The sequence below is a fragment of the Acinetobacter nectaris CIP 110549 genome (assembly GCF_000488215.1).
In the GTDB taxonomy this organism is placed as follows: domain Bacteria; phylum Pseudomonadota; class Gammaproteobacteria; order Pseudomonadales; family Moraxellaceae; genus Acinetobacter; species Acinetobacter nectaris.
Genome location: NZ_KI530712.1, coordinates 1,068,937 through 1,252,772 on the forward strand (window position 1 = coordinate 1,068,937; position 183,836 = coordinate 1,252,772).

General features: G+C 37.4%; 169 protein-coding genes, 1 rRNA gene and 1 other RNA gene. 70 read left to right on the top strand and 101 right to left on the bottom strand.

Features of this window, described 5'->3' with window-relative positions; genetic code table 11:
• Positions 1-265: 265 nt before the first annotated feature.
• From P256_RS05315 to P256_RS05330, 5 genes are all read right to left on the bottom strand, one after another.
• Positions 266-2,566: a hypothetical protein gene (locus P256_RS05315; protein WP_023272660.1), complete on the bottom strand. Its 2,301-nt coding sequence runs from the start codon at positions 2,564-2,566 to the stop codon at positions 266-268.
• Between the two features lie 282 nt (positions 2,567-2,848).
• The gene (locus tag P256_RS05320; RefSeq protein ID WP_023272661.1) at positions 2,849-4,000 is read right to left on the bottom strand and encodes a tyrosine-type recombinase/integrase; all 1,152 of its coding nucleotides are present in this window, start codon (positions 3,998-4,000) and stop codon (positions 2,849-2,851) included.
• A 173-nt stretch (positions 4,001-4,173) separates the two neighbouring features.
• Positions 4,174-4,533: a transfer-messenger RNA gene (gene ssrA, locus P256_RS13100) on the bottom strand.
• Positions 4,534-4,612: 79 nt separating this feature from the next.
• Complete coding sequence (locus P256_RS05325) at positions 4,613-6,136, bottom strand: DHA2 family efflux MFS transporter permease subunit (RefSeq protein ID WP_023272662.1); 1,524 nt, start codon at positions 6,134-6,136, stop codon at positions 4,613-4,615.
• 3 nt (positions 6,137-6,139) lie between these two features.
• Complete coding sequence (locus tag P256_RS05330; protein ID WP_023272663.1) at positions 6,140-7,288, bottom strand: HlyD family secretion protein; 1,149 nt, start codon at positions 7,286-7,288, stop codon at positions 6,140-6,142.
• A 470-nt stretch (positions 7,289-7,758) separates the two neighbouring features.
• On the opposite strand from P256_RS05330, the gene hemB reads away from it, so the two are divergent.
• Both hemB and P256_RS05340 read left to right on the top strand, forming a co-directional pair.
• Positions 7,759-8,772, top strand: coding sequence for a porphobilinogen synthase (hemB, locus tag P256_RS05335; RefSeq protein ID WP_023272664.1), 1,014 nt, complete (start codon positions 7,759-7,761; stop codon positions 8,770-8,772).
• A 12-nt stretch (positions 8,773-8,784) separates the two neighbouring features.
• On the top strand, positions 8,785-9,888 hold the full coding sequence (locus tag P256_RS05340) for an NAD(P)/FAD-dependent oxidoreductase (RefSeq protein ID WP_023272665.1): 1,104 nt from the start codon (positions 8,785-8,787) through the stop codon (positions 9,886-9,888).
• Here P256_RS05340 and P256_RS05345 read toward each other — a convergent pair.
• Complete coding sequence (locus P256_RS05345) at positions 9,879-10,334, bottom strand: ABZJ_00895 family protein (RefSeq protein ID WP_040331658.1); 456 nt, start codon at positions 10,332-10,334, stop codon at positions 9,879-9,881. The genes P256_RS05340 and P256_RS05345 overlap by 10 nt on opposite strands.
• 573 nt (positions 10,335-10,907) lie before the next feature.
• Here P256_RS05345 and P256_RS13285 point away from each other — a divergent pair.
• A complete protein-coding gene (locus tag P256_RS13285; protein ID WP_023272667.1) occupies positions 10,908-11,081 on the top strand; it encodes a hypothetical protein in 174 nt (57 codons plus the stop codon).
• A 151-nt stretch (positions 11,082-11,232) separates the two neighbouring features.
• Here the strand turns inward: P256_RS13285 and P256_RS05350 are convergent, their stop codons facing one another.
• Complete coding sequence (locus P256_RS05350; RefSeq protein ID WP_023272668.1) at positions 11,233-11,706, bottom strand: OsmC family protein; 474 nt, start codon at positions 11,704-11,706, stop codon at positions 11,233-11,235.
• A gap of 117 nt (positions 11,707-11,823) precedes the next feature.
• Between P256_RS05350 and sbcD the strand changes: the two genes are divergently transcribed.
• Together sbcD and P256_RS05360 are read left to right on the top strand one after the other, a co-directional pair.
• Positions 11,824-13,089, top strand: coding sequence for an exonuclease SbcCD subunit D C-terminal domain-containing protein (gene sbcD, locus P256_RS05355; RefSeq protein WP_023272669.1), 1,266 nt, complete (start codon positions 11,824-11,826; stop codon positions 13,087-13,089).
• A 3-nt stretch (positions 13,090-13,092) separates the two neighbouring features.
• Positions 13,093-16,665, top strand: a complete 3,573-nt coding sequence (locus P256_RS05360; protein ID WP_023272670.1) for an AAA family ATPase — start codon at positions 13,093-13,095, stop codon at positions 16,663-16,665.
• Here P256_RS05360 and P256_RS05365 read toward each other — a convergent pair.
• The gene (locus P256_RS05365; protein ID WP_023272671.1) at positions 16,662-18,059 is read right to left on the bottom strand and encodes a DHA2 family efflux MFS transporter permease subunit; all 1,398 of its coding nucleotides are present in this window, start codon (positions 18,057-18,059) and stop codon (positions 16,662-16,664) included. The genes P256_RS05360 and P256_RS05365 overlap by 4 nt on opposite strands.
• Positions 18,060-18,070: 11 nt before the next feature.
• Positions 18,071-18,754 carry a YggS family pyridoxal phosphate-dependent enzyme gene (locus P256_RS05370; protein ID WP_023272672.1) on the bottom strand — a complete coding sequence of 228 codons (684 nt, stop codon included), beginning with the start codon at positions 18,752-18,754 and terminating at the stop codon, positions 18,071-18,073.
• 104 nt (positions 18,755-18,858) lie between these two features.
• On the opposite strand from P256_RS05370, the gene P256_RS05375 reads away from it, so the two are divergent.
• Together P256_RS05375 and P256_RS05380 are read left to right on the top strand one after the other, a co-directional pair.
• On the top strand, positions 18,859-19,896 hold the full coding sequence (locus P256_RS05375; protein WP_023272673.1) for a type IV pilus twitching motility protein PilT: 1,038 nt from the start codon (positions 18,859-18,861) through the stop codon (positions 19,894-19,896).
• Positions 19,897-19,921: 25 nt separating this feature from the next.
• Positions 19,922-21,034 carry a PilT/PilU family type 4a pilus ATPase gene (locus P256_RS05380; RefSeq protein WP_040331659.1) on the top strand — a complete coding sequence of 371 codons (1,113 nt, stop codon included), beginning with the start codon at positions 19,922-19,924 and terminating at the stop codon, positions 21,032-21,034.
• A 57-nt stretch (positions 21,035-21,091) separates the two neighbouring features.
• Here P256_RS05380 and fur read toward each other — a convergent pair whose 3' ends face one another.
• A complete protein-coding gene (fur, locus tag P256_RS05385) occupies positions 21,092-21,529 on the bottom strand; it encodes a ferric iron uptake transcriptional regulator (RefSeq protein ID WP_023272675.1) in 438 nt (145 codons plus the stop codon).
• A gap of 108 nt (positions 21,530-21,637) precedes the next feature.
• Between fur and P256_RS05390 the strand changes: the two genes are divergently transcribed.
• Positions 21,638-22,021: an outer membrane protein assembly factor BamE gene (locus tag P256_RS05390; protein ID WP_023272676.1), complete on the top strand. Its 384-nt coding sequence runs from the start codon at positions 21,638-21,640 to the stop codon at positions 22,019-22,021.
• A 63-nt stretch (positions 22,022-22,084) separates the two neighbouring features.
• On the opposite strand, the gene P256_RS05395 is transcribed toward P256_RS05390, so the two are convergent.
• From P256_RS05395 to P256_RS05435, 9 genes are all read right to left on the bottom strand, one after another.
• Entirely contained in the window at positions 22,085-22,399 is a 315-nt protein-coding gene (locus P256_RS05395; protein WP_023272677.1) for an RnfH family protein, read from the bottom strand.
• Positions 22,400-23,467 (bottom strand): hypothetical protein, encoded by a 1,068-nt coding sequence (locus tag P256_RS05400; RefSeq protein ID WP_023272678.1) that lies wholly within the window; start codon positions 23,465-23,467, stop codon positions 22,400-22,402.
• Positions 23,468-23,685: 218 nt separating this feature from the next.
• Positions 23,686-24,141 carry a bacteriohemerythrin gene (locus P256_RS05405; protein ID WP_023272679.1) on the bottom strand — a complete coding sequence of 152 codons (456 nt, stop codon included), beginning with the start codon at positions 24,139-24,141 and terminating at the stop codon, positions 23,686-23,688.
• A gap of 193 nt (positions 24,142-24,334) precedes the next feature.
• Complete coding sequence (locus P256_RS05410) at positions 24,335-25,183, bottom strand: class II glutamine amidotransferase (protein WP_023272680.1); 849 nt, start codon at positions 25,181-25,183, stop codon at positions 24,335-24,337.
• 195 nt (positions 25,184-25,378) lie between these two features.
• Positions 25,379-26,278, bottom strand: a complete 900-nt coding sequence (gene argB / locus P256_RS05415) for an acetylglutamate kinase (protein WP_023272681.1) — start codon at positions 26,276-26,278, stop codon at positions 25,379-25,381.
• A gap of 32 nt (positions 26,279-26,310) precedes the next feature.
• Complete coding sequence (locus tag P256_RS05420) at positions 26,311-27,753, bottom strand: phosphomannomutase/phosphoglucomutase (RefSeq protein ID WP_023272682.1); 1,443 nt, start codon at positions 27,751-27,753, stop codon at positions 26,311-26,313.
• Between the two features lie 156 nt (positions 27,754-27,909).
• Entirely contained in the window at positions 27,910-28,362 is a 453-nt protein-coding gene (gene dut / locus P256_RS05425; protein WP_023272683.1) for a dUTP diphosphatase, read from the bottom strand.
• 16 nt (positions 28,363-28,378) lie between these two features.
• Positions 28,379-30,424, bottom strand: a complete 2,046-nt coding sequence (locus tag P256_RS05430; protein ID WP_023272684.1) for a UvrD-helicase domain-containing protein — start codon at positions 30,422-30,424, stop codon at positions 28,379-28,381.
• A 138-nt stretch (positions 30,425-30,562) separates the two neighbouring features.
• Entirely contained in the window at positions 30,563-31,225 is a 663-nt protein-coding gene (locus P256_RS05435; RefSeq protein WP_023272685.1) for a YiaD family glycine zipper/OmpA-like lipoprotein, read from the bottom strand.
• Positions 31,226-31,463: 238 nt separating this feature from the next.
• Between P256_RS05435 and P256_RS05440 the strand changes: the two genes are divergently transcribed.
• The 6 genes from P256_RS05440 (at position 31,464) to P256_RS05465 (ending at position 35,751) form a co-directional block, all read left to right on the top strand.
• On the top strand, positions 31,464-32,390 hold the full coding sequence (locus tag P256_RS05440) for an acyltransferase (RefSeq protein WP_023272686.1): 927 nt from the start codon (positions 31,464-31,466) through the stop codon (positions 32,388-32,390).
• Positions 32,391-32,410: 20 nt separating this feature from the next.
• Positions 32,411-33,454: a hypothetical protein gene (locus tag P256_RS05445; RefSeq protein ID WP_023272687.1), complete on the top strand. Its 1,044-nt coding sequence runs from the start codon at positions 32,411-32,413 to the stop codon at positions 33,452-33,454.
• A gap of 59 nt (positions 33,455-33,513) precedes the next feature.
• On the top strand, positions 33,514-34,215 hold the full coding sequence (gene minC / locus P256_RS05450) for a septum site-determining protein MinC (protein WP_023272688.1): 702 nt from the start codon (positions 33,514-33,516) through the stop codon (positions 34,213-34,215).
• A gap of 78 nt (positions 34,216-34,293) precedes the next feature.
• Positions 34,294-35,106, top strand: coding sequence for a septum site-determining protein MinD (gene minD, locus P256_RS05455; protein WP_023272689.1), 813 nt, complete (start codon positions 34,294-34,296; stop codon positions 35,104-35,106).
• A gap of 2 nt (positions 35,107-35,108) precedes the next feature.
• Positions 35,109-35,381 carry a cell division topological specificity factor MinE gene (gene minE, locus P256_RS05460; RefSeq protein ID WP_023272690.1) on the top strand — a complete coding sequence of 91 codons (273 nt, stop codon included), beginning with the start codon at positions 35,109-35,111 and terminating at the stop codon, positions 35,379-35,381.
• Positions 35,382-35,463: 82 nt separating this feature from the next.
• A complete protein-coding gene (locus P256_RS05465; RefSeq protein WP_023272691.1) occupies positions 35,464-35,751 on the top strand; it encodes a PA4642 family protein in 288 nt (95 codons plus the stop codon).
• A gap of 40 nt (positions 35,752-35,791) precedes the next feature.
• Here the strand turns inward: P256_RS05465 and P256_RS05470 are convergent, their stop codons facing one another.
• The 4 genes from P256_RS05470 to P256_RS05485 form a co-directional block, all read right to left on the bottom strand.
• Positions 35,792-36,397 (bottom strand): hypothetical protein, encoded by a 606-nt coding sequence (locus tag P256_RS05470; protein ID WP_023272692.1) that lies wholly within the window; start codon positions 36,395-36,397, stop codon positions 35,792-35,794.
• 15 nt (positions 36,398-36,412) lie between these two features.
• Positions 36,413-36,904 (bottom strand): hypothetical protein, encoded by a 492-nt coding sequence (locus P256_RS05475; RefSeq protein ID WP_023272693.1) that lies wholly within the window; start codon positions 36,902-36,904, stop codon positions 36,413-36,415.
• A gap of 557 nt (positions 36,905-37,461) precedes the next feature.
• A complete protein-coding gene (locus P256_RS05480) occupies positions 37,462-38,100 on the bottom strand; it encodes a LysE family transporter (RefSeq protein WP_023272694.1) in 639 nt (212 codons plus the stop codon).
• 97 nt (positions 38,101-38,197) lie between these two features.
• A complete protein-coding gene (locus tag P256_RS05485) occupies positions 38,198-41,161 on the bottom strand; it encodes a DNA translocase FtsK (RefSeq protein WP_023272695.1) in 2,964 nt (987 codons plus the stop codon).
• A 244-nt stretch (positions 41,162-41,405) separates the two neighbouring features.
• Here P256_RS05485 and trxB point away from each other — a divergent pair, with 244 nt between their 5' ends.
• From trxB to P256_RS05500, 3 genes are all read left to right on the top strand, one after another.
• A complete protein-coding gene (gene trxB / locus P256_RS05490; RefSeq protein WP_023272696.1) occupies positions 41,406-42,356 on the top strand; it encodes a thioredoxin-disulfide reductase in 951 nt (316 codons plus the stop codon).
• Between the two features lie 63 nt (positions 42,357-42,419).
• Positions 42,420-43,154: a leucyl/phenylalanyl-tRNA--protein transferase gene (gene aat / locus P256_RS05495; protein WP_023272697.1), complete on the top strand. Its 735-nt coding sequence runs from the start codon at positions 42,420-42,422 to the stop codon at positions 43,152-43,154.
• A gap of 21 nt (positions 43,155-43,175) precedes the next feature.
• A complete protein-coding gene (locus tag P256_RS05500; protein ID WP_023272698.1) occupies positions 43,176-43,991 on the top strand; it encodes an arginyltransferase in 816 nt (271 codons plus the stop codon).
• 2 nt (positions 43,992-43,993) lie between these two features.
• Here P256_RS05500 and rimI read toward each other — a convergent pair whose 3' ends face one another.
• From rimI to P256_RS05530, 6 genes are all read right to left on the bottom strand, one after another.
• On the bottom strand, positions 43,994-44,452 hold the full coding sequence (rimI, locus tag P256_RS05505) for a ribosomal protein S18-alanine N-acetyltransferase (protein ID WP_023272699.1): 459 nt from the start codon (positions 44,450-44,452) through the stop codon (positions 43,994-43,996).
• 118 nt (positions 44,453-44,570) lie between these two features.
• Positions 44,571-45,761: an elongation factor Tu gene (tuf, locus tag P256_RS05510; protein ID WP_023272700.1), complete on the bottom strand. Its 1,191-nt coding sequence runs from the start codon at positions 45,759-45,761 to the stop codon at positions 44,571-44,573.
• Positions 45,762-45,853: 92 nt separating this feature from the next.
• Positions 45,854-47,986, bottom strand: coding sequence for an elongation factor G (fusA, locus tag P256_RS05515; RefSeq protein WP_023272701.1), 2,133 nt, complete (start codon positions 47,984-47,986; stop codon positions 45,854-45,856).
• A 125-nt stretch (positions 47,987-48,111) separates the two neighbouring features.
• Positions 48,112-48,582, bottom strand: a complete 471-nt coding sequence (gene rpsG / locus P256_RS05520) for a 30S ribosomal protein S7 (RefSeq protein ID WP_023272702.1) — start codon at positions 48,580-48,582, stop codon at positions 48,112-48,114.
• A gap of 157 nt (positions 48,583-48,739) precedes the next feature.
• On the bottom strand, positions 48,740-49,114 hold the full coding sequence (gene rpsL / locus P256_RS05525) for a 30S ribosomal protein S12 (RefSeq protein WP_023272703.1): 375 nt from the start codon (positions 49,112-49,114) through the stop codon (positions 48,740-48,742).
• Positions 49,115-49,396: 282 nt separating this feature from the next.
• Positions 49,397-50,404 carry an EcsC family protein gene (locus P256_RS05530; RefSeq protein ID WP_023272704.1) on the bottom strand — a complete coding sequence of 336 codons (1,008 nt, stop codon included), beginning with the start codon at positions 50,402-50,404 and terminating at the stop codon, positions 49,397-49,399.
• 259 nt (positions 50,405-50,663) lie between these two features.
• Here P256_RS05530 and P256_RS05535 point away from each other — a divergent pair, with 259 nt between their 5' ends.
• Positions 50,664-51,893, top strand: a complete 1,230-nt coding sequence (locus P256_RS05535; protein WP_023272705.1) for a beta-ketoacyl synthase N-terminal-like domain-containing protein — start codon at positions 50,664-50,666, stop codon at positions 51,891-51,893.
• Between the two features lie 17 nt (positions 51,894-51,910).
• Positions 51,911-52,363 (top strand): protoporphyrinogen oxidase HemJ, encoded by a 453-nt coding sequence (hemJ, locus tag P256_RS05540; protein WP_023272706.1) that lies wholly within the window; start codon positions 51,911-51,913, stop codon positions 52,361-52,363.
• 16 nt (positions 52,364-52,379) lie between these two features.
• On the opposite strand, the gene P256_RS05545 is transcribed toward hemJ, so the two are convergent.
• On the bottom strand, positions 52,380-52,856 hold the full coding sequence (locus P256_RS05545) for an Lrp/AsnC family transcriptional regulator (protein ID WP_023272707.1): 477 nt from the start codon (positions 52,854-52,856) through the stop codon (positions 52,380-52,382).
• 160 nt (positions 52,857-53,016) lie between these two features.
• Here P256_RS05545 and P256_RS05550 point away from each other — a divergent pair, with 160 nt between their 5' ends.
• Together P256_RS05550 and P256_RS05555 are read left to right on the top strand one after the other, a co-directional pair.
• Positions 53,017-54,183 carry a benzoate/H(+) symporter BenE family transporter gene (locus P256_RS05550; protein WP_023272708.1) on the top strand — a complete coding sequence of 389 codons (1,167 nt, stop codon included), beginning with the start codon at positions 53,017-53,019 and terminating at the stop codon, positions 54,181-54,183.
• Between the two features lie 120 nt (positions 54,184-54,303).
• The gene (locus P256_RS05555; protein ID WP_023272709.1) at positions 54,304-54,855 is read left to right on the top strand and encodes a DUF2062 domain-containing protein; all 552 of its coding nucleotides are present in this window, start codon (positions 54,304-54,306) and stop codon (positions 54,853-54,855) included.
• On the opposite strand, the gene P256_RS05560 is transcribed toward P256_RS05555, so the two are convergent.
• A complete protein-coding gene (locus P256_RS05560; protein ID WP_023272710.1) occupies positions 54,834-55,592 on the bottom strand; it encodes a class I SAM-dependent methyltransferase in 759 nt (252 codons plus the stop codon). The genes P256_RS05555 and P256_RS05560 overlap by 22 nt on opposite strands.
• Positions 55,593-55,890: 298 nt before the next feature.
• Here P256_RS05560 and P256_RS05565 point away from each other — a divergent pair, with 298 nt between their 5' ends.
• The 4 genes from P256_RS05565 to P256_RS05580 are packed head-to-tail and all read left to right on the top strand — an operon-like array spanning position 55,891 to position 60,822.
• A complete protein-coding gene (locus P256_RS05565) occupies positions 55,891-57,534 on the top strand; it encodes an MFS transporter (protein WP_023272711.1) in 1,644 nt (547 codons plus the stop codon).
• A 60-nt stretch (positions 57,535-57,594) separates the two neighbouring features.
• Entirely contained in the window at positions 57,595-58,683 is a 1,089-nt protein-coding gene (locus P256_RS05570) for an HlyD family secretion protein (RefSeq protein WP_228130231.1), read from the top strand.
• A gap of 6 nt (positions 58,684-58,689) precedes the next feature.
• Positions 58,690-59,565, top strand: a complete 876-nt coding sequence (locus tag P256_RS05575) for a 1-aminocyclopropane-1-carboxylate deaminase/D-cysteine desulfhydrase (protein ID WP_023272713.1) — start codon at positions 58,690-58,692, stop codon at positions 59,563-59,565.
• A 57-nt stretch (positions 59,566-59,622) separates the two neighbouring features.
• Positions 59,623-60,822 (top strand): BaiN/RdsA family NAD(P)/FAD-dependent oxidoreductase, encoded by a 1,200-nt coding sequence (locus tag P256_RS05580; RefSeq protein ID WP_023272714.1) that lies wholly within the window; start codon positions 59,623-59,625, stop codon positions 60,820-60,822.
• Position 60,823: 1 nt separating this feature from the next.
• Here the strand turns inward: P256_RS05580 and P256_RS13505 are convergent, their stop codons facing one another.
• Both P256_RS13505 and P256_RS05590 read right to left on the bottom strand, forming a co-directional pair.
• Positions 60,824-61,129 carry a hypothetical protein gene (locus tag P256_RS13505; protein ID WP_023272715.1) on the bottom strand — a complete coding sequence of 102 codons (306 nt, stop codon included), beginning with the start codon at positions 61,127-61,129 and terminating at the stop codon, positions 60,824-60,826.
• A gap of 77 nt (positions 61,130-61,206) precedes the next feature.
• Positions 61,207-62,781 carry a mechanosensitive ion channel gene (locus P256_RS05590; RefSeq protein WP_023272716.1) on the bottom strand — a complete coding sequence of 525 codons (1,575 nt, stop codon included), beginning with the start codon at positions 62,779-62,781 and terminating at the stop codon, positions 61,207-61,209.
• 496 nt (positions 62,782-63,277) lie between these two features.
• Here P256_RS05590 and P256_RS05595 point away from each other — a divergent pair, with 496 nt between their 5' ends.
• Positions 63,278-63,700, top strand: coding sequence for a hypothetical protein (locus tag P256_RS05595; protein ID WP_023272717.1), 423 nt, complete (start codon positions 63,278-63,280; stop codon positions 63,698-63,700).
• A gap of 24 nt (positions 63,701-63,724) precedes the next feature.
• On the opposite strand, the gene P256_RS05600 is transcribed toward P256_RS05595, so the two are convergent.
• Both P256_RS05600 and P256_RS05605 read right to left on the bottom strand, forming a co-directional pair.
• Positions 63,725-64,114 (bottom strand): hypothetical protein, encoded by a 390-nt coding sequence (locus tag P256_RS05600; RefSeq protein WP_023272718.1) that lies wholly within the window; start codon positions 64,112-64,114, stop codon positions 63,725-63,727.
• Positions 64,115-64,120: 6 nt separating this feature from the next.
• On the bottom strand, positions 64,121-64,882 hold the full coding sequence (locus P256_RS05605) for a ferredoxin--NADP reductase (protein WP_040331845.1): 762 nt from the start codon (positions 64,880-64,882) through the stop codon (positions 64,121-64,123).
• 82 nt (positions 64,883-64,964) lie between these two features.
• Here P256_RS05605 and gigC point away from each other — a divergent pair, with 82 nt between their 5' ends.
• Entirely contained in the window at positions 64,965-65,861 is an 897-nt protein-coding gene (gene gigC / locus P256_RS05610) for a LysR family transcriptional regulator GigC (protein ID WP_023272720.1), read from the top strand.
• Between the two features lie 50 nt (positions 65,862-65,911).
• Here the strand turns inward: gigC and upp are convergent, their stop codons facing one another.
• From upp to ndhC, 14 genes are all read right to left on the bottom strand, one after another.
• Positions 65,912-66,547 (bottom strand): uracil phosphoribosyltransferase, encoded by a 636-nt coding sequence (gene upp / locus P256_RS05615; protein WP_023272721.1) that lies wholly within the window; start codon positions 66,545-66,547, stop codon positions 65,912-65,914.
• Between the two features lie 107 nt (positions 66,548-66,654).
• Complete coding sequence (nuoN, locus tag P256_RS05620; RefSeq protein ID WP_023272722.1) at positions 66,655-68,139, bottom strand: NADH-quinone oxidoreductase subunit NuoN; 1,485 nt, start codon at positions 68,137-68,139, stop codon at positions 66,655-66,657.
• Positions 68,139-69,740, bottom strand: a complete 1,602-nt coding sequence (gene nuoM, locus P256_RS05625; protein ID WP_023272723.1) for an NADH-quinone oxidoreductase subunit M — start codon at positions 69,738-69,740, stop codon at positions 68,139-68,141. Before nuoM ends, nuoN begins: the two co-directional genes overlap by 1 nt.
• A 1-nt stretch (position 69,741) precedes the next feature.
• The gene (gene nuoL, locus P256_RS05630; protein ID WP_023272724.1) at positions 69,742-71,637 is read right to left on the bottom strand and encodes an NADH-quinone oxidoreductase subunit L; all 1,896 of its coding nucleotides are present in this window, start codon (positions 71,635-71,637) and stop codon (positions 69,742-69,744) included.
• Positions 71,634-71,942, bottom strand: coding sequence for an NADH-quinone oxidoreductase subunit NuoK (gene nuoK, locus P256_RS05635; protein ID WP_023272725.1), 309 nt, complete (start codon positions 71,940-71,942; stop codon positions 71,634-71,636). The genes nuoL and nuoK overlap by 4 nt, the downstream gene beginning before the upstream one ends.
• A complete protein-coding gene (nuoJ, locus tag P256_RS05640; protein WP_023272726.1) occupies positions 71,935-72,462 on the bottom strand; it encodes an NADH-quinone oxidoreductase subunit J in 528 nt (175 codons plus the stop codon). The genes nuoK and nuoJ overlap by 8 nt, the downstream gene beginning before the upstream one ends.
• Complete coding sequence (gene nuoI / locus P256_RS05645) at positions 72,459-73,001, bottom strand: NADH-quinone oxidoreductase subunit NuoI (protein WP_023272727.1); 543 nt, start codon at positions 72,999-73,001, stop codon at positions 72,459-72,461. Before nuoI ends, nuoJ begins: the two co-directional genes overlap by 4 nt.
• Positions 73,002-73,019: 18 nt before the next feature.
• Positions 73,020-74,036, bottom strand: a complete 1,017-nt coding sequence (nuoH, locus tag P256_RS05650) for an NADH-quinone oxidoreductase subunit NuoH (RefSeq protein WP_023272728.1) — start codon at positions 74,034-74,036, stop codon at positions 73,020-73,022.
• Positions 74,033-76,723 carry an NADH-quinone oxidoreductase subunit NuoG gene (gene nuoG / locus P256_RS05655; protein WP_023272729.1) on the bottom strand — a complete coding sequence of 897 codons (2,691 nt, stop codon included), beginning with the start codon at positions 76,721-76,723 and terminating at the stop codon, positions 74,033-74,035. Before nuoG ends, nuoH begins: the two co-directional genes overlap by 4 nt.
• Before the next feature lie 11 nt (positions 76,724-76,734).
• Positions 76,735-78,069, bottom strand: coding sequence for an NADH-quinone oxidoreductase subunit NuoF (nuoF, locus tag P256_RS05660; RefSeq protein WP_023272730.1), 1,335 nt, complete (start codon positions 78,067-78,069; stop codon positions 76,735-76,737).
• Entirely contained in the window at positions 78,066-78,575 is a 510-nt protein-coding gene (gene nuoE, locus P256_RS05665) for an NADH-quinone oxidoreductase subunit NuoE (RefSeq protein WP_023272731.1), read from the bottom strand. The genes nuoF and nuoE overlap by 4 nt, the downstream gene beginning before the upstream one ends.
• Positions 78,576-78,587: 12 nt before the next feature.
• Entirely contained in the window at positions 78,588-80,378 is a 1,791-nt protein-coding gene (gene nuoC / locus P256_RS05670) for an NADH-quinone oxidoreductase subunit C/D (protein WP_023272732.1), read from the bottom strand.
• Positions 80,379-80,465: 87 nt separating this feature from the next.
• Positions 80,466-81,143 carry a NuoB/complex I 20 kDa subunit family protein gene (locus P256_RS05675; protein ID WP_023272733.1) on the bottom strand — a complete coding sequence of 226 codons (678 nt, stop codon included), beginning with the start codon at positions 81,141-81,143 and terminating at the stop codon, positions 80,466-80,468.
• 6 nt (positions 81,144-81,149) lie between these two features.
• Entirely contained in the window at positions 81,150-81,683 is a 534-nt protein-coding gene (ndhC, locus tag P256_RS05680) for an NADH-quinone oxidoreductase subunit A (protein ID WP_023272734.1), read from the bottom strand.
• 552 nt (positions 81,684-82,235) lie between these two features.
• Between ndhC and P256_RS05685 the strand changes: the two genes are divergently transcribed.
• Positions 82,236-82,595 (top strand): hypothetical protein, encoded by a 360-nt coding sequence (locus P256_RS05685; RefSeq protein WP_023272735.1) that lies wholly within the window; start codon positions 82,236-82,238, stop codon positions 82,593-82,595.
• 24 nt (positions 82,596-82,619) lie between these two features.
• Here the strand turns inward: P256_RS05685 and bfmS are convergent, their stop codons facing one another.
• The 16 genes from bfmS to cysM form a co-directional block, all read right to left on the bottom strand.
• Positions 82,620-84,269, bottom strand: coding sequence for a sensor histidine kinase BfmS (bfmS, locus tag P256_RS05690; RefSeq protein WP_023272736.1), 1,650 nt, complete (start codon positions 84,267-84,269; stop codon positions 82,620-82,622).
• Positions 84,270-84,317: 48 nt separating this feature from the next.
• A complete protein-coding gene (gene bfmR / locus P256_RS05695) occupies positions 84,318-85,034 on the bottom strand; it encodes a response regulator transcription factor BfmR (protein WP_023272737.1) in 717 nt (238 codons plus the stop codon).
• 472 nt (positions 85,035-85,506) lie between these two features.
• A complete protein-coding gene (gene infC, locus P256_RS05700) occupies positions 85,507-86,055 on the bottom strand; it encodes a translation initiation factor IF-3 (RefSeq protein ID WP_081401724.1) in 549 nt (182 codons plus the stop codon).
• A 5-nt stretch (positions 86,056-86,060) separates the two neighbouring features.
• Positions 86,061-87,983 (bottom strand): threonine--tRNA ligase, encoded by a 1,923-nt coding sequence (thrS, locus tag P256_RS05705; protein ID WP_023272739.1) that lies wholly within the window; start codon positions 87,981-87,983, stop codon positions 86,061-86,063.
• A gap of 181 nt (positions 87,984-88,164) precedes the next feature.
• The gene (yjgA, locus tag P256_RS05710) at positions 88,165-88,716 is read right to left on the bottom strand and encodes a ribosome biogenesis factor YjgA (protein WP_023272740.1); all 552 of its coding nucleotides are present in this window, start codon (positions 88,714-88,716) and stop codon (positions 88,165-88,167) included.
• 2 nt (positions 88,717-88,718) lie between these two features.
• The gene (locus tag P256_RS05715) at positions 88,719-88,988 is read right to left on the bottom strand and encodes an HPr family phosphocarrier protein (protein ID WP_023272741.1); all 270 of its coding nucleotides are present in this window, start codon (positions 88,986-88,988) and stop codon (positions 88,719-88,721) included.
• Positions 88,985-89,836 carry an RNase adapter RapZ gene (gene rapZ / locus P256_RS05720; protein ID WP_023272742.1) on the bottom strand — a complete coding sequence of 284 codons (852 nt, stop codon included), beginning with the start codon at positions 89,834-89,836 and terminating at the stop codon, positions 88,985-88,987. The genes P256_RS05715 and rapZ overlap by 4 nt, the downstream gene beginning before the upstream one ends.
• A 20-nt stretch (positions 89,837-89,856) precedes the next feature.
• Positions 89,857-90,702 carry a pantoate--beta-alanine ligase gene (gene panC, locus P256_RS05725; protein WP_023272743.1) on the bottom strand — a complete coding sequence of 282 codons (846 nt, stop codon included), beginning with the start codon at positions 90,700-90,702 and terminating at the stop codon, positions 89,857-89,859.
• A 2-nt stretch (positions 90,703-90,704) separates the two neighbouring features.
• Positions 90,705-91,514, bottom strand: coding sequence for a 3-methyl-2-oxobutanoate hydroxymethyltransferase (panB, locus tag P256_RS05730; RefSeq protein ID WP_023272744.1), 810 nt, complete (start codon positions 91,512-91,514; stop codon positions 90,705-90,707).
• Positions 91,515-91,560: 46 nt separating this feature from the next.
• Positions 91,561-92,058, bottom strand: coding sequence for a 2-amino-4-hydroxy-6-hydroxymethyldihydropteridine diphosphokinase (folK, locus tag P256_RS05735; protein ID WP_023272745.1), 498 nt, complete (start codon positions 92,056-92,058; stop codon positions 91,561-91,563).
• Positions 92,055-93,536 carry a polynucleotide adenylyltransferase PcnB gene (pcnB, locus tag P256_RS05740; RefSeq protein ID WP_023272746.1) on the bottom strand — a complete coding sequence of 494 codons (1,482 nt, stop codon included), beginning with the start codon at positions 93,534-93,536 and terminating at the stop codon, positions 92,055-92,057. The genes folK and pcnB overlap by 4 nt, the downstream gene beginning before the upstream one ends.
• 177 nt (positions 93,537-93,713) lie before the next feature.
• A complete protein-coding gene (mazG, locus tag P256_RS05745; protein WP_023272747.1) occupies positions 93,714-94,499 on the bottom strand; it encodes a nucleoside triphosphate pyrophosphohydrolase in 786 nt (261 codons plus the stop codon).
• Positions 94,500-94,546: 47 nt separating this feature from the next.
• Positions 94,547-96,847 (bottom strand): RelA/SpoT family protein, encoded by a 2,301-nt coding sequence (locus P256_RS05750; protein ID WP_023272748.1) that lies wholly within the window; start codon positions 96,845-96,847, stop codon positions 94,547-94,549.
• Between the two features lie 20 nt (positions 96,848-96,867).
• Positions 96,868-98,271, bottom strand: a complete 1,404-nt coding sequence (rlmD, locus tag P256_RS05755; RefSeq protein WP_040331847.1) for a 23S rRNA (uracil(1939)-C(5))-methyltransferase RlmD — start codon at positions 98,269-98,271, stop codon at positions 96,868-96,870.
• A gap of 13 nt (positions 98,272-98,284) precedes the next feature.
• The gene (locus P256_RS05760; RefSeq protein ID WP_023272750.1) at positions 98,285-99,097 is read right to left on the bottom strand and encodes a 3'-5' exonuclease; all 813 of its coding nucleotides are present in this window, start codon (positions 99,095-99,097) and stop codon (positions 98,285-98,287) included.
• A gap of 14 nt (positions 99,098-99,111) precedes the next feature.
• Positions 99,112-100,041 carry a cysteine synthase CysM gene (gene cysM, locus P256_RS05765; protein ID WP_023272751.1) on the bottom strand — a complete coding sequence of 310 codons (930 nt, stop codon included), beginning with the start codon at positions 100,039-100,041 and terminating at the stop codon, positions 99,112-99,114.
• A gap of 150 nt (positions 100,042-100,191) precedes the next feature.
• Between cysM and P256_RS05770 the strand changes: the two genes are divergently transcribed.
• Positions 100,192-102,999 (top strand): ATP-binding protein, encoded by a 2,808-nt coding sequence (locus tag P256_RS05770; RefSeq protein ID WP_023272752.1) that lies wholly within the window; start codon positions 100,192-100,194, stop codon positions 102,997-102,999.
• A gap of 178 nt (positions 103,000-103,177) precedes the next feature.
• Positions 103,178-103,582: a ribosome silencing factor gene (gene rsfS / locus P256_RS05775; protein ID WP_023272753.1), complete on the top strand. Its 405-nt coding sequence runs from the start codon at positions 103,178-103,180 to the stop codon at positions 103,580-103,582.
• A gap of 101 nt (positions 103,583-103,683) precedes the next feature.
• Here the strand turns inward: rsfS and P256_RS05780 are convergent, their stop codons facing one another.
• From P256_RS05780 to P256_RS05790, 3 genes are read right to left on the bottom strand one after another with little or no spacing between them, the layout of a single operon-like run.
• Positions 103,684-105,132 (bottom strand): NAD(P)(+) transhydrogenase (Re/Si-specific) subunit beta, encoded by a 1,449-nt coding sequence (locus P256_RS05780; RefSeq protein WP_023272754.1) that lies wholly within the window; start codon positions 105,130-105,132, stop codon positions 103,684-103,686.
• A gap of 3 nt (positions 105,133-105,135) precedes the next feature.
• Complete coding sequence (locus P256_RS05785) at positions 105,136-105,462, bottom strand: proton-translocating transhydrogenase family protein (protein WP_023272755.1); 327 nt, start codon at positions 105,460-105,462, stop codon at positions 105,136-105,138.
• Between the two features lie 11 nt (positions 105,463-105,473).
• Complete coding sequence (locus P256_RS05790) at positions 105,474-106,601, bottom strand: Re/Si-specific NAD(P)(+) transhydrogenase subunit alpha (RefSeq protein WP_023272756.1); 1,128 nt, start codon at positions 106,599-106,601, stop codon at positions 105,474-105,476.
• Positions 106,602-107,309: 708 nt separating this feature from the next.
• Between P256_RS05790 and P256_RS05795 the strand changes: the two genes are divergently transcribed.
• Entirely contained in the window at positions 107,310-108,506 is a 1,197-nt protein-coding gene (locus tag P256_RS05795; RefSeq protein ID WP_023272757.1) for an MFS transporter, read from the top strand.
• 1 nt (position 108,507) lies between these two features.
• On the opposite strand, the gene hpxK is transcribed toward P256_RS05795, so the two are convergent.
• The 4 genes from hpxK to P256_RS05815 form a co-directional block, all read right to left on the bottom strand.
• Positions 108,508-109,761, bottom strand: coding sequence for an allantoate amidohydrolase (gene hpxK, locus P256_RS05800; RefSeq protein ID WP_023272758.1), 1,254 nt, complete (start codon positions 109,759-109,761; stop codon positions 108,508-108,510).
• Positions 109,758-111,017, bottom strand: a complete 1,260-nt coding sequence (locus P256_RS05805) for a pyridoxal-phosphate-dependent aminotransferase family protein (RefSeq protein ID WP_023272759.1) — start codon at positions 111,015-111,017, stop codon at positions 109,758-109,760. Before P256_RS05805 ends, hpxK begins: the two co-directional genes overlap by 4 nt.
• Before the next feature lie 120 nt (positions 111,018-111,137).
• Positions 111,138-111,974 (bottom strand): MurR/RpiR family transcriptional regulator, encoded by an 837-nt coding sequence (locus P256_RS05810; protein ID WP_322783238.1) that lies wholly within the window; start codon positions 111,972-111,974, stop codon positions 111,138-111,140.
• Between the two features lie 77 nt (positions 111,975-112,051).
• Positions 112,052-113,491: an NCS1 family nucleobase:cation symporter-1 gene (locus tag P256_RS05815; protein ID WP_023272761.1), complete on the bottom strand. Its 1,440-nt coding sequence runs from the start codon at positions 113,489-113,491 to the stop codon at positions 112,052-112,054.
• A 242-nt stretch (positions 113,492-113,733) separates the two neighbouring features.
• Between P256_RS05815 and P256_RS05820 the strand changes: the two genes are divergently transcribed.
• Positions 113,734-114,432, top strand: a complete 699-nt coding sequence (locus P256_RS05820; RefSeq protein WP_023272762.1) for an aspartate/glutamate racemase family protein — start codon at positions 113,734-113,736, stop codon at positions 114,430-114,432.
• Positions 114,433-114,439: 7 nt separating this feature from the next.
• Here the strand turns inward: P256_RS05820 and puuE are convergent, their stop codons facing one another.
• Positions 114,440-115,393 (bottom strand): allantoinase PuuE, encoded by a 954-nt coding sequence (gene puuE, locus P256_RS05825; protein WP_023272763.1) that lies wholly within the window; start codon positions 115,391-115,393, stop codon positions 114,440-114,442.
• 142 nt (positions 115,394-115,535) lie between these two features.
• Here puuE and dusA point away from each other — a divergent pair, with 142 nt between their 5' ends.
• The 3 genes from dusA (at position 115,536) to P256_RS05840 (ending at position 117,832) form a co-directional block, all read left to right on the top strand.
• Positions 115,536-116,564 carry a tRNA dihydrouridine(20/20a) synthase DusA gene (dusA, locus tag P256_RS05830; RefSeq protein ID WP_023272764.1) on the top strand — a complete coding sequence of 343 codons (1,029 nt, stop codon included), beginning with the start codon at positions 115,536-115,538 and terminating at the stop codon, positions 116,562-116,564.
• A gap of 75 nt (positions 116,565-116,639) precedes the next feature.
• Positions 116,640-117,314 carry a nicotinamide riboside transporter PnuC gene (gene pnuC, locus P256_RS05835; protein WP_023272765.1) on the top strand — a complete coding sequence of 225 codons (675 nt, stop codon included), beginning with the start codon at positions 116,640-116,642 and terminating at the stop codon, positions 117,312-117,314.
• 59 nt (positions 117,315-117,373) lie between these two features.
• Complete coding sequence (locus tag P256_RS05840; protein ID WP_040331664.1) at positions 117,374-117,832, top strand: HIT family protein; 459 nt, start codon at positions 117,374-117,376, stop codon at positions 117,830-117,832.
• Positions 117,833-117,843: 11 nt separating this feature from the next.
• On the opposite strand, the gene P256_RS05845 is transcribed toward P256_RS05840, so the two are convergent.
• The 6 genes from P256_RS05845 to P256_RS05870 all read right to left on the bottom strand — a co-directional run bounded on the left by P256_RS05845 (position 117,844) and on the right by P256_RS05870 (position 126,868).
• Positions 117,844-118,608: a tRNA threonylcarbamoyladenosine dehydratase gene (locus tag P256_RS05845; protein ID WP_023272767.1), complete on the bottom strand. Its 765-nt coding sequence runs from the start codon at positions 118,606-118,608 to the stop codon at positions 117,844-117,846.
• Positions 118,609-118,675: 67 nt separating this feature from the next.
• Complete coding sequence (locus P256_RS05850) at positions 118,676-119,503, bottom strand: TatD family hydrolase (protein WP_023272768.1); 828 nt, start codon at positions 119,501-119,503, stop codon at positions 118,676-118,678.
• A 17-nt stretch (positions 119,504-119,520) separates the two neighbouring features.
• On the bottom strand, positions 119,521-120,345 hold the full coding sequence (locus P256_RS05855; protein ID WP_051353548.1) for an RsiV family protein: 825 nt from the start codon (positions 120,343-120,345) through the stop codon (positions 119,521-119,523).
• A gap of 228 nt (positions 120,346-120,573) precedes the next feature.
• Positions 120,574-122,163 (bottom strand): peptide chain release factor 3, encoded by a 1,590-nt coding sequence (locus tag P256_RS05860; RefSeq protein WP_023272770.1) that lies wholly within the window; start codon positions 122,161-122,163, stop codon positions 120,574-120,576.
• A 185-nt stretch (positions 122,164-122,348) separates the two neighbouring features.
• Positions 122,349-124,439, bottom strand: coding sequence for a bifunctional diguanylate cyclase/phosphodiesterase (locus P256_RS05865; RefSeq protein WP_023272771.1), 2,091 nt, complete (start codon positions 124,437-124,439; stop codon positions 122,349-122,351).
• Between the two features lie 242 nt (positions 124,440-124,681).
• Complete coding sequence (locus tag P256_RS05870) at positions 124,682-126,868, bottom strand: carboxy terminal-processing peptidase (RefSeq protein ID WP_023272772.1); 2,187 nt, start codon at positions 126,866-126,868, stop codon at positions 124,682-124,684.
• A 190-nt stretch (positions 126,869-127,058) separates the two neighbouring features.
• Between P256_RS05870 and nagZ the strand changes: the two genes are divergently transcribed.
• Complete coding sequence (nagZ, locus tag P256_RS05875) at positions 127,059-128,084, top strand: beta-N-acetylhexosaminidase (RefSeq protein WP_023272773.1); 1,026 nt, start codon at positions 127,059-127,061, stop codon at positions 128,082-128,084.
• A 754-nt stretch (positions 128,085-128,838) separates the two neighbouring features.
• Here the strand turns inward: nagZ and P256_RS12980 are convergent.
• The 3 genes from P256_RS12980 to P256_RS05890 all read right to left on the bottom strand — a co-directional run bounded on the left by P256_RS12980 (position 128,839) and on the right by P256_RS05890 (position 130,595).
• Complete coding sequence (locus tag P256_RS12980) at positions 128,839-129,213, bottom strand: hypothetical protein (protein ID WP_051353550.1); 375 nt, start codon at positions 129,211-129,213, stop codon at positions 128,839-128,841.
• A 234-nt stretch (positions 129,214-129,447) separates the two neighbouring features.
• Complete coding sequence (locus tag P256_RS05885) at positions 129,448-129,687, bottom strand: hypothetical protein (RefSeq protein ID WP_023272775.1); 240 nt, start codon at positions 129,685-129,687, stop codon at positions 129,448-129,450.
• Positions 129,688-129,806: 119 nt separating this feature from the next.
• Complete coding sequence (locus P256_RS05890; protein WP_040331667.1) at positions 129,807-130,595, bottom strand: hypothetical protein; 789 nt, start codon at positions 130,593-130,595, stop codon at positions 129,807-129,809.
• A 222-nt stretch (positions 130,596-130,817) separates the two neighbouring features.
• Here P256_RS05890 and P256_RS05895 point away from each other — a divergent pair, with 222 nt between their 5' ends.
• Together P256_RS05895 and P256_RS05900 are read left to right on the top strand one after the other, a co-directional pair.
• Entirely contained in the window at positions 130,818-131,726 is a 909-nt protein-coding gene (locus P256_RS05895) for an SAM-dependent methyltransferase (protein WP_023272777.1), read from the top strand.
• Between the two features lie 98 nt (positions 131,727-131,824).
• Positions 131,825-133,090, top strand: a complete 1,266-nt coding sequence (locus P256_RS05900) for a glutamate-5-semialdehyde dehydrogenase (protein WP_023272778.1) — start codon at positions 131,825-131,827, stop codon at positions 133,088-133,090.
• Between the two features lie 45 nt (positions 133,091-133,135).
• Here the strand turns inward: P256_RS05900 and P256_RS05905 are convergent, their stop codons facing one another.
• The gene (locus P256_RS05905) at positions 133,136-133,498 is read right to left on the bottom strand and encodes a hypothetical protein (protein WP_023272779.1); all 363 of its coding nucleotides are present in this window, start codon (positions 133,496-133,498) and stop codon (positions 133,136-133,138) included.
• 200 nt (positions 133,499-133,698) lie between these two features.
• On the opposite strand from P256_RS05905, the gene P256_RS05910 reads away from it, so the two are divergent.
• The 5 genes from P256_RS05910 to P256_RS05930 all read left to right on the top strand — a co-directional run bounded on the left by P256_RS05910 (position 133,699) and on the right by P256_RS05930 (position 137,772).
• Positions 133,699-135,222, top strand: a complete 1,524-nt coding sequence (locus P256_RS05910; protein ID WP_023272780.1) for a fumarate hydratase — start codon at positions 133,699-133,701, stop codon at positions 135,220-135,222.
• Positions 135,223-135,373: 151 nt separating this feature from the next.
• Complete coding sequence (locus P256_RS05915) at positions 135,374-135,907, top strand: DUF2059 domain-containing protein (RefSeq protein ID WP_023272781.1); 534 nt, start codon at positions 135,374-135,376, stop codon at positions 135,905-135,907.
• A gap of 169 nt (positions 135,908-136,076) precedes the next feature.
• Positions 136,077-136,622 (top strand): DUF2059 domain-containing protein, encoded by a 546-nt coding sequence (locus P256_RS05920; protein WP_023272782.1) that lies wholly within the window; start codon positions 136,077-136,079, stop codon positions 136,620-136,622.
• Positions 136,623-136,745: 123 nt separating this feature from the next.
• Positions 136,746-137,159 carry a DUF2059 domain-containing protein gene (locus tag P256_RS05925; protein ID WP_023272783.1) on the top strand — a complete coding sequence of 138 codons (414 nt, stop codon included), beginning with the start codon at positions 136,746-136,748 and terminating at the stop codon, positions 137,157-137,159.
• A gap of 82 nt (positions 137,160-137,241) precedes the next feature.
• Positions 137,242-137,772, top strand: coding sequence for a DUF2059 domain-containing protein (locus P256_RS05930; protein ID WP_023272784.1), 531 nt, complete (start codon positions 137,242-137,244; stop codon positions 137,770-137,772).
• A gap of 47 nt (positions 137,773-137,819) precedes the next feature.
• Here P256_RS05930 and clpX read toward each other — a convergent pair whose 3' ends face one another.
• The 3 genes from clpX to tig all read right to left on the bottom strand — a co-directional run bounded on the left by clpX (position 137,820) and on the right by tig (position 141,294).
• A complete protein-coding gene (gene clpX, locus P256_RS05935; RefSeq protein ID WP_023272785.1) occupies positions 137,820-139,130 on the bottom strand; it encodes an ATP-dependent protease ATP-binding subunit ClpX in 1,311 nt (436 codons plus the stop codon).
• Between the two features lie 26 nt (positions 139,131-139,156).
• Complete coding sequence (gene clpP, locus P256_RS05940) at positions 139,157-139,762, bottom strand: ATP-dependent Clp endopeptidase proteolytic subunit ClpP (RefSeq protein ID WP_023272786.1); 606 nt, start codon at positions 139,760-139,762, stop codon at positions 139,157-139,159.
• A gap of 194 nt (positions 139,763-139,956) precedes the next feature.
• Complete coding sequence (gene tig / locus P256_RS05945; protein ID WP_023272787.1) at positions 139,957-141,294, bottom strand: trigger factor; 1,338 nt, start codon at positions 141,292-141,294, stop codon at positions 139,957-139,959.
• A gap of 383 nt (positions 141,295-141,677) precedes the next feature.
• Between tig and P256_RS05950 the strand changes: the two genes are divergently transcribed.
• Positions 141,678-143,963 (top strand): TonB-dependent receptor, encoded by a 2,286-nt coding sequence (locus P256_RS05950; protein ID WP_023272788.1) that lies wholly within the window; start codon positions 141,678-141,680, stop codon positions 143,961-143,963.
• Positions 143,964-144,022: 59 nt separating this feature from the next.
• On the opposite strand, the gene P256_RS05955 is transcribed toward P256_RS05950, so the two are convergent.
• The gene (locus P256_RS05955; RefSeq protein ID WP_023272789.1) at positions 144,023-144,352 is read right to left on the bottom strand and encodes a hypothetical protein; all 330 of its coding nucleotides are present in this window, start codon (positions 144,350-144,352) and stop codon (positions 144,023-144,025) included.
• Positions 144,353-144,849: 497 nt separating this feature from the next.
• Between P256_RS05955 and P256_RS05960 the strand changes: the two genes are divergently transcribed.
• The 8 genes from P256_RS05960 (at position 144,850) to rdgB (ending at position 154,057) form a co-directional block, all read left to right on the top strand.
• On the top strand, positions 144,850-147,090 hold the full coding sequence (locus P256_RS05960) for a TonB-dependent receptor (protein ID WP_023272790.1): 2,241 nt from the start codon (positions 144,850-144,852) through the stop codon (positions 147,088-147,090).
• A gap of 74 nt (positions 147,091-147,164) precedes the next feature.
• Positions 147,165-147,848: a Fe2+-dependent dioxygenase gene (locus tag P256_RS05965; protein ID WP_023272791.1), complete on the top strand. Its 684-nt coding sequence runs from the start codon at positions 147,165-147,167 to the stop codon at positions 147,846-147,848.
• 27 nt (positions 147,849-147,875) lie between these two features.
• Positions 147,876-148,976, top strand: a complete 1,101-nt coding sequence (locus P256_RS05970) for an alpha-hydroxy acid oxidase (RefSeq protein WP_023272792.1) — start codon at positions 147,876-147,878, stop codon at positions 148,974-148,976.
• Positions 148,977-149,150: 174 nt separating this feature from the next.
• Positions 149,151-150,845 carry a 2-isopropylmalate synthase gene (gene leuA, locus P256_RS05975; RefSeq protein WP_023272793.1) on the top strand — a complete coding sequence of 565 codons (1,695 nt, stop codon included), beginning with the start codon at positions 149,151-149,153 and terminating at the stop codon, positions 150,843-150,845.
• A gap of 83 nt (positions 150,846-150,928) precedes the next feature.
• Complete coding sequence (gene metX, locus P256_RS05980) at positions 150,929-152,095, top strand: homoserine O-succinyltransferase MetX (RefSeq protein WP_023272794.1); 1,167 nt, start codon at positions 150,929-150,931, stop codon at positions 152,093-152,095.
• Complete coding sequence (gene metW, locus P256_RS05985) at positions 152,095-152,688, top strand: methionine biosynthesis protein MetW (protein ID WP_023272795.1); 594 nt, start codon at positions 152,095-152,097, stop codon at positions 152,686-152,688. The genes metX and metW overlap by 1 nt, the downstream gene beginning before the upstream one ends.
• Positions 152,685-153,284: a tetratricopeptide repeat protein gene (locus P256_RS05990; RefSeq protein ID WP_023272796.1), complete on the top strand. Its 600-nt coding sequence runs from the start codon at positions 152,685-152,687 to the stop codon at positions 153,282-153,284. Before metW ends, P256_RS05990 begins: the two co-directional genes overlap by 4 nt.
• A 134-nt stretch (positions 153,285-153,418) precedes the next feature.
• On the top strand, positions 153,419-154,057 hold the full coding sequence (rdgB, locus tag P256_RS05995; RefSeq protein ID WP_023272797.1) for an RdgB/HAM1 family non-canonical purine NTP pyrophosphatase: 639 nt from the start codon (positions 153,419-153,421) through the stop codon (positions 154,055-154,057).
• Here the strand turns inward: rdgB and P256_RS06000 are convergent.
• Complete coding sequence (locus tag P256_RS06000) at positions 154,045-154,917, bottom strand: AEC family transporter (protein ID WP_023272798.1); 873 nt, start codon at positions 154,915-154,917, stop codon at positions 154,045-154,047. The two genes, rdgB and P256_RS06000, sit on opposite strands and share 13 nt — an antisense overlap.
• Positions 154,918-155,086: 169 nt before the next feature.
• Between P256_RS06000 and tatA the strand changes: the two genes are divergently transcribed.
• From tatA to msrA, 14 genes are all read left to right on the top strand, one after another.
• On the top strand, positions 155,087-155,305 hold the full coding sequence (tatA, locus tag P256_RS06005) for a Sec-independent protein translocase subunit TatA (RefSeq protein ID WP_023272799.1): 219 nt from the start codon (positions 155,087-155,089) through the stop codon (positions 155,303-155,305).
• Positions 155,306-155,308: 3 nt separating this feature from the next.
• Positions 155,309-155,707, top strand: coding sequence for a Sec-independent protein translocase protein TatB (gene tatB, locus P256_RS13105; RefSeq protein ID WP_023272800.1), 399 nt, complete (start codon positions 155,309-155,311; stop codon positions 155,705-155,707).
• Complete coding sequence (tatC, locus tag P256_RS06015; protein WP_023272801.1) at positions 155,704-156,462, top strand: twin-arginine translocase subunit TatC; 759 nt, start codon at positions 155,704-155,706, stop codon at positions 156,460-156,462. Before tatB ends, tatC begins: the two co-directional genes overlap by 4 nt.
• Positions 156,463-156,560: 98 nt before the next feature.
• Positions 156,561-158,744 (top strand): PhoX family protein, encoded by a 2,184-nt coding sequence (locus P256_RS06020; RefSeq protein WP_023272802.1) that lies wholly within the window; start codon positions 156,561-156,563, stop codon positions 158,742-158,744.
• 158 nt (positions 158,745-158,902) lie between these two features.
• Positions 158,903-159,724 carry a prolipoprotein diacylglyceryl transferase gene (lgt, locus tag P256_RS06025; RefSeq protein ID WP_023272803.1) on the top strand — a complete coding sequence of 274 codons (822 nt, stop codon included), beginning with the start codon at positions 158,903-158,905 and terminating at the stop codon, positions 159,722-159,724.
• A 441-nt stretch (positions 159,725-160,165) separates the two neighbouring features.
• Complete coding sequence (locus P256_RS06035; RefSeq protein WP_023272805.1) at positions 160,166-160,516, top strand: hypothetical protein; 351 nt, start codon at positions 160,166-160,168, stop codon at positions 160,514-160,516.
• Positions 160,517-160,620: 104 nt separating this feature from the next.
• Entirely contained in the window at positions 160,621-161,463 is an 843-nt protein-coding gene (thyA, locus tag P256_RS06040) for a thymidylate synthase (protein ID WP_023272806.1), read from the top strand.
• Positions 161,460-161,975, top strand: coding sequence for a dihydrofolate reductase (locus tag P256_RS06045; RefSeq protein ID WP_023272807.1), 516 nt, complete (start codon positions 161,460-161,462; stop codon positions 161,973-161,975). The genes thyA and P256_RS06045 overlap by 4 nt, the downstream gene beginning before the upstream one ends.
• Before the next feature lie 21 nt (positions 161,976-161,996).
• On the top strand, positions 161,997-163,061 hold the full coding sequence (locus P256_RS06050) for a lipoprotein N-acyltransferase Lnb domain-containing protein (protein WP_023272808.1): 1,065 nt from the start codon (positions 161,997-161,999) through the stop codon (positions 163,059-163,061).
• Positions 163,062-163,222: 161 nt separating this feature from the next.
• A complete protein-coding gene (locus P256_RS06055; RefSeq protein WP_023272809.1) occupies positions 163,223-164,017 on the top strand; it encodes a ChbG/HpnK family deacetylase in 795 nt (264 codons plus the stop codon).
• A 3-nt stretch (positions 164,018-164,020) separates the two neighbouring features.
• Entirely contained in the window at positions 164,021-164,959 is a 939-nt protein-coding gene (locus P256_RS06060; protein WP_023272810.1) for a glycosyltransferase family 2 protein, read from the top strand.
• A 12-nt stretch (positions 164,960-164,971) separates the two neighbouring features.
• Positions 164,972-165,352: a GtrA family protein gene (locus tag P256_RS06065; protein ID WP_023272811.1), complete on the top strand. Its 381-nt coding sequence runs from the start codon at positions 164,972-164,974 to the stop codon at positions 165,350-165,352.
• A gap of 6 nt (positions 165,353-165,358) precedes the next feature.
• Positions 165,359-166,999, top strand: a complete 1,641-nt coding sequence (locus tag P256_RS06070) for an ArnT family glycosyltransferase (RefSeq protein WP_023272812.1) — start codon at positions 165,359-165,361, stop codon at positions 166,997-166,999.
• Positions 167,000-167,125: 126 nt separating this feature from the next.
• Positions 167,126-167,644, top strand: a complete 519-nt coding sequence (gene msrA / locus P256_RS06075) for a peptide-methionine (S)-S-oxide reductase MsrA (RefSeq protein ID WP_023272813.1) — start codon at positions 167,126-167,128, stop codon at positions 167,642-167,644.
• Between the two features lie 29 nt (positions 167,645-167,673).
• Here the strand turns inward: msrA and P256_RS06080 are convergent, their stop codons facing one another.
• The 5 genes from P256_RS06080 to P256_RS06100 all read right to left on the bottom strand — a co-directional run bounded on the left by P256_RS06080 (position 167,674) and on the right by P256_RS06100 (position 172,067).
• Positions 167,674-168,078, bottom strand: a complete 405-nt coding sequence (locus P256_RS06080) for an ExbD/TolR family protein (protein ID WP_023272814.1) — start codon at positions 168,076-168,078, stop codon at positions 167,674-167,676.
• A complete protein-coding gene (locus P256_RS06085) occupies positions 168,078-168,677 on the bottom strand; it encodes a MotA/TolQ/ExbB proton channel family protein (protein ID WP_023272815.1) in 600 nt (199 codons plus the stop codon). Before P256_RS06085 ends, P256_RS06080 begins: the two co-directional genes overlap by 1 nt.
• Before the next feature lie 39 nt (positions 168,678-168,716).
• Positions 168,717-169,493 carry a TonB family protein gene (locus tag P256_RS06090; RefSeq protein ID WP_023272816.1) on the bottom strand — a complete coding sequence of 259 codons (777 nt, stop codon included), beginning with the start codon at positions 169,491-169,493 and terminating at the stop codon, positions 168,717-168,719.
• A gap of 324 nt (positions 169,494-169,817) precedes the next feature.
• A complete protein-coding gene (locus P256_RS06095) occupies positions 169,818-171,080 on the bottom strand; it encodes a dicarboxylate/amino acid:cation symporter (RefSeq protein ID WP_040331675.1) in 1,263 nt (420 codons plus the stop codon).
• Positions 171,081-171,194: 114 nt separating this feature from the next.
• Positions 171,195-172,067, bottom strand: coding sequence for an acyl-CoA thioesterase (locus P256_RS06100; protein ID WP_023272818.1), 873 nt, complete (start codon positions 172,065-172,067; stop codon positions 171,195-171,197).
• A 282-nt stretch (positions 172,068-172,349) separates the two neighbouring features.
• On the opposite strand from P256_RS06100, the gene plsB reads away from it, so the two are divergent.
• Positions 172,350-174,920 carry a glycerol-3-phosphate 1-O-acyltransferase PlsB gene (gene plsB, locus P256_RS06105; RefSeq protein WP_023272819.1) on the top strand — a complete coding sequence of 857 codons (2,571 nt, stop codon included), beginning with the start codon at positions 172,350-172,352 and terminating at the stop codon, positions 174,918-174,920.
• Positions 174,921-174,964: 44 nt separating this feature from the next.
• Here the strand turns inward: plsB and P256_RS06110 are convergent, their stop codons facing one another.
• On the bottom strand, positions 174,965-175,768 hold the full coding sequence (locus tag P256_RS06110; protein WP_023272820.1) for an NAD(P)H-binding protein: 804 nt from the start codon (positions 175,766-175,768) through the stop codon (positions 174,965-174,967).
• Between the two features lie 18 nt (positions 175,769-175,786).
• Between P256_RS06110 and recG the strand changes: the two genes are divergently transcribed.
• Together recG and P256_RS06120 are read left to right on the top strand one after the other, a co-directional pair.
• The gene (recG, locus tag P256_RS06115) at positions 175,787-177,832 is read left to right on the top strand and encodes an ATP-dependent DNA helicase RecG (protein WP_023272821.1); all 2,046 of its coding nucleotides are present in this window, start codon (positions 175,787-175,789) and stop codon (positions 177,830-177,832) included.
• Positions 177,825-178,433, top strand: a complete 609-nt coding sequence (locus P256_RS06120; protein ID WP_040331851.1) for a ComF family protein — start codon at positions 177,825-177,827, stop codon at positions 178,431-178,433. The genes recG and P256_RS06120 overlap by 8 nt, the downstream gene beginning before the upstream one ends.
• 5 nt (positions 178,434-178,438) lie before the next feature.
• Here P256_RS06120 and P256_RS06125 read toward each other — a convergent pair whose 3' ends face one another.
• A complete protein-coding gene (locus P256_RS06125; protein ID WP_023272823.1) occupies positions 178,439-179,008 on the bottom strand; it encodes an LOG family protein in 570 nt (189 codons plus the stop codon).
• A 154-nt stretch (positions 179,009-179,162) separates the two neighbouring features.
• Here P256_RS06125 and P256_RS06130 point away from each other — a divergent pair, with 154 nt between their 5' ends.
• Positions 179,163-180,173 carry a CorA family divalent cation transporter gene (locus P256_RS06130; protein ID WP_023272824.1) on the top strand — a complete coding sequence of 337 codons (1,011 nt, stop codon included), beginning with the start codon at positions 179,163-179,165 and terminating at the stop codon, positions 180,171-180,173.
• Between the two features lie 38 nt (positions 180,174-180,211).
• On the opposite strand, the gene P256_RS06135 is transcribed toward P256_RS06130, so the two are convergent.
• The 6 genes from P256_RS06135 to rrf all read right to left on the bottom strand — a co-directional run.
• On the bottom strand, positions 180,212-180,499 hold the full coding sequence (locus P256_RS06135; RefSeq protein WP_040331853.1) for an STAS domain-containing protein: 288 nt from the start codon (positions 180,497-180,499) through the stop codon (positions 180,212-180,214).
• A gap of 26 nt (positions 180,500-180,525) precedes the next feature.
• Entirely contained in the window at positions 180,526-181,149 is a 624-nt protein-coding gene (locus P256_RS06140; protein ID WP_023272826.1) for an MlaC/ttg2D family ABC transporter substrate-binding protein, read from the bottom strand.
• A gap of 20 nt (positions 181,150-181,169) precedes the next feature.
• Entirely contained in the window at positions 181,170-181,847 is a 678-nt protein-coding gene (gene mlaD / locus P256_RS06145; protein WP_023272827.1) for an outer membrane lipid asymmetry maintenance protein MlaD, read from the bottom strand.
• Positions 181,847-182,623, bottom strand: coding sequence for a lipid asymmetry maintenance ABC transporter permease subunit MlaE (mlaE, locus tag P256_RS06150; RefSeq protein WP_023272828.1), 777 nt, complete (start codon positions 182,621-182,623; stop codon positions 181,847-181,849). Before mlaE ends, mlaD begins: the two co-directional genes overlap by 1 nt.
• Positions 182,620-183,441 (bottom strand): ABC transporter ATP-binding protein, encoded by an 822-nt coding sequence (locus P256_RS06155; RefSeq protein WP_023272829.1) that lies wholly within the window; start codon positions 183,439-183,441, stop codon positions 182,620-182,622. The genes mlaE and P256_RS06155 overlap by 4 nt, the downstream gene beginning before the upstream one ends.
• A 319-nt stretch (positions 183,442-183,760) precedes the next feature.
• A 5S ribosomal RNA gene (rrf, locus tag P256_RS13550) occupies positions 183,761-183,836 on the bottom strand; the annotation flags it as partial.

Consider the following 183,836-nt stretch of genomic DNA (forward strand, 5'->3'; position numbering starts at 1 on the left):
ACATAGAAGACCTGAATTAGGTATAAAGATATTTATAGCCTCTAATAAGGTATTCCATATCACTCATAATAAGATGAGTAAGTATGATGTATGAGATATTAATAATATTAATAACCTTCAATAAAACTGGGGTCTAACCTATCTTAATCCTCCAACAATCATTACCAATCAGAAATGGTTTTTTCCATATACACTAAAAATAAGCTCAAGAAGCACTTGCCTTCCTTACATATAAGTGGCCTATTTCCTCAGAAAAAGTTATGCGTTAGACTAAATTACCTCTAATTAACTGTCTGATACTCTTTGTCTTACTTACAATTCTTTTATGAACAAGTATTTCATTCCAAGAATACAAAAGTTGATACCCCATATATAAGTTGGATATATCATCTTTAAATCTCTTTATTTGATCTTTCTGGTAATCTTTTATCTCAATAAATGATTGGTTTTCCATAGATGAGTTACATATTTTTTCATCTGCAACATCAAAAACTAGTCCTTTATAACTGTTTTCATCAAACACATGATTAGCTGTTTGCTTAAGTTTCACTTTTTGATGTTCAACATTATCTTTTTTATTCTGAACATAGTTTTTCCAACTATCCATTGTTTTAGTACGTACATTTTCTATATATGTTTTTATATCTTGCTCAGGCATATCTAGGGGAAAATCTGACTGAAAGATAAGTGTAACATCGATAAAAAAAGTATCGTAACTGTCTAGAGCATGAACGCCTAGGTGTGCCAACAAATTTGCACCTGAATTTTTCTTAGTTCTTTTCAAGTTTTTAAGATAATCTTTAAATAATTTTAAATTTTTCTCAAGACTACCATGTGGTCTTAATGCAAAATAGAATTTCAAACGCAATGCAAAAAAACTGCTTTGTAAATATTTATCTAAATAATTTTTTACTTGTTCTTTATTCTTAGAAATTTTGATACTGTCATTATGATTCAAAATGAATATATCATTTCTGCTATTTTTATCGGTTTCTTTTAATATATTTAGACGATGATTAAATTCAACAATTCCCCTTTTATCAATCTCAAAAAATTTTTCTAACCCTCGCTGACTATGCAGATATAAAACCTTCTTAACTCTATGACTAATGAAACTATTCTCTTTCCATTTAACCAATGTTGACTCATCTACTTTCAATAATTTCTTTGCAATGCCTAAATATATTTTTGCTTCTTCAGAAAGGAGCTTTTGTGCCTTTTTAAATATCTTATCTTGCTCAACCAATGAATTAGAAGCTATTGTAAATACGTTATTCTTATTAAATTGAATAATTCTCATAAAATATTCAATATCAAGGAATAGATCTGTATCATTGGAATCAAAATTATTCAGATAAAATACCCTCATCATCTGAATTTCATCTTTTATTTCTTTAGGTAAGTTTTTAATCTTAGTTATGTATTTCTCAGGAATATCTAATTCTATAAATTTTTTAATCTTAGTTTTGACTGTGCTTATATCTTTTGGCTTTTTAGCACACTCTACTGCCAGATGGTTATTAAAAATGCCTTCTTTAATTGAAACATTTGAGGTTTCTTTCAATTCTATCCAACTCACTTCGCCATTATATTCAGAGAGACTGTTAGTATTAAGCCAGTTATCACAAAAAATAGGTTTCAAAATATTATTGACATTATAGATATAACCTAAAACTAGCTCTTTGAATGAATGCTGCTTTCCTAAAATTATTGATGTATCAATAGCATGAATTGAGTCTGAGATTTTTGCGTTAATTGTTTCCGTTCTGTCGACGATATCAAACCATCCCTCACCAAACAATGTAGTTAGACTCTCACCTAGGACACCTCTAATTAATGTCACTCGACAAGAATCTGACATACTCCCCACTTTTTTAAAAACATATATTTTTTGTATAAAAAAATGATTATATAAATCAACCTCTTTTCTAGAATACTCTAGAACTAATCCATACTCTTGCATTAAGCGTGAAGTATGCTCATATAAGAGGCATTCTATATTAATGAGCCTTTCATTAAAGAATTTAATGTTGATAAGAAAATCACAAAAAAATAGTGGCACATTTACTTCTACTTGAGTATCAAAAACTTCACAAGCTGCTTGAAAGCTCCTATCATCGAATTGTATTTGTGCTACAGATTGCTTTTTTTGTTCAAAATACTTAATGAAATAATTAAAAAAATTAAAAAAATCTTCTTGAGGAAAAGCATCAATTGTCCAACTACTACAATTTTTTATAAGGTAATAATAATTTTCAGATGATATGTACCTCAAGTAGATCAGGATATTAAATTCAAAATCATATCTTCGCCTACCCATCTCAATTAAATCTAAGTCAACATAAAGTTTTTTATAAAAAGCTAAGTATTCTTCCAGAAGCCTAAAGTTTTTTTCGGCCTTGGCCTTTTGATACTCCACTTCATTTGGATAAGTAGAGTTACTAATCTCATCCAATATACAACTAAGATTCTCAAGCATAGAAATCAAATCATGTTGATCTTTTTTATAGCATTCACTTTTTTCATAAACAGTTTTTAGTTGCTTATAAATTTCTTTTTTTTCCATAAAAATTTTAATTTGCTTATAAAAATAATAAACTTACCTTAAAAACCCTGTAAAGTTAAGTATTTTCAATACATACAGCCAAATCTATCTAATTTAAATTCCAATATATAAAATTATAATTCCAATATTTAAAAAACTAATTCCTATAAATATAACTATTATTTCCGATAAAATATCAATAAAAAACCCCTAAATAGAGCTTAACTATTTAGGGGTTTTAGGAAAATATTCGTTAAGTTTATTTACTTAGAAAAGGATTTATAACACTCTAGTAAATACTACCTAGTAGTAATTCATCCACTCAATCACCTTAGCTTCGTACCAATCCATCATCTTAACCCTCTCCTCCCAATATTGAGCACGATTGTAAGCAGCACGAATACGGTTCTGTGGAACATGTGCTAACTGTCTTTCTATAACATCATAATTAAATAAATTAGACTCATTCAAAACCGTACTAAACAATGATCTAAAACCATGAGTTGTCATCTTACCTGCGTAACCAGAACGCTTAATCACCTGTAAAATTGACTCACTACGCATGGGCTCCTTACTATTTAAACGATGAGGAAAAAGTAAATCTTCGTTATGTGTCAACCTAAGTGCTTCCAATTCTTGAAGCATTAAATTTGTTAAAGGGACTCGATGAGGTAACCCATTTTTCATTCGTTTTTCTGGTATATCCCATACTCTATTTTCTATATCAAACTCACTCCAAGTTGCTTTGAGTAACTCACTTACCCTTACACCTGTCAGCATAATCAACATAATTGCATGGTGTGTTTGAGCATCACTTGGGTACATGCGTACCTTCTTTAGAAACTCAGGCATGTCTTGAGCTTGTAACGATGCTAAATTTTTTACTTTCCTAGATTTCAATGCATATACCAAGTCTGATGCAGGATTATCTAGTCTATAACTATGTGCAATCGCATACTTCATTACCATCCCACATCTTGATAATGTTCTTTTAGCAACTTCTAAAGACCCTCTATTCTCAATTTTTCTAATTGCTTCTAGAATAATAGGTGCTGTTAATTTATCGATCTCATGATTACCAAAACTTAGATACAACTCATCTAGAGACGCCCTAACATTGCTAATATGTTTATCTGACCATGTCCCCTTTTGATTTTCAAACCAATCTTCGGCAACTTCACTAAATTGAGGTTTTGGAGATTCTAGGCTACTATCCTCTGCATATTGGATTTTAAGTCTAGAAGCCATATCACGTGCTTTCTTTAAACTAATGTCTGGATATTTACCTATAGATTTAGACTTCCTGTCACCATTAATCGTTAAACGTAGATTCCAATATTTTGTGCCGTTTGTAGAAACCTGTAGCGATAGACCATTTACATCTGATAAACGATAAGGCTTGTCTTTCGGCTTTGCTTGTTTGCACTGACTATCTGTTAATTGTGTTGATGCCATCACCTAAAACCTTTCATTATTGATTGGGTAAATTTTCCCTTTTTTTACCCAATTAGGCAAAAACAAGGTCATATTCAATCGGATAACTTCGGATAAACAGGCAAATAAAAAAGCCTTTAAATATTGAATTTAAAGGCTTTTTATAATCAGTCCTGTGAGACTGGATAAAAATTTGGTGGAGATGGCGGGAGTTGAACCCGCGTCCGCCAGCATTACGCTCCAGAATACTACATGCTTAGATATCGTCTATTGTTTTAGCACTTAAAGACCCGACGAACAGGGTTAAAAGCGCGATCCTTTAAGTTTGATATAGAACCCCAAGGCTTGATTCTATACGGACTTGTGTGCGTTCGCTTCTGTCGGGTTATCAGGCCACAAGTAATCTGATAAGCGGACTAGTAGCCCTTAGGCTACTTGAGCGTAAGATTCGTCGTTTGCGACTATAAAATTGCAAATTTTATTTACGAGAGAAAATGCGCTCTCGGCATGCATCTATGAGTTTCATCACCAGCGTCGAAGCCAATAACATCCCCATGTATGTAAACCAATTATAACATAGTATATGTAAAATACTATACATTTAAGATTTTAAATTTACGATAGATATAACAGCTAGTGTGAAGGTCCACCTTCTATTTTTCTTGGTTTCGGACATAGCCAAATAATCATAGCACCTAATAGGAAAATCATAGAAAAGACCAAGAATACGTGATCAGCCGCAACCGTTAGAGCTTCTTTATTAACAAGGTTTGAAATTGTACCTAATGCTGTTTCATAGCTAAAACCTTTATGCTGAAGTTCACCCAATGTAGGCTGTATATTCATACTAGAAACAATTTCACTACGTGAAATACTGGCATGATTATCCCATATCGTAACGGACAATGATGCACCTATAGCACCACCCATTGTCCTCATAAAATTCATTAAACCTGCTGCTGCGGCAACTTCACTTGGTAAAACAGATCCAAGAGCAATGTTTGTTAAAGGAATAAAAAAGAATGGGACACCAAACCCTTGTAGAATTTGAGGCCAAGCCAATGCCATGAAGTCTACTTCATTACTCCAAAAAGCACGCATGAGTGTTACACCACCTAAAATACAAAGCCCAAAGCTTGCCAGTGCTCTTTGGTCAAACTTTGTTGAAAGCTTAGCAACAACAGGAGACATTGTCACGCTGCCTAACCCCATTGTTGCTGTAAGATAGCCAGCCCACGTCGCGGTATACCCCATATTGGTTTGCAACCATTGCGGAATAAGTACAATACTCCCAAAAAATGCGCCAAAACCAAAACCCATCGTTAATACCGCAAGGGAAAATCCAAGATGTCTAAAAACAGAAATATTTACAATAGGATTCTTTTCTGTCAGTTCCCAAATCACAAAAATGATAAAACCAATAAAAGAGACTACAGCCAATGTACAAATTAAATTACTAGAGAACCAATCATGGTCATGCCCTAAATCCAATAATAATTGTAATGCACCAATTGCAATAATGAGTAATGAGAGACCAATGGCATCAACTTTCACTAAAGCCGTCGGTGTTTCTGCAGGTTTCAACAGATTAAGAACACCAAAAACACAAATAATACCTATTGGTAAATTAATAAAGAAAATCCAATGCCAAGATAAATTATCACTAAACCAACCACCCAAAATTGGCCCAACAATTGGCCCAACTACAGTCGTCATTGCCCATAAGCCCATGGCCTGCGCATGTTTTTCTGGTGGATGAATACGCATAAGCAAGGTTTGACTTAAAGGCATTAATGGCCCACCAAAAAGTCCCTGACCAATTCGACAAAACACCAACAACTCTAAAGAATTAGATACACCACACATCACTGAGAAAAATGTAAAACCGATAAGACATGAAGCAAATACACGAACTGCACCAAACCGTCCTGCAAGCCACCCAGTTAACGGTACACAAATAGCTTCAGCTACTGCATAAGAAGTAATTACCCAAGTACCTTGCGTGGTTGAAACAGCAAGACTACCTGTAATGTGTGCAACAGATACATTGGCAATCGTCGTGTCAACCACAACCATAAAGTTAGCCAATGCTAAAACAAGTGTTGCAAGTAACAGTCTATTTCCTGTTAGATCCCCTAAAGGTACAAACTTATTCATAATTTACGACTTCGACTTTAGATCAACTTTCGCTGTCATCGACAGTCCTACACGCAATGGATGTTTTTCAAGTTCTTTTGGATCTAACGCAACACGAACAGGCAAACGTTGCACAACCTTAATCCAGTTCCCTGTTGCATTTTGTGCAGGAATTAAAGCAAAAGCTGCACCTGTCCCACCTGAAAAGCCAACAACTTTTCCATGGTAAACCACATCATCACCATATAAGTCAGATGTAAGCGTTACAGCTTGACCAGGTTTTACATCTGCCAATTGATTTTCTTTGAAGTTCGCATCCACATAAAGTTTATTTACAGGGACAACGAGCATTAAAGAAGACCCAACAGCGACTGTTTGACCAATTTGCACATTACGATTTGTCACCACACCATCAACAGGAGCTTTAATCACTGTACGCTCTAAATTAAGTTGAGCCTGATCAACCTTTGCCTGTGCTGCAAGAACATCTGGCGTTGTTTCTTGGTCTAAACCTTTAATCAAGGCATTGTTTGCATCTAGATTACTTTGAGCAACTTTTTGATTTGACACAGCCTGAGATAGGCCTGCTTGCGCAACATTATAATTTGCTTTTGCTGTATTTAATGCATTCTGCGAAGTTGTATATTCCTCTTTAGAGATTGCACCTGATGCACTCAATGACTGGCGACGCTTAAAATCAGACATCGCTCGCTCTAAGTCTGCTTTCGCTTTCTCAACTTGTGCCTTTTGACTCTGTATCGCATCATGAGTTGATTGAATCTGTGAAGACAAAGAACCATTATTCGCCTGCGTCTGTGTATATTGACGCTTCACTTTTGCTAAATCTGCTTGAGCCTGTGCTAAAGCAATTTTGGCATCACGGTCATCTATCGTTACGAGTGTATCCCCAGCCTTCACACTTTGGGTATCTTCAACAGACACATGTGCAACCTGACCACCAACCATAGAGCTTACTTGTGCAGTATCTGCACCAACATATGCATTATCTGTATCTTCCACATGACCAAAGAACACAGTCCATACCATATAAATAATGGCACAAATCACGAATATTACCGCAACGATCGATAACCATTTTTTACGTTTTGGATTTGTAGATGCTATATTCTGCTGTTCTTTTTTCTGCGAAGCTGGCAAATGTTCTTCAGTCATATTTAACCCTATAATTCGTCTTACGTTTGGCGATGTGACATATGCAAGTTTGTTTGACCATTTACATATAAATGATATTTTATTTACAACACATCGGAATAGTGAATATTAAACTAAAAAATCAAAATATGAGAATATTAATATTTTATTGATCAATAATTGAATAGTTAATACTTAATTTTTCAACATTCTAATTTTTATAAATTTATCACTTTCATTTAATTTATATACTTATTTTATATATACTTTATTAAAATTAGAAGACACTCAAAAGACTAACCAATAAACTATATATCAAAACAATATATTTAAAATTAAATTAAATTTCATCTTTTAAATTAACAACTTAAAATCATATTATAATAATTTATAGTTTTTTACTTTTTTAAGGCTATTTTGATTTTTTTTCCAAATTTACTATGGAAGGTCTACAATAGCCCTTACCTTAAACCTTGATGATCGAGATTGTGATGACTTATACGTTCAATCGTCCTGCTTTTCCTGCAACGCGTATGCGTCGAATTAGAAAAAATGATAAATTAAGGTCAATGGTTAGCGAAACACACCTGACAAGTGATCATTTGATTTATCCTGTTTTTGTACTTCCAGGCGAAAAACAATCACAAGATATTCCAAGTATGCCAAATATTCAGCGCCTTTCCGCTGATCTTTTGCTTAAGAAAGCAGAAACATTATTAGAGTTAGGTGTATCAAAACTTGCATTGTTTCCAGTTACGCCACAAGAAGACAAAAGTTTAACTGCTGAAGCAGCATGGCGCGAAGACGGCGTTGTACAAGAAACTTGCCGTTTACTCAAAAAAGAACTCCCTGAAATGGTACTCATTACAGATGGTGCTTTAGACCCTTATACAACACATGGGCAAGATGGCATTATTGATGAGACAGGTTATGTTCTCAATGATGAAACCGTGGATTGTTTAGTTAAACAAGCTCTAAGTCATGCAGAAGCTGGTGCCGATGTAATCGCACCAAGTGACATGATGGATGGTCGTATTGGTGCCATTCGCCAAGCTTTAGAAGCAAATGGACATATCTATACCAATATCATGGCTTATTCAGCAAAATATGCATCTAGCTTTTATGGCCCTTTCCGCGATGCTGTTGGCTCATCAGGTAACTTAAAAGGTGCAAATAAAAACAACTACCAAATGGATTTCGGAAACCGTGCCGAAGCACTCCATGAAATTGCACTAGATATCCAAGAAGGTGCAGATATGGTCATTGTTAAACCGGGTATGCCTTATTTAGATGTTGTACGCGAGGTCAAAGATACCTTTGGTGTTCCAACATTTATCTATCAAGTGAGCGGTGAATATGCGATGCTCGCAGGTGCAATCCAAAATGGTTGGCTCTCTGAGAGTGTTATTTTAGAGTCACTTCTTGGCTGCCGCCGTGCAGGTGCAGATGGTATTTGGACATACTTTGCAGAAGATGCCGCACGTAAATTAAAAGAGATGAAATAATTACAACAGATGATGAATGTTGCAATTATTGGTGCAGGCATTAATGGGTTAATGTCTGCACTAGAGCTTTCAGAGCAAGGAATTCAAGTTCATATTTATGACCAACAGCAAGCAGGTTTAGAAGCCTCTTGGGCCGGTGGTGGTATTCTTTCGCCTATGTATCCTTGGCGTTACCCTCAAGCGGTCAATACCTTAGCTAAACATGCAAAATATCTTTATCATCAATGGAATGAAAAACTCTTTCCTATTACAGGAATAGATTTTCAAATACAGCAAACTGGTATGCTTATTTTTGACCATAACGACTTTGCTCAAGGTCTAGCATATGCTGAAAAATATAATGAACCGATGCAAAGATGTGAGAAGATCTCGCAATCTAAAATTAAAAATATCAACCCTCGTGTTTCCAAAAATTTACAAGAAGCAATATTTTTTCCTGAACTATCAAATATCAGAAATCCTCGTGTCCTTCAGTCTGTTATTAGATATCTTCAAAAACAGCCAAATGTACAATTTCACGAAAATATAAAAATTTCTAATTTAATACCTAACAAAGATGAAGTACATGCCATTCAAGATCATAACCAAAATATATATTTCCATGACCATATTGTCATCGCAACAGGTGCTTGGAGTGCTGAGTGGTCAAAACAACTAAATATTCAACTGCCTGTTTATCCAATTCAAGGACAAATGGCATTATTTAAAACACCACCTCACTGGTTGCCCACAATGTGTATGAATAAGGTGATGTATCTTATTCCTCGTCAAGATGGACATATTGTTTGCGGTTCAAGTATGAAGGATATTGGCTTTAATAAAGACACCTGTAATGATACCCAAAAAAATATCTTAGCGGCTTGCTTTGAGATGATTCCTGAACTTCAAAAATTTCCTCTCATCAAAGCATGGACAGGCTTACGCCCAAGCTCCCCACATGGCATCCCATATATCGGTCAACTTCCGCATTTAAAAAATGTTTGGCTTAATACAGGGCACTTTAGAAATGGATTATGTATGGGTGCTGCTTCTGCACAGCTTTTAAGACAACACATGCTCTCTCAGCCCCTCATTGAAGACCCTACTCCTTACTCACCAAACCAACTTTATATATGACCAAACATTTTTATTGCCATTCGCTGTGCTTGTTTACCATAAAACCAAAAAGTAACTGCATATAAAGGCATTGCTATTACAAAGAAAAATAAGGCACAGATAAATAATGTGGATGGCTGAAATAACATACCGATTGTATATTGCCAAATTTGAGGTTGGGAAAAAGAGGCCCAGAATAGACCAAGAAAAAAGCCTGTTAGGTTAAACAACCAAAAAATAATATTAAAAAAGATACTAAAACGATTTCTTTCAGTCTTTGTAGGTGCACGGCGTTGTTGCTTCAAAAAAATATATAAAACACCAATCATTGCAATAAGGTAGGGGAAAACCATCAGTACAAAAGCAAGGCTATTCGGTAAAATCGTTGCCAAAACCCCACTCACACAGGTTGTTAGAAAATAAAAGAGTAGAAACCATGCGTAATATTTCTTTAAAGATACGTTCAAAATAAGCCAACTTTTAAATTTAATTATTTTTTAATTTTTTTTAATTTATTTGTCAACCTATTTCACATATGTCTCGTTATATAGAGTACAAGGCATGTCAAACCTAAATAGTAATAGTAAATATTTAGTGGCCTTTTGTCTGAGAGTAGCAACTCGGCTCGTCTTGGGTACTATAAAAATAACCCATTCATAAAGACTTTTTAAAGCCAATGATTCTTCATCACTCGAATCATTGGCTTCATTTTTATATATCTTAAAAAAAATATAAATTTGGCTTACATATCCTACATATTAAAATCGTAAATAAATATAAAGATACTTTGATATCACAAATAGAAATATTCTTTTACTAGAAACCTAACACCAAAATATTTTCTAAAGCATAGCGATGAATATTAAATTTTGATTAATTTTTTCATAATATAAAAATGATTAACTTAAGTCTCATCTAACTACTGTGATATGTATCTTAGATAATATAACTTGATATATTTCATCCATAAATAATTCACATATTTCATTCAGTATAGCCTTATCAGGTTTCAACTTAACTCAACTATAGAGACTAACTCCATGAAAAAACTTTTATCTGTATTAGCTTTAGGTCTTACTGCAACAGCTTTCACTGCTACAGCAATGGCTGCACCTGCAACTCAGCCAGCACCTCATAAGCATCATGTAAAAAAAGCGCATCACAAAAAACACGCGCATAAAAAACACCATCATGCAGCTAAAAAAGCAGCATAATTTTTAAATAAAAAAGAGCCTAACTTAGGCTCTTTTTTTATGGTTGTCATTTTTATTTAATAAAAATAAGCTATTGTAGTAAACATATAATAAATAATTGCGCAAAATTTGAGATAACAACCGACTAAGCAATTAGTCGGTTTATTTTTTTCTATTCAGCAAAATTAAATAGTGGTTTACAAAAAATTGGGAAATTAACAGAGTTAGCAACCATACACTCATGATGCGCAGTGTCATGTAATTCCTTGGCGAGTGCTAAATTAGCACCTTGCTTTAAGGTAATTCTTGGATTTAAACACACCTCTTTAATATGCCCTCTTTTCGTTGGGTGATGGTCTTCCATTTCACCTTCTGCATCATCTTCATATGCAATGACATGAACACCATTTACCGCACATAAATGCAAATACCAGAGTTTATGACATGCAGATGCAGCAGCAACCATTAAGTCTTCAGGATTCCATCTGGTTTTATCGCCCAAATATGCAGGATCTGCCGAACCTAAAATGGTTGGTTTATGTGGATGTGTAATTTGAAAATCTCTTTGATAGCTGTCATAAGAGGCCGTCCCTTGACCCAAGTTTCCATCCCAAATCACAGAAACGTTATAATAATGAGTTGTCATGGCATTCTACTATTATTCTATTTTTTACAGTTATACCATACCCTCTCTTAGAAATATTCAATATTTAAACAAACTCTGTTAAATTAACCTTGCTAGCATCTAAAACAAGAGTAACTCATGGCTGTACATTTTTTTCATACTTCTGACTGGCATTTGGGACAACTTTTTCACAATTACTCCCGCCATTTGGAGCATGAAAAATTCTTAACGTGGTTGCTTCAAGAAATTGGTGACAAACAGCCCCATGCGCTACTCATCGCAGGTGATATTTTCGATATCGTCAATCCATCTTCTGCCTCACAAAAACAGCTCTATCAATTCCTTGCAAATGCACATGACATCGCACCACATCTGCAAATACTCATGATTGCAGGTAACCATGATTCAGGCTATCGCATTGAGCAGGTCGAGCCACTGCTGGCAAAATATAACGCCAAAGCAGTCGGTATTATCCAATGGACTCAAGATAAAAAGCTCAATTTAGATCATCTCATTTTGCCCATCTACAACTCAGACCACGTTATTGTTGCTTGGTGTGTTGCCTTACCTTTTTTACGTCCTGCTGAAATTACAGGATTCAACGAACATACCCAAGACAACCAGTCTGCCATCTCTTATTTACATCAAACTTTAATAGATGAAGCAAAACGGCGTAAAACAGATGAACAAGCGCTCATTGTCATGTCACATGCACATATGCAAGGGGGGCAAGAATCTGACTCAGAACGCTGTATCGTCATTGGTCATCAAGATGCTCTTTCTACAGACCTTTTTAGTGAAGATGTCGACTATGTTGCTCTTGGGCATTTGCATAAACCACAAAAAGTAGGCAATGAATATATTCGTTATAGTGGCGCTCCTATCCCACTCTCATTTAGTGAATTAAACTATAAACATCAAGTTTTAAATGTTCATATCCATCCTAACAAAAACATTTCAGAAAAAATTCAATATGAAAAACTCATCATTCCAAGATCAATTGCACTACATGCAATCAAAGGTGAGCTTCAAGATGTTTTCAAAAAATTAGAACAGTTACCAGATGAGGGTGCTTTACCCATTGATGAACGGGAGTTTGTAGATATTGAATACTATAGTCATACTCCACCCCCGCTTAACTTACGCCAACAAATTGAAGATGCATTGCCAAAACAACGGTATCGAATTACCCGTATTGTTCGTAAACCTGTCACACGTGCAGATACCGATGATTCATCCATTTCTAAAATTGATTTAGCACCACCAACACCTGAAAACTTATTTGAACAGATTTGGGAAAGCATGGGCTATCAACAAGATACTCAAGTGAAAGAAGACTTTTTAACACTCCTCCATGAAGCTGAAGAAATACAGCACAAAAACACAACGTCAAATGAAGGATAACTCATGAAAATATTGTGCTTACGCTTAAGTAATTTGGCTTCTATTGCAGGAGAACATTGCATTGATTTTGAATCTGAACCTCTAGCCAATGCAGGACTTATTGCCATTACAGGAAAAACAGGTGCAGGTAAATCAACCCTACTTGACGCAATGTGCTTGGCTTTATTCGACCAGATTCCTCGCTTAAATGGCGCATTAGGCAGTTTGACCGATGTTAGTGGTCAGGATATTTCCATTAAAGATACCAAACATATTTTACGGCGTGGTGCAATTAGTGGATTTTCAGAGGTAGAGTTTATTGCACTTGATCAAAAAAGATATCGTGCGCGTTGGGATATTCGACGCTCATATAAAAAACTCACAGGCAATTTAAAAGTCGACCGATCTATCACACGTTTAGAAGATAATCGTGTGCTTACACAAAAAATTTCCGAATGTACACCATGCATCCAATCACTCATTGGATTAAGCTTTGAGCAGTTTACGCGTGCGGTTCTACTTGCCCAATCTGAAGTTGGCGCATTCTTAAAAGCAAAAGATCATGAACGTGCAGCCTTACTTGAATATCTAACCAACTCGAATATTTTTAGCTTAGTTAGCCAACGTGCTTTTGAAAAAACCAAAGAAATAAAAATCGAACTCGATAAAAAACAAGAATTTTCACAACACATTCAACTGCTTTCTACGGAAGAGGTTGAAATGTTTGAACAAAACAAAGAGACGTTTGAAGAAAAAATTAAATATATTCAACAACAACAGCAACAGCTTGAACATGCACAACAATGGCAAGATGAAGCCCAACGCTTAGAACAAGAGATTAATCAGCAACAGCTTATATCCACCCAAATTGAGCAAGAAAAGCACCAACTTGCTCAACAGAAACAACAGCTAGAACATTTAGATACGTTTGCTGAAATACGTAATAGTTACCAAGAGCAAATCACTGCAAAGCAGCAGCAAACCCATTTTGAACAACAGCTTCAAGTACACACAAAACAGTTTGATCTCACCAAAACCCGTTTTACTGCACAACAGCAACAGCGCCAAACCTGTGAAAATGACATTGCAACCTATGAACAAAAGCTAGAACAACTACAACCTGAGCTACAAAAAGGTTTTGAACTTGATGCTCAACGTGAGCACCATCTTACCCAATATCAAAAAATACAAGATGAGCTTCATGAAAAAGTAAAGCTTCAAGCCAAGCAAATGGAAGCACTCAATCATATAGATGCTGAAGAAAAAGAACTTTTATCAAAAAAAGAGCATATTGAAACCAATATTTCAAAATATCAGTTTTTATCAAAACTTGCGGAAGAACCTAAGGCAAATATAGATAAGCTGCATCATATCCAAATGCTTTGGCAGCAAATCCATCATGCTCAATCAGAAGATTTTAAGATTGATATCTTCAAAAATACATATCAATCTCGCTGTAAAGAGATTGAGAGCCAAATCAAGCAATATGGTTCTTTAGAGCAATTCGAAGAAAACCATCAGATATTACGAGAACGACAACGTGTAGCTGAACAGCTTGATCAACAGCTCACACAATATAGTGATAAAAAACAATTACTGTTAGAACAGCAAGAAAGTCTAAAACAGCAACAACAAACATTTCAGCATGCATCGAGTGAGGTACAAAAATATCAGCATGCTTTTAGAATTGCTGAAAAAGAATTACAGACGCTACAAAAAATGATTAATGAACAAAAACTGCTTCAATCTGAACACATCACTGCCCTACGTGATGCTTTAAAAACAGATGAGTCCTGTCCTGTATGTGGAAGCAAAGACCACCCTTTTGTAGAGAAAAAAGTCCTTTTAGAACAGGCTATGCAAAGTATTCATCAACACCAAGAAGAAGAACAGCAGAATATAAAAGATACTGCATTTGCAAATTGGCAAGCGAGTCAACAAAAATATGCTCGATTAGAAAGTCACATTGAACATTTAAATCACACTATTGCTCAAACACAACAAGAACAAACGGTATCTTGGCATCAAATTGAGCAAATATTAAAACAAACAACCTTCAACTTTTCTTTAGAGCAGTTATCTGTCTCACTTAATAATGAAATGGATCTGCTTAAAAAGTCCATACAGAATGACCATGAAAAATATCTCAAAAACGATCAGATTATTAAATCGCTGAAGCAACAACTTAAACAGCAATCGCAAGAAAAAGAATGTATAGACCATATTGAAGCATTCGAAAAACTGACATCATTTATTCTTGAATATATTTGCGATGAAGATGAAAAATCTCAGTGGAAAATGCAACCCTCCCTATGCATCGATCGCTATATTCAAGGCGTAAAACAGCTTACTCAAGCAGAGAATGATCGCCAAAAACTTGTACAGCAACTTGAAAATATACAACATAGAAAACAGCAACAGCAGCTTGAATATTCAATGCTCGCCACACAATATACGGCACTCGAAGAAACTCTAAAGGACACAAAGCAAAAAGGTTTACATATTCGAGAACAAATAGACCAGCTCATTCAACAGCATACGAATGATGCATTCACCACAGTGAGTGCATGGCAGTCTGCTCTATATGCTCATAAAAACCAATTACATGCAAAATATCAGACTGTCAAAGAACACTTTTCACAGATTGAACAGCAATACCATACCGAACAAACTACACTGAATACGCTTCGACAGAGTGTAGACATGTGGCAGTCTTATGCACAAGAACATGCTCATAAACAAGAACAATGGAAAAGCAATCATCCTCTATTTACCCAAATTTTAATTCAAGCATGCCTAGAGACCACCACGGCGGATATTCAACAACTCAGACAACATGTTCAACATACTGAGCAACAGCATATTCGACATGAAACAGCATGCCACCAAACTCAACAGAACTATTTACTACATCAACAGAAAAAACCACAATGCCATTTAGATGAGTTAGAAAAACATCTGCAAGAAAACCAACAGCTTCTTCAAGAAGTTCGCCTTGCACGCGATGAAATTAATGCCAAGCTCATGAGTAATCAACATGCCAAAGCACAACAACAGCACTATGCAAAAGACATTGAGCAACTTCAACAACAAGTAAATCGCTGGGGTAAAATTTCTGAGCTGATTGGCAGTAAAGATGGGGCAAAATTCAGACGTATTGCTCAAGAGCATCATTTAGATATTTTAATTGAATATGCCAACCAACAATTACAACCTCTTTCTACACGCTATGCACTTAAGCGTATCGAGAATAGTTTAGGACTCGCCATCATTGACCATGAAATGAACAGTGAGGTTCGCCCCGTTCTCTCATTGTCAGGTGGTGAAACCTTTCTTGTATCACTCGCGCTCGCACTTGCCATTGCCAATATGGCATCAGGCGCGATGCGGTTAGAGTCATTATTTATAGATGAAGGTTTTGGAACACTTGACCCCTCTTCTTTGCATATTGTTATGGATGCTTTAGATCGACTGCAAAGCCAAGGTCGAAAAGTCATTCTCATTTCACATGTACAAGAAATGCATGAGCGCATTCCTGTACAAGTACAAGTGAAATCAATTGGGTCAGGAACCAGTCAGATTCAAGTGATTGGCTAGATTGTAGGTCGATGACCACTCACACTGTCGCCTGCATTTTTAGCAAGGCGATAGGCATCCCATAAAGAAAGTAGTGAAACAACAGCCACAATGATAAAGGTGGCTTGAAAGTCAATGAGTTCTGCATGCGCCACATGCCCATTAAAATACATTGCGGTACGTAAAATAAGTGCAGCAAGTGCCACACCAACACCTAAACTGATTTGAAAGAATAAACTAAATTGAGTTGCGGCATATCTTTTGTCTTTTGGCAAAATATCGGCAAAGCTCAAACTGTTATAACACGTAAATTGTAATGAACGGCTCAAACCACTAATAAACATCAGTAATATCATAACACCCCATGGTGTTGTTGGTGTAAATACAGCAGTACTGGCAATAGTAAGAGCACCGATGACACCATTCACGATAAGAATTTTTCTGAATCCAAAATATCTCATCAATTGGGTTGTAAATGGTTTCATGGCTAAGTTACCCACAAAGACCGTTAAAACCAACAGCCCTGCTTGCAAAGCACTCAATCCAAATGCCAACTGAAACAACAGTGGTAGTAAGAACGGAATCGCACTCATTGCTACTCTAAAAATAGAACCACCAATGATACTGACAGAAAAGGTTTTTTCTTTAAAAGCATCAAATTTAAGCAATGGCTGCTCAACTCGCTTCATATAAAAAACTGCGCAAATAAAAGTAAAAAGACCAAACAACCCAAGCAATAAATAAGGCAATATATTATCAAGCTGCTTTCCGAGTTGTTCCATGGCGTACATAATACTTAGACAGGAGATTGCCAATAAAAGAAACCCAATAAAGTCAAACTTGCCTATTTCATTATTTTTGGTGTTTTCAATAAGGCGATAACTTGCATATATTGCAGCGAGCCCTAAAGGGATATTGATATAAAAAATCCATTGCCATGTGGTATGCATCACAATAAAACCACCCAAGGCAGGGCCAATAATTGGAGCAACCAATCCCGGCCACGTAATATAAGCAATGGCTTGAACCAATTCAGTTTTTGGTGCTTTACGAATCACCACCAAACGTCCAACAGGTACCATCATGGCACCGCCAATACCTTGAAGTACTCTCGAGAAAATAAAAGTTTCGAGGCTTGTACTGAGCCCACATAAAATAGAAGCAAGCGTAAAAAGCAGTACGGCGCTCATAAAAATGGTTCGTGCGCCAAAACGGTCTGCTAACCAACCACTTATTGGAATAAAGGTCGCAACAGCCAATAAATATGCACTAATTCCAATATTCAAATCGATTGGCATGACGTTAAATGTCTGAGCCATCGTGGGCAAAGCAGTTACAATAATCGTGGCGTCTAGGTTTTCCATAAAAAACGTAAGCGCCACAAGAAGTGCAATATGTTTGGTTTGACGTTGCACCTTAAATTCCCTTAATGATAGTCACGCTGTCCAAAAAGTGCTGTACCTACGCGCACCATTGTCGAGCCTGCCTGAACCGCATCCAATAAATCACCCGACATGCCCATACTTAACGTATCCCAAGTTTTTAAAGTAGGATAATTTTCTTTTACTTTGTCAAAGAGCTGTTGTGCATCTTTAAATGCTTGGCGATTATTAGGTGCAGGAATGACCATCAGACCACGTAAATGTATATTTGGCAGTTGACTCATGTCTTCAACAAGCTGCATCACTTCATTGGGTTGGCAACCATCTTTACTCTCTTGTGCATCAATATTAACTTGAATACAAATATTTAATGGTGACATATCCTGTGGGCGTTGTGTAGAAAGCCTTTGAGCAATAATGAGTCTATCTACACCATGCACCCATGCAAAGTTTTCAGCCAATAGTTTGGTTTTATTTCTTTGTACGTGTCCAATAAAATGCCACTCAATTTCAAGTGATTTGAGATCAGCAATTTTCTGTAAAGCTTCTTGTAAATAATTTTCGCCAAATGCACGCTGTCCACACCGATACATTTCTTCTAAAGCAGTACTTGGATGTGTTTTTGAAACAGCCAATAACTGTACATCATCACTATTTCTATGCGCTGTCTGACAGGCTTGTGCAATCTGTGTAAGGACGTCTTGTCGTGCTTTTAAGAACTGATGCATGAATATTTCCTATTTATAACAGAAAATCATTGGTTTGATTCTCAGAAAATCGCTATCATTCTATAATAATTATACGTTTCATAACATTATATTGGGGATAATCTATGGACATTACAGAACTGTTGGCATTTGGGGTACAACATAAGGCTTCCGACCTGCACCTATCAGCAGGTTTACCGCCAATGATTCGTGTAGATGGTGATGTGCGACGCATTAACCTTCCTGCGTTATCACACAAAGAAGTACACCGCCTCATTTATGACATCATGAATGACCAACAACGCCATGACTTTGAAGAACGCCTTGAAATTGACTTCTCATTTGAAGTACCTGGGCTTGCACGTTTTCGTGTGAATGCATTTAACCAAAATCGTGGTGCAGGTGCTGTATTTCGTACCATTCCATCAAAAATTCTAAATTTTGATGATCTTGGTCTAGGGCCAATTTTTCAAAAATTATGTGACATTCCACGTGGGATTATCTTAGTTACAGGACAAACAGGTTCAGGTAAGTCAACAACACTTGCTGCTATGCTCGACTACATCAACGAAAACCGTTATGAACATATTCTCACAGTCGAAGACCCAATTGAATTTGTTCATGAATCTAAAAAGTGTTTGATCAACCAAAGAGAGGTTTTCCGAGATACGCATGGTTTTGCGCCTGCTCTACGCTCTGCTCTTCGTGAAGATCCAGATATTATTCTCGTTGGTGAAATGCGAGACCTTGAAACCATTCGTTTAGCGCTAAGTGCTGCTGAAACAGGTCACCTTGTATTTGGTACGCTACACACCACTTCTGCTGCAAAAACAATTGACCGTATTGTTGATGTTTTCCCTGCCGAAGAAAAAGATATGATCCGCTCAATGCTATCAGAATCATTACAAGCTGTTATCTCACAGACCCTACTTAAGAAAAATGGTGGTGGGCGTGTGGCTGCACATGAAATTATGCTTGGGGTTCCTTCAATTCGTAACCTTATTCGTGAAAACAAAGTCGCTCAAATGTATTCAGCAATACAAACAGGTGCAGGACAAGGCATGGTAACACTCGATCAGAGCCTAAAAAAACTTGTACAACAAGGGGTTGTAACTAAACAAGCTGCACAAGTTGTTGCTAAAAATCCTGAATCTTTTTTATAAGTAGTGAGTAAACATAACCATGAGCATGGACTTTAATGACTTACTCAACCTAATGAGTGAAAGAAAAGGATCTGATCTATTTATTACAGCAGATCGTGAACCATCTATGAAAATAAATGGTCAACTCATTCCTATTTCAAGCACGAAACTTAGTGGAGAAATGATTAAACAACTCATTCACTCCATTATGAGTACACAACAAAAAGAAGAGTTTCTTACAACAAAAGAATGTAACTTTGCAATTACCAACCGTGAGAAAGACCGAAGATTTCGTGTTAGTGCATTTTACCAACGCGATCTTCCCGGCATGGTCATTCGTCGTATCGAGCATCAAATTCCATCGGTAGACAGTCTTAAGCTCCCTCCTGTGCTCAAAGAACTTATTATGAGCAAGCGTGGTATTATCTTGTTTGTTGGCGGTACAGGTACGGGGAAATCGACATCGCTTGCTTCTTTAATTGGACACCGTAACCAAAACTCTACAGGTCATATTATTACTGTTGAAGATCCAATTGAGTTCATTCATAACCATGCAGGCTGTATTATCACACAACGTGAAGTTGGATTAGATACCGCATCTTTTGAAGTTGCACTCAAAAATACGCTACGCCAAGCACCAGATGTTATTTTAATTGGTGAAATTCGCAGTAAAGAAGTCATGGATTATGCTCTTGCATTTGCAGAAACAGGGCACCTTGTTCTTGCAACATTACATGCCAACAATGCAAACCAAGCACTAGACCGCATTACCCATTTCTTTGAAACAGAGAAACAAAATCAAATTTATATGGATTTGTCTCTAAACCTCAGAGCAATTGTGGCACAGCAACTCATACCTACCGTCGACAAAAAATCACGCCGTGCAGCTATTGAGATTATGATAAATAGTCCACTCATTGCAGACTATATTCGTAAAGGACAAATTAATGATATTAAAGCAGTAATGACTAAATCACGAGAGCTTGGGATGCAAACATTTGACCATGCACTTTTTGATTTATATAAAGACAGCATTATTAGTTATGAAGAAGCATTAAAACATGCCGATGCACCAAATGATCTGAGACTCAAAATTAAACTCTCCTCAGAAGAAAGTTCACCCACTGGTCATAAATTAACCTTTGATGGGCAAACCTAATAAAAAGTCGCTTATAAATAAGCGACTTTTTTTAAATTTGTTGAACTTATGTAGCAACTATTTTTTACGTGCAACTTCTTGGCATTCAGCTTCATCACAATAACCATAAAGGTTTAATGAGTGCCCTGTTAAAGTAAAACCGAATTTCTTCGCAACTTCATGTTGTTCATGCTCAATAATATCATTGGTGAACTCAAGTACTTTGCTACAGTTTTGACAAACAAGATGGTCATGATGGCTGTCTTGCATAATTTCAAATACAGAATGATTGTTTTCAAAATTAAGACGTTGCACAATTCCTGCTGCTTCAAACTGAGTGAGTACGCGATATACAGTTGCTAAACCAACGTCTTCACCTTGATCTAGCAATGTCTTATAGATGTCTTCTGCACTTAAATGGTGAGGCTTTGAATTTTCAAGGAGTTCTAATATCTTAATGCGTGGAAGGGTTACTTTAAGTCCTGCTTTACGTAAGTCTTGATTGGAAATGGCCATGAAAAGTCTCTCAACAATTTTTAAGTAGGAATATGCAATAGAGTTTAGATGCAGTATGATCTATCCTTAGACTAAATGCATCAAAATTGATTTGGATAGTGTAGCAAAATGCAAAAAATTATTTTGACGACGTTACTCGTCAGTTCATTGCTCGCAGGTTGTGTCTATAAAATTGACATTCCTCAAGGAACGCCTTTAACCAAAGCACAAGCAGCTCAAGTGCAACCCGGTATGAGTTACCAGCAAGTTCGCTTCCTGTTAGGTAGCCCAACTATTGCTGATCCACTAAATCCATTGCGTTGGGATTATATTTACAATTATATCCCAGGAACATATGCGAAAAAAGCAAAGATTCCTGAAGCTAAAGGACAACATCTTAGTGTTTACTTCAATGATGCTGGTAATGTAAGTAAAATTGAAGGATTAGACACAATTCCAAATACACAACCAGGATTACCCCCAACAAAAGAAGGCATTGTAAATATGCCATAATTGTAATGACATTTAGTGATTACAGTCAAAGAAAAACCCCAAATAGTGGGGTTTTTCTTTCGCTCAAGACAATTGCTTAAACCGATTACCTTTTGTAATACGACCAACAGGGTTTTTAGCAGCACGATTACGACGTATATCTTTCGGATTAATCTTTAAAGGCCTATAAATTTCTACACGATCACCTATCTGTAATACATGTTCTAAATCTGAAATTTGATGCCCAAAAATGCCAAACTTAAATATGTCTGGCAAATCTACTTTCTGCCGAATAGCACTTTTCTCTATTGCTTGTGCAACCGTCATACCCTGTGTAAATTCCACCTGAATGTGCAGTTGCTCAGTTTCCCCTGCATACACTACCCAAATGCATTGCATTTAGAAACGTCCCATAATAACGGCAACCAATGCTAAAATAATAGATAGTGGTGCTATAACACGAATTGCTATACGCCAAATATTATAAAACAGCTCACTACTGAAATTGAGCGCTTTTCTGAGATGGCTAATTTTCATTATCCAACCCACAAAAATGGCATACATTAAGCAACTAACTAGTCCCCACAGCATCATTACTGCATTTAATACAGGCATTAGTAAAGTAATTGCCCAAATGAATAATGGGGCAAGTAATAGTACATATTGTAGAACAATCGACACTTGACGTTGTTGTAACTGCTCTTTTGCAAGTTGAATAAGTAGCGCAGCACCAAACAGCACTGTAACAAGCAGACTCATCTCAGAAATTTGTGTTTGTGCAGCAAACACACCAAAAGCAATCACAGCCAATACTTGAGCAAGCCAAATTGGCATAACCAATGGTGTTGCTTTGTCAGTACTGTTTAGAGAGTTCACGCTTGATTGCGCATAAATTCCCAATCCGAGACCACCTGCGACCAGTGCAAGTAGTGTTGCATTGCCCCACTCTACAAAGGTTACTGACGTCATGTGCCAAGCTGTCAGATGGGTACCAAAAACCTGACTGATTACAAGAGAACTTATCACTCCAATAATACTTAGGATAGATAAAATTTGACGTGGAATGAATGATAGAATAAATGCGAATACTGCAAGCCCAGCAAAAATGATATTTTCTGGTAGAGAGGTTGGAATCAGTTGCAAGCCAATATGACTAATATTTGCAAGCATACCTCCTGCTAAAAATGGCATAAAAATAACAGATAACCAACCTGCTATTCGCCATTGCATTGAAGCATCTGCCTCTCTTGTTAAACTCATGAGTGCATTTAAAGCTGTTGTTTTTGCACGTTTCACAAGTGCAAACTCTAAATAAATAAAAGGCAATGCAAGAATAAATACTGTACCTAGCCATAGCGCCCAAAAGTCAATTTGTCTATCAGTTGTAATACCAACAATAGGTGCAAATGTGCTAATTAACATAAATGATAAGCAGAACGCCATGAGTGGCGATAACCATCGAGACATAGGTCTATCCTGTATCCGAAGCTTTATAGAAATGATGAGCTATTTTGCCTTTGTCCGCACTGAAAATCAAAGTTTCCGCAATATTAATTTTTAAATTTGAGTGATTATTATCTATAAAATAATTAAATTATTTATTGTTTACGCATAGCAGATTTAGTTTATTCGTTTTCTATATTATTTAGGGGCAACCAATATGCCCCCAATATACTTTCTTTTTATTATGCAAAAAAACGTGCAAACCAACCTTTGCCTTTTTTCTTTTCTTTTTCCTTAATAATTCCCTGCATATTTTCTTTCACAGCACCAACATAATCAGCATCATCGTGCTTAATATGGTTAATTAACCATTTTGTAAGCACCTGATAAAGATCTTCTTCTATATCTTCACCTTTAAGAAATCTTTCACGATAGTTTTCAATCTTTTTTATAAATAAATCATGTACTTTCTTATGTGGTATACAAAACTTATAGCCTGCTTCTTCTTGTAAACTTTCTTCAAAAGTAAAATGAGACTGTGTGTAATCAATAATATTATCTAGTATCTCTTTTACTTTTTCACGGTCGTGTGTAAAACACACTTCATCAATATCATTAATATAATCTAAAATACGCTTATGTTGTTCATCAATAACTTCAATACCCGTATTAAACTCACTTATCCAATTTACTTTCATTATTTTGCCTATTATCCATTTCTCACTTGTATAAGTGCATCATATACAAGTATTTCTCATTGAAAAATAAGGAAAAATTCCAACCATTTTGATTGGAATTAATAAGCTATTGAATTTTATATTATTCGTAAAATACCATAGTAAAAGAATCAAGTATTTTATGTACAAATGTATAATTTATGAAAACAAATTGTTAATAGACATCTGCCTTTGTAACACGGCGTAAACTTGGGTCTAATGCCTCACGTACCAAACGATCAATATAAGTTTTTGATTTCTTAACTAAGTTTCCATCACGAAATAATATAAGCTCACCCGGCTCAAAAGCCTTCCAAGCTTCATTATGCGTTAGAGGTTCAGTTGTGATCACAGCTACTCTGTCTTCAGGTACAGTTACTTCTCTAAAATCAATTTCCATATCTAAATCGACTAACTGTGTTGGACGAAATGGATAAGAGCGCACAACCCAATGTAATTTTGTCACCGCATAACTAAAAAGGGCTTGCCCATTAGATAAACAGAAATTAAATGTTCCATATTCTGCAATTTTAGGTGAAATATCTTCAAGTGCTTGAAATACATCTTCTAAACCTGGTTCTTCATAACCAAATCGTTCAACCAAATGGTCTAATAAATAGCAAAAAGCATATTCACTATCTGTATTCCCTACTGGAATAAAACGCCCTCTAAGCTCAGGCTTAAATCCATGTAAATCACCATTATGTGCAAACACCCATTGTCTTCCCCATAATTCACGTACAAATGGATGTGCATTTTCAAGGCTAATTTTTCCTTGAGTTGCTTTACGAATATGTGCAATAACATTGCGTGATTTAATTGGGTAATTACGGATAAGCTCTGCAATAGGCGACTCTACCGCAGATTTATTATCTATAAATAGGCGGCAAGATTTATCTTCAAAAAAAGCGATACCAAAGCCATCACAATGGTCTGATGTCACACCCGCACGCTGAGAAAACCCTCTGAATGAGAAAGTAATATCTGTAGGTGTTGCACAATTCATTCCAAGTAGCTGGCACATAGCAAAAATCTTTTGATAACTGTTTCATTAAAGTTAAAAGTTACAATAGCACAGCTTATATGTAAAAGTGTTTTTTTATAGATGCTTATCCATTTAAATGATATAAGATGTATTTTTATTATTTTTTAAAGATAAGTAACCGTGATATTTATCACATGCTCACTTTAAAAATAGTCATGAGCATGTGCTTTTTCTTTATTTCGCTGTTCTATTTGAGATAAGCGTACCAACACCATGATCTGTGAATACTTCAAGCAATGTTGCATGAGGCACACGTCCATCTACAATATGTGCACTCACAACTCCACCTTTTACAGCATCTAGTGCACACCCAACTTTTGGAATCATACCGCCATAAATCACACCTGTTTCAATCAGACGATCCACTTCTTTAGTTGATAAACCCGTAAGCAGCTTCTTATTTTCATCCAATACACCAGTGATATTGGTTAATAAAATTAACTTCTCTGCGCTTAGTGCTTCAGCAACTTTGCCCGCCACAAGGTCAGCATTAATATTATATGTGTCACCATGTTCATCTACGCCAAGTGGTGCAATGACAGGTATAAAGTCACTTTGAGTAAACATTTCTAAAACATCTGTTTTTACACCAACTACTTCGCCCACCATACCAAGATCAATCTTAGTAACAGTACCATCTTCATTTTGCTTATCCATCAGCAACTTCTGCGCATGAATTAAGTTTGCATCTTTACCAGTCAAACCAATAGCACGACCACCATGTTTATTAATTAGATTGACAATCGACTTATTTACACTACCGCCTAGAACCATTTCAACTACTTCCATGGTTTCTTTATCGGTCACTCGCATACCATCTATACGGTCAGAAACTTGACCTAAACGCTTTAGAAGAGCATCTACTTGCGGACCGCCACCATGCACAACCACAGGGTTTAAACCAACCGTTTTAAGTAAAACAATATCTCGCGCAAATGAGCTTTCAAGCTCTGGGTCAGTCATGGCATTACCACCATATTTCACCACGAGGGTTTTTCCTGCAAAGCGTTGAATATACGGTAAAGCTTCCGTTAATACATGAGCCTTGTCTAAACCAATGTGTTGATGTGGCATACACCCTTCCTTCTTTCAAATAAAAATTAAATTTAAGACAATACAATTTGCATCATTTCAGTCGCAATTTCTGGATATTTTTCCATTAAAACTGAAGCAAATTGATTACGAATATCGATAAAAGCCTCTAAACTTTCAGCATCAAACCGAACTGTTAAATAATCCCCTGTATTCGATGCTCTCAACACACCTGAGCCTTCAGGATATTCAACACGAATCCCATCGACACGAATAATTTGATATAACTGCTTTTGCATCTTTTTATCAAAAAAAGATAAAATATCTAATGGTTTATATTGCGTAGTATAAATATAAGTATCTTCAGAAAAATATCGCTCTGGATAATCTATAAATAATTCAGAAAATTTGTGATTTGCTGTCATTGTGAAATATTCAAGAATACGTAAAGCTGCATAAATACCATCATCATATCCTAGCCCTCTACCATCATTAAATACATAATGCCCCGCATATTCTCCACCAAATACGGCTTTTCCATTTGACTGCATGAGGTACTTACGTAAAAAAGTGCTACCTGTTCTGAGCATCACAGGTGAACCATCCAAATCATGAATGGTTTTTGCAACTAAACCTGAACACTTCACATCAAAAACAACTTCAGAGTTTGGCTTTCTTTCTAAGCAGATTTTAGCCAATAAACAAATAAGTCGATCAGGGCTAATGACTTGTGCATGTTCATCTAAAAGCACCAAACGATCGCCATCACCATCTAATGCAATACCCACATCTGCATGATGATCTCGAATTGCATGCTTTAATAAAGTTAAGTTTGCTTCTTTTGAAGGATCTGGTGCGTGCTCTGGAAAGTGACCGTTTGCATCACAGCGTAAATCTATCACTTCACAGCCTAACTCACGAAACACATACTTTGCATACTTGCCTGCCGAACCATATAAACCATCAAGAGCAATTTTAAGTGGCTTATTTAATGTGACATCTTGAATAAGATAATCGACATATAGTTTAGAAATATGACCATAAATACAATGTGGGATCTCACTTGCAATCGTTAATGGCTGTGTATGACTTTCTATATATTGCTCAGCCAATGTTGCAATTTCCTGAATATCATCAGGAGATGGCGGCTGAAATTTCCATAGCCATTTAATGCCATTATCTTCTTTTGCATTATGGCTTGCGGTTAACATTATACCTGTGCCATTTGCATATTTTTGCGCTGAAAAATACATGACAGGTGTCGAGCAACACCCTAAAACAGTGACCTGAATATGATGCTTTATAAGTATTGTTTCAATTATTTTTGCATATGTTGGACTGGTTAAACGTGCATCATAACCAAGTACAATATGATTAATATCTGCTTGATGAAGTTTTTCCACAAACGCATGACCAATTGCTGTAATCACACTTTGTGTTAAGTCAGATAAATTCCCACGAATGTCATAGGCACGAAAAATATGTCGAGGAAACTGGTTTTTTTTAAACTGTATCATTCAACTTAGCTATTATATAGGTCTATAGAATTGTCATCATTTCCTTCACATTTGTAAATATAATATCGATAACATTTTGTACTATTCCATTCTTTTCATATCATTCAATAAAAAAACCTATGAAATTTTCATAGGTTTTTAAATCATTTAACTTTCTTATTGCTTGCCTGTATGACCAAAGCCACCTGCACCACGCTCAGTTGCAACAAATTCTTCAACTTGCTCAAATTCTGCTTGAACTACAGGAACAAGTACATATTGTGCAAGACGCTCGCCTGGCTCTAAAGAAAATGCTTTTTCACTGCGGTTCCATACAGAAACCATCAATTCACCTTGATAATCTGAGTCGATGAGGCCAACTAAGTTACCTAGAACAATACCATGCTTATGACCAAGACCCGAACGCGGTAAAATTAAGCCTGCAAAATTTGTATCTTGAATATAAATAGATAACCCTGTTTTAACCAATACAGTTTGTCCCGGCTCAATTGTAACAGCCTCATCTAAACATGCGCGTAAGTCTAGACCTGCTGAACCTGATGTCGCGTAAGTAGGTAAAGGCCATTCTTTGCCTAAACGCTCATCTAATACTTTTACTTGGACTTTCATATCGTTTCCTTTTACATTAACTTTTGTGCTTTAACATGGCACGTAAATTGTCTAAATACACTTTCGCTTGTTCTTTCGGGTCGACATTGGCTTGTGCTTTTTTCTTTCGCCCCATCCAATCAATATCATCTTGTGGCAACTCATCTAAGAAGCGGCTTGCTGTCATTTGTTTCATTTGACCACCTGCTTTACGTTGCTCTGCAAGTGTAAGTGTGAGACCTTGGCGCGCACGTGTAATTCCAACGTACATTAAACGGCGCTCTTCTTCTATGGTATCGGCTGCAATCGAGTTTTTATGCGGCAAGAGTTCTTCCTCAAGTCCCATAATATAAACAAATGGAAACTCCAACCCTTTTGCTGCATGTAAAGTGAGAAGATTGACTTTATCTGTGTCTTCCTCTTCTTGCTGTTGCTCTAGTAAATCTAACAACACCATTTTTCGAATCACACTTTCAATGTTCTTTTCATCAACATCTTCAGCACGATTAATTAAGCTTTGAATACTGGTATACAGCGTTTCAATGTTGTCGAGTTTGGTCTTTTCTTGGGCAGGCGTTGCTGCTTGCTCGCGCACATAGTCGATATACCCTGTTTCAGTAATCATTTGGCGAATAATAGGTACAGGGTTATCGTCTTCCAAAAGTTCTCGCGTATAGTCCTGTAGAAACTGTGCAAACTCAAATAAATGTGAGCTAATTTTTTTAGATAAGACCATTGTTAAACGTTGATCGCCTGCTGCTGCAAGCAAAGATAAATTATTTTCTTGTGCAAATAGTCCTAACTTCTCTAAGGTAACAGGGCCAATCGAACGTTTAGGTGTATTAATAATTCTTAAAAAAGCACTGTCATCTTCAGGATTAATAATTAAGCGAAGATAACTCATGATGTCTTTAATTTCGCTGCGCGCAAAAAAAGATGTTCCACCTGAAAGCTTATAAGGAACCTGCATTTGGCGAAGCTGTGTTTCAAGTACACGTGCTTGAAAATTGCCGCGGTAAAGTACCGCATAATCTTTCCAATTCTTACCATTCATGAGCTTATGCGTCATCAGGTCTTTAACCACACGCTCTGCTTCATCGTCATCATTACGGCATGTAATAATACGAATGGCCTCACCATGGCCTTTGTCACTCCACAGCTTCTTATCAAAAATATGTGGATTATTGCCAATAACATGGTTGGCTGCTTTTAAAATACGACTTGTAGAACGATAATTTTGTTCAAGCTTAATCACTTTTAAGTTCGGGAAATCATCTTTCAGTAATGCCATATTTTCAGGTTTAGCACCACGCCAAGCATAAATAGATTGGTCATCATCTCCCACGGCAGTAAACTGCCCCATAACACCAACCAATAACTTCACCAATATATACTGTGCGGTATTGGTATCTTGATATTCATCGACCAATAAATAGCGTACTCGATTTTGCCATTTATCTCGCACTTCAGCATTTTCTTGTAATAATCTGGTAGGCAATACAATTAAATCATCAAAATCAACGGCGTTATATGCACGTAAGTTTCGTTCATAAAGTTGATACAGATGTGCAAAACGAACATCTTCTTCAGTTTCGCATGTACTATGTGCTTGTTCAGGTAAAATTAGATCATTTTTCCAATCGGAAATCTTCTTCATTACCTTTGCAACCAACTCACGACTTTCTGCACCTGACAAGTTATCTTGATGCATTAAATCCATAAGTACGCGCTTACAATCATCTGCATCTAAAATTGAGAAATTCGCTTTCAAGGGCAAATGTTTCAACTCTAAACGTAACATGTTTAAACCAAATGTATGGAATGTTGAAACTGAAAGTCCTTTGGCTTCTTCACGACTAAGCAATGCGCCTACACGCTCTTTCATTTCTCGTGCAGCTTTATTGGTAAATGTCATTGCAGTAATACGATGTGCAGGAATGCCACAATTTTTCACAAGATGCGCAATTTTGCGTGTAATCACCGATGTTTTACCAGAACCAGCGCCAGCAAGTACTAACAACGGCCCTTGTGTATATTTCATGGCCTCATGTTGCTTGTCATTTAGTTGGCTTGCCGATGACATAGTGATTCCCCTCGATGATTAGAAATCGATTATAACGATGTCCCTTATATATTCCTAACCTGAATGAAAGAGTTGATGAAATTTTAACAATAAAAAAGCCGCATACAGTGCGACTTTTTTATTTACATCAAAGGGTTATTATTTTGATTCATAAATGCTAATTTCAACACGGCGGTTTTGTTCACGACCTGCTGGTGTAGCATTAGATGCGATTGGGTTTGCTGCACCATTACCTTGTGCATTAATTTTCGTGCTTGAAACACCTTGAGCCACTAAATAGTTAGCAACAGCTTGTGCACGCGCTTGTGACAATGGGATGTTAATACTGTCATTACCTGTATTATCTGTATAACCAGTCACTAAAATTGCACTTTTATTATCTTCAGTTAAAGTTTGTGCAACTTTATTCAAAGTTGTATAAAAGTTAGATTTAATCGTTGACTGATTCGTATCAAAGGTAATATTACCCGGCATCACAAGACCAACCGAACCATCAGAGTTACGATTCACTTCAACGCCTGTACCTGCCATCTGTTGACGTAAGCGTTGTTCTTTCTTATCTAAATACAAACCACTTGCTGCACCAACCAATGCACCAATTGCTAAAGCTCTATTGTTTTGTGCAGATGAGTTCGCACTTGCACGAGAAATACCATAACCTGCTGCTGCACCAATTAATGAACCAATCGCAGTTTTATCATATTGGCTAAAGCCGCCACCTGTGCCAGTACCACTATTCATAGATTGACAACCAGAAAGCGTAAGCGCCCCAACCAAACCAGTAACGATTAATGCACGCATTGCATGCCTCCTTTTTTATGTTTATGTAGTTATAAAAATTATGAAAGACAAATGTTTTTTTTGACATTGAGATTTTGTTAAAAAACCATGCTATTCGTAACAATAAGAAACAGCTCTTAAAAATAAATGTCTTCTTTCATTAGAAAATTTATGATTGGCATTATATCTTCTTAATTTTTTTCGACTAAACTTATACAATTCAATTTATTCTTGTGCTTTAACAAATTTAGGAAGCCCTATGCTATCAAAACAGAAAAAATCAGGCGTATTGAAAAAAATTACACGTGGTCTCACTGTCGGCTCAGTAATTACAGGTAACACACTGGTTCATGGCTCTCCTATTTTAGCACTTGGTCTGACCAAGCTTATTAAACAATCAAAAAAAATTGATGAAACTAATGTTCAAATCACCAATAACTGGTTAACCGTAAACAACTGGCTCATTGACAATATATTGTCAGAAACAAAATGGGATATTCGTATCGATCCATCTTTAGATTTACACCTAGATGGTCGCTATATCATGACATCAAACCATCAAAGCTGGGTAGATACGACCGTAAATCAATACTTTGGTCGCACACGTATGCCCCTCACCCGCTTCTTTACCAAGTGGGAGCTTATTTTTATTCCTTTCGTGGGTCAGGCCTTTAAGATTCTTGGCTTCCCAATGATGAAGCGCCATACAAAATCACAAATTGCCAAGAACCCTGAGTTAAAGCACCGCGATATGATGGAAGCAAGAAAATCTTGCGAACAACTTCTTAGCCAGCCCTTTACATTACTTAACTATGTAGAAGGCACTCGTTTTACACCTGAAAAGCATAAACAGCAGAAATCACCTTATGCACATCTACTTAAACCTAAAGCAGGTGGTCTCGCACTCGCACTGAGTATACTCGGAAGTAAAATTGATGCCTTAGTCGACATGACCATTGTCTATCCCGACGGTGTACCGGGCTATGGCGAGTTTTGGTTGGGTGAAGTTCCACGTATAGTTGTTCATATGCGTAAAATTGAAATACCTGACTGGATTTTAGCAGGCAACTATGAAGAAGATCGTGAGTTTCGTGCAAAATTTTATCAATGGTTAAGCAAATGTTGGAAAGAAAAAGATGAGCTTATTGATGAAATTAAAAAAGAATATCAAAATCCCACAGATTGATTCACCGAGCTAAAACCTATATGCCCAAAGCATCTAAAAATAAGTTTCATCGCATAGACCATAATTCGCTGACATGGAAAGCTTATTTGGTCTATGACATTTTTATGATGTTTATCATCATATTTAATCTTTTTTGTATTACCAGTGATGCCATTTTAATGAGCCACTTTGCACACTGGTTTGCAACCCTTACACAACATTCAGATTTACTTGAACACTATAGGGCTCAGTTACACCCATGGGTTGAACGTACAGACAGTTGGTTTATTTGCTTTTTAGTGATTGAGCTGCTTATTCGCTGGGGCATTGCCATTGTTAAACGATACCATCAAAAATGGTTTTTCTTTCCTTTTATTCACTGGTATGAAGTGCTCGCTATCTTTCCTCAGTTTCGCTTTTTGCGTTTATTACGTGCAGGATTTATTGCATATAGACTTCAAGAAATTGGCTATCAGATTATTCCACAATCGTGGCAAGAAGCAGGTCGCTTCTACTATAGCGTAGTTATGGAAGAACTATCCGACCGTGTTGTCATTACGCTAATTGATGGTGTAAAACAAGAACTTGATACCAGTTCAACCCATAAAGCAATTATTCATGATATGGTCAACCGTCATAGACCTTTATTTGCAGAAGCTTTTGCACAAGTTCTACAAGAAACGCTCTCGACCGAGTTAAAGAAACAACAAGTCAATCTTTCCCAAAATATGGGAAAAATTATTGAAGACTCTATTTCAAATACTCCAGAAATTCACCACTTGTTAAGATTGTTTCCAATTGTTGGTAACCGTATTGAAGACCATCTTAAAGTCATTGCCAAGCGCCTCACTGAAAACGTGGTTAAGGGTATTATTTCTCCGCTTACCGAAGGAGATGTAACAAACCCAAATTATACTTATCGTCTCATTTCAAATACTTTGAGTGAGGTAAATATTAGCAATCATTCTTTAGAGCAATTGGTTGAATCTATTGTCTATGAAAGTTTAAACTCTATACGTAAACAAGTGAAAGTAAAACAATGGCAACAAATTTTACATACCAAAGAGCACCAAGATAATCATTAAGTATTACACCTTAAAAAGACCTATGCATACTAAACTTTATATATTATTTGAGACAAACTATGGCTGATATACGCATTACCGGGAGAATGGTTAACTTTTCAAGATTAACCTTCGATACTAATGATCATGATGCTATTCGCCAACAACTTACGCAGATGCTAGATGATACTGCAGCACATGGTGCTTCTATTATTATCGATAGTACGGTTGAACAAGAACTTATAGAACTCATACAACTACTGCTTAGTCTTGACTTACAGCCTATGGCTGTTATCGATGGCTTACTAACAGGCCAAGCTCAAAGTATTCAATTTCCTGTCTTACCTGCAGACCGTCCGCTACAGCGTATTAAACCAACAATTGAGCAAACAGCTGAAAATGATCAAGATTCATCCGATAATACACAAAAAACAAACGCGTCTAATCATATAACTTCTTATCATAATGACATGCTTCGTACAGGACAGTGTTTAATTCAAGAACACGGCGACGTCATTTTAAATGCAAGTATGAATAGTGGCTCTGAAATTATTGCAAGTGGCAATGTACACATTTATGGGGCTGCACAAGGAAGAATTATTGCAGGTGCGAGCGGAGATTTTTCTGCACGAATTTTCTGCTATAAGCTGAATGCCGAACTTGTTTCGATTGCGGGCACATACTGTGTTGCAGACGATATTCCTGCACACGTACAAAAAAAGGCTGTTCATATTTATTTAAATGAACATCAAGAACTTGTATTTGAAGCATTAGATATTTAAGGTATAACAACCTATATTAATGAATTAAAATATGCGCTATTGCATCTTAAGAACAGAGAAATAACAGGAGTGGATTAGGTGGCCAAAATTGTTGTCGTAACATCAGGCAAAGGCGGTGTGGGAAAGACCACAACAAGCGCATCATTTGCAACAGGTCTAGCCTTACGTGGCCACAAAACCGTAGTCGTCGACTTTGATGTGGGTTTACGTAACTTAGACCTTATTATGGGATGCGAACGTCGTGTTGTATATGATTTTGTCAATGTAATTAATAATGAAGCGCGATTACCACAAGCGCTCATTCGTGATAAAGACATTGAAAACCTTTACATACTTCCCGCTTCTCAAACAAGAGATAAAGATGCACTTTCAGATGAAGGTGTAGCACGTGTAATTGAAGAACTTTCCCAAGAATTTGACTATATTATTTGCGACTCTCCAGCAGGTATTGAACGTGGTGCAATTTTAGCAATGTATCACGCTGATGAAGCGATTATTGTAACAAACCCTGAAATTTCATCTGTACGAGATTCAGACCGTATTATTGGAATGCTCGATAGTAAAACAAAGAAAATAGAGCAAAATGAAGGTCGTATTCGTAAGCATTTATGTATCACACGATTTAACCCTGAACGAGCAGATCGTCAGGAAATGCTAACCATTGATGATATTTCTAAAGATATTTTACGTGTTCCAACATTAGGTGTAATCCCTGAATGTAGTAGTGTTTTGCAAGCCTCAAATGAGGGTAAACCTGTTATCCTATATACAGAAACCCCTTCAGGCCAAGCATATGATGATCTAGTAGCTCGCTTCCTTGGTGAAGATCGACCATACCGTCATATTACCGCGAAACCTAAGGGCTGGTTGGCACGTTTATTTGGAGCATAACAATGGCAGGATTTTGGAGTAAAATTTTTGGCAATGATGATCGCCAGAGTAGCGCTCAGACGGCAAAAGACCGTTTAAAAGTCATTGTTGCTTCTGAGCAGGGCTTAGGTCGTCGCTTAAGCCAAGACAAAATTGATCAAATGAAAAAAGAGATTATGCAAGTTGTAAATCGCTATGTACGTGGTGTAGATGAGCAGCACATACAAATGCAAGTACGCTCTGAAGCTAACCTTGAAATGCTTGAAATGAATATCAATTTACCTGAAGATCGTTAATTTCAATACTGATTAGCTTATTACTCATTTTCAAGGCAAAATAACTTCAGTTATTTTGCTTTTTTTATTTGAGGATAAAGTCATGGCTGTCTCACAACCAGCAACTTTTAATGAAGAATGGTCGGACGAACGTGTATATGCTTATTTAAATCATTTACCTCCAACTGGAGTAAATGCAGACTATCACGTGCTCTATAATGCTTATAAACACATGCGACCATATGACTTTGAAAGATTAATAAAAAAATTTAAAGAAGATGGTCGAAATATTGAGGCAACTAATCCTCAAGGTGAAACTATTGCACAAACGATTAGTGCATTCCCCAAACACAGTCTACCATTTTTAGAAATTTTAAAAAAATACAGTTAAAAAAAGAGCCTCATCAAGATGAGGCTCTTTTCATTTTAGATTATCTAAATACATGATAAGTTGCATAAGTTCTTACAGCAACATTAGATGTCCAACTTGTTGCAATACGGTTTGGATCCCAACGATACATACTCGTACGAGCTGGTCTAAATAGCTGACCAACACCGCCACCATCACACTTCCCACCAGTTTGGATGTATGCACCTTTATATACACCACGCATCCAACGACGTGTTACAACTTGAATTGGTTGAGCAGAATAACCTGGCTGTAAAGAAACATTCCAACCAAAAGTTGTTGTTACTGTTTTTGTTCGTGTATACCCTGCATTAATACTAAATGGAAGGTATTTACCAATAGTCGGGATTTTATCAAAGTTAAGTGTACCACCAACATTCCAAGCATATGCTGTTGCAACAGCTTTACTCCACTGGTAATCACAGCGTTGAACACCTACAGATTGGCATTTATAAACGTCACCACGCCAAATCCAGTCATCCCAAGTATTGCGTGCTTGCTGCTGTATAAGCTTTTGAGAGCCATCACCCATAACAAGAGGTTCATTACGAGGATATAAACACTCATCTGCAAAAATTTGTGTTGATGTAATAGTAAGTATAGATAATACAATATGCTTAATTTTCATTCATCTTTCTCCTAATTATAAACCAAATACATCATCTACAGTATTTGCGACTTTCGAGTCGCTATCTGTAGTTGCAGCTTTTGATCCATAAATATTTGATGAAACTGGTGTCACATCATATCCACCATTACTACTCTTAATCATTACAGCTTCTGAGTTTACAGAGAAACCAGCAATTTTTTGAGCAACTGCTTGAGCTGTCCCCATACCAGCTTTAGCATCGACAATAAGTGTTACACCCTGATTTAAGTAGGCTTGTAACTGCTTAATTTGAGCGGCTGATGGCATTGAACTGCTATCAACAACAATCGTGTTATATCCCTGTGACTTTACAGGAAATACACTTTTTAGTTTATTAAATACAAATCCTGAGTTGCCATTTACAGGGTAAATAATCTTTTGCTCAGGTTTCCCATCATAATCAATCATATCTTCTGCAAATACAGATGTACTTGCAAAAACTAAAGAGGAAATAAATAAAATCACTTTTCGATTAAATTTAATCATTTAAGCCTTACCTCAAAAAACCGTCATCAATAATAAATAATATAAAATTAAAGCAGACTACCCCAAAAAACCAACACTTCACCCAAAATTCTGAGTGAACATCTAGCTTTAATTTAATTAATAATGATATAGAACGTTCTTTAATTTGTTACTAGGATTAAATATCAAAATATTTCATGGAAAATTATTAAATTTGTGACACTATTCACATTTTTATATTATTTTTATGCCCTATATTGATTGATATATATACACTATCCTTACCAAATTCATTTAACTTTTATAATCTACATCCCATATATCATAGGCATAAAACATCAATTGAATATAATTCAAACAAAAATTGATTATTTTTTCTTTAATTTTCTCAGATTGGGCTTTATGTATCTGACTGAAAAATATATTCAAAAAAGTTAAACTCGTAATTATAAATTCATCGTTAGATGAGCTAGATAAAAAGTCATTACATAAATCACATATTATTTTTATAATAATAAATAACGCTATTTTAGAGACCAAAGAACAGATTTATACTTTGTAAATACTGCTATCTGCTCTTATTTATTACTCATAAGAAACATACCAAAAATGGTAAAAATTCCACCAGAAACTCCATCAATCCATTTAACAGATCTTTGATAAAAAGATTTACATGCTGGCAAAGAAAAAATTAAAGCGACTAACGTAAACCAAAGTAAGGTTTCTAAAATAACGATGAGTAATAAAAGTACATGGACATGTTCTAAGGTTGGGTTAGATAAAAAAAGTGATAAAACATTTCCGAAGTAAATAATTACCTTAGGATTAGATAAGTTCGTTGCAAGTCCTTTAAAAAAGAAGCGACTCAACTTTTTTTCTTGTTCTACTATAATTTCATGTTGAGTACCTTTTCCCTGACTCATTTTTTTCTTAGAAAAAGCTGACCTTAAAAGCTGAAGTCCCAACCAACATAAATATGCACCTCCCCCAATAAATAAAACTTTTTTTAACCAAACCACTTTTTCAAAAATAATATTTAACCCTAGAAAAGCTAAAAATGACCAAAAAAGTACACCACACGTTACCCCTGCAACTACAGATAAAGCTGCTTTTTTTGAACAGCTCATTGCAGTTTGAGTCACAAAAAAGAAGTCTGGTCCAGGTGTAAGCAATGCACATAAATTAATAAAAGCTAATGTCAGTAGCAATGTGATCACTTTTTACAACACCTAATAAACATAAATTAAGGCGCGATTTTATACTTTTCAAATAAAAGGTCAAATAAAAAGCCTCTTTAAAAGAGGCTTTTTAGATTTAAACTAAAATTTCACGCCTACTATTTGGTCCAGCTCCGCTCACTACACCATTTTCTTCCATTTGGTCTATGAGTCTTGCAGCTCTGTTATAGCCCAAACTAAATTTACGCTGTAAAGAAGATGCAGAAGCTTTTCTACTTTCAAGGACAAAAGCAACAGCCTGATCATAAAGTACATCACGATCCGATGCACCTTCACCATTATCACCACCCGATCTTGCAGAAGGTTCTTCATCATATGGGGTTAAAATCTCATCCACATAATCAGGATCACCACGCTCACGCCATGCATCACAAATTCGGTTAACCTCATCATCACTAATAAAAGCACCATGTAAACGTTCAGGTTCAATCTTACCCGGCCCTAAAAATAGCATATCACCATGACCTAAAAGATCTTCTGCCCCACCGGCATCTAAAATGGTTCTTGAGTCAATTTTACTATTTACACGTAAAGCAACTCGCGTTGGAATATTGGCTTTAATTAGACCTGTAATAACATCTACAGACGGACGCTGAGTCGCAAGTAATAGATGAATACCCGCAGCACGCGACTTCTGTGCCAGACGTGTAATCATTTCCTCTGCTTTTTTACCTACTTGCATGATCATATCTGCAAATTCATCGGCAACAATTACAATCATTGGCAAAGTTTGCAATCTTGGAGCTCGCTCTTGTGTTGCTGAATCACTTGGCTTCCAAGTTGGATCAATGAGATCCTCCCCTGTTTCCAAAGCTTCTTTTACTTTCCGATTATAATCAACAATTTTACGTACTTTTAAAAATGACATGAGCTTATAACGGCGCTCCATCTCATTAACACACCAATTTAAAGCACTTACAGCATCTTTCATATCTGTAACTACAGGCGTTAATAAATGAGGAATATCATTATAGTTTGCTAACTCTAATTGTTTCGGATCAATTAAGATAAGCCTTAAGTCTTGAGGTGTATACTTTAACAACATCGATAAAAGCATTGCATTCACAGCAACTGACTTACCTGAGCCCGTTGTACCTGCAACTAGCATATGCGGTGCTTTTGCCAAATCAGTAAGTACAGGCTGACCAGAAATATCTTTCCCCATAGCCATACTAATAAGACCATTTGGATCTTTATATTCCTGAGTATGTAGCAACTCAGTTAAGCGCACCATTTCACGACTACTATTCGGCACTTCAATACCAATATAAGGCTTGCCTGGAATGACTTCCACAACACGTACAGAAGCCATAGACATTGAACGTGCAAGGTCTCTTGAAATATTGGTGACTTTCGATGCTTTCACGCCAGGTGCTAAATCTAGTTCAAATCGTGTAACAACAGGGCCTGGTTGCGCTTCTACCACAGTTGCTTTTACATTAAACTCTTGTAGCTTAATTTCAAGCAGCTCTGATAACCGCGCTAATTGCTCTTCTGTAAAATTTACTTTTTTATTTGGATCAACTTCATCAAGTAAACTTTTTTCAGGTAACGGAGATAGTCCTCTACGCTTTTCAACCACCTGCATTGCTCTAGACATTGGACGACCTGAAGCATCTGTAAGCGGTGCATCAAAATCGAACTCATCTTGGTTGTCTTCAGGCTTACCTGCAGTCTCTTGCCAAGCACTTATAAACTCTTCTTTTGAAAGCTTTGTATCTAATTCTGTTTGAATGTCAGCCTGAACAAAAGCAGATGATTGTGCATAACTATTGACAGGCTTAGATACATTTGATGATGCTAATTTCGCATTTTCATCTTTCTCTCTAGGTGTCTTATGAGCAGCCGACTGTGACTCTGCTTTATCTAAAGCAAGTAACTTCTCAATATCATCGACATGAGAGTCATAATGAATAGACTGCGACTGCGTATTTACTTTTTCAGCTGGTATACTCGACAGTTGTTCACTGTTATTAAAAGGTGTATGTATATCTGTCGCCGCTTCCTCTTTTGGCACAGTCTTTAACAAATCATCAAAGACCTTATCATCATCCCAATTTACATTTGATGTCTTTGAATTTAAGTTTGCCTTCAAATGTTCATCTTCAGATGCCTTTAATAATGCATCAATTTCTTTTTGCTGTTCATCTTCTGTTTTTTGGTCAGGTACTTTCCATACCTGCCCTGTCACAACCTTGCGCTCTTGGGCTTCAGGTATTGCTTTATTTGTCTCTGAAACAGGTACTTCAAAAGACTTTAAAGACTCATGTTCTGCTTGGCGTGTTATCAAATCATCAAATAATTTTTCAGCAGCAGGATCTGTATTCGATGCTTTTTTAACAGTTTCCTTTTTTTCTTGATGATCTATAGATTCTATTTCTTCATTACCATGAGCTGTTTGCGCTTCTACTGATTTTTCTGGTTTCTTCGACGCTATCATTTTGTCATATGCAGCCTCTGTTTCAGGCACATTACGATAAAATAAATCTTGTAAATATTTAGGTGTAGCTTGCAACGTCGCCCATGTTTTATTCCATTGCACACCAAAAGCAAGTGTAAATAAAATACCCCATAGTACAAAAAGGAAGATACTTGCACCATAAATTGTAATGAGATGGGATAAGCTCACACCAAGCTCATATCCTATAATACCGCCAGAAGCATTGGTTAGCGCATCTGTAGGTACATTCCAAAATAAATAAAATAAGCTCGAAGTTGCCAATAAAATAAAAAACTGAGCCGCGTAACGAAAAGGTCGGCTTAAAAAGCTTCTTGGCCACCAAACTTGAATTGCTTCTATAAAGAAAAAAATAGGAATAAGTAAACTTGCCCAACCTAAAAATCCAAACAGTAAATCTGCAATCCAAGCGCCTGCAACACCACTTGCGTTTGATACTTGTTGTGTGTCACTTGAAATATGCATCCATCCCGGATCAAATGGTGTATATGTGACTGTTGCTAAGAACAAATAAATACCAAACGATACTAAAAATAATGTCGTAATTAAGCGCTGTGCATACACACTCGACACCGCAGTCATATACTGTCCTGTACTTGAAAAAACCAATGAATATTTATGAAATAAAGCTTAATACTTTTTTCAACGATTTAATTTTAATATTATGCACATGTTATACGAGAAAATATGCAACGCTTTGTTAGTATTTAGATATTAACATAGCTAAAATCGATTTAGCCTATCCATAATATCAACATTTACAGACAACACAAAGATTCTTGTTTAGCGTATAATTTTACCAACGATTTATTATAAAGGAATACTTATGAGCGCTCGCCATTCGCGATTGATCATTTTAGGTTCAGGCCCTGCTGGCTACAGTGCGGCTGTTTATGCAGCTCGTGCAAACTTAAAACCAACACTTATTGCAGGACTACAACTCGGCGGTCAGCTAACAACAACAACCGAAGTAGATAACTGGCCGGGTGACCCTGAAGGACTTACAGGCCCTGCACTCATGGAACGTATGCAAGCACATGCGGAACGCTTTGGTACAGAAATCTTATATGACCACATCAATGAAGTAGACCTCAAAAACCGTCCATTTACGCTTAAAGGCGATATGGGTGAGTACACATGTGATAGTCTAATTATTGCTACTGGTGCGACTGCACAATATTTAGGTCTTGAATCTGAAAAAGCATTTATGGGTCAAGGCGTAAGTGCATGTGCAACATGTGATGGTTTCTTTTATAAAAACCAAAAAGTAATGGTTGTCGGTGGTGGTAACACTGCTGTAGAAGAAGCGCTATATCTTTCAAATATCGCAGCGCATGTAACACTTGTACACCGCCGAGATAGCTTACGTTCTGAAAAAATCTTACAAGATCATATCTTTGAAAAAGAAAAAGAAGGTAAAATTTCTATTGTTTGGAACCATCAAGTTGATGAAGTTCAAGGCGATCAAACAGGTGTAACAAGTGTTCGTCTAAAATCGACATTAGATGACTCAACTCAAAACGTCGATGTTCAAGGCTTATTTATTGCGATTGGTCATAAGCCGAATACAGATATGTTTAAAGACCAACTCGAATTACGTGATGGTTATATTCAAATACATAGTGGTACGGCTGGAAATGCAACAGCAACTTCTGTACCGGGTGTATTTGCTGCGGGAGATGTTGCAGACAGCATCTATCGCCAAGCTATTACATCGGCAGGTTCAGGCTGTATGGCCGCACTCGATGCCGAGAAATACTTAGACAACATCGAATAAGATCAAAAGCCGTAGTTACTACGGCTTTTTCTTTCATACATACTGAAAATTATAAATACTTCTATGAATAATATTCCACCATCACAATACACATTCCCCTTAGCCAAAGACGCAGACCCTGAGGGGCATGGACTCATCTGTTTTGGAGCAGACCTATCACCTTCAACACTATTTGAAGCATATACACATGGGTTATTTCCTTGGTTTAATGAAGATGAGCCTATTTGTTGGTGGAGTCCTGAGCCACGATGTATTATTTCACCACATGCCTACACCCCAAGCAAATCACTCCTTAGAAACATGAAAAAGCATGATTACACCATAACCATTAATCATGCTTTTGAAGATGTTATTCGTAAATGTTCATTACCACGTAACTATACGAATGAAACATGGATTAGTGAAGATATTATTCAAAGCTATGTAAATATGTTTAAACATGGCTTAGGTTACAGTATAGAAGTATGGGAGAAAGATATTTTAGTTGGTGGCTTATATGGTTTAACCATTGGTCATGGCTGCTTTGGCGAGTCTATGTTTAGCCAACGTACAGATGTTTCTAAAATGGCATTTTACACATTGATGCTAATAGGTGCCGAACAAAAATTACCATGGATTGACTGCCAATTGGTCAATGACCATCTACTCAGTTTAGGTGCAACAACCATGACACGCGAAAATTATTTAAAATCGTTACAAACTGTTATAAAACAACCTAGAATTGATTGGAAAAAGTATCAGGACAGTGTATTTTCTAGTAAGGATATTGCCAATTCACAGCAACTACTCACCAAGTAAATTAACTGGAGGGAGACGAATATGAATACATACACCCCGAAGTCCCCTTTAAGTACACTACAGTATTTTATTACTCCCCCTCATGACTGTAGCTACTTAAATGCTCGCCCATCAAGAATGGTTTTTCTCGACCCAAAACAGCGAATAGATGTTCTTACACTTTCAGACTTATCTAGAACAGGTTTTAGACGCAGTGGCGATTACATTTATAGACCTGAGTGTCATTCTTGTCGACAATGCTTATCTTGTCGTGTGCCTGTAGAACACTTTACGATGAACAGCCAACAAAAAAAGGCTTGGAAGCGTAATAAAGATCTTACAATGTATATCACGCCTATCGAGCAAGCAAATGAACAACATTATAAGCTCTATGAAAAATACATTAATATTCGGCATAAAGATGGAGACATGTATCCTGCAAGTAAAGAGCAGTTTGAAAAATTCTTACTACATACTTGCACAGAAAGTTTTTTCTTAGAATTATGGAAAGATGATCAACTCATCAGTGTTTCTGTATGCGATGCATTAGATGATGGGCTCTCTGCGGTTTATACCTTTTTTGAACCTGAAGAACATAAGCGTTCTCTTGGTGTATTTGCCATCCTCAAACAAATTGATTATGTGAAATCTCTTAACCTTGATTATGTATATTTAGGCTATTGGGTTCCCCATTCAAAAAAAATGAATTATAAATGCCAATATGCACCTTTTGAGTTATTTATTGATGGACAGTGGCACACCTTAAATAAACAGCTTTCTTCTGAAGATATTATAAATTTAGGGGAATCTCTAATGACAAGCTATCCAACGAACTGGAGCCATCTTTTAAATGAATAAAATTACTTCATATAAGAACTAAAATCGTCATTACATGACTTAATCATAATTATTGCATGTTCTCGTGAACCATCAGTCTTTGGATAATAATTCTTCCTAAGATCAATCTGATGAAATCCAGCCTTTTCATACAGCTTTATTGCTGCTAGATTACTTTCACGAACTTCCAAAAATATTTGTATTGGATCATTTTTCAATAAGTCTAATGACTCTTCTAATAACTTAAACCCAATACCTTTGCCCTGATATTTAGGGTGTACTGCCATAAGAAGAAGATTAGCTTCATCTAACACAGGCTGCAATATACAAAATCCACAAACCTCATGATTTTCTATATATACAGTAGTATGATAGTTCTTTTGAGCCTCTGTAAACTGCTTCAATGACCATGGATGTGACTGTACTCGTTTTTCTATTTCATAGACCTGAGTAACATCACCTTGTTCCATAAAACGAATCATAACAACTTTTCTAATAAGATTTTTGCTGATTATAGCTATTTTATTTTTCTTTACTATATTTAAAAATCAAACACATAAAAAAACGCCCCTAAAGGAGCGTTTTTTTACTTTTCAGTGATTATGCTGTTACTTTAGAAACAACACCAGCACCTACAGTACGACCACCTTCACGGATCGCGAAGCGTAAGCCAGCGTCCATTGCGATTGGGTGGATCAATTCTACTGCCATTTCAACGTTGTCACCTGGCATAACCATTTCAACGCCTTCTTTCAACTGGATTGCGCCAGTTACGTCAGTTGTACGGAAATAGAACTGTGGGCGGTAACCATTTAAGAATGGAGTATGACGACCACCTTCTTCTTTCGCTAGTACATATACTTCTGCGTCGAATTTAGTGTGTGGCTTGATTGTACCTGGCTTAGCCAATACTTGACCACGTTGTACGTCTTCACGCTTAGTACCACGTAGAAGAACACCACAGTTCTCGCCTGCACGACCTTCGTCAAGCAGTTTACGGAACATTTCAACGCCAGTTACAGTTGTTTTAACCGTGTCTTTAATACCAACGATTTCAACTTCTTCACCAACTTTAACAATACCTGATTCTACACGGCCTGTTACTACAGTACCACGACCAGAAATTGAGAATACATCTTCGATTGGCATTAGGAATGCTTTATCGATAGCACGCTCTGGCTCAGGAATGTAAGAATCTAAAGCTTCTACAAGAGAAATTACTGCAGATTCGCCATACTGACCAGCATCACCGTTAAGTGCAGCTAAAGCTGAACCACGGATTACAGGAGTGTCATCACCAGGGAAGTCGTAAGAAGCTAGAAGTTCACGAACTTCCATTTCTACTAATTCAAGTAACTCTTCATCATCAACAAGGTCACACTTGTTTAAGAATACGATGATGAAAGGTACACCTACCTGACGAGAAAGAAGGATGTGTTCACGAGTTTGTGGCATAGGACCATCAGTCGCAGCACATACAAGGATCGCACCGTCCATTTGAGCAGCACCAGTGATCATGTTTTTAACATAATCGGCGTGTCCTGGGCAGTCTACGTGAGCGTAGTGACGAGTTGGAGAGTCATATTCTACGTGAGATGTATTAATTGTAATACCACGAGCTTTTTCTTCAGGTGCAGAGTCGATCGCTGCGTAATCTTTAGCTTCACCGCCATAAGTTTTCGCACAGATAGTTGCGATAGCAGCTGTTAAAGTTGTTTTACCATGGTCAACGTGACCAATTGTTCCCACGTTTACATGTGGCTTATTACGTTCAAACTTGGCTTTAGCCATGATGATCTTCCTTTATTAACTGCTCATAAGGGTTACTTATGAGCAATAGGTTTTTAACTCAAATCGAATTAGGCAATATAGTAATCGAAAGATTACTCGTCGTCACCTGATTTACCTGTTTGGAATTTAGTAATGATGCCTTCAGCCACGTTACGTGGAGTTTCAGCATATTTTGCAAATTCCATAGAGTAAGTTGCACGACCTTGAGACATAGAACGCATATGTGTTGCGTAACCAAACATCTCAGCAAGTGGAACTTCAGCACGAATTGCTTTTGTACCACCAGGTAAGTCGTCCATACCTTGAACCATACCACGACGACGGTTTAAGTCACCCATGATATCGCCCATGTAGTCTTCTGGAGTTTCTACTTCAACTTTCATAACAGGTTCAAGAAGAACAGGATCTGCTTTCATGAAACCGTCACGGAATGCGTAAGAACCTGCCATTTTGAACGACAATTCATCAGAATCGACATCATGGTAAGAACCATCAAATAATGTCGCTTTGATGCCTACAACTGGGTAACCAGCAAGGACACCATTCTTCATACGCTCACGGATACCTTTATCCACAGCGCCAAAGAATTCTTTAGGTACTACACCACCAACAACTTCTTCAACAAACTCGTATTCTTTGTCGCCTTCAGGATCCATAGGTTCTAAACGAACATATACATGACCGAATTTACCTTTACCACCTGTTTGACGAACGAATTTACCTTCTTGCTCAATTGTTTTACGAATCGTTTCGCGGTAAGCAACCATTGGTTTACCAATATTTGCTTCAACACCGAATTCACGCTTCATACGGTCAACAATGATGTCAAGGTGAAGCTCACCCATACCAGCAATAATTGTTTGACCAGATTCTTCATCAGTACGTACACGGAATGAAGGATCTTCTTTTGCTAAGCGACCTAGAGCAACTGACATTTTTTCTTGGTCAGCTTTTGTTTTTGGCTCTACAGCAAGTGCAATTACTGGATCAGGGAATTCCATACGTTCAAGCGTAATGATGTTCTTTTCATCACACAACGTATCACCAGTTGTTACATCTTTTAGACCAACACATGCTGCGATATCGCCCGCACGAATTTCATCTAAATCTTGACGTTGGTCTGCGTGCATTTGTACGATACGGCCAACACGCTCACGCTTAGACTTAACTGGGTTAAATACAGGATCACCTTGTTTAAGTACACCTGAATAAACACGAATAAACGTTAAGTTACCAACGAATTTGTCATTCATAATTTTGAATGCAAGCGCAGAGAATGGCACTTCATCAGATGCTTCACGAGTTGCTTCTGTCTCATCTTTATCGTCTAAAACACCGCGAATCGCTTGTACTTCAGTTGGAGATGGTAAGTATTCAATTACAGCATCCAACATACGTTGAACACCTTTGTTTTTGAATGCAGAGCCACAAAGCATTACTTGAATTTCAGATGCCAATGTACGTGCACGTAAACCTTGCATGATCTCTTCTTTAGAAAGATCACCTTCTTCAAGGTATTTGTCCATGAGTTCTTCAGAAGCTTCCGCTGCTGCTTCAACCATGTTTACACGCCATTCTTGAGCAGTATCAACAAGATCAGCTGGAATTTCACCTAGGTCGAATTTCATGCCTTGAGATTCTTCATCCCAAATAATTGCTTTCATTTCGAGAAGGTCAACAACACCAGTAAATGTATCTTCTGCACCAATTGGAACTACGATAGGTACAGGGTTTCCACCAAGGCGTGTTTTCATCTGTTCAACAACACGGAAGAAGTTTGCACCTGTACGGTCCATCTTATTCACGAATGCTAAACGAGGTACTTTATATTTGTTTGCTTGACGCCATACAGTTTCAGACTGAGGCTGAACACCACCAACTGCACAGTAAACCATGCAAGCACCGTCAAGAACACGCATAGAACGTTCAACTTCGATTGTGAAGTCAACGTGTCCCGGCGTGTCAATTACGTTAATACGGTGTTGTTTAAATTGGTTAGCCATACCAGACCAAAAACAAGTTGTCGCAGCTGAGGTAATTGTAATACCGCGCTCTTGCTCTTGTGCCATCCAGTCCATCGTTGCAGCACCGTCGTGTACTTCACCAATTTTGTGAGATACACCAGTGTAATACAAGATACGCTCTGTAGTTGTAGTTTTACCTGCGTCAATATGTGCAGAAATACCGATGTTACGGTATTGAGAAATAGGAGTTTGACGAGCCATGATGTTTTACATTCCTAATGTTATTTATAAAACAGGACGCATTAAGTTTAAATAACTTAATGCGTTCAAATATTAAAAATACAAGTATTTTTAATATTATTTTTTTAAAGACCTGTTTTATCCGCTTAGAAACGGTAATGAGAGAAGGCTTTGTTAGCTTCAGCCATACGGTGCACGTCTTCACGTTTTTTAGTTGCAGCACCTTTGCCTTCAGCCGCATCAAGCAACTCGCCAGCAAGACGTAAAGCCATAGTTTTTTCAGAACGCTTTGCAGCAGCGTCTACTAACCAACGCATAGCTAGAGCAGTACGACGGGATGGGCGCACTTCCATAGGTACTTGGTATGTAGCACCACCAACACGGCGAGCTTTTACTTCGACCATAGGACGAACTTTTTCAAGAGTAGTCTCGAAAAATTCAACTGGGTCTACTTTATTTTTTTCTTGAACGCGGTCTAAAGCACCATAAACAATGCTTTCTGCAATCGATTTTTTACCATCTTGCATAACGTGGTTCATGAATTTAGCGATTGTTTGGCTACCGAACTTAGGATCCGGAAGGATTTCACGGGCAGCGACTACGCGACGTCTTGGCATTTTAATACACCTAATAATATGACACTTCAGGATGATCCAGCAGTTTGTGCAAAGTGTCATGCACATGACGCTGGCCTTACTATACGTCGCTTGATTTAAAAATCTGAATGATCAAACAAGCGAAACGCTAAAGGTTTTTTTGGTTTTTAACGCCTAATTATTTCTTAGGACGTTTAGTACCGTATTTAGAACGTGCTTGGTTACGATCTTTAACACCAGCACAGTCTAATGAACCACGAACGGTATGGTAACGTACACCTGGTAAATCTTTAACACGACCACCACGGATAAGCACAACACTGTGCTCTTGTAGGTTATGACCTTCACCACCGATGTAGCTTGAAACTTCAAAACCTGAAGTTAGACGTACACGGCAAACTTTACGCATTGCTGAGTTTGGTTTTTTAGGTGTAGTTGTATAAACACGAGTACATACACCACGACGTTGTGGACAAGCCTTCAACGCAGGAACTTTGGATTTTTCAACCAAAGTTGAACGACCCTTACGGATCAATTGATTTGTTGTTGCCATATGGCAATTCTCCCGTTAATTAAAAACCCCACAAAAAAAGAAAATTTAACTCTTTTTGAGGGCACATTATTGTATTCAAAAACTAAATCTTGGTCAACATAAGACAAAGACACATTTCAACCCAACAATAATGAAAGTATTTTATAAAAAAACAATATAAAGTAAATACTTATAAAAAATTTAAAACACTACGCTTTAAAAGAAATATTATATTTAACAAATTAAGTCACAAGAATAACGCATCGCTTCATAACTTACGAAGCGATATAAGTAATATAGAGTCTAATTTTTAATGCTTTTCACTGATCTTTGATAAGCCTCTAATATAGAGCATGACTCCGTTGGATGGGTGAGTATATAATCTCTAGCAATAGAAAAAATATGCTGTGAGTGCTGTCCAACCTGCTCTATAAGCTTCCAACTATATACCGCGCCTACCCCTGCCATCACAAATGGACTAGACTTACTTAGCATCGATATTTTAGGTACTTTTGCCAACCAATCCCATTGGATCGATTGTTCCTTAAATAAATTAGATACCCATGCTAAATCCTCTTGAGAACCAACAAAAGTCTGTAGCTTTTGAATATCTTGTGTTTCTAGAGCACTAGAGATAGCACGTATAAGCAACAATAAACTTTGTTTTTCAAGATTTTTTTCAAGTGGTATTTGTTGAAAAATAAACTGAATAATTTCTTGATCATTTATATTCAGCTCAAAACCATAAGCTCGCCCTGTTTGATAAACCGTTTTTAAAACGAGAATAAGTGAAACTGGAATATCTAACCCCATTCCCACCACTCCTAAAGGGGCACAAACACCACCTTGTATACTTGCAATCCACTTATTTTGCTCAATTAATGCTTGGCTTACCCTTCCTGCACGAAAAATATCATCTTTTAATGTATCTAGTGATTTTACTCCTGCTTCAGCCATCACATTTTCAGTACTACTTAACTTCTCTGCTATTTGATTGACCTGTTTAAATAAATAGTCAGCAGCCTGATCTCCACCTATCGGCGAAAGAAACCCTGCAACTTTTACAACAGGACTATAATGTCTACCCAAAACTCTTTGAGAAAAATCGGGAATATACTGCCGCATCATCATTTGTGGCTTATCTGCATGTGTTGTATTTGATGTACTTCTACTCTCTTTAGATTGTATAGCCACATTTACCTGATTTTTTTGCCCATTTACTTTGTCTAGTGTTGCCTGACTGAGCTTTTTAGCCACCCCAAAAATCTGATGAAGTGGCTTAAATGAAGGATTATTGCCTATTTTTGGCATATCCATCTCCCAATTATTTTTTCTTTAGATTATTGATAAATACTAGAAGTACACATATTTTATCTCAACTTTAATATGTATCTTTTAGTTAAATGTCACAAGATGTGCATTTTTTACCTGAATCATAAGAATACACATAAGATTTGCCATAAGATTTAAAAAAGCTTTCTGTTATTATGAGATAAACATCAAAACATGAGTAATAGATATCAATATGATAGCACTTTACTCATCATCACTATATTAAGGGATCTGCAAGATGAACCGTGTTGTAATTACAGGTATGGGCATTAACTCATGCATTGGTAACTCATTAGAAAAAGTCACTGAATCTTTAAAAAATGGTATATCAGGTACTCGTCTTAACCAAGTACATGTAGATTTAAACTTCAAAAGCCATGTCAGTGCACCTGCAGTAGAAGAGTTTGATCATATTGACCGTAAAACAAAACGCTTTATGGGTGTTTGTGCAATGTATGCATATAACTCAGCATTAGATGCTCTTAAACAAGCAGGTCTAGAGGTTTCTGACTTAGGCGGCAACCCACGTTATGGTATTGCAGGCGGTTCTGGTGGTGGTTCAACTGCTTCTGTTGTTGAAATGAATGAAATCTTAGAAACTAAAGGTGCACGTAAAGTTGGCCCTTTCTTTGTACCACGCAACATGACAAATACGATTACTGCAAACCTTGGTACAGCATTTAAACTACAAGGTGTTGCCCATTCGGTTGCGAGTGCTTGTGCAACTTCTGCCGATGCAATCGGCTATGCATATAATCTTATTGCGCTTGGTAAACAAGATCTTATGCTTGCAGGTGGTGGTGAAGAAGATCACTGGTCTCAAAGCCTATTGTTTGATGCAATGGGTGCTTTAAGCAACAAATTTAACGACACACCAGAGTCTGCTTCTCGCCCATACTCAAAAGACCGTGCAGGTTTTGTAATCGCAGGTGGCGGTGGCTTCCTTGTACTTGAGTCACTTGAGCATGCTCAAGCACGTGGTGCAAATATTATTGCTGAAATTGTCGCTTATGCTGCAAATAGCGATGGTGCTGATATGGTTGCACCAAGTGGCGAAGGTGCAACACGTTGTGTGCTTATGGCTTTAGATGAAGCAAAACAGCACGGTGTTGAAAAAGTTGACTATGTAAACTCACATGGTACATCTACTCCAGCAGGTGATATTACTGAATTAAAAGCAATGGAAAATGCTTTTGGTACAGGCAATGTTCCACCTGTAAGCTCAACAAAGTCTATGACAGGTCATAGCTTAGGTGCTGCAGGCGTACAAGAAGCAATTTACTCTATTCTAATGATGCAAAATGACTTTATTGCACCAAACATTAATGTCACTGAACTTGATGAAGGCGCAGAAGGTTTCGATATTGTGCTTGAAAAACGCGATGCGAAGTTAAATACTGTTATGAGTAACAGTTTTGGTTTTGGTGGTGTAAATGCTTGTCTCATTTTCAAAAAATGGGAAAGCTAATGCAATAAGGAAGGCTTATGGATGCTCCCTCTAGCGCGTTTTTATGGGTAAAGGCGCTACATATTATTGCGGTTGTGTGCTGGTTTGCAGCACTGTTTTACTTACCGCGCTTGTATGTTTACCATGCAATGAGTAAAGATCAAGCAAGTTATGAAAGATTCCAAATTATGGAGCGTAAGCTTTATCGTGGAATTATGTGGCCAGCAATGATCGCAACACTTATTACAGCCCATTTTCTTGTAGATTGGGGGGATGCAACTCGACATTACCATGAAGCACTTTGGTTTTATTTCAAAGTTGGTTTAGTTGGGCTACTCATTATTTATCATTTTGTTTGTGGTTATTATCGAAAAAAACTCATAGATAATGCCCACTACAAAACACATAAATTTTGGCGAATGTTTAATGAGTTGCCTACCGTCATCTTATTTGCCGTCGTTATATTAGTTGTTGTAAAACCTCAGTTTTAACTGAGGTTTTTCTTATCTAGAAAGACAATAGACCATCTGTAATAACTTCATTTAGTACAAAAAAAGTTCTCACTTGCCTTACTCCCGGTAACGCAATTACTTTTTCACTGTGAAAACGGTTAAATTCAGAAAGATCTTTCACACGTAACTTTAAAAAGTAATCAACTTCCCCTGCCACTAAATAACATTCCAGTACATTAGGCAATTTTTTTACATGCGCCTCAAAATCCTCAAAACTATCTGGTGTAGAGCGATCTAAAACAACACCGACCAATACAACTGTCTCTTTTTGTACCATGACAGGATTAATAATTGCGCGAATATCAACAATTGCACCAATGGCAAATAAATTTTGAGTATGTTTCCAACAAGATGAGCTACTAATACCAACTATTTTTGCTAACTCTGCATTGGTTAAACGACCATTTTCTTGTAAAGCACGCATAATTTTCAAATCTAAACTAGACAGTTGAGTTGACTCTGCTTCTGCCATAAAAATTCTCCCAATATTTAGTTTGATTTATAAATATTATTACTCAAAAAGCAAAATTATTAAAATATTTTTATTCATTTTAACTAAAATTAGAAAGCACATTTTTTAAGTAAATTGATAAATTAGCCTCTTAAATACCCATAATAAAGTGACTTTATTCATGCTCAAACAATTCATTGATGATTTTTCCATTTCAGCAGCATTTGCGGGCATTGTTACTTTTATTATTGGTATTAGTGTTTCAGCTGTACTCATCATTGAAGGCGCTCAACACCTTGGAGCAAGCCCCGATCAAGTGTCATCATGGTTCTTAGCACTTGGTATTTCCATTGGCTTATCTGGTGCCATCTTATCTTGGAAGTATAAGTATCCCGTTGCAACCGCATGGTCTACTCCTGGTATTGCGCTTATTATTGCTTCGAGCCAACACTACTCTCTTGCAGAGGCTACAGGTGCATTTATTGCCTGTGGTGTACTCATTGCCATAACAGGTTTTTCAGGCATCTTTCAAAAACTACTCGCAAAAATTCCACTCAGTTTAAGTTGTGCCATGCTCGCAGGAATTTTACTTAAATTTGGGATTAACCTATTCATTCACTTACCAGACCAGTGGTTTTTTACTGTAGGTACATTACTGAGCTACTTTATATTAAAACGTGTTTTACCACGCTATAGCATCGTTTTCATGGTGTGCATTGCATTTATATTAAGCATGATATTTTGTCACGTTTCTTTTCCTGCCTTTTCCTTTCAACTGACAAAACCTATTTGGGTTACACCATCTTTTTCTTGGCAAGTCATTATCGGATTGGCTATCCCTTTATTTATTGTCAATCTTTCATCCCAGTTTTTACCTGGTATTGGTATGATTAAAAGCTACGGCTATACACCACACACAAATCAACTTGTAGGCTGGATTGGTATTACTCAAACATGCTTTGCACCTTTTGGTGCATTTTCTGTCTGTCTCGCTGCCATTAGTGCTGCCGTAAGCTTAGATAATCAAGTGCACCCAGACCCTAAGAAACGTTATATTGCAGGCATATGTTGTGGTCTCTGCTACATATTTATGGGAGTATTTGCACTTTATCTAACACATTTACTGCTTAACTTACCTCAACTTTTTATTACTACAGTCGCAGGCATTGCATTACTCGGTACAATTAGCCATAACATTGCAGTTGCCTTTGAAGATACCGAAAGTCGTGATGCTTCATTATTTACTTTCTTATTAAGTGCATCAGGCATACAAATATTAGGTATTGGTTCTGCATTTTGGGGACTTTTATTGGGTATTTTGCTATATAAATTTTTATCAAAGAAATAAAATTATTTTAATTATGAATAATATATAACCATATTAATATCATGATATGAAAAAATGACTATTTAGAGTATAATCACACGAAAGAGATAAAAAATATTTTAAATATACAAAGCGACGACGATGCTTAAACAAACCCTTCAATCTTGGCTACCTTCCTCTGAGAAAGTTGCGTCTTCTAAAATCATGAAACTTTTTGGAAGTCGTACTCGTGACCCTTTACTATGGTATATTAACCGTAGATCGATCTCTAGAGCTGTGTTGATTGGTGCATTCTTTGGACTTTTACCCATTCCCTTTCATAGTATTCTTATTATTCTTGCTGTCTTAATGCTTGAAGTGAATTTACCTATTGGACTGAGTCTTGCTTGGCTAACAAACCCCTTTACAATTGCACCCATTTTATATGTTGCATTCTGGATTGGCAGCAAAATATACCATGTACAAATGATTGATAAAGAAGTATTACTCACTACTTTTCATCAAGTTTCAGCATGGCTTTCCCACTTTGGTCACGGTTATGTAGATACAAGCATGACCAAAGTTTTATTTTCAGGCTTACTCATTGAAGCCTTATCCTTTTCACTCATTCTATATATTATCACGCTCTTATTTTGGCGTTGGAGTACCATTCATCAATGGCACAAACGTCATTATTTTCTAAAAACAAAGTAGCCTACATCCACTTCAAAGCTACCATCTTCTTGTATATGAAAGTGTTTTCTGACTTCATCCGATATACTCTGCTGTAAATATTGAATTGTATGAATGGCATGACTTGGTGTTTTCATACGTTCAACCCATGCTTTAAAATTAAGAGAAAGCTTTTGCTTTTCAATAAGCTCAACCGTTAAATCTGCACCTTCTGCAAGATTTATCCACTCTGCCAAGCTATAATCACGTACATGACTTGGATCACGAACAATTTCTATTGTTTGCAGAAATGTATCTAGCGCAGGTCTATTTGAACCAATAATATCTATCAAAATAAATACACCGCCATCACAAAGTACACGCTGAATTTCATGTATTGCTTGACGAATACTTTGCCAATGATGTGCAGAATAACGACTTACAACAAAATCAAACTCAGCATCTGCAAATGGAAGTTTTTCAGCAGGGCCTTGCTGAACTACAATATTTTTTATCTGCTTAGTCTCTGCTGTCGTCGCTACAGTTTCTAACATTTCTAAAGACAAGTCATATGCCACAACACTTTCTACAAAAGGAGCAATTTGATAAGAAACATGACCTCCTCCACAACCTAAATCTAAAACACGGCTTTGTTGCTTATTTGAGATTAAATTTATGATTTTTTTAAACTCAACTCCTTGAGCATGAACTTGACTATGCAAATAACTTACAGACTTATTTGCATACTGTTTTTGATTAATATCATGTTGTGTTTTCATTACCCATACTCGAGGCTTATCTTTTAAAACTAATTTAAACGATATATTTAATAAAAAAAATTTAAATATTTTTATTTATTTGAAAACTTATTTTTATATAAATTACATAATACAAAATTTTATTTTAAATGTTCCTATCTAAATTAATTTATAATATTTTTGCTATCTGCACCTTTTCACTATAAAACCAAAAGCTACTCAACGTATTTCATCAATAGAATTTATAGATAGCAAACTATTTAAATATAAAACTCTAGAAATAGATCATCACAAATAATCATTAAACACTAGGTGTTTCATGGCCAATGATAAACCGCGATATTTAGAAACACCCCCTAATTGGGCAGATGACGAAAGACCTGTTATTCCAGGTTCTCCACCTGCACTAGACCATCCAAAGTCTAAGAGATATCTATATTTTATTATTGGTACATTTATAGCCATTACTTCTGGTTTAAGTAATGGTTTTATTACTGCAAACCTTCCTCAACTACAAGGACAATATGGCATAACACCAACAGAAGGTGCTTGGTTACCTGCTGCCTATGTTATGGCAAATGTAAGTGCCAATCTCATTTTATTTAAGTCAAGACAACAATACGGTCTACGTGCTTTTACTGAAATTGGTTTATTGGGCTTTATTGCTGTAATGCTATTACACCTACTTGTTCAAAACTACCATATGGCTGTCTTTGCACGCTGTATTAGTGGCTTTGTTGCAGCACCACTTAGTTCTTTAGGCATGTATTACATCATGCAAGCTTTTGGTAAAGTACATCGCTTAAAAGGTCTATATTTAGGCTTCGGTTTTGGTCAACTGGGTATCCCGCTTGCATGGATTATTTCCCCTTACCTTGTCAATGTAAATAACTGGATAGACCTTTATACCTTTGAATTGGGACTCGCCATTTGTTGCTATGCCATGGTTGTCTCTTTAAAACTACCACGTAGCATACGTATAGCCGTTTTTGAAAAAGGTGATATTTTTACTTTTGCGTTACTTGCGCCAGGCTTCGCTTGTCTTTGTATTGTCTTAACACAGGGACCTTTACTATGGTGGTTTGATGCCCCATGGCTAGCTTATACACTCATTATTGGCTTTACACTCATTGTTTTTGGGTTTTTCTACGAACACCATAGAACAAACCCACTCATTATGACGCGATGGTTAGGTACTATACCTATGATTCGCTTTATTTTTGGTGCTTTCTTCCTACGTTTTTTACTTTCTGAACAAAGCTATGCTGCGGTTAACTTTCTAAAAACAGTAGGTATGGGGCCCGATCAATTTGTTGGTTTATATACTGTTATTTTTATTGCGATTATTTGTGGTGTTGTTTTTAGTGCACTCACTTTTTCACGTGAAAGAACTGTTTTACACTTATTGCTTGCGACTTTTCTAATCCTCATCGCAAGTCGTTTAGATGCTCATCTAACGAGTGATGTACGCCCTGAGCATTTTTTCTATAGCCAATTCCTAATTGCTTTTGCAAATGGTGTATTTATTGGGCCATTGCTTCTCACTGGTATGGGTAAAACATTACAACAAGGCTCTAATTATGTTGTCACATTTATTGTTTTATTCTCAGCAACACAAAACTTTGGCAGCCTCATTGGCTCTTCTTTTTACAATACATACCAAAAACATCAAGCACAGGTATATCAGGTCGATATTGACCGCACAATGAATGCAACTGACCCAAATGTCATTAACCGTATTAATCAATATAAAGCAAAATACACAGCGAATATTACAGACCCACTGCAAGTACAAGGGCAAGCGATTAAATCTCTAGCTCAAATTGCAACTCGAGAGTCGCAAGTTCGTGCATATAATGATGTCATTAACCTAAATAGTTGGATTGCTATCATTTTATTTATTTGGACAAGTTTTAATATATTCTGGGATAAATTTTATGCATCCCGTAAAAAGAATGCCTAACATTTTGAGTAAAAAAACATGAGTAATACACAAGATACTGAACAAAAAAATGCAAAAAAAATGGATGACTCCAATATACAAATTAAGTCGATCCCTCATGTTGGAAAGCTCATTAAAACAAAGAAATCGACCCTTATTTTAATGTTTTTTATTCTACTAATTGGTATTTCAGCAATTTTATGGGCATGGCGTTTAGGGCCTTTTAATAGCCCAGTACAACAAACAGATAATAGCTATATTAAAGGTCAAACTACTGTATTATCTTCGCAGATTAATGGCTATATTCAAGAAGTCTTAGTCAATGATTTTGACCATGTAAAAAAAGGTCAACCACTTATTAAAATCAATCCCGATCGCTATGACCAACAAGTCATTCAAGCAAAGGCCAATGTAGATCAGGCTAAAAATGCCTTTAGAAACCAAAATCAGGCCATTGAGCAGCGTAAAGCCGATATTGTTGCAGCAAAAGCAAAAATCTCGCAAGCAAATGCGCAGTATGAACTTTCATTACAACAGTTACATCGCTATCAGCAACTTGGTAATACCGGTGCTGTTTCCAAAACAGAATATGACTCTGTAGATGCTTCAGCCAAAAATAATTTAGCATTATTGCAACAGGCTCAAGCCAATTTAAATGTAGCACAAGAAGCACTTAAAACAGCACAGGTTGCACAAATTGGTTTAAATGCTCAAGTTCAAAATAGCCAAGCGGCTTTAGATCAAGCTGAAATTACGAAAAACTATGCAATTATTAGTGCACCCATGGATGGACAGCTTGGCGAAGTTACTCCCCGACTTGGACAATATGTTGCAGCAGGCACACAATTATTATTTCTTATCCCACCAAAACGTTGGGTAATTGCAAACTTCAAAGAAACACAAATGGATCATATTCAAATTGGTCAAAAGGCATCGTTTACTGTAGATGCGCTTAACCATCAAAAGTTTACAGGTCATGTAGAACAAATTTCACCCGCAGCAGGCTCAGAATTTAGTGTACTAAAAGCAGATAATGCAACAGGTAATTTTACGAAAGTCGTGCAACGTATTCCTGTCCGTATTAGTATTGATGCAAATCAAAAAGACCTTTCACGTTTAAGTCCGGGAATGTCTGTTGAAACTTCTGTAAATACTCACACAGCCTCATAAATATTTATGTTTCAAAATATACAAAGGAATACACCTATTGAACATATTGGTGTAAAACACGGCGTTCGTATAGATATGAAACGCCTAGACCAAATTCACCCTTATATTTCAGGCAACAAATTCTATAAGCTTAAATACAATTTTCTAGAAGCTAAACAGAAAGGCTATACAAGCATCCTTACCTTTGGTGGTGCATACTCCAATCATATTGCTGCAACTGCTTATGCAGCAAAACAATATGGCTTTACAAGTGTAGGTATAATTCGTGGTGAAGAATTGGTACATCAACCATTAAACCCAACGCTTAATTTTTCTCATCAAATATGTAGTATGCAGCTCTCTTTCGTTTCAAGAGCGACATATAAAGAACGCCATACCTTATCTTACTTAGAAGAATTACAACGTAAATATCCAAATACTTACATTATCCCCGAGGGTGGAACAAACACATTTGCTGTTCAAGGCTGCAAAGAAATACTCACAGATCATGATTTACAACATTATGATGTCATTTGTTGTGCGGTTGGCACAGGTGGAACATTAACAGGTCTTATTGAGTCGACATCATCTCCATGTAAAATTTTAGGCTTTTCAGCACTAAAAGGAGACTTTCTCAAACAAGAAATTAGACAGCTCACGCAAAAAAACCATTGGGATATTACAGATGATTACTGCTTTGGTGGATATGCTAAAACAACACCTGAACTCATCGAATTTATACACATGTTTGAACATGAATATAATATTCCCTTAGAGCCTATATATACAGGAAAAATGTGCTATGGGGTCTTCAACCTGATTCATAAACAATACTTCCCAAAAGGTACACGTATTTTGCTCATCCATACAGGTGGTCTACAAGCAAAATCTAGCTTAATGTAACGACAGTTTATTTGAAATACCGTATAATTCAGCGCTTTTCTTCAACGGCAGAATGTCATGACACAACAAAATTTTGATGTAATTGTTTTGGGTGCAGGTGCAGCAGGCCTTATGCTTGCAGCACATGCAGGTCAACGTGGTCGTTCTGTATTAGTTTTAGAAAAAGCCAATAAAGTTGGGAAAAAGATACTCATGTCAGGTGGTGGCAAGTGTAATTTCACCAATTTATATGTCGAACCTGATAACTATATTAGTCATAATCCTCACTTTGTAAAATCTGCGCTTTCACGCTATACGCAATGGGATTTTATTGGTCTAGTCTCTGACTACCACGTAGAATATGAAGAGCGAAAACATGGACAGCTTTTTACCACAAAAGGCTCGAAGCATATTCTTAACTTACTACTTGACCAATGTACAAAAACACAGCAAGTCAATATTGAAACAGATCATGAAGTGACGCATGTTTGTCAGTTAGACAACAATAGCTTCCAAGTAACGACAAATCGAGGGGTCTTCTTCGGTCAATCACTCGTTATTGCGAGTGGTGGTCTTTCTATCCCTACTTTAGGAGGTTCAGGTATTGGCTATGATATTGCCAAACAGTTTGGACATCATATTTATCCAACACGTGCAGGTCTCGTTCCCTTTACATTTTCAGACTATATTAAAGACCTAGCTATTCGCTTGAGTGGCAATGCCCTAGATGTAACCCTCTCCCATCCGCTTAAATCTTTTACAGAAGCATTATTATTTACCCATCGTGGTTTAAGTGGTCCAAGTGCATTACAAGTTTCTAACTATTGGCAGCATGGTGAGTCACTCACAATAAACTTTTTCCCAACACTCGATTTAGTAAAAATCTTTCAAGATAAGAAATGTGAACAGCCTAAAGTACTCCTTAGAACCATATTATCTACATATACCACTAAAAGCATTACTCATGAGCTTCAACAAATTTTTTGGTTACAAGAAGCAGAAACAGCAATTGGGCAAATAAGTGACCAACGACTTATAGAGATTGCCAAACAGCTACATACATTTGCTGTAAAACCCTCGGGAACAGAAGGCTATAGAACTGCTGAAGTAACTTTAGGTGGTGTTGATACAACTGAAGTATCATCAAAAACAATGGAAAGTAATAAAGTAAAAGGGTTGTTTTTTATTGGTGAGATTTTAGATGTAACAGGTCATTTAGGTGGGTTTAACTTTCAATGGGCTTGGTCATCTGCAGCTGCCGCTGCAGAGTATGTATAGATTAATTATTTGTTGCATCATTACTATTTGTTGTTGCTGTCTCTGATGATGATTTACCTTCTTCACGAGAGGCATTCTCTGTTGATGGTGTATGATCGACAGATGCAACAATATCCTTAGGCTGTTCACTCGCATGGGTATGCTCACTTGATGACTCAACATTTGAGTTTTCATTATCTGTGAACGTGGTTTGATATTCAGGTTGCTTAAAAATCGCTTTATATGCTGAATATAAAACACCTGCTGTAATTCCTGTAATCACCAATGGTCCTAAAAAACGACCTGGTTTTTTATTTTCACGACTCATAAGACACTCCTAAACAATTAAAAAGTTCGATCACTCTAAAGTGATCGAACCCATGAAATATAACCCATTATGGTGTATTAACCATTTGGATTTTCATTTGTTGAATTCGTTTCATTCAACTTTGGCGCAGAGCTTACCTCAGTTTTATCTTCTGTTTCTTTCTTTGTACCTAAAGCACAACCTTCTGATTTTGCTTTATCCATAAGATCTGTAAGAAGACGTTCCGCAGGTTGACGACCACCTAAACCAAATGCAAGTGCAAAAGCAACAGCAACAGCACCTAGAGTTAAACCAAATGCAAGGTTTACAATTGAATCTGCAATGCCCATTGCACGTAAGCCCATTGCAAGTACTAAGCCCATGATTAACACACGAACTAAGCAACCTAACCAACGAGAGCTTTTGTATTCGCCACGTTGAACAATGTTCGCAACAACATTTGCAAGCCAGAAACCAATAACGAGAATAACTGCACCAAGTAAAATATTTGCACCGAACTCAATAAAAATTGAGATAAGATGACTAACTTGGTCAAATCCTAGACGATTTGCCGCTTCAGAAACTGCAAATAACATTGTAAAGAATACAATTAAAGAACCTACAATGCCTGAAACTTTTGTTGTTCCCATGAAACGTTGAGCATCAACTTTTGCAGGAAGCTCATCTACACCAGTTCCAGAAAGTACATCTTTAACAAGGTTTGCAACAAAACGTGATACTACATAAGCAATAATCAGAATTAGACCAGCTGCAATAATATTTGGAATTGCAGACATAATTTGATTTAACATTGCTGTTGCAGGATCAGAAATTGCCTGAATCCCTAATGCTTCGAATGCAACAATTAATGAAGTAATCATAATTAGAGCAGAAACAAAAGAACCTAGAACTTTTGCAATGCCTGTGTTTTTAAACAAACCAAATTTTTCAACTTGTGCTTGTAAACCAAAGCTATTAATCAAACCTTCAATAATACCGCGTACAATTTTTGCTAGAATATAACCAACAAAAACAATAACACCAGCAATAAAGATATGAGGAAGGAAGCCTACAGCTTCATTTACCATATTTTGAACAGGAACAAGTAGACCTGTTAAGCCTAAAATAGACAATACAATTGGTAAAAATAGAAGTAAAATCAACCAGTAAATAATATCTGCAATATTTTCACTAATTGGTTGAACACCAACTTCTCCACTGAGTTTTTCATCAAGCTCAGTTTTTGCAAGTAAATTGCTTAGACCTGCTCTCGCTAAACGCGCAACAACCCAACCAATTACACCAATAACTGCTGCTGAAATTAGATTTGGAATGAAGACCAATACCTGCGTTACCATGGCACTAAATGGGCCACTTACGCTATTAATATTCAACACATTAAATGATGCAACGACAGCAATAATCAGGATAAACCAAAAAACAAATTTTGATATTAGACCCTCATAATCAGACTCAGGCGTTTGACCTGTAGCTGTAGATAAACGCTTATTTGTATCAATCGCATTAAGTGCTTTTTTAACACCCGCAGCAATTGCAAGCGCCAATACCCAACCGATAACAAAAATTATGATTGCGCCAAGTATTGGTTGGAATTGACTCCAATAATAATGGAAATCAAGCCCCCCTTGCATACTTTTCAGATAGTCATCCATATTATTATAACCTCTTGTTTTTATTACACATTTATATAAGCATCTTTATATTAAAACAAAGTGCATTATTTCTTTAGCATTCATTCTTCGTATTAGCTTATAACTGTAACACTATAAAAACAATATCATTTATTAAAGAAACCGAGATACACATCACAATAATATCACTGTAAGCCTATTCGATTATCCTGTTTTTATATGTATTTTATGGCTATATCGTCAATAATTTATTAGAGATATAACCTACCCTAACCTCATGACTTCTTTATAAGTATACAGCTATCTACTCATAATCAAAAAGATGATAACAATAAGTATAAAAATAATTTAAAAAATTTAGTTCTATCCCAAATCCAAGTATGCTTAGTTTTTAAGCAAAATTTCAGTGCGTCACTTTTAATATTTATAATAGTCTGAAGTAGAATACGCTGAATATTACTATATTCTTTTTAAAATGAGTTATAATTGCGCGCTCACTTTTATCTGACCCTTTTATATGCCATATAAGCTACAAGCTGTTTCTCTTGATTTAACAACTGACGTGACGCATGAGTGCTATCTTCACTACACACGTGATCAGCATATGATTGGTGTGATGAAGTTTTATAAAGAGGGCTACCAGCTTAAATGGGAAGACTTAGAGTATATTAGACGTCGTACAGAAGAATTTTCCGTGATGCCATATCCCGATTGTATTGTTGCAATGATTGTCGATATTCGAGATGTTGCACCATTTATAGATCAGGATGTACCAATTATCCCATGGCGACTTGTCGATGAAGAGTGCCCTATTCGCATCGTTGTTCCACAAGATCGACTTGAATTCTACAGTGGTTTTTTCGAACCGACTTGGCTCACCTCAAGTATAGATACCGCACTTTCAGAAATCCGTACATTTATGGATATGTTCGTTCATTAACATAATTAGAGATTACATTTCTTATTACTTATTGGGGTGATTATTTTGATAGTGCTGAATGTAGTATTCAATATCCTTATCATCATACCCAAGTAACCGCCCTACTTCACGTTCCAAATTGGGACAAAATCCTTTTTGCTTAATTTCGGCCAAAACCTCTACAAATCTCAGTACATTCTTAGACTCAGGTTGCTGTGAAATAATGTAATGAATCACCTGATACATTTTTCCATCTAAACCTTTTAAAAACAGATCATATTTAATCGTCTTACAGTGTAATCTACCACTTTTAAGATATGGCTTAAATGCATCTGGCACTTCACTATCTGTATAAAACAATGCCAATTCTTTTTTATTCTGTAGCATTAATTCTAATTCTTTGCCTTCATGTGGTCCTAAAGATGGGTGTGCCATAATATTTTACCAATAGTTTTCAACAGCAATATTACCCACACCACGGCGGTTCATTGTTAAACCACGTGCTTTGAGTGCTTCTTTCGTGTCCTCTACCATTTGAGGGTTACCACACAGCATTATGTGACTTGATGATGAGTCAAAATTACGTCCTGCTACTTTTTCTAATTGACCATTTTCAATCAGAACAGGTAGTCGATGGTGCAACTCTGCCAACTCATCGCGCGTAATAATTGGAATAAATTTAAAGCCCTGATGCCCTTCACCAAATGTTTCAGCCACTGCTTGAATTTTTTCTACATATGCCAACTCATCTTGTGTGCGCACGCTATAAACGAGATAAATATTTGCATAACTCTGCCAAGTTTCAAATTCCTGTAGCATTGACAAAAATGGCGCAAGCCCTGTACCTGTACCTAAAAGCCATAAATCCTGAGGTGCAGGCTCTTGATACCGTGCCAAAGTTAAAAAACCATATGGAATTTTTTCTAAATATAAATCATCACCCACTTGTAGGTCTTTCAACCGTGAAGTGAATGCACCATCAGGTACAACTATTGAAAAAAACTCCAAAGTTTCATCGTAAGGAGATGATACAATTGAATAAGCACGAACAACCAATTCACCATCGACTTGTATACCAATACGCGCAAACTGCCCTGCGGTAAACTTAAAATGTGCAGGTCGAGTCATGGTAAAACTAAATAAATTGGTTGCCCAACGATGTACAGATAGAACTTTTTCGACACTAAATTTTTCAGAAGTCATGTTTTCAAGGTGCATGAAAATGTAGCTCCATGTTAGCATGACCACAGAAATTTTGATATTTTTACAATTAAGGCTTCAACCCATGCGCATGACCTTACGCCAATTGGCTGTATTCGTAGCCGTAGCTCAAGAAGGAACGGTCACCAAAGCAAGTGATGCGGTGAAATTGACACAAAGTGCGGCAAGTATGGCATTAGCTGACCTAGAAGATGGTCTAGGTGCACCGCTATTTGATCGACTTGGAAAAAGACTACAACTCAATGATTTAGGAAGATTTTTACTTCCTCAAGCCTTAGAAATTTTAGGCCGTTGTGAGTCTTTTGAACAAATTGCAAAAGGTGAATTACAAAGTATAGATCTTCGTTTAGGTGCAACACTCACCATTAGTGACTACCTCATGCCAGACTTAATGGCAGGTTTTTTAGGTCAGCACCCCCAAGCCCACTTACAACTTCAAGTGGGCAATACACGCCAAATGATTGAAGCGGTGAGTCAATTCCAACTCGATCTCGCACTTATTGAAGGTTCATGCCACCTTCCACAACTGCATACTATTCATTGGCGTGATGATGAGTTATCTGTTTGCTGCTCTCCTGACCATCCTCTTGCCCAGTTAGATCGACCGCTCACTATTAAAGATTTTGAAAACATTGAGTGGATCTTACGTGAAGAAGGTTCAGGTACACGCGATGTCTTTAATAATGCTATTTTAAAAGATTTGGACAGTGCCAACATTCGTTTAACGCTTGGACACAACGAAGCAATTCTAAAAATTATTGCAGGTGGCTTAGGTTTATCTTGTATTTCTAAACTTGCACTGAAACCTATGCTACAAACAGGACAACTGGTTGAATTAATCACCCCATTTTGGGAGCTCAAACGTCCACTCTATATGCTCATTCACCACCATAAATATCAAGGCCCGGGTTTAAAAGCATTTAAGAAGTTCTGTGAGGCACAAAGCGCATTGCAAATGTAAATAAAAAAGGCACATATTATGTGCCTTTTTTATTTGCTCAACACGTGTACTTAGTCTTTTTGGACACTACCAAAAATTTTATCGCCTGCATCGCCAAGACCCGGAACAATATAACCTTGCTCATTTAAACCTTGATCTACAGAAGCCGTAAAAATACGTACATCTGGATGATGTGCTTCAACTTTTGCAATCCCTTCAGGTGCAGCAACTAATACCATCACACGAATATCTTTACAGCCACTTGCTTTTAATACATCAATGGCAGCAATCAGTGAGTTTCCTGTAGCTAGCATTGGATCAATAATCATAGCAATACGGTTAGCAACATCGGGTACGAGCTTTTTATAATAAGTACGTACTTCTAATGTTTCTTCATCACGCTCTAAACCAAGCACACTCACTTTTGCACTTGGAATAAGATTTAAAAAACCATCCAACATGCCTATACCTGCACGTAGAATAGGAACAACGGTAATTTTTTTGCCTGCAATGCGCTGTGTCGTTACTTTTCCTGCCCAACCATCAATTTCTTGATCAACCACAAGCAAGTCTTGCGTTGCTTCATATGTCAGTAACATCGTTACTTCTTGTGAAAGCTCACGAAAGTTTTTTGTACTGATATTTGCACGGCGTAACAAGCCAATTTTATGTCGAATCAGTGGATGACGAATTTCTTGGATTGGCACGAGGAACACCCTAAAAAATAGCTCAAATTAGACATAGTATAACGAGTTTTTATTAGAAATAAAAAAGCCCTCATCACTGAGAGCTTTTAAATGATTAAATAATCGTATTAATGATTAAATAATACAGTTTGAATAGGTGCTAAAACTTGAGATGCAGTTGAAATTTTAAGAACTGGGTCTGGATATACACCAATGAGCAATACCAAGACTGCGCAAAGTAATACCATAACTCCCCCTGCCTTTTGCCCCCAATGATGAGCCGCATCAATTTTTACATGTTTCGGTGGTGTCATATACATAACGACGGTTACACGTAAATAATAATATAACCCGATACCACTACCTACAATAATCATGGCTGCTAAGAACCAGTGCCCTGCATCTACAGTTGCTTTAATAAGCATAAACTTACCAATAAAGCCTGCAGTTAACGGAATACCCGCCAAAGACAACATCATCACTGTAAGTGTTGCTGTTAAAACTGGACGGCGCCAAAACAAACCTGTATATGCAGATAGCCCTTCCGCTTCACCCGTTTCTTTATATGGACTAGACATAAGTGTGACCACACCAAAAGCACCAATGGTCGTCAGTACATAAGTAATCATGTACATATTTAAGCTGTCTAAACTAAAGTAATTCTTGCTGACAAATGCCACCAATAAATAACCAAAGTGAGCAATCGATGAATATGCCAAAATTCGCTTTAAATTGGACTGACGTACTGCAAGTAAGTTCCCCGCTAAAATCGAAAGTACGGCAATAATAGATAGAATAAAGGTAATTGATGCAATCATTGCACCCGATGCAAGTAAATACCTCACCAATAAACCAATTGTGCCTACTTTCGCTGCTGTTGCTAGGAATGTAGCAAGCGGTGCAGGCGCACCTTGATACACGTCAGGTGTCCATTTATGAAATGGTGCTAAAGACAACTTAAATGAAACTGCAAAAATAATCAGACCCACACCAAGAATGACCATTGGATTGCCTGTTTGAATTAAATGCAATAACTGCTGAAAGCCATTATAGAAAGATAATGTTCCTGTATAGGCATAAATATATGCGATACCCATCAGTAACATTGCAGATGCAGTCGCAGATAAAATTAAATACTTAATTCCAGATTCAAGCGATTTTTCACGCTCATGTGTATATGCGACCAACCCATAAATAGGTACAGACATCAGCTCTAAACTAATAAAGAATGATGCATAATGACTGCTTGCAACCATGAGCATTGCACCAACTACAGACAGCAACATGAGCATATAAAGCTCTTCTTTATTGTTGTTATAACCTTCAATATATGCATGAGATAACGTACAACATGCCAATGCTGCAATTAGAATAAGTAATTGATACAGCATCGTAAATGGGTCGACAACAAACATACCCATAATGTCTGCTGGTTTAAAACCACCACCAAACATGGTCATTAAAATAGAGAGTCCAGCCAAGTTCAAACCAATGACCGATACTGTTGCAATTAAATGATGATTACGTTTAATGGCCGTAATAACCATGACAATCACAGAAGTTATTGCAACAATAAGTACAGGTGCAAGTGGCATAAATGCAGAGTAATTCATTATTGGACCTCCACATGGTCAAGTTGGGTCGCTGCTTGTTGCATGACTTCAACACTGTTGTGCACAGGAATATAACTGTTGGCCAACCAATGCATCGTAGAGTTTGAAATATCTAGGAATGTTTGTGGAAATAATCCCAACCATACCAATCCAACCACACAGATCATGAGTAAGCTAATCTCACGTACACTTAAATCTTTCAGTGGATGAGGATAATGCTCTTGCTGTGCCTCATTCGGTTTACCAAATAAAGTTTTATGAATGAGAATCAGACCATATAAGCCCGCAAAAACAAGACTAGCGGCTGCAATAATTGTGAACTTTGGAAACTTTGCATAAGAACCCATAAGAATAAGGAACTCACCAATAAAGTTACCTAATCCCGGAATACCTACCAATGCGGCTACAAAGAACATGAGGAAAAATGGTAAATAACGGAATTGACCGCGCATACCACCCATCAAGCGTAAATCACGCGTGTGTAGACGCTCGTAAATTTGACCACACATAATAAATAGTGCCGCAGATGATAGACCATGTGCCAACATCATGATCATAAGACCTTGATAACTTAAAACACTTCCTGCGTAGACTGCAAGAATCACAAAGCCCATATGTGAGATTGAGGTATATGCCAATAAACGTTTCATATCGGTTTGTTGGTAAGCACACCATGCACCGTAAAAAATACCAATTAAACCAAATACAATTGCTGTATCGGCAAATTGTGCCGACGCTGTTGGAAAAAATGGAATAACGAAGCGTAAAAGACCATACGCTGCGGTTTTAATTAGAATACCTGCCAAGTCCACTGAACCTGCTGTTGGTGCTTGAGCATGAGCATCGGGCAACCAACCATGTAGAGGAAATACTGGCAACTTCACCGCAAAACCAATAAACAGACATAACATAAAACCAAAAGCGAACTCTGGTGGTAAGTTATGTGCAACTTGCATGAGGAAACTGTAGTCGAAGCTCACCACACCATTGGTTAATATATAGCCCCAAACAACAAGCCCTAAAATCCCAATGAGCATAATGAGTCCGCAGACTTGGGTATAAATAAAGAACTTGGTGGCAGCATATACTCGCGATTTTCCTTGCTCGCCTTTATGTCCCCACAATGCGATAAGGAAATAAATTGGAACAAGCATCATTTCCCAAAAGAAGAAAAATAAGAATAGGTCGATGGCAAGAAATACACCAATCACCCCACCTAAACTCCATAAAAGGTTTAAGTGAAAGAAGCCCACATTCTTTTGAATTTCTCCCCAAGAACATCCGACAGCCAAAATACCTAACAGTGCAGTCAATCCAACCATCATTAAAGATAAGCCATCGACAGCCAAGTGAATACTAATACCTAGACTGGTAATCCATGGCACATGAAATTCAGATGCAAATACAGGTTGTGCTGAACCCAGTTGAAAATGGTAGTTGCCTTGACTCCATAACACGAGCGTTAGTACAAAAGTGAGCACCATACCAATCATGGCAATCCAACGTGGTAAATGCTGATCGACTTTATCGACACACCAACACAGAAAACCTGCAACAAAAGGTACAAGAATCAGTGCGGGTAAAATTAAATTGTTTTCCATTTTATTTCCCCACAATCTGAACAGCGATCAAGATGATCAGTAACACCACCACGCCAAAGGACATACTTGATGCATACTCACGCAACGATCCTGTTTGACGTGAACTTGTAAAACCACTCCCTGCTTTTACAATTGCAGGCAATACGAGCCATAAGCGATCGACTGGGTCACAGCCAAACAATTTGGCAAATAACAAATATGGCTTCACGAATACAATGTTATATAACGCATCAAAACCAAATGCATTTTCTAAGATATGCACAAGGCCTGCACCGAACCAAGTTTTAGCAAATGATTTGACAGCACCATAAGCAAAGACAAACAGTCCGACACCCACCGCCAAGCCAATTAAGGCAATAATCACAGCAGTGTGCTCAGCAGAATGAATGGCGCTTTCAGCCTGTTCAGGAATAAGAAATTGAGGAATACTTGCAGACGTTAATAGGTTTGCAACAGGTGTTTTTAAGAAACCACCAACAAACGTAGACAATACAAATAAAATAGATAATGGCGCCCAATACGTCACACCATGAATCGCATGTGCATGGGTTTTTTCTTTGCCAAAAAATACAATCCAAATTAGACGGAACGTATAAATTGAGGTTAAGAATGCACCTGCAACACCTACCCAATACAATGTATTGTATAAAGGCAAATTGCTTAACATACCATGTGCATACACTGCACCTAAAATGGCATCTTTAGAGAAGAAACCGACCGTAATAAATGGAATTGCAGCAAGTGCACCGCCACCAATTACAAAACATGCAAATACAAATGGAATCTTCTTCCACAAACCACCCATTTTAAAAATGTTTTGCTCGTGGTGGCAGGCTAAGATGACTGCACCTGAAGATAAGAATAACAATGCTTTAAAGAACGCATGTGCAAGCATATGAAATAAGCCTGCTTGATATGCTTCTGCACCCACAGCCATAAACATATAGCCCAACTGACTCATGGTCGAATAGGCTAAAATACGCTTAATGTCTGTTTGTACCAGTGCCGCAAAGCCCGCAACCAATAAAGTGACTGCACCTGTCACAGAAATAAACTGCAACACTTCAGGTGCCATTTCAAATACTGTATGTGTACGGCAAGTGAGATAAACCCCTGCTGTTACCATTGTCGCAGCGTGAATTAAAGCCGAAACTGGCGTTGGCCCCACCATTGCATCTGCAAGCCATGTTTGTAGTGGAATTTGTGCAGACTTACCTGCAGCACCCAAGAACAACATGAGTGCTGTCCAAAAAGCTAAATTATGCTGACCTGCATACACATCATACGCATGCGTTACAATCGTTTGAATATGTAATGTGCCGAACTGTTGATACAACAAAAAGAGTGCGATTAATAAGAATACATCACCGACACGCGTCACGGTAAATGCTTTAATTGCAGCCCATCCATTAGACGGGTTGGCATAGTAAAAACCAATAAGTAGATACGAGCATAACCCCACGCCTTCCCAACCAAGGAATAGGAGTGCCAAGTTATCTGCAAGTACCAATACCAACATGCTTGCAACAAACAGGTTAAAATATGAGAAGAAACGTGCGTAACCTTCATCGCCTCGCATATACCATGATGCAAAGATATGAATGAGAAAGCCTACACCTGTAATCATTCCCATCATAAGTAGCGATAAGCCATCAAGCTGTAAGTTAATGCCTGGTGCAAACCCATTGACATCGAACCATGTCCATAAATGCTGAACAAAAACAGATTGACCACTACCTACAAAACTGATGCCTGCAATCACAGCAAACAATGCTGATAAACCAACTGAACCTACACCAATAATTGCAGCTGTATTTTCTGAAAGCTTGTCACGCCCAATGGACAATAAAATAAAACCAATGAGCGGAAATAGTACTGTTAAAAATAGAAAATTCATCCGCGCATCTCACTGGCTGCATCCACATCTAAATGATGGAATCTGTGATAGAATTGAAGCACAAGTGCCAATCCAATACATGCTTCTGCCGCAGCAAGCGTCAGTATTAGAATGAACATAATTTGCCCATCTGCTTGTCCCCACACACTGCCAGCCAAAACAAAGGCCAAAGCAGCAGCATTCATCATGATTTCTAAACTCATCAAAATGAATAAGAAGTTACGGCGAACCATCACACCATAAAAGCCCAATGCAAAAAGAATAGTCGCAACGATCAAGCCATGTTCTAAAGGAATATTACCCATGACTTTGCTCCTTTTCTTCTGTTGGTTCACGTTTACCTAAATGAAAGGCAGCAACCAATGCAGCCAATAGCAACATTGCAGCAACTTCTACCAATAAAACATATTGCGTAAATAGTGCTTTCCCGACATCTTGTGCACTAATTAAATTTGTGCCAAGCACAGCACCTTTTGTGTTGTAGTCACTGCCGAGCATCCATACCAACGTTAAACCAAGTAAGAAACTCATTAATGCAGGAATAGCCCATGCATCCGAGCTTAACCACTTTCTCTCTTGCTCCATGGTGTGCTGACCAAGATTCAGCATCATCACCACAAAGACAAAAAGAACCATAATTGCACCTGCATACACAATCACTTCGAGCGCACCTGCAAACGGCGCACCGACTGTCATGAAAATACCTGCAACGGCAAGCAGAGAAACAATCAGACAAAGCAAAGCATGTACAGGGTTCGTATTCGTAACAACCCGAATGGTTGAAACAATGGCCACGACTGCCATCAAATAAAATGGCCAAATCATGGTAATAAACTCCGTACATCTACAGGTTTCGATTCTTTTTGTGCTTCACCCTTATCTTTACCTGCAACCGCCATTCCTGTTACACGATAAAAATTATAATCTGGGTATTTGCCCGGCCCTGAAATCAGTAAGTTTTCTTTTTCATAAACCAAGTCTTGGCGTACATACTCACCCAATTCGAAATCGGGTGTGAGCTGAATTGCCGTGGTTGGACATGCTTCTTCACACATCCCACAAAAAATACAACGTGAAAAATTTATTCGGAAAAATTCAGGATACCAACGTCCATCTTCTTTCTCTGCTTTTTGTAATGAAATACATCCGACAGGACATGCCACCGCACAGAGGTTACATGCTACACAGCGCTCCTCTCCATCGGGGTCACGAGTCAAAACAATACGACCACGATAACGCGGAGGAACAATGTCTTCTGCAGGTACGTCTGGGTATAAAATGGTGTCACGCTTACGTGTTGCATGGCTAAACACCATCCACAACGAACGCACGATTGAGCCAACACCAGCTAGAATTTTAATCATTAAATGCTCCCTGCTGTTTTAGGCTGAATGTCTAAGTAGAATGACAGCACCTGTCACCAAAAGGTTAACGAGTGCAAGTGGCAAACATACTTTCCAGCCAAAATTCATGACTTGGTCATAGCGTGGGCGCATCAATGAACCGCGCGCAAGAATAAACATCATGACAAAAAATGCTGTTTTGAGAATGAACCAAAGCGCTGCTGGAATAAACGGTATATCAAGATTAAATGGCGCTAACCATCCACCAAAAAACAGCGTCACAATTAATGCTGATATCACAATAATATTGACGTATTCAGCAACGAAGAACATGCCCCACTTCATACCACCATATTCGACATGGTAGCCTTCGGAAAGCTCTTGTTCTGCTTCAGGTTGGTCAAATGGATGACGGTGCGTTACTGCCACACCTGCCACCACAAACACCATAAAACCAATGAACTGTGGAATAATGTTCCACATATCGCGCTGTGACTCGACGATATCTCTTAAATTAAATGAGCCTGCAATCGCAACCACACCCATTAAAGAAATACCTAAGAACACTTCGTAAGAAATGGTTTGTGCCGATGAACGCAGTGCACCTAATAGTGCATATTTATTGTTTGATGACCAACCACCAAACAGTACTGCATAGACTGCTATTCCTGCCATGCCCATAAAAAAGAGCAAACCAATATTCATATCGGCTACCCCTAAATAAGGACTGATTGGAATAATCATAAACGATAAAACAGCTGTTGCCATTGCGACCGCAGGTGCGAGTCGGAATGTCAGTTTATCTACAAATTTAGGTGTCCAATCTTCCTTGAACATAATCTTAAGCATGTCTGCCACAATTTGTAGCGAACCAAAAGGCCCAACACGGTTTGGCCCATAACGGTCTTGCCACAACGCAAGCAAACGGCGCTCAATAAACGACATTAAGGCCGCACAAACCACCACAACCAATAAAATAATAACTGCTTGAATTACACTGTATGCAACAGGCCAGTCTGTTGCCCACTGCGGAAGTACACGTAAAGTTTCGTTCATGCCTGTGCTCCCAACGAAAGTGCTACAGGCTCTGCCCAAGAAACTGTCGGTGCTTGCCCAATTGGATAACCAATATACCCTTCAGGCAAATAGTCAATGACATGCACAGGCAACGAAATACGGCTTTCACCGACTTGAATCGTAACTTGCTGTCCATCTTGAATATTTAACCGTTTTGCATCGTGCTCACCCAAGGCAAACGTTGCCTCTGGAATACGTGATTGCATGGCAGGTGTTTTAATACTGAATTCGCCTGATGCAAAAATATGATGCATTGGAATAAGATGGAAGCTGTCTGTACGTTGGCTGGTCGCAACTGGTGTTACATAGTGGCGTGCAGGACGTTTCGGCAAAAGATCGAAAAGTCGAATACCTGAATCACCCCCTTTAAGATGGCCACCCACTTCATCCTGATATTTATTCCAAGATTGCGGTGAGTTCCAACCCGGTGCCCATGCAAACGGCACAAGTGATGATGCATCTTGTGGCCCTACATAGCCTTCCATAGAGAATGTAAGTGCAGAGTCTAAATCTACAGGCTGTTTTGGCTCATGTACTGAAATTGGCGCACGCATAGCAGTACGACCTGAGTAACGTCTTGGTTCTCGCGCTACTTTTAAACCATGAACACGATAACCTGCATTTGGTGCAACATCTTGAATCGCTTCAAGCGTTGGCACTTGTTTCACAATATGCTCAATCACATCATCTAAGACAGTCCATGACACTGACTGACCACGCAATCCCGTTTGAATTGCATGCAACCAACGCCAAGATTCTTTAATCGCATATTCAGGTTTGTAGTAACTTGGATCATAGACTTGATAAAAACGTTGTGCGCGCCCTTCTTGACTAACAACCGTACCATCACCCTCTGCAAAACTCGCAGCAGAAAGCACAATATTGGCCTGTTGAAGTGTTGCTGTTTCACTATGATCGAGCACAATAATTTGTTCAGCTTTCTCAAAAGCCGCTTGAACTTGTGCATTTGGTAAATGTCTGTACAAGTCATTTTCAACAATAACCAACGCATCGTAGGATTGACTAAGCGCTTGTTCGAGACTTAGACCATCTAACAGTGCCACACCCATCGAATTCACTTCAGGTACAACTAAACTCAAACCTGCATTATCACCTAAGGCTTGTACAAGCTCAGCCGCTGCTTCCATAATTGAGGCATCTTGTAAACTTGTCCCTGCAATAATAAGCGGTTTTTTTGCTGTTTTTAGCGTATCAGCAATGCTTTCAGCAAACGTTTTAGCATCATCATCTAGACCAACAACATGCTCACCTTTTAGTACAGATGCAATACCAAAACCTAAACGCGCGATATCATTTGGCGATGCGACAACTTCAGCCGTTGCTACATCGGCAAGGCGTGTTTGTGTTGCTGCCAAAATATAAATTGGAGATTTTTCATCTTGACCAATACGCAAAACAGGCTCCGCAAGCCATGCAGGTGTACGTGTTTTTGCAGCCATTTCTTTGGCTTTATTTTTTGCTGCTTGACGTACCGAAAGTGCCATACGTGGTGCAGTTTGCGTTAGATCTTCACCTAAAATGACAACCGCATCATAGCTTTCAATTTCACGTAGATTCGGGTTATGAATTCCTTCACTTTGTAAAATAGAAACAGCCAACTCTACAAGAGATTGCTCTTTTTGGCTCATTCCTGTCGAGTAGGATGATGTACCCACCAACTCACGCAGCGCAAAGTTAGACTCTAAGCTCGCACGAGGTGAACCAATACCGAGTACTTTTTTACCTTTCAACGTTGCAATCACTGCATCAAGCGCTTCATCTACTGAAACGCTAGAAACTTCATGTTTATTTCTAAATTGTGGCTGACGAGGACGACTGTCTAAATTGACATAGCCTGCACCAAAACGACCTTTATCACATAGAAAATATTGATTCACTTCACCATTGAAACGATTTTCTATACGGCGTAATTCGCCATAACGTTCGCCCGGAGAAATATTACAACCCGATGAGCAACCATGACAAACACTTGGTGCATACTGCATGTCCCACTTACGGTTATAACGTGCAGAATGTGTCTTATCGGTAAATACACCCGTTGGACACACTTCAGTTAAGTTACCTGAAAATTCACTTTCAAGCGTACCTGACTCAGGACGTCCAAAATACACACGAGATGCATTGGCATACACACCAAAATCTGTACCACCTGCATAGTCTTTGTAATAACGAACACAACGGTAACATGCGATACAGCGATTCATCTCATGCGCAATAAATGAACCCAACTCTTGGTTGTAATGAGTACGTTTAGTAAAGCGATAACGACGGCGATCATGCCCCGTCATCACTGTCATATCTTGTAAATGACAGTGACCACCTTCTTCACAGACAGGACAGTCATGTGGATGGTTTGTCATTAAAAACTCAACCACAGACTCACGAAAGTCGGTGGCTTCTTTGTCTTCAATTGAAATAAATGTATTGTCAGACGCAGGTGTCATACATGACATCACCAAACGCCCACGTGTATCCTCTGGGTTTGCATATTGCTTCACAGCACATTGACGACAAGAACCCACGGAACCTAAAGATGGATGCCAACAAAAATACGGGATGTCTATTCCTAAAGATAGACATGCTTGCAATAGGTTCTCTGACCCATTGACCTCATACTGTTTTCCATCGACATGTATTGTAGCCATAGTCGAATTCCTTAAGCTTGTTCAGCATGTGTCGTTTGAACAACAGGACGATCCGTCACTTTTGCTTCAAACTCACCACGCCAATATTTTAATGCGCTTTGTAATGGTTCCATTGCACCCGGTGCATGGGCACAGAACGTTTTACCAATCCATAGTTTTTTTGTGAGCTCTTGAAGATGCTGAATATCCATCATTTTCCCATCACCTGCTTCAATCGCACGTAATGCTTTTACACTCCAAGGCAAACCATCACGACAAGGCGTACACCAACCGCAAGACTCTCTTGCAAAAAACTCTTCTAAATTACGTGTCGCGGCAACCATACATTGTTGCTCATCAAACACCATGAGTAAGCATGTACCTAAACGTGAGCCTGCTTTCATAATGCTGTCTGAATCCATTGGAATATCTAAATGGTCAGGCGTTAAAAAGTCAGTTGAAGCACCACCCGGCAACCATGCTTTTAAGGTTAAGCCTTCACGCATACCGCCTGCATGCTCTTCAATCACTTCACGCGCCGTTGTACCAAAAGGAAGCTCCCAAAGTCCCGGAAAGTTTACTTTTCCAGAAGCACCATAAATTTTTGTACCAGGATCTTTAGACTTTCCTGCCGACAAGCCAACATACCACTCAGCACCGCGTAGCAAAATTGCAGGCAAGTTGTTGTATGTTTCAACATTATTGACAATTGTTGGACGACCCCATGCCCCTGCAACTTGTGGAAACGGTGGTTTTGTACGTGGGTTCGCTCGACGACCTTCTAACGAATTAATAAGTGCAGTTTCTTCACCACAAATATAACGCCCTGCACCTGTATGCACATGAAGTTCAAAATTCCAGCCGGTGTCTAAGATATTCTCACCCAAATACCCCTTGGCACGAATTTGATCAAGTGCATGATTTAGATATTGCGCAGCTTCAATATATTCACCACGAATAAAGATATAACCATGCGTTGCTTCAAGCGTATAACCTGCAATAAGCATCCCTTCAATGAGTTGATGCGGTAGCTTTTCCATGAGCAAGCGGTCTTTAAACGTTCCCGGCTCCATCTCATCGGCATTGCAAATTAAATAACGTGGCCCGCTCTGATCATTGGGTGCCATTAACGACCACTTAATGCCTGCTGGGAAACCTGCACCACCACGACCTTTTACTGTCGCAGCTTTAATCACATCTAATACTTCTGCAGGTTGCATAGTAATTGCTTTTTTAAACCCTGCATAACCGTCTAGACGCTCATAGTCGTCAAGCAAATGAACATATTCTTGCTGGCTTAAACGCCAAGTTAAAGGATGTGTTTCAGGGTTGCCATCGCCGTAAATTGGTTTTGGTGTCGTATTCATACATACTTCTCCAACAATTGTTTGACTGAGGCAACATCTACTAACCCATGTGTATCTTCATCAATCATGAGTGTTGGCCCTTTGTCACAGTTTCCTAAACAGCAAATTGGCAATAAAGTAAAACGATTGTCTGCTGTAGTTTGTCCAAACTGAATACCCAGTTCACGCTGAAATGCTTCAGCTAAAGTTTCTGCACCCATTAAAAAGCAAGCAATCGAGTCGCACAGTAAAATAACGTGCTTACCTACAGGTTGGCGGTAAATACGATTATAAAATGTTGCTACACCTTCTAAGTCAGCAGTACTAATAGTCAGCAGTTGTGCAATCGCGTTAAGCTGTGCATCATCTACCCACCCATTTCGACGTTGTACACATTTAAGTGCATCTAAAGATGCTGCACGTGGATAAGGGTAATGCCCAACATGATGTTGAATCTCATGAATTTCTTCTTGCGTTAAAATTCCCTCAACATTCACACGTGGTTTTCGATCAGTTAAAATCATCATATGTATTATCCCCTAGCGATCCACATCAGCCATAACCACATCAATGGTTGCCAAGTAAATGATTAAATCCGAAACAAGACTGCCATTAATGACAGATGGTATTTGCTGTAGATGCGTGAATGTTGGGGTACGAATACGTGTGCGATAACTCATGGTTGCTTTATCTGAAGTGAGATAATAATTACTCGCTCCTTTCACAACTTCAGCCATCACAGAAGACTCACCCGCAGGCATAACAGGCCCCCATGACACACTTAAAAAATGGGTAATTAGGGTTTCAATATCTTGTAAGGTTTTATCTTTCGGTGGAGGAACTGCCAATGCATGATCTGCTTTATATGCACCAGATGGCATATTGTCTAAGCACTGTTGTACAATTTTTAATGACTCTCTGATTTCGTGAAAATGCACCATGACACGTGCATAAGCATCGCCTTCATACTCTACAGGCACATCGAAATCATAGTTCTCATAACCACTATATGGACGGTACTTACGTACATCAAAGTCAATGCCTGTTGCACGCAGTCCTGTTCCTGTTACCCCCCATGCAAGGGCAGATTTTGCGTTATATTGCGCAACGTTGCGGGTACGTCCAATAAATACAGAGTTACGTAATGCTGCTTTGTAATACTCATCTAAACGTTTAGGCATCCAATCTAAGATGTCACGAATGAGCTTTTGCCAATTATTTGGCAAATCATGTGCTGTGCCACCTATTCGGAACCATGCAGGGTGCATACGAAACCCTGTAATTGCTTCGATTGCATCATAAATTTTTTGACGATCGGCAAACATATAAAATACAGGTGTCATTCCCCCTGCATCTTGAATCGCTGTACCAATAAACAATAGATGGTTATTAATGCGAAATAGCTCAGACATCATGACGCGAATACATTGCGCACGATCAGGTACAGTAATACCTGCAAGTTTCTCGACACCCATCACATACGGCATGTTTTGTGCGCAACCGCCCAAATAGTCCACACGGTCTGTATATGGAATAAATGAGTGCCATGTTTGACGCTCTGCCATTTTTTCCACACCACGATGGTGGTAGCCAATGTCAGGTACACAGTCTTTTACTTCTTCACCGTCAAGTTGCAAGATAATACGAAATGCACCATGCGCAGATGGATGGTTTGGCCCCAAGTTTAAGAACATGAAGTCTTCATCATCATTGCCACGTTTCAGCCCCCAATCTTCTGGGACAAAACGTAAATGCTCTTGTTCAAAATCTTGCTTCGCCTGATTTTGCATATACGGCGTGTATTCCGTTGCACGTGCAGAATACTCTTTACGTAACGGATGCCCTTCCCAATAAGTTGGTAGCAAAATACGGCGTAACATTGGATGACCATCAAAATGGATACCGAACATGTCATAAGCTTCACGCTCATACCAGTTGGCATTTGGCCAAATATTTGTTGCAGTGGGCAATTTCAAATCTGTTTCGTTTAAAGCGACTTTAATACGAATATCTGCATTGCGCTCTAGCGAAAGTAAATGATAAAAAACTGTAAAATCTGAGGCAGGGAGTCCCTCACGATGTTGACGCATACGCTCGTCTACTGCCGACAAATCGAACAGCATGACATAGGGACGTGAAATAGTACGCAAGAACATAAGAACGTCTTGCACTTGAGCACGCTCAACCCAAATCGTTGGAAAATCTTCAAACGTCGGTTGCACATAGAAGTTATCACCAAATTTGGATTTTAATTCTTCTATGATGGCAAATGCTGGGCGTGAATCAACTTTGCTTGATTCGTCTGGCATCGCAATTTCCGTTTCAGCCATTGTTTTGGCTTCCTTATTACAAATTATTATTAATGATCCTTAACGACAAATGACTCATCCAGAGTCTTTATTCTTTTCCCGTTAGAATTATTTAATTTCATCCATAGAGCGAAGATTTTTCACCGCAATGCGCTCTGCATTTTTACGGTCACGTTCTGGCATCATCTTTGGCTTATAAACTGGCTTAAGATCATCACCAATCACAGCAGAGAGCGGTCGACGCTCCAACTGAATCTGGTCTTGTAATAATAGTAAAGCTTGAATAAGTGCTTCTGGGCGAGGTGGGCATCCTGGTACATACACATCTACAGGTATAATTTTATCTACACCTTGAACCACTGAATAAATGTCATACATGCCACCTGAGTTTGCACAAGCACCCATGGAAATGACCCATTTAGGCTCTAGCATCTGTTCATATAAACGCTGAATCACAGGTGCCATTTTCATAAAACACGTGCCTGCAACAATCATTAAATCTGCTTGTCTAGGCGATGCACGAATTACTTCCGCACCGAAACGTGACATATCATGCACACCCGTCAAGGTCGTTGCATATTCGACATAACAACATGATGTCCCAAAGTTAAATGGCCAAACTGAGTTTTTTCTTCCCCAGTTCACAACACTATGGGCAACATCTTCTAGGCGGGTCATAAATACATTTTTATTCACTTCGTCCTGAAGTGGATCATCCACAATTTGTCTTTCTTGTAACGGATATTCATCCGCTTGCGGATTAGCACGGGTTAATGTGTACTTCATCCCGTATTACTCCTTGTCAGTAATGACTTTCTTTTTTACACGTGATTGGGCTGGTATATTTCCTGTTGGATCTCTTACTAACTCATCAACAGAATTGAAACGTGTGATCTGTGCAATATCCATATGCGCAGAACCAACGAGAGGTTGTTTATTTGCAGCTTTAAAACGATCTGATGGTGACCAATTTAATGCACCTGTAGATAGTGCATAAGCAAGACCAATAAGAAGATCAATCACAAAAATTGCAACGGTTGTAAAACCGAACCACCCAACATCACGCACAGAGGTTGCCCATGCGTATAGATAAAGCGCTTCAATATCAAAAATAACGAAGAAAATCGCGACGAGATAGAATTTTGCAGACAAACGCATACGTGCGCCACCTGCACCAACAACACCAGACTCAAACTGCTCTTGTTTGGCACGCCCCCATGACTTTCCACCAAGTAACTGTGGAACTGTAAGCATGAAGACGCAAAGGAATGTAACACCGATTACGAAGGCAATAGTTGCCCAATCGTCTGAGGTAATGGCACTCATGCGGGGATAACTCCTGGCTGGCCTGTTTTAAAAACAAAAATTTGTATAACCGTTCAAAAATAGCTTACAAATTAACTTTAAACAGATTTATTGTACTCATTTATTATTTTGCTTACTAGGTTATACCAAGTAGTAAAAAAGATTATAAATTAAACATTTTTATTGAAAAATACCATCTAAGACTTAGGTATATATACTTATTGATGAATACTATTATTTGTTGTAATAACCACTTTTTTTTCAATACTACATAGATTTTTTATTTTTACATCAAAATCATAAAATAATAAAAACCAACTAAAATACTTGGAATATTGCACGCCTGATATCTTATAATGATAATACTTCCTATTTAACATACTATCTATACAGAATTAAATATACAAAAAATATTTATTATTAAAATACATTTCCTATCTAATATTTATTAAAAAAATATTAAACCTCTGAATTATTAAATAATATTACATATATTTTAGCAATTTCATTACAAATCATTTCAAGATTTTTTGCTAATCTAAGCATATAAAAATAGGATAAAAAGGAACCATAATGAACCTAGAATTCACGCATAAACCAAACTACTTTTTATATGCACAACTCTTTATACGCTATACTGAAGATCAACTGCATAAAGACAAAAAAGCATCTCATTTAGATATTAGCTTTGAGGCATTGAAACATTTATTTCAAGAAGATACCGCTGCTGTTAGTACAAATCTAGATAGCATTTTACATATCGCAAGTGAGTATAAAGTAGAAACTTTATCTGGTGATCAACGTCTCATTCAGAAATATACGATTGATGTTGAAGATGAGAAAATACTTCTAGAGATTAGCCAAGAAGCTGCTCAAGCACTTATTGATGAGCAAAAACCATTAATCGCACCAAGCTCTATGGATTATAATTAGTAATCTAAAATAAAAGCGACTTTATCAGTCGCTTTTATTTGCTTTAGCAAGTTGTTGCACAGAAACCTGTCGTTGTACTGGCCATTTCATTATAAAACGTGCCCCACCTAATGCAGGACTCCGATCAACCTCTATACTTCCACCAAACCAAAAAGCAATACGGCTCACAATAGACAGTCCAAGACCATAACCACCCGAAGCACGAGTTCGACTGTCATCTAGCCGCGCAAAGGCTTCAAATACACGCTCACGATCTTCTTCAGGAATACCAGGACCATCATCTTCCACACAAACATAGGCTTCACCATCATCGTAAATACCACCACTAATGCGTACTCTCTCATCGCAATGACGGACAGCATTTCCAACTAAGTTTTGTACGACTCTATGTAAATAACGTCTTTCTGCATCAGCAACAACATCAGACGCAGGTGCAAATAGCTCAATAGTTTTTTGCGTTTTTAATGCTTGTGTTTCACGCTCAACCTGCTCCAAGACTCCTGCAATATCTATACTCTGAATATCTAGCGATGGCATGCCTTGTTCTAGCTTTGCATACGTCATAATTTCATCAATTAATGTATTCAGTGCTTCAATATCTTTATCAATCATTTCCACTTGGCTTAGGCGATAATCGTATTCTTCCTCTTCAGCAAGCATTTCCATACCAAAGCGAATACGTGCAACAGGTGTTCTTAATTCATGCGAAACTGCTCGCATCAATTCTCGCTGTGCCTCAATCAAGCGCTGAATGTGTGTTGCCATATCGTTATAACTTGAAGACAAGCTTGCCATTTCATCGGTTCCTTCAACAGGCAACCTTGTAGACATATCCCCAGTTTTAATTTTATTTAGTGCGACAATGGCTTGTTTCACTTTTCTTTGCAGTGGAAAAATAAGCACATAAACACCTAAGCTGAGTAAGAACAAGCTTAGCAATGTAATACCTGCTGCAATCTGGAAAGGCATCCAATTAAACATTGGAACAGGCCCAATCACTAAAACTTCCGATGGATTATTAGGGATTGGTGAAACAATAGATATTGTTGTACCACGCATTGTGGCATTGTCACGATACAATAAAATACTTTGGTCTTGACGTAATCGACCGACTTGCTCAGAGTCTAACCCCAAGCTCAATATAGGTTGAATTTCAATAGGATAAGAAAAGTGTTGATGTATTTTTTGTAGATATTCTTTTTCCTGACCCGGATAATAAATCAGATAATCTAGAATAAAGATAGGTAATGCTTTTATTTGCCGCTCACCAATTTTATTCACATTAATAAATAGATAATGTTTTGGGTCACTTGGTAATCCAATATAAATATCAGCAATTAATGTCTGTGCATCATAACGAACCACAGCTTGTTGGTTATCAATTCTCTTTTTTTCAGAACGAGAAAGCTCAACTTTAGCACTATCTACCAAGTAAATAGGAAGCTCAAGCAAATCCGAAGCATCTGAAATCCAGTCTTTCTTTTGTTGTGCTGTTGGCTGGCGCTCAATACCTTGAGCAATCACATAGGAAATACCATCGGTCAGTGATTCTCTGTATTCTTGGGCACGTTGGTAGTTAATGACTTGTACAAGTAAATAACCAAAAACAGCCACCAATGCAACGAGAATCACAACGCCAGCATAGATACGTAGGAATATACTGTGTTTAAACACGAACTATCTATCCTTTAGGAAAAAGCAACAGCAATAAAAATAAATGGATTACATGCCATTCGTTTCTTTAACAAACAAATAACCTTTACTACGAACTGTTTTAATACGTTTTGGATTTTCAGGATCATCACCAATCTTTGGACGAATTCTTGAAATACGTACATCAATCGAACGATCTTGACCATCATATTCGATACCACGTAAACGCTCAAAAATATCTTCACGAGATAAGATACGGCCAGCATTTGAAGCAAGTAACCACAGAAGGTCATACTCTGCACTTGTAAAATCTACAAGCTCACCATTTAGAGTTACAGAGCGACCACCATTGTCAATAACAAGATCATCAAACTCGATACGCTGAGAAACTTCATCTTCTGTCGTTTTGTCTGTACGGCGTAGTAATGCACGAATACGCGCAAGTAATACACGTGGTTGAACAGGTTTCGCAACGTAGTCATCAGCACCCATTTCTAAACCAAGTACCTGATCCATATCTTCTGTACGCGCAGTAAGCATCAGAATTGGCTGATGGTAGTGTGGACGAATTTCACGACAAACTGTTAGACCATCTGCACCAGGAAGCATAACATCAAGTACAACCATATCCGGTTGCTCTGCAATAATACGGCGAATTGCACGGTTACCATCTGGCTCAACACCAACTTCCAATCCATTACGAATTAAATATTCTTGAGTTAAACGTGCTAATCGTTCGTCATCTTCTACAATTAAAATCTTTGGTAACTTTTCTTCTTGGCTCATGTTCGCCCCCTTTTCATTTCTATATTTAGGCACTGATATTCAAACAGATACGCTATTTCATAATGAGCAATATACACATGTTTACATTGTAAACAAGATCATTTTCACCAAACTGATACACGAGAGGTGTAATCTGTAATAAAGCATTTAGTTATTGATATTTATATATTTTTATCTCTATCACTTCAACCACTAAAAAGAGTCTCAACAGCTAACAATTAAAATAAAGTTATTAATAAACATATATTTAAGTGAATTAATTAAGCGTAATATTTTTAAAAACAACTAAGCAATTTATTTTATTTTGCTAAAAATAGATTTCTCGATATACATAAAATAATATAAAAATCCCAAATAATCACATAAAACCAATGCCTTAACCCATTTATAAAGCTCATATTTTTTCTAAAAGTATAAAAAAAGCCAACTCTATGTGAGTTGGCTTTTATCAGATACATCTTATGCAAGCAAATTACTTTTTCTTTTTCGGTCCAAGTAACATGCCCATTTGACGACCTTCCATTTTTGGTGCTTGCTCAACAACACCAATTTCAGCAACATCTGCTTCAATTTTTTGAAGCTGTGCTAGACCAAGCTGTTGGTGAGCCATTTCACGTCCACGGAAGCGCAACGTAATTTTCACTTTGTTGCCATCTTCAAGGAAGCGGATAATTGCACGTAGTTTTACGTTGTAATCACCGACATCCGTACCTGGGCGTAATTTAATTTCTTTTACTTGCACTTGATGCTGTTTTTTCTTCGCATCTTTTTGCTTTTGCTTCAGGTCAAACAAGTGCTTGTTGTAATCCATGACTTTACAAACAGGTGGCTCGGCATTCGCAACAATTTCGACCAGATCAAGATCATCTTGTTCTGCAACACGAATTGCTTCAGTTAAAGGAACAATACCTTTTTGCTCCCCATCCGCTCCAATTAAGCGAACTTCTTTTGCACGAATTTCATCATTAATCGCAGGGCGATTACTTTTACCACCTTGTTGGTTACGATCAGACTGTTTAATCTTTCTTACTCCACAATGTACCGGCCGCGTTCGGCAACGGCTGTTTCCACTAAATCAACGAAAGCATCGATTGACATAGTACCCAAATTTTTTCCTGAGCGCGTACGAACATTGACAGTGCCCTCTTCAACCTCACGGTCGCCAAGCACGAGTAAATATGGAATGCGCTCTAATGTACGCTCACGAATCTTAAAGCCGATTTTCTCATTTCTCAAGTCAGAAATAGCACGAATATCGTGTTCTTTAAGTTTCTGCACCACACTTTCACAAGCTTCAGCTTGTGTACCTGTAATATTCATTACACATACTTGTGTTGGAGACAACCATGGTGGCATAAAACCAGCATAATGTTCAATAAGTATACCAATAAATCGTTCAAAACTACCAAGAATTGCACGATGTAGCATGACTGGTTGGTCACGTTCGTTATCTTCAGTTACAAATGAAGCATCTAAACGCTCAGGTAAGTTAAAGTCACATTGAATTGTACCACATTGCCAAATTCGGCCTAAGCAGTCTTTTAAAGAAAATTCAATTTTTGGACCATAGAATGCGCCTTCACCAGGTTGAAGGTCCCAGTCTAAGCCTGCTTCATCTAAAGCATCAGCAAGTGATTTTTCTGCCAAATCCCAAAGTGCATCATCACCTACACGTTTTTCTGGACGTGTAGAAAGCTTCATTTGCACATCTTCAAAGCCAAAATCTTTATATACATCCAAAGTTAGCTTAATGAAATCTGCAACTTCTTTTCCAATTTGATCTTTAGTACAGAAAATGTGCCCATCATCTTGAGTAAAGCCACGCACACGCATAATACCATGAAGTGAACCTGATGGTTCATTACGGTGACAAGAGCCAAATTCAGCCATACGAATTGGCAATTCACGGTAAGACTTTAAGCCTTGATTGAAGATTTGAACGTGACATGGGCAATTCATTGGTTTTACAGCATAGTTTCTGCTTTCAGAATGTGTTGTAAACATATTCTCAGCATAGTTTGCTGCATGACCTGACTTTTCCCATAGTACAAAGTCAACAATTTGCGGTGTGCGAACTTCTTGGTAACCATTTTCTTTTTGCACTTTACGCATATACTGTTCAAGTGCTTGATAAATTGTCCAACCATTTGGATGCCAAAACACCATACCCGGTGCTTCTTCTTGCATATGAAATAGATCTAGCGCTTTACCAATTTTACGATGGTCACGTTTTTCTGCTTCTTCTATACGTTTAATGTATGCAGCAAGTTGTTTTTTATCTGCCCAAGCTGTGCCATAAATACGCTGTAACTGCTCATTCTTTGCATCACCGCGCCAATATGCACCAGACAACTTTGTTAACTTGAATGATTTTAAGAATTTTGTATTCGGAACGTGTGGCCCACGACACATATCTACGTATTCTTGATGATAATATAGTCCCATTGCTTTTTCATCAGGCATATCTTCAACAAGACGCAGTTTATAGTCTTCTCCACGTGCTTTAAACAACTCAATGACTTCATCACGCGGTGTCATTTTTTTAATTACATCGTAGTCTTGAGCAATTAATGCTTTCATACGATCTTCAACCGCAGCCATATCATCTAATGTGAATGGACGTGGCATATATACGTCGTAGTAAAAACCTTCTTCAATCACAGGCCCAATAACCATCTTTGCTTCTGGGAACAGTTGTTTAACTGCATGCCCAACAAGATGTGCACATGAATGACGAATGATTTCTACGCCTTCATCATCTTTTGGTGTAATAATTTGAAGGGTCGAATCTTCAGAAATAAGATCACTTGCATCAACCAAACGGTCATTTACACGACCTGCAACAGTATTCTTTGCAAGACCTGGCCCAATACTCTGAGCAACGTCCATGACAGAAACTGCATGATCAAACTCTTTTTTATCGCCATTTGGCAATGTAATAATTGGCATAAGAAATCCTTAAGGAGTGATGCCCCATACAAAGGAGCATGTCACCGCGAGATTATGATCGAGGAAAAACCTCAAAATATAAAAACGGTGGTTTTAAAAATTAGAGCAATAAGTGTACACATATAAATACTTTTCTGAAAGTATTTATAAAAACTTAATTACAGGTGAAATCTTCGCTACATTAGCCTCTAGACTTTCCTTGGTCGGAAAGTAATGCGACTTGTTGAACATAATTAACAATTTTTTGACGTGCTTCTTCTAACTCTTCAGGCGTTGCCTCTAAGCTTTTATCACGATGGTAGCGAAGAACATGCTGACGTAAAGTATGCTTTTCTGTTGCATTATATTGCTTACTAAACTCGTGAATTGCTGTATCACCTTGCTCAACCAAACGATCTACCCAACGAGTTAGTAATGCTTGTTGCTTTAACCCTTGCTTTGGCGTGAGATAAGATAAAATAACAGCTTCATCTTCATTACGTAGAAGTTTACCAATACGCTGAAACTGACGGCGTCTAGCTTCAAAAGAAGTGATTTCTTGTACATCTAGCAGTGCATCAATCAATCTATCTTCTACAGGAAGTTGTTGAATCTGTTTTAATGAAAGTGTTGCAAGTTGCTCACCTAGCGCTGCCATACGTTGTACTGCACGCTTCTGCTCACTTTTACTTGCACGCCCTTCTAACGATTCAAAATCTTCATTGGTGTAGTTTTTTTGCGGTCGACGTGCCACTGTTAATCTGCCTCATAAAATTTTGCTGCGAACAAAGCTTGTACTTCGGACAAAGCTTGCTCTTCATCTGGTCCATCTACAACTAGACGTAATGTTGTTCCTTTACCTGCACCAAGCATCAATAAAGCCATAATATTTTTGGCATCAATAAGTTTTTCACCCTTTCCAATTTGGATGTTTGAGTTGAACTTTGTGGTGACTTCGATAAGCTTACCAGATGCACGTGCGTGCAAGCCAAGTTTGTTAATTACATCTACTGTTGTGTCAATCATGACCAGTGCTTCATTTCTCTGTGTAAAATTTGGATAGACCAATCTGCTTCTAACGCTTTTTTAAGTCTATCAACGATATAAACTGAACGGTGTTGCCCACCCGTACAACCAATAGATACTGTCAAATAATGACGATGACCTTCAGCAAATGCGGGCAACCATTTGTTCAAGAAATTATGAATATCATCATACATTTCATTCACTTGTTCGCTTTCTGATAAGAACTGACGAACAGGTTCATCTAATCCCGATAATTTACGCAGCTTTAAATCCCAATGTGGGTTTGGCAAATGGCGCACATCAAATACATAGTCTGCATCTAATGGAATGCCATGCTTATAACCAAATGACTGTAAAATCAAAATAAGCTTATCAGACTGCCCAAGCTTAGATAAAAGCGTATGTTTTAAGTCATGAACACTTTTATCGGTTGTATCAATATTGACAGTAGATCTTAACTGGATTGGCAATAATAAACTTTTTTCTTCTTGAATGCATTCATTTAAGCTTTTACAACGGCCACTTAAAGGATGTGGGCGACGTGAAGCACTAAAACGAGCAATAAGTTGTCCATCATTTGTACTTAAATAAATAATATCGACTGAACCATGTTTCTTTAGCTGCTCAAAGACACTCTCAAATTCTTCTAAGTCTGCCTGAGTACTACGAACATCAACACCTAAAGCCAACTGCTCAAGGTTATTCTCATGATCTAGTTTAGATACAATCTCGGGCAATAATGCTAAAGGTAAATTGTCTATACAATAGTAGCCTAAATCTTCTAGAACTTGTAAAGCAGAAGATTTCCCGGAGCCAGACTGGCCTGTAACAATCAAAATACGCTTCATCATTCTATCCTTTGACGTATCTAAGTTGGGACATTGACTCTTAAATTATCAATCAGGCGTGTTTTACCAAGCCTTGCTGCTACAAATAATACAATATCTTGATCAAAATGTAGCACTGTTTCTAGTTCAGGGGTACGTGCTTCCACATAATCAATTTCAAAGCCAGATGTCGTTAAATCATTCTTCATCTTTTCAAGAATATCTTTTAAAGCTTCTCCTTGCTCTAAAAACACTTTTGCATGATTTAAGCTAGCATATATTTGAGGCGCTAAAGCACGCTCTTCAACTGTTAAATAACCGTTTCTAGAGCTTAACGCTAAACCATCTTCTGCACGTGTCGTTGGTACGCCAATCACTTCAAGTGGCATATTTAAATCACGCACAAGTTGCTGCACAATAACCAATTGCTGAAAATCTTTTTGACCAAAGAAAGCATAATTTGGCTGCACAATATTAAATAATTTCGTGACAATGAGTGCTACACCATCAAAATGACCGGGACGTGCATGACCACATAGCCCTTGTGTTATTTCAGTGACTTGAATATTGGTTTTTCTTGGCTCTTTAGCAAACATTTGCTCTACAGCAGGTGCAAAAACAATATCGCACCCTACATCTGCCAAAAGATGACTATCCTGATCTAATGTTCGAGGATAATTATCAAAATCTTCATTTGGCCCAAATTGAGTTGGATTAACAAAAATACTTACCACTACAAGGTCGCAGATTTTTTTTGCTTCGCGCACAAGATTTAAGTGCCCTTCATGCAAATTCCCCATTGTAGGAACAAAACCAATCAACTTTTTTGCATGACGTGCTGGATTCAAAGATGCAGCAAGCCCATGTATAGTGGTTTCCGTTTTCATGTTTACAACTCTACTCGAAATGTATGTTCAGCAGCAGGAAATTCTTTTTCATGTACTGCTTGGTGATATGCTTGAAGCGCATTTAAAATTGCTTGGCTTCCAGACTGTTCCACCATGAAGTTACGTACAAACTTAGCAACACGACCAAATGTTAAGCCAAGCATATCTTGTACAACTAAAACTTGCCCATCAGTATCAGCACCTGCACCTATTCCAATCACAGGAACCTGAGGAAACCTTTCTGCAACTTCTTTACCTAATTGCGCTGGTACACATTCAAGTAAAATAATTGCTGTACCTGCCTCTACAAGTACTTCACAATCACGAATTAGTTTATCTGCAGCTTCACGTGTTTTTGCTTGTACTTTATAACCACCTAAAACATTTACAGATTGCGGTGTTAGCCCTAAATGCATACATACAGGTACGCCATTACGCGTTAATGACCGAACTGTATCAGCAAGCCATGCATCGCCCTCAATTTTGATCATTTGAGCGCCAGCTTGCATCACTTTTTTAGCATTTTTTAATGCTTCTTCTTCTGTCGCATATGCCATAAAAGGCAGATCTGCCATAATAAATGCATGCTGGTTCGCACGACGTACACATGCTGTATGGTATGCAATATCATCCGTTTCTACAGGAATCGTAGAATCATGACCTTGCATCGTCATACCAAGTGAATCACCAATTAATATGCTATCAATTTCAGCAATTTCCATTGCTTTTGCCATGCTTGAATCATAACAAGTGAGGCATGAAAATTTACGACCTTCAGCTTTATAACGGCGTAAATCACTTAAACTAATCATTGAATCTCCTAACAATATTAGCCCATATTTTCAATAATATGAATGACTAAATATTGTCTTTGTTTTCCCACCAGTTCGCCAAAGCAACTGGCTCAAGTTCAGACTGTTGTACCACGTTTAAATGACATAACAATTGATTATTTACAACTATCTTTTCATTTAAATCTAATAAAGGCAACAGCACAAAATCTCGCTCAAATAAACCGACATGCGGTACAGTTAAACGGTCATTTGATATTTCTAAATCACCGTACAAAAGTAAATCGAGATCAAGTGTTCTTTCGCCCCAACGACGCAAACGTACACGCCCCGATTCATTTTCAATACGTTGTAGCAGATCAAGCAAAGCCAAAGGCGCTAAATCTGTACGCAGTTCAACAACAGCATTCAAATAGTCAGGTTGATCTTGCGGGCCCATTGGTGGTGTAGAGTAAAGTTTTGATACCCTTACCTCACCCTCTTTTCGCAATTGACTTACTGCTTCTTTCAAAATAGCTTGAGAGTCACCTAAGTTACTCCCTAAGCCAATATAGGTTATTGTCATTGCGTTGGTCCAAACACAACTTGTGCTAGATCACGCTGAACACGCTTACGTTTTAAGATTGGATGCCTATCATCAATTCCCGTCGAATTCTGGTTTGAATCCGCTGTACGTACATTTGTTGCAGTTGTCATTCCAGTTCTTCTTGCCTTAGAACGTCTTGCACGACGAGATGTATTTTCTTTTTCAACCACTAAAGGTTCAATCGCCTGCGGGTCTGCTGTAGTTACAGTTTCTAGAGGAGCTTCTGAAGATGTCCTACGACGTTTTTTAACACGTTGACGGTTATACTTCGAAATGGCAGCTTCTTTTTCATCTATAGATAAATTCTGATAGACATCCCACCAGTGTCCCATCCCTTCAGTATCTTGATCACCTGATTTTTCACGCAATAAGAGAAAATCAAAACCTGCTCTAAAACGCGCATGGCTCGAAAGTGACTCTATCTGCTGGGGTTTAGGATTAAGCAAACGCGTTTGCATCTCCCAAACTTCACGAATAAATGTTTCGGCAAATCGTGGAATAACCGTTCGTGTACACTGTCTTTTCAGAACATCTAATCCTGCTTGAGCACGTGCTTCGGCAGGAACAAGTCCTTTATTTAGATAGAACTGTGTTCGCTCTAAAAAGTTTTCCCACAGTAAAACAGCGTAAAAGAATGCAGGATTGATGGTTTTCCCAACTTGAATTCTTTGATCTGTATTTTTTGCAGCCAAAACAATAAAATTATTTAATATCGGCTGAATATCTGCAAAGAGTTGCTTCCATACACCAAAGTCTATTAATAGTGGCAAAATACGTTGTAATTGCCCCATCGTAAATAACTTTTGTGATTCATCATAAAGTCGATGTGGTGAAATATCGCGTAGCAACATTGCCATATCAACAGTAAAAATGCTTAGAATATCATCAGAAATCTTAAAATTAAGCTTGGCTGAAAAACGCAGTGTACGTAACATACGTACAGGGTCTTCTTCAAAGCGCTTTGCAGGATCACCAAGTAGTCTTAATGTTTTACTTTTTATATCTGCAATCGCATTACAAAAATCTAAGATAATGCCTTTTCTTGGTTGATAATACATTGCATTAATGGAAAAGTCTCGTCGAGCAAAGTCTTGCTCAATCGTTCCCCAATTATTGTCACGTAGAATCATACCTTGTGCACTGGTCACCTCTTTTTTAGGTGGTGCACGGAAAGTAGCAACTTCGATTAAGTCACGTCCGATATAAACATGAGCCAACTCAAAACGTCGACCAATAATACGACAACGGCGACCGAAAACTGACTTCACCTGAGCAGGTGTGGCATTGGTCACTGCATCAAAGTCTTTGGGATTCAACCCAAGCATTAAATCACGAACACCACCACCTACGATGTATGCTTCGTAACCTGCTTTACTGAGAGCATCAATCACTTCAATGATTGAAGGGGGTAATTTCTTAATGGATAAACCATATTTTGACGCGCGTAAAGTGTGCAAAAGACGCTCTCTCCTACGTCTGTAATGAATATTTTAATAACGACTGCTCATAATAGAGCATCACCCATCAAAGGGCAATTTCTTGTATCTTATACTAAGCAAGAAACACAGTGAAACACTTTTACATAAGATTTTTTACAAAGATCATCTTTCTTATATATTCATACAAATACTACTTCATTGATTTTCATTATTTTTCATCTTTTTCGCAGCATTCCAAAGTTGATCCATTTCCATCAGTGTCAACTGATCAATCTCTTTACCATCTAGTTTTGCACTTTCTTCTATATAAGCAAAACGCTGTCTAAACTTTACAATTGTTTTAAGTAATGCTTGGTCTGAAGAAATTCCTTTTTGACGCCCTACATTAATTATCGAAAATAAACAGTCACCAAACTCTTCTTCAATATTCTGTTGATGGTTTTCTGCCAATGCTTCTTTAAACTCATTGAGTTCTTCATAAACTTTATCTATTGCATCCTGAATATGCGGAAAATCAAAACCGATACTGGCTGCTTTTTTCTGTATTTCCTCTGCTTGTACAATTGCAGGGCCATGTTTTATATCTGCTAATTGAGACGGTAATATCCCCGCTTCTTTTTTTTCTTGACGCTTAATTTTCTGCCATAAATCAGAAACCTGAGCTTCATCTAATGTATTGAATCGCTCTTTTTCAAAAACATGTGGATGACGTCGTATCATTTTCTGTTTTAATGCCTCAACAACATCATAGAAATCAAACTTCTGTTGCTCCTTATACATTTGCGATTGAAAAACCACTTGCAATAATAAATCACCCAACTCATTTTTTACCTGCTCAGCATCTCCATTCAACACTGCATCTTCAACTTCATATGCTTCTTCAATTGCATAACGCGTTAACGTTTTGGGTGTTTGCTTCTGATCCCAAGGACATTCCTCGCGGAGGGTTTCCATAATTTCAAGTAACTGCTGTACCGACATAACACTCTCTAATAAAAAAGCCAGTGAAATTTCACTGGCTCAGACACTTAATTGCCTTGCACAAGGCGACGTGCACTAATAATACCGGGCTGTTGCTCTAAGCGTGCAAGGAGGCGTGACAATTGCGCTAAACCTTTCACCTCTATAAGCAACTTCATATTTGCAATACCATCATTTTCAGAAATGGTATTTACCTGACGAATATTAATTTGATCTGCAAAAATCACTTGCGTTAAATCACGCAATAAACCACGGCGATCATAAGCCTCAACCACAATTTGAATACTCTGACCGCGTGTGGGTTGCAACTCCCAATCTGCATCAACCGCACGTTCAGGCTCTTGCGTAATCATACGGTTATAATCAGGGCAGCCCTTTTTATGAATGCTAACACCGCGGTTTAAAGTAATATAACCACCGATCATCTCACCATGTACAGGCTGACAACACTGTGCAATATGCAGTTCAACATTATCTAACCCATCCACCAAAATACCATGCGCAGATAAAGTATGGCTTGCACGTGGATTCAATGCAGGCTTAAGTATCAGCTCAGGTTCATCTTGGTCAATATTCATATGACGATTAACTTGATTCATTAAGCCATGAAGACTAATGTCTCCACTCACCAAACCAATCAGTACATCATCGCCAGATTTTACATTGAAGTGTGCACAGTATTCATTTAAGTCAATACTTTTCGGATGAATCGCAAGACGTTGTAATTCTTTTGTGAGTAGCTCTTTACCCACTTCTAAATTTTTACTGCGATCTTGTTGTCTAAACCAATGACGCAACTTATCTCTAGCGCGTGCCGTTTTGATATAACCCAATGAGCTAACCAACCAATCACGATTTGGGTCACGATCTTTTTTGGTTAAAATTTCAACCTGTTCACCTGTTTTCAACGTATAGGTTAAAGGTACATAACGTTGATTTACACGTGCTGCATAGCAGTGATTACCCACCTCTGTATGCACATGATACGCAAAGTCTAAAACCGTCGAGCCACGTGGTAACTCTTTAATGTCACCATCTCGGCTAAAAACATAGATCTTTTCAAAATCCTCAAAATCTTGAATTTTCTCAAAGTCATCTTCTTCGTCATCTTTAGCATGCGCACTTGCTTCATTACGCTCTTGATAATGCTCTAATACTGCACGTAGCGAATGCAAACGATGATTAAATGAGAAATCTGTTGCTTTACCACCCTCTTTATAGTTGAAGTGTGAGCAAACGCCTAGCTCTGCCTCTTCATGCATTTCGTGCGTACGCACTTGAATTTCTAAAGACTTATTTTCTGCAATCACTGCTGTATGTAGCGAACGATAGCCATTGGCTTTTGGATTGGTAATATAATCATCAAATTGATGAGGAATGTGCCGCCAAATTTGATGAACAATACCTAAAACGTGATAACACTCAGGTACAGTATTCACAAGAACACGTAATGCTCGAATATCATAAAGTTGATCGAAGCTGAGGTTTTTACTCTTCATCTTACGATAAATCGAGTAAATGTGTTTTACACGACCACTAATATCTGCCTCGATATGAATCTTACCAAGCTCTCCTTTGAGTTGCTCAACCACAGACTCAATATAGTGTTCTCGCTCTAAGCGTTTCTCATTTAAGAGTTTTGCAATTTCTTTATAGCGATCAGGTGCCAAATAGCGAAATGCGAGGTCTTCTAGCTCCCACTTTAATTGTGCAATCCCAAGTCGATGTGCAAGTGGCGAGTAAATCGTTAATATTTCTCGTGCAACACGCTCTTGACGCTCTTTAGGCGACTTTGCCAACTCACGCAGCTCGAATGTTCGTTCGGCCAGTTTAATCAGTACAACGCGAACATCTTCCGTGACCGAAATCAGCATTTTATAAATGCCTGTTAAATGCTCACGTTTGTTATTATTAAAATGATCTTCTAATCGTTTATTCTGTTCAATGAGGTCTGACAATTTCCCCATTGCCATTGTACCTTGCACAAGCTCTAAAACTTCCTGACCATAATATTCGCCCACTTCTTCCAAAGAAGTCAGTCCTTCACGAACACTACGATAGAGCACGGCTGCAATAAGTGTTGCTTCATCTACATATAAATGTGCCAAGATGTCTGCAATACCAATACCTGTAATAAACGTATTATTACGCCCAGTCTTTTCTGTTTTTAATCCTTTTTCTAAAGTTCGACATGCAACCTCCTCTAACCGAATAAGCTCCCCATCGGTCTGCTGCCTTACACGATTTAACCACTGGGCTAAATCTTGCTGTTGTAAGGCATGCTCTACAGCCGTTTCCTCTGAAGACTGCGTCAGTCGTTCAGGTAGCTGTTCACGTACTGTGACCATACCTATCTCCTATTATCATGTCATTCACTTTCGTTGTAATGCTGTTCTATTTTTTCAAACAAGGTAATTGATTCGACATGACTTGTATGTGTAAACATGTCCATTACACCTGCTTTTTTAAGTTGATAACCATGCTGCACAAGAATACCTGCATCTCGTGCCAAAGTAGCGGGATCACACGAAACATACACAATACGTTTCGCATCAAAATTCGCAATATAATTCATAACTTGTTCCGCACCTGCACGTGGCGGATCTATCAATAATGCGTCAAAACCCTGTTTTGCCCAAGGTTGTTTTGAAAAATCTTGGGTTAAGTCTTGTGAGTAGAATTGAATATGCTCGATATGGTTCAATCGTGCGTTTTCCTGCCCACGACGTACCATTTCTTCACTGCCTTCGACCGCAATCACTTGCCCCGTTTCCCCAACACCACGCGCAAGTGGTAAAGAAAAATTTCCTAAACCACAAAATAAATCTAGTACACGTTCACCTGCCTTGAGTTCAAGCAAGTTACATGCCAAAGAAACCATCTGCTGATTAACCTCAGCATTCACTTGTGTAAAGTCTGTAGGTGAAAATTTTAATTTTAAATCAAATACATCTAATGAATAAAATAATGGCTGATCATCTTCATCGTTGATTTGAACACGATAAGCACTATCAGCACCTTTTGGTTGTAAATATAATTGCCAGTTTCGCTGTGCTGTAAAGTGTTGTAATGCTATCTGATCCTGTTTACACAATGGTGCTGTATGTCGAACAAGTAAAGAAACACTTTCATCTCCCATGCCGAGTTCAATATGCCCAATCTCAGACTTACCTTTTAACTGACCAAGCAGCGCTTTAATTTCAGGAAGCGCACGATTCAGCTTCACATGTAAAACAGGGCAATGTTGAATATTTACCAAACGATTGCTTTGTCTTTCCCTAAAACCAAACATAAACTTCTGATTTTTTTCGATATAACGTACACCTATACGTGCACGGCGACGATAATCTTGGCGTGTACTGCGTATTGGACTCAACCAATCAATTGGTGCCAAACCCGCAAAATGTTGAAAGTGCGATTGTAAAACATCTTGTTTAAAGCGAATCTGCTCATCTGCATGCATATGCTGCAAACTACAGCCTCCACAGGCTTGGAAGTGGTCACATATTGGAGAGGTACGATACTTTGATGGCTCACCAATCACTTCTACAGCATCGCCCTCTTCATAGCGTTTGCTCTGCTTAGTGACATTAACTTGCACGCGCTCTTCAGGGAGTGCAAATTGAATAAAAACTTTTTTCCCATCCTTTTCTATTGGATGTTCAGCATCATGGGAATAATGAGCGATACCTCGTCCCTCATGAGACAATGCCTTAACATCAAACAAATAAGTTTGTGCTGTATTGAGACGAGGTTTGGCAATATGTTTCAAAACTGAACCTAATTTAATGATGAAAAAATGTTGAACTGAACGCGGTGCTTTTCGCACTTCGCTCCCAATTCTTTAAAAATTCTTGATGCTTGGGCCTATCCTGCAAATGCTGAATCGTTTGCTGTACCATATTTGTATGCTCATTTGGCAACAACTGCCCCTTCAGCATGACCCAACGTAAATAAATCAGCCATGTGTTTATCACATCGCCCTCACAATAGGTTTCTAATTCAGTCCACTGTTCTAGTTTTACTTGCTCTGGCACCAAATAACCTGCACCTTCTCGCTTTCCGGGCAACCCTAGAAATTGTGCAATATCATCAAGTTTTTGAAAGTTACGACCATTAAACATCGCCATCACATCCATTAGGTCGACATGCTGATGATGGTATCTATTTTGATAATTGCTAAAACGACGTTGTTGGTCTAACTCACCCTGATCAAATAAGTTAGGTGCAGATAAGCCATGATACATCGCACGATAAGCGATTACCGGTAAATCGAACTGTGAGCCATTCCAACTCACTAAAACAGGACGACGTTTCTCAAAAATAGATAAGAATTTTTGTAAAATGCCAAGTTCGGTATTATCTTGTTGGCTAAATGAGAACAATCTAAAACCTTTCTCATCAATCCATAATCCCGAAATACAAACAATCTCGTGCAACGGTAAACGCTGAAAGTCTGTTCCGACATCTTGGCGACGTAGTTTATTTAATGCCTGTTCTACACCTTCAGCAGATAAATGACTGAGCCCATATAAATGAGCACCTGCTTTTAAATCTGTAATGGTTTCAATATCAAATACCAGTATCGGTAAGCGCATATTTTGCATCCACCTTATTGCGTATCTTGAGTAGAAAACAGACCTGTAGACAAGTAACGATCGCCACGATCACAAATAATACAAACAACCACTGCACTTGGGTCTTCTTTGGCAATCTGCAATGCCGCCCATACAGCGCCGCCTGAAGATGTCCCAGCAAAGATACCTTCAGTCTTCGCAAGTGCTCTCATCGTGACTTCTGCATTTTCTTGAGCAATATCAATCACACGGTCTATACGTTGTCGATCGAATATTGTTGGTAAATATGCTTCAGGCCAACGGCGAATACCTGCAATACTTGCACCTTCTTCAGGCTGCAATCCAATAATTTGGATATCTGGATTTTTTTCTTTTAAATACTTTGATACACCCATAATGGTTCCTGTTGTTCCCATTGAGCTTACAAAGTGAGTGACTTTACCGCCTGTTTGCTGCCAAATTTCCGGTCCTGTCGTTAAATAATGTGCTTCTACATTATCGGGATTACCAAATTGGTTTAGCACAAAACCCTGACCATCTTTTTGCATTTGCAATGCTAAGTCACGTGCACCTTCCATGCCTTGCTGTTGAGTCACCTCAATAAGCTCTGCACCATAGGCCAACATTGCATCTTTACGCTCTTGGCTCATATTGTCAGGCATAATGAGCTTCATACGATAACCACGCATTGCAGCAACCATCGCAAGTGCAATCCCTGTATTGCCACTTGTTGCTTCAATTAAGGTATCGCCTGGCTGAATATCCCCACGTTTTTCTGCCTGTATAATCATATTATATGCAGGACGATCTTTTACAGAACCTGCAGGATTATTCCCCTCAAGCTTTGCAAGCACTGTAGCTGTTTTATTTTTTGTTAAGCGTTGCAGCCTTACTAGTGGAGTCTTTCCAACATAATGATCAAGTAAGAAATCATCAGAAAAAAAGTCTGGAATATTGTCACTCATAATATTTACCTGATTTTAGGTGAGCCTATTGTATGAAAAAAATAATGATCCTGCACTCATTTCACTGTTTTTTATACAAAGAATACACGCGACCATCGTATTAAAAGCATGATAAGATTCAGCTTAAGAGGAATCGTTTATTTTTCGATAATGGCACAATCTAAAAAGAATCTATTACAACGCTTACAGCTTAACCATGCCTATGGGCAATTGGTCGCATTTATTTTTATTCCTATTTTGGTTCTTGTCATTGTTGGGACAACTTTGGTTGTCAATGAAACACGAATTGCCGCAAAAAGTCAGCAACAATATGCAGCTATTGCCATCTTGGCTCGCTATCAACACACTGCCAAAATATTAGCCTCTGCAATTAATACATCACCAACCATTCTTCCACGCGTAGAAAATATTCTACAAAATGTATTAAACGAACAATATGTTCAACGTGTGGCAATTATTAATAGTAAAAACCATATACAGGCCACAATTGGTCAGCGCCACTACCTACCCTGGCCAACAATAACAGATACAAGTCTTTTTATTGGTCCTATTGCTTACAACCATAATACCGTTTATGGCAGCAAACTTATGACGGATAAAAATGGTGTAAGCACATGGTTACTCATCGAACTTGATGACCAACCGCTAGCACTTGCCCACTATCGAATTTTGAGTGTACTTACTGCAACAGGCTTCATTACTCTGCTTTTACTGATGATGTGTCTTAATTTCTATTCTAGAAGATGGATCGCACCGCTGTATGAAATTCGCATGCAACTTCAACGTTTAAGTGCAGATAACTTAGACCAACCCATCACACTTAATAGTAGTGGTGAACTTAAACTCTTACAACGAGATATTGAAAACACATTACAGCGTTTACACAGTAGTTTCTTAGAATTAAGAGAACACACCGAACAAACTGAAGATGATTTACGCAGAACTTTAGATACATTAGAAGTTCAAAACATTACCTATAGACAGGCACGTGACCAAGCTATTTCTGCCAACCAATCCAAATCTGTATTTCTTGCTAACATTAGTCATGAGTTAAGAACACCACTCAATAGTATTGATGGTTTTATCCACCTTATGCTCAGACAAGACAGCTTAACGAACGACCAGAATATTTACTTACAAACCATCAGAAAATCTTCAGCACACCTACTTGCACTAATTAACGATGTACTCGATTTCTCAAAAATTGAGGCAGGTAAACTCGAACTAGAAACTGCACAATTTAACCTAGAAGAAACCATATTTGATGTGATGGATATGCTGTCACCTCTTGCAGCACAAAAAAATATCAATATGGCTTTTTTCTTCGCATACGATCTACCACCGTATGTGATTGGCGATACATTAAGATTTAAGCAAATTCTGACGAACCTCATCTCAAATGCAATTAAATTTACACCTGATGGTGAAATTGTTGTTCGTACACGTCTTGAAAGCAGAGATCATCAGCACTGCCAAATTTATTTTAGTGTTCAAGACAGTGGTATTGGTGTAACTGAACAAGATCAAAAGAAATTATTTGGCTCTTTTTCACAAGTCGATGCTTCAATTACACGCCAATTTGGTGGAACTGGTCTTGGACTTGCAATTTCCAAACAACTTGTTCAGATGATGCATGGGCATATTGGGTTTGAGGACAATCAATTACGTAACCCTACCGAAAAAGGCTCAACATTTTGGTTTAATGTTCAGTTTGAACTCGACCATCGCGTTGTAGAACCTCAACAAGAAGTTTTAGATCATGTTCATGTTGTATCGTTTATTTCACATAGCGCAACTGCAAACATTTTAAGACACTACTTGGAAAACTATAAAGTACAGCATTTGGAAAGCACTTCTCTTTTAGATTTATTTAGTCGACTAAACAACTTAAAAGATGATGACAATACATGGGTTATTGTTGACCATGCAGGTGATACCCCTGCTTTATTAAAAGAAATTCGTATGCGTTATCAAGGGCATTTGGCTGTATACGGCTATCAAATGTCATTAGAGCCAAATACATTAAGTCAGTTTCAGGCAACCCCATTATATCAACCATTAAGCCGCCATAGTTTATTGCAACTACTTAAAAACCAAATTCAGGTTGAAGACCAAACAACTAAATTCTTTGATGGTAAAGGACTTCATGTGCTTGCTGTAGATGACCACTTGCCGAATCTTATTGTCTTAGAAGCATTGCTTGCAGAGCTCAATGTAAAAACAACCAAAGCACTGAGTGGACAAGAAGCGATTAGACATATCCAGCAAGGTATTGAAGATAAACAACATCCTTTTGATTTGATTTTTATGGATATTCAAATGCCAGTGATGTCTGGGATTGATACAACACGTGCGATTCGTTCTTTAGAATCCACCTTAGAACATCAAAAAACCTTGCCAATTATTGCACTTACAGCACATGCGCTTTCAGATGAAAAGCAAAATCTTTTGTCTGTGGGCATGAATGATTATGTGACCAAACCAATTCAAATAGAACAGCTTATTCAAATTTTAACCACATGGACAAATAGAAAGTTTGAAAGTACACCACCGATACATGACAACCACTCTACAGATATTGATGCAGAATATTTAGATTGGGCACAAAGTGTAAAACTTGCAGCAAATAAAGAAGAGCTGGCATTCGATCTACTAAAAATGCTCATTGAAAGTTTTGATGGTGAAGTTGAAGAAATGCAGCAGCTAATTGAACTTGAAGACTTTCCTCAACTTGAACATATTTTGCATCGGCTATACGGCGCAACTCGTTATGTTGGGACACCTAAACTACAAGAAAGTACAGGCAACTTTGAACAGTTTGTTTCCAAACTTCGCAAAGAAAAACGTAGAGCAGATCAAAACTTTATTGAGGAAACACTTACTCGATTTAATGAACTAAAACATATTATTCAACATACACGTGAAGCCGCACAGAAAAAACTGCAACAGCAGCAGTAACCAAAGTAGTCCAATATCTATAGAGAAATACTGAATTTAAAGTATTTCTCTATAGCATATATTAAAAAAATAATCATATAAAATAGCTCTCTAGAAAGTTCTGTCATAGATTGTTTGAATTCCAACTACAAAACCGCTATATTACATACTGAGTAATTGTCAGGAATTATTGACTTCTATGAATTTAGAACCATCGCCCAGCGCTTCTAATTCTCAAGAAAGCGCGATGAATGCGCAAAGTGAAAATGTAACTCGCTGTTTATCAGTTGTTCATGAAGCACTTGCAGATGTAAAAGCAAAAGACATTGTAGAACTTGATGTAAGTGAAATTAGCAATGTTGCAGATGCAATTGTTATTGCTAGCGGCACATCAACACGTCATGTTAAAGCACTTGCAAACAACGTTGCAGATGAAGCACGTCAAGCAGGTTTTCGTCCAATCGGTGTCGAAGGTGAACTTGATGCTGAATGGGTATTGATTGATCTTGGTTATGTTGTAGTGCATGTTATGCTACCAACAGCACGTAAATTCTATGATCTAGAAAGTCTTTGGCGCTCTGCTCCTGAAAAAGTATTCGCATAAGATTACGAAAAAAATGCAAATAAAAAAGCGACAAATACGTCGCTTTTTTTGTTTATAGCAACATATATTTTAGAAATATATGTTGCTCTTATTTTAAATTTTTAGTGGCCTGCACCATTAATCGATTTTGTCATATCTTCAACAACTTTTTTCGCATCACCGAAAATCATCATTGTTTTTTCATCATAGAACAAATCATTGTCTAAACCTGCATAACCCGTTGCCATTGAACGCTTAATAACCATAATCGTACGGGCTTTATACGCTTCCAAAATAGGCATACCATAAATTGGAGAACCTGGGTTATCTTTTGCAGCAGGGTTTACAACATCGTTTGCACCAATTACAAGAACAACATCTGTCGCAGGGAAATCTGAGTTAATTTCATCCATCTCTAGAATATCGTCATAAGGCACGTCTGCTTCTGCAAGTAAGACGTTCATATGTCCAGGCATACGACCCGCAACAGGGTGAATTGCAAAACGTACTTTCACACCTTCTTCTTTAAGTAACATTGCAAGTTCTTTTACAGCATTTTGTGCACGACCTTGTGCCATACCATAACCCGGTACAATCACGACACTGTCTGCATTTGACATCAGGAAGCCTGCATCATCTGCCGAACCTGAACGATAGTTTCTCTCAACTTTTTCGCCTGATGCTGCTACAGCAGCAGTACTTGCCGAGCCACCAAATAGAACATTAAGAATGCTACGATTCATCGCCTTACACATAATGTACGACAAGATTGCACCCGATGAACCCACCAATGAACCCGCAACAATAAGCATATTATTTTCAAGTGTAAAACCAATTCCTGCTGCTGCCCACCCTGAAAAAGAGTTCAGAAGTGATACCACAACCGGCATATCTCCACCGCCCACAGGCGCAATCCACACCCAACCAAATGCAAGTGCAAAAGCAGTCATAAGCCAAAAAGCAGCCATATTTCCTGTTGTAAAGAAATAACCACCACAAACAATCATTACCGCAAATAAAATAGCTTGTAAGGGTTTTACCCAACCACCTGCAATTGTTTTTGCCCATTTCTTCGCAGCGAGTTTTCCATAAGCAAATAAAGATGCTGTAAAGGTAATTGCGCCGACAAAGCAACCAACAAACAACTCGAAGAAGTGTACTTTACTCATATGCGGCTGTTCTACGCCCGCATTTTGCAATGCAGATGTATTTTGCTCAAATAGTCCAACCAAGTGGTTGTTATGCAAAATTGCAGCAATTGCAATTAATACCGCAGACAAACCAACCAATGAGTGCATGAGTGCAACTGTTTCAGGCATTTGTGTCATTGGAACAGTACGTGCGCGAGTAATACCTACGACCGCACCCAATGCCATTGGAATTAAAATAAGCCATACAACCACATGATCTGCGACAAAAAATGTCGTTAACACTGCAATTGCCATAGCCACCATGCCATAACGATTCCCTTGAATCGCAGTTTTTGGGCTAGACAGTCCACGTAATGTTAAAATAAATAAAATCGCACCAACAAGATATAACCAACCAGAATATTCTCTTATCAATTCCATTGTTTATACCTCTTCTTTCTTTTTCTGTTTTGGTTTGAACATTTCAAGCATACGTGCTGTAACGGCAAAACCACCAAAAATATTAATACTTGCTAAAAAGACAGCAACTGCACCTAAAACACTCACAGCATTTACACTTTGAAAAGCAACATTTGCTTCAATCCCAAGCACTGGCAAACCAACGGTTTGTAGCATTGCACCTACAATAACAATTGAAGAAAGTGCATTAGTGACTGCCATTAAAGGTGTATGTAAAGCAGGCGTTACACCCCATACTACGTAGTAACCTACAAATACAGCCAAGACAAAAATAGTTATTGTTTCAATCATTTTCTCGCTCCTCAGCTACGCTTTAACAACAGCTCGCCATCATGACTTACGAGCAATGCTTTTTGAATTTCATCTTCTAACGTAATATTTAATTGCTTATCTTCATTAAAGAGAGTGCTTACAAAGTTAAAAACATTACGCGCATACAATGCAGATGCCTCTGTTGCAACAGTCGAAGGAATATTTGGAATCCCTAAAATTTGTACACCATTCTCTGTTACAACCGTCTCATTCACCGCAGAACCTTCAACATTACCGCCGGTTTCAACAGCCATATCTAAAATGACAGAGCCCGGTTTCATTTTTTTCACGGTTTCAGCTTTAATTAGTCTTGGTGCATTTCGCCCCGGTAACAATGCAGTGGTAATCACAATATCTGCCTGACTCACAGCTTTATCTACAATCGCAGCTTGGTCTTTTATGTATTGTTCACCCGGCATCCAGCCATAGCCATTTTTTGCAGCATCAGCAGCACGTTGTTGCTCTTCTTCAGACATTGGCACATCTAGCCACTTACCACCTAAAGACTGTACTTGTTCTTTAGCAGTTGGTCGCAAATCTGTTGCTTCAACCACTGCACCTAAACGTTTTGCCGTTGCAATTGCCTGTAAACCTGCAACTCCTACACCCATAATGACAACTTTTGCAGGTTTAACTGTACCTGCTGCTGTCATCAGCATTGGAAATAAACCCTGATAGGCATTTGCTGCCAATAAAACAGACTTATAACCTGCTAAGTTCGCTTGAGATGACAAGACATCCATATTTTGCGCACGTGATAACGTACGAGGTAGCAACTCTAAAGCAAAAGCAGAAATTTTTTGCTGTGCAAAAGCATCTAACTCAGGGTTACGAAATGGATCAAACATCGCGACAACCGCACTGCCTTGTTTAATCTTTTGAATTTCATCACCAACAGGTGCTCGCACCTTTAATATAATTTCACTGCCTTCATAAGCATTTTCGGTAATCTTTGCACCAACACTTTCATATGCTGAGTCAATATATGCCGACTTAATACCAGCACCACGCTCAATGACCACATCATGACCATTACTGATTAATTTTTTTACGGTTTCAGGCGTAGCAGCCACACGGTTTTCACCTGCTACTGTTTCAGTTGGTATTCCAATCTGCATGAGTCTTCCCCAAGCCAAGGTCATTATTAAACAATACGAAAGATGAAAGTACTTTTCGCACGATATGTCACTTTGATTCTATGTAATCGAAGGAAAAATGCTACCCATTATTTATTTAATAAATGGAGAATATTTCCAAGTTGACATTTTGATACACCCTTAAAAGCGCTAAAATATAAAGGTTTGACTTAAAAAAATAATATTTTTTATACATACTATACAATTAGCCTTTTGTCTTAGCCCATATATATTATTCCTTTTATTTTAATAACTTATAAAATATATCTATAATTAAAAATGTGTATTTTATTTTTAATACATATAAATCAAATATTTAATTTTATTTATAAAAAACAAAAATAGATTTAAGGAATAACTAAACATTGTTATTCTTCTAAATAAGTTTAAAAATACAACATCAATTATTTTTAAATAATCGAAAATAAAAAAATATTCATGTTAAAAAAGTATTTGTTTATTTCAACTTAAATAAAAGATACCTCTTATCGCTCACATTTCTTTCCAATTTTTATTCTATATTTTCTTTAGTTTTCTTAGACTCTATTTTAAATGATGATACTCAGAAATATTATTCACTTATATCAGAAATTTTGATAATTCGCATTCACCTACTCAGGTACATTCCGTACTAAAATTTATGATATCTTGCTCTCAAATTAAACTTATATATCTCATACTGTATTTATAATGCCCTCTACTCAAGATATTAGCCAAAATAGAAAACTACTTTGGCTTATGGCCATTTCCTGTGGCCTTACTGCAGGTGCAAATTATTTTTGCCAACCGCTCATACATTCCATTCAACATAGTTTTCATACATCAACAGCTCAAGCACAGTTTACTGTCACACTTGCACAAATTTCTTATGCTGTTGGCTTACTTTTTATTGTTCCTCTTGGAGATATTACCCAAAAGAGTAAGTTTATCCCTTTACTTATGGCATTTTCAGGCATAGGTTTACTACTTTCAGCCCTTTCTATAAACCTATATATGCTATGGCTTGGAACAGTACTGGCAGGTTTATTTTCTGTTGCAGCACAAGTACTTATTCCATTTTCAACCATAATGGTTCAACCAAATAAAATTGGGGAAACAGTTGGATTTTTAATAAGTGGTTTATTGATTGGTATTTTACTTTCGACCAGTCTAGCAGGCATATTATCAAACCTCTTACACTGGAAAGTCGTTTATTTTTTCAGTGCCTTTTTGATTTTTTGGTGTGCATATCAACTCAAAAAACAACTTCCTCAAACCAAAGGTACATCGCTAAATTATTTTGATGTATTTAAGTCAATGAAAGCTCTGATTACCGAGGAACATCGGCTTAGTATTCGTGGTCTTATGGGTGGCTTTTCTTTTGCATCTATGAGTATTTTATTTGCAACTATGGCTGTTTATTTATCTGCACCACCTTTCAACCTGAAAGATGCATTCATTGGTATGATAAGTCTTGTTGGTATCATCGGCGCACTATCATCACAATATGTCGGTAAGTTTGCAGATCGTGGTTATACTGTTCAGCTTACATTTATCGGTAGCATACTTCTTATTTCAAGTTGGCTTTTTTTATACCTATCTCAGCAGCATTTTATTTACTACATTATCGGTTTTGCTGTACTTAATACAGGCGTCGCGTTTACTCACTCATGTAATCAAAGCATTATTTATAAATTACGCCCAAATGCAAAGTCCCGCATCAATTCAATTTATATGACATTTTACTTTGGTGGGGCTGCATTTGGTTCAGCTATGGGAATTTTTGCATGGAATCATGGCGGTTGGATTTGGGCTTGTATTACAGGTCTTGTATTTGCGATACTCACTACATTCTTTGCTGTGATTGACTACCTTCTCGTACAGAAAAAATACTACACAATATCCTAATTTAAGTTTGTGCCCATGTCAGTACTGTTTCAATATAAGCATGTATTGCAAGCTGTGCGTCATGGGTCGTTATAGCTTCAGCAGGATGATGACTCACCCCTTTTTCACACCGAACGAACAACATGCCAACAGGCCATTGAGTGGCAATTGCAATGGCATCATGCCCTGCACCACTTGGTAAATATTTTTCTGTCGTCTGAACTTTAGAAATACCATGTGCAAAACGTTGCTGTAAGTTTTCATCACACGCAATGGCTTGAATTCGATAAAACTCATCACTTTCAAATGTGAGTCCACGTGTTGTTGCAATATGCTGTGCTTTTTCTAAAACCTTTTCTAATGCCTGATCTATAACGGCATCGTTCGGCCCTCGAATATCTAATGATAATGAGACCTGTCCTGAAATTACATTGACTGCATTAGGTTTATTTTCGATATACCCAACAGTAGCGACTAAGCTCAAATCAGCCTGTGGCACATACTCATCAATTTCAATAATCCATTTTGCTGCCGCCACCAAAGCATCTTTACGGTGTTGCATTGGTACTGTACCTGCATGTCCTGCATGTCCTTTAAACTGGCACATTAAACGGCGTGCACCATTAATTGCAGTCACTACACCCAATGCAAGATTTTCTGCCTCTAAACATGGACCTTGTTCGATATGGAGTTCAAGATATGCTGCTATATCTTCTTTTTTTCTCTGAGCCTGAGAGATTTGAAGCGGATCTAAACCAAAATCTTGCATAGCTTGCGCAATTGACACTCCATCACGGTCTTTACGTTCAAGCCAATCCTTTTCCCATTGCCCTGTCAGCGCTTTACTGCCCAAAAGTGTCACATCAAATCGTGTACCTTCTTCATCTGCAAAGCCAACAATTTCAACTGCGACAGGCAAACGGTATTGATGCTCATGTAAAAAAGCCACGACTTCAAGTGCAGTTAAAACACCTAGAATTCCATCATATTTACCTGCATTTCTTACAGTATCTAAATGCGATCCCAATAAAATTGCAGGTGCATTAGGCTCTCTACCTTCATACCTACCACACATATTTCCAACCGCATCTTGCCAAACATGCATGCCAATTTCTTGCATCCATGTAGCAACTTGCGCATTGGCTTGTTGATGCTCTTTAGACAAATAAACACGTGTCATCGCATCGGTATCACTGCTTATCTTTGCCAGTGATTCAATACGTGCCATTACCCTTTGAGCAGCGAACGCTGTATATTGTGAAGAAATCTCAATCATGAGTTTTCTCCTTTCATTGCTGAAGCATACACATTCCAAGCAGCCTGCATGGCTTCGCCTTGTTTCGTAGAAAAACCTAATTTATTCAGTACTGCTTCTAATGCAGTGAGTGTCTGTAAAACACAGTCTTTTCTCGCGTTATAGCCCATTGTACCAATACGCCAAATTTTCCCTTGCAGTGGCCCAAATGATGTTCCAATCTCAATTGAAAAATCATTCAGTAACATCTGACGAACTTCCTCACCATGAATATTTTCAGGAATTTCCACACCAAGCACATTGTTCATACGGTGCTCTAGATCACCAAATGTATTGAGCCCCATATGCTGAATCCCTGCCAATAAAGCATTGCCATGCAGTTCATGTCTTGCAATTGTTTCTGTTAAGCCTTCTTGTAAAATAATACGTGCACATTCTCTTGCACCAAACAGCATTGTGGTTGCTTCGGTATGATGGTTTAAACGCTCAGGTCCCCAATAATCCATAATCATGCCAAGGTCAAAATAATTCGAGTAAATAAACTCATCATCACCTTGTACATGAGCATCTGTACGAATCCCTTCTTCTACACACTTACGACGGCGAATCACTTCTTCAAAGCGATCATTCAATGTAATTGGGGAACTGCCTGATGGGCCTGCCAAGCACTTTTGTAAACCTGCTGAAACAGCATCAATTTTCCACTCATCTACTTTTAATTCATTTCCACCAAAAGATGCTGTTGCATCCGTATATAAAAGAACATCGTGACGACGACAGATTTCACCTAATTCTTGAAGTGGTTGTAACATCGTTGTCGATGTATCACCTTGCACCGTTAAAAGCAATTTTGGACGCACTTTAACAATTGCATCTTCAATGTGCTGAGGGTCAAAAACTTGTCCCCACGGTACTTCAATTGTATGTACCTCTGCACGGCAACGGCGTGCAATCTCACAAAGTAGTTGACCAAAACGTCCAAAGACAGGAACTAAAACACGGTCACCCGGCTGAATTGAAGAAACCAATATTGCTTCAATACCTGCACGAGATGTACCATCAACAAGCATTGTCCAACGGTTTTCAGTCTGAAATAACCCACGATATAACTGCATTACCTCATTCATATAATGTGTCATGGCAGGGTCATACTGCCCAACCAATTGCGTTGACATTGCACGCAATACACGTGGGTCTGCATTAATTGGGCCTGGCCCCATAAGTAAACGATGTGGTGGATTAATTTGTTTAAAATTATGAATATCTAAATCGTACATTTACCCGAATCCTTTTATTACAATGCAACATCATTACAAGTGAGTCATGACCAATATAAACCCTGTTTTGAAACAAAAGTTTCAATAGAATATAAAATGCAACAAATGTGCCAAATTGCTTTATTCAAGTTCATACAACTGCGCATAACATTGAGAGATTTTTTGAACTCGTTCTCTTGAATGGTTGAGAGAGGCGTGCAGAAAGGCATTACTCAACAAACTGCAAAAGCTCATTGCTGCTGTATAGCTATCAAATGCAGAGATACTGTCTAAGCTCATGTGAATATGCCAAGAGGATAACTGCATCAGTTCCGATGATTTTTCTTCAGAAATCAATAAAACAGGCACATTATTCTTTTGTAAGTATTGCAGAATATGCTTTAAATGCTGTGGTCTACGGCGAAAAGCAAATAAAATAAATACATCTTCTTTCGTTAAATCAACCAATTCCTCAGCAATAGTCTGCCCCGACTGAGGATAAAGATACACATCGCTTCTAGCTTGTAATAACTGTTGACGTAAATGTAATGCAACTGCATAACTATTACGGAAACCCGTAATTGCAATTTTTTTCGCTTTTAGTAATGCATCTAAAATATTTGAAAATTCAGGCGATGTAAGATATTGCATTAATAGCTGTAGGTTTAATTTTTCTTGCTCATAATGCCGTTGCAGCAAGCTATCCTTTGCCAGTATTTCTTTATTTTCGACAAGTGGTATACCTTGTTGCCTTAAGGTTCTTGTATGCTCACGCAATGCTTTATAACTGGTATACCCAAGACGTTTAAAGAGCCGACTAACGGTTGCTTTAGAAACCTGACTCAATCTTGCAATTTCTGCACTATTATAAGTCACTAAATCATGTATATGATCCAAAATGAAGTCAGCGACTTTCTTTTCTTGAGGAGTCAACTGTGAGTATTCTGTCTTTAACTGATCTTCTAAATTATTCATCATCTCTAAATCATATAAATACCAAAAACGCGTAAAACAAATATGCCATGCCCTACGCGTTCTTTTATAGACAACATATATTATTTGTGTACAACTGTTTCTTTCATTACCACTGTTGGTACTTCTGTTTTTCTGGCAATAGTTCGGTATACCGCACCACCTAACAACGCACCAATAAACCATGTAAATGGTGCAAGTGCACTTAAAGCAGGCGTTAATGTAATGACTAACCCTACGATTACAGATAAAAATAGTGCAATTACTGCATGTGGATTTACACCATTTTTATACCAATATGCGCCTTGCTTACTTTCAGTAAATAATGCATCTACATCTACATTTTGTTTTTTAATAAAGTAGAAATCTGCAATTAAAATACCAAACAATGGCCCAATAAATGCTGCAAGCACATCTAAGGTATAGTGAATAATTTCAGGAGAATTAAACAAGTTCCATGGTGTAATCACAACCGAACCAATTGCAGCAATCATTCCTCCTGTACGAAAGCTAATTTTACTTGGAGAAACATTTGAAAAGTCAAAACCTGCCGAAACAAAGTTCGCCACAATATTAATGCCTACAGTTGCAAGTAAAACAGTAATTACCCCTAAGACAACAGCCGTTGTATTGTCGACCAAAGCCACTGTTGCAAGCGGGTCTGTAATCATTTTCCCTGTAATTGAAAATGTCCCTGAAACAAGAACCACTGTAATAATGGAGAAGAAAATGAAGTTTACGGGTAAGCCCCATAAGTTCCCTTTTTTAACTGCATTCATATCTTTGGTATAGCGTGAAAAATCACCGAAGTTTAATAGTGGCCCTGAGAAGTAAGAGACAACCAATGCAACAGCAATAATGAACTGACTGACCATACTGCCATGAACGACATCTTTGCTACTTAAATCAAAATTAATATTATGCCAACCAGCTTTAGCAATTACCCATGCAACAAGTGCAAGCATAACCACATAAATCATTGGCCCTGCCCAATCGATAAACTTCTTAATGGTTTCCATACCTTTCCAAAAGATAAAGGCTTGAACCACCCAAATAAATCCAAAACACATCCAACCCAATTGGCTTAAATTTAAGAAGCTTGTATGTGTAAAATCGGACAGAGATGGGAAAAACTTAAGTAAAATAAGCATAAGTGCATTAGATGCCAGCCAAGTCTGAATGCCATACCAAGAAACAGCAATTAGCCCACGAATCATTGCAGGAATATTTGCACCATATACACCAAATGCTTGGCGACTAATAACTGCATAAGGTACACCAGATACTTGACTTGGCTTTGCAACAAGATTTGCACATACTTGCACAATGCAAATTCCAATAACCAATGCCATGAGTACTTGCCAGCTTGTTAACCCCAATGTAAATAAGCTGGCTGCAAATACATAACCCCCAACGCTATGCACATCTGACATCCAAAATGAAAAAATGTTATACCAAGACCACGTTTTTTTTGCAGGCTGTAAGTCTTGGTTCGCTAACCTTTCACTGTATTTATTACTCATACGTCTGACTCACGATTTATTTTTACTTATTTTGTTTAAGCATAAATCAAGCCAAACTTTTAGATCACACATTCATAAAAATACAAGTTATTGATATTTATAACAAATACTTCAAAAAAACACTAAAATAAAATCCACTTTATAAAAATTAAATACGCACCTTACTTGATCAAACCACTTTATTTTTTGGCATGTATTGTGCATCTTTATAAAAATGAATCATTTAAGAAATAGGTTTAGATTTGAAAATTCAGGTGATTAATCCAAATACTTCTAAAGATATGACCCACTCCATTGGACTAAGTGCAAAGCATGTAGCTTTACCTACAACCGAAATTATAGCGGTTTGTCCTGAATATGGCGTTGCTTCAATTGAAGGACATTACGATGAAGCAATTGCAAGTGTTGGACTATTAGAGCTTATTCAGAACGTACAATCTGAAAAAATGGATGGTCATATTATTGCGTGTTTTGGTGATCCTGCTTTACATGCAGCAAGAGAAATTGCGACAGCACCTGTGATTGGTATTGCAGAAGCAGCTTTTCATATGGCAACACTTGTTGCAACGAAGTTTAGTATTGTTACCACACTTGCACGTACAAAAATTATTGCTGAGCATTTATTACATGAATATGGTTTTACTCAAAAATGTGCAAAAATTCGTTGTATCGATTTACCTGTACGTACCTTAGAAGAACAAGAAGATGTTGCTTATGCACAATTACGTGCAAGCTGTATCGAAGCAAAAGAGCATGATGATATTGGTGCTATTGTGCTAGGTTGTGGCGGTATGTCAAAAATGGTAGAACAGCTTTCTAAAGAAGTCGGTATTCCAATTATTGATGGTGTAACGGCAGCCGTAAAACTGATCGAAAGCCTACATGCTTTAAATATTAAAACAAGTAAGTGGGGAGATTATGCCCCACCTACAGTAAAGTAATTTACGCTTAAGGATAATGGTGACGATACCAATGCTCTGCAATATCCTGCCGACGGCAAATCCATACATCATCATGCGACTGAATATAGTCTAGAAATTTTTGTAAGGCTTTAAATCGTGCAGGACGACCCAAAATACGGCAGTGCATGCCAATAGATAACATTTTTGGTGCATGACTCCCTTCCTCATAAAGCACATCAAATGCATCTTTAAGATACTCATAGAACTGGTCTGCATTACTAAAACCATTGGGTGAGCAGAACTTCATATCATTGGTATCAAGTGTATAAGGTATAATAAGATGTGGTTTTTTCTCAGCACCTAATGATGTCCAAAATGGTAAATCATCTCCGTAATAATCACTGTCATATTGAATATCAGAGAACTCGGCAAGCAGTCCACGCGTATTTGGGCTATCTCTTCCTGTATACCAGCCTATTGGTGCATGACCAAAAAGTTCTTTCAGTACAGACATGGCTTGGTGCATATACTGACGTTCTTGCTCTATGCTCATGTTCTGGTAATGAATCCAACGTTGCCCATGTGAAACAACATCATAATTTGCTTGTTTAATGGCTTCTACAATTGGCGTATGGCGTGCCAATGCCATACCTACACCGAATATTGTGAGTGGTAAATTTCTTTTTTGAAACTCCTCATGAATACGCCAAAATCCTGCACGAGAACCATATTCATAAATAGAATCCATAGAGCGATGAATATCGGGATAGCTTGCAGCCCCAATAATTTCAGATAGGAATTGTTCAGACCCTTCATCACCATGCTCTACATGGTTTTCGCTGCCTTCTTCATAATTTAAAACAAATTGCACTGCGATTTTTGCACCGTTAGGCCAATTGGCCTGTGGATACTTACCACTGTACCCAATTAAATCACGTGAAGATGTTTGAGCTTGAATATCCTCAATCAGAGATTTTCCTGTTAAATATGAATTGGTCACGATCTATTCCTATATTTTTATTCAATCTATTACGCTAGATACAAGCAAGAAATACACCAAACTGTTTTTCGCTTGAGTCAATCAGTTATAATATACTCACCATTTCCTCTCTATTGTAGAAACATACTCCTAGGTGAACTATATGACTGAAGTACATAAAGATTTTATTAATTCTAAAAACTTTAGAGTTTCAGTCGCCCCGATGATGGACTGGACGACCAAAGATTACCGATTTTTTGCTCGTCTATTTAACCCCAATATTATTTTGTATACAGAAATGGTGACGACAGGTGCAATTTTATTTGGGGATGCAAAACGCCACTTAGATTTCAATCAACAGGAACATCCTCTTGTACTTCAACTCGGTGGCTCCGATCCCAAAGATCTCGCTTTATGTAGTAAAATGGCGCAAGATTGGGGATATGATGAAATTAATCTCAATGTCGGCTGTCCAAGTGACCGCGTACAGAACAATAAAATTGGTGCTTGCCTCATGGCTGAGCCTGATCTTGTTGCAACATGCATAGAACAAATGCAACAAGCTGTTCAAATTCCTGTACATGTGAAACATCGTATTGGCATTGATGACATGCAATCATATGAAGAAATGCTCCATTTTGTAGATACTGTTGCTAAAACAGGTTGTACTTACTTTGTCGTACATGCACGTATTGCTCTACTCAAAGGACTGTCACCAAAAGAAAATAGAGATGTTCCACCTTTACGCTATGAAGATGTATATCGCTTAAAACAAGAACGTCCTCATTTAACCATTGAAATTAATGGTGGTATTAAAACAGTTGAAGAAACACAACAGCATTTAAAACATGTTGATGGCGTGATGATTGGGCGTGAGGCATATCATAACCCTTACCTACTTGCAGATTTAGGTGAATCTCTTTGGCAGCTTCCACCGCCTGACCGCTTCGATATTATCGAACAAATGATTCCTTACATTGAAAAACGTCTAGCTGAAGGTGCACCACTTTCAATCATTACACGTCATATTTTAGGCTTATTTCAAAACCTTCCAGGTGCGAGAAAATGGCGTCAAGCACTCAGTGGTGGTCAGGCAAAATCATTAGATGATATCAAACAAGCAACAAAGAATATGAAAGAAGCAATTCTTCGTACAGAAGCATATATTGCAGATAAACAAAGCGAATCTTAGATATTTTTAGAGATATGATTGCAATTTCAATATTGGAATTGCATGATATTTTAAAGAAAAATTTAGAGAACGTATGTGAACCTCTTTCAAGGCTGGACAACATTTGAAAAAACTTGGCTGATTGTATTTACCATTATTCAGCTTATTTTATTTTTTTGGTGGCAACAAACAGCAGTTGACCTTATTTGTGCCCTCACCAATATGCTTTGCGTTGTTCTTGTTGCAAAAGGAAGAATGGAAAACTTCTTCTTTGGTATCATTGCCACTGCACTTTACGCTTATATTTCATATAACAATAAAATTTTTGGTGAAGCCATGCTCAGTGGGCTTTTCTACTTACCAATGCAATTTATTGGCTTATTCTTTTGGCTAAAACATAAAAACAAGCAGTCAGAAAAACAAACAGATATTCAGGTAAAAAATCTTTCTGTAAAAGGCTGGATAGTTATGCTGACTGTGGTACTTACCTGCTCTTTTGCATATGCAGAATTTCTCTCATATCTCAATGCACAGCAAGTTCATTTAGACTCATTTACAGTCGTCATCTGTATTATTGCCCAAATACTCATGACGATGCGCTATTCTGAACAATGGTTTTTATGGATTAGTTCCAACATCCTAGGCATTATTATTTGGATAAACGCAGGCAACTATGCCATGGTAATGATGACCTGTGCCTCTTTATTTAATGCACTCTATGGCTGGTATCACTGGCATAAAAGTGCGTTAAGCACTAAAGAAGTCATTTAAATTTAACGTAAAACATTTATTTTATTTATCCGAATTAAATGTTTTGATTGAATAAAATCATGAACTGTATCTTCTGCAAAATGGTCAATAAAGAAATAGAACATCACATTGTTGCAGAAGATGAAAAATTTCTTGCCTTTTTATCTTTATATCCCAATACACGTGGTACAACCGTAGTTATTCCAAAACAACACTTTAATAGCTATGCATTTGACTTAGATGACTCCGTTTTATGTGATCTGATCAAATTCACAAAACAAGTTGCCAAGAAACTCGACCACTACTTTGAGGATGTTGGCAGAACAGCAATGGTATTTGAAGGCTTCGGTGTAGACCATGTTCATGCCAAATTATTCCCAATGCATGGCACTGCTCAAGCACAAGAAAACTGGCAATGCATTAAATCTTCTGTAGATCACTATTTTGAACAGTATGAAGGCTATATTTCATCGCATGATTATAAGCAAGCTGACCATATAGACTTAGCAAATTTAGCGCGCCACATCCGTAAAAACTAACCAACCAAATGCTATTGGGCTTTTTTATCCAACTTTTTTAAAACCTCTGCAACCGCAACCATCGCAAAACTTGAAGTAACAACTACTGCCGAACCATAGCCACCACAGCGCAAACCTGCTGTGGCACAAACTTCTGCGCTAGAAAATGGATTATCAATCGAATAAACACATGTAATGCCAAACTTTTCTTTTGGTTTTTTACAAATGCCTTTTGCACGCAGTTGGCTACGTAATTTTGCAAGCATTGGGTCTTGCTCTGTTTTAGATAAATCTGCCACTCTAATTTTGAGCGGGTCTAATTTCCCACCTGCACCACCTGAAACAATAAGTGGAATTTTATTAAAGCGACAATGTAGCATCAATGCAAACTTTGCTTTCACATCATCAATACAATCTAAAACAACATCAGGCTTAGATGCCATTATTTCTTTTAGATTATCATCAGATAAGTAGTCATCTACTAAATTGATTTGAATTCGAGGATTAATTTCGCGGCAACGCTGTGCCATCACTTCAATTTTTTCATGTCCTAATGTTGAAGTGAGTGCAGGTAATTGACGGTTAATATTCGATGCAGCAAGCACATCCATATCAATTACAGTGAGTTGCCCAACACCTGTGCGTGCCAATGCTTCAACAGCCCAACTTCCTACACCACCAATACCAATCACCATGACATGACTCTGAGCATATTGCTCAAAAGAAGATGTTGTATAAATCTTTTCTACACCTGCAAAACGGCGCTCGTATTCATCATCTTTGCTTAAGTCAGTCATGCAATTTCATATCTTCTATATTTGTGACATCACTATTTTAACGTGTTTTCAGAAACTCGTCATTTGTCTATGATGCTTTTATACGTAATACTTGCATCGAATTTTCCCAAAGCTTTTCTGCTAAAATCCTTTGGTTCATATTTAAAGCTTCGGCAAGCCCTTCTAAAACATAGTATAAATTTTCAGGGGTATTTCTTGTTCTCATTGTATTTGAAACTTGGCAGCACAACGGTGTCATATCTGGGCAATCTGTTTCAATGACTAAGTTTTCATAACCGACTGCTTGTATCACCTGATGTAACTTTCTAGCATTTAAATTCGTGACTTGCCCTGTTACTCCAATTTTAAATCCAAGTTTGATAAATGCTTTAGCTTCTTCTACACCACCACTAAAAGCATGTGCAATCCCACCCTGCTTAAATTTGACTTTCTTAAGCTGCTGTAAAACATCTGCATGGGACTTTCGAATATGTAGCAACACAGGTTTATCAAACTGTTCTGCCAATAACAATTGCTGTAAGAAATAATCTTTTTGCTTTTCATATACGGCAGTTACTTTATGCTGTTTTAAGAAAGTATCTAAACCAATTTCACCAATAGCAACGCAGTCATGTGTATTTAGTAATTGTTCAAGCAAATATAAGTCATGTTTTTCATGCTGCTCTATATAAAATGGATGTAACCCGGGCGCTAAATGGCTTTTAGGTACAGTCTCACCCTGAGTATTTAGCCACTTATGTGTTTCAACCAAATCTGCAAAGCGCTCACGCAGAAAACCGATTAGAATAAGTGCTTCCACACCGCGTTTTTTTGCTTGCTCTGCTAATATTTGACGGTCTACATCAAATTCGGGAACATCAAAATGTGTATGTGTATCAAACAATTTTATTTTCATACTTTAGCGAGTATTCATTACATATTCTTAGGTAAATAATTTGGTTTAACCACGCCAACCAACTGCTCATAACCGATTGTAAAACTTGGCATACCCACAACATAAGGCCCTATTTCGTACTCTCCATACTGAAGTACTAACCCTTTATCATTAAAATAAAAATTATTAGAAAGTTTAAATGCCCATGCTTCCTCATAATCACTAATGCTATCTGCTAAGTTTTCACGTTTTATCCATTTTTCAAATTGATCATGTGCGAGCTTCTCAAGTTCTTTTTCTTTGCCCTGCTCTAAAATATCACTCAGTTGTAATTGTTGTTTTGTTTTTAAGTTAAAGTTGAAATATTGCTGTGAAGCTGAACCATGTGCTCCACCTAAAAAGCTGTCTGTACTTAACTGTACAACGACCATCTGTGGCGTTTGTTTAATAATTTTTGGTTCGATATGTAAACTGATATTTCCATTCGCACTTAGCTTTTTTAACTCCTGATCAAGTGACATAAATGCATCAGCATACTGTTGAACCTGTTCCACATAAGAGTCTTGACTTTGCTGTACTGTACTAGCAACAGCCTTATTCATCGATGGTGTTGCATCAGAGCTATCTAAAATCTGCTTTAACTGATCTAAAGATGCCTGTTCAATGGTTTGATCGATAAATTTAAAATTACTTTGGAGACGTTTCACAGAAAACTCAGGACAATTGTTACCTGAACAGTTATTTAAAGAAATAGGAAAAGTCGTAATCTGACCATTAAAAGTAATTTCAGCTGGTTGAGTTATTGGTTGGGATGCCGCTTGCGCTTCAGTATGATGAGATTCATTTTTTTGACATCCTGCCATAATAAAAGTACTTCCTAAAATGAAGCAGGATAAATAAAATAATTTTATTTTAGAAGAATGCATAGTATTTTCCTACGAAATATAGCTCATCACGCTAAAGTTAAGAAAAATAATATACAACAGTGTGTATGTAATTTATGTAAGTATTTCTAAACAATACTCAGACGTTATAAAGCACAAATAAAAACAGCCCCTATAAAGAAGCTGTTTTATCACTAATGCTATTTATTAGTGTTCTCTTGTATTTCTAAATTCAACTTCAGGCCAACGCTCTTGCATAATTTGCAAATTAACACGACTTGGTGCCAGATAAGTTAAATGCCCACCACCATCGACAGAAAGCTGATCATGTGCTTTTTTCTTAAAGTCGTTAAGCATTTTCTCATCGTTGCAATAGATCCAACGCACTGTATTTACATTTACAGGCTCATAAACACAATCTACTTTGTACTCTTCTTTTAAACGATATGCCACAACATCAAATTGTAGTACACCCACAGCACCAACAATCAGATCATTATTAATTTGAGGCATAAATACTTGTGTTGCCCCTTCTTCTGACAGCTCCTTCAAGCCTTTTTGCAACTGCTTAGACTTCAAAGGATCTTTCAAACGAACACGGCGGAACATTTCAGGTGCAAAGTGAGGAATCCCTGTAAAGTGCAGATTCTCACCATTCGTAAATGTATCACCAATTTGAATTGTACCGTGGTTATGTAAACCAATAATATCACCCGGCCAAGCTTCTTCTAAATGCTCACGCTCTCCTGCTAAGAAAGTTAGAGCATCTGAAATACGTATATCTTTACCAATACGCACATGGTTCATTTTTAGACCACGCTCATACTTACCCGAGCAAATACGCATGAAAGCAATACGGTCACGATGCTTAGGATCCATATTGGCTTGAATTTTAAAGACAAAGCCTGAGAAGCCTTCTTCTGTTGAAGAAACAGTACGTTCCTGCGTAGGATGATCTTTAGGTGTTGGTGCCCAATTTACAAATGCATCTAATACATGGTCTACGGCAAAGTTACCAAGTGCTGTACCAAACAGTACAGGTGTTTGCTTACCTTGCAAGAAAAGCTCTTGGTCAAATGGATCAGATGCCATTTGCACAAGTTCTAAAGACTCCTCAAAAGCCTTAAATGCCATATCACCAATCTTTTCGCGAATATCTGGGTAGTCATAACCATCACGAACTTCAATCTCGGTAATTGTCGAGCCAAAACCTGCTTTATATAAGTAAGTTTTATTTTCGGCAAGATGATACACACCTGCAAAATCACGTCCCATACCAATTGGCCATGTCATAGGAACACAACGAATTTTCAAGACATTTTCAATTTCATCTAACAACTCTAATGGCTCACGAATTTCACGATCCATCTTGTTGACGAAAGAAATAATAGGTGTATCACGCATACGACAAACATCCATCAGTTTGATCGTACGTTCCTCGACACCTTTTGCCCCATCAATCACCATAAGTGCAGAGTCAACCGCTGTTAGGGTACGGTAGGTATCTTCCGAAAAGTCTTCATGCCCCGGTGTATCAAGCAAGTTAATTGTATGTTGCTTATAAGGAAACTGCATCACGGAGGTAGTAATAGAGATTCCACGCTCTTTTTCCATTTCCATCCAGTCAGATGTTGCAGAACGATCTGACTTACGGCTTTTTACCATTCCTGCAACTTGGATGGCCTTACCCCATAACAGCAGTTTTTCTGTCATGGTTGTTTTACCCGCATCGGGGTGAGAAATAATCGCAAAAGTTCTACGTGCTTTTACTTCTTTAGCTAACTGCTCTTTAAACATTTAAATAATCTTCAATCTGTACACACATCTGTACACTTTTAAAAAGTAACTCAACATGTGAAGTGCATATAAAAAAACTAAAAAGATTATATCTGATTCGATACCCTGTCGCTATATTGAACCTGATACTGTATGCATCATAGAAAACTTACATTGGACGATATTCCTTCATTTTAAAATCTATGTTAATGTTTTTTCATTGCATTTGCTGCAATTTTACTTGAAAGAAATTGTATTTTTAACACTTCTTTAGGAACAGGCTTTCCAAGTAAAAAGCCCTGAAAGCTATAACAACCAAGTCGTTTTAAAATTTCAAACTGCGCCTCAGTTTCAACACCTTCCGCAGTAATAGACAATCCTAAATGCTGTGTTAGTTTTATAATACTATCTAAAATTGCCTCATCTTTAGAGTGAGGTTCTAAATTTTTAATAAATGCGCGATCAATTTTAAGCTCATTCACAGGTAAGTCTTTTAAATATAAGAAACTAGAATGTCCTGTCCCAAAATCATCAATAGAAAGTCCGACCCCAAGCTCACGAATTTTCTTAAAAATATGAATACTGAAATCGATATGATGCATTGCTGTCGTTTCAGTGACTTCAATCATTAAATGATTTGGATCAATTTCATATTGAGTGATTTTCTCTTCTAATGTCTGAATTAAATTCTTATGTTCAATTTGCAGTGCCGATAAATTAATAGAAATTGGATACAAATCTAACCCTTGTTTCTCCCATAAACTAATTTGCTTACAAGCCTGATCAAGCACCCAATAACCTATGGGAATAATAAAGCCTGTCTTTTCTGCTAATGGAATAAATTTATTTGGCGTCAGTAACCCTAATGTTGGATGTTGCCAACGAATAAGTGCTTCAACGCCACATATATTTTTATTCTGATCAAATTTTGGCTGATACAATAAAATAAACTGTTCATGACCAATCGCGGAAAATAAATCATTCATTAACTTAGATTGATGTCTTTCAGCATATTCTTCCGTTTGATAGTCAAATACACTATAGGTGTTTCTGCCCTGTTCTTTTGCAACAAGTTTTGCAATATCTGCATGCATCATCAGATTTTGTAGGTTTTCGCCAGAGTCAGGGAAAATAGCAATGCCGATACTCAATGTAATATTAATCGTATGTCCTGAAATGCTAAAACCGTCTTGGACATTTTCTAAAATACTTTGTGCTAAAAGCTCTGCTTGCTCCAAATTTGTATGTTCAGCGACAAATAGAAACTCATCACCACTAATTCTAAATACTTTTTTATTATGCGATGCAAACTGACTCATTTTATTAGCAAACTGTATAAGAAGCTCATCACCAATATAATTACCAAATGCATCATTAATTGATTTAAAACGGTCTAAATCAATAAATAATACAGCCAATTTCTGCCGATGTAAGCGATGCTCAGAAAGTGTTATTTTTGCATAATCGACCAAATAAGAACGGTTTGGTAATTGTGTCAAATGATCATGAAATATAAAATGTTTTAGCTTTTTATTGGCTTGATGCAATTGGTTGTTTCTTTTTTCTAAGCTTCCCTCTAGTAGGCAAATGAACAACACCATAACAAATACAGCAAATACAATAAAAATAAGACCAACCACAATCGTATTATCTTGGTCTGGTAATTCACTATAAATAATACCGGGCACTTTATATAAATTAGATGCTGCCATTCCTAGATAATGCAGTCCAATAATAGTACTTGTCAGTAAAACCGTTGCAGCACACCTTAAAAATAAAACATGATGTTTTTCGGTTTTAACTTTATATGCAATCCACAATGTACATCCAGATCCAAGCACAGCCCAAACCATAGAGGCCAATACTATTTTTTCATCATAATCAAATATATATCCTTCAACATGGATGGAAAACTGACCAGTATAATGCATACCTATAATACCTGCACCAAGCACAAAAGCACCAAGTACAAGTTTAGGAAAAGACATTTTAGGTCGAGTGGTTAACCAAATTGAGAATATTGAAGCCAGTAAAGCAATGAGATATGATGCAATTACAAGCTTCACATCAAAATGAAATTTGTCAGGATACTGACATGCAAATATAGCAATAAAGTGCATACACCAAATGGATGCGCTAAGTAAAATACCAGTGGTTAATACCACTAACTTCTCATCTTTTTTATTATAAAAATGCTTAAATAAGATTCTTTCCGTTGCAAATGTTGCATAGCAAGTAATCAAAGTCACAAGAACTGAGCCAATGACTAACCAAAAGTCATACCCTAATGCAAACATATTACAACCCAAAAAATTAATTAATTTCACTTATATTTCAAATAGAAATATAAAAAATAAAAATGTTTTTCCGCAGAAAAATCAAAAACTAAAAACCGCCATATTTGGCTAAAATTACAATCAATATCAAGTATATTATACTTATTATACGCAATTATTGTGATCAATATATAACAATAAAAAAATTAAATGAAGAGGTCTACAATTTCTATTGCAAACCTCTTCAAGTCTTTCAGAACTTTTTATTTATGCTGCTGTAGCTTCGCATAATCTAATAAAACATTTGCAGCCTCTGTTACAAATGCTTGTTCTTCAGGTAAAGGTGGTCTTTGTCCTACCTTCATTTTTGCACGTGCTTCAGCCAAAGCATCTAAAGAAGCCTGATATGTTTCCCAATTCGCATATGGTTTCAAATCAGTTAACTTACGACGTTGATTCTCAGCATCTAGTGTTTTTTGCTCCATACGATCAATTTCAGCACGGCGGCTATTAATATCTAACTCTAAACGCTTTGTATCATCTTCTTTTTTCGTAATTTGACTGCGTGTTTGTAAGTAATTAAATTGTGGATCACTTGCTACACGCACTGCCGAAAGTTTATCAAGTTGTGGCATGTATTGTTGCCAATCACCTTCTCGCTTAAATGCTGCTGTTGGAATCGTATCCCATTTCAAGGCATTTTTTGCTTTACGCTCTCCAAACTCTTCATTGTAAATATCTACAAGCTTAATGTCGGGCACAACACCTTTATTCTGCGTACTTCCACCAGTAATGCGGTAGAACTTACGCTGAGTCAGTGTCGCTTGACCATACGCTAAGTTATCTAGCTGCACCTGAGCTGTTCCCTTACCTAGCGTTGTACTACCGATAATAACCCCACGTCCATAATCTTGGATTGCCGCAGAGTAAATTTCACTCGCAGAAGCAGAAGCTAAGTTTACAAGTACCGCAAGTGGACCAGAATAAATCTGCTTACCACCATCATTATCTTCAAAGACATTAACATTGCCATTGCCATCACGAATTTGAACGACAGGTCCTGTTTTTATGACTTGGGCAATCATTCTGGCAACTTCTTCTAAAGAGCCACCGGGGTTATTTCGTAAATCGATAATAATCCCTTCTACATTTTGACTCTTTAAGGACTCAAGTGCTTTTGCCGTATCTTGGGCAACTGAACGATAGTCTGCACCATCACGACGTGCTCTATAGTTTAAGTAAAATGATGGAATTTCAAGTACACCAAACTTATGCTCTTTACCATCTCGTGATAAATCGACAGTACGTGTACGAACACCTTCATCTTCTTCTTTAATAATATCTCGTGTTAATGTTACATTGCGAGCTTGGCTCATCGGAACGCTTGCACCCCATACGCGAATGGTAACCTTCGTTCCTCTTTTCCCACGAATTAAACCAACAATTTCCTGACTTGACCAACCAACGACATCTTCCATTTTCTTGCCGTCTTGAGCAACGCCAATAATACGATCGCCGGGATGAATTTGTCCTGATTTACTCGCAGGCCCACCCTCTACAATGGTTTCAACCTTTGTATAATCTTCATTTCTACGTTCAGGTCGAATAGAAACACCAATCCCTTCAAGCTGTAAAGTGGTTTGACGATTCAACTCCATCGCATCAATTGGTGGGAAATAATTACTATGCGGGTCATAGGTTAACGTCATTGCATTTAGAATTTTTTCTAAAACATCATCACTTTTCAAGCGACTAATTCTTTCTAGCTTACGTGTATAACGTTTCTTTAGCGTCTGTGCAGGTGTTACATCTTCACTGCTCGTTAAATCTTGCCCATTTGCTAAAGAAGGATCAGCTTTCAGTACTTTTTGTTTTGCATCATCTTCTTGTTTTGTAATCGTTAAATTAATGAGTTGTGATACAAGAATTTTATGCCAATAATCACGGCGTTCAGCATCTGTTTTGAAATATGCTGCTTTTTCACGATCAATATCTAAATAAACCCCTTTTTGCTCTAAATTTTGTGGTTTCTTTAGTTCATCTAACATGTAGTTATAGAAATCAACCAAATGCTGACGATATTGTGCATGAATATCATATGCTGCCGTCAAATCACCTGCTTTTAAAGCAGCGCCAAGTGTTGCACCATACTGCTGCTTATAACGATCAATATCTGATGCTAAAAATAAAGTATGGTCAGGGTCAAGGCTGTCTAAATACATATCTAAAACACGCTGCGAAGTGGGTGCATCTAAGCGCATATTTAAGTAGTGTTGACGATCAATAAGCGTTGCTAACTGTCGTGTAACAAGTTTTTGTGCTTGCGTTGGTTCTATACTTTGGCGTGTTACTTCTGCGGTATTCGCTGCAACCGCATTAGAAATGGTGTTATTAAAAAACAAACCACCAGTTGCTAAAGCAACGGCACAAGCGATTATTTGAAGTTTCATAAACGAATTATATTTCCTTGGTTTTTAGCCAATGTTCACACACTTATAAATATATGAAGTATGAAAATGTTAAATACACTATACCTTCTATATTGTGTAGTTTTATCATATTCTGTATTGGCAGAATGTAGCAAATCATTGCAAAATTTACTCAATTTTTAAATCTATACAATAAACGGAAAGTATTATTATGATTGGCGCACTCATGTTCGACATAGAAGGTACATCTCTAACACAAGAAGATATTGAAATTTTAACAAACCCTCAAGTGGGTGGCGTCATTTTATTTTCTAGAAACATCGAGTCTCCAAAGCAAGTACGTCAACTTACCGACCATATGCGAGAAATTAGACCTAACATTCTGATTGCAGTCGACCAAGAAGGTGGACGCGTACAACGGCTCAAAGTGGGCTTCACACGCTTGCCTGCCGCAGGAAAATTGGGAGAACTGTATACAACAGATGCTCCTCTTGCACTTGAGCTAGCAGAAAACTGTGGATGGCTCATGGCAACAGAGGCGCTTGCTGTCGGCATAGACTTTAGCTTTGCACCAGTGCTTGACTTAAATAATATTAGTGATGTTATTGGTGATCGTAGCTTTTCAACACAGCTTGAAGATATTCCACCTTTAGCCAAAGCTTTTATGAGTGGTATGCATAATGCAGGTATGGCAACAACAGGAAAACACTTTCCCGGTCACGGTTCGGTAAAAGCAGACTCGCACGTTAGTGCTGCAATTGACCATCGCAGCTTTGATGAAATATCTGACAATGATATGCAAGTTTTTAGTGACCTTATGCCTGAACTCAATGCAATTATGCCTGCTCATGTCATTTATCCACTTGTAGACCGAAATCCTGCAGGATTCTCTAGCTATTGGTTACAAGAAATTTTGCGTAAGCACCTCAACTTTGATGGTGTTATTTTTTCTGATGATTTATCTATGCAAGCAGCATGTATTGCAGGTGGTGCAGATGCACGTATTCAAGCTGCTTTAAGCGCAGGTTGCGATATAGGACTTGTATGTAATGATCGCCAAGCTGCATTACTTGCGCTTTCTGCAATACAAGAAAGTGACTTGCCTGATCAAACACGATTAGAGCGTATGCGCGGTAAAATTCCAACAGATATTGAAATAGCAGATACACTACAACTTGGTGAACAATGGCAAGAAATCAAAAATAAAGTGGAGAACTTTGTTCAAGAGAAAGTCTAGTTCTTTGATATAAAAGATAGAGTGACTATACGCTATACCTAGAAAATAGTGGCTCTATCTCAACCAAAATCTTACTTTAGTCAAAGCGTTTATAGTACAAATGACAAACTTGCTTTGACATAATATTCTAAATGCGATCTCTGTCAAACAAGTTAGTTTTTTAAAGTAGAAAGTAAAAAATAGAAAGCTATTTTAATTTTACTTAACTTGCAAAACTAAAAATAAATGGATGCAAAAGCAGTCTCTGAAACATCACTTATCTTTATAAATATGAGGGTGTGTTGAGAGTTAATCACACTTACACATAGATAAATCATTGAAAAAAGAATTATATCTAATTTATCACTACGCAATACTATTCTTTTGAATTCTATCAACCTAGAAAAGTAAAACTCAATCAAATTATACGTGCACCTACCGAAAGAACATTGAATTTTTCGATTATATTTTAATGACTATTCAGTGAATATTTGGCTCTTTTTTCATTTTTCCTTAACAATAAAAGATTGAATCAATTTTTCTGAATCTTGTACTAACTCTTGCCAATGGGGTAATAGCCCAGCTTGAAAAGTAAGCTTTAATGAGGTCATACTCCAACCTATTGGTAAATAGTTAACTTTTAGATTGCAATTTGTAGTACCTATCTTGAAATATAAACAACTAATGACTAGAGTAACTTTCTTATTTGCTGTCTCCTGCCAATAGACTTTCTTTTGGTTTCCCTCTGGCTCAACAACATCTACCTGATACAATCCTATTTTTTATTAAAATGTCGTTTCTGTTCAAACTCTTTCTCAGACATTTTTTCACCAGAACCTATAATACTTTTCTGCATTTCAAATTCGAGTTCATCTGTCATATCATTATTTTCAAATCTTCTTTTTATATTATTCCTATTAGGGCCACTTAGTATCCATTGCTCCAATGAAATATTAAGATCATCAGGTTTTTCGAAATAACTAGAATGCCCTATCGGACTCATACTAGGCCAAGTTGTCATAACAGTGGCACTACTTATTGGATCATTACAGCCTTTAGATGCATGTTTCTTAGTAACGTTTTGCCCCCAATAATCTATACATTGATACTCAACCCTAGCAAAAAACAAGTATCGACGATCGATACGCATTGTCTGATCACGAAACAGACCACACTCATAAGGCTTTTCTTCTAAACTCGGACTAGCATCTTTGGATGCCCTTCCATAAGCAACTCGCAATTAATGTGATAAATATCAAAGTGGAGCTAAAAAAAATGAATCTTAATGGATACAAAAATAGTCTCTGAAACATTACCTTATCTTTATAAGTATTAAAAAAAAATCAAAATAGTTTAAAACAAGTTACAACTTAACCAGTGTTATCTAAAAAAACAAACCGACAAAAAACAATAACAACCCTATAGCACATGCATAAGGAGAATATGTATTAAAAAAAACTTCAATTTCATGGTATAAAACTTCTCCTTTATCATTTCTCTGTTGTGCTTTCAAAAGCCTTTTTTTATTCAACTTTGAGAATCCTAGATTCCCCAGTTGTAACCAAAAAAGAAAACCTCCTGCCACTAAAAACAACCCAATTTTTGATATCAAAGATAATTCCATGAATAAAACTCCAAATATACTGATTATTAAATAGTTTTATGTAATGAAATCTAGCGATTTAGGCTAAAGTAAAAATTTAAAAACCCAGTTGTAAGTGTTTGACGTGACATATTGTTCCCCTATAAAACTTTTAAATGATTAATTTGCTTGAGTACTTTGCTTTGAATAATTTGCCAATCTTTTAAATGCACCGATTGATATTTGGCATCAATATTGACATGCGTATCTTCAGATAAAATAAACTGCTGATCGCAATAACGTGCTTTTGGATACTGTGACCGATCGGCACAAGTGATGAGTGTACTCACATCTCCGTTACTGTTGTAGCCAACATATATATCTGTTGTATCTTTATAACCATAACTTTCTATCCATCTAGGATGGGGCTTATATTTTTGTAACCCATATACATATTCTGTGGTTTTTTCATAAGTGTTGATATAATTGACTTTCTCTAAATGATCTTTATCTGAAAGACGAGTTTCTATTGTTTGGTTGCGTAGAATTTCTTTTAAATACCCTGCTTGAACGTGCTTATTGAACTCCACTGAAACATCAACCCACTGATTATTTGCATCATTTTTTTCTGCTTCATACTGTAGTTTGGAAGTATTCATTGATTTATAACGATAAGAATCTAGCAGTAAAGTATCTGTTGGGTAATATAGCGTAAAATAAAACCTCAAAAACCGAGAGTCATAAGTACGTTTAGGTTTCGGCTTACACTTTGGATCTACTTCATCAAATGTCCACACTGGACAAATTTCGTAATCAATATACTTAATTTCACTACCAAGTTTCATTTTGATGCTATCAAGGTTACCTATATAGTATAGCTGACCATATGGATCTTTATCCTCTTGTGGGCTATCTTTTGTAGGCTCTTTTTGATGACATGCTATAGTCATGAGTGACAAACACAAAAGTGAGATCTTTTTTAATTTAGACACTATATTTCCCTAAATAAGATTTGAGCTATTACATATTTCACTTTTAAAGTTAAAAAATTAGCGCTACAACTCAACTAGCCAATATAAAGTTACAATAAATAGTATATGAACTTTTCTGCTATGTTTTTGAACTGGCATAAAATATAAAATTATATTTTATGCTTTATAAACACAGATCATATGACAAAACATATTATTTCTCATCTTGATGAAAACACTCCGTATATCAATGAAGAACGTATTGCTACGTTAAAAGCAAGAATTGAAAAAGATTTTGATCGTGAAACGGCTTCAAATCTTATTCAGCAACTCAATGATTTAAATGAATTTGAATTAGGTCAATTCCTCATTCAGCATGAAGGTCTAAATGGTCACTGGACACATGAAGTGGTCACATGGGATGTAAATCACCCCACAAAAGATTTAAAAAATACTTTAGAAAAATGCTTATTTGAAAAACTTCCTGCAACGCTTGCAACACGCCAAAGATTTCATATCTTTCAACAAGCTCTAGAACCATTATTAGAAAAAAATACTGTATTTGCATCTATTCCATCAGGATATATGTCCGAACTACTTTTATTAAATCGTGAAAAATTAAAAGATACCCAACTCATTGGCATAGACCTAGATAACAATGCTCTAAAGGGCGCTTTAACACTTGCAGAAGAAAAAGGCATAGCAGATAACTTACAACTTATCCATGAAGATGCATGGAATATTCAACTACAAGAAGAGATTGATGTTATTACCAGTAATGGCTTAAACATCTATGAGCATGATAATGATCGTGTGATTCAACTCTACCAAAAATTCTATAATGCGTTAAAAACAGGTGGCACACTGATTACAAGTTTCCTCACACCTCCTCCAACGTTATCACCAACATCCCCATGGAAAATGGAAAAGATTGACCTCGCATCACTCCAGTTACAAAAAGTTATTTTTATAGATATTTTACAAGCAAAATGGAGTTCGTATCGCTCTGTTGAACTCACCACAAAACAACTAGAAGCCGTTGGTTTTAAAGAGATAGAGCTCATTTATGATGATGCTTATTTATTCCCAACAGTTATTGCAAAGAAATAGGCTTAATATCTCTTTTACGAGTACATTCAATGAATTAAATTTGCTTTATTTCAATAGACTGCTACTATTTAAATAAGATTCTTGATTTAATTTTAGTCATGCAACAATCTATTGAACAGTATATGCAACAACTCGGAAAGCAAGCCCGTGCAGCTGCACAAGTGCTTGCTTTTGCTTCAACAAAAACTAAAAACAATGCCTTACAAGCGATTCACGATGCATTGGTTGCCCATCAGTCCCAAATTCTTGCAGCCAATAAAATTGACATGGAAAAAGGTCAACAAAACTCGCTAGATGCAGCGCTTTTAGATCGTCTTGAACTCACACCAAAACGCTTCGAAGGTATGCTACAAGGTCTAAAAGATGTGATTGGCCTTACCGACCCGATTGGTGAAATTACTGACCTTGCTTACCGACCGTCTGGTATCCAACTTGGTAAAATGCGTGTACCTCTTGGCGTTGTTGGAATGATTTACGAATCACGCCCAAACGTAACGCTTGAAGCTGCTTCCTTGGCACTCAAATCTGGTAATGCGATTATCCTACGTGGTGGTTCAGAGGCATTAGAGTCAAATAAAGCACTTGCTCAAGTCATACAAAATGCGCTTAAGACCACAGAGCTTCCTCATGAAGCAGTTCAGGTCATTGAAACATCAGATCGTGCAGCAGTTGGTGAGCTAATTACACTCACAGAATATGTCGATGTGATTATTCCTCGTGGTGGGAAAGGTCTCATTCAACGTATTACCAATGAAGCTAGAATTCCTGTGATTAAGCATCTAGATGGCAACTGCCATGTTTATGTTGAAGCACAAGCAGATATGACCAAGGCTCTACCTATTGCGCTCAATGCAAAAACACATCGATATGGTGTTTGTAATGCAATGGAAACCCTTTTGGTTGATCAAGCAATTGCAACAACTTTCTTACCAGAAGTTGCCAAGCTTTATTTAGAAAAAGAAGTTGAACTGCGTGGCTGTGAACAGACACAAGCTATTCTAGGTGATGCTGTCAAAGCAGCCACTGAAGATGACTGGCATACCGAGTATCTTGGTCCAATTTTAGCAGTTAAAGTGGTTAAAGATATGAATGAAGCAATTCAACATATCAACCATTATGGTTCACACCATACAGATGCAATTATTACCGAAAACTTTAGCTTGGCTCAACAGTTTCTAGCACGTGTGGACTCAAGCTCAGTAGTCATCAATGCCTCGACGCGCTTTGCTGACGGTTTTGAGTATGGTCTAGGTGCAGAAATTGGTATTTCAACCGATAAAATTCATGCACGTGGGCCTGTTGGACTCGAAGGGCTAACCTCACAAAAGTGGATTATTTTGGGTCACGGCGAAATTCGCGAATAATGAAAGCGTATATTGAGGTTCTATAGTGAACCTCAATATCACCTATTAAGATGTCTTGTCTGTAATTGATTCAATCATCAATTTATATGCATAAATATCATCAAAAATATATGACTTAGACTTACCTGTTTTTGCTTTTTCAGTTTGGCAATATGAAATCATTTGGTCTGTTGGAATCTTAGGTGCATAAACCAACTCTGGATTCTCAATTTTTTCGACCTTATCCATACTATCTTGTTTCAATAATGCACAAGCCTGCCATGTATGCCAGCATTCTTCAATAGATGCAATTCTATAAACATTGTCATCATCTTCTTGCTTCTGAGTTAAAATCTTTGCTGAACGATGTGGATGCTTTTTAATAATGTAGTCTTCAAAAGCAATACGCTCTTTATCTAAATTAAACATAATAATTACTTACTAAATTTTCATCTATTTACATCAACGATACTATATTACAAATAATAAAATTTAATGAATTCTTATATAAATTTTAACAAGTTTCTATTTTTCAAACCTTAATGAATCTCTCCCTAACAACCACAAGGGTAGATTTTTACCTTATACTTACTCTCGCTAGCTAACAGCCCGCTTATAGAGAATTGAATATGACCACGATTATCAAGCAAGAAGACTTGATCACTTCAGTCAAGGATGCACTGCAATTTATTTCTTACTATCACCCACAAGACTTCATTCAAGCAATGAGTCGTGCATATGACTATGAAGAAAATCAGGCAGCAAAAGATGCCATTGCACAAATTTTGATTAACTCTCGCATGTGTGCAGAAGGACACCGTCCAATCTGCCAAGATACAGGCATTGTTAACGTCTTTCTTGAAGTTGGGTTAGATGTGAAATTTGACCTTCAACTTAGCTTAGATGATGTAATTAATGAAGGCGTCCGCCAAGGCTACTTAGAAAACTCAAACATTTTACGCGCTTCTGTATTAGCAGACCCTGCCTTTGGTCGTAAAAATACAAAAGACAATACACCTGCGGTCATTCATTACAAGTTAGTACCAGGCAACAAGGTTGATATTACTGTTGCAGCAAAAGGTGGCGGCTCTGAAAACAAATCTAAGCTTGCAATGCTTAACCCATCCGATTCAATCGTAGACTGGGTGCTCAAAACTGTACCAACAATGGGTGCAGGATGGTGTCCACCGGGTATGCTAGGTATTGGTATTGGTGGTACTGCTGAAAAAGCCATGATGCTTGCAAAAGAAGCACTCATGGAAGAAATTAATATGCATGAACTACTGAAACGTGGGCCAAACAGTAAAATTGAAGAACTTAGAATCGAGATCTTTGAAAAAGTAAATGCGCTTGGCATTGGTGCTCAAGGCTTAGGCGGTTTAACTACTGTCTTAGATATTAAAATTAAAGACTATCCTTGCCATGCAGCAGGAAAACCTGTGGGTATGATTCCAAACTGTGCAGCAACACGCCATGCACACTTTCAACTCGATGGTTCAGGCCCTGCCCATATTCAAGCACCAAAACTTGATGATTATCCTGAAATTACATGGTCTACCTCTAAAGCAAAACGTGTAAATTTAGATACCATCACCCAAGAAGAAATGAATACTTGGCAGCCCGGCGATACTTTACTTCTAAATGGCACAATGTATACAGGGCGTGATGCAGCACACAAGCGCCTTGTTGAAATGATTGATCAAAATCAGCCTTTACCTGTCGACTTAAAAGGAAAATTTATCTATTACGTTGGTCCTGTCGACCCTGTAGGTAATGAAGTTGTTGGTCCTGCTGGTCCAACGACTGCAACACGTATGGATAAATTCACACGTAAAGTATTAGAGAATACTCAACTATTCGGCATGATTGGAAAAGCTGAACGTGGTCCAATGGCAATTGATGCAATAAGAGATAACCAAAGTACATATCTTATGGCAGTTGGTGGTGCGGCTTATCTTGTATCCAAAGCTATCCGTCAAGCTGAAGTTGTTGCTTTTGAAGATTTAGGTATGGAGGCAATTTACAAATTTGTTGTCGAAGATATGCCAGTTTCTGTTGCTGTAGATGTAAATGGTACATCTATACATGCAATCGCACCTAAAATTTGGCAAGAAAAAATTGGCAAAATCCCTGTGATTGATGCAATGTCTTGATAAATTCATAAGCTATACGAATAGACATCGTGTAAGTTACATGATGTCTACTTAATTCTAGTACACTAAATTGATTTCATATAGCAAATCATAGTATTTTAAATAAAAACATATTTATAAAATAGTTCAATATAATGAAAAGGCACTCAAAATGATGAAATTTATTAAACCACTCGCTCTTGGTATTCTTGCATCACAAATGATTTCAATCGCTTTTGCAAGCCCTGCACAAGTTACAACAGCACAAAAAATTGTTGATTTAACTCATTTAGAATCTGACTTTAATAATAATCTTAAAGATTTACAATCTATGTATTTAAATCAAGCTGTCACTTTAGTGAAGCAGCATACAGGACACCAAACACTGACTGCTCAAGATAATCAAGCGATAGAAAGAATTATTCAAGTCTATAATAAGAATACAACTACTATATCGAAATCATTAGATATCAAAAAAATTGGAACAGATATCTACCTAAAAAATTATTCAGAAGAAGAACTAAAAGCATACCAAAAATTCTTAGAAACTCCTGAAGGTGCATCTATTGTTCAAAAAATACCTATGTTTTCTGTAGTATTTAATCAGGAAGTCGCTAAATATACTCAAGCTATTAATGTACAGAACAGTATTAGTCAAAAAACAAATACTGAAGTCGGCCAAATTTTAGCAACACTTCCAAAATAATATTAATATTTAAAATTTTTAAATAAAAAGGCATATCAAAAGTAATATGCCTTTTTATATTCTTAAGTATGAATAAAAAATATAAATTTTTAAATTAATTAAATAGATAATAATTTTGACAAGTTTTAATTATATACTTTTATTTTAATAAAATTTAAATGGAAAAACCATGCTAAAAAAAATTCTTACCATTAGCCTTTTTACATTTTCACTCAGTACTTCAGTTTTTGCCTCTGCACCACAAGAAGCATCTATTAAACAAGCCATTGAACTTTCTCATGTTAGTGAAATACTTACCAAAACAATGGATGTAACAAATGCAACCTTTCATGAACAAGCAACACAGAGAGTAAAAAGAAGAACGGGGCATACTGAATTAACAGCCCAAGACATAGAAGCTGTAGATAAAATCTCAAAAATTATGAGTCAAAGTCTAAGCAACATGATGCAAACTATCAATATCACCCAACTTACAGAAAATGCATTTCGTAAATATTACACTGAAGAAGAACTGCAAGTTTATATTAAGTTTTTATCTAGCCCTGAAGGACAATCAATTAATAAAAAATCACCTCTTTTAATACAAGATGTTATGAAAACTTTCTCAGATACACTTCAAAATAATACAGGACTACAAACACAATTAAAATCTTCAGATAATGAGATTAAATCTATCATCAACAGTCTACCAAAAGCTGAGAATCAGAAAAAATAAATATGCATACTCCCCTCCCAATGGGGAGTATTTACTAATAACTTACGGAACTACATCAAAATTTTGCAGTCATGTTTTGTAATTAAACTACATTAGATAAAATACTCTACAGAGCTTTTTATTATGCAACTTAAAAGTATTCATCAAATTGTTTTATTACTAGGTGGAATTTTTCTCTGCCAGCTTAGTCAAGCAACTCCTGCCTCACAAGCATCTATAGACCAACTATTTAATACCTTACAAATAAAACAAAATACGCAAGCAATGGTTAAGCCACAAGAGCTAAAACTTCTTGGTCTAGATAAAGAATCTTTTTGGAATAGTGTTGAACCTCAATTAAAAACACTTTATAAAAACAATTTATCAGAAGAGGAAATTCAAGCATTAGATCGATTCTATCAAACGCCTGAAGGAAGAAGTTTATCTGAAAAAATGCCGCAGCTTAGCCAGCAGACATATAAAGTTGTCATCAAAAATATGATGAATAATAGTAATATTAGTAAAGGACTTTTTAATGTTCTTGGTATTGATCAATAATGTTTTATCGCTCTTTACTTAAATGTTATTTATAATAAAAATATTCATTTCATCTTAAATACTAACTTTCTAAGGATAACAGATGATTAAAAGATATCTTACATCTGCTTCAGTAGCCTTTTTATTTGCTGCTATAAATACAACATCAATACAAGCAGCCTCACCTACAGAAGAGCTTTTAAGCCTCACCAATGTTCAAGGCACATTAAACCATACCTTCGACAGTATTCTACCCATGTATAAACAACAAGCCATTCAGCTTGTACAGCAACATACAGGGCATACAAGCTTTACTGCAAGAGATCAGCAGGCTGTAGAAAGAATTACACAAAGTATGTTAGCCAACTCTCAAGCATATTTACAACGCATGAACATTATGCAAAGTATTCAAGGTGTTTATGCAACTTACTATACAGACCAAGAAATTCAGGCATATGTTAAATTCCTAAAGTCACCTGAAGGACGCTCTATTATGAGCAAACAAAACCAATTAAACACAGCCGTAGAGCAACAAATTGCAATGGCTATATCTACCGTTGCAAAAAGCCCAGGGTTTCAGCAAAAAATTGCACAAGATACGCAAACGATTTTGGCAGAGCTACCTCGTAGATAATAAAAAGCGTGCTATAAAAGCACGCTTTTTAAAACACCTAAACTCGCCTATGCTGACTTTGAGTCAACAACTTTAAGTTCAGATTTTTCTACTACATGTTCTACATCTTTTTTAGGCTGGCGCTCTTTTTTAAACTCAGGTTGAGCTCCTTTACTTACCACATCATCATTTACCACAACTGTGCCTACATCGGTACGGCTTGGTAAATCATACATGGTTTCAAGTAACACATTTTCTAAAATAGAACGTAACCCACGTGCACCTGTATTGCGATCTAAAGCTTTCTTAGCAACAGCACGTAAAGCAGATGTTTCAAAAATTAAGTCAACATCTTCCATATCGAACAAGTGTTGATACTGGCGTGTTAAAGCATTCTTTGGCTCTGTAAGAATTTGCATAAGTGCTTCTTCATCAAGCTCTTCAAGCGTTGCTAAAACAGGTAAACGACCAATAAATTCAGGAATTAAACCAAATTTAACAAGATCAGTTGCTTCAACTTGACTAAAGAGTTCAGATACCAGTTTCGTATCATCCTTTTTCTTCACTTCCGCGTTAAAGCCAATACCGCCCTTTTCTTGACGTTGTTGTACAATCTTCTCTAACCCAGCAAACGCACCACCACAAATAAACAATATATTTGAGGTATCTACTTGAATAAGCTCTTGTTGCGGATGCTTACGCCCACCTTGTGGTGGAATAGATGCAACAGTCCCTTCAATCATTTTTAAAAGTGCTTGTTGTACACCTTCACCAGATACATCACGTGTAATAGATGGATTTTCAGCTTTACGCGTAATCTTATCAATCTCATCAATGTAAATAATGCCTTTTTGAGCCTTTTCTACATCGTAGTCTGATTTTTGCAAAAGCTTTTGAACAATGTTTTCAACATCTTCACCTACATAACCTGCTTCTGTAAGCGTTGTTGCATCTGCCATTGCAAATGGTACATCTAGTAAACGAGCAAGTGTTTGTGCAAGTAATGTTTTACCTGAGCCCGTTGGGCCAACCAATAAAATATTACTTTTTGCGATTTCTACATCATCATTTTGATATTCTACTTCAGATGCTTTTAAACGCTTATAATGGTTATATACTGCAACTGATAGTGTTTTCTTCGCAGTGTCTTGCCCAATTACATATTGATCAAGTGCCGCACGAATTTCATGTGGCTTTGGAAGTGGCTTATTTGCCCATTCTCCTGAATCAACTTGTTGACTGGTTTGAACTAAATCTAGGCATACGTCCACACATTCATTACAAATGTATGCGTCCTCACCTGCGATTAGCTTACCCACTTCAGCTTGTGTTTTTCCGCAAAATGAACAATGTTTTTGTCCTTGAGGATTGTCGGACATACTTACTCCAATAACTAATTCTTAACTTATGGGCGTTTATTTAATACAGCATCTACAAGACCATACTCTTGTGCTGCTTGAGCAGTCATGAAGTTATCACGATCTGTATCACGCGCAAGAGTTTCATAGTCTTGCCCACTATGCTCTGCCATTAAACGGTTCAAACGTTCTTTAATAAATAGAATTTCGCGCGCATGAATTTCAATATCAGATGCTTGCCCACGGAAGCCACCTAATGGCTGATGGATCATAACACGTGCATTTTCCAAGCAATAACGCTTACCTTTTGCACCAGCATTTAATAAGAAAGCACCCATAGATGCTGCTTGTCCCATGCAAATTGTAGATACATCTGGTTTAATAAACTGCATTGTATCGTAAATTGCCATACCTGCTGTTACTGAACCACCAGGAGAATTAATATAAAGGTGTATGTCTTTATCTGGGTTTTCAGCTTCTAAAAATAACATCTGTGCGACAATCAAATTCGCCATGTTATCTTCAACTTCACCCGTTAAGAAAATTACACGTTCACGTAACAAACGAGAGAAAATATCAAAAGAACGTTCTCCACGAGAAGATTGTTCAACAACCATCGGAACAAGCGCATTTTCTATATTTGGAACATACATGAGTTATTTATTCCTAAAATTTTTGTTACTTACTTACGATAACAATATGAGGGATATTTGCTAAAATTGCAAAAATATTCCTTGTTTTAATTTTGAATATTTTTAAAAGTTAAAGTTTATTTTATACAAAATTAACAAACGAACAGCAACATAAAAAAAGGCGCAATTGAGCGCCTTTTTATCAATACAAGAACTTAACCTTGTTGTTGACGAGCTTGTTGCTCTTTTAATAACTCTTCATAAGAAACTGATGTTTCAGTTACTTTTGCAGTAGCTAAGATATGATCAACGACTTGATCTTCTAAAATAACAGCTTCAATTTGTGAACGTTGTTGCTTGTCATTTTTGAAGTATTCAATCACTTCCGTTGGATCTTCATAAGAAGAAGCCATATCTGCAATATATGCATCAACACGTGCAGGATCTACTTCTAGTTTAGCATCAGCAAGTACTGTGCTTACAAGTACACCTAATTTCACAGAACGTTCAGCTTGTTCTTTGAATAAGTCATCTGGAAGCATGCTTGAATCAAATGCTTTTGCACCTTCAGCACCAAACTGTTGTGTAAACTGTTGAATCATTTGCTGACGTTGACGGTCAATTTCTTGAGCAACCATAGCAGATGGTAATTCAACTTCATTTGCTGCAACAAGTGCATCAAAAGTTGCTGCTTTAATTTGGTTACGTAGACCATTTTTCACTTCACGTTCCATATTTTTGCGAACATCAGCTTTTAATTTTTCTACGCCATCTTCTTCAGTTAAACCAAAAGTTTCTAAGAATTCAGCATCAATTTCTGGAAGCTTAGGCTTTTCAACTTTTTTCACATTAATTTTGAATTGCGCTTGCTTACCTGCAAGGTTTTCAGCTTGGTAATCTTCTGGGAAAGTAACATCAATTACTTTTTCTTCCCCATTTTTCATACCAATAATGCCATCTTCAAAACCAGGAATCATTTGACCAGAACCTAACACAAGTGTGTAGTCTTGTGCAGCGCCGCCTTCAAACTTTTCACCGTCAATTGAACCTTCAAAATCGAAAGTTACTTGCATGTCTTTTTTAGCCATACCTTTGGTATTAGCCCAAGTTTGACGTTGCTTACGTAAGTTCTCGATCATTTGATCTACATCTTTATCATTAATTTCAGATGTTTTACGTTCAACTTCTAAGCCATCAAATGCTTTAACTTCAACTTCTGGATATACTTCCACAGTTGCTTCGTATACTAAAGCATCTTCTTTGTTCTCAACTTTTTCGATATTTGGCATACCAACAGCATTAATTTTTTCTTGTTGGATTGCTTCAAATACAGTGTCACGGATAACGTCATTGACAACTTCTTGATAAACACTTGCACCATATTCACGGCGTACAACATTCATCGGAACTTTACCCGGACGGAAGCCGTTGATTTTCGCAGTTTTGGCAGTGCGCTTCAGACGAGCTTCAAATTGCTCGTTAATACGAGTCGTCGGTACAGATACGTTTAAACGACGGGCAACACCCGAAACCGCTTCAGTCGTTACTTGCATGGCTTCCTCTATTTACTTAACTGGTTAGTAGTAACAATTTTTAAAAAGTGCCACATTATATTCTATAGCAACAAGATATACAAAGTTTTGCTCATTTTTTGTATTTAGTAGCACACTTTACAAATATGTAGATCAAATTTCATACTGCATATTTAACTTAAATAAGAATTAATAACATTTAAATTATTGATGAATAATAATTCTTATTTCAATAAAAGTTATTGTTAAATAAAATGAACTCTATATTACTAATATTTATATTTTTTTTATAAAAAATACTACTTTTCATACAATTTTCATTCATTTAAGTTACTTAACGTATAGCTAACTTAACAATAATCATTATTATTTAGAAAATACTTACATTCATTTACGAGTAAAACATGTCATTTATAAAGACTCGCAAAAAAATTGTTACCTCAACAATTGCCTCTTCCCTCTCTATTATTGCAGGCCATGCAATTGCTCAAGATAATACAAATCAACTACCTACAATAGATTTGCACTCTTCTGCTGCTGTCGACTATGACGATACACAAAGCTTTAAAACAGATAAGTCTTCAAATTCAAAATATGTTGCCCCACTTTTAGATACTCCTAAAAGCGTAAATGTAATCTCACAAAAATTATTAGCAGATACTAACTCCAACACCCTTACGGAAGCATTACAAAACACACCAGGCGTTACACTTGCTGCGGGTGAAGGCGGAACACCATTTACAGATATGCCATATATTCGTGGCTATAGCGCACAATCATCAATTTATATAGATGGTATTCGAAACTCAGTATCTCAAAACCGTGATATGTTCGATGTTGAAAAAGTTGAAGTCACTAAAGGTTCTAGTTCTGCAATTTCTGGTGGTGGTGGTGCAGGCGGTAGCATTAACCTCATCACAAAAGAAGCACATGCAGGCGATAAATATGAAGGTACAATTGCAGGTGGTACAGCCGATTACCGACATATTAGCTTAGATGCAAACAAAGACTTTGGTAATGGTATTGCAGGTCGTGTTGTTGTTATGGGTCACCAAAATGATAAACCTGGTGAACAAAATGGCGCTGAGTATAATCGTATAGGTATTGCACCAAGCATTGTCTTTGGTCTAGGTACGCCAACAAGAGCACGTTTAAGCTATTACTACATACAAAGCGATGACAAACCCGATGCAGGTATTCCATTCCCAACAACAGGTGGTGCACCTTACAATGTAGCAAGAGGAACTTACTACGGTTGGAAAGGAAGGGACTTCGACCGTCGTCAAAATCAGGTTGGAACATTTAAGTTAGATCATGACTTTAATGACGATCTGAACCTATCCAATACCTTTAACTACAACTACGCATCTAGCAATTACATTATGACGAATCCAGATGATTCTCAGGGTAATATTAGCAAGTATGGAAGTGTTTTCCGCCGCGCTGTTAGCCAGATTTCTTCGACCAATGCATATAGCGATCAAATGGCACTATCAGGAAAGTTTAATACTGGTGGCATAAAACATAGCTTTAGCACAGGTGCGGACTGGACATATCAAGAAACAGATACTGGTATTTATTCATTTAATGGATTTAATCCCAACAAAAGTTTAGATATTCAAGATCAAACAAATAATGGTAGCTCTGAAAGCTGTAAAAATCCAAACCTAGGATATTGTACAACTTTAAACAACCCAAACCCTTACGATACTTATAGTGACAAAGCAACGGCCGTTAAAGACTTTGCAACAACACGCAACCGTAATGTAGGTTTATATGCTTTAGATAGCATAGAATTTACCCCGCAATGGCTATTAAACTTAGGATTACGTTGGGATCAATTTAATACAAGTATTAAGTATAACTACCCAATAACTCTACGAGGCACACAATATACAGCTGGACAAGGTGCATCTAATAATAAAAGCTTCTTCTCTTATCAAGCAGGTTTAGTATTTAAACCAACTGAAAATGGCAGTATTTATGCAAGTTTTGCAACCTCTGCTATTCCAGTTGGTTCAGATCAATTCGACCAAACAGCAACAAGTGCAATTATTTCAGCAAATGATTTGAAACCTGAAGAAGCCCGTACTTATGAGGTAGGTACAAAGTGGAATGTTCTAGATAACAAGGCAAACTTAACTGCTGCAGTATTTAGAACTGAGAAACAAAATACACGTATCGGTGTTACAAATACAACAACAGGTATCACAACACTTTCAAATGTAGGGACAAGTCATGTAAATGGCTTTGAACTCGGACTTAATGGTAATCTAACTGATAAATGGGATATTTCAGCAGGATACAGTTACTTAGACAGCAAGCTTACTAGAACTTCTCCTGACCTTAAATCTCTTGCAGGGTTAGGCAAAGCACTTCCTTATGTTTCAAAAAACAGTGCTACTTTATGGACAACGTATAAAGTGCTACCAAAACTGACTGTTGGCATTGGCTCACAATACAATGAGCGCTCTGTTGTATCTTATGTTGCAAATAGTTCACTACCAAAATATATTCCAACTTATACCATCTACAACACGATGCTGAAATATAATGTGAATGACAATATTAACTTACAACTTAACGTAAACAATATTACAGACAAACGCTACTACTCTACTGGCCACTATCACTATGCAATGCAAGGTGATGGGCGTAATGCAGTACTTGCCTTGAACTTTAAATACTAATCAAAACTACATAAAAAAGCCCATCATTAAAAATGATGGGCTTTTTTATAATAGCAATATTATTTCTTAACAACCTCAATTGGCCCATGATTGTCACAATGACCATCGTGTTGATGATGCAAATGACCATCTACTAAATAGTCTATATGATCCCCATGAGGTACAGCCTCATGACCACAATCTGGTCCATGTACATGACCTTTTTCATGCCCTGAACATTCATGTCCTTGCGTGCATTCTGCAGGATTTTTTCCGTCTACAGAAATTTTATGTTCCTCTTTCGAGTCACTTTGTAAATGACCATTAACCAAATAGTCTACATGGTCTTCATGCTTAATTGCTGTATGCCCACAACTTTCGCCATGAACATGATTTTTTTCAATACTCATTTACACAACCCTCATTATAATTTGAACATTTTATATACTACACATCTACATTAGCATAAAATTTAATTGTTGCAATCTCACACCTACCCAAAATTAATTTACTTATTTTTTATAAAAAGAAAGTTTCCGATGTAGAAATTTAGAGTTTTATTTCCATAGCAACAATATCAATTTCTCAGATCCAAAAATTATCATTCTTGTATACAACTCTAAAAATAGATCAAAGCCACAAATAGATAAATATAGTTTTTAACTAATAGTTTTATTAAGAATTCCTTAGGTTAATTTACTCAACATTGTTAGTTTCAATCAAAAATTAAATTACAAACTGTTTCTACAATACAATTACATCATAAATATCAATAATATAAATAAAAGATCTATATAAAATTATATTTTGCAAATAAAAGTAATTATCATTTATAATAACATTATCAATACATAGATTAACAATTTGTCTTTATGAATACTTTATTCATACATGAGAGTTTCAAGAAATGAAGAAAACTATTAAAAAACGTAGTTATACAGCTCAAACTGTAGCACTTGCAATTACACTACCTAATCTTGCATTTGCTGCTGGAAATATTACAGACCTACCCACTATTGAAAGTTCTTCACACACAGACAATAGCTACTATAAAAAGAACAGCTCATCAGATAAACGTGCACAATCTATATTAAATACACCTAGAACAACTCAGGTTATTACTGAAAAAACCCTAAAAGAACAAAACTTACTTTCTTTACAAGATGCCCTCTCCACAACCCCTGGAATTTCTTTTGGAGCAGGTGAAGGTGGCGGTGGTTACGGCGATAAAATTACACTACGTGGTTATGATGCAACCAGTAATATTACTGCGGATGGTCTTCGAGATACGGCTTTAACAACTCGCAGTGACTTATTCAACTATGAAGCGGTAGAAGTCACAAAAGGTGCTAACTCCGTTGAAAATGGCGCAGGACAAGTCAGTGGTGGCATCAATCTTGTCACTAAATCTCCAAAAGATCATGATTTTAATAACCTTTCTGTAGGTCTAGGTACAGATGACTACACACGTATTACAGGTGACTTCAATAAAGTTATCAATGATGACGTTGCATTTCGCCTAAATGTCATGGGACATAAAAACACATACCCTGGACGTGATGAAGAATTGAAACGTTGGGGTATCGCACCTTCTATTTCTTTTGGTATTGGCGAAAATACAAAAGCAACCCTTTCATATGTACATCAAGAAGATAACAACGACCCACAGTATGGTGTGCCATACTATAATGGACATGCAGTACCAGGTATCTCTAATAAAAATAACTATGGCTATACAGACCTAGATAATATCCGTATTACCAATAATACTGGTTTATTAAAAGTAAAAAGTGAAATCACTGACAATATTAAATTTAACTCTGTCACTCGCCTAAGCGACATACACCAAATCTCTACTATTTCAGCACCACAAGGAACGTTTTGTCTTGCAAATGGTATGGCACCAACGGCTTACACCAATGCCAACACAACTGGTTATGTTAAATGTACAGCTTCTGGACAGTACATTGTAAGTGGACCACGTGGGTTCAAAAGAGATACCGAAACAAAGCAACTCGCAAATGACAGTAATTTCAAAATTAATTTTGGTTCAGAGCATATTAGAAATACTCTTATTATTGGCGGTGGTTTTAGCCAAGAAGACTATACACTCAAAAGTGGTAGCTACTTAAATAATGCTAATGGTTCAACAAGTACACGTCCAAATATGGATATTTACAACCCAAATCATGTTTGGAATAACACTACAAACTATATTCAAGCAGATAGTCGCAGTGGATCAGGTAGCTTAGACACTTATTACGGTTATATTTTTAATAACACTAAATTTGGTTCGCATTGGTTACTTGATTTAGGCGCACGTTACGACCGTACAGACGGTGTATATCGTGATATCAATGGTGCGGTTACTGGTTCACAGAATGCCAATCTATTTAGCTATAATGGTGCAATCACTTTTAAACCAACCCATTCAACAAGCTTATATATTAGCTATGCTAACTCTCAAAAACCAACCATTGGTATAGCGAGCGAAACATGTACAAGTAGTGCAGCAAATAATACATGTAATGTTAAACCAGAAAGTGCTGTTACTTATGAAATAGGCGCAAAATGGGAAGTAAACCCTAACCTACTTCTTACAATTGCAGGGTTTAGAAATGAGCGTAATAAAGTACGAATCCAAGGCGCAGATGGCTTTAACTACGTGCTAGATGGTAAAAACTATGTAAATGGTGTTGAGGCTGGTCTTGTTGGAAATATTACACCAAACTGGGATATTACAGCGAGTATGGCTTGGATGAAAGGCAAGTTTAATCAAACTGCCGCTAATGGAGTTCAGGACTTCTCTAAAGGAGACTATGTCACACAAGTTCCAGAATACTCGGGAAGTGTATGGACAACTTACAAATTAAATAGTCAATGGCAAGTTGGATACGGCGCAACATATCAAGGTAAAATGTACCTAAGTACACATACTTCAGCAAACAACCAAACTGCACAGGTAAAATCTGAAGATTACTTATTACATAACGCATCAATTACATACGCAATGAATAAGAGTTTAAATTTCCAACTCATTGGACGCAATCTTGCCAATAAAGTTTACTATACTCATATTCGTAACAATGGTTGGGCTATGCCAGGCGAAGGGCGACAAGCTGTGTTTAATATTAACTATAATTTCTAATAGTTATTGGAAGTATCAAAAAGCGTTTGCTACTCTAAAGAGCAGCAAACGCTTTATATTTTTTAGAGATTCTTATGCTTATACATGTGCCACAATTACTGACTCTAGATAAAATCAATGAATGCAGAAAAATCTTAGAAGTAGCACCATGGGTTGATGGAAAAACTACAGCAGGACACCAATCTGCAGAATTAAAAAACAATTTACAGCTACCACCAGATTGCGAAGAAAGTCTATTTCTCGGACAAACAATTTCACAAGCGCTCAAAAGCAATCCAACAGCATTTAGCGCCTCGCTACCTAAAACAATTCTTCCGCCAATGTTTAACTGCTACCAAAATAGTGGTCACTTTGGTAATCACATTGATAATGCCATTCGCCATCATAGCCTAACCAATACATACATGCGTACAGATGTTTCATGCACTGTGTTTCTTACAAACCCAGACGAATATGAAGGTGGAGAACTTATTATTGAAGATACCTATGGTACACATAGCGTCAAACTTCCTGCAGGAGATGCAATTTTATATCCATCAACAAGCTTACACCAAGTCACACCCGTAACTCGTGGTGCACGTATCTCTTCATTTTTTTGGATCCAAAGCTTTATTCAATCTGATGCGCAAAGACGAATGATGTTTGAACTTGATCAATCTATCCAATCACTTACACAACAATTAGGCAACAACCATGATGATGTTGTGAAACTGACAGGTTTGTACCATAATTTATTGCGACAATGGAGCGATATGTAAGATCAATAAATAGAGTACTTATAAATTATGACAATTCAGCCACCACTGACCAAAATCCCGCCTCATTTGCTCACGCTCTTAGATTATGAAAAGCAGGCACAAAATCACCTGCCTGCATCCTATTGGGCATACTTACAAAGTGGTGCAATGAATGAAGTTAATTTAAAAAGAAACCTACAACAGTTTGCTGATATCAGTATTTTACCCCGTGTTTTGAACGACCTCACACACGGCAATACACGCTGTAAAATCTTTGGACAACACTACCCCCACCCTATTTTTCTTGCACCGATTGGTCATCAAGCACTATTCCATCCCGATGCAGAACAAGCAACGGCATTAGCTGCCGAAGTGATGCAAAGTAATATTATTTTAAGTACATTTACCAATACACCACTACGAGCACTTAAAAAAGAAAACCCTTTCAAATGGTTTCAACTTTACTGGCAAGGTAACAGAGAAAAATCATTACAACTCATTCGACTCGCAGAAGAACATGACTACAAAGCCATTGTCATTACAGTAGATGCGCCACACAAAGGTATTAGAGACACTGAAAGACATGCACAGTTTGACCTTCCTGCAAATATGCATCACCCTCACACGAAAACACATTTGGTCGCAGAAAATTTGCAACCACACCAACATCCACTTTTTGATGGTCTGATGCAACTTGCACCGAAATGGGCAGATATTGCGTGGCTAATTCAGCAAACAAAATTGCCTGTCGTTTTAAAAGGGATTCAACATCCTGCCGATGCCAAAATTTCCATAGAACAAGGTGTTCAAGGGATCATTGTTTCCAATCATGGTGGACGTGTTTTAGACACTACCCCCACGACACTTTCATCACTACAAAAAATTCGTCAAGTTGTACCACACAACTATCCTCTTTTACTCGATGGTGGTATTCGACGCGGAACCGATGTCTTTAAAGCAATTGCTTATGGTGCAAATGCCGTGTTAATTGGACGACCATACATCTATGGTCTCGCAACAGCGGGGGCTTTGGGTGTAGCACATGTGATTCGGACACTCAAAGAGGAGTTCGAAATTACAATGGCTTTAGCAGGAACAGCTACCTTAGAGGATATTTGTTTAGATTACATTGCCTCAGAAAATTATTGACAGCTTTTTAAATATCACTTAATTTAGGCATACACCCCCCTAAAACTTACTCCCTAATAAAATTAGATTGTCTATCTATATAGATGATACAGACAGCCTAATGCCACAAATTTAATAATGTAGCTTTGCAATAACTCTACCCATCATGCAGGGCTACGAACAGGAGTACTTCAAATGTTGGCTGACCCAAGCACAAAATACCGTCGCATGTATCAACGTGTTGACTTGCCAGATCGTCAGTGGCCAAATAAAGAAATTACACAGGCCCCTATTTGGATGAGCACGGATCTGCGTGATGGGAACCAAGCAATTTTTGAACCAATGGACATCGAACAAAAATTTAAAATGTTCCAAATGCTTGTCAAAATTGGTTTTAAACACATTGAAATTGGTTTTCCATCTGCATCTCAAATAGATTTTGACTTTACAAGAAAACTCATCGAAGAAAACCACATTCCTGAAGATGTATACATCGAGGTTCTTGTACAAGCACGCGACCATTTAATTGCACGTACTTTTGAAGCACTCCAAGGTGCAAAGCGTGCAATTGTGCATATTTATAACTCGAATTCGCCAACATTTCGTGAAAAAGTACTCAATGTAGATATTGCTGGTGCAAAAAAACTTGCAACCAATGCTGCTGAAAAAGTTAAAGAATATGCAGCAAAACAACCTGAAACAGAATGGGTTTTCCAGTATAGCCCTGAATGCTTCTCTGCTACAGAATTAGAAGTTGCAAAAGATGTTTGTGATGCAGTGACAGAAATTTGGGATGCACGTCCAGAACAAAAAGTGATTTTAAACCTTCCTGCAACCGTTGAAGTTTCAGGTCCAAATGTCTATGCAGACCAAATTGAATGGATGCACCGTAACTTAGCACGTCGTGATGGTGTAATCATTTCTGTGCATTGCCACAACGACCGTGGCTGCGGTATTGCAGCATCTGAGCTTTCCATCTTAGCAGGTGCAGACCGTGTCGAAGGCTGTGTATTTGGTAATGGTGAACGTACAGGTAATGTCGACATTGCCGCAATTGCCTTAAATATGTATACACAAGGGGTTTCTCCAAAGTTAGATTTCTCAAACATTAACGAAATCATTGCAACTGTTGAGGAATGCACAGGACTTCCTGTTCACCCACGCCACCCATATGCAGGCGACCTTGTATTTACAGCATTTTCAGGCTCGCACCAAGATGCAATTAAAAAAGGTTTTGAATTCCAAAAAAATCAAGAAGTTTGGGATATGCCTTACTTACCAATCGACCCTAAAGATTTAGGTCGTGACTATGATGCTGTCATTCGTGTAAACAGCCAATCAGGTAAAGGCGGAATTGCTTACTTATTAGAGTCGAACTTTAATGTGACATTGCCTCGTCGTGTACAAATTGAATTTAGTCAAATTGTGCAGGCGCATACAGACAATACTGCAAAAGAAATTACAGCAGACGAAATTTGGAAGCTTTTCAAAGCGACTTATGTCGATATCAAAGACAAACACTACAGTGCAAAAACATATCGTCTTTCTACAGAAAACAATGACCAAGTGATTGATCTAGAAATTGAAGTAAATGGTGAAACGCAGCACTTACAAGGTCGTGGTAATGGCCCAATTTCAGCAATTATCAATGCACTCAAACTTCCAATTGATGTCTTAAATTATGAAGAGCGCAGTATTAGCTCTGGTGCAGATGCAAAAGCTTTGGCCTTACTTGAAATTCAAGTGAAAGGCAGTGGACGCAGCGCATTTGCAGCAGGTATTCATAGCAATACGATTACCTCACCAATTGAAGCCATTATTGCATGTACTAACCGCTTAATTGACCAAGGTGTTCTCAGCACATCAGATATTATTTCTGAAGCTGTTTAGCAAAAATAGTTATTTTAAAAGGATACCCAAGTTGGTATCCTTTTTATTACTCATGATTTAAAAAAATAAGGCGATTCATACACGTGTCTTTTGCATCTGATTCAGTGGGTATCGTAACTCCACAAAAATATTCTTTTGAACAACCTCTCGAACTCGAGTGTGGCCGTGTTTTACCACGTTTTGAACTGATGGTTGAGACATATGGTGAACTTAATGAAACAAAATCGAATGCCATTTTAATTTGTCATGCACTCTCTGGGCATCATCATGCTGCGGGTTATCATCATGAAGATGACAAAAAACCCGGTTGGTGGGATGCATGTATTGGGCCCAATAAAGCAATAGATACCAATAAATTCTTTGTTGTTGCAGTGAATAATATTGGTGGATGTCATGGTTCTACAGGACCTATTTCACCAAACCCTGAAAATGATAACTTACCGTATGGCCCCGACTTCCCACTTGTGACCGTACGAGACTGGGTACGCACACATATTTTACTGTCAGACCAACTCGGTATAGATAAATGGTATGCCATTGTTGGTGGCTCGCTCGGTGGCATGCAAGCACTTCAGTGGTCAATCGACTACCCTGACCGCCTTGAACGCTGTGCAATTATTGCCAGTGCACCAAAACTTTCTGCACAAAATATTGCATTTAATGAAGTTGCAAGACAATCCATTTTGTCAGATCCAGACTTTCATCATGGTCAATACTTGTCTAAAGACAGCTATCCAAGACGAGGTCTTATTCTTGCACGTATGGTTGGTCATATTACCTACCTTTCCGAAGAAGCCATGAAACAGAAATTCGGACGTGACTTAAAATCTGGCAAGTTTATGTATGGCTTTGACGTAGAATTCCAAGTCGAGAGCTACTTACGTTATCAAGGTGAGCGCTTTAGCCGTAACTTTGATGCGAATACATACCTTATTATGACCAAAGCACTTGATTACTTTGACCCTGCACGTGAATATGAGTCATCACTTACCAAAGCTTTAGCCAATACAAAATGTCGCTTTCTTGTCATTTCCTTTACAACAGACTGGCGCTTTAGCCCTAAACGATCCGAAGAAATTGTGAATGCACTCATTACCAATCACAAACCTGTCAGTTATGTAGACATTGATGCCGAGCAAGGACATGACTCCTTTTTATTTCCGATTCCACTCTATGTAAATACGCTACGTGCATTTCTAGGAGGAGAAGCTCACCTTCGTTCCGCAAGTACATTTCAGGAGCCTAAATAATGCGTTTAGACCAACAACTAGCAGAAAAGTGGATTAGTCCTGGTTCAAAAGTACTCGACTTAGGTTGTGGCGATGGCGAGCTCCTTGCACATATGAGCAAAAAACATAATATTAGTGCATATGGACTCGAAATAGATCAAGAAAAGATTGCAATTGCCGTCAGTCGAGGGTTAAATATCATACAACAAGACCTCAACATTGGCTTACATCGCTTTGATGACCAGAGCTTTGACTATGTCGTTATGGCACAAGCTTTGCAAGCAGTTGATGCACCTGATGTTTTATTACGGGATATGGTCCGTGTAGGGAAACAAGCAATTATTACCTTCCCCAACTTTGCGCATTGGAAGACTCGCTCTTACCTTGCACTTAAAGGAAGAATGCCTGTATCTAATGCACTACCTTATATGTGGTACAACACGCCCAATATCCATTTGTGTACTTTCCGTGACTTTGAAGCACTTTGTGCCGAAAATAATATTCGGATTATTAATCGACTTGCTGTCAATGTAACCCAAAAAGACAGCTTACTCAGCAAAAAAGTTCCAAATTTATTTGCTGAAGTCGCTATTTATCGAGTGAGCGCTCTATGAAGAAATTTTTTGTAAGTACCCTGCTGTTTGGACTGTCTGTGCTGTCACATGCAGACTATTTGCTTACTACACCGCAACAGCAGCAACCTAGTGCTGCTTCACAAGCTGCACGTTATTCAACAATGAATATTAACGACTTATTAACTGAAGCAAATGCAGGACAAGCTGCTGCTCAGTTTTATGTAGCAACACATTACCAATTTGGTAAAGGTGTACAAAAAGACTTAGGTCAAGCATTTTCTTGGTATAAGAAAGCTGCCGATCAGGGTATTCCTTCTGCACAATTAAATGTTGGCCGTATGCTAGCAGATGGTATTGGTACAAACAAAAATATGATTTTGGCTCGCACTTACTTAGAAAAAGCAGCAAGCCATGGCGATAACCGTGCTAGCTTTAACTTAGCACTGATGGAAGAGCAGAAAAAAGATTATATGGGTGCATACCAATGGTATGAACTTTCAACACGTGATGGCATGTTAGATAACAAAGTGATTAACATGTCTGAAAACAAAAAAACTGCACTTGCAGCAAACTTGACACCAGATCAAATTCGTCAAGCAGTTGACCGTGCTGATAAATGGATTCAAGCACAATAATCTATTTCTCAGCTCACTCATAAAACAGCACTTACGTGCTGTTTTTTTATGCCTCAAACATTACTAGATAAGTTGTCAACGCTCACTCATTTTGTGCATAATCAAAATAATTTTTATTCAAATAATGCTTTCATATGACACAATCGACATGGCTAGATGCAGGTGAGCTAATACTTGCAAGTAACAACAAGGGAAAAATTGCAGAGTTTGAAACACTCTTTCAAGATTTAAATTTGCCTATTAAGGTTACACCACAAGGTCAACTAAATATTCCAGATGCCATTGAAGATGGACTCAGCTTTATAGAGAATGCCATTTTAAAAGCACGTCATGCCTCTAAAATTGCAGGGAAACCTGCAATTGCCGATGACTCTGGGCTATGTGTGCCATTGCTAGGCGGCGCACCGGGCATCTACTCTGCACGTTATGCAGGTGATCATGGCAATGATACTGCCAATAATCAAAAACTCATCTCTGAACTGCATACCTACCGCGATACACACCAACCTATTCAAGGTATGTTTGTCTGTGTTTTGGCATTTGTTGAACATGCCGATGATCCTCTACCACAAATTTTCCAAGGTACTTGGCAAGGTGAAATACTCCCTGAAATTCGTGGCGAAAATGGTTTTGGCTATGACCCACTCTTTTGGTTACCTGAACTTAATAAAACCAGTGCAGAACTGACCAAATCAGATAAAAACAAAATTAGCCATCGTGGCCAAGCAATGCAAAAGTTTCGCGAGAGTTTAATTGCTACTCACACTAAATAAACCAATGCAAAAGCAATCATGATAATCATACTCGTGATTGTACCTGCTGCAATATAACGTGCGGAATGCCCTGTTCCCTGATAATGGGTTTCGATCGCAACAATATTTGCAGCAGGAGGTAAGCAAAATAAGAAGAATAAAACAGCAATATGTTCCTTAAAATATATAACAGGCAGTGCAAAGTAGCATAGTGAACAAACCACTACTCCCATGATGAGCTTATAAAACATCACTTTGAGGCTAAACTTTAGGTCGGAAAAACTTACTTTTGTTTGACTGAGCCAAATGCCTAAAATTGCCATTCCCGCAAAAACCATTCCAAACTTCGCAAAAGCATATAACTCAGTAACCCAGCGACCTAAATGCCAGTTTTGAACACCAAGTAATCTACATAGTAGCGCTACGATCAACGCAATTACTGGCGGAGACTGCAAAAGTTTTTGCGCTGTTTGCTTGAGAGAGCGTATCTCTGTGCTTACTGCATTCACAGCCCAAACATTACCAAAAATTGAACCTCCAATGTATAAGGCAATCATTGGAGCACTCACAGATGGGCCAAAAATAAGTAGTGAAAAAGGAAAACCAAGCCAGCCAATATTGACATAGCTGCCACATAATGCCACAAGACGATCTTTAAATATAAACACTAAAAAAATATAAGAAATGGTTGCAGCAGCACAACTAAAAAGCATCAGCGAGAAGCTACCTGCTTGGTAGTAAACCATATTATAAATAATCACAAATGGTATAAAAAATCTTGCCAGACTGCTTGCAAGCCATTTTTTTAGCGTATCTACAAATGTATACGGCGAGCTTACCCAACCAAATAAGAAAGCAACAAGTGGCAGTAATATAGACATTTTATACATCACCTTTTTTATAATAACTTTTCTTTATCACATATTTAACAATTTCAAACAAGACAATCTTCAAACAAAAAACATTATACTTTTCCTTAAAATGAAACAAAATTGTCATCTAAGTGTCACGCTAAACTGCTGAGATAGTCACAAATTTTAGGAGAACGAAATGGCTGGCTTATCAATTTGGCATGTAATTATTTTTTTAATAGTCGTGGTTCTACTTTTCGGCACATCAAAGCTTAAAAACTTAGGTAAAGATGTTGGCGGTGCTGTGAAAGACTTTAAAAAATCGATGAGTGAAGATGAAACCAATCACTCACTTAAAGAACCACGTACTGTAAATGCAGATCCTGTAAAAACTGCTTCTTCTGCAAAAACTGAGTAACTTATGTTTAATGTCGGGATTTCTGAACTTCTCGTCTTTTCTATCATTGCCATTGTCATTCTTGGCCCAGATAAACTGCCTCAAGCAATTCGTTTTGCAAGCCAATGGTATAGCAAAGGAAAGCGCTTCGTTGGCAATATTCAAAATGATATCGACCGCGAACTACGTCTATCTGAGCTGAAAGAGCAAATGGATAAAGAAATGCAACGCATTGCTGAACTAGAGCAAAAAATGCAGGCGCAAATGCAAGAAATAGATCAAAGCATAAAATCTAGCAACATGTTAAAAGATAAAGTTACTACCTTTGTCCCACTAGAAAACATTTGCTATGTCTATAGAACAGATTATCAGTTTATAACAGCACCTATACCCTCCCCACCTCAATTAAAGATCGCGGTATGACAACGGCACGAGAATCTACAGAAAATCAATTACCTCCTCTTGAGGAAATGCCCATTCAAAAGCATTTGGTTGTTTTAAGAAAGCATCTACTCAAAATTATTATTGCGCTTGTTGGGTTATTTCTATGTTTATTGCCTTTTGCAAATCAAACATATCAACTGTTATCTAAGCCACTTCGCGCACAGCTTCCTGCAAGCTCATCCATGATTGCAACAGATGTGGCTGCTACATTTTTAGCGCCATTTAAGCTCAATTTATTTGTGTCTTTAATGCTTATCATGCCATTTATTCTGTACCAAATTTGGACATTTATACGCCCTGCTTTATACGATAAAGAAAGAAACCTCACATTTCCGCTTATGGCAGGAAGTATTAGCCTATTTTATTCAGGCATTGCTTTCGCTTACTTTATTGTATTGCCTTCAATCTTACATTTTTTCATTAGTGTTGCACCTGAAAGTGTTGCACCAATGACTGATATCAACAGCTATTTAACATTTTGTTTGAAACTATTCTTAGTATTTGGACTTACTTTTGAAATTCCAATTATTACATTACTTCTGATTTTAGCAGGTATTGTGACTACCGAAAGCCTCGTACAAAAACGACGTTTTATTATTGTCGGCTGTTTTTTTGTTGCCATGTTTGCAACTCCACCCGATGCAATATCAATGATTATGCTTGCTGTTCCTATGTGGCTTCTTTTTGAAATAGGTCTTTTCATTGGAAAAATGCTTGAGAAAAGCAAATCATAATTTCATAGTTTTGTCACAAATCTGTCAGATAGGTTTCACAACAAACCTATAGATTATAGAAACTTTAAATATTTTTATATAATCTATAGGATTTTAGCATGACCGAGCAGACGCCATATCATGAAGAGCAAGAGTTAGATAATAACACCTCTGCAAACACACATTTTAATGATATTTTGGATCAATACATCTCTCGTCGTGATCTTATAAAAAGAACTACCAATGGTGCACTTGCTCTAGCTCTTGCAAGCACAGTAACAGGCTATGCAAATGCACAATCAAGTACAGTACAAAAAAGTACATCACCTACAGCAAAACGTCCAGAAAAGCTGACTTTCCAACCTGTTGCAAAAAATACACTTGATATTGTTACCGTACCTGAAGGATACCAAGTCAATGTTCTATACAAACTTGGTGACTCAATTAATCCAGCCTACGCAGATTGGGATGACAATAGTATTCCATCAGGCCCAAGCTTCCAATTCCGCTCAGGCGACTGCCACGATGGTATGCACTACTTCGGTTTAAACAGTAAAACCAAGCATATGGATGACAATATATCCTCTGAAGGTTTATTGGTCATGAACCATGAGTATATTAACCCAACATTTTTACATCCAAAGGGCCCAACTAAAGTAAATGGTCATCGTCCTGAAGATGAAGTCATTCGTGAAACAAATGTTCATGGTGTCTCTATTATTCATATTAAAAAAGACCCAAAAACACAGCATGTTTCTGTATTAAAAGATTCAGTTTTTAACAGACGTATTACTGCAACCACGCCTATGGATTTTTCAGGCCCTGCAAAAGGCTCATCACTTTTATCTACGCTTTTCTCACCAAAAGGCTTGCAAACTCGTGGCACACATAACAACTGTGGCAATGGATATACACCTTGGGGAACATATCTCACAACTGAAGAAAACTTCATTGGTTACTTCCAACGCGATGCAAAAGATGATGAACAACGCCAACCGCATGAAGTTGCTGCGCTCAAACGCTACGGCCTGAAGGCAGGATCAAGCTCAAAATATGAGTGGGATACAGCCATTGGACAAATCCAATCACAAGACTTATATGACCGTTGGAAAGCGAATGTAACTGCGTCAAATTCAAATCAAGATTATCGTAATGGGCCAAATACCTTTGGTTGGATGGTTGAAATAGACCCATTTAACATTAAGCACAACCCTGTAAAACGTACAGCAATGGGCCGTTTTGCACATGAAGATAGTGCTTGTCGTGTTGTAGATGGTGCACCTCTTGCCTTTTATATGGGTGATGATTCAAGAGGCGAATATATTTATAAATTTGTTTCTGATGCAAAATGGAACCCTAAAGATACCAACGCAGGCTACAAGGCTGGAGACAAGTATCTAGACAAAGGAACACTTTATGTTGCTAAGTTTAATCAAGATGGTTCAGGACAATGGATTGAACTGACATATGGTAAAAATGGTTTAGATATTACAAATAAACGCTACCCTTTCAGTAGCCAAGCCGATGTTGTGACATTTGCACGTTTAGCAGCAGACAGTGTTGGTGCTACCAAAATGGATCGCCCTGAATGGTGTACGGTTCACCCTGAAAATGGCGAAGTGTATGTCACACTTACCAACAACTCAAATCGTGGTATCGACTATCCAACAGATGCAGCTAATCCACGAAGCTATGAAGACCTTTATGCAGGTAAAAAGCTTCAAAAAGGCAATGTAAATGGTCATATCATTCGCTTTAAAGAGAAAAATGATCAAACTACAGATACAGAATTTCAGTGGGATATTTACTTGTTTGGTGCAGAAGCAGGCATGGCTTCAAACATCAACTTATCTGGTTTAACAGATAACAATGACTTTTCAAGTCCTGATGGCATGGCATTTGATTCACGTGGTATCTTATGGCTTGAAACAGATGACAGTGCTTATACAGATGTCACGAACTGTATGATGCTTGCAGCCATTCCAGGTCATGTCGGTGATGGTACAAAAGCCGTCTCTTCAAATGGTCAAGAAACCATTGTTGGCGCTAAAATTAATGATGACAATTTACGTCGTTTCTTGGTTGGACCTAAAGAGTGTGAAATTACAGGTATTGCAATGACACCTGACAACAAAGCAATCTTTGTAAATATTCAACATCCGGGTGAAGAGTCAGCAAGCTTTGATAAGCCAAGCAGTCACTGGCCTGCAACGCAAGCAGATCCATCAAATAGTACAGCAAGACCTCGGTCTGCAACAATTGTGATTACGCGCAAAGACGGTGGTCTCATCGCAGGCGAGTAACTTGTAATTTATAAAAATAAAAGCTGGCCTAAAATTGGGTCAGCTTTTTTTATGACTTGAATACTGGTTAAATAGCATTCATTTTACACATTGAAAATACAACACTTTTAAGAATGTTCAGATAGAATCTTTTAAATTATAAATGAAAAGGATTATCCATGCTGACCTACCCCAATATTAACCCTATTGCGCTCGAGCTCGGGCCATTAAAAGTTCATTGGTATGGCATCATGTACTTACTTGCGTTTTTATGTGCATGGGGACTTGCAACTTACCGAAGCAAACAGCGCACAGATTGGAGCTCTGAAATGATTTCAGACCTGATCTTTTACGGCGCGCTTGGTGTCGTGGTTGGTGGTCGTATTGGATATGTACTTTTTTATGAGTTTGACCAATTCATTGCCAATCCATTATGGCTTTTCCAAGTTTGGACAGGCGGTATGAGTTTTCATGGCGGTTTTATTGGTGTCATGATCGCAATGATTCTATGGTGTCACAAATACAAAAAAACATGGTTTCAAACCATGGACTTCATTGCACCCTGTGTACCAACAGGCTTAATGTTTGGTCGAATTGGTAACTTTATTGGCGGTGAATTATACGGTCGTGCTGTCACTGACCCAAACTACCCATTTGGGATGATTTTTCCAACAGACCCGCTTCATTTGGTAAGACATCCATCACAAATTTATCAAGCATTTTGTGAAGGCTTACTACTATTTATTATTTTATGGTGGTTTAGTGCAAAACCACGTCCAAGAATGGCGGTATCTGCTCTATTTCTAATTGGTTATGGTTTTGCCCGCTTCGCAATGGAATTCTTTAGAGAACCTGATGCAGACCAAGGCTACATCTTATTTGGATGGATGACCAAAGGACAAATGCTATCATTCCCAATGATTATTGCAGGTATATTACTCATGGTTATTGCCTACAAACGTAAAATTTACGATTGGGGTCCAAACAGAAAAATTCACTAGACAAAAGCAAGGGAGCAAATGCTCCCACTTTATGCTAAAATACACAAAATTTTATTACTTTACTTGCTATGCTTGAATTTTGGTTTAATCATACTATTCCAACATATCGTAAGTTATTTTTTCTTACTACAGCAATAATACTTGCATATATCTTCTATCAATTTTCCCCTATGCCTTACCCATTAATTACACTTTTTATAGGTGCAGGCATTATTTTTCTGATTTGTCGCTTTTGTAAAACATACATTACAAGTAATAACCCTAAAAATCTTCTTTATAGAGTCTTTACATGGATTCCTCTCGCATTCTTATGTGCAGTTATTTTTACACATGCTACTCAGAACCTACTTGATTGGGGCATACAAGGTATACTACAGATGATTATCACGATCTGTGTTTTCTCACCCCAAGCTTTATTTCAAAAAAAATAGATCTAATATCATGCTTTCACTTTGGTATTCTAAAAAATGTACTCGGCAGACTAAATTTATTATTACAATTTTCGTCTGCGCAACTATCCTACTTTTGCAATCGGTTGTTGAACTGTCACCGCTTTGGATTGCTATTAGTGTTGCTGTCGGTTTAGCAATGCACTTCTATATAACACATCATGAAAAAATGAAATTATCTGAACATTTAGTTTGGTTACCAATTATTGCCACAATGTTTTCATTTTTCTACTTAAATACTCATACATCATTGTTCTTACTCGGGCAAATCTTTTTGTTCTGCTTTTTAGGCTTTTCACTTGCGTCTATTTACATGAACCGACAACCTAGAAATCCGTCTTAAAAGCAAACCTAATATTAAACAATGGCTTCATTTGATATAAACTGCAAGGTTTGCAAAACTTCATCCACACTCCCAAATACTTTGGGTCGCATGATAGGAATACTATGAAAACGTATCTTAATTTAATCCAACATATCTTAGATAACGGTGGTGATAAAGGTGACCGTACAGGCACTGGTACTCGCTCAGTATTTGGACATCAGATGCGTTTTGACTTATCAAAAGGATTTCCTCTACTTACAACTAAAAAAGTTCATTTTAGATCTATTGTTATCGAACTTTTATGGTTTCTCAAAGGAGATACCAATGTTAAATATCTACAAGACAATAAAGTAAGTATTTGGGATGAATGGTCAACTGCTGAACAAACTGCGCGCTTTCATCGCCCAGCAGGAGAACTGGGGCCTGTTTACGGCCACCAATGGCGAAACTTTGGTGCAACACAAAAAGAAGATGGTAGCTATGCTCAAAATGGATTTGACCAAATCCAATGGCTCATTAACGAAATTAAAACCAATCCAAACTCCCGTCGTCTCATTGTTTCAGGTTGGAACCCATTAGAAGCAAATAAAGTCGCGCTCCCACCTTGTCATACGATGTTCCAGTTTTTTGTACATAATGGAAAACTGTCTTGCCAACTTTATCAACGCAGTGCAGATGTCTTCTTAGGTGTACCTTTTAACATTGCAAGTTATGCCTTACTCACACATATGGTTGCACAAGTATGTCACTTAGAGGTAGGAGATTTTATTTGGACAGGTGGAGATACTCACCTATACACCAATCATTTTGAGCAAGCAAAAGAACAACTCTCTCGTGAACCACTTGAGTTATGTCAGCTACATCTTAATCCAACAGTTACCAATATTTTTGACTTTACATTCGAAGATATCGAGATTAAAAATTATCAATCACATCCTGCAATTAAAGCACCGGTGGCTGTATGAGTTTTAAAAATATTGAAATTGTACATGTTGTTGCAATGGATCGTAATCAATGTATTGGCAAAAATAATGATCTGCCTTGGCATCTTCCAGCCGATCTCAAACACTTTAAAGAGATCACCCAAGGTGGTGTAATTATTATGGGACGTAAGACCTTAGAGTCTATGGGAAGAGCTCTACCCAAACGTATGAATTGGGTCATTACACGCGATGCCTCTTGGCAGTTCGACGGTGTAAAAACCGCCTCTTCAATAGAGGAAGCTTTAGAAAATTCTTTAGATGATGTGGAAAATAGTACTCAACCCTCTAAAGTCTTTATTATCGGTGGTGGTGAAATATTCACACAAACGATTAATATTGCTGACTGCTTAGAGCTGACCCATATAGACCTCGCTGTCGAAAATGGCAATGCCTACTACCCAAACATTCCAAACGAATTTCATAAAGTCTCTAGTTCAGAGCATTATGATGAAACCAATAACATCCATTTTGAGTTTGCAACCTATAGAAAATAAAGACGAAGTGGATAAATAATAATGATAAAAAAAGAAAATTTATTCAGCACACTTTCAGCCCTAAGCTTAGGGCTGATTCATTTCTTATTTAGCCTTACAGTTTGTATATTTGGTATATGGCTCATTTTTGCATTATGGGTTCATAAGCCATTAGGACGATTCTTTACTCCTTGTATCATCGCTGTATGGATCATCTTTTCTTTAAGTATCATTGGTATTTACTTTTCAGAGCTATTCTTTAGCCGAAAAGTAGATATTGCTATTTTTCTTATTGGTGTACTGCTTAGTCTATTATGGTATTTCAACATTACTCCCCAACAAAATAGACAATGGGCACCTGAGGTTTCTCGTTTACTCAGTTATTCTCAACATGGCAATCTTGTCACTTTAAATAATGTTAGAAATTTTAAATGGCATCAAGATAAAAGCTATGAAATACATTGGGAAACGCGTACATTTGACTTAAGCCAAATTACAGGGGTAAATATTATTACATCGTATTGGATGGGGCCTCAAATTGCACACACTCTAGTCAGCTTTAACTTTGAAAACCAACGCCCTATTGTATTTTCTATTGAAATTAGAAAAGAAGCCAATGAAAATTTTTCTGCAATAGGTGGTTTTTTTCGTCAGTTCGAGCTTAGTCTAGTTGCCTCAGATGAAAAAGATATTTTATATACCCGAAGTAACATCCGAAAAGAAAAAGTTTTTTTCTTTCCTATTCGTATGCAAAAGCAAGAAATGCGTAACTTATTTGAAGAATACTTAATAACTGCTGATCAACTTAAAAAGACACCCCAGTGGTACAACACACTTACAAGTAACTGTACAACTATCGTTTTTGATATGGTACAAGCGGTTAACCCTCACGAGCTTCCTAAAGATTATCGTATTTTACTTTCAGGTTATTTACCCAATTATTTATATGATACTGGTGCGTTGGATCGGCGTTGGAGTATTAAAGAATGGTATGAGCATGCTTACATCAACCCACGTACACAAGATTTTTCACAGTTTAAAGATCAAAGTAGCGAGCATTTTTCTCACCTTATTCGGCAAGGTCTTCCCCAAGCAACATCCTCTTAATATCAATAATTTTCGCTAAAAGTAACTTTTATCGTGCGTTTTTACACAAATTTAATCAATGCTTAATCCATTTCAGGAATAGTTAAACAATATTTAATTATCACTATAATTAAGTATTACTTTAATATACGCATGTATAATCGACCGAATGGAATTTAAACATGAAATTGGTTTGCTATTGTGCTGATGATTTTGCCATGAATGCTGAAATCAACCATGCAATTCTTAACTTACTTCGTCAGCAAGTCCTACACGCAACCTCATGTATGACACAATCTCCTTACTGGTTTCATGATGCCCATGAATTATTATCTATAGATCATCCTATTGAAATAGGTCTTCACCTAAATTTTACTCATGACTTTAAAACAGAAGATGTCACTTATAATTTAAATGAACTTATTGCCAAAGCTTGGGGACGCTCGTTAGACCCAAATAAAATTAAAGAAAGTATTGCTCATCAATGGCAACGTTTTATACAAGCAACAGGAAAAGCACCTGATTTTGTTGATGGGCATCAGCATGTTCATCAATTTCCTGTTATTCGTGAAATTCTACTCGATTTTTTAAAAGAACAAAATTTCAAAGGTTGGGTCAGAAGTTTAGACAAACCTCTTTATATTCATGGTTATAAAATAAAAACAGGCTTATTACATTTACTTGGTGCAAAGAAATTCCAACATCTTTGCCATAAAAACCAAATTTTCACCAATACTTATTTCGCAGGCGTATACGATTTTTCTCCAAATGTAGACTATGCAACACTGAACCGTGAATGGTTAAAAAAAGCAGAACAGAAAACCCTCATCATGTGTCATCCAGCAATTGAGCAAGTCATTCATCATGACCCAATTCATACCGCAAGAGTTAATGAATACAATTACCTTAAATCCAAGCAATTTCTAGAAGATTGCCAAACTTTTAATATTCAGCTAAACCCGATCGGAGCAGTATAAATAATGAGCCGAGAAAAACCATTTCTATCTTGCATCGTGCCCGCTTTCAATGAAAGTGAAAACTTGCAAAAGTTTATTCCTGCGCTCGCAACCACGCTTGAAGAACAACAGATTGATTATGAGATTCTTGTTGTTGATGATGGTAGTAAAGACAATACTATTGCTGTCCTTACACCTATGCTTGACCAGTACCCTTTACGTGTTCTAGAACTTTCTCGTAACTTTGGCAAAGAGGCTGCGCTCAGTGCGGGTATAAATCATGTCAAAAATAATCTGACTTTATTTATCGATGCAGATTTTCAACACCCATTAGATGCTATACCCACCATGATTTCTTTGTGGGAAGGCGGCTATGATATGGTTTACGGTATCCGTAACCGTAGCACTGAATCTCCGCTTAAAAAGTTTCTTACCAATGCCTACTATAAGTTTTTAAACTTTAGCTCTGATATTGAAATTCCTGAAAATGCAGGTGACTTCCGACTATTAGATGGCAAAGTCATTACAGCACTTCAAGCTTTACCCGAAAAAAATCGCTACATGAAAGGATTATTTGCATGGGTTGGCTTCAAATCAATTGGCGTGCACTTCTCTGAACTCGAGCGTCAAAGTGGGAAAACTAACTTTAATGTCAAAGCATTATTTAATTTAACACTTGCAGGCTTAACAGGCTTTTCTAATCTTCCTTTAAGACTATGTATGGGTTTTGGTGCTCTTTTAGCTCTTTGTTCTATGGGTTATGGCATTTGGATTATTATAGAAACGATATTTACAGGTATTGATGTTCCAGGTTGGGCAACGCTCATCGTTGCAATTAGCCTATTAGGTGGAATTCAATTGCTCTTTTTAGGTATCGTTGGTGAATATATTAGCCGAATTTATACCGAAACCAAAAGTCGTCCTCAGTATATTATTGCTCAAGAGCATACACACCAGTCATAACCTTAATTTATTATGTTCGAATTTATTAGATTTTGTTGTATTGGTCTATGTGCTGCAGCCACACACTATGCCATTGCACTTACATTATATCAGCATTACAACAAACCGCTCAGTCTGAGTAATTTAATTGCATTTTGTATCGCGCTTTGGGTTAGCTATTTTGGGCATAAACTATTTACCTTTCGCACCGCTTCTGAGCACACTTCTCATACTTTTTTAAAATTTGTTATTGTTGCTTCTTTAGGTTTTCTCTTTAATGAAGGTTTTTTACTCCTAAGCCACAAATTTTTTGCAACGCTTCCTATTCAAATACTCATTGCAACTGCGATTATTTTTACAGCAGTGCTTACTTTTTTTCTAAATAAGTTTTTTACTTTTAAGACTATGGAATGATTCAACATGCATCCATTTTTTAAATCTTCCAAAATTCTTTTGTGGTTTTTATCAGTTTGGCTTTTCATCATGTCTACTATCCGCCCAATGTCTGTTCCAGATGAAGGGCGATATGCTGATATCAGTCGTCGTATGATGGAAACAGGAGATTGGCTAATTCCCCGTCTCAATGATTTACCATTTATGCATAAGCCACCTCTGCTCCACTGGCTAACAGCATGTTTAATGGAGCTATTTGGCCCACACCTTTGGGTCGCTCGCCTAGTACCCACACTATCTGGTATTGCACTCATGTGTGGGTTATTCATTTTTACCAAGAAATATTTAAATGAACGTATTGCTCAAATTGTAGCAACTATTTGTGCAACCAATTTACTTGTATTTGGCAGTGCCCAATATGTCAACCATGATCTACTTGTGGCGACTTGGATTAGCTTAACTGTATTGTGTTTTGTAGATTTTATTCTTTCTCACAATAAAAGAATCTTATTTTTGGGTTATGTTTTTTGTGCCTTAGGTTTTTTAAGTAAAGGCCTCATTGGTTTACTTATTCCCGGAATGATTATTTTACCTTGGATGCTTTACATCAAAGAATGGAAAAAAATTCCATCGGTTCTCCACCCACTCGGGCTACTTATTTTTGCATGTATCGCATTACCTTGGGTTATTAATGTTCAAATGCATGATGCAAATTTTGTAAACTACTTTTTTATTGAACAACAATTTAGCCGATTTAACTCAGGTGAATTCAACAATAAACAGCCATGGTTTTTTTATGCACTTATCGTATTGGTTAGCTTTTTCCCTGTAATGCTCATAAATCGCTTTAGTTTCTCTAAAGCTGCGCTCAGTATTATTCCTAAACCAATACTCAGTTTACTAATCTGGTGGAGCTGTTCAGTTCTGGTCTTTTTCTCAATTCCACCTTCAAAACTCGCTGGCTATATTCTGCCAATTATGGCACCACTCATTATTTTAATAGCTTCATATACAGCGTATAACCTAGAAAACTTGAAAAGAAACAAATTACAAGTTTATGCACTCCCTGTACTGTTATTTACTTGTTTTTGTGCTTTAGTTATTTTTTCTTTAACTAAAAAGCATATTCCGTTTATTCAAACACAACAGACAGCGATATGGTTAACAACAGCCATTTTAGCAGGAGTATTAGTTTTACTTATTGCAAGTTACCGTAGACATAAGCTCAGCTTTTTACACTATAGTTTTGGCTGTTTACTCCTTTTATGTACTACCGTGACTTTTGCTGTAAATTTCTTAGATATGAAGTCCAATCGTGATCAATTAAATTTTTCTCAATACATTCAAACTAACCAAAAAATTGTATTTTATCGGTTTTATTTTTACGATCTTCCATTTTTACTAGACCTAAAGTCTCCTACTTATGTTGTTAATGATTGGAAAGAGGTAAATACAGACAGTTCAGCATTAGAGTTAAAAGATGGATTATTATTTGATCCTGATAAAAAGCAATATTTATGGGATGAAAGCGCGTTCCAACAACAGCTTCTAAGCAACCAAAAACTCATGATCTTTGCTAAACCGGGTAGCCTTAAAATTCCTGCAAGTGTTAAAAACTGTCGTGTGCTATCATTTAGAAACTACGACATTTACTTAATTAATGAATAAATAGACCTAAGGGAGTAAATCATTTACTCCCTTTTTTTGATAAAAATAAATCACATCATGCCCATTTCCATTTCATTTTAAAGTTTATATGATAACCATTAGACTATTATTGAAAGAAGGTTTCTCATGCAACAAGCATTGTTTGGCGGTGGTTGCTTTTGGTGTATTGAAGCGGTTGTACTTGAGCTAAAAGGTGTCATAAAGGTAGAAAATGGCTATGCTGGTGGCACTACAACCAACCCTACTTATGAAGCAGTATGTGGAGGAACAACCGAGCATGCTGAAGTTGTATATATTGAATATGATGAAAGCCAAATTACATACCAAGACCTACTCAATGTATTCTTTGGTATGCACGACCCAACCACACTCAACCGTCAAGGCAATGATATTGGTACACAATATCGTTCTGTCATTTTTTATTATGATCTTGAACAAAAACGCATTGCTCAAAATATGATAGATGAGCTTAAAGCAGATGGTATTGATGTCGTTACACAGCTCGTAGCTACTCCTACTTTTTATAAAGCAGAAGAATATCATCAAAACTTTTACGCTAAGAATCCTGAACAAGGTTTTTGTAACTTCTCAATTCCGCCGAAATTGCTAAAGCTTCGTAAAAAGTTTCAAAATCTAATGAAATAAAAAAAGACTGGCATAGCCAGTCTTTTTTCTTAATGCTCACTTACAAAGGAGATATCACTTAAACCTGCCTCACTTGCGCGAGACATTACCTGTGCAACTGTATCATAGCGAGACTCTTTATCTGCACGAAGTTGGACAGTTGGTTTTTGTTCAGCAGTACCCGCTTCTTGAAAACGTTTTGCTAACTCATCCAAAGAAATCATTTGGTCATTCCAAGCAACTTCTCCTTTGGCATCAATACTGACAGTAATTGCTTTTGGCGGCGGAGTTGTTATTTCCGCTGTCGTTTTGGGTAAAGTCAGCGGAATTGATGGATTTGCGACAGTCGCTGTAACTAAGAAAATGATCATCAATACCAGCATAATATCGATAAGTGGAATGAGGTTCATCTCATTCATACCAGAATCTTGATCTTCACCCAATTGAAAAGCCATTATGCCTGACCTCCAGTTTGTTTTGATGATATTTGATTTTCTGACAACAACATCGTATCAATAAGTAAATGATGTGCTTTATCTTGTAAACCATGTGATAGCGAACGATTTGCACGTAAGCAGATGTTATAAGCAAGTACCGCAGGAATTGCAACTGCAAGCCCTAAACCAGTCATAATGAGTGACTCACCCACAGGGGTTGCAACCTGTGCAAGTCCAGCTTGTCCACTGCTACCGACAGCAACAAGTGCATGAAAAATACCCCAAACAGTACCAAATAGACCAACAAACGGCGCAAGAGATGCGATTGTGCCTAGTACAGGTACACCTTTTTCAGCAGCAGATTTTTGCTCTGAAATTTCACGCAATAATGCTTGCTCAGCAACGGCTTTACGCTGATCTAAATCTAAATGCAAAAACTTTGTTTTAAAGGATGCAAGTGACTGCTCTAATTTTGTAAGCGCATGCTGTTTTAATTGACGTGTACCTAATAAACGTACAATAAACAATGTCCATGTAATAATAGACATCGTGAGTAGAATAAAGTAAAGCGTTTTACTTACTGCATCTGCACTTTGCCAGTAAACTGAAAAGTTCATTCTTGGATTTCCTAATTTTAAGTTAGCCGTAATTTTGAATTAAGTTAAATCAAATGGTTGTTGCGCTTTAATTGGGTAAGCAACGCCATTTTCCATATATGGTTTAAATTTCGCACCACGTACCGCACGTAAGATTTTTTCATCTAACGCAGGTACACCACTACTTTTCACCACACTTACACTGACAATTTTCCCTTTCTCATCCGCCTCAATTAAAACAACAATTGAACGAGGTTCACCTTTTAAATCGCTTGGCTCATAAGAAGGCTTAGGTGAGCGGCTCCACTGCACGCCACTGCCACCAATCGTCACATCTTTTGCTGTCTTCTCTGTAGGTTCAGCAGATACAGGTGGTGCTGGAGGTGTAGGCGCAGGTTTCGGTGCTGGTTCAGGTGTAGGCTCAGGTTGTGGTTTTGTTTCTACATGCGTCACAACAGGTGGAACAGGTACAGGCTGTGGTTTTTCAACTTGCTGCACAACTTTCTTCGGCTCTTCAGCCTTTTTCACATGCTGAATCTTTTCCACTTTTTTTGGTGGTGGTGGCAAATCTTTAACAATCTTTACCTCTTTCACTTCTTTCTTTGGCTTTGGTTTTTCCTTAGGCTCAGGTGGAAGAGGTTTAGGTGGTTGTTGAATCTTAACAAAGTGAACTTGCATTGGCTCTTTATGAATTGGCTTAAGCTCAGGTTTTTTCATCTGACCTAAAGCCAATAAAACACCAATGTGCCCTATAACTACTGCCGTAACAGCAATAATCACTTTTTTCTTCATATTATCAGGAGGAGGGTTCGCATTTAGTACGGAAGAATGACTCATAGCACAATGATGACCTTAGGCATACAACATGATTTATCATAGATATAACAATATTGTATGATTCAAATTAGAGAGTAGTTCCCATTATAATAAATGAGAATAGTTTTTATTTGCAACCTCTTTTAAAAAATCTGTATTTTCCAAAAAGTTACGCCAACTTATAAAATATATCTAAATGTATAGTTATAACATAACAAAAAAGATTATATATTCATATAATTATTGTAAATAGTTTTCAATTACTATTTTTTATAAAGCATATCCTAAGTCAAGGATATGCTTATTTCAAATGCTTATTTTTTATCTTAAAGTAAATGAGATTATCTACTTAAGATCAGTCTCAGTTTGTAGTTTTTGCTCAGGCTCTCGTGTAAAACGATCTACAACAACACTAATCATCATATCCCCTTGCACATTCACAACTGTACGCACGGTATCTAAGATACGATCAATGGGCAGTAAAATTGCAATCGCTTCGGCAGGCAGTCCAACAGATTGCAGTACCATAATCATTGTTACCATACCTGCGCTTGGGATTCCCGGTGCACCTAATGATGAAATCATTGCTGTTAAACAAACAATGATCTGCTGCCCTAGACTTAAATCGAGTCCAATCAAGTTGGCAATAAACAATGCTGCTGCTGCCTCATACAGTGCAGTACCATCCATATTTAAATGCGAACCTAAAGGAATAACAAATCCTGAGATCTGAGGTCTTACGCCTAAATTCTCCTGCACACACTTCATACTTAGTGGCATTGTTGCAGAGCTTGAACTTGTTGCAAATGCAGTAATGAGTGCCAATCTTGTCCCTTTGAAAAATTTCAACGGCGACATTTTTCCAAAAATCCACAACAACGTTGGAAGTATCACAAGACCGTGAAAAATCGTTGTTCCTGTTACTATGGTTGCAAACTCGGCTAAGCGACTTAAAACCGAAAGGTCTTCTTTTGCAATCAGTTTAGCCATTAAAGCAAAAATACCAAAAGGCGCGATTTTCATCACCCATGAAACAAGCATCATCACAAGATGAAAGAACTCTTCATTCACAGCTCTAATCTGTTGAAAACGTTTTCCACCATATACCAGTGCAAGCCCAATCAGCATTGCAAATACAACAACAGATAATACATTCCCATCACTAAATGCTTGGAATGGATTGATCAAGGTATGTTGAATAAAGTTTGTAATAAAGGAAGAAGCATCTAAATTTGGTGCTGTAGAATGATACTGCTGCATTGAGTTTTTGAATAAAGAGATATCTACCCCTTTTCCAACTTCAAAAATATGCGCACAGCCAAGCCCCAATAACAATGATAAGCTGACTGTTGTAAAGCTACACAATAGCGTCACTTTCCAGACTTTACCAAGCTGTTGGCCTGATTCTAAACTCGCAACGCCCACGACAATAGACGTGAATATCAGTGGGACAAGTAGCATTTTTAAGAAACCAATAAAAATACTACTAATAATGCTTAAGCCATAAATACTTGTCGTAAAAATACTTGTATCGGGATACAGTCGCAACACGAAACCAAGAGCAACCCCCAGTATTGCGGCAATAAAAATTTGAGTATTTAAGCTCATCTTTATCCATTTTGTCTTTTTCTTATCGGCCATCATACGACATGCTCAACATTTTCTATTTCTTTTTTTTACATAAGTATATAAAAGCCACGTAAAAGTGGCTTTTACGCATTATTAGATCTCATTATCTCGTAAACGCATTAAACCTTCTTGCACTGTGCTACATACCAGTTGACCATCTTGCCACATGTAGCCATAGTTTAGCCCTCTCGAGTTTGAAGTCACTGTGGCTTCCATATCATAAAGTGTCCATTCATCTGCACGTACAGGCTTATGAAAGTATAAACTATGATCAATACTTGCACACTGTAAATGTGGTGATAAATAACTTAAACCATGTGGACGTAATGCGGTCGTCATTAAAGTAAAGTCAGAATAAAAAGCAATAACAGCTTGGTGCAAAGCAACATTATCTTGCTCACCCATTAGCTTCCCATGTGTTTTTACATAGTGTGCGTAAAATGGTGGTTCAGGCTGAGGGTTGAAAAAGTTTCTCACATCATGAATTGGTTTTAACTCAATATGACGTTCTCTCATAAAGCTTTCTTGTAAACTTTTTGGAATAAAGCGTACCAAGCTCTCTTTAAGCTGTTGCTCACTTTGTAAATCGTTTGGTGCAGGATAATTCGGTGCTTCTTTTTGAAAATCCAAACCTTGCTCAGGTGCAGCAAAAGAAATCATTGCCGTAAAAATCATTCGACCATTTTGGATTGCACGTACTTGTCGGCTTACAAAACTTTTACCATCTCTTAGTCGATCAACTTCATAAATAATTGGCGCATTAACATCACCGCCAAATAAAAAATAAGCATGTAATGAATGAGCAGGTCGATCTGTGGTATACGATGCTGCACGTAGCGCTTGCCCAAGTATTTGACCACCAAATACGCGCTTACCTACAATATTACGGCTCTGCCCACGATAAATATTTTCATCTAATTTTTCTAAAGTGAGTAATTCAACGAGCTCTTGAGTCAGTTTTGTCATCATTAACCTTAATTTTATATAGAATCTTTTAAAGACAATATGGCATTGCTATGATCATTTTTCATTATTTTGCCATAGATTACTCCTAATTATTGAGCTAATTCACCAAACCAAATGGCAAAAATCATCGTTTCACTGAATAAAAACTGCTTTTTTCAACTTTAGTTGTCCTAAAATGCCAATTTTTGGTTAAAATTGCTCATCCAAATTTTCTATACGATAAAATTCGTCACTTTCTAATATTGTTATCTTTTATAAAGTGGCGTTTAACTAGGAGTCTTTATGTCCAAGAATAGCTTTGGTCAGGTCTATCGCAGATTATCAAGTAAAGTACTTGATCTTGTGGTGAAGCCACGTGTTCTTGGCGAAGTTCCATCAAAAAAAGTGACTGAAACACCTACTGAAGTCCCTACATCTCCTCAAGCGGTATGCTATGTTTTACAAACTTACTCACGCAGTAATGCACTCGTTATCGATGGTGAAACACGTCGTTTAGGGTTACACCCTGCTTTAGAGCCATTACAACTTAACGAGTTAAGCGAAAAAACATCGGTATTTTTTTTACAGCAAAAAGAAACCACCTATACCACAGATAATAAGCACTCTCTTCCACCTAAACTGGTTCACCTTGTCGAATTTTTAGAAAAGCATCCAGAAGCAGATATTCAACTGATCCCTGTCACTGTTTTATGGGGGCGCGCACCAGACAAAGAAGACTCTCTGCTTAAACTTCTATTTACAGATACTTGGGCAACACCAAGCAAGTTTAAGCAATTGGTAAATATTGGTGTACATGGTCGTCAGTCTTTCTTAGAGTTTCATCCAGAACAATCTCTGAAAACACTCATTCAAACAGCAAAAGAACAAAATACAAATCTCGCTCCAAGTACATATATTGTTCATCACCTTAACCAATATTTAGACCGCCAACGTGAAGCGGTTCTTGGGCCTGATTTATCTGACCGTCGCAATGTCATTCAGTCAATTATCAAATCAACCAATATTCAAGATTCTATTCGTCGAGAAAGTTTAAGAAGTAAAATTAGCTTGTTTGAGGCAGAAAGACGCGCAGTTGGCTATATTAATGAAATTGTTTCAGATTACTCTTATTCAACTGTGCGTTTTGCAGATATGGCACTTACACGTCTATGGACACAACTCTATGACGGCGTAGAGGTGCACAACTTCAATACCGTACGTGAACTTGCTAAGGACTACGAAGTCGTATACACCCCTTGTCACCGTAGTCATATCGACTATCTCCTCTTGTCATATATTATTCACAGACGTGGATTGATGGTGCCATATATTGCTGCGGGCGATAACTTAAATTTACCTTTAGTGGGTCAATTCCTTCGCGGTGGTGGCGCATTCTTTATTCGTCGCTCTTTCCGCGGAAATGGCCTATATACATCAGTCTTTAAAGAATACCTTTACAGTATCGTTTCGCGTAATACACCTTTAGAGTACTTTATTGAAGGTGGTCGCTCACGTACAGGACGCTTGCTACCACCTAAAACAGGTATGCTTGCCATGACTGTGCATAGCCACCTACGTAACAAAGGAAAGAATAAACCTATTGTATTTATTCCTACCTATATTGGTTATGAACGCCTTATGGAAGGTTCAACATATATTGGAGAGCTACAAGGTAACCCTAAAGAAGCTGAATCCGTTTTAGGCTTAGTCAAAACATTACGTAAAATTGAGCGTATTTTTGGTAAAGTTCACTTAAACTTCGGTGAACCCGTTTTCTTAGATGATGTACTAAAAGCACATCAAGCAGATCAGATTACAATTGAAAAAAATGACGACCCAATTCCACCTGAAGTTTCAACGGCGATTACAAGTTCAGCCTATGAAATTTTAGAAAAAATTAATAATGCGGCAGTCATTAATCCTGTTTCTCTTATTTCTCTGATTTTACTTGCTACTGAAAAACATACGCTTGATGAAGAGCTATTTATTAAACAGCTTGATACTTACCGTAATTTAGCAACACATCTACCTTATGATGACCGTACAGAAGTTACCTCATTATCAGGTAAAGAAATTATTCGTCACGGAATCAAACTCAAACTACTCAAACGTGTGCAGCATGCGCTTGGTGATATTATCGCTATTGAAGACAATCAAGCTGTTCTACTGACATACTTCCGCAACAACATCTTACACTCATTTATTTTGCCTTCACTCATTGCATCACTTGTCGAGTTAAATGGCAAAATTGGTCGTAAAGATTTAGTCAATGTTATTAGTATGCTCTACCCTTTCCTAAAAGCTGAACTATTTATGAAATGGGATGGAGAAACACTTAAACCTGCTATTGAGCAATATATTGATGCGCTCACCGATGCTCAACTCATTCTTAATGAAGACAACATCCTTTATAGTCCACAACCCAATACGATTGCACACAATCAGCTTGTTATTTTAGGCGCATCTGTTAAACAAAGCCTTGAACGCTATTACATGACATTGGCAATTATCACACAACGTGGTTCAGGCAATATTTCAGCAAAACAAGCAGAAGACCTAAGCTATCTGCTTGGTCAGCGTTTCTCTGTTTTATATGAATACAACTCACCTGAATTCTTTGACAAGTCACTTTTCCAAGGCTTTTTAAAAGTACTCAGTCAAAAAGACTATATACGCACCAATGAGAAAGGCTTCATTGAATTTGATGAATACCTAACCAATGTTGCGCAATATGCAAATCTTGTTCTTGATGATGTTACATTACAAATGCTTCAGCACATTACACAATTTAGTGATGAAGAACTGAAAGAAGCACTCGATGCTTTAGCCGCACAAAATGCAAAACGTCGTCTAAAGCGTAAAGCAAAAAAATAACGGTCTGACACTAAAAGTATCAAAATAGGTATGCTCAGTCATACCTATTTTTTTAACAAGTCTTCATAGTCCTGAAAAAAATCTTGATGCACTAACTGAAAGCCAGAAGCTTGTAATGCTGTTGCATAAATTTTCTTACCTGAGACCGTTAGTGGTTCATACTTCAATAAAGGCAAATGAAGTTGTTTTTGAAACCACTGAATCACTTCATGCAATAGATAGGGTTTTGAATTGCTGACAATATAGCTCTTTTCCATCACATCTTTTTCCGCTAAAAAAGCTAGAAAATTGGCTAAATCATCAACATGGATACGATTACTCCAATGACATTTGCTGTAATTCGTAGTCTTGCTCGCCAGCGTAACCATACGTGCAGCACTATCGCCATAAATCCCTGAAGGACGAATCACAACTGTCTGCTGAGGATAAGCACTTTGGTAGAGTTGCTCCATCCTCTGTAACAGCTCACCTTGCTCATCATTAGGTTGGGGCATCGTTAAATCATTTACTTCCTGTCCCTCATTTACACCATACACGCGAGTGGAAGAAACAATAAATAATCTTTTTACAGGATGTGACTGCAATGCTTCTACGATTGGTGCAACGGTATCGACATACGTCTTTTGATACCCTTCTACGGTACTTTCTTGTGGACTAAGTAATACATAGACAATATCAACATCATGAACGTCCTTTAAATCAAGTGTATGTACATCTTGTTGTAAGTGATGAACTTCTGTATCTACCTTCTTTGTCGTACTTATGGCTGTAATTTGATGACCTTGTGCAAATAGTTGTTTTGCAATACGCTTTGATGTTTTACCATAACCAATAAATAAAATATGCATGATATTACCTGAGTTGAGATGGCTTTAATTCATGAGATAAAAGGCATTGGTCGTGCTGCCAGTGCATTACTTGAAAAACTTCATATCTTTACCACAGATGATTTATTATTTCATCTACCACGAGATTATGAAGACCGTAGCACCATTGTACCAATGAATCAAATTCATGTTGGTCGAAGCTACTTGCTTGAAGGTGAAGTACAGTCAGTTGACTTCCCACCGGGTAAAAGAAAGTCGATGGCCGTGGCGGTTGCAGATGACTTTGGTAAAGTAACTTTGCGTTTTTACCATATTTATAAATCACTTACAGATCGATTACAGCCCCATCACCGTGTTCGCATATTTGGTGAAGTTCGACTTGGTGCACGTGGCTTAGAGCTTTATCACCCTGAAATCCAAAAAGCTGATGGATATCGACCACCACAAAATATTCGCCTCACCGCAATCTACCCAAGCACAGATGGACTCACTCAACCCAAATTACGTGAATATATTCAACAAGCAAGAGCCTACCATAGTCATCAACTTCCCGAATTATTACCCTCAAAATTTACACATAACTATTCTTTAAAAGATGCCCTAAACTATATTCATGAGCCTCCTTTAAGTGCAAATATGCAGCAACTTACACAAGGGACGCATCCAGCACAGCAAAGGCTTATTTTTGAAGAGTTAATTGCGCATCAAATTAGCTTACTTACACGGCGTGCATATATTCAACAAGTGAAAGCACCCGCTTTTAAGCAAAGCACATCTTTAGCACCTAAATTACTTTCATCACTTCCCTTTTCACCCACAGGTGCACAGCAAAGAGTATCTCAAGAAATTCTTCAAGATCTCTCTCAAAGCAAACCCATGTTACGTTTGGTACAAGGCGATGTTGGTGCAGGTAAAACTCTAGTTGCAGCTCTTGCAGCATGCCATGCCTTAGAATCGAACTGGCAAATTGCACTTATGGCACCTACCGAAATTTTGGCAGAACAACATTATCTTAATTTTAAAAAGTGGTTTGAGCCTTTAGGTAAGCAAGTCGCTTGGCTCTCAGGAAAGCAAAAAGGTAAAAAACGCACCTCTACGGAGGAATCTATTGCACAGGGCGAAGCACAAATTATTGTAGGTACACATGCTATATTTCAAGAAAGTGTTCACTTTGCAAAACTAGGCTTGGTTATTATCGATGAGCAACATCGTTTTGGTGTAGATCAACGCCTTGCATTACGAGATAAAGGTTATAAAGGCACAACACCGCACCAATTGGTCATGACTGCAACGCCTATTCCTCGCACGTTGGCTATGAGTGCTTATGGTGACTTAGATACATCTATTATTGATGAATTACCCCCCGGTCGTACACCTATTCAAACTGTGACTATTCCATTAGAACGGCGTGAGGAAGTATTACAGCGTATTGCCAATAATTGTTTGACAGGTAAACAAGCATATTGGGTATGTACCCTTGTCGAACAGTCAGAGACTTTAGATGCTCAAGCTGCCGAAGCCACATATACAGAAATTCAAGAAAAATTTCCGACTCTTGCCATTGGCATAGTCCATGGAAAAATGAAAGCCACAGAAAAACAGGCAGTGATGCAAGCATTCAAAGATAATCAACTGCAGTTGCTTATTGCGACCACTGTTATTGAAGTCGGTGTGGATGTTCCTAACGCAACCATCATGGTCATTGAAAATGCTGAAAGGCTTGGACTCTCTCAGCTACACCAACTCCGTGGTCGTGTTGGACGCGGTGCACAAGCGAGTTTCTGTGCATTGCTCTATAAAACACCTTTATCTCAAAATGGTCATGAACGATTATCTACATTAAGAGAAAGTAACGATGGCTTTGTCATTGCAGAAAAAGATCTTGAAATTCGTGGGCCGGGAGAGCTTCTTGGAATAAAACAAACAGGTGATATGGGCTTTCGTGTAGCAAATCTAGAAAGAGATGGACACCTACTCAACCAAGCACATTATGTTGCACAAGAAATTTTGCAAAAAGACAAAGAAAAAGCTGAAGCGCTGCTCAATCGTTGGCTTCCACATGCTCCAAGATATGCTTATGTTTAGTTTATTAAATCGGCTGAAACCCTGTTACCTTTGTAGTGAATTCAATCTAGAAAATATACACCCTTTATGTATAACTTGTTGGAAGCAGCTTGAAGTCAATCCTAGATATATTACGAAACAAGAGGTCTCTATTCTTGTCGCTGCACCATATCAATTTCCATTAGACCGAATGATTCAAAAGTTTAAATATAATCAAGCCCTACATTATACCGATATATTCAAACAAATTTGCGAACGCGTTGCTATACCTGAAACATTTCAAGCGATTGTCCCAATGCCTATTTCAAAATCACGGCTACATCAAAGAGGATATAATCAGGCTTACTTAATCGCACAGATTTTATCTGCACAATACAATCTCCCAATTTGGATGCCAATTAAAAGAAACCATGAACAAAGCCAAAAAGGACTTTCTCGTATAGAGCGACTAATAGGTATTGAAGCTCAGTTTCAACTTGCCCCACCCAATGCGCTACGCTATAGAAAAGTCCTTATTGTCGATGATGTGGTTACAACGGGAGGCTCTATTTTGGCACTCAAGCAAAAACTAAATACGTTGGGTTGTCACCATGTAGAAGCCTTTTGCATCGCAAGCGCCTAATTTAACTACTGCACACCCCATTTAGGTTCAGGTGCTTGATAGTTCTTGAATTTCTCTAATATTTCTTCAATTGACTCTGACTGAAATAACTGTTCTGCAAATCTAGCCTGTGTAAAACCTGTCTCTACAGTTCTATGAATCATGTCAAAAAGTGGTGTATAAAAATCATGAATATTTAAGAATGCACATGGTTTTAAATGAATGCCCAATTGTGCCCAAGTCCATTGCTCAAAAATCTCTTCTAATGTTCCAGCTCCGCCAGGCAATGCAATAAAGCCATCTGCTAGCTCTGCCATTTTTGCTTTTCGCTCATGCATGGTATTTACGACATGTAATTCCGTCAGTTGAGGATGTGCAAGCTCACGATCTACCAAAGTTGTAGGGATTACACCAATAACCTTACCACCTGCTTGTAATGCACTGTCTGCAATTATCCCCATTAGACCTGTGCGTCCACCACCATAAATTACTGTTTTTCCTTGCTCAGCTAAGTAAGCTCCTACTTTTTGCGCTTGTTCTATAAAAACTGATTCATTCCCCGCTTTTGAACCACAAAAAATAGCGATTGAATTCATTCTATTGTCCTTTTTATTCATCATAATGTACTAAATATAGTCTAAAATACTTTTTTTTCTGAAAAAACGAAAGTTAGTTGTGTTTTTATTATATTCCTTGTCTAAAATACACACATTGTTTTAACCCTGTCCTATCTAAGGGAGAAAGACTTCAATGCTTGAAGCTTTTTATGCCACAGCGCGTGGTAGTTTAGAAGATGCGACCATTAATGGTGGTTTCGACTTACATCAAGACTTGGTTTGGATCGATTTAATTGCACCTTCTCAAGAAGAACAACAATGGGTTGTTGATGCATACCATCAAAACCTACCAACACTTAAATCTCTAGAAGACATTTCTTCATCTGCACGATTTTATCGAGATGATGATGGAATTCTACACATCAGTACCTACTTCCTAACCAAAAATAAAAATTATCAAGCAGATAGTGAACATGAAGATGAAAGTATCTTAGCGACAGTTCAAACGGTTGCATTCATTCTCAAGAAAGATAAACTCCTCACATTAAGAGGTGAAAAATTATTGGCTTTTCGTGCTTTTCGTTCACGTGCACGAAGAAATGATTATGATATAGATTATCACGATCCTATTTGGATATTACTCGGTCTATTCGAAGCAAAACTTGATGAGTTGGCTGATATTTTAGAAGACATTCATAAAGATTTAGAAAAGTACTCAACAGATGTACTCAACAACCATAATCGAGAAAAAAATCTAGATTTGGATGATATGGTGACGCGCCTTGCGCAACAAGAAGATATGCTTGGTAAAGCACAACTTTGTCTTATTGACTTACGTAGAATTTTGACCTTTCTCTCACGCCCTCGTGCATTAGGAAGCCATATCTATGATGCAGAAATTAGAGAAATGAGTGAAGATGTTCGATCTCTTATTGAACATAATGCTTTTTTATTCCAAAAAGTACGCTTTCTCATGGATACGACATCAGGTTTCATTAATACTGAGCAAAATGATACGATTCGTCGCTTCTCAATCTTACCAAGTATGCTTGCGCCACCAATGCTCATCTCAAGCGTATATGGGATGAATATTGAAGAACTACCGTATGCGCATAGCCATATTAGTCTTATTATTGTAGGTGGCTTTTTAGCAGTTTCATTTATTGGACCCTACTTCTACTTTAAATGGAAAAAGTGGATCTAAAAAAGAAGCATCTTATAGATGCTTCTTTTTATCAGTGATTAATCAACAAAGCTAAGTTCTTTTTCAAGATGGCAAGATTGAATAATCTTGAGCATTTTTTCAGGTACAGCCTTAAAAAGTAATCCTTGGCTCTGAGGTGTATGCCTTAGCCACTGCACAAAAACTGCAAGTGCCAACGTACTTCCATGCTGTAATTTTGAAAGATCAACAAGAATCTTATCTTGCTGATTTTTCATAATAAAAGATAAACCTTGTTTATATACAGTTTCGGCATTTTTAAAGTCAATTGTTCCTGACAGTATTAACTGTTGATCTTTAAACTGTATATCCACTAAAGTATTTCCTTATTAAACTATTTATTGGTTGCTGCATTGGCATCAGGTTTAAATGTTGCAATTGCTTTATCTAAGTTGCCGCCATTACGCTGTACTGTAGAAGCAAACTGATTTCTAAACTGCAAACCTAAATCAATTCCTGCAACATTCATATTACGAATTTTCCAATCTGAACCATGATCTGCCAATTGGAAAGCAACAGGTGTCTTTTGTCCCTGACTAATAAAATCAAGTGTTACCACTTGATATGCACCAGCAGAAGGTCGATAAGGGCGAATTTCATAGCCTTGATTCGAATATTTAGCCAAAGCAGAGCCATAGTTTTGAATTAGACTTTGACGTAAGTTAGACTCAAATGCCGCTCGTTGCTGTGGCGTACTGCTTTGAGGAGAAGCATACGTTCCCATTACAATACGTGTAAATGCTTGTGCATCCACATATGGTTCTAAGTTTTGTTTCACAATAGCATTAATTGTAGCAGGATTATTTAAATGATTATGCTCAGCTTTTAATTTACCAATTAAGCTGTCTGCAACCGACTTAATAAAATCTGAAGGTGCTTGTGCAGGTGCAGCAACTGCTGAACCAATCATTGTTGCGACAACACCTGCCATCATTGTTTGTTTTAATAACGTTTTCATCATACTCTCCAACTTGAGATTTATTCTGTAAATGATGGTTGATTTGAATTACTACTTTGAGACGTACTTGCTGATGGGGTAGAAGCGGAAGCTGATTTATTACTACTTCCCATACCTGTCACAAACTTACTAATCAAATCCTCTAAATCCATTGTACCTTGTGTATTATTAATGCTTGCTCCACGTTTTAAATAGCTAATACCGCCACCTGGAACAATTTTCAAATACTTTTCACCAAGTAAACCATTTGTTGCAACCATAATATAAGCATCAGAATCAATATTAGTAATAGATTTCATATTATCTAATAGTTGTTGTTCCATTACTTTTCGTTTCGCAGCATCCGCTTGTTGATAATCATCGCTGTATTTAAGTTCTTCTATTGAATCTTTCTCAACAGTTTGTAACTCACTCGGCGTAAAAGTTGTTAATTTACCATCCAAATCAAATGTGACTTTTGCCAGTCTAGAAATAGGATCAAGAGTAATTGAGTCAACACGCCCAACCGTAACCCCACTCATAGTAACTTTCGCACGTGGCTTTAATCCATTTACATTATCAAATGTCGCTGTCATTTGATAACCTGAGCTTAAAGTGTTGCCAGATAAACCACTAACTTTCATTGCTAAAAAGAAAAGTGCTACACCGAATATCAGAACAAAAATACCTACGGTCAATTCACTTGCACGTGATTTCATCAAACGCCTCCAAACATGACCGCAGTCAACACAAAATCAAAACCTAAAACACATAATGAAGAATAAACAACTGTTCTTGTTGTTGCAGTTGCAATACCTTCTGATGTTGGATTACATGCATATCCTTGATAAACAGCAATCCATGTACAAATAATAGCAAAGCAGATACTTTTAAAAACACCATTGAGTACGTCATGTCTAAATTGAACAGCACCTTGCATGCCACTCCAGAAAGACCCTTCATCTACACCTAAAAAGTCTACACCCACTAACTTCCCACCAAAAATACCAATTGCAGCAAATATTACCGTCAGCATTGGTAAGCTCACAATACCCGCCCAAAGGCGTGGAGAAACTATTCGCTTTAGTGGATCAACACCTATCATTTCCATGCTAGATAGTTGTTCTGTGGCTTTCATTAAACCTATTTCCGCGGCTAAAGCAGATCCAGCACGGCCAGCAAATAACAATGCAGCAACGACAGGGGCTAACTCTCTCAATAAAGTAAGTGCCACCATGGTACCTAACATGGATTCACTACCTACATTTACTAAAATTGTATATCCTTGTAGGCCAATAACTAAACCAATAAACAGACCAGATACTGCAATAATTAATAATGATAAAACACCCACTCTATACATCTGATAGATGAAAAGCTTAAATCCTAGGCGTGTTGGTAATGAACATAGAATCTGTATCAATAATATGGTTGCTACACCAATACCATGTACACTATTAATTACTCTTCTGCCTAATAAGGCTATAGCATTCATTGGCTAACCTCACGGCTTAGATATTTCTTTTGACTGAATTGAAAGTCTACTGAACCTTCTGCGTCACCATTTAGAAATTGCTGTACAAATGCAGAGCTGTGCTGACGTAATTGCTCAGGAGTTCCCTCACCTTGCACTTTTCCATCTGCAACAATATAAACATAATCTGCAATAGACATTGTTTCAGCAACATCATGTGACACGATAATTGTTGTCAAATCTAAAGCATCTCTTAATGAACGAATAAGCCTAGTTAAGACTCCCATAACTATAGGATCTTGTCCTGCAAATGGCTCATCATACATAATTAGTTCAGGATCTAATGCAATTGCCCTAGCCAAAGCAACACGCCTATTCATACCACCTGACAACTCAGATGGCATTAGTGACTCAGTCCCACTTAGGCCAACTGACTCTAACTTTAGTGAGACCAACTCAGCAACAAGATTTTCGGGTAACTGAGTATGTGCTCTTATAGGAAAAGCAACATTTTCATATACCGACATATCTGTAAATAAAGCGCCACTTTGGAATAGCATTCCCATTCTAGCCCGTGCCGCAAACAGCTCATGTCTACCCATTTTAGAGATATCATGCCCATCTAGCAAAATAGTCCCTTTCTCAGGAGATAACTGGCCACCAATCAAACGTAGTAGTGTCGTCTTTCCTGTACCTGATGGCCCCATAATTGCAGTCACTTGACCTTTACGGATACATAAGTCGATATTGTTATAAATCACTCTTTCATTTCGGTTAAAACTTAGACCTTTAACTTCAATCAGATTAGGAGTGTTTATCTTAAAAGTTTTATTATCCATGATAAGTGTTCATTTCCTACTTACCGCCATTAATTTAAAAGTTAGATTAATAAAATAATAAGAACTTATCTATTTCTTTCCAAGTGCAAACTATTATAGTTTTGCAAATATAAAATAAGATGAATGGTTTATTAAATTTAGTTATTAATTATACAAAAAATCTCTCGCTGAATATACCGATGCTATTCGCTATTTATATCCTTTACTTTGTATAATTTTTCACATATCACGATGCCAAATTTTCAAGTTAAAGTCTATTCTAATTATATTATTGCATGCATAAAAAAAGCCTCCCTGTTTGGGAGGCTTTAGAATTAAATGCTGGCGATGACTTACTCTCACATGGGTAACCCCACACTACCATCAGCGCTAAGAGGTTTCACTTCTGAGTTCGG

Coding starts and splice junctions, on each gene's coding strand:
- P256_RS05315 (WP_023272660.1), bottom strand. CDS start 2,566: ATGGAAAAAAAAGAAATTTATAAGCAACTAAAAACTGTTTATGAAAAA.
- P256_RS05320 (WP_023272661.1), bottom strand. CDS start 4,000: ATGGCATCAACACAATTAACAGATAGTCAGTGCAAACAAGCAAAGCCG.
- P256_RS05325 (WP_023272662.1), bottom strand. CDS start 6,136: ATGAATAAGTTTGTACCTTTAGGGGATCTAACAGGAAATAGACTGTTA.
- P256_RS05330 (WP_023272663.1), bottom strand. CDS start 7,288: ATGACTGAAGAACATTTGCCAGCTTCGCAGAAAAAAGAACAGCAGAAT.
- hemB (WP_023272664.1), top strand. CDS start 7,759: ATGACTTATACGTTCAATCGTCCTGCTTTTCCTGCAACGCGTATGCGT.
- P256_RS05340 (WP_023272665.1), top strand. CDS start 8,785: ATGAATGTTGCAATTATTGGTGCAGGCATTAATGGGTTAATGTCTGCA.
- P256_RS13285 (WP_023272667.1), top strand. CDS start 10,908: ATGAAAAAACTTTTATCTGTATTAGCTTTAGGTCTTACTGCAACAGCT.
- P256_RS05350 (WP_023272668.1), bottom strand. CDS start 11,706: ATGACAACTCATTATTATAACGTTTCTGTGATTTGGGATGGAAACTTG.
- sbcD (WP_023272669.1), top strand. CDS start 11,824: ATGGCTGTACATTTTTTTCATACTTCTGACTGGCATTTGGGACAACTT.
- P256_RS05360 (WP_023272670.1), top strand. CDS start 13,093: ATGAAAATATTGTGCTTACGCTTAAGTAATTTGGCTTCTATTGCAGGA.
- P256_RS05370 (WP_023272672.1), bottom strand. CDS start 18,754: ATGCATCAGTTCTTAAAAGCACGACAAGACGTCCTTACACAGATTGCA.
- P256_RS05375 (WP_023272673.1), top strand. CDS start 18,859: ATGGACATTACAGAACTGTTGGCATTTGGGGTACAACATAAGGCTTCC.
- P256_RS05380 (WP_040331659.1), top strand. CDS start 19,922: ATGGACTTTAATGACTTACTCAACCTAATGAGTGAAAGAAAAGGATCT.
- fur (WP_023272675.1), bottom strand. CDS start 21,529: ATGGCCATTTCCAATCAAGACTTACGTAAAGCAGGACTTAAAGTAACC.
- P256_RS05390 (WP_023272676.1), top strand. CDS start 21,638: ATGCAAAAAATTATTTTGACGACGTTACTCGTCAGTTCATTGCTCGCA.
- P256_RS05395 (WP_023272677.1), bottom strand. CDS start 22,399: ATGCAATGCATTTGGGTAGTGTATGCAGGGGAAACTGAGCAACTGCAC.
- P256_RS05400 (WP_023272678.1), bottom strand. CDS start 23,467: ATGTCTCGATGGTTATCGCCACTCATGGCGTTCTGCTTATCATTTATG.
- P256_RS05405 (WP_023272679.1), bottom strand. CDS start 24,141: ATGAAAGTAAATTGGATAAGTGAGTTTAATACGGGTATTGAAGTTATT.
- P256_RS05410 (WP_023272680.1), bottom strand. CDS start 25,183: ATGTGCCAGCTACTTGGAATGAATTGTGCAACACCTACAGATATTACT.
- argB (WP_023272681.1), bottom strand. CDS start 26,278: ATGCCACATCAACACATTGGTTTAGACAAGGCTCATGTATTAACGGAA.
- P256_RS05420 (WP_023272682.1), bottom strand. CDS start 27,753: ATGATACAGTTTAAAAAAAACCAGTTTCCTCGACATATTTTTCGTGCC.
- dut (WP_023272683.1), bottom strand. CDS start 28,362: ATGAAAGTCCAAGTAAAAGTATTAGATGAGCGTTTAGGCAAAGAATGG.
- P256_RS05430 (WP_023272684.1), bottom strand. CDS start 30,424: ATGTCATCGGCAAGCCAACTAAATGACAAGCAACATGAGGCCATGAAA.
- P256_RS05435 (WP_023272685.1), bottom strand. CDS start 31,225: ATGCGTGCATTAATCGTTACTGGTTTGGTTGGGGCGCTTACGCTTTCT.
- P256_RS05440 (WP_023272686.1), top strand. CDS start 31,464: ATGCTATCAAAACAGAAAAAATCAGGCGTATTGAAAAAAATTACACGT.
- P256_RS05445 (WP_023272687.1), top strand. CDS start 32,411: ATGCCCAAAGCATCTAAAAATAAGTTTCATCGCATAGACCATAATTCG.
- minC (WP_023272688.1), top strand. CDS start 33,514: ATGGCTGATATACGCATTACCGGGAGAATGGTTAACTTTTCAAGATTA.
- minE (WP_023272690.1), top strand. CDS start 35,109: ATGGCAGGATTTTGGAGTAAAATTTTTGGCAATGATGATCGCCAGAGT.
- P256_RS05465 (WP_023272691.1), top strand. CDS start 35,464: ATGGCTGTCTCACAACCAGCAACTTTTAATGAAGAATGGTCGGACGAA.
- P256_RS05470 (WP_023272692.1), bottom strand. CDS start 36,397: ATGAAAATTAAGCATATTGTATTATCTATACTTACTATTACATCAACA.
- P256_RS05475 (WP_023272693.1), bottom strand. CDS start 36,904: ATGATTAAATTTAATCGAAAAGTGATTTTATTTATTTCCTCTTTAGTT.
- P256_RS05485 (WP_023272695.1), bottom strand. CDS start 41,161: ATGACTGCGGTGTCGAGTGTGTATGCACAGCGCTTAATTACGACATTA.
- trxB (WP_023272696.1), top strand. CDS start 41,406: ATGAGCGCTCGCCATTCGCGATTGATCATTTTAGGTTCAGGCCCTGCT.
- aat (WP_023272697.1), top strand. CDS start 42,420: ATGAATAATATTCCACCATCACAATACACATTCCCCTTAGCCAAAGAC.
- P256_RS05500 (WP_023272698.1), top strand. CDS start 43,176: ATGAATACATACACCCCGAAGTCCCCTTTAAGTACACTACAGTATTTT.
- rimI (WP_023272699.1), bottom strand. CDS start 44,452: ATGATTCGTTTTATGGAACAAGGTGATGTTACTCAGGTCTATGAAATA.
- tuf (WP_023272700.1), bottom strand. CDS start 45,761: ATGGCTAAAGCCAAGTTTGAACGTAATAAGCCACATGTAAACGTGGGA.
- fusA (WP_023272701.1), bottom strand. CDS start 47,986: ATGGCTCGTCAAACTCCTATTTCTCAATACCGTAACATCGGTATTTCT.
- rpsG (WP_023272702.1), bottom strand. CDS start 48,582: ATGCCAAGACGTCGCGTAGTCGCTGCCCGTGAAATCCTTCCGGATCCT.
- rpsL (WP_023272703.1), bottom strand. CDS start 49,114: ATGGCAACAACAAATCAATTGATCCGTAAGGGTCGTTCAACTTTGGTT.
- P256_RS05530 (WP_023272704.1), bottom strand. CDS start 50,404: ATGCCAAAAATAGGCAATAATCCTTCATTTAAGCCACTTCATCAGATT.
- P256_RS05535 (WP_023272705.1), top strand. CDS start 50,664: ATGAACCGTGTTGTAATTACAGGTATGGGCATTAACTCATGCATTGGT.
- hemJ (WP_023272706.1), top strand. CDS start 51,911: ATGGATGCTCCCTCTAGCGCGTTTTTATGGGTAAAGGCGCTACATATT.
- P256_RS05545 (WP_023272707.1), bottom strand. CDS start 52,856: ATGGCAGAAGCAGAGTCAACTCAACTGTCTAGTTTAGATTTGAAAATT.
- P256_RS05550 (WP_023272708.1), top strand. CDS start 53,017: ATGCTCAAACAATTCATTGATGATTTTTCCATTTCAGCAGCATTTGCG.
- P256_RS05555 (WP_023272709.1), top strand. CDS start 54,304: ATGCTTAAACAAACCCTTCAATCTTGGCTACCTTCCTCTGAGAAAGTT.
- P256_RS05560 (WP_023272710.1), bottom strand. CDS start 55,592: ATGAAAACACAACATGATATTAATCAAAAACAGTATGCAAATAAGTCT.
- P256_RS05565 (WP_023272711.1), top strand. CDS start 55,891: ATGGCCAATGATAAACCGCGATATTTAGAAACACCCCCTAATTGGGCA.
- P256_RS05570 (WP_228130231.1), top strand. CDS start 57,595: ATGGATGACTCCAATATACAAATTAAGTCGATCCCTCATGTTGGAAAG.
- P256_RS05575 (WP_023272713.1), top strand. CDS start 58,690: ATGTTTCAAAATATACAAAGGAATACACCTATTGAACATATTGGTGTA.
- P256_RS05580 (WP_023272714.1), top strand. CDS start 59,623: ATGACACAACAAAATTTTGATGTAATTGTTTTGGGTGCAGGTGCAGCA.
- P256_RS13505 (WP_023272715.1), bottom strand. CDS start 61,129: ATGAGTCGTGAAAATAAAAAACCAGGTCGTTTTTTAGGACCATTGGTG.
- P256_RS05590 (WP_023272716.1), bottom strand. CDS start 62,781: ATGGATGACTATCTGAAAAGTATGCAAGGGGGGCTTGATTTCCATTAT.
- P256_RS05595 (WP_023272717.1), top strand. CDS start 63,278: ATGCCATATAAGCTACAAGCTGTTTCTCTTGATTTAACAACTGACGTG.
- P256_RS05600 (WP_023272718.1), bottom strand. CDS start 64,114: ATGGCACACCCATCTTTAGGACCACATGAAGGCAAAGAATTAGAATTA.
- P256_RS05605 (WP_040331845.1), bottom strand. CDS start 64,882: ATGACTTCTGAAAAATTTAGTGTCGAAAAAGTTCTATCTGTACATCGT.
- gigC (WP_023272720.1), top strand. CDS start 64,965: ATGCGCATGACCTTACGCCAATTGGCTGTATTCGTAGCCGTAGCTCAA.
- nuoN (WP_023272722.1), bottom strand. CDS start 68,139: ATGAATTACTCTGCATTTATGCCACTTGCACCTGTACTTATTGTTGCA.
- nuoM (WP_023272723.1), bottom strand. CDS start 69,740: ATGGAAAACAATTTAATTTTACCCGCACTGATTCTTGTACCTTTTGTT.
- nuoL (WP_023272724.1), bottom strand. CDS start 71,637: ATGAATTTTCTATTTTTAACAGTACTATTTCCGCTCATTGGTTTTATT.
- nuoK (WP_023272725.1), bottom strand. CDS start 71,942: ATGGGTAATATTCCTTTAGAACATGGCTTGATCGTTGCGACTATTCTT.
- nuoJ (WP_023272726.1), bottom strand. CDS start 72,462: ATGATTTGGCCATTTTATTTGATGGCAGTCGTGGCCATTGTTTCAACC.
- nuoI (WP_023272727.1), bottom strand. CDS start 73,001: ATGATTAAAATTCTAGCTGGTGTTGGCTCAATCGTGCGTTCGTTGTGG.
- nuoH (WP_023272728.1), bottom strand. CDS start 74,036: ATGAACGAAACTTTACGTGTACTTCCGCAGTGGGCAACAGACTGGCCT.
- nuoG (WP_023272729.1), bottom strand. CDS start 76,723: ATGGCTACAATACATGTCGATGGAAAACAGTATGAGGTCAATGGGTCA.
- nuoF (WP_023272730.1), bottom strand. CDS start 78,069: ATGAATACGACACCAAAACCAATTTACGGCGATGGCAACCCTGAAACA.
- nuoE (WP_023272731.1), bottom strand. CDS start 78,575: ATGATGATTTTAACTGATCGAAAACCACGTGTGAATGTTGAGGGAATT.
- nuoC (WP_023272732.1), bottom strand. CDS start 80,378: ATGGCTGAAACGGAAATTGCGATGCCAGACGAATCAAGCAAAGTTGAT.
- P256_RS05675 (WP_023272733.1), bottom strand. CDS start 81,143: ATGAAGTACACATTAACCCGTGCTAATCCGCAAGCGGATGAATATCCG.
- ndhC (WP_023272734.1), bottom strand. CDS start 81,683: ATGAGTGCCATTACCTCAGACGATTGGGCAACTATTGCCTTCGTAATC.
- P256_RS05685 (WP_023272735.1), top strand. CDS start 82,236: ATGAACCTAGAATTCACGCATAAACCAAACTACTTTTTATATGCACAA.
- bfmR (WP_023272737.1), bottom strand. CDS start 85,034: ATGAGCCAAGAAGAAAAGTTACCAAAGATTTTAATTGTAGAAGATGAC.
- thrS (WP_023272739.1), bottom strand. CDS start 87,983: ATGCCAATTATTACATTGCCAAATGGCGATAAAAAAGAGTTTGATCAT.
- P256_RS05715 (WP_023272741.1), bottom strand. CDS start 88,988: ATGATTGACACAACAGTAGATGTAATTAACAAACTTGGCTTGCACGCA.
- rapZ (WP_023272742.1), bottom strand. CDS start 89,836: ATGAAGCGTATTTTGATTGTTACAGGCCAGTCTGGCTCCGGGAAATCT.
- panC (WP_023272743.1), bottom strand. CDS start 90,702: ATGAAAACGGAAACCACTATACATGGGCTTGCTGCATCTTTGAATCCA.
- panB (WP_023272744.1), bottom strand. CDS start 91,514: ATGATTAGTTTAAGTGATTTACGCCGTTATAAAGCTGAAGGTCGTAAA.
- folK (WP_023272745.1), bottom strand. CDS start 92,058: ATGACAATAACCTATATTGGCTTAGGGAGTAACTTAGGTGACTCTCAA.
- mazG (WP_023272747.1), bottom strand. CDS start 94,499: ATGTCGGTACAGCAGTTACTTGAAATTATGGAAACCCTCCGCGAGGAA.
- P256_RS05750 (WP_023272748.1), bottom strand. CDS start 96,847: ATGGTCACAGTACGTGAACAGCTACCTGAACGACTGACGCAGTCTTCA.
- P256_RS05760 (WP_023272750.1), bottom strand. CDS start 99,097: ATGCGCTTACCGATACTGGTATTTGATATTGAAACCATTACAGATTTA.
- cysM (WP_023272751.1), bottom strand. CDS start 100,041: ATGAGTGACAATATTCCAGACTTTTTTTCTGATGATTTCTTACTTGAT.
- P256_RS05770 (WP_023272752.1), top strand. CDS start 100,192: ATGGCACAATCTAAAAAGAATCTATTACAACGCTTACAGCTTAACCAT.
- rsfS (WP_023272753.1), top strand. CDS start 103,178: ATGAATTTAGAACCATCGCCCAGCGCTTCTAATTCTCAAGAAAGCGCG.
- P256_RS05780 (WP_023272754.1), bottom strand. CDS start 105,132: ATGGAATTGATAAGAGAATATTCTGGTTGGTTATATCTTGTTGGTGCG.
- P256_RS05785 (WP_023272755.1), bottom strand. CDS start 105,462: ATGATTGAAACAATAACTATTTTTGTCTTGGCTGTATTTGTAGGTTAC.
- P256_RS05790 (WP_023272756.1), bottom strand. CDS start 106,601: ATGCAGATTGGAATACCAACTGAAACAGTAGCAGGTGAAAACCGTGTG.
- P256_RS05795 (WP_023272757.1), top strand. CDS start 107,310: ATGCCCTCTACTCAAGATATTAGCCAAAATAGAAAACTACTTTGGCTT.
- hpxK (WP_023272758.1), bottom strand. CDS start 109,761: ATGATTGAGATTTCTTCACAATATACAGCGTTCGCTGCTCAAAGGGTA.
- P256_RS05805 (WP_023272759.1), bottom strand. CDS start 111,017: ATGTACGATTTAGATATTCATAATTTTAAACAAATTAATCCACCACAT.
- P256_RS05810 (WP_322783238.1), bottom strand. CDS start 111,974: ATGATGAATAATTTAGAAGATCAGTTAAAGACAGAATACTCACAGTTG.
- P256_RS05815 (WP_023272761.1), bottom strand. CDS start 113,491: ATGAGTAATAAATACAGTGAAAGGTTAGCGAACCAAGACTTACAGCCT.
- dusA (WP_023272764.1), top strand. CDS start 115,536: ATGACTGAAGTACATAAAGATTTTATTAATTCTAAAAACTTTAGAGTT.
- P256_RS05840 (WP_040331664.1), top strand. CDS start 117,374: ATGAACTGTATCTTCTGCAAAATGGTCAATAAAGAAATAGAACATCAC.
- P256_RS05845 (WP_023272767.1), bottom strand. CDS start 118,608: ATGACTGACTTAAGCAAAGATGATGAATACGAGCGCCGTTTTGCAGGT.
- P256_RS05850 (WP_023272768.1), bottom strand. CDS start 119,503: ATGAAAATAAAATTGTTTGATACACATACACATTTTGATGTTCCCGAA.
- P256_RS05855 (WP_051353548.1), bottom strand. CDS start 120,345: ATGGCAGGATGTCAAAAAAATGAATCTCATCATACTGAAGCGCAAGCG.
- P256_RS05860 (WP_023272770.1), bottom strand. CDS start 122,163: ATGTTTAAAGAGCAGTTAGCTAAAGAAGTAAAAGCACGTAGAACTTTT.
- P256_RS05865 (WP_023272771.1), bottom strand. CDS start 124,439: ATGTTTGCATTAGGGTATGACTTTTGGTTAGTCATTGGCTCAGTTCTT.
- P256_RS05870 (WP_023272772.1), bottom strand. CDS start 126,868: ATGAAACTTCAAATAATCGCTTGTGCCGTTGCTTTAGCAACTGGTGGT.
- nagZ (WP_023272773.1), top strand. CDS start 127,059: ATGATTGGCGCACTCATGTTCGACATAGAAGGTACATCTCTAACACAA.
- P256_RS12980 (WP_051353550.1), bottom strand. CDS start 129,213: ATGCGTATCGATCGTCGATACTTGTTTTTTGCTAGGGTTGAGTATCAA.
- P256_RS05885 (WP_023272775.1), bottom strand. CDS start 129,687: ATGGAATTATCTTTGATATCAAAAATTGGGTTGTTTTTAGTGGCAGGA.
- P256_RS05890 (WP_040331667.1), bottom strand. CDS start 130,595: ATGACTATAGCATGTCATCAAAAAGAGCCTACAAAAGATAGCCCACAA.
- P256_RS05895 (WP_023272777.1), top strand. CDS start 130,818: ATGACAAAACATATTATTTCTCATCTTGATGAAAACACTCCGTATATC.
- P256_RS05900 (WP_023272778.1), top strand. CDS start 131,825: ATGCAACAATCTATTGAACAGTATATGCAACAACTCGGAAAGCAAGCC.
- P256_RS05905 (WP_023272779.1), bottom strand. CDS start 133,498: ATGTTTAATTTAGATAAAGAGCGTATTGCTTTTGAAGACTACATTATT.
- P256_RS05910 (WP_023272780.1), top strand. CDS start 133,699: ATGACCACGATTATCAAGCAAGAAGACTTGATCACTTCAGTCAAGGAT.
- P256_RS05915 (WP_023272781.1), top strand. CDS start 135,374: ATGATGAAATTTATTAAACCACTCGCTCTTGGTATTCTTGCATCACAA.
- P256_RS05920 (WP_023272782.1), top strand. CDS start 136,077: ATGCTAAAAAAAATTCTTACCATTAGCCTTTTTACATTTTCACTCAGT.
- P256_RS05925 (WP_023272783.1), top strand. CDS start 136,746: ATGCAACTTAAAAGTATTCATCAAATTGTTTTATTACTAGGTGGAATT.
- P256_RS05930 (WP_023272784.1), top strand. CDS start 137,242: ATGATTAAAAGATATCTTACATCTGCTTCAGTAGCCTTTTTATTTGCT.
- clpX (WP_023272785.1), bottom strand. CDS start 139,130: ATGTCCGACAATCCTCAAGGACAAAAACATTGTTCATTTTGCGGAAAA.
- clpP (WP_023272786.1), bottom strand. CDS start 139,762: ATGTATGTTCCAAATATAGAAAATGCGCTTGTTCCGATGGTTGTTGAA.
- tig (WP_023272787.1), bottom strand. CDS start 141,294: ATGCAAGTAACGACTGAAGCGGTTTCGGGTGTTGCCCGTCGTTTAAAC.
- P256_RS05950 (WP_023272788.1), top strand. CDS start 141,678: ATGTCATTTATAAAGACTCGCAAAAAAATTGTTACCTCAACAATTGCC.
- P256_RS05955 (WP_023272789.1), bottom strand. CDS start 144,352: ATGAGTATTGAAAAAAATCATGTTCATGGCGAAAGTTGTGGGCATACA.
- P256_RS05960 (WP_023272790.1), top strand. CDS start 144,850: ATGAAGAAAACTATTAAAAAACGTAGTTATACAGCTCAAACTGTAGCA.
- P256_RS05965 (WP_023272791.1), top strand. CDS start 147,165: ATGCTTATACATGTGCCACAATTACTGACTCTAGATAAAATCAATGAA.
- P256_RS05970 (WP_023272792.1), top strand. CDS start 147,876: ATGACAATTCAGCCACCACTGACCAAAATCCCGCCTCATTTGCTCACG.
- leuA (WP_023272793.1), top strand. CDS start 149,151: ATGTTGGCTGACCCAAGCACAAAATACCGTCGCATGTATCAACGTGTT.
- metW (WP_023272795.1), top strand. CDS start 152,095: ATGCGTTTAGACCAACAACTAGCAGAAAAGTGGATTAGTCCTGGTTCA.
- P256_RS05990 (WP_023272796.1), top strand. CDS start 152,685: ATGAAGAAATTTTTTGTAAGTACCCTGCTGTTTGGACTGTCTGTGCTG.
- rdgB (WP_023272797.1), top strand. CDS start 153,419: ATGACACAATCGACATGGCTAGATGCAGGTGAGCTAATACTTGCAAGT.
- P256_RS06000 (WP_023272798.1), bottom strand. CDS start 154,917: ATGTCTATATTACTGCCACTTGTTGCTTTCTTATTTGGTTGGGTAAGC.
- tatA (WP_023272799.1), top strand. CDS start 155,087: ATGGCTGGCTTATCAATTTGGCATGTAATTATTTTTTTAATAGTCGTG.
- tatB (WP_023272800.1), top strand. CDS start 155,309: ATGTTTAATGTCGGGATTTCTGAACTTCTCGTCTTTTCTATCATTGCC.
- tatC (WP_023272801.1), top strand. CDS start 155,704: ATGACAACGGCACGAGAATCTACAGAAAATCAATTACCTCCTCTTGAG.
- P256_RS06020 (WP_023272802.1), top strand. CDS start 156,561: ATGACCGAGCAGACGCCATATCATGAAGAGCAAGAGTTAGATAATAAC.
- lgt (WP_023272803.1), top strand. CDS start 158,903: ATGCTGACCTACCCCAATATTAACCCTATTGCGCTCGAGCTCGGGCCA.
- P256_RS06035 (WP_023272805.1), top strand. CDS start 160,166: ATGCTTTCACTTTGGTATTCTAAAAAATGTACTCGGCAGACTAAATTT.
- thyA (WP_023272806.1), top strand. CDS start 160,621: ATGAAAACGTATCTTAATTTAATCCAACATATCTTAGATAACGGTGGT.
- P256_RS06045 (WP_023272807.1), top strand. CDS start 161,460: ATGAGTTTTAAAAATATTGAAATTGTACATGTTGTTGCAATGGATCGT.
- P256_RS06050 (WP_023272808.1), top strand. CDS start 161,997: ATGATAAAAAAAGAAAATTTATTCAGCACACTTTCAGCCCTAAGCTTA.
- P256_RS06055 (WP_023272809.1), top strand. CDS start 163,223: ATGAAATTGGTTTGCTATTGTGCTGATGATTTTGCCATGAATGCTGAA.
- P256_RS06060 (WP_023272810.1), top strand. CDS start 164,021: ATGAGCCGAGAAAAACCATTTCTATCTTGCATCGTGCCCGCTTTCAAT.
- P256_RS06065 (WP_023272811.1), top strand. CDS start 164,972: ATGTTCGAATTTATTAGATTTTGTTGTATTGGTCTATGTGCTGCAGCC.
- P256_RS06070 (WP_023272812.1), top strand. CDS start 165,359: ATGCATCCATTTTTTAAATCTTCCAAAATTCTTTTGTGGTTTTTATCA.
- msrA (WP_023272813.1), top strand. CDS start 167,126: ATGCAACAAGCATTGTTTGGCGGTGGTTGCTTTTGGTGTATTGAAGCG.
- P256_RS06080 (WP_023272814.1), bottom strand. CDS start 168,078: ATGGCTTTTCAATTGGGTGAAGATCAAGATTCTGGTATGAATGAGATG.
- P256_RS06085 (WP_023272815.1), bottom strand. CDS start 168,677: ATGAACTTTTCAGTTTACTGGCAAAGTGCAGATGCAGTAAGTAAAACG.
- P256_RS06090 (WP_023272816.1), bottom strand. CDS start 169,493: ATGAGTCATTCTTCCGTACTAAATGCGAACCCTCCTCCTGATAATATG.
- P256_RS06095 (WP_040331675.1), bottom strand. CDS start 171,080: ATGAGCTTAAATACTCAAATTTTTATTGCCGCAATACTGGGGGTTGCT.
- P256_RS06100 (WP_023272818.1), bottom strand. CDS start 172,067: ATGACAAAACTGACTCAAGAGCTCGTTGAATTACTCACTTTAGAAAAA.
- plsB (WP_023272819.1), top strand. CDS start 172,350: ATGTCCAAGAATAGCTTTGGTCAGGTCTATCGCAGATTATCAAGTAAA.
- P256_RS06110 (WP_023272820.1), bottom strand. CDS start 175,768: ATGCATATTTTATTTATTGGTTATGGTAAAACATCAAAGCGTATTGCA.
- recG (WP_023272821.1), top strand. CDS start 175,787: ATGGCTTTAATTCATGAGATAAAAGGCATTGGTCGTGCTGCCAGTGCA.
- P256_RS06120 (WP_040331851.1), top strand. CDS start 177,825: ATGTTTAGTTTATTAAATCGGCTGAAACCCTGTTACCTTTGTAGTGAA.
- P256_RS06125 (WP_023272823.1), bottom strand. CDS start 179,008: ATGAATTCAATCGCTATTTTTTGTGGTTCAAAAGCGGGGAATGAATCA.
- P256_RS06130 (WP_023272824.1), top strand. CDS start 179,163: ATGCTTGAAGCTTTTTATGCCACAGCGCGTGGTAGTTTAGAAGATGCG.
- P256_RS06140 (WP_023272826.1), bottom strand. CDS start 181,149: ATGAAAACGTTATTAAAACAAACAATGATGGCAGGTGTTGTCGCAACA.
- mlaD (WP_023272827.1), bottom strand. CDS start 181,847: ATGAAATCACGTGCAAGTGAATTGACCGTAGGTATTTTTGTTCTGATA.
- mlaE (WP_023272828.1), bottom strand. CDS start 182,623: ATGAATGCTATAGCCTTATTAGGCAGAAGAGTAATTAATAGTGTACAT.
- P256_RS06155 (WP_023272829.1), bottom strand. CDS start 183,441: ATGGATAATAAAACTTTTAAGATAAACACTCCTAATCTGATTGAAGTT.